Origin of the sequence: Nitrosopumilus sp. (assembly GCF_025699255.1) — an archaeon.
Lineage (GTDB): Archaea > Thermoproteota > Nitrososphaeria > Nitrososphaerales > Nitrosopumilaceae > Nitrosopumilus.
In genome coordinates this window covers 1-230686 of the sequence record NZ_JAILWA010000003.1, presented here as the reverse complement: position 1 = coordinate 230686, position 230686 = coordinate 1, and the positions used below count along the sequence as shown (strand labels likewise).

The window sequence follows — 230686 nt, the reverse complement described above, 5'->3', positions numbered from 1 at the left end:
GATTATGCATTGGTTCTAAATCTAATGCATGTTTATCTAAAAATATACAATCAGCAATTTTTCCGGATTTGATTTCTCCAATTGGTTTATTCAAGATTTTTCCACCATTTACTGTAGCCATTTTTAGAATTTCTCTTGCATCAATTCTTTTCTTATGCATTCCCATAGTTACTTTCCAAACAAAATCCATTTCTCTGAACATGTCAGGAGAGTTGATCATAACATTGTCTGTGCCTAAAGCCAGAATACAGCCAGATTTTTGCATTAAATCAACATCAGGAATGCCTTCAGCAAGAGCAGAATTTGCTCTAGGACAAATCACAATTCCTCTTGTTTTTTTAGAAGCTAATTTTAGATCAGTTTTTGAAGCATAGGTCATATGAACCAAAAAATGAGGTTTAAGAGATAAGGCTCTAGTGGTTTCAGATTTTCCGGTAAGTTTTTTTGATTTATTGGAACTTTCTTTAGTTTCAGCCGAATGAATCGCTCTCAGTTTTGTAGATTTTGAATAGAAGTTAAGAATTGAAGTACTATTTTCATTTGCACCACTAACCCCTATCCCATCACATTTTTTCAGCAATTTAATAAATTCTGCAGTTTTTGTAGTTGGAAAAGATAGATTTTTTTTAATTTCTCTATTATTTTGATAAAATTCCATACGACCTAAAATAATTGAACGAATTGGGACATCATTTAGTATTTTTTGCAGTAAAATTACTCCATCTAATTCACCTTCCCTAAAATCGACAAATGTAGTAATCCCTTTTCTAATCATTGAATAACATGTATTCTTCATAAAATTCCCTAGATTTTCATCAGAGGTACGTTTCAAAATTTTTGATTTAGCACCAAATACAGGATGAATTTTTTCATCAACCGTTAGGTTTAAAGAAATATCTTTTCCAATTGAATCTCCAATATGGGTATGTGCATTAATGAATCCAGGAATCATTAAAAGCCCCTGACAATCTATAGAATCTTCATTTGAAATGGGTTTTATTTTTTGATTTATTTTTTTAATTTTATTTTTGATAATTCTGACATCAGTATTGGATACATAATCAAGATTATCTCCAAATAGTATACTAATATTTTTTATTAACATGACAATTCATAAACTTCAGGTTTGTCTTTGCCTGAATCTCGAATTTCTCTTATAGCATCAAGTGATTTTGTGGCTAATTTCACAGCATCTCGTCCCAACTTAGCATTTCCTATTCCACAATTCAAAGAAATTTTATCAGTATTTTTTATCAAGTTGATAAATTCTTGAACGGAATTTTTTGCGTCATTACTTGATACTACCATAAAATTATCCCCTCCCATAAAGAATGTAAGAGAATTTTTATCTAGAAAATATTTTGACATTTTTGAATATAATTCAAAAATTATTGATGAAATTTCATATGGAGAATCAGTTTCTCTTCTAGAAGTAAGATCATCTACATCTAAATGCATTATAGAAACATTTGAAAGAGATCCTTCATCAATAAATCCAAAAATATTGTGATCAGAATTTAAAATTATTTTATTTTTCTTTCCTTCATATGCTTTCAAATTTGCTTCAAATGGAGTATTGCCAAACCCAATTGATATTGTCAATCTAATTTCAAAAGATTTTTCAAGAATTTGTTGTATTTTGACATGATCTTCTAAATTAAGACCATTTGAAACTACAAAAAATTCATCAGCCCTGTTTAGAAACACAATGCAATTTTTTTCAGAAAATAATTTTTGAACTTCTTTATACAGAGATGCTTGAAGCATTTGAAGTTCATGTTCTCTATCACTTCCCAAAGTTAGGGTCCAAGGACCATATTCAGTTATTTTTAAAATGCTGAGTTGAATCATTTTTGAATTCTCTTTAATTCTTGAGAAATTTTTACAACAGCTTCTACTGCACGTTCTGCCACAGGTCTAATTCTAGCATAAGCATGTCGTTCTTGCATTCCTGGACCGGAAATGCCTAAAGAAACAGGTTTTTTGTATTTTAACGATAAATCAGTCAAAGCTTGGGCAGCAGCATGAGAGATTACTTCATCATGTTTAGTTTGACCTTTAATTATAGCACCTAATGTGACTACAGCATCTACTTCTTTTCTGCTTAATAGAGAATCCACAATTATAGGCATATCATATGCTCCGGGAACCATACAGGTGTGAGAGATTTTTAATTTTAACAATTTTGCTTTTTCCTTAGCGACATCAAGCATCCTAGATGTCACTTCCTCATTAAATTCCGAAAAGACTATTGCAATATTCAAAACTAATTCACCTTAGCATATTCTAACAATTCTTTCCCATCAATTAATGGAATTCCATTTTGTTTTGCAAATTTTTCTGCTTTTTCAACAGATAGTGCAGCATAAGTTTCTGCATCCATCATTTCACAAATTGCAGTTACTGGAGTTAATCCTGCAACTTGAGCAAGATAAACAGACATTTCTGTATGTCCCTGTCTAGCAGCCAACAATCCTTTGGATGCTATCAATAATGGAACATGTCCAGGAGTCTTAAAAGATGAAGCAAATTTTTTCTGTTTATTTTCAACATTGTATATTTTAGCCATTTCGCTAATTGTTAATGCTCTATCTTTATCAGTAATACCAGTGTATGTTTGATAATGATTTACTGATAAAGAAAAAGTAGGATGATCACCGTAAGGAGCTAATCCCATTATCATTTCTTTATTTGAAATAGAAGATTCAGAAAGAATTTCATGCATATACTGTAAATCTAAAGAAGTTGCAAAGCTGTTATCAATTGCCATACATAGTAAACCGCCAGCATGCTGACGCATTCTTGCGATATGTTCTGGAGTGATAAATTCTGCTGCGACAACCATATCAATTTCATTTTCTCTTCCTGCAGAATCAAACAAGAGAACAAATTCTCCACGTTTTAGAGATTGTAAAGCAGATTCAAGGGTCATATGAAAAAACTTCTTAATCTAATTATAAAGTTTACTAAAAAACTGGTAATTACTACTAAAGTGGTAAATAATCAAGTTCATTTAAGAATGTATTTTCCAAGAATGTCAGTTTCAATATTAACTTTATCGCCTACTTTCTTGGTATGAAAATTTGTAACATCAATAGTATGTGGAATTAATGAAACAGAAGCAAGAGAATTTTTTATGTCAACTACCGTTAAACTGATTCCATCAACTGCAATAGATCCTTTTTTGACAACAAACTTTGATAATTTTTTTGGAACTTCAAACCAAACTTGAACTTCTTTAGGTTTTTTTAGAATTTTTTTGATTGTAGCCACTCCATCTACATGACCTAAAACAAAATGACCTTCTAATCTATCACCAGCCTTTAAACTTCTTTCAATATTTACAACACCTCCAACTTTTAAATTTCCAAGATCTGTTTTTTTTGTAGTTTCTTCAATCATTTCAAAAACACAACTATTTTTTGAAAGTTTTGTAGCTGTAAGGCATACTCCATTTAGAGCAACACTTTGTCCAATTTTTAATCCCTTTCTGTGTTTTCCTAAATTTACAGTCATTTGAATTGCACTTCGATTTTTTGTATTTTTGGAAATTTTTTCTACTTTACCAATTCCTTCAACAATTCCTGTAAACATAATAGAATCTGCCATAGTTGTGTATAAAATTATTTAGATATTAGATTATTTGTTGAATTCCTTAAATTCATTATCACAAAATTGATGAAAAACAGAACATTTGTTTTCTATTGCGTCTTTTTTGATTTTTTCCATATCTTTGTTAAGAATTCCTTGAGCTGCTAAAAATGCATCATCTGTCATGCCTAGTTTTTCATATAGTCTAGATTTTGCTAAAGGTAATTCTCTTAAATTTGGATCAATTGTTTGTGCTTTATCATAATATTCAATCGCTTCTTGATAATTTCCTAGATGACTTAAAGAAATAGCTTTATTCATTAAGGCTGTGACATCGTCAGGATCTATTAGAAGTGATGTATCATAGCATTTTAGAGCTTCTTTGTGGTTATCTAGTTCATTTAATGCCAATCCCATACTGTTTAGTGCCCAAATATCTTTAGGATTGGCAGAAACCAATTGTTCAGATAATTCTAGAACTTGTTTGTATTGTTTTAAATTTTCAAGGGCAAAAATCTTATTTTTTAAGGCATATGTATCAAAATTTTTTATTTCCAGAACTTGATTACAATAATCAATAGCATCATCATATTTTTTTAGATAGATTAGAGATAATGAAATATTTTGCAATGCAAGCATGTTGTTTGGTTCATTTTCAAGTATATTTTTGCAGTATTGATACATTTCATCATATTTTTCTGCATTAAACATCCTAGTAATTACATTTGAAGGATCAAGAAGATCAATCATCTTATAATTTATTTAAAATTCATCATCTTTAATGTATTCTAATTAAAAATGGGTTTAGTGAAAAAATTATTTTAATACTTTACGAAGTGTTTCATTCAATACTTTAGAATAGCTGTACGAAGATTGCTCTTGTTGAATTAATTTTGCTTGTCGTGTTCTAATTTTTTTGTCAAGATCCTCATCAATCATTATTGTTACTCTTTTACTCATATCTATCAAAGTAATTGTATGAAGTTTTCAATATAAGATTATATGAAAAGTTCCAAAAATGGGAATAATTTAGTTCTTGATAATAGAAATCACTTGATCCATTTTGAATGGTTTTTGAATAAGAGGAATGTTTAGTTTTTCTAATTTTTCTTCAGTTGCAAAACTTCCATCAGCAGTAACAGCAATTATGCATGCTTTAGGATTAATTTCTTGAATTTTTTTTATAGCATAAAATCCGCTTCCATTTGGCATATTAAGATCTATTAGAACAACATCAGGTTTAGTTTCTTTGAAGAGTTTTACTGCAGTCACACCATCAAATCCATTACCTATTACATTGATATCATGTTCTTCAAGAAATTCACTGAATAATCTAACAGTATCTTCATCATCATCAATTACAATTACTGATTTAGACATATCTAGTCATAGTACGAAGACCAGTGCTTTAATATTTTCCATCATTTACAACAACGGTATGGGAGGAATTGATAGATTAATTGCAACTGCATTATCATCTCAAATAAAAAAAGAACTAGATTCAACAATACTGAAGAAAACTGAACGAGAATTATTTTTAGAGCATGGAATGTCAATTAAATTATCAATTGAACATTTCCAAAAATTTTCAAATACTCTTAAAAAAAATTCATCAATAGATTCAAAAAAATTTGAAATAGATTGTATCTCAAAAATTCTTAAAGTGAAAAAAAGAGATAACAAATTTTTAGTTACAATAATAGATTCAGATTTAAGAGATTTGATTTTAGAGTTATTTGGAGAAATCGAGACAAGAAAAATAATTTTAACACTATTGGAAAATGAATATACCATTCCTCAAATTCTTAAAGAATCTAAGGTTCCAAAGACATCAGGATATAGAAAAATTGAAAATTTAATTCTTAATGGATTAATTATAGAATCTGGAAAAATACTGAGTGAAAGTAAAAAAATATCTAAATTACAATGTGTGTTTGAAGAAATAAAATTAGATATTAAAAAGGATAAGATTGGTGTGGTAGGTGTGGTAACTAAAAAAATGTTTGAGAAAAGCACCAGTATGAAAGTAATAATAGAATCATTAGAATAAGTATGGGAGTTAAATTATTTTATAAGATCTAATAATGCTTTTGCTTGTTTGAAGTGAACTTCGTCAATCATTTTTCCTTCAACAGTTGTGGCACCTTTGCCTTTCTTTGAGGATTCAAGATAAATTTTGCATACTTTCTCAGCCCAAGAAATTTCACTTTTGTTTGGATGAAATAGTTTGTGTACGACTGGGATTTGATCAGGATGGATTATACTTTTTCCTGTATATCCAAGACTTTTTCCTAATTTGCAGTCATTTTCTAATCCTTTAGCATCTTTGAGATCTTGCCATATTGCATCAATTACTGCAACTCCTGCTGCATGTGCATCAACAGGTATTTTTCGTCTAGAGTATTTTTCGCCTTCAGAATTTTTTGAATATTCAACTCCTAAATCATTAAGTAAATCAAATACGCCAAAAACTACTGCAGAAATCCTCTGTCCATACGATGCAATTTCATACGTGTTAACAACTCCTTCTGCAGATTCAATTGAAGGGATAATTTGAATCGGTTTAATCTTTCGAGTTTTTTCTAATCTAGAAAGAGATTTTTCAATAATTTTTAGTTCTTTAATGTTATTCACTTTGGGAATTACAATTCCATCAATTCCCTTTTGTACAATTTCTTTGAGATCATCAGGGATTTTTCCAGAATTTGGAGAGTTTGTTCTAACAAAAATTGAAGATGAATATGATTTTCTTGATTTCAAAGCAGTTTTGATTAGTTTTCTTGCTTTAGATTTTTCAATTTCAGGAACCGAGTCTTCTAAATCAAAACAAACAATATCTGCCTGTAGGCTTTTAGCTTTTTCTAAGAATCTGGAATTATTTCCAGGAACAAAAATGAGACTGCGAAAAAGCTGAGTCATTAAATGACTAAGCGCCCTCTGGCTTCATTAAGATTTTGCCAAAGAGTCCTTTTCCAGTTAACATCTTTGTATGAGCCTCAGCTGCTTGCTCAAACGTATATGTTGAGTCAATAGCTGCTTTGATTTTTCCTTGACCCATCCAGTATAAGGCTTGATCAAGTTCGGCTTTGGTTCCTTGTGTTGAACCTAAGATGTTAGTTCCTTTAAAGAACACATGTCTTAGATCTGTATGTGCATCATAGCCTGTAGTTGCTCCACATGAAACTAGTGTTGCACCATATTTGAGTAAGGTTAGTTGTTTATTCCAGTGTGTTTCACCTATGTGATCAAAGGAAACATCAATTCCTGGAACTTCGCCTTTCTTTTTGGCAAGTTCTTTAGTAATTGCTCTTACTTCTTTATGCCAATCATCTTTTCTATGATCTACTGCATAATCTGCTCCAAGTTCCAGACATTTGTCTAATTTGTCTGGGCTAGCAGTTGCAATAACATCACAATTGTATAGTTTGGCAATTTGAATTCCAAAGCTTCCTACTCCAGAACCACCACCCATAATCAAGACGGTTTGTCCTGGAACAATCTTTGCTCTGCCAACCAACATATGCCATGATGTTAAAATGGTCATTGATGCAGCAGCAGCTTCGTCATACGATACTCCTTCAGGAATTTTTGAGACATTAACTTCTGGCAAATGGGTAACTTCTTGATAAGCGCCCCATGTTGGACCAGTTTGGAATCCCCAAATCATTCTATTTACACAATCAAATTCTCTACCATCAGTACATGCTTTACAAACTCTACATGACATGTTAGAGTGAGATACAACTCTATCACCAACTTTGATATTTTTTACGTCTTCACCTACAGCAATTACATCACCTGCAGCATCAGAACCTGAAACATGTGGTAATGGAACAGGAACTGGTTGACCTCTCATTCCCCAAATATCATTATAATTTAGAGCAGCGGCTTTTACTGAAAAGACTACTTCATCTGATTTTGGTTTTGGATCATCTATATCCTGGACTTTAAGGATCTTAGCATAATTATCATCTGGTGCATATTCGTTGTATACTACGGCTTTCATGTATTAGTCGACTTTGTTCCCATAATTATATTTTTACTGGATCAGATTCGATTTATCTTAAAATCACGTTTAGGTTGTTGTGCTGAGAGTAAAATTTGCTTTAATTGATCGTCACTAATTTGGCCAGGTAACTTGCCTTGTGTTGCCATTCCAATAAGATATTGCTCAACCATATCAGATAGTTCAGGTTTTACCATTTTGATATTGTTTAGTCTCATTCTAGCTTCAGGAGATAAAACTTGTTTTAGAATTTGCTCTTTTTGTGCAGCTAGTTCATGATTTGTGTTATCTGTAGGTGGTTCGTTAGAATCCGGAAAACTCATTTTGAATCTAAGAATATACTTTTAATTGCGGATTTTCAACAATTAGTTCTTTGAGAATTTCTGTAGCTAGTCTATCTAGTTTTTGCATTCCTTGTTTAGAAACTATACGTCCTTTTCTTTCAACTTGTTGAACATAACCAAGTTTTTCTAATCCTTGAATTGCATTACGAATAATTGCACCGCCAGCATCTCTGTGATGAGCAGCTCCATAACCAGAAGGTTTGCCACCGCCATAATCATTTCTTAAAGCATTAATTCCAATTGGACCATTAAGGTAAATTTTTCTCAAAATTGATGCACATCTAGTATGCCACCATTCTCTGTTTTGTGGAGGTTTATCTGCATGAGCTCCAGTTTTTACAAATGGAATCCAAGAAGGTGCAGGAATGTCTTCATTTTTTAATGCTGCAGCTAGTCTTTCTATCAACACATCTGCTGGTACATCGTATACCTTTGCCATAGTGTCAAAAACTCGATAATCGTCTTATAAATCATTGAGATATAATTTTACGATAAGTATGCCCACACAAGTTACAAGAAATTCTGATCGACTTAACAGAGGTTCTTCCTAGGCGAATTCGAGAATTTATTCCAGGAGCAATAAAGGATTTACATTTTTTACAAAAAACCATTCTAAGATAGTAAGGCATTCTAATTTTGTGTCTTGTGCTAATTCGTCTAGCAATAGAGGCTTGTCTCTGAGAAAGTTCAGGATTTAATTTTGCATTACTAATTGCATTTTCAATAAGAATTTCCATTCTCTCCATTGCAATTTTTTTTGCTGCAAGTTTCATAATTACATCTAGAGTTTGACCTAAAAATTGGTTATCATAGGTTGAAAAATGCAGTCAGCGGGATTCGAACCCGCGTCACAGGGTTGGAAACCCCGAATACTAACCAGGCTATACTATGACTGCAACAAAATGCAAATTTAATTTCCTACATAAAAATGGTTTTTTCATACTCGTAAAGCATTCTAGCTATTACTACATGGCCTTCAAATGATTCATCTCCAATAGAAAATAATTCAGTTATTTTATTTTCAATCGAGTCTGAAAAATGCCCCTTTTGAAATCCTCCAATTATAATACAGGCATTTTCAGGAATATTTTTAGCGATTTTTTCATATGTAGATTTAGTACCTTTGGTAGAAAAACCAATTATTTTTGATGGATTAATATCTTCAATTAATTTAGGGAATGTTTTTTTTTCAATTTCTAATAAAACATCATTATTTTTTGTTATAATTTTTTTTTCTTGATACAATTTTTCTATTACTCCCTCAAATCGATGATAAGATTTAGGAATATGGACATTTTGTCCAAAGGAAATTACTTTATCATCTAGGGTATGAACATAAAGTTTTATTTTATTTTGTAAGTATAATGGAATTGTTGTAGCTTCGAGAATTGAAAAATGTACAAGATCTGGACGTCCTCTTTTTATTTCATTATCAATTCCTTTCATTGCTGCAAAATGCCAAGAATTATCTAGTAAAATTTCTGATGGGCGCTTTCCTAATTTTCTTGCATGTGATATCACTGAAGGATGATGTTTTAATTGTAAAGGCATCAGTTCTAAAGACGATTCAGATAGAATTAAAGAAATCATTTTAGTTTATCATTTCAATTTGTTTTTTAAATTCATCCCATGCAGGTTTTACAGTTCCATCTATTTCAACAAGACCAGCATTACAAATGTAATGATTTAATCTTTGGATAGTAAATTCACTACTACCTAATCCTGAACCACCTCCAACACTAATACTTTCATCACCAATTTCTTGTTGTTCTGTAACGCAAGTTCCTTCAGGCCTATCAGAATATCTATACCAAGTAAAAAACTCAATCTCAGATTCATTTTCAGAGTAAAAATCAAACATTTCTTCCAAGAATAGTTTTTGAGATGTAGTATTACCACCTACAAAATCAGAAGAACTCCAACTAACTTCAAAAAATGCAATTTTTTTATTAGGTACGATATCAAATGCTTTCTTTAGATCTTGTTTAGCTTCAAAAGGGGTTTTTACAATATCATTTAGATTATCAACTGGAAAATATGAGAATGCAACAAAATCCCCAACTGCTAATTCATCAACAATATGTCCTAAATCTTTATTCAAGATTTGGTGTAATGCAAAGGAGTTACCAAATTTTACATCAGGATGTTTCTCTTTTAATTTATCATATACATTAGAAAATAGTTCTTGATATACTGGAATATTTTGTTCAGAATATCTAAATTGTGATTCAGTTTCACCAGATATTATTACCGAATCAACTATGTGATATCTTGATAAAATTGCATCAAGTACACTAACAAGTCTGTCTTCACCAATTGAATTTATTGGTGGTTTTCCTATCCAATCCGGAAACGGTCCTAATGAATTTCCATTGATTACTGAAAAGAAAAGTGTAACTTTGAGATTATTTTTTTCATTTAATCCCATTAGTATATCTGATTGCTGCCAATCAAATTCTCCACGCTGTGGTTCTACAATATTCCAAAACAAGTAGACATTACTTCTTCCTATTCCAGTAGAAGATGAATCTGCATAGATTTGATCTAGTTGACTCAAAGATACTGATTGAGTAGGAGAATTAATTACAAGACCAATTTTTTCATTTGTTTCTTGGGGCAAAACAATTTCAGAATTGATAGTAGCCAAAACTAAAGAAGTTACACCTATAATTACTCCTATGCCTATAATTACGCCTAGGAGTTTTTTATCCATACAGGATGAAAAATAAAAGAAAGTAAAAAAGTTGTGATTCTGTTATTTATCCAGAAGTACAACCACTGTATCCACATTCAATGCAGATACTACAACCCTCAACAAATACAAGATTGTTTTTACATGTTGGACATAGACGATCCTCAGAAACCTCTTCAGTTTTTGGAGGTTCTATTGTAATCTCTTCATCATGTACTTTTAATGCAAGTGCAGCATTAACTTGAGATTTTATGTATGGATTTGTAATGTTTTTGGTTACAAATTCAGTCATGTAATCACTTGGTCTAACCTCAAAGGTCTTTGTTGCATTTTCACTTGTCATGTGAAGAACCTGTTTGTGTCTGGAACCATCACGATAAACAGTCATTCCTTTCAGACCTATTTCGTGTGCCAATAGATATGCAGATTTTACATCTTCTACTGTTACATCGTATGGCATGTTGATTGTCTTTGCAATTGCATTACCAATCCAATCTTGCCATACACCTTGGGCCATTAAATGATCTGCCCAATGAATATCCATTGCTGTAACAAAGACATCTTGCAAATCTTGTGGAATTTCTTCAATTCCTTTCAATGATCCATAGTTGTCTGCTATTTTCTCAAGAATTTCATCTGTGTAAAGACCTCTTTCTTTAAGGGCTTCTTCAAGAATCTTGTTTGTGTAGAAGAATCTTCCAACAGTAACTCTCTTTTCAAAGACCAGAGCAAATGCAGGTTCCATTCCATTTGAACAGTCTGCAATCATGGAAAGGGTTCCAGTTGGAGCTACTGTAGTGGTTAAGACATTTCTAATACCATGTTTTTGGATTTTCTCAATAAGCGGATCCCACTCATAGGAATGAGAATCTTTTGGTTTCTCATAATATCCTGATACTGGAATCTTACCTTCTGGATATTCTGTCTGTGAGCAAAGTGGGAATTCGCCACGAGCACTAGCTAGTGCTACACTTTCTTCCATAGAATAGTATGTTAGTGCTTCAGATAGTTTTGATTGTAGTTCATATCCTTCTTTAGAGTTGTACGGAATTTTGAGTCGGTATAACAAATCTGCTACTCCCATTACTCCAAGTCCAATTCTTCTAGATTCTTTTGAGGCTGCATTGATTTCTGGAACTGGATAATTATTTACATCAATGATGTTATCCAAGAATCTTGTTGTCTTTCGTATAATCTCTTCATATCCTTGCCAATCAAATTCATAAGAACCATCAGCTTGTCTTTTTGCAAGATTTACCAAGTTGATAGAACCCAAGTTGCATGACTCGTATGGATAAAGGCTTTGTTCACCACATGGATTTGTTGCTCTTAGTGGTCCTTTCCTAGCTTTTGCAAATACATTGTATTTGTTAATTTGATCAAAGAAGATCAAACCAGGTTCTGCGCTTTTCCATGCAGATAATGCAATTAGATCAATTAATTGATGTGCATTGATTTCTTTTACTGGTTTTTTATCACGTGGACTACGTAAAACATAGTTACCATCAGTTGTGTTTACAAGTGCATGCCAAAAGTCTTCCCATATTCCAACACTGATGTTGAAATTTTCTAAAACTCCAGCTTCGGTTTTGTTTGTAATGAATTTTTCAACGTCTGGATGCCATGCTTCAATAATTCCCATGTTTGCACCACGTCTTTTTCCTCCTTGTTTTACAACTTCAGTCACAGTGTTGATGATATTCATGAATGATACAGGACCTGATGCAACACCAGATGTTGATGCTACAATATCACCCTCTTCACGAAGATCAGAGTAGTTAATTCCAACTCCACCACCAGATTTGAAAATTAGTGCAGCATCAGAAGTGGATTTCATGATTTCTTCCATGCCATCATTCATTCCAAGTACAAAGCATGCTGAGAGTTGTCCTAGTCTTCCACCAGCATTCATCATGGTTGGTGAATTTGGTAGGAAATCTTGTGCAGTCATCATTTGAAAGTATTCAGTGATTTTGTCTGCATAGCTGTCAAGTTTTTTACCTGCTAGCAGTGTCAAAACATCTTTGAAACTTATTTTCATTTGTCCTTTGTTTGCAAGGGTTACATAATGAGTGATGAGTGCTCTAAAATGCCATTTGTTAAAGAAATAATCTCCAACTTTGAATTTATAATCAAAGGCATCTAATTTTTCAAGATAAGAATTTGCTTCTTCTACATCTTGTTTATGACTTCCAGCCTTATCAAATATTTGAGAATCATATAGCATATCACCAATTCCAACCAGAATTGCAACTCTTTCAAACATTTGAGTTGGTGATTCAATTATCTCACTTTTTGAATTTCTGAAAAGATATCTAGAGGCAAGTACTCTAAGACAATTCAAGTCAAATTTCTTGGAGACGGGATCCAAAGTCTTTAGATTTAAGACCTTCATTTTTTCATCTCTTAGTTTTCTTCTCTCATGTCGATAAACGATGTATGCCTTTGCAATATCGCTATTGCCGCTATCGATTAAAGTTGACTCTACAATATCTTGAATATCCTCAACCGTAGGTGCTCTAGAGTTTGTAAATCCTTGTTCTACTAGCTTATTTACTACATCTTCAGCTAGTTTGTCGGCAACGCCACGATCGGCTTTAGAGGTGGCTGCCAATGCCCGATAAATGGCATTTGAAATTTTATTTTTATTGAAAGCCGTTACTGCGCCACTGCGCTTACGGATCTCAGTGATCGTATTTTCTATTTGTGAATTATCCATTATAATCTCCCCGATGAGGGTTAGAAAGAATAACTGTATAAACTGTTTGTCCAGTTTTCCTAAAACTTTGACTCAATAAAGTTGACAACGCTCCAATGTACATTGGATCGGATCAAATAAGAATATGAAGATCATATCAACATAACTTCAATAACAATTAACGATGATCGCGATATCTGAAACTGATCAAAATATTTTGAAAAATGATCGGAACTAGTTTTTCATTTACGAAAATCAGACAACGTAAGGAGACTTACACTTTGGACACTTGTCATCAAACTGTTCATCTTTGAAACCACATTCACCACAAATTGCTGTGTGTCTAACGGGTTTGAAGGAAGGCGTAAGTTCAGACGTCTTCTCAATTGATTTTTTAATATCCTCAACTTTTGCATCCTTGTCAATATCTAATGTTACAAGTAAGCCTCCATTGAGTAATTTTGAGAGTTTGTTACATTCTGAAATAGGCTCACTTTTTACCGTATAGTCAGAAACTTCTGAAGCATTAACCAACACGCCTTGAGAATATGAATCAGCATCCATAGAGTTCAGAGAGGAGTTTTTACCATATTTTTCTCCATCAAGGCTAGCAAAACGAGTAGAGCCTTCAGTTTCAGTCATGGAAATAGCCACTGTATCACCCAATTCTTTGCCCTTTTTGGCACCGACATCAACTGCTGTTTCAATGACTTTGTGGAGTATATCTCGACCTTCTTTATTATCTTGGAATCCTAAAATATTGAAAACAGCTTCTTTGATTCCAACCAAGTTTACAACAAGAGAAACAGAACTTCTTTGCATGTATTGTGTATTCTTTGCAAGGATTGGATTGAGACCTCTTCTTGTAAGATCAGAAATTTCTTTTTTTCTTAGTGCCATTGAAGCTAATGCAGGTTTCATCAATAAAGCAAGTCTTGCTCTAAAGTAAGTTTCATCTTTATTTGATTCAAATGCTAATCTTGGAAGATTGATTGAAACAGATTGTAAAATGATTGAAAGTGGACCAGATGATTTGGTAGAACCGTTAGTGATTCCATAACTTGATGTTTGACCTTTAGCAAACATTACTTTGCCACCAATAGAAATTATTTCTGAGACTTCTTGAGATACATCAGTTATCTTTCCTTTATCAGCATCAATAATTAATCCAATTTTTGGAATTGGTGTGATCTTTGTATAATTTTTGTATGCACTAATTATTGAATTAATAATTTTTGTGTCAGTTCCTAATTGTAAGCGAATAGAAACATTAGTGCTAGTCTTATTGTATTTTGAAGTAGTTGATGCAGTTGCAAATGCATCAGTTAATTTTTGTTCTAACTCAGGTAATGATTTTGAATGTTTAGCAAATAATGCAACTAGTCCGTCAAGTACAATTTCTTGTGAAGCTTCCTTTGATAGTAATGCAATTGCCACAGATAGTGCACTTGTAATTTCATCAAGTTGTTTTGATGCAGGAATTCTTGATACATCAAGATATTTTCCACCAAGATCAATTCCATCCTCGATTAATTCCTTAATGTTCACAAATATTGTATCAGGAATCATTGACCAAATTCCAGGATTAGAAATATGCAAGTCTCCAGAAAGATGAGAATCTGCTACATCTTTTGGTAAAACGTTTGTGAGAAGATGCTCGGCAAATACTTTTTGTCCAGTATTGAACAAAAGGCCTTCTGCACCATTATCCACATTATCCAAATTGGAAATCATTTCTTGTACATCATAAACAGGCAGGCCTAGGCGTGCCAATTTGTTCCTGTACTCCTCATGACCGTGCTCAAGAAGTACAGAATTAACCATTTCACGAATTAATGCACCTGTAAGATATGTTGTTTGATATTTGTAAATTCTATTTTCAACTTCTTCGGTAATTTTTTGTGCTAATTCTAATGGAAGACTTCCTTCTCTAACTAATGATTGAATAATTTTGTGTGAGTTAAATTCTTCAATGGATTCAGATGATGTTCTAACATACATTTTTCCACTTTCAATAATTGATCGTTCTTCAATTTGTCTTGCCAAACTTAGAACAAGTTTTCCTAGATTTGTAATTGTATAACGTCTTTCTGATTTATTTAGTGCAACAAGTGATTGTCTAAGTAATTTTCTCAAGTGGTATGCAAATTTTCCACTTTCTTTTTTGGATTTGAATCCAGCTAGGGACTTTAATTCTGAATAAGTTAATGGGCCCTTAGAATTTAGGATTCTGAGTATATCTATTCTATTAGGACTGGCCATAACAGAAAAGATCATCCTAACACGTTTTGAGGTAGATTGTAATATTCCGCCTCTCTTTGGATCTGAATCGTCTACATCATCATCTAGATCCATATCTAGATCATTGTCATCATCTAAATCAGCATCAACATCTAAGTCTAATTCTAAATCTTCTTCCTTCTGTTTCACTGTTGTTTCTAAAAATAAGGAGTAAATAAGACTTATGACTAGATTATTTGTTACAGTTTTTGATCAAATTTTATCAAAATGAAAAAAATAATCTTTGATGAAGATCACTTTTGATTATTTTTCTTGAACATCTAGTGAAAATTCTGATGTTGAAAGCTTTTGTCCACAAGATGGACACTTTCCATTTGATGGATTAAGGACATCTTTTAGAGATTTTAGCATCTTCATGTTTGAGATCTTTTCTCCACATTTTCCACATGTAATTTCTACTGACATGAAAATGATCTGATACGCAAAATAATTAAGAAAAGATTTTGATTTTTTTTAATAATTCAAGCAAATAATTTTACTGTTTTTCGATGATAATTCCGCGTTCATCAAAACCAGTAATTTTGGCTCTTGTCCCTACAGGTAGATCATCAGGGGTGGCAATTCCTGCCATAAATCCTGAAATTCTCAATTCTGTATTATCGACTTGAAGTACAACAAAAGCATAAGGAGTGTATTTCTCAAAGCCCGCAGGAGCCACAGTGATTATGGTGTATGTGGCTATAGAGCCTACTCCATCTAAGACAACATCCTCAAAGCCCTTGCTTCCACATTTTAGGCAGTAATAAGCAGTAGACAAGTGAAGATACCCACATTCGGTACATTTGTGAGTTAAGAATTTTCCTTGTTTTGCATATTCTATAACTTGTTCTTCAACAGTCATTTTACACACTTTGGAAAACATGTACAGCACAACTTGCACCAGTTGCACCAAAATTATGAGTTAAACCAATTTTTGCATCTTTAACAGTTCTTTCACCAGCTTTTCCAGTAAGTTGATCAAATACTTCTACTACTTGTCCAACACCTGTTGCACCAATTGGATGTCCTTTTGATTTAAGACCGCCTGATGGATTAATTGAAATATCAGAATTTAATTTTGTTCTGCCTTCACGAACTGCTTGGATGCCTTGACCTTTGTCAAAGAACCCCAAGTCTTCAGTATCAACAACTTCTGCTATGGTAAAGCAATCATGTACTTCTGCAAAGTCAATATCTTTTGCAGTAACACCTGCCATCTTGTATGCATCTGCTGCTGCAATCTTAGTACTAGGAATTGTAGTCATGTGTTCACGTCCTTGTAATGCTGCAGGTGAACCACCTCTACCAGATCCTATTACTTCAATATAGTCACCACCATGTTCTTTTGCAAATTTTTCAGAACAAAGAATAACGGAACTTGCACCATCAGAGAAAGGACAGCAATCATAAAGCTTTAGTGGACTTGCAACAACTGCTGATTTCATTACGTCATCAACAGTAATCTTCTTTTGCATGTGAGCTTTTGGATTAAGAAAACCATTATCGTGATTCTTTACTGCAACTGCAGCAAAGTCTTCTTCAGTTGCATCAAACTCTGTCAAGTAAGCTCTTGCCATAGATGCAAACAAACCTGGAAATGATGCACCAGCTTGACCTTCATAGAAAAAGTCAGAACAATATGCAAAATAAGTTGTTGTCCATTCAGTTCCAGTGTGAGTTACTTTTTCAACACCAGTTACTACAAGGCAATCATAAAATCCTGCTGCAACATTTGCATATGCTTCTCTAAATGACACGGAACCACTACCACATGCAGACTCTATAGTTAATGATGGTTTATCAGGAATTCCTAATCTGCTCATCAATACAGGACCGATATGGACCTGCTTGTCAGCTACTCCAAAAACGTTTGAAATGTAAGATGCTTTGATCTCTTTAGGATCAATACCTGCGCTCTCTATGGCTGAAACCGATGCCTGAGTAGTAATATCAGCAATACTTTCACTTAATTTTCCATATTTGGTGCTACCAGCGCCAAGAACGCAGACCTTTTCCACAAATGTCACTGACCCATTTCCCTATAAAAATCGTTTTAGTAAACTCATCATAGAAAATGCCAAGAAAATCAAATCTCAAAACTGTTCAAATTAAAAAACCAGTGATAAGACATGTAGTAAAAACCACAAAGTCAAGAACCAGTATCTTCAAAAAAGAAATTATTCAATATTTTGATAGTAATGGATTTCTTTCTTGGTCATCAAAAGAGAAAAAATACATCATTCTTGGAACAAATTCACCCAAAAAGGGACTTGTTCCATGCCCTGAATGTAAACTGGGTGAATTGATGGTAATTAGATCAAAAGCTACAAGAAAGCGATTCATGGGCTGTTCAAATTTTTACGGTGGATGTAAAGCATCATCCCCGTTGTTACAAAAAGCAAAAATGAGAGCAACAAAGATGCCATGTGATGTTTGTAAATGGCCAATGATAATTTTTCGTTATTCACGAAATCAAAAATGGACTAAACAATGTGGCAATTATAATTGTGACAGTAGAAAAACTAAGCCTTCAAAGTAGGATATACATCAGTTCTTCTGTTTTTAAGTAATGGTAAAATTTTTCGTGTTTGTTTTACTAAACTCAAATCAATGTTAACAAAACTTATTCCTTGTTTCTTTTTCATGTCTAGTAAAATTTTTCCATATGGATCTACAACTAGACTTCGTCCACAGTAAATATTTCCAACTTGATCTGGTGCAATAACATAGCATCCATTTTCAATTGCACGTGTTTTGTTTATTGTAATCCAATGTTCTTCTTTCATTTTTCCTTTGACCCAAGCTGATGGAGCAACTAAAACTTCTGAACCTGCAGCTGCAAGTGATCTTGACATCTCTGGAAATCTTAAATCATAACAAATCATCATGCCTATTTTTCCGATAGATGTTTTTACAGGCTTTGAAATTTTTGAGCCTGATTTCATTTTATCGGATTCTCTAAAGCCTAGTGCGTCATAGAGATGTATCTTACGATAAGTTGAGATTACTTTACCTGATTTATCAATTACAAAAGCAGTATCATACACTCTATCTTTTGTTCTACTCTTCTCATAAAATGAACCTACAACTTGAATTTTATTTTCTTTTGCAGCTTTTGAAATAGATCTTACAAAGTTTCCATTAATTGTTTCAGCCAAGTTTGCTAATTGTTTTGAGGTTTGAGATGAATTTGTATAAAACATCATAAATTCTGGAAATGCACAAAGTGTTGCATTTTTAGATGCAGTTTTTGAAATGTATAAAAGAATTTTTTTTAAATTAACTTCCTTATTTGTTGATGCTTTGAATTGAACTACTGCCACTTTCATAAAATAGATTAATTGTATGAGAATAAAAGGATAAACTTGTGGTACAATTCAGAAATGTACCATTTTCTTATTATGTAAAATTATTCTAAACAATACAAAACCGACCATAGTGTGTATGTCATCCCTTGACTGGAGGGATATTTTCCAGTCAAATATTTTTAAAAAATAATTAAAGTTGGTTTCCTGCTAAAAACCAATTTTCTTTAGGATTGTCTTCAAAAACAACAATTACATGATTTTCTTTTGTCTTTAGAATATCAACTGCTGATTTTGTAATTGCTTTTGCATATTCGTCTTTTTGTTCCTGAGTTCTTCCAGGATACATAGACACGGTAATCAAAGGCATACGAATTGCAAACAAAATCAGTGATTTATTCTTTCAATAATCTGGTCTGTAACCATATCTTGTGCCGTATGTAAAGTCAGAACTGTGCATTTTTTTGTAAATGTATCCTGTTCCCAGTCCAACTACAAATCCACCAATGTGTGCAAGATATGCTACACCACCACCTGCAACACCAAACCCACCAATGAAAAATGGAAGTAGGTTTTGAAATACTAGCCAAAATGGTAAAAACCAACGAGCCTGAATATGCATCATCCTCCAAAAGAATCCAAGCATCAAGAAAGTCTGAATTCTTGCTCTTGGAAAAATTACAAGATATGCTCCCAATACTCCAGAGATTGCACCAGAAGCGCCAACTGCAGGAATTGAGCTGCTAGTATCACCAAGAATGTGAATCAATCCTGCAGAAACTCCCCACATTAAATAAATTCCAAGATATTTTACTTTACCAAATTTTTGTTCAATGTTATCACCAAATATCCACAAAAACAATAGATTGCCACCCAAGTGTATCAAACCACCATGCATGAATGTGGATGTTAGTAGACTAATTTCTGAAATTGCAGGACATTGTAAGATTCCATTTCCGGTATCAATTCCAGAATATTCTCCTGTAATACATGCGGGAACTGCTCCCCAATTGTAAAACATTACAAATGCATTTTGATTTGAAAAGTCAAAGAACTGTCCTGTATATGCAACTTCCATAAAAAATACAATTACATTTACAATGATTAACGCATAGGTTACTTTTGGTTTGAAACCTGGAGGATGGGGATTCTCATCCCTTAATGGAAGCATTGATGATTTGGTTTGATAGAAATTTGTATAATAAGATTATTCAGTTTTCAATTTGGACAATGCCTTCCTTAATTAAATATTGAATTCCTTGAATGAATGAAGTATCATCTATTGTGCCATCTGACCACCATCCAGCGTTGTTTTTGATCCAGGATGGAATATCAGATGAATTTGACTCAGAGTTTTGAGTTGTAATTGGAACTTGTAAAATTTTTTCTTTAATCAAGAATTGAATTCCTTGAATGAATGAAGTATCATCTATTGTGCCATCTGACCACCATCCAGCGTTGTTTTTGATCCAGGATGGAATATCAGATTGAATCTGATTAGATGGTTGTATTACGATAATAAAATTTCCTTTTGATAGAGAATGTCCATTAATGTTTGATAAAACAAAATTTGCAGTACCTGATTTGGCATCATCAAAAATTATTTTGTGAATATTAGGATTAATCGAGTTTGCATTTCCAACCAAATGTTTAGAATAGATTTCAGAACCCTTTTGTATTATGGTTAAATCATATTCAATTAATTTTTGAGATCTATCAGAGAATAATTCTTCAAAGCTTACAAAAAATTTTACTTCTTCTGATGTATGAATAATCTCAGGCTCCCAAGAAAGAAATACTTTGTATCTTAAATCAGGTGTTGCAAATTCAAGAGGAAAAGTTACTTGTTGGTTTGGTTTTAACTCAAAATTCATGGTATTATCTGAATCAAGGATTGCACTATCACGAATTTCCTTGATTAATTTTTGATTCAAGACAAGGTGAATTGTTCTATCTTCAAAGGAATAATCATCAATTGTCACTGCATCAGCAGGTAATGCGATATCATTTACTATTGATGTATAAGTTGTTGAAAGAAAATCTCCAAAGGTGTTAGGAACTCTTATTTCTTCATGTACGACACTGAGCTGTTCAATATTTTGATTCCAGTCAAAGGGCATTGAGAATTTTATTGTGTTTGAGTCAAATGAAAAATTATTGATTTTATCAAAGTATGAAATTAGTTGTAGGGTATAATCTTCATTTGAATTACTTTTTACATCAAAAAAATTATTTTCTGCAAGACTAATTGCACCTTCTAGTATTATTTCTTCAGATAGCACATTAGAATCAGAATTGATTGTTAGAATTTTTACTGTATAGTCATATAATCCTCCAGATGTAAATACAGGGCCCCGAATAACTATGGGCTCAAAATCTTTTTTTATCCAACCACCAGAGAGAGGTTCTTTGCTTCCCTCAATTGTTGTTTTGTCAGAATTATCAGTTAGGACTTTGATGTTTAAATTTCCAAGCTCATCATGGAAAATATCTTTGAAAAGAAGTTTACCTTCTTTTTTTAATTCAAAGTCAAATGTTACATGTTCAATTATTGCAGAAGAGTCTGTGTCGTATAGCTTTAATGAAATATTTGTTTCAGAATTATTTTCATCATATACTGATGGAGAAATTCCAATGGATAGCGTTGCATCTTTTCCATTAATGGTTACTGGTGGAAGAACTTCTCCACCTAGACCGTGACTAAAAGCATCTGGAACTAGTCCAATTGCAAAAAATATGCAAATTGTAAGAGCAAATAGAATTTTCAAGTTTCTATCGCTAGGTAGATCTATTATTAAAATTTCATTAATTTAAAAAAATAAAGTGAGAAACTGGTACCAAGATGACTCCTCCGTTTCTCACCCAACTATGGCTTGTATGAAATTGTTTAATCATTATAGATAAAAACAAAATTGGTACATTCGTAGTATGTATTAAAAATAAAAAAGAAAATAGTTTGGAATAGGCAGTTAATCGTCTTTATCGTGCTTAACTTTTTTTCCTGGGAATTTACCGTCATCTATGTCCGCAGTACAACCAAATCCACCAAACCATGATGGATTGTTAAATGCTGAAGGATCTGGGGCATCACGACAAATTGCTTTTACATCTATTGGAACGTCCATTACACCAAAGTAATTGACAGTTCCAGTTACATGATAACCATAGATTCCTGGCTCAGCTAGAATTTGTCTAGCAAAGTAGTGGCCTGGATCTCCATGCACTGCACCAACTGCAACATCTTTCTCTAAGGGTTTGAAACCTTTGTCTACTGCTTTGTTGAATGCTTTGTCATTTTTGTAATAGTATTTGTCTACAGTCAAATCAGCTTCTGCAAGATCTAACCCTGTTCTGGTATCACTGATGAATAATTCCATTGGATGTTTTCCATCATGTTTTCCAGGTTCTTGTGCTGCTGTTGGTTCACTGTTATGTCCCATGATGACAGTTATCAAACGATGTTCACCATTTGGAAGATTAAATCCAATTACTTGTCCACCGTGAGCAAATGCTTGCTCAGATGCTGCTCCTGCTAGTACCATTACTGATGCAATGGATGCTACCAAGAATAGTTGTGTTTTGTTTGTATTCATTTTCATAATCTCCTATTGTGATGAATGTCCTAATCCATCATTATCGTGGTCGTTATCATTTAGATCATAGATTACGTTTCTTGTCAATTCAATAACTGGTCCATTCTCATAAGGATCATCAGCTATACTTCCAAGAACTCTTTGTACATTGATGTCAACAATATGTCCTGGTTTAAACTCAATGTCAGCACCTGAGAGATTTACTAAATCAATATCAGTAACTCTTGGAGCGCCACCATTTAGTGGATCAGGAATATGTGCATGGAATACACATTGATCAGCAGTACCTGTCAATTTTGGCGAAGATACAGTGTTTATGTAAAACAATGGAATTGGTTCCATATGTGTACCTGCTGCATGTTCATCAATATGTCCTGCAATTGCTGTAACTAATGGTTGGTATGTATCATTATTTGGATCATCACCGGGTTCACCATCAACTAGTTCACAAGGAGATGTCAGCAAGAAATGTCCTGAAACGTAATTTGGACTAGCATCATATAGTGGAAATACACCACCTGCTGGTAGTGTCATCCCATCTAGTCTGATGTGAGTATTATCAGGAATAGTTCCTTCCGCAACACCTGCTTCAAAACTGTGACTCGCAAACGAAAATCCACCAAATGCTAATGCAATTGTTAGTATCGCAGTACCTGCAATCATAGATATTCTGTTCTGTTTTAGAATAGTCATTAGTGTTGATCTTAGTACTATGTTAAAAACAAAATTGGTACATTGATAACTTGTACTGGTAGATACAAAAATGTCATTTTATGTTTGTAGAATGTACCAAAAAACAAATTTTGTAATATTTTTCTATAAAAAATATGAATTTTAATCGAATTGATATTTTTTGATTAGTTTTTGTATTAATGAATTTTGTTTAATATAAAATATTTTTTTAGAGTCTTTCATTTCAAAAATTATCAAATCATTATTCAACAATTCAGACAAATTTTGAGAGATTGTTGGTGAAGATTTTCCAACTTTCTTTACAATTTCATGAAATTCCATATCATTATTCAACAATAAGGAAATTATTTTACGTGATGTTTCTTTTCTTAAAAATTTGATGACTTTAATTTCTTCTAGATTAATTTTGGGTGAAAAAAATCTTGTTTTGTCTCTTTCTCTTTTAATAAGAATAACTCCTAATGATTCTAATTTGTTTAGATAATGTGTAAGAACACCATTTTTCAGTCCCGATACACGAATTATTTCAGAAAAATGCAATCCAGGATTTTTGTAAATAATCTCAGTTAATAGAGTAGATCTATCAGTCACAATAAAAAAAAATAGAAGAGCATACTAAAGAAAACTGGTTCATTTACAAAATGTACTGGTATAGATTACAAAGATAGTTAGACTTGTAAAATTCCATTACTGATTAGATGTTGAATTCCTTGTACAAATGCTTCATCATCAATTGCACCTTCAGCCCACCAACCTGCATTATTTTTAATCCAACTCGGAATTTCACTTCCTGATGATTTTCCAGATGTAGTTTGTGGGATATCTAAAATTTCATTCGTAATTAAAAATTGAATTCCTTGTACAAATGCTTCATCATCAATTGCACCTTCAGCCCACCAACCTGCATTATTTTTAATCCATTCAGGAACAAGAGGTGTAATATCCCCAACAGAAATTGTACCTATCATCCAAGGATGTAGTGTGCAATAATAGTCAAAAATGCCCTGTTTTTCGAATTTGTTTGAAAATTGTCCACCTGCAGCAATAATTCCACTATCAAAACTGTCCGAATTACCATTATCAGGAGTGCCAGAAGTAACAGTATGAGCAGAACTGTCCATGTTGTTCCAAAGTACTATTTGGTCAATTTCAATCTCTGCGGAAGATGGAATATAACAAGAATCATTGATTTCACATCCTGGAAGAGATGAACCTTTTGCAATATCAATAAAATGATCAGCTATCAATTCTTTTTTTGGTTCAGTTACTTTAAATGAAAATTCTCCAGAGGTATCAAAATTATTTACATTTGAAATTCTAACAATCACAGATCCTGTATCATCAAAATTAATTCTAAAGGAATCAGTTCCATCAAATGCTTCTAATCCTTTTTTTGATTCTACCATTTTTCCATTTAGAAATACATCTAGATCATAAACATTTTGAGTTATTATTGTATTTGTAATAGGATCATGAAATTCCAAATAAAATGTAATATCAGTATTGGGATTGATTTTTCCTTTAGGTGTTAATGACAAGTGAAACTTCCAATCTTCTTCTGATGATAATGAAATAACTTTATCTCCATCTTCTAGTGATGCATCTGCTTTTTGTACATCTCTTTTTTTACCAGATTCTATTCCAAATATGATTTTATCATTTTTATCAGATGGAATTTCATCAAATAGTTTTAGTAGTTTTTTTGATGAAAGCAAAAAATGTATAACAATTTCATCATCACCAGAACGATCAATGGTTCCAAAATAAGAAATATCATTAATTGATAATAATATTTCGTGGTTGTTGAAAATATCTACTGTTTTTGGAATATAATATTCTGCATGCACAAATGGGATTGATTCAATAAAATCTTCATTCCAATTAAATGGCATTTGTGCTGTAAGTTTTTTATCTGTATTATCATAATGAAATTCTTCAATTTTATCAAAATATGTTGCAAACATTAGTTCGTGTGATATATCATCAACTTCTATGGTAAATGGGATAAATTCTCCCATAGTAAATAGAATATGAAAGGTCGAGTCATTTCCTGTAACTTTGATGTTGTCAATTGATAGAATTGTGATTTTTACATCAACCAATCCACCTTCCAAAAAGAGAGGTGCAGTAATTGTCAAAGGATACTCATTTGAGGCTAACCAAGAACCATTTTCCATTTTTTGGCCTGAAAAATTTACAGAAGAATTGGGTACAATCAATGTTCTTAATTTTTCATTAGGTGAAAAAGCATCAAAATCAACTATTTTGATACCTTGACCATCAAATATTTCAATTCTGTATTCAACTCCAGAAACTGTTTCTTTCGTATCATCATTTATTGTTGTTATGTCAAAATTAATTTCATGTTCGTTTCCTTCTAAAATAGAAGGATTTGTTTCAAGTTTTACTTTAAAATAATTTTCATTTATGAAATGAATATCACTTTCTTCACTACCGGTACCTCCACCATACACAGTTTGAATTGAACCAAAAGCTAGAATTATGGAAAAGAAAATGAAAAAGAAATTTTGATTCATAACAATCAACTATTAAATAATTATTTTAACTTAACAGGAATTTTAAACTTTGATTAGACCAGAAGATATCAAATACTTTATCCCATTTGCAAATTCTACATCAGTTAGATGTCCATCAGACCACCATGCAGCATTGTTTCGTACCCACATTGGAATAGATGTTATACTAGCTTCATCACCATTTGTTATTTTTTCAGAAACTGAAACATCAATAATATTTTCTTTTACTAAATATTCAATGCCTTTGGCAAAATCTGGATCATTAATCTGTCCATCAGACCACCATGCAGCATTCTTTTTTACCCAACTAGGAATATCAATATCAGCTGAAACAGGAGTGATTTTAACTCTAGGTGTTTCTACAAAAATATCTGGAGTGGTATCTCGAATAATTCCTCTACCGGTATCCATAACAGTTGCAGAAGTTACAATTTCCAGGGAATCAGCTTGTGTATATGGTCTTGGTAAAGTAATGTCTTCATATTCAATGTAAATTGCATCACCATCAGAAACTCTCAACTGATTTTGTTCCTGAGAAGAATCTTCAGTGGTCATGTAAAATTCTCCAGGAAGATAGTTGATGTAGTGAGGATGCTCATATCCTTTAAAGTAATCAGGCTCATTTCCAACTTCAAAGGCACCATGTCTAGGTACAACTTCTTTTAGAATTGCTTCAGGTGCGACTTGAAATGAAAAGTCTACTTCTGAACTCTCATCAAAAATATTAGAGATTACAATCTTTGCTGAACCACGTTCATCAAAACGAATTGGTTCAACACCTTGACCATCAACCCAGTAACGATCATTTCGTGATTCTATTAATTTTCCATTAAGGTAAATTTTCATGTCATATGAAAGACCCATTTCATGTATGTCAGTCAATCCATCATGCACCATCAAGTTTAGATCATAATCTTGATCAACACCAATAACGCCACCTGGTTCAGTCCAAAAGTATGTTTTCCAATTTCCATCAGGAGTATACTTTGTCAAGGAACTTGCTGCAGGTTCAGTCAAATGGACATCATTAAAACCATCTTTGACTTTGGCATGTTCCATATCCTTTACAAATTGAACACCTACGTTGATACCACTTCTATCTGAATCAGAGTAAACTCTAACATAATTTGTGAAAAATTCTCTATGATGTTTCCATAAATCAGCATCTCTTATGAAAAATGTGACTTTTTCATTTACATCGTATACTGGTTTATGAAATTCTGCTTGACCAATTTGCCAACCATAATAAGCTGATTTTGATACATGTTCATCTTCATTAAATTCCCAATCAACAGTAATTCGTCCATCTGTAGGACTAGTTGCTATCATTACTGCACGATCATGAGCAGAAAGATTTAGCATATCTGCATCCATAGTCATTCCAGGAGTTTTTACTACCGTAAGATAACTATCATGAACAACATATCCCATTTTACCAGTCATTTTAACAACACCCATGAAAATTCCAGTATCAGGACCTGTTTCAGTAAATTCTACATTGTCAACCTCTGCAGCATCAGTGTAAACAGTTATTGGATTAGAAGGGCCACCAATTTGTTCAATTTTGTACTCATCTTCATTCCAGCCTGGAGCATAGATTACCACGTTAATTCTATCTGTCCATCCTATTCCATTGTATCTCTCATGACATTCTTGTAAAGTAAAAGTTTCATTTGCACAAAACTTCATAATTATACCAGCCGTTTTTTTCACATTGCTAAAACCAGACTCTGCAGAAACAGACTGTACAGGAATTGAAATTACCAAAACTGCTACAATAATAAATAATGTCATTAATTGAAAATTAATCTTCATGCTACAATAAAATTGAATTAAATTTTATTAAAAAGAAAATGGTTCATTCGAGAAATGTACCAATTATCTATTAATTTTTTAATCAATTATATTTTATGCACTTTACAAAAATGAACTCATTGATTGCTATTACAATTTTATTTGTTTTAGGCTCATTTCAAAGCCAAGTTTTTGCACAAAATGACGAAATCGAACAAATGTTTCCGGATTGGGTAAAACAGTCAACAATTTTTTGGATAGATGGAAAAATTTCAGATTTAGAGTTTTTAGGATTAATTGAAAATATTCTAAACAAGAATATTCTACCTGAAGAAATAGAATCTGAAGAGAATTTAAAATATTCTGCACAAACAGTGGTGGGCAATGTTCCTGAACTCAATCAAGTAAAAAATTCAGAATTGATTCCTAGATGGGTCAAAGACAGAGCAATATGGTGGATTGAAGGAAAAATTACTGATGAACAATTTCTAAGAACTGTTCATTATTTGAGAGAAATGGGGTATTTGGAATATGAATATGAAAAAAACCTTTTTTCAAATGAAGAAACATTTCATTCAAGTCTTGAAAGATTTTTGCTAAACGATAAAGAAATTTTGAATATTCTCAAAGTAACAAAATGGCGAAGTTTTGCTACAGAATATGAATTTGAAGAAAAAGAAGGAGTCATAGATTCTGTAAAGATTACATTTACTGATATCACTAGAGTCTATGAACCAATTTTTTACAAATTTAAGGTTCCTACAATGAGTATGCAGATATCAGAGTTTAACAACGAAAAAGATTTGGAAAATTACTGGAATTCATTTGAAGGAAGAGATAAACAAACAATTTTTAATTCTGCTCATCTAACTGGAAATCCAAATGATAATTCAGAATGTTTATTCAATTATACATCAGAAGGTGCAATTACATCATGTACATATGATAACATGATCATTCAAGTAATTATCTATGATCAACACAATGAACACTACAATTATGATTCTGAAGATCTAATTCTGGATGGAACTGAACCAACGAGTAGATTTGCTGGAGAAATTTTGAAAAAAATTAGTGATAAAAAAAACCATTTGGTAAATAATCAATTACATCAAGTTTTGCAAAACAATAATAAAAATCCAAAATATATACCAAAATCAATAGAGCCTGAAAAATCAATTACTCAGGGAATAGATAATTTTTCATGTATGAATGACGATTTTGGATTAGTTACAGTTTCAGGAAAATATCATAATGACAGTATTAAAAGAGAGCAAATCAGTCTAGTTATAACATTTTTCGATAATGAAGAAAACATCATGGGTAAATCTAGAACATCTTTGTATGACATTAATGAATTTGAGTCTAAAAGATTTGTAGGTCATACAAAATTAGACAAGAATTTTCGTTCATGTCAAGTAAGTATAGAATAAAAATTAGTTAATCAATTTTGAAAACTCTGAGAAAATATTTTGATAATCATTGTCATGAGATTTGTATTTAGCAAATTCAACACTACCACAAAGTAAAAGCCATCTTTTCACTAGTTCATAGTCATCTGATTTTGTTTGTTTTAAATGAGATAACAACTCAAAATTTGTCATTTCCTTGTAGATCTGTAGGTTCTGAGAGTAATAGTACCTGATTGCCTGACTAAGCACTTCATATGCATACTTTCTTTGATGGTTATCATAAAGTCTTTGAGAATTGATTAGCATTTGATTAGTGAGTTCTCTATAATCTACTCTAGGAGTATCAATTTCTAATGGAGGTAGCTCTTGTTTAGGTTTGAATAATTTTCTCCTCATTAGATATCCAAAGATCGCTAATGCAACAAATATTGGAATTATCAACAATGAATTACCCTCAATATTTTGTGTTGACGGTAATACCTGTTGTGAGCTGTCTTGTAGTGAATGACGTACATGTCTTGTATTTTCAAACTTGGATTGTTCAAATTTGAAATTATCAAATATGCTTTGTAAATCATCTTTATGTTCTGAAACTACTCCAATATCGGATAGAGTGCCATCAGGTTGTAGTTGTTTGCCAACAATTATTTCATTAAATATTTGAGAAGTTTGTTCTGAAAATGATTCCATCATTCGTTCTTGAATTTGTTCTTTATTCAATTGTAAGTAATTTGGTGAAAATTCTCTAAGATCAAATTCTCCTGTACCAGACCTCATTGCTTCATCCAGTATTTCTCTTCCTAGTGTAAACTCTTTAGGAGTGAAAATATCATTTGGAATTGCTTCTAAATCATCCATGCTATAACCACGTTCAAGAACAAAGAGTTCAAGATTTGAATTTGGATTATAGTCTAAAGATCTTCCATTGATAAGATACTTACTATCTCCAATTGGATCTAATAATGCTTCAGCAATTTCAATATACCCATCAGAAAATCGATCATAATATTTTATTTTATGTTTAAAACTTTCTTGTTGAAGATCTCGTTGTTCAATAATAATACCATTTAGAATTTGTCCGTCCTCTGAATCAATTGTGATTTTATAATCTCCTATAGCATATTGATTGTTTGTTACAAATTTATCATAAATTGGTTTTTTAGATTTGATATTTTCCTCTTCTAGAAGATCTTCATAATTTGAAATAATTTCTGATTCTTTAGTTGTAACACTTTGATCATTTATTTGACCTTCAATTATCCAATCCATTTCAATTTCTGTATCATCAGCATATGCAAAATTAGAAAAAAGAATTAAAGGTATTAAAAAAAGAATTTTCTTAAATTGTTTTGAAAATAGATTCATTTGCACATTCTCAAAATAATTGATTCTCAGATTTGAAAATACATTATGATGATACATGTTTTAATCAATTCTTGATCAAAAAAGGCAGAAATTTCCTTTAATCACAATTGGTACATTTCTCGAATGAACCACTTTCCTATTAATTCAAAAATGAGAATTCATAGTATGGCATTTAGAGAAAATTCAATGAAATACTCAGTATCAAGTAAAGAAATTCAAGATTTGAATGAACAAGCTCAGAAATATGCTAAAAAATTAAATCAAGTTTTTGACGAATCTCACAAAATAATCATTGGACAAGAAGATGCTCTGAGGAAAATTCTCATTTCAATTATCTCAGATGGTCATGTATTACTTGAAAGTGTTCCGGGTTTAGCAAAAACATTGATGGTTAAAACAATGTCACAAATATTTAACGTAGAGCATGTCAGGATACAATTTACACCAGATTTACTTCCAGCCGACATCATAGGAACCAAGATTTACAAGAATGTGTCAGGATCATTTGTAACACAGAAAGGCCCCATATTCCATAATTTTGTATTAGCAGATGAAATTAATCGAGCTCCACCCAAAGTTCAATCTGCATTACTTGAAGCAATGCAAGAAAAAACTGTAAGTATTCACGGAGATACATATGAATTGAAAAAACCTTTTCTTGTTCTTGCTACACAAAATCCTATTGAAAATGAAGGAACATACAAGCTTCCTGAAGCTCAAGTAGACAGATTTGCTTTCAAGATTTTGATTGACTATCCATCAAAACAAGAAGAGCTTGAAATAATTGAAAAAAATTCTTCAGACAATATTGAATCTATCAAATCATTAGTGATACCAGAAGAAATAATTGAGATTCAAAAATTTAATGAGAGAATCTATGCAGATAAAACAGTTACAGAATACATTGCAGACATAGTTCATGCAACTAGAAACCCAAAAGAATATGATCTGGATTTGGAAAACATGATTGAATTTGGAGCTTCACCAAGAGCATCAATTTGGTTAATGAGAACCGCAAAAGCTAACGCATTGTTAAACGGAAGAGGCTTCATAATTCCTGAAGATGTAAAAGCAGTAGTACATGATGTATTACGTCATAGAATAATTTTGACATTTGAGGCAGAAGCTAATGGGATTAATCCAGATAAAATAATTGATTTTGTTTTAGAAAAAATTAGTTCACCATAAAAATGACCAAACTGTCAGAACTTTTGAAACAGGTCAAAAACCTGGAAATAAAGACTAAAAATCTTGTTGAAGGTATGGAATCTGGAGCCTACAGATCACGATTTAGAGGTGGAGGAATAGAATTTTCTGAAGTAAGAGAGTATGCGGCAGGAGATGATGCAAGAAGAGTAGATTGGAATGTTTCAGCAAGATATAATGATCTTTATGTGAAAGAATTTGTCGAGGAAAAAGAGCTCAATGTTTATGTGATTATTGACATGTCAGCCAGCAATGATTTTGGTTTTGTAAAAAGTAAAAAAGAACTTAGCTTCGAAGTTGCAGCTTCGTTGATGTTTTCTGCATTAAAAAATAACGATAGAGTAGGAATGGGATTATTTACAAATACACTTGAAAAATTTATTCCAGCAAAAAAAGGAAGAAAACATCTGATGAATGTACTTCAACAACTATTAAATCACAATTCAGAAGACTTACAAACTGATATTTTTAGATCTTTATTGGAATTACAACAAAAGATAAAACGAAAAAGTGTAATCTTTATTATTTCGGATTTTATTTCTGATTCTTTTGTAAAACCATTAAAATTACTAAAATTAAAACACCAAATTGTTTTAGTGAACATATCAGATATTCGTGAGATGGAAATACCTGAAATTGGTAATGTGTATTTGGAAGACGCAGAATCAGGTGAACAAATTCTTGTAAATACTTCTGATAAAAAATTTCAAGAACAATACTCCAATTTGATTAAAAAAACAAGAGAAAATAATGAATATGAAATCAAAAAATTAGGCATTGATTTGCTTAATTTATCAAATGAAGAATCATTTGAAGTGACATTTAGACGATATATTCAAAATAAAAAAAGAGGTAAATTTTAGATGCAAATTCAATTTGAATTTTTGTATGCATTGTTTTTATTGTTAGTAATTCCAGGATTATATTTTCTATATTCAAAATACAATCATGAGAAAAAAGAATCAATTTTGAAATTTAGTTCTCTGAAAATTATAAAAAAATCTGCAATGGGGAAAAATTTCTTGAGAAAACATTTACCATTTGTTTTGATGATGGGAATACTTGGATTGATCATCATTGGATTGGCAAATCCACAGATTCCGACAACATCAATAGAAAAAGGAATCAATTTGAGTATTGTTTTAGATGGTTCTGAGAGTATGGCAGCCACAGATTACAAGCTAACACGCCTAGATGCTGCAAAAGGAGCAATTTCAGAATTAGTGGCAAAAATTGGTCCTCAAAACAATGTAGGAATAGTAATTTTTGAATCAGGTGCTACAACAATTTCTTATCTTACTCCAGATAAAGAAAAAACAATCAATGCAATTTCATCCATTGAACAGGGGCAAGGAGCAACTGCAATTGGTGACGGACTTGCATTAGGAATTGACATGGCATCATCAATTCCAGACAAAAAAGGAGTAGTTATTTTGCTTAGTGATGGTGTTCATAATTCAGGAATAGTAAGTCCGGAAGAAGCAATTGATTATGCAAAGATAAATCAAGTTCAGATTCATGCAATTGGTTTGGGTTCAGAAGAACCAGTTTTTCTAAGAAACGATATCTATGGAGAACCACAATATGCAGAATTAGATGAGAACACATTAATTTTGATTGCACAAGAAACAAATGGAAATTATTTTAAATCACTTGATGAGCAAACGTTAAATGAAATATTTGGGATTCTAAGTTCTAATCTTGAATATGAAACGGAATACTCTACAATAAGGGATTGGTTCATTGCTGCTGCAATTGGTTTGTTATTAGTTGATGCATATGTTATTTATGGCAGATATAGAATTGTCGCATAATTTTACTATATGACAACAATTTTTCGCTTTACAAGATTCTCAATAAAATTTAGGAATTCATCATCGGTGATCTTTTCCTCATACCACCAACTTACAGAAGTTTTTGCCCATGAAGGAATATTCCATTGTGATTCACTGATCACATCTCTTTCAGGTACAGATACAATTTGTTTTTCAAAAAGAAAATCTATTCCTTCAAGAAATTCTGAATCAGTAATTTGATCTGTTACCCACCATTGTGCATTATTTTTTATCCATTGTGGAATTTTTGGCAGTTCAGGTGGTAATCCTTTTTCAAAACCTGAAATTTTGAGTATGCCTTGAGAAGTAGGTTCTATGTTAAACGCAACATGCCAAAATCCCATCTCATCCACACTTTGAATAAACTCAATTGGTTTATCGTTTAATGTAACAACAAATTTTTCATTACCAGATATTGGAGGAAATTCAAAATTTGCATAAGTCTCTAATGGATAACTGTTGTATCCTTTAATGCTAAGGGTAGTTCCAGCCTCATCAAATTTTGCTGCAGAATACCAAGCACCAGAATCATATCTAAAATCAAAATCTCCGCCATTTTTCTTTGTAGTAATAGGAATTACAGTGGTATCAACTGGAGCAAAGCATGAATAGAATCGAACAGGCTCAGAAACAGAAGGATCAGGATATATTGTAAAGTTTAGTATTTGTCCTGGTTCAATTTTTTCAATAGGTCTGATGTTTTGTGCAACATCTAGAATATATTTTTCATAGCCATGAACAATTGCAAATACTTTAGGATTGTATACTGTTTGATTTCCAATATTTTTTATTCTTCCGGTAACATGACCATCCTCATAAGTAATCAAAGTTTTATCATAGACAATTTGTATAGGGACGGGATTTTTTTCAGTTTTGAAATACTCTAATTCAGCATTTAATAAAACAGGATGTTTACCGTGAATCTCTGGAAATTTTAATTTGAATGGAATATCAGTCATTGCAGGTATTGGTACATGATGTAAGGTATGAGTAATTTTTGTTTGATCATTATCAATTACAGATATTGTAATTATCGGGATTAATGCAAAATCATTTTGGTTTTTGACATTTCCAACAACAGTGTAAATTCCTTCATAATCATAGTATCCAGTATATTCACTATCAGGTATGAAAACATCAGCATAAACGATTGTTGGGAGTAATAAAATAAAAAATAATCCTAAGAATACAGAAATAGTTTGTTGTGAAACACTAGAAAGAGTTGATAATATCTTCGAATCCAGATGTTGATTTCTCAAGCAAACTTGGTCTATAATCTTCAATTAATTTATCTATAACATCTCTTGCTTTAATATGATATCTTTTTTTCAAGTTAACTAATTTAATTTCTACTAGGCCATCCTCTACAATTTGTGATAGATATAATGAAACAGTTGAGGGGGATTTTTTTACCTCTTTTACTAATTGAGAAAATTCTAATCCATCATTTTGTATTAATGCAAGCAATAAATCTCGAGGAGTTTGTTTACGTAATGCCTTGATTACAATTGATTCTTCTTCTGTTATTTGAGGAGGATAAAATCTAGATTGTCGTGGTCCTCGAACAACTTTGATGATACCACTCTTTTCTAATTTTCCTAGATAATGACTTAGTACACCATTTTTTAATCCAGATGAACGCATAATTTCACGGAATTGAATTCCAGGATTTTGTTCAATAATTTGTTGTAATTGTGAATCTCTATCAGTCATTTCTAAACACTCCTAATGCCAATAGTCCTAATGTAAAAAACGTCAATAAATGTCCTACCTCAGATAGAGATAATTCTGCAAGATCATAAACAGTTGGCCATGTAGCATCTACAAGTAAAACAATTTCAGCTACAATAAAGTTGGCAAAAGCTGCTGCACTTAGTAAAAGTCGTTTTGTTTTTAATCTGTAATATGCAAATCCAGCAAGTACTGAAATAAAGACTGCAAGCGAAATACCTCCTATATGTAAAAAGATGTGTGCTAGATGATAACCATGTAATAAATGAGGTACAATAATGGGAAGAGCTAAAATTGCAACTACACCAGTAATAACTATAGAAAACAATGCAGATTTCTTTTCAACTATTTGTTCAGGTCTAAACAATATGATCACAATTACATTTTTTCGGATTTAAAGCGACTGGTTCATTGATCGAATAACTCCGATCAAACAGATAGAATTCCTACCTTTATCATAAATTCTAATCCCTGAACAAATGTTTTATCATCAATCTGACCATCAGCCCACCATGCGGCATTATTTCTAATCCAAGACGGAATATCTTGAGAAGAGTTAGTTTCTTGTTGGGTTTGAGGGATTAAAATTATTTTGTTTGTAATCATGTATTCGATTCCTTGGATGAATGTAGTGTCATCAATTTGTTCTTGTGACCACCATAATGCATTATTTCTAATCCAATCAGGTAATGATATTTCATTTTGAGTTATTCTATCAATTACAATTGGAATTGTTGTCTTTGCAAGATTGTTGTTATCTAAATTTTTAAAATTTAGATTTACGATACCTGAAACATCATTAGGAATAAAGAATTCTACAATGTTGTGTTGATCTTTGAAATCAGTACTTATTCCATTTTGTTCAAAAATAATTCGGTCATTTTGAGTTATTGAAAATTCATAATTTGTTGCAACTGGTTTATTTTTTAAGAAAATATCAGTAACATCAAAAAGTATTTTTGCATTTGAATTTGATTTTAAATTTTCAGGCTCCCATGAAACAAGAATTCTAAACTGTCCATTTTCAGTTACAGAGCTCATATGTGAATAATCACGATCTGGCTTAACAACAAAATTCATACCATTTGTGTTGGAACTATTATCAAAGATATTCTGTAATTCTTTTTGATATATAATAAAATGAACAATTCGTCCATCAGAAAAAAAATCATCAATGTTTACAATGTCTTGAGACAATTGTATACCATTAACATACATTGTAAATCCAGAAACTAGTAAATCACCAAATTTTTTTGGAATAACTAGTTCTTCATGAACAACTGATGTTTGGTTGATGTTTGATTGACTCCAATCAAATGGCATGAAAAAGTGAATTTCTTTTGAATTTGAATCATAATTGAAATTAGATATTTCATCGTAGTAGGTAATCACGTGTATATTTTGCTCTCCAAAATTAGGATCAACAAAATCATGTCTTGAGGTTTGGGCAATAGATATTCCAGCATTAAAGACTAGAGGTTCATCCAATTTTTGTGAATAACCATCAGCAGTTAATACAGTAACATCTAACTTGTATAATCCACCTTCACTAAGTTTAGGACCTTTAACATGTATCATTCTACTTTCTAATCCCAATAAAGAACCAAATAGTCCTCCACCATTTTCTTCTTCTAGAATTATTGAATCGGTATTTTCAGATACAAAATTGAAAACTATGAAACCATTATCTGCTTTGAATTCTTGTTCAAATAGAAATTGTTCTCCACGTTCAGATTTTATTAAAAATGTAACATCACGCAAAGTAATTTTTGAATTAAAATCAATTAATGATATTGATATTTGTTGATCATCACTTGCTTCAGGATCACTTTTTGATGATGACACTTCTAAAGTTACAAGTTTTCCATTAAGATCAACTGGAGGAAATGTTTCGCTGCCTACACCATGGCCATATACATTATCAAATCCTAAAATAACTACAAATGAAAGTAATAACAGTCCAAATAATGTTATATGTTTCAATCTAAGTCCACTTGTCTGGATTTTTCTTTCTAATTTCTTTTCCGTCAATTGTAATTTGATCTTGTTCTTCAAAAACAGTATGCCATTTACCATTGCTTGGAAAAATTTTATTCATCTCTTCAACTTTATCATTTGTAGGAGGTTTGTTCATCAAAGCTCCCCAACGCATGTTTGGAATTTTTGGCATGATATCATTGATGTCTTTCATTACTATCACTTAACAGAATTTATTTAAAAACCTATGATTGGATTTTCATGATTCCTTCTTTAATCAAGAATTGAATTCCTTGAATAAATGAATCATCATCAATTTGTCCTGCTGCCCACCATTCTGCATTGTTTTTAATCCATGCTGGGATATCATTTGAGCCAGAACCTGTACCTTGAGAAGTTGGTGGAATCTTTAGAATATCTTCTTTAACTAAATATTGAATTCCTTGGACAAAGGAACCATCATCAATTTGTCCTGCTGCCCACCATTCTGCATTGTTTTTAATCCAACTTGGAATTGGGGCTTTTTCAGGTGTTGATGGGGCAGATGGTGCACCAGGACCAATTTCGATAAGAGCTGAACCAATTCCAGCATACGTAGGATCATAATCCAATCCAGTACCATAAACTAAAAGATCAATACGAATCTGACCTTGAGAAGGTACATAGATTTTTTGAATGTCTAATCCTTCAACAGAAACTATTCCAGGATTAACTGGATCATTACCATCATTGCGTGCAATTTCTTTATCAAATTCATCTAAAACAACATAAGCATATTTGATATCTTTGATTAATTCTCTATTTTCATTAAAGAATGTAAACTCAAATGGGATTTCTTGATTTGCACCATACTTACCATCCCAAGCTATATTCACAGTTGTTGGGACTTGTTCATAGTTTTTAGTATCTACAAGATAAAATTCAGTAGAGCTTTTTGAGGCTTCAGATAATGGAACAAGTTTCAAATCCATTTTTTTGTTATCATAATTGCTTGTTCCTAATTTTTCATTAATTTTTTGTAATTCATTTTTTGTGATAAGGAAATGTACGATATTAGTGTCCTCATATGAATATGGATCATTTAGTAATGCTCTTTGATCAATTTCTACTCCATTAACGTATCCTTTGAATTGTTTACCTTCTGCATATGGTGCAAATGTTTTTGGAACTCTAACTTCTTCATGTACAACCTGTACTAAATCAACATAGTTAGGATCCCAATCAAATGGCATATCAAACGAAATTGAATTATCAGATTTATCAAAAGCAAAATTATCAACATGATCATAATAGGTTTTAACAATTACTGGAACCTCTTCAGCATTTGCAGTTTGGAAGGAAAAATTTTGTTCTTGAGCTACACTGACAAAAGTCTCATAACTTAACAAAGAAGCTAAAACAGTTCTTGGACTAGTAGCAGCTTCGATGTCAACTCTAATTTTGTATAATCCACCCTTTACAAATATTGGACCTGTAATTGAGGGTCTTGCACAAATATCTAAATTATCATCAGTACATGCTGCACCCTGAACAAATAGAGCACCTGGGGCACTAACATGTTCAGAACCACCATAAATTGAGCATTCTTCTAGATTGTTTTCATTACAATTAGCTTTTGGTTTAATTTTAACATCTAATCTTCCATCTGGATCATAAAATAGATTTCTTGCAAGTAATTCACCACTTTGCCAGACTTCTATTCTGTATGTTACTTTATCAAGATTTTTGTCAGTTATTGTATCAAAGAATCGTACTTGCATATTTGCAGAATCAACTTCTCCAACTGTGATATCAGATGGACTTAGTTGTGTTCTAACTGTAACTTGCATATCACCAAAAGATAGTGGTGGAGCTTGATCTCCTCCAAGTCCATGTCCAAATGCATCTGGAAGAATGGTAGCAATTGAGAATATGCCAATTATTGAAATGAATAATGCAAAATTTCTATACAACATAAAAATTAAGTTAGTTCCATATTTAAAGCTGGCACAGCATTTCTATGCGTGAGAATTTTTTTATTTTGAAAAATAGAGTACAACTTTTATTTACGATTTTCAAAGTAATGACATGAAATTTCTATTTGCATTATTACTAATTCCTTTATTGATGATTCCAGCATTTGCTGAATCACAAACTTTACCCACAGAACAAGGAACATTGGATGTAAAATTAACATATGATGAAATTCAACCTAATGTTCAAACAAAAATCAATATTGATTTTCTAAATCCACAGACTAAAAAAATTCAAGAACATGTTGATTACACTGTTTCTGTTTTAAAAGATGGTGAAAAAGTGTTTGGACCAATTCCACTTACACATACATCTGTAGGTTCAGTAAAAATTCCAATTGAATTTAATCTTGGAGAAGGAGTATACACAATGAATTTTGAAATTGAAGGAATTTTGTTTCAACCAATTCCTACTGAAACAGTTTCATTTGACATTACAGTAGGAGAAGCACATGCTCAAACAACTGTATCTGACAATGAAGAACATCCTGTTGAAGAAAACGGAGGATGTTTAATTGCAACTGCAGCTTTTGGTTCTGAAATGGCACCGCAAATTCAACAACTAAGAGAACTTAGAGATAATACTGTTTTAACAACTGCATCTGGAGCTGCTTTCATGAGTGGGTTCAACCAATTCTATTATTCATTTTCTCCAAGTGTTGCGGACTTTGAAAGAGAAAACCCAATTTTCAAAGAAGTTGTCAAAGCTGGATTGACTCCAATGTTATCATCATTATCATTGTTAAATTATGCAGAAATCAATTCAGAGCAAGAAATGTTAGGGTATGGAATCTCTATAGTTCTACTTAATGTTGGGATGTATATTGGAATTCCAGCATTTGGGATTCTAAAGTTGTACCAAATTAGAAAGAATTAGTTTTTACTTCTGGAAATTCCAGTGAGGTTTTTATGTATCCAACCAAGTAATTTCACTAATGAAGACTAAAGCAATTAGCTCTTTCTTCGTACTATTTGCTATTGCAGCTGGTATTGTCGCAATGACACCAGGTGCTTTTGCAGATCATTCACAAGTCACAATCGAAGCTGCAGCAGGTTCTGGTGCACCAGGTTGTGAGGAAACAGCTGAAGGATGTTACATCCCAAGCACTGCAACAGTTGATGTTGGTGGCGAAGTTATCTTTTCAAATACTGATAGCGCAGCACACACATTCACATCAGGAGATCCAACAGTACCTGAATCAGTTCAGGTTCTATTTGATTCTGGTCTAGTAATGGCTGGAAGCACATATTCATGGTCTCCAACTGAAACAGGAGATGTTCCGTACTTCTGTATGGTACATCCTTGGATGCAAGGATTGATTGTAGTACAAGAAGCAGGAGCTGCTGAAGAAGATGATCATGGTGATGATCATGGTGATGAAATGATGATGCCAACAGGTGCTGCATCAGCAACAGGAATGTTGTCTGACGGTACTAAGGTTTCAGTTTGGACTACAGCACCAACAAAAGGTGAGATGTTAGAAATCAGTGTTCAATTTGAAGGGGCAGAACATGTCAATCACGATATGAAAGTCACACAAAATGGTAATACAGTACTAGACGATAAAGGTGCACATCACCACGATGGAAAAGGAGTTCATATGACAAAGGCTCTTGGTTCATCAGATCCAGTAAATATTACAATCACTTTCCAGGGTTATGGAGTAGATGATCCTAAAACTGGACCAATTGGTGAAGAAGTAGTATTCTCAAACGTTGTCCCAGAATTTGGTACAATTGCAATGATGATACTAGCTGTAGCAATCATAAGCATCGTAGCAGTAACTGCAAAATCTAGAGTCGTTCCAAGATTTTAGGAATTCCTCTTTTTCTATTTTCTTTTTACTAATGAAACAATTGCAAGTATGATAGCTGCTGCTGAAATTGATAATGCAAATATTGCAAAGTCATAAGACTCACCACCATTTGAAGGGACTTTTTCACCTGAGTTTAGTTTAGAAACATCTTGTTGCAAAGAAGAGATTGCATTTTTTAGTGCAGCAATATCAGTATCTCCTCCACTGCTGGTTGGAGGAAAATCTAAGACCGCTGTAGGCTCAACATCTTCAACTGGAATTTTGATATTTACAGGAGTTCCACGAATATCGCCTTTCAATTCTACTTGAAATGTTCCAGTTTTAGTTGGAATAATTGGTGAATAGTAATGCCCAGGTCGTGGGTCAGAATTAATATCAATTTTTTTGGATGCCCCACCAAACATTACTGTAGCTTCAGTATTTTTGAAAACACTTGTTACTCCTTTACGAGTACCTTCTGTCTCTCCTGCCTCAGTGATTGTGAAAACTAAATCATTTCTTATTCCTACAACTGGAGGTTCGATTCCCCATCCTGCTTCTACTTGATAAGGTCCAACCTCAACAGTAGTATGAGCAAATGATGGCACAATCATGCCAACTGAAAACAATAATGCAATAAAGCCAAAAAATGCTATCTTCACGACCATCATTGGCAATTCATCAGTTATTATCTTTATGTAAATTGGTACAACTTTAGAAAAAGGTAAACTGTTTAAATTGTCATAAATGATCTTATGAACAAATGCAAAAATTTCTAATAATTTTACTAGTTTTGTCATTCATTTCAATTCCATTTGCAGCAGCCCATCCTTTTACTGAAGAAACTATTCCAAGTCTGCATTCAAATGCACCAGTAGGTACATCAGAAGTAGTTGCATATTTTTCAGAACCTGTAGATATCAATTTTAGTGAAATCAAAGTTTTTGATAGCAGCGGTAATCAAATTGATAACAAGGATACAAGTTACTATGAAGGGGAATCATCTCTCATTGTAACAACTCCACCATTAGAAGATGGAGTTTACACCGCATCAGTAAAAGTTCTATCAAAAGTAGATGGACATTTGGTTCCAAGTGCATTTTTGTTTGGAGTAGGAGATGTAATTATTCAAGACACCAATCCTCCATTAGTTGAATCTGATATTGTTTTTTTACCTGAAGCTGGAGCAAGATTTCCTGGTATTGTTGGTCAAACTATTGTTTTAGGAGCAGTAATTGCATCCCTAATAATTTGGGGAACACAAAACAAACAGCTAATCAAAGAAGAATTAGATAAAGTGGAAATTTTCCATCATGGAAAATTCATGTCTATCACAGGTATTGGTTTGATGCTGGTATTCATTTCAGATATTTTGATGATCATAGTTCAAACTATAAGATTAGAAACCTCACCACTTGATGTAATTCAAACGTATTTTGGAACAGTTTGGCTTGCCAGAATGATTCTCACAATAGTATTACTTGGAATTTGGTTTGGCATGGATAGAAAGAAGGTATTATCAAAGAAGAATCAAATTCCAATGCTTGTTGTGTCTCTATTATTAATTTCAACTTCTAGTTTGATTGGGCATGGTGCAGCAAGTGAACAAATTGGGGCATTGGCATTAGACTATATTCACAATTTGGTTGCGGCAGTTTGGATTGGTGGAATAATTTACTTTGTTTTTACATTACTTCCAACATTTTCACAACTAAAAGATGTAAACAGAGAAAAGATGAGTTTGGTAATGATTCCAAGATTTTCTATTGCATTTATCATCTCAGTAGGAATTGTAATTATTACAGGACCAACATTAATGTGGTTCTTAGAAACTGATGTTGGACTAATCACTGAATCAGTATTTGGCCAGTTAATCATACTCAAAATTGCAATTGCAGTAATTATGGTAGGCTTGGGAGGATATTTCCAGTTAAGAGTGCAAAAAAATGCAGAAAGTAATTTTTCATCAGGAAAGATTTTGGTGTTCAAAAAACTGAAAAAATCATTAAAGTTTGATGCTGCATTAGGAATAATTCTTTTAGGAGTTGTAGCATTACTGACAAATGGAACGTTGCCTGCAGGTGAAATCCAAAAAGTTGATGCTCAAGAGATTGTCTATGGATTCAAAACAATTGAATTTTCAGAAAGTGCAAAATTCGATATTGATATTTCACCATTTACTAGTGGAACAAACACTATTCTTGTCAAAGTAAGTGATTTTGAAGGAACTCAACTTTATGATTCAGATGAAATTCATGTAAAAATATCTAATCCATCAAAAAATATTTCTCCAATCGAGGTTCCAATGTCAGTTAAAAATCTCTCAGATCCAATTCAATTCAAAGGAGAACTAACATTTGGTTTCTCAGGAGAATGGTTAATTGAGATAGAAGCTAAAAGAACTGAGAATGCAAATGAATCAATAATGTTGAATTTACTTGTAAAACCCAGACTGTCAGATATTCAAACAGAAATTATAGAATATGATCTTCCTGAAGATGCAAAACCATTGTATGCAGTATATGATGGAAAAAATTCTTTATGGATTAGTGATGCTTCTGCTCCCAGATTATGGGAATTTTCGCTTGAATCAAATACATTTACTTCCTATTCATTTGATGGTTTAGTTACAACTTTTCTAACTAAAGATAACAAAGGAAACATTTGGTTTACTGACACACCAAGAAACCAAATTGGATATATCAATATTGAGACTAAAGCAATCACACTCAAAACTCTTCCAAAACTAGATCCAGTAATTTCAGAAAATACACCATTATTTATCAAAGCAGACTTTGATGACAATATTTGGATTACAGTAGTTAACAAAGACAGGATTATAAAATATCAGCCAGAAAAAGACACTTTCGAAGAGATTGTACTACCAGACAAGCAATCTTTACCATTTGCATTAGAAATTGATCAAGATGGAAAAGTGTGGTATTCAGCAACAGGAGTTGGAAAAATAGGATTCATAGATCCACAAAATAACAAATTAACTCAAATCTCTACTGATACAATTTTGCAGGGACCAGAAGCTTTGATGTTTGATGATGACGGAAATCTCTGGATTGCAGAGCATACAGGCTTGGCTATCACTAAATTCAATCCAGTTTTAGAGACATTTAGTAAAGTAACTGTACCTGATGAAGAAGCACTACCATTTGGTATGACTTTTGACAGATATGGGAATATTTGGTTTGCACAACATACGGTAGACAATCTAGGAGCTTATGATCCTGATAATAATGACTTGATAGAGATTCCAATTCCAACTGAAACTTCATTTGTACAATTTATGACTTCAGATGAAAATGACAATGTTTGGTTTGTTGAACAACAATCAAATAAAATTGGAACAGTAAAGATAACAGAAATTCCAGTAAGTGTATCACAAATTCAAGAAACAAAGAAAGTAGAAATCAAATACACAGAAATTGCATCGCCACTAATTGCTTTAGGAATAATTGCAACCTCGTTATTTTATGTCAAAAGCATCAAAGATAAAAGAAGATTAAATTCTTTGATTAATTCTTAGATAACAATCCCGCAGACTTTATTCCCATTGTTCCTGCAAGCAGACCTATTGCCATCAAAACAATTGTTCCTGCAGGAGTAATATCAAAAATATAGGAAATTAAAATTCCTGAAACAACTGAAAAGATTGAAAAGCTCATCGATATTATTGCAGTTTGTTTGAATCCTTTTCCATACATAATTGCAGTTACATTTGGAATTACAAACAGAGCAGAGATTAACAACACACCTACTAATTGAATTGATGTGACGACAGTAATTCCGGCCATAAACACTATCAAATAATTTATTTTTTCTACAGGAATTCCACTAACTTTAGCTTGCTCTTCGTTAAATGTAGAATATAGAATTTGTCTATAGAGACTTAAAATTACAATTAGAATAATTCCGGTCAAAGCTAAGATTAGAACAGTATCATCAACACTAACAAGAAGAATACTTCCGAATAGAAAACTAAAGATATCTATTGTAAAACCTCCAGATAGTCCAATAATTACAAGCCCAACTGCTATGCCTGAAGACAATAAAACTGCAATTGATGCATCTCCAGATATGTTGTATCGGTCTTTGATTTTTGTAATAATTAGTGCACTAGCAATAGAAACTCCATATGCTGTCCATAGTGGATAAACACCTGCAAGTAATCCTAATGCAATTCCACCAAATGATGAATGTGCAATTGCATCACCAAACAATGAATATCGTCGTAAAACTAAGAACAATCCAACTACAGAACAAAGGATTGCTATTGCAATACCAGAAATTAATGCTCTGTGCATAAAACTAAAAGTGAGAATTTCAAAAGACATGATTAATGATGATGCATGTGTTCCTGCATCGAAGCTTCAGAATATTGTTTTACTAATTCATCATCAGAAAAGAATTCTTCAGACTCTCCATGAAAGAATAAAGTTCTATTCAAACATGCAACATGATTTGCGAGTTTATTTACAGCATCTAAATCATGAGAGGACCAAATAATAGTAATTTTTTGTTTGGAATTTAATTCACGAAGAATACTGTAAAACAATTCAATACTTTGTTGATCAATTCCAGTAACTGGTTCATCCAGGATCAAAATTTTTGGATTATTTACAAGAGCTTTTGCAATGAAAACACGTTGTTGTTGACCGCCAGACAACTCTCCAATTCTTCTATTGCGTAATTCGTGTATCCATAGTTGTTGTAAAATCTCATCAATTTTATTTTCATCTAATTCATTTCTTAATCCCATTCGGACTACATCGTTTACCGTTACTGGGAAATTTTTTTCAAAGATTGGTTTTTGTGGTACGTATCCAAGTTCTTTCAGATAATTTTTTGATTTTTTTATATCTTGATCAAAAAATTTGATTGTGCCTTTGTATTTTGTATTTAGGCCTAGCATTGATGAAAAAAGTGTAGATTTTCCTGCACCATTAGGTCCAATTATGCCTAGAAAATCACCTTGATTTACAACTAGGCTAACATCATCAAGTGCTTTTACATCAGGGTAGTGAACCGTCAAGTTTTTGATTTCTACTACTTTCAACATAGTGCCTCCTTGAGATTTTCAAGATTTTGAGTCATTTTTGAAATATAATTATCATCAGATGCAGTTTCAAGGGGTGAGAGAACCAAAACTTTTCCTCCAATTTCATTTGCAATTATTTGTGAAGTTTTTCTGTTAACTGTTTCTTCACTAAAAATTACTTTAATGTTAAGTTCTCTAGCTTTGGAAATTACATTCTCTAGTGTTTGTGCAGTTACTTCTCCGTGAGAATTAGTCGTTTGGATGATAGTATGCTGATTCAAATTATATTCTTCTGCAAAATATGAAAAAGCATCATGAAATGCAATGAAATCTTGATTACATGTAGATAATTCATCTCTAATTTTTGAATCAAGTTCATGCAATTCTTTATTATATTTTACAGCATTTGTCATATAGAATTCCCTATTTTCAGGATCTGAATTAGAAAATGCTAATGCAATATTTTCAACCTGTTTAATTGCAAACACTGGGTTTAGCCAAATATGTGGATCTCCTTCTAGATGTTGGTGAACATCGTGTTCCTCATCTCCATGTTCCTCAACTATTGATTTTGTTACCAATATTCCTTTGCTAGTATCAACGATGATTCCAGCATATTCATTTTCAATTAAATTATCAACCCAATTTTCAAAACCTATTCCATTAATTACAATTAAATTAGATTTTTGCATTTGCTGCACATCTTTGATTGTCGGTTCCCAATCATGAGGTTCAACACCAACAGGAACCAATAATGTGGCATCAATTTTCTCTTGACCTACTATTTGTGAAAACTCATGAAGAGGATTAAATGATGAGATTACAACAAGTTTAGAATTATCATTACTTGCAAATTGTTGACTAGCATTTGTTCCATAAACGAATACAGATGCTAATGGAATCACTATTACTATTGCCACAATTGCCATCTTGGTTTGAGTATTCACGCAGCAGTTCAATGTAGATTATTAATAAATTTATAAAATCTTAATAAGATTAATTGCTAAACTTATAAGATAATTAATAACATTAGGCATATGCCAATAGTTTCAATCTCATTAAATGATGAAATCCTCTCTGAATTAGACAAGCTCCAATCTTCAATGGGATTTTCAGGAAGATCTGAGGCCATTAGAGCAGGAATCAGGGCATTTGTTTCAGAAGAAAAACAAAAAGCAGATCTATCGGGAAATATTCATGCAATTCTTTTGGTGGTACATAATGACGAATTTGATCATGTTGTTTCTGGAATAACACATAATTTTGAAGATCTGATTACGACACATCTTCATAGTAAAATAGAGAAAGAAAAATGCATGGAACTGTTCTTAATTGATGGAGATGCAGAAAAGGTATCTACAATGACAAAAGACTTTCAGACAAACAAAAACATGGATACCGTAAAGTTGGTAGCCCTTTAGATTACCAATGAATTTTTTCTTGTTACAAAAATTATACTAATTATAGAAATTACTAATACAAAAATTGCAATACTTCCAAATTCAGGAATCACAACTAGAGCAAATTCAGTTTCTTGTCCAGTGTTTCTAATATTTTCAAATTTGATTACTGTAGGACCTGTTTGATCTTCAGAGAATGTAAATTTTTCAAATTCGCCTCCAATTTGTGCGGTTCCAGAAACACGATGTATTTCTTTTCCATTTTGAATTATTACAAATGTATAATCAGAACTTCTTAATGGTTCATTTGTTTTTCCATCTCTGATTGTAAAAATAAAATTAGTATCAATGTTTGGCTCTACTTCTATTGGATCCCATGCAAGGTTTACCTTAAAGTCTTCACTTTTTGTATATGCTTCTAGTGGAAATGCAGCATCCTCACTAACAGATAATCTAAATGACATATTTTCTGGCAAAGGTTCTTCAGACTTTTTCATTTCATTTTTCATATATCGTAAATGGTCTTGCAGTAAAACAAGATGAACTACTCTTTCATGATCTTCTGAATAATCATCAACTGCAACAGATGATTTGAATAATTCAATTCCATTTACATATCCAGTGTAACTAGGAGATAAGAATTCTACAAAATCTTTTGGAAAATGTGTTTCTACATGTACAACTGGAACATGAGACATTTGTTTTTCACTCCAGTCAAAAGGCATTTCAAAAGTAACCTCTTTTACATCAGGATTATACTTAAAATTAGAAATTGTGTCAAAATACGATTTTGAGCGAAACTCTACATCATTATTTTCAGAATCCTCTTGAATGAAAGATACAGTCTCAATTAGGCTCAAATCTGCATTATAAACATCAGAATTTTCTATGATGTTTGTAGGTTCATCAATTGTTCTGACTTCAATCTCAAAATTATACAGCCCACCTGAGTTAAACAGAGGTCCAGTAATCTCTATTGGATTAGATTCGGTTCCATGCCAAGCTCCAAGCAAAGAATCTTGCTCACCATGAATGATTATTTTTGGATCTTCAGTAGGTGTAACTGTTATGGGCAAAATACCATTTTCTGCAAAGAAATAGTTTCTGAAGATCATTTCATCTTTATAAAATAGACCAATCAGAAAAGTGACATTTTTTGCAGTTTCTTTTGTTTCGTCTTCAGTTACTGTAATTGTAATTTGATCTTGTTGATTTTCAAAATACATAGGCATTTCTACTGAAATTGAAATCTTTTTTCCCTGTACATCAACAGAAGATATTGTATCGATTCCAAATCCATGTCCGTAAGCACTGGCAGGAAATAATAAACACCCTATGATTGCAAAAATTGCAGAGTGTTTCAATGACATCATTTTACTGTTAACAATTCTTCTATTCGTTTAATTAATTCATCCATAGATGTTGCCTCCAAAATAGGCTGAAGTTCGTTTGGATCCTTTGCACCAAGTGCAGATAATGAGTAAATGTAATCAATTGTAGGAGTGTCAGTGTTAAGATAATACTGTTCTAAAACATGATCCAATGAATGTGAATCAACAACTTGTGGTAAAGCTTGTTTGATAATTTTCTTTTTCCATAGTTCAACTAGAGATTCCCATTTCTCAAGAGAAATACTTTCATCAATTTCTGGAATCATTTCAACTTCAGCTTGTATGTACATTTTTTCTTCTGTTCCAATTTGTTCATGTAATTCAGAAATTTCCTGGTGTCCCTCTACAGATAAAGGATCATAGTTTTCAGGCTGTTTAATAGATGGTGGGATGATTCTTTTAATTTTAAAGGAATTTCTTCCAATGGTTTCAATGTGTAGTTGTAATCCATCTAATTCCACATCTTCACATTTTGAGATTTTGGCAATTGTCCCAACTAATTTTGGTGAATTCCAACCATTGATGGAATTACTTTCATCAATTAGGCATACTCCAAATTGACCATCACCAATCATGCAATCATCAACTAGTTGTTTGTATCTAGGCTCAAAAATTCGAAGAGGTAGCTCTTGTCGTGGGAATAATACCAAGTCTAATGGAAATATCGGAATAATTTTTGTTTCAGTCAACTAGTCATATTGAAATGTCTCTAGATATATGGAATACGGATTTTCTAAAAAATTAAAATCCGTTCTCGTTGAGAATCATACCTAACAAAGCAGAACGAGTGTATTTTCCATATTCAGCTTGTTCAAAGTATTTAGCATTTTTTGTTTTATCTACATCAGCTGAAATTTCATCTATTCTAGGTAATGGATGTAAAATTATTGCATCATCTTTCATTCTTTTTAGCATGTCTAATCCAACAACATAACTTCCTTTTACTTTGAGATACTCTTCCTCATCAGGGAATCTTTCTTTTTGAATTCTTGTAACATAAAGAACATCAAGATCATCTAGATGTTCTTCAATGTCAGTAGTTTCAGTATAGTCTAATTTCTTTTTTATTTCATAAGTAGAGTCAGATCTAATTCTTAGAGATTCAGGAGAAATAAGACTAACATCAACATCATAATTTCCTAAACCATGCAATAGAGAGTAAACAGTTCGTCCATACTTTAGATCACCCACAATTCCAATTTTCAAACCATCAATCTTTCTCTTTTCTTTTTTGATTGTAAACAAATCTTGAATTGCCTGAGTGGGATGTTCTTCGGTTCCACTACCTGCATTAATTATTGGTTTATCAGAAATTTCAGCTGCAAATCTACTTGAACCATCTAGAGGATGACGCAATACTAGAACATCTGAATAAATTGACATGATTCTAACAGTATCTGCAAGACTCTCTCCTTTCTGAGTTGATGATGAAGTAATATCAGAGATTCCAAGAGAATTTCCACCGATTGAGGCTATGGCAGATTCAAAACTTAGACGGGTTCTAGTGCTTGGTTCATAGAACAGATAGCCCAAAGTTTTGCCTTTACAAATTTCTCTTCTTTCTGAAAGGCTAAGTTGCATTATTTTATCAGTAGATGTAAAGATAGTTTCCAGTTGATCTTTGGTATAATCCTTAATTGAGATAATGTCTTTTTGGTAGAATTCGTTCATTCTTTCAATAATATATACAGGTGACTATACAAAGTATTCTGATGGAACAGTCCGACCTTATGGTTCGACGAATTAAGGAAGGTACTGTAATTGACCATATAGATGAAGGTAAAGGTCTTCAGGTTCTCAATGCTTTAAGAATTGATGGGAAAGATGGCAGTTTAATCACCATAGCCTTGAATGTACCAAGCGGAAAATTTAAGAAAAAAGATATCATCAAAGTAGAAAACAAGTTTCTAAAAGATGATGACACTAACAAGTTAGCAGTTATTGCCCCAACAGCAACAATTAACATGATTAAAGAATACAAGTTAGTTGAAAAGAGAAGGGTAGCATTACCAAACGAGATTGATAGAATTTTTAGATGCTCAAATCCTGATTGCATTACAAACAGTACAGAATACATTGAATCTGTGATGGATGTAATTAACAAAGATGGGAGAGTTCTCAAGTGTAGGTATTGTGCTAGAGTTCTAGATGTTACTAAGCTAAAATACAATTAAAGAAAAAATCTAAAAATTTGAAAAAGATGTAGTTTGGACTATTGTCCTAAGATGATAAACATCATAACTATACCGTAGATTGCGATTGATTCGACCATACCTACGAAGATGAATACCTTTGACTGTAAAGCTGGGTTCTCACTAATGACTGCAAGACCTGCTGCACCTACTTGACCAAGACCTATTCCTGCTCCACCGGCTGCAATACCAAAGGCTAAACCAGCACCTAAGAGTTTCATAGAGTCGCCACTAGATGCACCATCTTCTTGAGCAAATGCAACTCCAGTTGATCCTAGAATTGAAATTGCTGATGCTGCCAAAAGTAACATGACGATAGATTTCATTTACGATCAGGCTCCATGATATCCATATTTAAATCATGATGAGATGTGAAGCTCAAATTCGATCTAAAGTTTTCTTTTTGAATGATGAAAGATCGTCTTGGATGGATTTTACAAAATTATCATAATTTCCATCTAATTCCTTCTTTGAGTTTTCAAGTAATTTTTTAATTTCTTCTTTTGCCATTATGTGCTTTCCATCTTTTCTTTCACTTTTTTTAACTTTGCGAATTCTTCTCGTTCTCTCTCTTCAAGAGTAGAGAGAATAAATCGAATATTATCTTTGTATTGAGGAATAATGACATTTTCAAGTGCGTTTAACAATTTTTGTGTTTTTTCCAATGCTTTTGCAAGACTAAAAATAGAATTTTCATATTCTGCTGCTTTACAAATTTTTGGCATCAACTCTTTGATTTGCTTTGCTGCTCTATCGATGGAAGAGTTTGTATCTGCAAATCCATAAGGCATTGATTTAGTATCTTTTTCAGTTACGGTAAGTGCTGGAATTTTAACATCAACAACTCTTCTAACATGAACGTCTACTTCCATTACGGGTGGAGTAGATTCTGCTACAGAGTCAACAGTGTTTGTTCCTAATGCAAGATAAGCTTCATTTACTGATTTGTAAATATCTTGCAAAGGTTCCCAAATACCACCTCTTGCTTTAGATGCTTCTTGGATCATCTCTTCAATATTTTTTAATAGAACTTTACGTTTATCATCTAGAATTTGCTGAACCATTACGGCTATTTGACTGGATTTTTTGTATTTGAAAAGTTCAATCTTTGTTGCTGCAACGTTTTGTCCAAATGACATTTAGTTACTCTTCCTTGTAATATTGTTCTACGTACTTGTCTTTGATTTTAGTAATCTCATTCTTTGGTAATTTTGAGACAATCTTCCACATGAGAGCAAGGGTTTCTTCAATTGTTCTGTTTTCATCAGTTGCTTGTGTAAGGAATTCTTTTTCAAACGTATCTCCAAGATCCAAATATTTGAGATCAATTTCAGTTAAACCTGCTTTTCCTACAATACCAGCTAGTGCTCTTACTTCTTGAGCTCGAGAATATGCATCATAAACCTGGTTAGAAATCTCACCGTGATCTTCTCTAGTACTTCCTTCACCAATACCGTCTTTCATCAATCTACTAAGACTCATCAAAATATTGATTGGTGGATAAACTCCTTGTCTGAATAAATCTCTACCAACTACTATTTGTCCCTCAGTAATGTAACCAGTAAGGTCAGGAATTGGGTGAGTAATATCATCAGAAGGCATTGACAAAATTGGAACTTGTGTAACACTACCTTTTCTTCCATTGAGTTTTCCTGCTCTTTCATAAAGTGTTGAAAGGTCAGTGTAAAGATAACCAGGATATCCTTTTCTTCCAGGAACTTCTTCTCTTGCTGCACTAATTTCTCTTAATGCTTCTGCATAGTTTGTCATATCAGTAATTACAACTAGTACGTGCATTCCTAACTCAAATGCCAAATATTCTGCTACGGTTAAAGCTACACGAGGAGTAATGATTCTTTCAATTGCAGGATCGTCTGCTGTATTTAGAAATAGAACACTTCTTTTCAATGCACCAGATTCTTCAAGACTTCTTCTGAAATATTCTGCTTCACTGTATTGCACACCAATTGCTGCAAATACCACGGCAAAATCATCGGTGGTTCCAACAACACTTGCTTGTCTTGCGATTTGTGCTGCTAAAAGATTGTGAGACATACCAGAACCAGAGAAGATTGGAAGTTTTTGTCCTCTAACTAGTGTCATTAATCCATCAATTACAGATACACCAGTTTGAATGAAATCCTTTGGATATTCACGTTGTTCAGGATTCATTGGTTCTCCGTTAATATCTACAAATTTATCAGCAATTGGATCTGGGAGTCCATCTTTTGGTCTTCCTAGTCCATCAAATACTCTACCAAGTACCTCTTTTGATACTGGCATTTCCATAACTTTACCTACAAATTTTGCATTAGTTCCAGAGATTGATAATCCAGTTGTTCCCTCAAAGACTTGGACGATTGCTTTACCGTTTCCTACTTCGAGAACTTTACCTAATCTTCTTTCACCCTCAGTAGTTTCAATTTCAACGAGTTCATCAAATGCTGCATTTTCAACATCGTCTACAACAACTAGAGGGCCTTTGATTTCTGCAATCTTACTGTATTGAACTCCGCCTTCTGCTGTCAATTTGATACTTTCACTCCTGAAATTGATTTGAATTGTTCTTGCATATCTTTATCTAATTGATCAAGTTTTGGCATCTCATCATCTTTAACATCCATTCTTGCTTTAAGTAAACTGCTTACTACACCTAATTCACGGATGTCAGAGAGTGCTGCACCTTCTTTGAGTGCTTGTTGTCCTTTGTTGTAAAAGTCAACACATAATTTCATTAGTTTGAATTGTTTTTCGGGACTACAATAAGTATCAACATCATCAAATGAGTTTTGTTGTAGCAAAGCAATCTTTACCATTCTTGCAACTTCAAGAATTAATTTTTCTTCATCAGGTAATGCTTCTGGACCTAAGAGTCTAACAATTTCTTTTAGTGTATCCTCTCTTTGTAAGACACCATAGGTTTCACTTCTAATGTTAAACCAATCTTCACTGATGTTCTCACTCCACCATTTTGCAATGTCTGCAAGATAACCAGAATAACTATTCATCCAGTTAATGGATGGATAGTGTCTAGAGTATGCAAGTTTTGCATCCAAAGCCCAAAAAGTTTTGATAAATCTCATTGTGTGAGTTGTAACTGGTTCTGTAAAGTCACCACCAGATGGAGATACAGCACCAATCAATGTAACTGAACCATCACGTTCTGGACTACCAGCTGCTTGAACACGACCTGCTCTTTCATAAAATTCTGCTAATCTTGATGCTAAATATGATGGATATCCTTCTTCTGCAGGCATCTCTTCTAATCTACCACTCATTTCTCTGAGTGATTCAGCCCATCTACTTGTTGAATCTGCTACAAGTACAACGTCTTTACCCATATCTCTGTAATATTCTGCAATTGTGACACCAGTGTAGATACTTGCTTCCCTTGCTGCTACTGGCATGTTACTAGTGTTTGCTACAAGGACAGTTCTATCCATCAAAGGTTTTCCACTACGTGGATCTTTAAGATGTGGGAATTCAACTAATACTTCAGTCATTTCATTTCCTCTTTCACCACAACCAATGTAAACAACAACTTGAGAATCAGCCCATTTTGCAATTTGGTGTAATGTTACAGTTTTTCCTGTTCCAAATGCTCCAGGAATTGAACCGGTTCCTCCTTTTGCAATAGGGAAGAATGTGTCAATAACACGTTGTCCGGTTAAGAGTGGTACAGTAGGATCGTATCTCTTATGATATGGACGTGGTTTTCGTACAGGCCATCTATGATACATTTTGACTGGAATAGATTGTCCGTCTTTTTCAGTTGTAGCTAGTATAGTTTCTAAATCATAATCTCCTTCAGATACAATGTTTGAAATTTTTCCGCCTGCATGATCTGGTGGAAGCATAATAGAATGTTCAATAAGATCAGTCTCTTGTACAGTTCCGATAATATTTCCTGCAGCAACATCGTCACCATTATTTACAGTTGGAACAAAGTGGTATTTTTTTGTCATATCAACAGCAGATGTTGTGATACCTCTTCCAATGAAGGAACCAGATGCTTTAGATAATTCTCTTAGCGGTCTTTGAATTCCATCATAAAGTTGTCCTATAATTCCAGGACCTAATAATACACTTAGTGGGTTACCAGTACCTACTACAGGCTCACCTGGTTTAAGACCACTTGTTGATTCGTATACCTGAATAAAGGCCACATCGCCAGTTAATCTAATTACTTCACCTACTAATTTTGAATTTCCTACAGTAACAGTTTCATACATTTTTGCGTCAGACATTCCGTCTGCTTTTACAGCTGGGCCACTTACCCAAACAATTCTACCTTGAGCTGCCATTTTCTAATTTCCCACTCCGAATTTTGCTGCAATATCTTTCCTTATTAAAGGCTTCATACGTTCAATTCTTGCATCGATTGTATTATCAAATGTCATTGCACCATCTTTGGATTTTACTTTAATTCCTCCAAGACAATCAATTGTCTCAGGAGATAGTTCTGCTCCTGTAAATTGAGATAGGGTTGATTGGACAATATCTCTGTCCTTTGCATTTGTTGAAATGATAATTTCTGAAGTGCCCAAAATTTTGGTTGCTTCTTCGATCAAAGTCTTAATGAAATTGGAATAATCACCACTACGATCAGCATTTGCAATTTGGTCTAATGCTGTTGAAAATACCTTATCTACTGCTTCTTCTAATATCATCAGTTGTTGGTTTCTGGCCTCAATGTCAGAACTTCCCGTAATTTGTTTTTCAATCTTATCTGCCTCTTTTTTGCCATCAGAGATAATTTTATCATATTCACTCTCTAATCTAGGAATAGCATTGTCTAGATTTTGTTGAGATTCTTCTAATCCAGATTTAATATTTGCCAAAATGTCTTGTTCGGTATTTTTCAAAATTTTGTCAATTGTACTTTCTAATGCCGAATTAGATGCCAATGGGAGCCGTTGACTCGTAATGGATTTTAATGTTTGGGAATGGAATCAGAAAGATATTAAACTCAATGAAAATACCCAAAATTTGTCTTGGGAACAGCCGATCTAAAACTTGGAACCGTAATTTTACCAAGAAGTGAGTCTCCAAAAGCAATTTCAAGATTGACAGAGTTTGAGTGGTATCACAAAATTGATTCTGCAAATGACCTTGTAACGCCTGAAATCGATGATTTGTTACTAAAGGCACAGCAAACTTACCAATCCATTGATGATGTTATCAAAGGAATGGGCATCCCCTTAGAAGTAGGGATTATGGAGATTTTATTCAAAGGAACTGTAATCAAGAAAAAAGATTATGAGATTAATGAAATTGAAGATATGGTTGAGCAACTTAGTAAAGATGCTCCAACTATAATTGAAAAGCCTGCAAAACTCCTAGAAGAAGCAGCAACAGCTAGAGTGTCCATTGAAGAATACAATTCTCTCAAAGACACTTTGGAAGTAATAAAAAAGATGAAGATGGATATTTCTGGATTTGGTTTAATGAGACACTTTTTTACAAATCTCTTTGTTATCAATTCTGAAGATTATGATGAGATTAGTCGCTCTCTAGAAGGAATTACAATTTACAAATATGACTTGGATAATAAAGAGAAATCCGCAATTCTAGTAATTTCTGATTCCAAAGATTCTGAAAAAGTTCTCAAGGTTTTACGTAGTTTCAACTCTAATACTTTTAAAATCCCAGAAGGGTTTCCTCAAATTCCTAGTGAGGCATATGCACTCGCAGAATCTAAAATTAAAGAATTAACTGCAAAACAAGCTACAATCAAAAAAGAATTAGCAGGGATTACAAAGAAAATCAGACGAGATATTTTATCACTACATGAAAAAGCACAAGTCGCAAAAGATGTTCTTGAGACTTTGAGAAAACCAGGAGGAACCAAAAACTTTGCAGTAATTCAAGGTTTTATTCCAACAAAGATGGCTTCAAAATTTACGGAATCAACAAAGCAATGGATGTCAGTTGTTGAAGATATTACTGATCCTAAACTTAAAGAAGAGATACCAACCTTATTTGACAATAAACGATTTGTAAGAACTTTTGAAGTAATCACAAAGAGTCAAGGAATACCAAAGGCTGGAGAACCAGATCCAACTCCAATGATTGCTCTAATGTGGCCAATCTTCTACGGATTGATGTTTGCAGATATGGGCCATGGTTTGTTACTCATGGCATTAGGTTTGCTCTTCAAATTCAAAGGACAAGGAGAACTATCAAAGTGGGGAATGCTCATAGCAATTTCTGGTGCATCAGCTGCAATTGCGGGTGTGGCGGCAGGTGAAGCATTTGGTTTCCATCTTGATCATATGGGTCCATTTGAAGGATTACTTGAAGAAGGCGGTGCCTTACATTCAGTTAGTTGGATTGTAGGAATACTCAGTGTTGCTGAATTAACATTTGAACAAGTAATCAACATTCTCAAAGTTTCATTATTCATTGGAATTGTTCATTTGGTTTGGGCAATGGTTCTTCGTGTAATTAGATTGTTAAAGGAAGGACACAAAATGGTAGTCTTTACTGAAGCAATTCCAAACATTACACTCTATGGAGGAATTGTGGTTATCATGATGTGTGCAATTGGTTCACAGTATGATGTAATGAATATGTATTCAAAAGTCCATACAGAAGCTGTTCCTTGGGTAACAATGTTCCTTGGAGATTGGGCACAAGTTTGGATTGTTACAAGAATTTCAGTAATTATTGTAATTGCATCAATGGTTATTATGATGGTTGGAGGTGTAATGCATGCAAAGAAACATCCTGAAGATGGAGCAGATCCTGCAAGTGTCATTATGGAAGTTCTTCTAGGTAAAACGGTAGAGAGTTTAGCTCATACAATCAGTTATGCTCGACTTGGAATTATGTTACTCGTGCATGCAGCTCTGCTTATGACGGTAAACAATGCATTTACATCATTAGGAGGTTCTGAATCTGGTGGTGCAATGGCAATGATCATTGGCGGAAACTTGGGTATTATGATGATTGAAGGGTTAATTGTATACATTCAGTCTCTCAGATTGCACTTGTATGAATTCTTTACAAAATGGTATGTTGGTGGAGCACAGCCATTTAGACAAATTAGACCAGAATTGATTTACAACCAATTCATTTGGAAAAGAAAATAAAATTTAAAGAAATCTAATCTTTCTTAGCTTTATCGTATCCTTTTTTGGCAGCATCCTTTGTTGTATCATAACCTTTTGTGCCTAATTCAGCACCTTTTTCGATACTTTGTTTGCCGAGATCAGTTCCTTTCTCAATACCTTTTTCTGTAGTATCTTTGAGTTTTTTTAGAAATCCCATGAAAAGAATTAGTATGATTATAAATAAATGATTTAATTATTCTCATAAAGATTTACTGTAACCTTGGTAGTCCATGGTTTGAGATTATCAGGAAATATTACAAGTAGACCACTATCTTTTGTGATATTTGTACATGTGCCGCTATAGCTTTGTTTGTTTTGTGCATAACATCCTGATTCTTTGTAATAATCAAAATCATCCATTACAAAATTTTCACGTTGTTTAATTGAAGATATAAAATATACATCAAAACCCAAATCTTTGTTATCAGTTTTTACACTATAGTCATATGATGTTGTATTTTTGGAGGAACAAATTGGAAAAAATTGTGCAAATCCATTTTTAATTTTTAATTGCTGTTCAAAATTTTCATAATTTAGATTCTCAATATCAGGATAAACAGAAACATCTGGATTTGTATTCAACTGCTGTCCTTGAACATATTCTATTTCATGTCTTACAGTATCTATTGCCTTTCTATACAACATTGGTTGCCATTCTTCTTGACAATCACTGAATTCATGTTTTAGCTCAACGTAAGATTTGTTGTTCAGAGTTTGAAGTTGATTTGTATTATACTCTTTTGATTCAGCATCAAAAACATGATTCACACTACTAATTTTATCAGATTTGTACCAAGTGTTTGTAACATCGAAAATAATATTTTTTGAATCACTATTCCATTCTGGAAGTAAATGAACATAAACAGAATATTTGTTTATTACTTCTTGAGTGTCTGATGCAAAAATTAAGTGGCCATAAAATGCATTTACAAAAATTATAGAAAAAGCAAGAATTGGAATAATCACATATAGACTTTTATTCATTTTGTATCTCCAAAATAGCTAAAATGCAAACCACATGATTTGCATGAAAATTTATCATCTTTAAAATTAATTTTTTCAGAACCACATTTTGGACATTCCTTACTTTCAATTAACTCAGTCATGATTTATTATAATGAAAAATAGTACATATGTTGGATGGAATAATTATCATATAAAATTGTCCAGATTGGACATGCATATAGGCTAAAAATAAAAATTTTAATAAAAATTGTCCAGATCGGAAATCAATAATAGATTGTCCTATTAATAAAATTAGTTGGTTGACGAAGTAGATAGAATCATTTTATCTCATCTAGGTAAAAATGCAAGAATGTCTTCACAAGAATTACAAAAAATTCTTGATGATTTAGGACATACAATTACAGGTAGAGGAATTAGACATAGGTTACAAAAATTAGAAAAAAATAATGTCATACTTGGATACTCTGTAATTTTAAATCCAAATATTTTGTCTAAAAAAATTAATCGAACTATAATTTTGAAATTCAAATTTTCAAAAGACACATCTGAATTAATTGATAGGTTAGCAGAATATGTTATTGATTCTCAATTTTGTACATTTTCTAGTAGATTAAGTGGGGATTATAATTGGATCTGTCATTTTGTTTTTGATTCAATTGAGCAATATGATCTTGAAATAAATAATTTCCTAAATAGTTTTGGTAAATTAATTTCAGATTTTAGATCTTATGAATCAAACACCATAAAATCATCTCCTTATATGATTTATGAAGATCAGGAAATGAAAGAAAGAAAAAGAAGAATTTATGAAATTATAGAATCACTAAAAAAATATGATAATATTAATGACAGATTTCAAGAAATTGTTGAATACATAGTAAAATATTTTGATGCATCTTTTGCCCGGATTTGGTTAGTAGACAAGCAGAGAAAAATGTTGATTTTAAAATTTAGTGCTGGAAAATATACACGGATTGATGGAAATTTTTCCAAAGTACCAATTAATTCACTAAAAATTGGACATATTGCAAAAACCAACAAACCCGTGGTTTCAAATGATGTTGTAAATGACCCAAGAATCAAAATACATAATTGGGCAAAAAAAGAAAAGCTCAAATCATTTATTGGATATCCACTATCTTACAAAGGAAAGGCAGTTGCTGTTGTTGCTATGTTTAGTAAGAAAAAAATGAATCATCATGATTTTGAATTATTTGGACTATTTTCTGAGCAGCTTTCAAAGGAATTAACCGGATTTTTTGAGGCTAAAGACTTTCTTTCAGAGTAATGTTTGTTTCAAGAAATTTAGTCACTAAAGAAATCTATTTCTCAATTGGCAAATCTAATCGATTTCCCCATTCTCCCCAAGAACCAAGATAGACTTTGACATTGGTAAATCCAAGTTTTTTCAGAACCAAAAAGGAATTGGCAGCACGATATGCTCCTTGACAATATGTAACAATTTCAGTATCTTTTGGAATATCATACATTTGTAATAATTCTGAATCATTTTTGAAAGTACCATCATCAGAGAGATTTTGATTCCAATCGATATTGATTGAATTTGGTATGTGTCCAGATTGTGCTGCTCTAACCGTACTTCCATCATATTCTCCAATAGAACGAGCATCAAGTATTTTCAAATTATCTAGATTATCTCGAATATGTTCAAATCCTGTAATGATATCTGGATTAATTTTTCCTGCAAATTTAGATGGTTTGAATCCATTTGGTTTATTCTCTAACGGTAAATTTTCATTTTTCCATTTAGAAATTCCTCCATCTAGCATTGAAACATTTTGATGTGAAAAATACATCAACATCCAGACACCTCTAGCTGCAAGCATTCCAGAAACTGAATCATAAAAGATAACTTTTTTCTCAGGAGTTACTCCAAGAAATGAAAGTAAATTTTGTGTTTGTTTATTGAAATTTTCAATTCCCTCTTTTGTAGTATCAATCCAATGAAATGCAAATAGATCAAGATGTACTGCACCTGGTACATGTCCCTCTGAATATTCTTTGAAGGAACGAGTATCAGCTATTATGATATCTAAATCATTAAGTTGTGAATTTAATTCACTTGTAGAAATTAACATGATTTAGATAAAATGATCAAATGTAAATTTATTTGGATTAAATAAAAAGAAGAAAAGAAAAGGGTTTTTCTATTCGTTAACGTATGCTCTTTCGCCATGCTGTGCCAAATCGAGACCAATCTCCTCTTCTTTAGGAGTGACTCTGATTCCGCCAGGCCATACGGCATCCATTACTTTGAGGATTACAATTGTAACACCAAAGGCATAGCCTATTGATATTGCAGCACCAATGATGCTGATTGCTTGCTGTTCCATACCTTCTGCTGTACCAGTCCATGCTCCGATACCGTCTCCAGTATCCCAAACGTGAGGACTAGCGAGTGTACCAGTCAAAATTGCACCTGTAAGACCACCCATTCCGTGTACTCCCCATACATCTAATGCGTCATCCCATTTACGGGCACTCTTGAATGCGATACATCCATAACAAATTGTACCAGCTGCAATACCGATTATAATCGCAGCCATTGGACCTACCCAACCTGAGGCTGGTGTGATTGCTACCAATCCTGCTACTGCTCCTGATGCAGCTCCTACAACACTTGGTTTTCCAGTGTGTGCCCAAGACATGAGCACCCAAGTGACTGCAGCCATACCAGTTGCTGTATTTGTAACAGTCCATGCGCTGACGGTAATGCCGTCTACCATAACTTCACTTCCTGCATTGAAACCAAACCATCCAAACCAGAGTATTCCTGCTCCGAGGACTACCATTGGGATATTGTGTGGTTCCATTGGCACTTTGCCATATCCAAGTCTTCTGCCAAGGACTAAGGCTCCTGCCAATGCAGCGAATCCTGAAGATATGTGTACTACAGTACCACCTGCAAAGTCTAATGCATAAGATGGCGATAAGTCTGGATCGAGGTCAATTGAACCTCCTCCTATGTAGCCTCCTCCCCAGACCCAGTGTGCAATTGGATCGTAAACGAAGGTACCCCATAAGAGTACGAATATGATAACTGCGCTGAATTTGATTCTGTCAATCAAACCACCAATAATTAGAACTGGTGTAATGATTGCGAAGGTTGCTTGGAACATAGCAAAGAGTTGGTGAGGTACTGTACCTGGCCATCCTTGGCTACACATGTCGCCTTCCTTAAATTCATTCATCTGGTAAGCTGCTGACCATGTATCGTGACAAGGACCAACTTCACCTAATGGTGCCCAAGCTGATACCATGTTAAATCCAACATAATCCAGGTTACCCATGAACATATTTGCATCAGAATCTATTCCGCCAAATGCTAGTGAGTATCCCCATAGAACCCATTGTACTGACATAAGACCCATTACAATTAAGGTCATACCAAGTACATTGACGATGTTCTTTGATCTGGCTAAACCGCCATAAAAGAAACCGACTCCTGGAGACATGAAGAGTACTAATGATGTTGCTGTAAGCATCCATGCTGTATCACCTGTGTCTATAAGACAAGGTAGCATGCCGCCTTCGCCATCATCATACCAACATTCGTTAGGGTTACCAGTGTAAATTCCACTGGTTCCTTTTACATATCCGTCCATACCATCTTCAACACTTTGTGCATATGCCTGAGACATAGCACCAGTTGCTGTGATAGATACTGCGGCTACAAGTAATAGAGCATACTTGTAGTTCCTAGAATTCATTAAATTAATCGAAATTGAAAATTATTTAAGCATTGAAGACTAGAAACCATTCAAAAAAGTAAATTGTTATATTTTACTATATTCTGATAGTAACATAAAAAATGAATATTATGATAAAGGTGAGTAAATGAAGATAAAATCAGATACGAAATTAGCAATTTTTGATACATTCAAAACAAAAGGGAATGATCTTACCGGGGAGGCTAATAGACAAAGAGCGATCATCGCCATTCTTGGAAGTAATGCAAATCCTGCAGAGAGGACCAGAACAGGAATTTCTCAAAGGATAGCTAAAAAGCATGAAATTGCATGGAAGAACATCTATTCAGGAATATTTCGAGATCTTGATGAAATTTTACTTCCTATGGGAATAGCAGAAGAAGATGGTAGATTGCCTTTGAAAAGAGGACCCAAAGCATTGCAAGAGAAAGGAATTCCATATTATCATTTGACCAAAAAAGGGATTTTGGTTGCATTGTCAATTGACGAATGCAAAAACAGAGAAAATCTTTTGATCGAGTTTTTTGCAAAGTCTGAACCTAAAGAAAAGGAATTTGAGAAGATTCTTTCTAGTCTTTTAAAAACTAGTCCAATTTTCACATACTCGATTTTTCAAAAATATGTCAAGGCTTTTTGTGAAAATAAGATCAAAGAATTGTTGCCATTTGATCTATCAAAATTACAAGATATCTCTGATGAATCTTTGATTATTCAAAAAGAGATTCTTTCAGCCTTTGCAAATCTAACAAAACAGGAAAAAGAAGAAGCCATCACATTTTTAGATAAAATTACCTAGAATTTGTTCCTAGAATAGGATCGCCAAACATTAAATTAGTTGCCTAAAGGAGATTGATCGAAATGGGTGGCTCTAAGAATGTCTATGCTTCTGTGAAAGCATACAGTAAACGAGGCAAGTTACTTACCAGGGCAGATTTTCAAACACTTGCTGAATCTAGAGATTTGGAGGAATTAATGACTAGAATTAAAAATACAGTTTACGGAGATGCCGTAGCAGATGTTCAAAAACCATATACTTCACAAAGTATAGAATCAGCACTCAGAAGTAAATTAGCAGATATTCATTATTCCATAGCAAAGACATCAGGAAATTCAGGTGTTCTTGATGCATACTATATGAAATTCATTATTTCGAATCTAAAACAAATCTTAAAAGGCAAAATCTTAGGAAAACCACAAGAAGAGATTGAATCACATGTCAATCTACATGCCGAAGAATTAATCAAACAAAGAGATGTTGTTGTAAAAGCACTTGTTTCAAAAGACTTTGAAGAAGCTGTTGCAAGTTTGAATTCAGTCGAATTTGCAGATGAAATTACAAAAGCTGCAGCATTATACAATGAAAAGAAAAATCTCCAAATCCTAGATACATATTTTGACAAAATATTGTTCCAACAATTAGCAGGTGCAATGAAAAATTATGCAGATAAAGAAGCAACTAAAATTGTTTCTATGGATATTGATTTTTACAATATCTTGAGTGTGATTAGAGGAAAGTTTTGGGGATTGCAAGAAGAACAAATTCAAGATTTGATTATCACAACCAGTCCACCTGCTAAAGAGTTACTTGGAAGAATGATGGCCGCAGGTACGGTTAGAGATGCATTTAACGAATTATCAAGTACGAAATACAAGGATTTAGTACCACAAGTTGAAAACGAATTAGATGCTATTGCAGAATTTGAACGTGCATTTGAGATATCAATCTATACTTCATCATTAAGATCATTCACAAAGATGTTTAGTTTTGCAACAATTGTGGGAATTACAAAATTAACAGCGTTTGAAATTAGAAATCTAGCAGCCATTGCTTTTGCAGTAGAACAAAAAATTCCAACTGAAACTACAATGTCAAAATTAATTCTAGAAGAAGAATAAGATTTTTGAAATGTTCAATTTTCCAAAGAAAAAAACTGAAATTTCTACAGAAGTTTTAATCAAATTAATCTGGGTTAGTTCATTTTTAGCCATGATTTTTGCCCTACCTCCTTTAGCAGTATTCTTAGGGATCTATTTTCTTACAGGTCAACTAATCGTTGGGGCAATCATTGGTTTTGGCCTTCATTTTGTAATTCTAGCCTTTTCAGGAAGAATTTCAAAAACAATCACCAAACTTGTCAGCTAAGTATAAGAAGTCAAATTGAGAGAATGATGTATTATGATGGGAGATAGGGATTTTAGAAGTATTGTTGAAAATGCACTAGATTCTATTGGAAAAGAGTTAAAAATCGACATTGATTCTGCAGATATTCAAACCATACATCTACATGAGGTTGTACAGTGTCTTAGGCGCTCATATTATGACAGGATTGATCCTCAAGAAGTTCAGAGAAGAGGATTCAATGAGCTTCTTTCAGGATTACTAAGAAAATTACAATATGGAAGTGATCCAAAAGAATTTGATGTTGATAATATCAAATTGAAGGGTCAAGTTGACATGCTAATTGATGATTCTATTTTCTTATTTAGAGGAGCAACAAATGAATTAGAAAATCCTCATGCTAGTGATATTCTTTATCTTAATGCGTGTATGTGGATTTATGATAAACCAGATGGAATAATTGTCTATATTTCTGGAGATAGGAAAGAAACAACATTTTCTATCTCACGTAGTAAGAAAATGTTTGAAGAAGTAATCAGACGAGTTAGAGTGTTAAATGATCTTCTCAAAGAACAAAAAACACCAATTTTAGAACCATCAACTGAATGTACTGAATGCCAATATTTTGAAAGATGTTTTATGAAAAAGAAGAATACAAAACAATTAGACCTGGCAGAAATGCTAGGATTTGGCAAAAAGAAAGATTAGTGAAAAATTATAAAAATATTGTAAAGGAAAAATTCCTTTGGTTAATCTAGTGGTTCTGGATGTCCTTTACCACGAAGAGCGAAACACACTACTGCGAGTGCAATTGCGACTCCTGCTGCTGCGCCAAATGCGGCCATACCTGCTTCTGCCATTTGATAAAAAACAATGAAACGGGCTTTTATAACTTTGCCAATATTTTTTCTCTAAAAACATATTATCATAATTCTAAGATTTTATGATACATTAGATCTTTATTTTGTGAATTCAAAATGAAGTTCATTTTCTTGACCACTAGTCATTGAGCTAAGATTGAAAAATACATCACCAGACACTCTCCAAGATGCAGTATCTTCTTCAAATGCTTGCCACAAATCGGCAGTTGTTCCAGTGTTTTTTAGTGTCTGAGAATCTCTAAGAATTATTGAGTTTTCACCAAGAAGAGTGTAGTAATTTGAGCCAAATTCAACCATTCCCTCAGGCCTACTACCAATCTGACCGCCTGTAATTTGTTCAGTCTCAGAATAGTTTGTTTCAAATAATTGATAATCCATAGTTTGTACAATCATTGCACGTGGATTTGGATTTGATAGTTTGAATGCCACATCGATAGTTACTGAACGTTCTGATATTTTTGCAATTGAAATATCTTCTAATTCAATTTGCAAAGGTTTTGCTTGTGGTATGTTTTGATTATTGGCATTTTCTGAAGTAGGAACAATCATTGTAGGTCCTATTAAAAGAATTCCACCTAAAATTACGGCAAGTGCTGCAACAGCAGCGCCAACAAAAATTTTAGGATTCATATTTTTGCATTTCCTCTTGATATCTTAAATGTTGAGATAGTTATTATACCATTGCAGGAAGAAAAAATTATGCAGTATTTTCAAGCAGTACAACAAGGAAAGCAAAGAGCTAGTAAATCACAAATGAAAATGTTTGAAGTGGCAGGATTTGGAATGCTAACATTAACTACAAAGAAAATTGATGGAAAATTTCATCCTGTCGGAGAAGAAGAATTTACTGCAGTAATCGAATCTCCAGATGGACATGTTGCAGTAATTGTAGATAAAGATGGTTTCACAAAAGCACAATCTAAGGCTGTGGAAAAAGACGAAGCATTATTAATTTACAAAAAACTAAGAGATACAGGAATTTCAGAATATCCTAAAAAAGAGATTCAGATATGGTCTGAAACAAAACCTACAATCCAAAACGAAGATTCTGTGTAATTATTTTGAAGGAAGAATAATTTCAGTGCCTACATCGCCACCTTTGATTGCTTTTTCAATAATTTTTGGATCTGCTTTTAGAATTCTTGTTTTAATTTTTGAGCGCTCAATTATTTTTAGAGCAACAATATCCATCAAATCATAACCACCTGCAACAGAATCTTCATGAACCAACATATTTTTCAAATTTTTCATTTCAATTCGTTTAAATTTTTTTGCTTTTTTGAATTTGTTAGGATCCATATCGTAAACACCATCAACATCTGTAGCATTAAGAAATTGTTCAGCTTTTACTTTTTCAGCAATCAATGCAGCAGTACCATTAGTACTTTGACCAGGGTGAAGACCACCTGCAACTACAATTAATCCATCATCAACTGCATGTCTAACTTCTTGTAATGAAGTTGGAGGGTGTGAATATGCTTTGTTTTTTAGAGCATAGATTAGCAACTTTGCATTAAGTCTTGAAATTTCAATTCCTAATTCATCTAATGTAGATTCATCAGCTCCTGAGGTTCTTGCATGAGAAATATAATGTCTAGCAATATTTCCACCTCCAGCAATAACTATGGGTTGACATACTTTACTGATTTTTACTAGAAATGCAGCATAATCCTTTAGAACTTTGACATTATCCATACCAAATACTCTTCCAGATAATTTGATTACAATTCGTTTTTTCATTTTAAGTCACCAAGGATTGATTTTGCGGCAATTTCAACTTTTTTTCTGTTCTTTTGGTGTGTATAGATTCTAAGTATGTTCATAAACCCAGAAATTGCTGAAACCACAGGTATTTGAGAAATAGGCATTTCTTTGGCAGATGATTTTCCATTCTCATTAGAAATCAAAACAATGGATTTTGACTCATTTTTAGATGGTGCAAGTGGGATTGAAGGAGTTACAGAACTATCAACAAATATTTCATTCTCATCAACTTTAGATTTTTTGGACAATTCAATTCTAAGTTCATTAGTTCTAGTTTTTTTCAAATTATTTTGACTTGTAAGAATTCTCTCAAAAACACATTTTATTAATTTCCTATTCTGATAGTCTTCTGCAAATTGTCTTGCTTGTTTTAGTTTAGTAGATTTTGAAGAGATTAATGATGATAAAACGTATTCGTCAGTTAATTTAACAAATTCATTTAGATTAAAAGATGTAAAACCAAATTCATCATCAGATAAACGTAAAGCTTCAATCAACATTACTTCTGCAGCTCGTACAGTTTTATGAAAATATACAGCTTTAAACATTTGATATCGAGAGTGCATCATGGATTCAAAAGAGTATAATGCTGAACGCTCTAAAGCAAGTTTATTTTTATGAATATCCAATGATTGTGTAATTCGTTTATGATCAACTTTAGCATGCTCAGCTCCTGTAAAGTAACCATCTCGAAGTAAGTAATCCATCATATCAGCACTTAAAGCTCCTGAAACAATTTCATTAAGATATTGAAACCTTGATTCTCCAAAAGCAATTTTTGTTATTAGTTTTTTATCAAAACCAGTTTTTGACAATATATCACCGATTTCTGAGTTTAGAATAATTTTTTTTCCATAATCTTCATGTGAGATTTTTTTCTCTTGAATTATTTCTTCAAATAAGTGAGAAAAAGGTCCATGACCAATATCATGTAACAAGCCAGCAATACGTAATATTTGAACATCATCAGAATTTAGCAATCCTTTTTCATTTAATGCAAAACCAGCTTGACTAGCAATGTGCATTACTCCTAAAGAATGCTCAAATCGACTATGTTGAGCTGCAGGATAGGTTAAATGTGCACCAGATAGTTGTTTAATTCGTCTTAATCTTTGAAAGATAGGACTATCAATAATTGGAAGCTCGTAATCATATACACGAATAAAGTCATGAATAGGATCTATAATATCCAAATAATTTTTTTTCATAATCCAAGTTTTTTAGAAAATGTCTTTAAAATTTCTTCATGAACTTCATCTTTTGGTTTTGACGCATCAATTATTTTCCAATGTTTTTTCTTTGCTGTAGTACGATAAAGTTTAGAAATTTTTCTTAAAAATTCTTCATTCTTTTCAAATTTGTCTCTATGGGTTTTTTGTCTACGAAATGATTCTTTTTGTGTAACATCAAGTAATATTACAAGATCTGCTTTAGGTAAACCTTCATCAAGACTTTCTAACCATTTCTGTTTCAAACCATTTGCCAATCCATATACTAAATTGGAATGATAATATCTATTCATAATCAAAACAGAGTTTTTTTCTTCTGCTGCCAAGATCTCATTAAGTTTTTCCCATCTATTAGCAGCCAAAAGACAATGAATTACCTGTGGAGGAAACTTTCTTTTTCCATCCAAATATTTTCTAATTTCTTTACCAATAGGTGTGCCATAGTCCGGAAAATGAAATAATTTAGTCTTGATTTTACGTTTTTTCAGGGCTTTTTCTAATAATGTTGATTGTGTAAGTTTGCCTGCTTGATCTCCACCTTCAATTACAATAATCATTAGTTATCAAATCAGAGAAATTTATTGATTAAAAATCTATCAAGGTTTATAACCAAAAATTGAGCATATAACACAAAATGGGACTAGTCAAAGAAGTTATCAAAGAAATTGGAAACAAATCAAGAGAATTTTATGAATTTGTTTTGCCACCAATTGACATGTATCTTAATGACAATAATCTAAAAATTGTAATTGATATTCCAGGATTTACAAAAAAAGAAATCGAATTAACGCTATGTGGAGATATCCTTTCTATTAATGCTAGAAAAACAATTGATGATAAAGAATCTAATACACTTATTTCAAATCAAAGGCCCAACATAATTGATAAAAAAATCAGATTACCAATTGAAATTAAAGAAGGTGAAGAGAAAATTGAATCTGCAAAATATGAAAATGGAATTCTTACATTAATAATCCCTATAATAAAAAAGGGTAAAGATATCTCAATTGAATAATCTAGTATTTTCTAAAAAATCCTGATGCTGCCATTATCAAACCAGAACTTATCATCCCAATAAAACCAAGTATTTCATTTGATTGATACAAAAATACAGATCCAATAAAAGTTGCAGATGCAAATATACTTCCACTTACTAAGACCATAGGTTTTCCTTTCTTCATGTAAACTTGAACTTCATCCATTAGCTTTTTCATTTCAGGTCCCATTTTTAGTGCAGAATCTATTGATTTTGAAAAATTATCAAATGAAATCTTTAGTTCTTCAACATACGCTCTTGGAATTAGGTTTTCCTCTTGAAGTATATTTCTAAGAACTTTGACAAATTTAAAATCAACATTATGTGTTTTGTAAATTCCTTCAATAATGGATGCCATTCTCATATACAATGCTAAATTTTTTGGTAGTACAAATGGGAATTTACTCATTGTTTGGTTAGCGAGTTCCATCAAACTTTGGACTTCCATCTCATCAGGTTTGTTTCCATGCATTGCACGAATAGAAAGTTCAATTCCTTTTTCAATTACTTCTCTATTGTATCCAGGAGTTAGCATTGAAAGATCATGCATAGCATTTACTACTCGAGGAGGATTTCGTTCAACCAAAGCAAGATACAGTCTGATTAGCTTGAATCTAGTTTCATTATTTATTCTACCAACCATTCCATAATCATACAAAATGAGTTTCCCCTCATCAGTCACTGAAATATTTCCTGGGTGAGGATCTGCGTGAAAAACTGAATGCTTTAGAAGCATCGTAAAGAAAACCTTGTGAACATCAATAACTAGTTGTTCTCTGTCGATTCCCTTTTCATCTAATTCCTTGACATTTGTTACCTTAATTCCAGGCAAATATTCCATAGTAAGTACATTTTTTGAGGATAATTCATCATAAACAGTAGGTACAACTACTTTGGTAGAATTTTCCATATCTTTTTTGATAGTTTTCAGATTTTTTGATTCGTTAGTATAGTCCATTTCTTCATAAATTGTTTCAATAAATTGGGACAGCATTGCTTTTGCAGAATATCGTAAATTTGGATCAACAAATCTTAATGCAAAGGGAAGAACTTTTTTTAGAACTTTGAGATCCTCTGCAACAATTTTTTCAATTCCGGGTCTTTTTACTTTTACAACAATTTGTTGTCCAGATACAGTTCCACGATAAACTTGACCTAATGATGCACCAGAAATTGAATTTGGATCTATTTGATCAAATTTATCACCAATTGCTCCAATTTCATTTTCAATTATTGGTTTAACTTGATCAAAAGGGGCAGAAGGAACACTATCTTGAAGTTTAGAAAGTTCTTCTAAATATGGTTGTGGTAAAATATCTGCTCTTGAAGAAAGCCACTGACCTAATTTGATGTATACAGGACCTAGTGAAATAAAAGTAGCAAGTACCTTTCTAGCATTTTTTCTAAATTGTTCTGAATCAATCTGATTTTTTTCTTGATTAATCCATTGTTTTCTATCCTTTCGTAATGCAAGAATTGATGGTAAAAGTTTTACAAGCACTTGAATCGTTCTTAGCGCAGACATACTTTACTCCAAATAAGTTTTAATTTTTTTAGTAGCTAAATATCCTATGTAGCCGGATATTATTGAAGACAATAATCTAGATGTAAGAATAGAATTTTTTGTATTTTTATTTTTTATTTTTTTTGCAATTTGTGAACCTCCAAAAACTGCACAAGCTAAACCAATTAAAACTTCTGGTGCATCGTAAACTAAATGTCCTATTGGATCTTTTCTTGGATCAATTCTATCATTATGGACTAAAAATTTATCATGATATTCTCTTATGTGTAAATTTCCATATCGATATTGTTTTTCTGCACCATTTTTTTGTCCAAGGAATGTTTCTTCAGCTCCTTCAAGCATAAATTCTCTCAATTCCTTTGGGACTTCAATTTCATCCCCAGGCATAATCGCAAGATCTGGTAATTGTTTATAATCTTACGGTATAAAGTATGAATGTCTAAGACCAAAAACGTATTGTATTTTGGTGACGACTAAACAAAATATTGTGAATTAGTATTTAGATCTCACTGATAATTTCTACGAGTGTCTTTTATTCAAATAATATACGTTAGTTTTAGATAGATAGGCTGAAGGCTTGATTCAAAATTGACCTTACACCATCTATTCAAACTAAGATTTTGTTATTTGGTTTTTTGTAAACATAATAAAACTGATTGAGAATGATACTAACATCAAAACTCCTGTAACATATGCATAATTAAATCCAATACCAGGATGAGTTTCTTGATGATAATAGTTAATCAAAAATGTCACAACAAGCAAGATAACTCCCGCAATCGTTAATTTTTGATGTACTTCCACATACATAAAATTCTCAATAACTATATGAATTTAGAAAATTGTTATGTTTACAATAATGGTGTTGTAATAAAACCTACTATGCTACCTGCTAGAAATAGAAATAAGCCCTTTGCCATACCCAATATTACTTCCTTAAGATGTGATATAATTATAATGTAAATTTCCCAAAAATGGAAATTAGTTTTGTTTAGGGATCAGGTTTCATTTGAGACAATTTTGTTATTACTTGTTCTAATTCCGCTTTATTTTCTTTAATCACTTGTTTGATTACTTTGATCTCTTCATTAATTTGATCTAGATGTACATCATCAGAATTTTTGATTTGATATTCTAAATCTTCTAGAACTTTTTGATTATGTTGATTTATTTTTTCTAATTCATTTTTGTATTTCTCTAATTTTTCATATTGGCTAGTAACTTCAGGAATATCCAGATATTTTTCAGAAGTTAAAAAACCTAAAGAAATCACAATACTTCCAATAGATAAAACTGCAATGAGAATGATAATTGTTAATCTCAATTTTACGATCCTAATGTCCTCATTTCAGATTTAAAATTATATCTCAACTAGTCTTAATTTCTACCTTTTTACGCCTACGAATTACATAATATGTTCCAGCTGCTACCAATATGATTGGAACAATTATCATTATAGGATCAATACTATCATCATTATCATTTGATGGTTTACTAACAATGATGGTTTGATCTTGAGTTAAGAAAATCTCATCTCTAGTACTATCTTTGTATCTTACAGTAATAGTAATGTCATGTTCACCATATCTAGGTTCACCTTCAAATTCAATGGGGACATTAAATGGTACAGGTGCGTCAACTTCAATTTCATCAATAAATTGAGTGGATGGTTTGATGTTTGAATTACCAGTAGGCTCAATACTAACAAATCCAAATAATCCATCTTGATTTCCTTCATTGATAATTTCTCCAATTACCATTTGCGTTCCAGACAATTCAATTACATCAACATTGAAAATTGTTAAATCAATTAATCCTTTAATATAAAAATCAACAATTTTTGAAATTTCATGTAAATCTCCATGAGTGTTATAGTATGAAATGGATAATGGGATTCTTAATGTGTCCCCTTTCAATGTTTCAGGAACATATACTGTTGCGGTTAGATATCTAGCTGATTTAGGAGCTATATTTCCAACATCCCAGCTTGATTCTAAAATTACAACATTTTCAACATTAGTAGTTGAGGATGTAGTAGAAGCAAGTTCTGTTTGAGTATTAGTTGCTATAATGTCCACACCAGAAATAGGAGCAGTACCATCGTTTGCAATTTCAATTACTACATCATTTGATTTTAAAGATGTAAGAAAAGGATCCAATGCTTTTACATTGATTACACTATCTCCTGTAACCTTAAAATCAAAATCAGCAAATGCTGTTCTAATCCCAGATTCTCTTAATCTTGAATAATCTACTTTAACTGTTCCAGGATATTGTTGAATTGGTGTATTTTCACCTATGTTTACAAAAAATGTAAGGTAAAAATTATCTCCAGCCAAGGAATTGGAATCACTATCAGCACGAATTATTGAACCTGGACCATCAGATGGTGAAAAACCAAATGGTAATGATAATTGTCCTCTTATTCCAGTAATATCCTGAGTACCGACATTTGCAAACACAACTGTAAATGGAACATTACTATCTCCTGCTTCAACTTCAATTTTTTCATTTATTGTACCAAAGTATGCATCCAAAAATTTTACATCACCAAAGTCTCTTTCAAATGGAGATTGTCCAAATCCTCCAGAAGTTATCTGAGCATAAGAATTACTGAAAATAATTGGCACAAGCCCAATTACAAATAATATTAAAATAATTTTATTCATTATGCAATAATCTCCATTTCTGATGGTTGATCACCTTCAAAGGCTTTGCCATCTTTAATTGTAATAACTCTATCAACTTCTCCAAAATGTTGTCTATCGTGTGTTACAATGATAAATGTTTGATTAAGTTTTTTTGCCATTGATTTCATCAATTGTACTATAGTCTCAGAAGTAACTGAATCAAGATTACCAGTAGGTTCATCTGCTAAAACAATTGATGGTTTATTGATCAATCCTCTTGCTATAGCTACTCTTTGAGCTTGACCACCAGAAATTTTATTTGCACGTTTATCCATTTGATCCTCAAGACCTACTGCTTTTAGTAATTCTATAGCATCTTTCTCAGCTGCACCATCAGTACCAGCAATTTGTCTGGGTAACAAAATATTTTCTAAAACACTAAGATCAGTTAACAGATTTGAGAATTGGAAGATAAATCCTAATTTTTTATTTCTAAAAGAAGAAATTTCATCATCGATGAGAGTTGTGGTATTTGTTCCATCAATGAATATTTGTCCATTTGTGGGACTGTCTAGTAATCCAATCATGTTTAATAAGGTGGATTTTCCAGAGCCAGAACTACCAACAATTAAAACAAATTCTCCTTGTTTAATTGAAAAGGTTACATTATCAAGAGCTTTTACCTGATTATCTCCTTCGCCATAAATTTTGCTGAGATTATTAATTTCAAGTACGTTAGACAGTTCTCATCGCCTCCACTGGTAATAGCTTTGTAGCCCTATACGAAGGATATAGCGATGCAATAATCGCCAGAACGAATGAAGTTAGTGCAGTTTGAATTATTTTTTCCCAGTTGTAAGATACTTCTAATGGGAGGCTGTTATTAAACGACATTTTTGTCTCCTTTGCATATACAGTATAACCTAATCCTGCAGCTGTTCCTACTCCAGCCCCAATTGCACCAATAATCATTCCTTGAAAAATAAAAATTATGAGAATGTCTTTTCTTTTAGCTCCAATTGCTCTCATTACACCAATTTCTCTAGTTTTTCCATTAACCAACATCATCTGAATTGTAACTATTGCAAATGCTGATGACATCATTCCAAAATATCCAATCATGTTAATCATTGCAATACCAGATCTAAAACCTGCAAGTTGTTCCTCTGCAGATTCTTCAATTGTTTCTGCAAGGAAATCATCATTAGGGAAAGAACGCAAGAAAAATTCTTTAACCTCAAATGCTTTTGATGGATCATTTAATTTTACCATAAATGAACCTGTGTCTCCAGGTCTTTTCATCATATCGCGTAATGTATCAATATGTACTACAGCAGTATAATCAAATCCTTGACCTCCGGGTGATTTTGCAATTCCAGAAACAGTAAATCGTCTAATTTGATCTGCACCAAATCTATCAACAACAAGAACTTTGACACTATCTCCAACTTGAGCTCCTCCCAGATCTTCAGCAACATTAGAACCTAAAACAATTGAATTTCTTGAGAAAACATAACTTCCATCTGCAATTGTTTCATGAACTGTTGATGCTCTAATATCACGAAATGGATCAACCCCAACTAGAGGAACCCTAGTTTCTTCAATTAGTTTTCCATTTTTAGTCATATTCATTTCAGCTGTTGATGAAAGCCGCGGAGTAGCCGCTTCAACATAAGGGATCCTCTCAAACCAATTTACAATTGACAAATCAGATTTGTCAATATAATCAGCATCATCAGTTACAAGAATGTCTCCATTTCTATAATCACTGATATCTCTAACAATTGCATCAAATAATCCTTGAAAAATTACGAAGTTTACATGAATCACTAAAATTCCTATAGTTACTGCTAAAACAGCACCAATCAAACTTCCTTTTTTATTAAACAGCATTCTTTTTGCTAGTTTTAATCGATATTCCACAAAAAGATGTAAAATAGTCTAATATTTAATGTCTATGACATATAGTGCTAACAGTATAGACAATTTTATATGATATTAGCTAGTTCTAAACTTTATGGAGTCTCAATAAGTGATATAATGGACAATTTAGATATGCAAATTCTTAACAGACTACTGAATAATTGTAGGGAATCAGATAGGCAAATAGGCATAGAATTGGGAATTTCTGGAGGAGCAGTTAGAGCCAGAATTAGAAAGATGCAAGAAAATAAGATTATTGAAGAATTCCTTGTAAAAGTTGAACCTCCAGTTTTGGGTTATGGAGTTTTGTACTTTGTTGTATCAGGTCAAAATATTTCAGAAATCTTAGAACAAGCAAGTCTTGTGGGTGAACCATATTTTGTAGTTCCATGTGTTGGAGGAATCACAGTTTGTGGAATTTCTGTAAAAGATAATATGAGTCAAAAAATTGAACTTGCAAAAAAATTGATGAAAGATGTTAGAGTTTTAAGTATTTTTGAAGCTGAAAACCCAGGATTCAATGCAAATCTAACAAAAACAGATTTAGAGATTTTAGAAGAGTTGATCAAAGATCCTAGACAAAAAATTGAACAAGTTGCAAAAAATACAAAAATGTCAACTAAAACAATAACGAGATGTCTAGAAAAAATACATAACAATGATGGAATTCAATTTACATTAGTATATAATCCAAAAAAAATTGAGAGTTTTATCCCTCATGTAATTTTAACTTGGATAGAAGGAGATTTAAAAGAAACGTTAGAAACACTAAATGGTTTATTTTCTAATTCATATTTACAAATTCCTTTTATTGCAAAAAATCAGATTGTTTTATTCATGTATAGTGAAAGTATTTTTGAAATGGATGAACTAACACAAAAAGTAAGAAATGTTAAAAATGTAAAATCAGCTGATTTGTTTATTCCAAAAACTATTTCATTTTATACTAAATGGATAGAAAAAGCAATCAATGATTTTAAGAAATCACCTAAATTACATTTATCGTATCAAACAAATTAAATACGAATAATTTTTGATATAATCTATGAAAGAAACTAAAATTTATGAAGGAAAAATTTTAGGTCTTAGTGTTTATGATGGAAAAATAGAAGGAAGAAAAGTTAAACGAGAATATATTAAACATAGGGGAGCTGCTGCAATGCTTGCTTTTGATGAAGATAAAAAAGTCATTCTAGTTAAACAACATAGATATCCACATGGATATATTTTAGAAATTCCTGCTGGAACATTAGAAAAAAAAGAAGAACCAATAAAATGTGCATTTAGAGAGTTAGAAGAAGAAACAGGATATAGAGCAAAAAAAATGACTCCTTTGATAACATATTATCCTTCAATTGGCTATAATGCTGAGGTAATTCATTGTTTTTTAGCCTCAGGATTAAAGAAAATTGCTGATTTGAAATTAGATGAAGATGAGATTTTATCAGTAGTAAAAATTGATTTTAAAAAAGTTCTATCGATGATAAAAACAGGGAAAATTCAGGATTCAAAAACAATTTGTGCAATCTTGACATATGCTGCAAAGAAAAAATTGTATTAGTTATTCACTATAAATGGGCTGAACTAGATCTGCAACATCAGCCCAAGATTGTGCAATTCTTTCAAACATGTATATTAAATCAAGAAAATCTAATGGAATTTGTTTTTTAGATCCTATTGTTGTTCTAAGTAAACTAAGTTTATCTTGATATTGTTTATGCATTGATATAGCTTCAATTGCTAAAAATCTATCAGGTTTTGTAAATGCATCAATAGATTTTTCTGCAAGTTTATTAAAATCTCTAACCACATCATAAATTTTTTGTGAATATTCTTTTGATAAAGAAAAATTAAAAATAAAATTTGATAATTCAACAATCGAATCACCTGCATTCTCAAGTACATTTGCTGCAACTCTATAATCTAAAACATCTATATTTTCTAGATTGAATGCATTAGCTAATCTTTTATCAACAAGAGTACTTCGAATTAATCTTACAAGTAGAAAATATTGTCTGTTTACTTCAACATCACGTTTTGCTAAAGTTTGAAGATTAGATTTGTCATCAGAAATTAGTCCAGTTAATACATCATCATACATTCCTAGTGAAATAGAACTCATTCGTTTGAGAATTTTTGGAGGATTAAGAGTTGTTGCATCCAAAAGAAATTGCATGTTAATATGAGAAGAGTCTTCTTCAATTATTTCCATGCCCACTAATCTTCTCATTGAATTACGAATTTCTTCTCTATCTTTACCAGGAATGACTGATTTGGAATTGATTTCAATTACATCATAACCCAATAAGTAAGCACCAGTAATGTTTGCAACAATATTTTCTTCTTTAGCCAAAGGATAAGAAATTATGAGTTCTTTTGTTGGTCTGATCTCTTTATTTGCGGAAATCGAAATACTATCCTGACCAGTTTCTAGTTCAACTTGACTACTTTTATCAAGATTATTCGCATCGACCCATTCTTTTGGCAAGGATACTAGAATACTACTTCCGATTCTTTGTAGGCGTCTAACAAATTTAGTCAATTTATACTAATTTAATTAATTTAATCCATATTCTTATATTTTGTGTAAAATTTAAACTCAGATCAATGGAGGCAAAAGCATTTTGTCCGGCACATATTACAGGATTTTTTAAAGCCCATTTAGATGATGGACAAAAAAATCTAGAAAATTTAGGTTCGATGGGAGCAGGATTTTCAATCAAACAAGGGGTAACAACTAAAGTAAAAATTCATACAAAAGAAAACCAAAAATCTAATTTTAAAATTAAAACAAATGGATATCAATCTGATAAAACTGATGTTTCTGAATTTGTATTAAATGAATTTTTAAAACTTGGGGAATTTTCAAAATACTTTTTCGAAATTGAACATGAAATATCAATTCCAGTAGGATATGGTTTAGGATCTAGTAGTGCAGTTGCATTATCATTATCATATGCATTAGATCAAGCTCTCCAAACAAACTTAGAGAAAACAATAATTGGAAAAATTGCACATAATGCTGAAGTTAATTGTAAAACAGGACTAGGTGATGTATTAGCATCATATCATGGAGGATTTGAAATACGTGTTAAACCAGGTGCGCCAGGAATTGGTCATGTTGAAAAAATTTTAACAGAAAAAATATCTATTATTATGATTTGTTTTTCTCCAATATCTACAAACAAATTCATCAAAGAGCAATTATCAAAAATAAATGGATTAGGTGGAAAAATGGTAAATAGATTATTGGAATCAAAAGACTATTATCATTTTCAAGATATGTCATTAGAATTTGCTAAATACGTAGATGTAATGACTCCTAGAATGCAGAAGATAGTTAAAGAATTATCAAAAAATGAGATTAAATGTGGAATAGCTCTTTTTGGTGAGACAATTTTTTCAATGATACCACAAAAAGAAGAAAATAAAGTAATGGAAATTTTGAAAAAATATCAAGAAGGGATAATAATTAAATCAGAATTAGATGATGTTGGAGCTAGAGTTCTTAATAATTGATAAAAAATATGTCATTAATTCCTAAATCTCATCCAAGAGCTAAATCATTATTAATTCGTGAAAAACTAGTAGAGGGATTTGATAAAGGACTAGTTGCAAGAGAGGGTCTATTAGCTCAAGGCAGAGGAGAGGCTTTTGACTATCTCTTAGGAGAAAAAACAGGTAAAGCATCTAAACGAGCAATCAAAGCCGCAGCTGCCCAATTATTAGTGGCAAAAATGCCTGTTATCTCAGTTAATGGAAACATTGCAGCATTATGCCCCGAACAAATTGTACTTCTATCTAAGCAGACTAAAGCAAAGCTTGAGGTAAATCTATTCTATACCAACAAAAAAAGAAAAAATGCAATAATTAAAACTCTAAAGAAAAATGGAGCAGAACAAGTTTTAGGCACAAAAAAAACTTCATCTAAAAAACTTTCAGGAATTGATTCAGCAAGAAGAATTGTAGATAAAGATGGAATTTTTGTTGCAGACGTGGTAGTTGTACCATTGGAAGATGGTGATAGAACTATGGCGCTCAGAAATGCAGGAAAAACAGTAATTACATTTGATCTTAATCCACTTTCAAGAACTTCACAAACTGCAAACATTACAATTGTAGATAATGTGACAAGAGCGATTGATTTGTTAATTATTGAAACAAAAAAGCTTTCAAAAAAAAATCAAAAAAGCCTATTAAAAATTATTGATGAATTTGATAATAAGGAAAATCTAAAAGAGAATATTATTCAAATAAAAAATAATTTAACAAGGAGAGCAAAAATTGCATAAAACTGTTCAAGATATAATTGAAATGAAAACAAAAAAGAAGAAAATTTCTGTAATTACAAGTTATGATTACACATTAGCATCTTTGTGTGATAAAGCTGGAATTGATGTTTTGTTAGTTGGAGATAGTGCTGGAATGGTAATGTTGGGTTATGAGAATACAATTCCTGTAACAATGAATCAAATGTGTATGTTTACTGAGGCAGTTAGTAGAGCAAGGAAAGATTCTCTATTAGTATCAGATTTACCTTTTATGTCATATCAAGCAAGTATCGAAGATGCAATAAACAATTCAGGAAAATTAATCAAAGCAGGTGCGGATGCAGTAAAGCTAGAAGGTGGTTCTATAATGGCAGAAACAATTAGTGCAATAGTAGATGTAGGAATTCCTGTTATGGGTCATATAGGATTACAGCCACAAACTACAATGCTTTCAGAAGGATACAAAGTTCAAGGAAAAACAAAAGATTCTGCTTTGAAGTTAATTGAAGATGCCAAAGAGTTAGAAGAAGCAGGAGTTTTCAGCATTGCAATAGAAATGGTTAGCCATGAAGTTGCTCAAATTATTTCTGAAACAGTCAGTGTCCCAGTCATAGGAATAGGCTCAGGAGTAAATTGTGATGGTCAAGTGCTTGTGGTTCAAGATCTACTAGGCATGTATGACAAAATTAAACCAAAATTTGCTAAAAGATACATGAATTTGTCTGAGGATATTGTAAAATCGCTTGAGAATTATCGCATCGATGTGGAATCAAGTAAATTTCCTACAAAAGAAAATTCATTTTCAATGAATCAAGAAGAATTAGAAAAATTAAGGAAAGAAATTGGCAGTTAAGAAGAAAATTCTAAAAAATGATCATCCCTCTTTAGATATAGTAAATTCACATGGAGTAGAATTATCTGGAAAGAAAATTGTACTTTGTATATCTGGTAGTGTTGCAGCATACAAATCAATAGAGCTTGCACGATTACTAATGAGACATGGTGCTGATGTAAAATGTGTAACAAGTAATGCAGTAACAAAATTAATTCAACCAGAATATTTCAAATGGGCTACAGGGAATGAAGTAACTACAAAACTCACAGGAGAACTAGAGCATATTAGATTAGCAGATTATAATCAATCAGATTTAGTAATAGTATATCCTGCAACAGCTAATACATTAGGAAAATTAGCTAATGGAATTGATGATACGCCTGTTTCAACAGTTCTTACAGTGGGATTTGGCTCAAAAATTCCAATTTTGATGTGTTTAGCAATGCATGCATCTATGTATGAAAATGCTGCAGTGAAAAAAAATATTAGTTTTTTAAAAAATAAAATTGAATTTCTTTCCCCTCAAATGATAGAAGGTAAAGCAAAATCTCCTGAACCAGAAGATGTTTTAGAACATGTATTAAAGAAATTTGGATTTTCATCTGTATTAAAAAATAAAAAAGTGTTAATGACTGCAGGGCCTACAATAGAATACGTTGATCCTGTTAGAGTAATAACAAATTTAAGCTCAGGAAAAACTGGAACACTTTTAGCATCTGAATTAATTTCTGCAGGAGCTAAAGTAACATTAGTGTATGGTCCTGCAAATGAAAAACCACCAAAGGGTGCAAAAATCATCAATGTTACTACAGGTAAAGAAATGTTTGATATGACAAAAAAAGAACTAAAGAAAAAATTTGATATTGTAATTATGGCTGCAGCTGCTTCAGACTATACCCCAGAAAAAACATCAAAATCCAAAATAAAAAGTGACAAAAAATCACTTGAAATCAGGCTCAAAAAAGCTCCAAAAATCATTGATCAAGTAAAAAAATTACAAAAAGATGCTGCTCTTCTAATTGGATTCAAGGCTGAAACCGATATGACAAAAAATGCATTAATCAAATCAGCTCAAAAGAAAATAAAAGATTCAGGTGCAGATGTAATTATTGCAAATGATATTGGAAAAAAATATCAAAAAAATCCAAACTATAATCAAGTATTTTTTGTAGATGATAAAAAAATAACTACATCTGGATGGAAAAAGAAAGAAAAAGTTGTTAAATTTATCAGAAAAGAAATTGAAAAAAAAATAAAATGAAAAATTCAGAAATAAAAAAATTAATTTCACAATACAAAGAAACTGTTAAGAAACAAAAAAAGAAAAATTTGAATAGTTTTAGATTATCTGAAAAACTTAAAGAAATTGAACATAGATATTATCATGAAACAGGACGAACATTAAAATCTGATTTGAAAGATTTGAAAAAAGATTGAAACAATCAGATTACAAAAAACGCAACATGGCAATCTGGAATGAGGTTGCTCCCAGATATCATAAAAGATGGGCATCTGAAGATATAGGACCATTTGCAAGTACGAAAAAATTGGTAAATTCAATTGGTATCAAAAAAGGAAACAAAGTGCTTGATGTTGCATGTGGTACTGGTGTTGTAACCAAAAAAATAACACAAAAAGTCGGTAAAACAGGATATGTAGTTGGTGCGGATACATCTGTTACTGCAATAAAAATAGCAAAAAAATGGAATGAAAATAGTTCCAACTTGTTATTTGTAAATGCAGACGCTGAAAATTTCACATTTTCTGAAAAGTTTGATATTATTACATGTCAATACGCATTATTTTTTTTTCCAAATGCCTCAAAAGCTCTTAAAAATATGAGAAAATCTCTCAAAAAATCAGGCAAATTAGGTATGTCAGTACATGGACATAAAGACAAAGTACCATATTTTGGAAATATTCTAGATGCGGTAACTCAATTTATTCCAGAATATGTGCCACCAGGAACTCCAGATTTGGATAGATATGGTACAAAAAAATCATTTAGAGATGAAGTAATAAGGGCAGGATTTTCCAATGTTAAAGTTAAAGATTACACTTTCAAGTACAGTCCAGGTACTTTTGATGATTATTGGAAAAATTATCTAAAATATGTTGCAAAACCCATTAAAGAAAAATTAAATTCATTATCAAAACCTCAAAGAAGGGAACTCAAAGAAATGATTAAAGAAAATACAAAATTACACACAAAAAGAAATGGAATGATTGAATTTCCTTGGGAAGTTTTAATTTTAACAGCAAAATACTAGGAATTAAGAGAAATGGCCAAAGACAAGAAAAAGAAAGAAGAAAAACCAAAAAAAAATGATTTCAAGTCATTTCTAAAGAAAAGAGCTCCAATTTACCTTGCTTTGATCGCAATGTTGGTAGTCTTTGTTATTCCAGAGATAACTAAAGGTACTCTAGAGAAAAGTTTGCCAGAATTATCAGCTGAAGATCAACAAGTAATAGATATTCTGATGAACTATGATGGCCCAAACAATGATGGGCTCACTGTCTTTGAAGCATTAGAGAATAAAATCAATGAAGAGTATCCTGATGAAAAAATTTATGATCATAAAAAAACTACAGTTGATTTAGTTGTAACAAATATAGATTCTGATGAATATAATGTTGTTTTTGATTTTAAATCGCATAAGGGAGAAATAAATTATAACTGGAATGTTAATATAATCTCTAAAGAAATTACTTCAAATAATTCTGAATCAAAATACATTATTGATTTAGTTAATTATTATGATTAGGCTCAAACAGTGACTAAATCTTTAGTGAATTTGTGCATGATTATTGGTCGTTGTTTTACAATCAATGAATCTTCTATTCGTATTCCAAATTTATTTTGGATATAGATTCCAGGTTCAACAGTAATTGCCATGTTTTCCTTTAGTTTCGTTGTGCTTCTGTAAGATATAGTTGGGAGTTCATGAACTTCTAATCCAATTCCATGACCTGTTGAATGAATAAAATATTGTCCAAAATTTTTTTCTTCAATATAGTTTCTGCATGCGGAATCAATATCTTTACAATCAATGTTTGGTTTAACAGTTTTTAGACCAAGCTTTTGAGATTCTTTAACAATTTCATATGCTTCATTAGCTTGAGTAGAGATTTTTCCTAGTGCAAAAGTTCTGGTTGCGTCAGAAACATATCCTTTGTATCTTAAAGTAAGATCAGTAACTACAAGTTCACCTTTTTTGAATTTTCTATTTGTCACTTGAGCATGTGGTAGTGCTCCATTTGGACCTCCAGCAATAATTAATGGATTTAATGTAGATTTGTAACCTGTATCAAACATTTCTTGCTCCATTGCATATGTCATTAGAATTGTTTGTAATTCAGACTCTTTTTGACCTATTTTCATCTTTTTTGAACAAATTTCAAACATTTCATCAATGATTCTTGAAGCTTTTTTGAGAATTCTAATTTCTTTCTCATCTTTGATAATACGAGCATTGTAAAATGGTTCAGTTGTAGATTTGATTTTTGGGATTGATTTTTTTAATGACATCATTACTGAATAGTTTTGGCAATCAGTACAAACAGAATTTTTTTTTATTTTCTTAACTAATGATGTAATTAGACCTTCTCCTCTTTCAGCTGTAATTACATCACAATCTTCAGATTCTTCTCTTGCTCTTCCGACTTCAAGTTCAGGTGCAATAATAGTAGTTTTCCCATTTTTTTCTAGTAATCCTATTGCCTCGCCCCAAAATCCAGTCATGTAAAAGAGATTTTCAGGCTCAAATGTTACCAGAGTATCACAATCAATCTTTTGAGCAAATTTGAGAAGATTTCTTCTTCGCTGTCTCATACAGAAACATCTCTATTTCTCAATTTATGTATGATGTAAAGTTTGTATATGGAAAATAGAGTTAGATCGCTGTGACTGAAGAGAAAGAAAAAAAGAAAGTTGTTGCTTTGTTATCAGGAGGGTTAGATAGTCAGCTTGCAGTAAGAATGATGCAAGAACAAGGTTTTGATGTTTCTGCTGTTGCAATTAAAACTCCATTTTGTGATTTTGATTGTGGTAGAGGATGTGGTTTTGAAATTAGAGAAAGAGCAGATGATCTTAATGTGAATTTAAAGACAGTTTATCTTGGTGATGAATACATTGAGATGTTGAAAAATCCTAAACACGGAATTGGTGCTGGATTTAATCCGTGTGTTGATTGTAGAACTATGATGTTTGATGCTGCAAAAAAACACATGGAAGAAATTGGTGCAGAATTTATTATTTCAGGAGAAGTATTAGGTCAACGTCCTATGAGTCAACATGCACCATCATTACATATCATTGAAAATGAATCAGACTTGAAAGGAAAAATTGTTAGACCATTATCTGCTGGATTGTTACCACCATCAGATGCGGAAAAAGAGGGTTTGATCAAAAGAGAAAATCTTGGAATGATTAGAGGAAGACAAAGAAAAATTCAGATGAAAATGGCTAAAGAATACGGAATTGAAAATCCACCAAATGCAGGAGGAGGTTGTTTGTTAACTGAACCACAGTTTGGAATTAAAGCTAAAGATTTGTTTGATCATGTTGAAACTCCAACAATAAATGAAATTGATTTGCTAAAAATTGGTAGACATTTTAGATTAGATGAAAAAACTAAATTTGTAGTTGGAAGAAACAAAGATGAAAATGAAATGATCAAAGCTTTAGCATTACCAGGAGATATTTTACTTGAAGCTAGAGATTATGTAGGTCCAGTCTCAATTTTACGTGGTGATAATGCAAAATATCATATAGAATTTGCATCATCAGTTACTCTAAGATATTCAGATGCACCAAAAACTGAAAGCAGTATTGTTTCTGTTAAAAATGGTGATTCAACACAAGAAGTTAGTACAAAATGTGCAGAAGAACAGTCCTACATTAAATTTAGAATGTAGGCGTGAAATTTTTAAAAAATTAGTTAAAACTAAGGAAGAGTTTTTGAGGAAGTAGATCTCATTTTCAACAAGGATGCAAAAACAAGAAAATCCCACATATTTGAAAGCTATAACCATTAGAGACATCAGTGATGTTCATTCTATCAAAGAAGATATCAAAAAAGATATGATTTTGATTCTTAGAGTTACACCACTAGCACAAAAAGATGTAGAACAACTACGCAAAGTGGTTGAAGAGTTGTATTCTATTGCAAAGGCAGAAGATGCAGAAATTGCAAGACTGGGTGAAGAAAGAATTATTGTTGCTCCTGCTAGTATAAAGATCTGGAAACCAGAATACGATTTAAAATAATTTGATTGCTTCTTGAACTTGTGGATAATGTGCAGGTACCTTATACATTCGTCTAATATTCATTGCAAGGTTTTCTGATTTCTTTCGTTCTCCGTGATTAACTAATACACGGCGAAGCTTTGGTCTTAATCTTTGAACAAATGACATTAATTGATTATAATCACTATGTCCACTGAAGCCATCTAGTTTTTCAACACCACAATTAATTGAAACAACTTCTACTTTACCTTCTTTGCCCAACATAGTAGCTTGTTTTGAACCATCTAGAACTCTTCGTCCTAAAGTTCCATTGACTTGATATGAAACAAACAATACTTTGTTCTTTTTATCAGGTGCAATATTTTTAAAATATTCCAATACAGGCCCACCTTCCAACATTCCAGATGTAGCCAAGATAATACATGGTGAATCGTCTCTCATAGGTTCTTCTCTAGCATCCGCATGTTCAATGTTGGTAAAGTATTCAGAATCAAATGGGTTATCATCAGTCTCTAGAATCTTTTGTTTTAACTCTCTTGCAAGATACTCAGGATATGATTCATGTATTGCTGATGCTTCAGATATCATACCTTCTGTAAATACAGGAGCTTCAATCATTTCTCCTGATTTCATGTAATGATCAATTACCATCATAATTTCTTGTGCACGACCAACTGCAGGTATTGGAATCAAAACTTTTCCTCCATCTGCTAATGTGTTGTTTACCGCATTAATGAAAGAAGATTCAACTTCTTGTCGAGTTGGTTGGATATCTTCTTTAAGACCATATGTACTTTCTATCAATAATGTTTCTACTCTTGGGAAATTCCAACTAGCAGCTTCAAACAAAATACTTTTTCCAAATTTAATATCACCAGAATAAACAAAGTTATGATCACCATTTCCAATATGAAAATGACATAATGCAGAACCAAGGATGTGGCCTGCATTTGCAAGTACAAGTTTTATGTCTGGAGAAATATCAGTTACTGTTCCATATGGCAAAGTGATTGTTTGTCTCATGATTTGTTTAACATCTCTTTCAGAATAGATTGGTGTTCTACCTTGAGCAGATGCAACTTTGATGGCATCTAATTGGATTAAATTCATCATTGGAAGTGTTGGTTCGGTACAATAGATTGGACCTTTGTATCCATATTTACATAATGTAGGTAAGAATCCGGTATGATCTAAGTGTGCATGTCCAATTACAACTGCATCAAGTTCATCTAAAGTAATATTCAGTGAATCTAATCTTGGAAATGCATCCATGGGAGAACGAGCACCAGGATTTATTCCGCAATCAATTAGGATTTTACTTTCAGGAGTAGCCAATAATAATGAAGAACGTCCTACCTGACCAAATCCCCCTAATGTGTAAAGGGATACTTCTGTTCTTTGAGATAGTCTAGGTCTGAAAATTTCATCACCAACTTGTTTGAGTTGTTTACTTCGTTCAGAAGATGCTTGTTTCAGGGTAGCATTAATTGTTTGAATAGTACGTGATGGTATTGTGGTAGCTTTTCTTACGCGTAATCTCCATCCAATTTTTTCAGTAACTTCAGCATGATTGAACTCTTTTGCATCTCTTTGTAATAACCAAGGCCTTTTTGCTTCAACAGATACTTCACCAGTTGCAGTATCAAAGATAGTTCCTTGAAGATTTGCTTCTTTTGGAACACATTCTGCTAAAATTTTTCTAGCTTCTTCTTCAGGTTTTCTTATTGATTCATCAGTTCTAACAACTATTCTTTTTTTGATAATGTTGACAAGATTAGAAATAGTATCATTGTGTTCCATCAAATAACGTGGAGAATTTGTATAAAGAGCAATTCTTGGTCCTTCATACTCAATTTTTGTTACACTTGCTTCTTTTGGTATACTTTGCAGTATGGTTGCCATTATATTCTGGCTACTAGGAGGTAATTCTTTTTCTTGATATTTTCTTTGCATTAAATCACTAAAGTTCGATGACGGCTTTCTTTTGTTCATCGGTTAATAGACGGAAACCGTCTTTGTCCATAATTGCGATGTTAATTCCATCGCCTGTACCAATGTTTCTAACTATTGCGGCTTTAACAGCTCTGAGAGCTATTTGTTTTGCCTCTTCAACTGTAAGGTCTTCCCTATATTCTTCTTCTAGTAAACCATAAGCTACTGGAGAACCGCTACCAGTTGTAACATATGATTTTTCTTCAACTGAACCAAACATATCTACATTAAACAATGAAGGACCACTAGAATCGTATCCACCAAGCAATATGTCAGCCATGAAGGGATATCCTCTATTTTGGTGAAATATCAATGAACATAATCTTGCAAGAGAATGAATTGAAATTCCATCTTGTTTTTCAACTCTATGAAGATTAGAATGATAGCGTAAAATATCTACAATATTTTGTGCATCAGCAACACCACCTGCCAATGTTAATCCTGCATGTAAATCGATTTGTTGAATTTTCATAGTATTGTTATTTGCAATAAAATAACCTGCACTGGCTCTCATATCAGCACATAATACGACACCATCTTTAGCCTTAATACCTACAGTGGTAGTCCCATGCAAAATTTTTTCTTCAACATTATTCGACAAAAAATACACCTATGATTATAAAATAAGTGGCATCTCACCCTTTTAAATAACTTTTTGATCCCTTGAAATCATAAATAATGACAAAAAATCAGGATCGCATGCAATCACACACAATGGAATTACCAAGACAAATTGTTGTAGGTGAAAAAAATATCAATGAATTTGCAGGATTTCTTCAAAGTTTGACTAAACCTAAGAAAGTATCATTAATTTCAGGAATTCATGTTAAGAAAATTCTCAAAGAGAAAATTGAAAAATCATTGAAAAATAAAAAAATTAAATTTGCTTGGCATACATCAAAAGATAATCAGTTTATCAATCTTAAAAAAATTCAAGTTGATGTAAAAAAAGATCATAGCGATATAATTGCAGGGATAGGAGGCGGTCGTTCTGTGGATGCAGCAAAGATGGTTGCTTTTAATTTAGAAATTCCATTTGTTAGTGTGCCTACAGCAGCATCACATGATGGAATAGCTAGTCCATTTGTTTCAATAAAAAGCGATAAACCACATTCAATTGTTGCTACTGCACCTCTTGGTGTTTTTGTAGATATAGATATCATAAAAAAAGCACCATCAAGATTACTTGCAAGTGGATGTGGGGATTTAGTGGCAAATATCAGTGCAGTTAAAGATTGGAAATTAGGTCGAGATAAAACTGGGGAATATTATGGAAGATATTCAGCGAATTTAGCAATAATGAGTGCAGAAATAGTAATGGAAAAATCTAGTCAATATGCTAAGAAAGGTCTAGATGCTAGAGTAATAGTTGAAGCTCTAATTAGTGCAGGAGTTGCATCATGTATTGCTGGAAGTAGTAGACCATGTTCTGGTGCTGAACATCTTTTTTCACATGCACTAGATAAGATTGCTCCAGGTAAAGGACTCCATGGTGAAAAATGTGGTTTAGGTGCAATAATGATTACAAAACTGCAAGGACAAAATTGGAAAGAGATTGTAAAAACATTGAAAAATGTCGGAGCTCCAACTAGCGCAAAACAAATTGGTTTGAACGAAGATCAAGTGATTGATGCATTAATGATTGCACAAGATTTGAGACCAGAAAGATATACAATTCTGAAAGAAATTGAGATGACAGAAAGAAGAGCTAAAAATCTTGCTAAAAGCACTAATGTAATTTAAGCAGTTTTTTGTTCAGGAGTTTTTTCTTTTGTTTCAGGTTTCTTTTCTTGAGATTGTTTGTTGATATGTGTTTCAACAAAACTAACTTTTTCTAATGCAGGAACAAATTTGAATATATCAAGTTGGATAAAGTGTTTCATTATTTGTAATCCATCTGCTCGCAAAATTTCTTCAGGAATTGTAATATTTACTTCCTTATCCTTCAAATCAAATGAAATTTTTGAATCCTCAACAGGTAATCTATTTTTTAGAATTCCATCTACTTTATCACTTGGAGAATCTAACGATTTAATTACATTAACATCAAATAGGATTGTTTTTCCAGCGTATCTGTGGTTGTAATCCACTTGAACTCTACCAGAACCTATAAAACGAATTATTCCTCTTTTATTGTCAACTTCAATTGTGTCTCCTACTGATACTTTTTCAGCATCTTCACCTAATTTTCTTATAGGAATCATTCTTACTTTACCAGAATCTCTTTCACCAAAACCTTTGTCAGGTGTTACTTCTACTGTAAGTTTATCACCAACAGATGTTTTTGCAAGAGCTTCATCAAGTCCTTTTAGAACAGGATAAGAAACTTCGCCAATAGAAACTAGTTTTGGTTGATATTTGACATTTTGTTCATGGATAGAATGTTTTTTTGCATCTTCTTCAATTGTGGTATCAAAAATTTCTTCAGTATCTTTTACTTTTGCAGTATAATCAACTAGAATTAATGATCCTTTAGCAAATGTCAATGTGATCGGTCTCGAATTTCCTTATATTAAGTTAACAGGGTTTAGAGAGTTTTTAGTTTTTCTTCTGCAGTTTTGAGTCCTGCTTGAGCATCAATATCATATCCCATCATTGCCAGTGTAGATGAAATTGCAGAAATAGTTCTCATTACATGGTATGGACTAACTTCTCCCATACATCCAACTCTGAACACTTTGCCTTTAAGATTACCAAATCCTCCAGCAACTAAGACTTTGAATTTATTAGCTAATGTACTTCTGAAAGTTTTGTCTTCCAGTCCATCCAAATAATTTAATGCAACAATAGAGATTGAACGATCTTCTTCTTTAGCAAATGGAGAAAGTCCCATTGCACTTAGTCCAGAGTATAATGCATCTGAACATACCTTGTGACGATTAAAGACATTTTGTAATCCTTCTTCCAACATTACTGATAGTGCTTCTCTATATGCATAAAGTAACGGTAATGCAGGAGTGAAAGGAGTATGTTTTTCCTCATCATAATATTTGAAATAACGTGCCAAATTGAAATACATTGTAGGTGGTGGATTCTCAATCATGTATTTTTTGGCTTTTGCACTAACTGAAATTGGGGAAATTCCTGGTGGAGCAGCGATTGCTTTTTGTGCACCAGTCATACAAACATCAATATTCCATTTATCAACAGGTAACTGAGCGCCTCCAAGAAGTGAAACTGAATCTACAACATAGAATGCATCATTTCTTGATGTCAAATCAGATACTTTGTCAAGATAATTTACCATTGTTCCAGTTGAAGTTTCATTGTGAACAACATAGAATGCTTTAACATCCTTATTGTTATCAAATGCTTCTTTAACCTGATCAAAAGTTGCATTTTGGCCGGGTGGAGTTTCAAGTTTTACAACATTAGCTCCTTGACCTTCAATTAATTGTGATAATCTATTACTAAACTCTCCATTTACAGGAATGATGACTTTGTCACCTTTTTTAACTACATTAACAACACCAGCTTCCACAGCACCAGTTCCAGATGCAGATAATGCTACAATGTCATTTTGTGTTTCAAATACTTGTTGAGTTTTTGCGACAACATCAGTGTATAATTCAACAAAATCATCACTTCTGTGATTAATAATTGGTGCAAGCATTGCTCTCATTACTCTGTTAGGTACATTCGTTGGACCTGGAAGCATTGAAAGATATTCCATGTGTTATCTACCAGCAATGTATAATGGGGTTTATTTATAATTAGAGATTTTTCAAATGATCTTTAGCATTAGTGTTTTTCAAAAAATTTCTAGTCCCATTAGGAACAAGATCTTCCCATTTCTGATCGCTAATTATGAGATCTCGGATATTTGTTCCTGACAATGATCCCCTATTTAGAAATGGAATAGATACAACTTGGACATTTCTTTTAGAATACAGATGTTTTGTCAAATCATCATTTGAAAAAATTATATCAAATTTTGGGACAATAGTATCTATTTTTTCAATCCATTTCATATGATTATCTAAATCAGGTATAAAGTAAATAGAAATTTTGTCTTTCATTGAATCATCAATAGATGAAAGGATCATTTCCTTTCGTTGTTCTGCAGTAAACGGATTGTTTTTTTCAATTGGTTTATTTGAACTTCCCAAACCTACCCATAATTTATCAACTTTGGATAATGCGAATCGTAAAGCTTCAAGATGACCGAGATGAAAAGGTTGGAATCTACCTATTAACAAACCATTCATACAATTTATAGAAAATTTCTTTTTAAAAAACTATCATAAAGAGTAAATATTTGAACAAAATGTGGAATTTCTAAAAATCAATGGTGCTTATGGAGAAGGAGGAGGACAAATTATTCGCTCAGCTATTACACTTTCATGCATTACAAAAAAACCAATTCATTTAGAAAACATTAGAAAAAATAGAAAAATTCCAGGTTTACGTCCACAACATCTTACTGCAATTTCAATTCTTCAAAAAATTACAAATGCAAAAGTAATTGGTGCAGAAATAGGTTCAACAGAATTAAAATTTACTCCAGATGAGATCAAAGATTTAGATTTAGTTGAAGATGTTGGAACTGCAGGAAGTATTCCATTAATTTTACAAGTTATAATTCCTGTAATGGCTATTTCTCAAAATCATCTTAATTTAGAAATTAAAGGAGGCACTGATGTACTTTGGAGTCCATCTATTGATTATACTCAACATGTACTAAAAGAAGCATATTCCAGAATGGGAATTAACTTTTCACTAGAACTATGTAAACGAGGTTATTATCCTAAAGGAGGAGGGAAAATAAAATTACAAACAACAAAATCAGAAATTAAATCAATAGCATTTTCTAAAAGAAAAACAAAAAAAGTAGAATTAATTTGTTCATTTTCAAAATTACCAAATAAAGAAATTCAGAAAAAAATTAATGAAATAAAAATAAAACTTTCAAATAAAAATTTCATAGTCAATGTAAAAGTAGAATCAGAAGAAGCAATTGATTCAGGAGCAACATTATTGATTTTTAGTGTGGATGAAAATTCAATAATAGGAATTGATGGACTTTATAATAAAAAAACACAAGAATTTGATCTAGATATAGATAGATTTGTTCAAAGTTATTCAATTGATGATAATTTAGCAGACATGCTTGTAGTTCCAGCAAGTTTGGGTACAGGAAAAACAATTTTTCAGGTAAAAGAAATTACAAAACATTTAGAGACAAATTTGTTTGTAACATCAAAAATTACTGGTTGCAAATATGGAATTGGAAAAACTAATTATGGATTTGATATCATAATTGAAGGAATCTCAAACACCAGCATCAAGTAAGGATGCAAAAAATAGAATAGATACTGATAAAACTACTGTAATTTCTCCAAGAATGATAATTTTTTTTCTTAGTTTTTGTATTTCATGTTCTGGCATTTGATTAGACATAATTTTTTCTTCAATATCTTTACGAATTACTCTGACATGAATTGCATATGTAATAATTAATGCAATTACCAGAATTATTTTTATAATTAGATATGTTCCATAGCTTGTAGATACTAAAAGATCTGGTTTACTAAGTAATACATGTGAAGTATACAAACCTGTTACCATTAAAATAATCAATGAAGGAACAGCAATTTTGTTAAAGCGTCTACCAACACGAATCATTATTTGCATTCGTTCTTCTATAGAATTTGTCATGGTTTTCAAAAGTGGAGAAAAAACAATTCCAATGAACAAAGAACCACCAACCCAAATTGCTGCAGCAACAAGATGAATCCAAGTAATAATAGCTTGTTCGATTGCACTCATAATTTAGAATATTTTAAATCAAATATTATGTATTTGGATCTTGACAACCTTTTTTAGTTGTACGAATCTGAAATCAATGAAATGGCTCTTCAAAGTAAGATGACTGTATATATTGCAGTGGCCGGAGTTTTTGCCTTAATGGGAGGAATTGTTTTCTATGCTAGTTTAGATAATGATGAACTAGATCAAATTGAAATTGAATTAACTAATGTTGAATTAACAGATGTAAACAATGTGAATGATCAAGCAAAATTTGAAGTTACATTTCTAGTAAAGAATCCAAGTGATAAAACATTAACAGTATCTCAAATTGATTTTCAACTCTATGCTGATAACAAATTATTAGGTTCAGGATTGTACTCTACAGCAGATATTGCATTACCTGGAAGAGCTTTATTTTATTCTGGAGCAGAGATTCCATTAAAAAATACGTTTATTCTGAGTAAATCTGAAATTAATTCAGAGATTTACGAGGATGCGATAAATGAAAGATTTTCTAGTTTTTCTGCTGAAGGAACTATTATTACTCAAACATCTTGGAGCGAATCTGAAAAAGATTTCAAAACAGGATATTAATTGAAAAGTGGGCCTAATGAGATTCGAACTCATGATCACCGCCATGTCGAGGCGGTATCCTAACCAGCTAGACTACAGGCCCATTGAAAAATAAATCAAATAATTGACATTATTAACGTTTAACAAAAGAAAGAATGGAGGTACAAAAGAGATGACAGAAAATTTTACTGATGAAGAAAAAAGAGGGTTCTATAAGGCAATATATTCAAGAAGAGATGTACGTTCTCATTTTACTTCAAGGCCCATAGAAGATGATATTTTATCAAAAATTCTTCATGCTGCACATCATGCACCATCTGTAGGATTTTCTCAACCATGGAATTTTATTTTAATAAAAGATATCAATACAAAAAAGAAAATTAAAGAAAGTTTCGAGGAAGAAAAAAATCGTTCATCACAATTAATTGAAGAGCCAAAGAAATCAAAATATCTTTCATTCAAACTTGAAGGAATTCTAGAATCGCCAGTAAATCTTTGTGTAACATATGATCCTACAAAATTTGGTCCATTTGTAATTGGAAGATCTAGTATTCCTGAAGCAGGGCTTTACAGTGTTTGTTGTGCAATCCAAAACTTATGGTTATCTGCACGAACTGAAGGAATAGGTTTAGGATGGGTAAGTATTCTGTCTAATGAAACATTAAAAGAAACTTTAGATTTGCCTGAACATGTCGTTCCTGTTGCATATCTATGCTTAGGGTATGTAGATGATTTTGCAGAAAAACCAGATCTTGAAACTAAAGGCTGGTTGCCAAGACTTGAATTGAAAGATGTAATTTATTTTGAAAAATGGAATAATAAAGAAAATAAAAATTGGGAAAAAATTCAAAAACTAATCAAAGATAATCTTGATTACGCTTAAATAATTAAGAATGTTTTTTTTGCTGGGCTTGTAGCGCAGAGTCAATTTGACGCGCAACATGGATAGCGCAGTAGCCTCCTAAGTTACAGGTCGAGGGATCGAAGCCCTCCAAGCCCGTTTAATTTTAGATGAACGGAAATTTAAATACAAAGACAAAGGGTTGAAGACATGAAAGTTGTTATAATTTCTGGAAGTCCAAGAAAAAATGCAAATACACAAATTTTGATGAAATATGTTTTTGAATATACAAAAACAAAAAATCAAGAAACAAAATTGATCAATCTTTCTAATAATGAAATAGAGTACTATAGAGGTCCAGATATAGACTATGATGAAACAACGAAAACTGCTGCCAATGATATCATGGAAGCAGATGTATGGTTAATTGGTTCACCAATTTACAATTCATTTTTTAGTTCAGCACTAAAAAATCTGTTTGAATATGTAAATTATAAAAAAACGCCGGGTAAAGTTGCAGGAATAACAATTTTGGGAGCAGGAAATATTAGCTTTGTAAATGTACAAACCCTAATCACACAATTAATGTCATATTTCAGGGTTATTACAAATCCAAAAGCTGTATTTTTAACCACAGAATCGATATCAGAGAATTCCATAATAGATGAGAATGCCAAAAATAGACTAAAAGAAATGGTTGATGAAACTTTAGAACTTGCTTCTAAAGTACAACAAAATTAGCCTCAAAATTATCATTAATTAAATTTTTAATTTGAATTAAAAATAATTAGAATAATTAACCTTAGTTAAAACAAGGTAATTTTACAATCAGATTTTGGAAAAAGAAATTTGAATTGCTAAATAAGTAAAAATTAAATTTTTTATGAAATTAAAAATCACAAGACTTGATGTTTTGTGAATAATTCAAACAAATCATTTATTATGAAAAATTTTTGGGTTTCTTTAAAATAAATTTATTTCATCGTGTAGATGATTCCAAAATGAGTAAAAAATTTTTAATAAATTATAAAATTACATGTTTGTTCATTTCTTCAAATTTAGAACAACAGAGATGGTTTTGACAATGTTGAAAATGTAAAAATCAAATAGTACTATATTCTAGAAACGATAATTATGAGTTTGAAAAAAGATCCTACTGAATTGTGTTCATGTAAATGTCATTTTGGGGGGGCAGTTAGTTGTCCAAGTTGTAAAGAAAATCATGGTGAAATATGCTGCCATTGTAATGATTGAATCTATTTTTTCTTAGTTTTACTTTTAGATGCTAACATTTTGAGATTAGCTAATTCAGTTTTTAATGATTCAATTTGAACAAGAGTTTCTAGATTTGAAATTTCTTGATTTAATCTTTCAATTTCACTATCTTTTAGTTTAACAGATTCTTTTAGATTACTTAGTTCAAGACTTAGTTCATTTTGTACTTGTTTAATTTCTGAAAGACTCACTTGTGAACCTGTAGTTACTTGAACAGTTTGTGTACTACTCAAGCTTTTTTTTTCACTGTGAGTTGGTGCATGATTATGCATGTAATCAGTACTTTTTTGTGAAATCCAACATGTGAATGTTAAGAACCAAGTAATTGGAACTGCCATTATGAAGACAAAGTTCAAAATTGGTGCAAAGTCAACAAAGTAAGGCCAAAGTCCAGTCAAGACGGCTGCAAAAACTCCGGTTACTATAGTGGCTAAATGGTTACCAAGATATCCCATAATTGTTTGAAAATTTCATTATTTATAACAGTAATGCTAAAAATCACAAAATAATATAATTAAAAAGAAAAAAGAGCCGAGTTTATTCGTCTTCTTCAGAGGTAGTAGTTGCTTTTGGCATGTCGGATTGTAAGATCTGAATTTTTTGCAATAGTTCAGTTCGTAGATCTCTTGCAACTCTTCTTACAGTTGGTCTTGGAACACCAAGTTCATCAACTACTTTGGTGTAGATATCCTGTTTGTCGGTAACCCCTTTGTCAAGATAAGAATTAATCGCTTCTTTAATTATCGTGCTTTGGTTTGTACGATTCAACGAATTCTAAATTTTAATTGTTCTATATAAGACTATAACTTTTGGAATTCTAAAATTGTCATATCGTATAATTTCAGATTGAGTTATGGTAAAATAAAAAATTACAAAGTCTACAAGATAAAATTTCTAACGAATAACGTACTGAACATTATGAATTTTTCAATATTGTTAAAATATCTATAGGAATTCTCTGATTGATTTTCACAAAAGACTATTAAGATGTATTTGTAGATTCAACCTATTGACTACAGTAAATATTGAAACTAATCTAGGGAAAATTTCATTTAATCTCCTACCTGAATTAGCTCCAGAAACTGTAAGAAATTTTGAAAAACTAGCAAAAGATGGATTTTATGATGGAACTCTTTTTCACAGAGTGATTCCAGGATTTATGATTCAGGGCGGCGATCCAAATACAAAAACTGACAATAAAGGTTCATGGGGAATGGGAGGACCGGGTTATAACATAAAGGCTGAATTTAACTCCAGATCTCATTTACGAGGCATAGTTTCTATGGCTAGATCACAAGATCCTGACAGTGCAGGTTCACAATTTTTCATTGTTACCTCTGATAGTCCATTTTTAGATAGACAGTATACTGTATTTGGCGAAGTTTCTGAAGGAATGGATGTTGCAGATAAAATTGTAAATCTTGATAGAGATGGTAATGATTGTCCATTAGAAAAAGCACAAATGACTCGTGTTACTGTGGAATAAATGAGTAGTAAAATTTTCATTTTTATAATTATTTCATTAACACTTGTAATTCCTTATGGATACGCTCAAGAATTTACTTTTGGAGATAAAGCAAATCAAAAATTAGTTTTAGTAGAAGTCAATGGTGGAGATTTGCATGTAAAACATATTGTAAGTTCGTCTCATTTACCACAACAATTAGATCTAATAGACGGTACAGTTGAAAATCTAATAATTACTGATGAAGATGGTGAAGAACAACTACCATCAATAATAGGTGAAAATGACGGAGTTTTAATTCTTCCAACAGATAAAGATTCTATAATAGAATATGACTTGAAAGACATTATTTTATTAAAAGATAATATTTGGACATTAGATTTTCGATATTTAGAAACAACAAATTTTATACTACCAGAAAAACTCAACATGGTTTTTGTAAATGAAAGACCAGTATACCTAGAAGAGAAAAAAGGATTTACTTGTCATGGATGTCAAATGATTTTAGAATATATGCTTGATCAACCAACAAATATTGTAAATGTGAATTGGGAAGAAAAAGAATTTTTTGTAGAGTTCAAAACTTTTGCAGAGATAGAAAATTTTGAATTTAATCAACCAACAAAAGAAATCACTTTTGATATGAATAACAATAATCAGTTTGTTACAACTGTAATACCTTTAGAATTACTATGGGGACCATATGCAATATTTTTGAATGATGAAAAAGTTGTTTTTTATGATTACTTCAATAATGGAACTCATGTTTGGATTGATATGAAACCAGATACTATAGGTAAAATTTCAATTATTGGGACTACAGTTGTACCTGAATTTCCAATAATTGCTCCATTGGCTATTGGATTTTTGATAATTATGATGGTTCCACTAATGAAAAGAATTAATCTCCACTAGATCCACAAGAACAAAAACCATATTCATCTATACGAACATTACAAACTGCACATTTTTCTCCATAATCCACTTCCCAAGGTTCCTTTCCAAACATCTTAAAATGATCATCAATTTCTATTGGAATCTCTCTTTTCTTTCCCAATGATTTGTATAGTCATTGCAACTATACATACATTGTCGAGTATAATCATGAAAATTGAATGCGGTTGCCATTGTATAAAATGTAAAAGCACAGATCTAGAATCAAGTAGAATTGGAGAAATTGAAAAAGATGGATATTTTGACATGCATCATACATGCAATCAATGCAAAACACATTTTGATCATTTAGATGGAGAGATATTTTCAGATTGTGAAAAATGTGATTATTTTTCTAGTTAGCAACTAATTGTTCGTGAATAAAATAGTGTGTTCTATTATCTTCAGAATTTTTCATAATTTCTTTATTTGATGCCATTTTTGCCAAGGCTTTTGAGACATCCAAAGGACTTGCTGCCCAACCATATTCCCTTAGTTGTTGAACAGTTTCAGTAACAGTTCTTGGTGAATCAAAAAATCTGCTTGTCTCTAAAATTCTTAATTTTGATTTAATTTCATGTGTAGCAATGTATTTTGGTTCATTAAATTCTGGTTCATATGCTTCAGCGTCATCTAAATATTCTAACCCAAACTGTGCCGGCTGCTCAATTTGAGTTGGAGTTTGATTATTGTCGGTTTCATATACTATTTTTGCTTGGTTTTCAGGTAAATGATTAGAAAGATCATCTATAATTTCACCTAATGTTTGATTATCAACATAAAAATCTCTAGAGTCAACCTCAATTTCGTTTTCTCCTATTTTGAGTTTAATTCTAGCCATTGACAAATTATCATTTAATTTTGATTTATTCTGTTAGCTCTAAGGAGCTTTAAGAGTAGATCAAAACTTTTACACAATTTATAGTGATTTTTTTCTTGATAGGTTAAATGTAAATTTGTAAAAACTAGTCATGAAATCATCTAAAAAGGCAGGTCTGATTGTTTTATTTGTACTAGGCATGAGTATCTTTGGTTATTCACAATATGCTTCTGCTTCCCAAATTGGTGTCAGTATCAGTCAGAGTGAATTATTAGATGAGAATGATGAAGGTTCAAACTATAATGTGGAATTGAAATTTGAAAACCCTTCATTGTTAATATTATCAGCTGGTGAAACTGAATTCTTTGTAATTTCTAATGATGAAATTGTTGGGAAAGGGGCTCTAGAATCATTTACTTTACAACCATTAGACAGTAGTTTTGTAAAAGGAACTTTTCACACAGATATTAATTCGGATGAAATACAATCAATAAAGATTTCAGGTATAACAAAATATGATATGTTAATTACATCAATAGATGTTCCATTTGTATACTATCCAACAGATGAACAAGCAAGAGAATTTATACATCAAAATTAATTTCTCATCTGATGCTTACTGTTTTTGGATCTACAGCATTAGATACAATTAGAACTCCAAAAAAAACATTAAAGAATGTTTTAGGAGGTGCAGCAACCTTTGCGGCCATTTCAGCTAGTAATTTTGTTGATACAGGACTTATTGCAGTAGTAGGAAATGATTTTCCTAAAGAACATCATAAAATTTTATCAAAATATCTTGATTTAGAGGGACTAACAATCAAAAAGGGAAAAACATTTCGTTATGATGGAAAATATGATGATACATTAAGTACTAGATCAACATTAAAAACGGAATTAAATGTATTAGGTGATTTTAAAGCAGGTGTTCCTGAGGCTTATAAAAAATCTCAGTTTGTATATCTTGCAAACAATGATCCAGAACAAAATACTTCATTAATTAAAGAATTTGATAAAGTAAAATTTTCAATGTGTGATACAATAGATTTTTGGATCTCTACAAAACGTGAGGCTGTTATTAAAATGATAAAAGCTGTTGATGCAGTAGTCATAAATGATGAAGAAGCTAAACTTCTAACCAAAGAATTCAATCTGATAAAATGTGCAAAAAAAATGATGCAATGGGGAGCCAAATATGTAATAATTAAAAAAGGCGAGCATGGTTCTTTGATGTTTTATGACGATGTAATTTTTCCAACAGCAGGATTTTCATTAGAGGATGTGGTTGATCCTACTGGTGCCGGGGATTCTTTTGCAGGTGCAATGATAGGTTATCTAGCAAGCAAAAGATCCACTAAATTATCAGATATTAAAAAAGCTGTTGTATATGGAAATGTTTTAGGTTCCTTTGCAGTTGAACGATATGGATTAGAGGGTTTGTTAAAAATAAAAAATGGTGATATTACAAAACGTGTAAAGATGTACGAAAAAATGATTCGTTTCTAAAAAGACTTAAGTTCAATAATTTCTCAAATCAATTTATCATTGTCACAAGAAACATCTGAAAAAGATCGATTAGATACAATTTTCAAGTTGCAACAAGGTCTATCAGACATGATGAAGTTGGATAGATATCCAAAAGATACCGAAGGAAGAGTTTCTGCATTGTGTACAGCAATCATGCATGAAGCAGTGGAATTACAAAGAACTACAAATTGGAAATGGTGGAAAACTCCAGTTGAATTTAATGAATCAGAAGCAAGAGAAGAATTGATTGACATTTGGCATTTTGTAGTACAAGCATCACTAGAACTAAAACTTACTCCTGATGATATTTTAGATGAATACAAGAAGAAAAATGAGATAAATCGTCAAAGACAGCTAAATGGATATTAAATATTCAGATCTGTTTTGAAATTAATTCAAAATTAGTTTCATTTATCATATTTACTAGACTAATATTTTCTTGAAAATATTTAATTTCAGATTTTGTTACTGTAAGAAAAGGATCTGGACTTTTAGAATTTATGATTCTGTTATTTTGATCAATTCCATTTTTGTGTAATTCAAACAAAGAATGTCCAGATTTATGTCCCCAAACCTCTTTTCCACAAACAATGATAATTCTAACTTGAGGATTTCTATTTACATATTTGATAATAGAATCAATTCCTTTATTTTCAGACAATAAACGTCCTGCAATCGATACTTTTTCCATCATTTCAGATTTTGCTATATTTTTCAACAAATCCATGCTTGAAAGTGTGCATATAGCTACAGAAGAGCTTGAATTTCCAACGTAAAATTCTTCAGGTATAGGTAAAATTACCTTACATAATTCACCAATTGCCTCACCTATTGTATTCAAAGCAATTCACGCATAATTTTTGCAATATATTCAATATTCTTTAGAGAAACTTTTGGATGTACAGGTAAAGACAAAACATGTTTTGATGCCCAATCAGTATTTGATAATTTTAGTTTAGTTTGATAAAAAGGAATTTTGTGAATGGGTATTGGGTAATAAACAGCTGCACCAATTCCTTTGGAATTTAATTTTTTAAGAATCATGTCTCTATTTTTTGTAGCAATAGTATAAAGTGCCCAATTCAGTTTTTCATTTTTTCTTTCTAATGGGATTTGTATTTTAAGATTTGATAATAGTTCTGATAACAATTTTGCATTTTTTCTTCTAGTTTCGATAAACTTTGGTAATTTTTTAATTTGAATTTTGGCAATTGCAGCATTGATTTCTGGAAGTCTTAGATTTAATCCAAATATTTGCGAATCATAACCTTTTATCATTCCATGATTTCTTATCATAAGTAATTTCTCATGAAGTTTTTTGTTATGTGTAACTATAACACCCCCCTCTCCGGATGTCATTACTTTTCCAGGATACAAACTATAACATCCAAGTTCAAAAAATGTTCCAGAATGTTTACCTTTCAAAGTAGAACCAAGAGATTGTGCAGCATCTTCTACAATTGATATATTATGTTTTTTTGCAATTTCACCAATTTGATCTAAATTTGATAAATTTCCATACAAATGAACAGGCATTATTGCTTTTGTTTTTTTAGTAATTTTTTTTTCTATAGATTTAGGGTCAATTGTATAATTTTCTTTTAGAATATCTGCAAATACAGGTTTTGCACCAGTAGATGCAATTGCGTTTGCACTTGCAACAAATGTAAATGACGGTACAATTACTTCATCACCTCTTTTGATGTCTAATGCAAGAATTGATGCCTGTAGTGCAGATGTTCCAGAATTTACAGAAATAGCATATTTTGATTTAACAAAAGTTCTAAAAAGTTTTTCAAATTCTTGGACATTTTTTCCTCCATCCTTTGAGGCAGAAGTTAATCCTCCAGATTTAACTACAGAAGTAACAGCTGAAAGTTCTTCTTTGCCTAAAATAGGCATATTAATTGGAATTTTCACAAATTTTGTCTTTATTACTACTGTTTAAAGGTGTCAGAACTACACATGAATTTTTATATTTCAAAATTTGGCAAACGGCATCATGAAACCCCGTCATTTAGAAAAATCAGATTCAGGTTACAAAGTCTATCTATACATTTTCTATATTTGCGGATTCATAATGTTAGCATCTTTAGTTTTTGGAGTTTATGTTACCATGATAGAATGGATGGAAAATGGGACCTATGTAATGGGTGAAGCTATTCATAATACAACAATTCCATTTGAAAATTTTGCCAGAGTATCCACGTGGATATTTTTCTCCACCATAATTGGCTGGTACTGTGTTTCAAGAATTGGATGGAGAAGAACAGCTGGAAACAAAATTGTTGGTACTAAGATGGCTTTATTACAATTAATGTTGTTAGGTTTTTCAATAATTACGTTATACGAAGTATTATACAATTTCACAGTATTGAATGCACAAATTACTGCTGGAATAATAGATGGAATTGTTCCAGATATTGACAAGCTGTCAATAGCTTATCCTGATCCTGAAAGACCATGGAATTTAGTATTTGCAACCAAAGTATTCCTTGCAGCATTTATCATCAGTACTCATGCATTTTATCTCAGTATAAAACCCAGAAAAAGCTTAGATGAATAAGAAATATGAAAAAATTATAGATTTTTAGTTAAATTTTTCTAAAAACTATTTCTACTTTGTTTGAATAATAATAACGTGGGATTATTTGGTTCTAACAAAAATGATTTGAAATGTAAAAAATGTGGAACAGTTCTTCCTGATTCTGATAGATTAAAGAAACATCAAGAAAAAGCTCACAATAAGAAAAAAGAAAAATGCAGAGCATGTGGTGCTGAATTTGATTATTCAGAGGATTTAAGAAAACACAAAAAGAATTGTAAATAAAAATTATTCAGATAACCCAGATTCATATTTTGGCTGTCTTTTCAAGGCTTTCTCTATAGAGTTAAGGTTAGATATTTCATTTTTAGAATTCATTGTTAAAGTTTTGACCATTTCTGAGCCCAATTGCACCGATTGTTCTGGCAATGTTTCTAGAAATTTTTCTAGGGCTTTTCTATAGTTTTCAATTAATTCTAATCCTTCTTCAAGTGTCATGAAGAGTTTTAATTTATCTCATATTCAAACCTTCTAAATTAAAACCAAATTTTTGAATAACTTTATACGTTTACCACTCGAAAGTTGTTTTGATTTGGACATTACTGAAAAAGTAGACTTGATTCAAAGGCCACCGACAGAAGAAATCGTAACAAATGAGGAATTAATTGAATTATTTAAAACAAATTCATCACCAAATCATTACATAGGATTAGAAATTTCTGGATTTCTACATCTTGGTAGTTTAATCAGTACTGGTTTCAAGATTAATGATTTTGTAAGAGCTGGAGTAAAATGTAAAATATTTCTTGCAGATTGGCATACTTTGATTAATGACAAACTCGGCGGTGATTGGGAAACAATTGCAAAAGTTTCAAAATATTATCAAGATGCATTCAAATTAGTTTGTCCTGATGCTGAAATAATTCTTGGATCTAAATTATATGAAGAAAAAGCAGAATATTGGTCTGAGCTTGTTAAATTTACCAAACACATGTCAATTGCAAGAACAATGAGAACATTAACTATAATGGGTAGATCAGAAGATGATAAAAAAATTGATGTGGCAAAATTACTTTATCCTGCGATGCAAGCAGTTGATATTCATTCATTAGATGTTGATATTACACATGCTGGAATGGATCAAAGAAAAATACACATGCTTGTAAGAGAAATATTTCCAAAAATGAAATGGAAAGTTCCAGTTGCAGTTCATCACAAACTATTACCAGGACTTTCAAAACCTGCAGATTCTAGTGATAAAATAATAGGGAAAATGAGTAAATCAGATCCAAACTCAGGGATATTTATTCACAATACTGATGATGAAATTAAGAAGAAAATCAGTAAAGCATGGTGTGAAGAAGCTAACATAGAAAATAATCCACTTTTGGAGATATCAAAATCAGTAATCTTTCATGAATTTAAAGAAATGAGAGTAGAACGACCTGAAAAATTTGGAGGAAATATCTCATATACAGATTATATTCAATTGGAAAAAGATTTTGCTGAAAGAAAATTACATCCAGGAGATTTGAAACAGACAGTTGGAAATTATTTGGTAAAAATAGTTTCTCCAGTTAGAGACAAGTTGAATCTTAGTGAAGAATTAAACGATGCAATAAAGAAAAGTTTCTAAACTTTAAGATTAGGATTTGTTTGTTCTTCTAAATTATATTTTGATTTGTATCCACGTGGATTAATCATTAAATCTTTGTAAGTATATGTAGAAGAATTTCCTATAATTACTGTACTAATCATTCCTAATTGTTCTGAATAGTTAGGTAAATTTTCTAAATCAGTCATTACAATAGTTTCAGACTCTCTAAATGCACCTTTAATAATTGCAACAGGAGTAGTAGGTTTTCTATATTTTAAAAGAACTTTTCTTGTATCTTGTAATTGATGAATTCTTTTCTTACTTGCAGGATTGTAAATTACAATTACAAAATCACCTTGTGCTGCAGATTCTACTCTCTTTGAAATAATTTCCCATGGTACTAGTAAATCACTCATACTAACTACAGCAAAATCTGTCATTAGAGGAGAGCCGATGATTGATGCACAAGAATTTAGAGCAGACACACCAGGGACAATTTCAACTTGTAGATCATCTTTTGGACTCCATCCAGATTCAGCAAGTGTTTCATAAATTAAGCCAGCCATTCCATAAATTCCAGGATCACCGCTTGAAACAAGTGAAACTATTTTTCCAGATTTAGCAAGATCAATACATTGATGAGCTCTTTCTACTTCTTGTGTCATTGCATAGCGATGAACAGTTTTGCCTTCAATTAGATCCTGAACCAAGTTTACATAAGTTTCATATCCTACAATCGTATCACTTTCTCCAATTACCTCTTTGGCTCGAAATGTCATATGGTCATGATGACCTGGTCCAACACCAACAATGTACAGTTTACCAGTCAATTTGAAAAGAAATTTTTTATCAAGTAATTTATCCCTTTAGAGAACTATTGGAATGGATCTATGAATGGACAATTAACAATATGATCACTGTTTGTTGGTCGTGCAATGCTTACAGATAGTAATTGATCTGAACGAAATGAATCAATATCAGATTTTGTTTCTAGAATTTTTGCAGAATCGGGATTATTCCATTCAACCAGATAAATTCTCCACATAGGACTATAGTTTTCATCACCAAGAGCGGCTGCGGCAATTCCTGGTTGAAATCCTAATGGACCAGATCCAATAATTCCATTCTTAAATTGGAATAGATCAACTGCTCCTGAATTAGTAATGAGGCTAGCTGAACTTGGTGAAGAAACAACTCCCATAGATTCAGCAGGACCTGAAGGTGTTGCATCAGTTACAATATAGTAAATTGTTTGACCATCAGGGCCCCAACCTCTGTGAGCAACAAATGTTACTGTCATTTCTTCTTCATTAATTTCAGTAATTTGACCACCTCCATATGACATATCATCTGTAATTTCTTTATCTGCACGAACAATCATTTGTCCATCTGGCCAAGTAATGTGAGGTGTGTTTATGATAACTCCTGTTTCATTAAATTCAATTCTTCCACCTTTTTCTGCGGCAATTACATCTTCAGCAGATTGAAATTCAATTTCTTTTTGACCTTTCTTCCAAGTAACTTCAATTACCGAACTCAAAGCGCTATATTTTGATTCTTGTGATGGAGTGTTTGAAATTACTTCATCTTGAAATCCATAGATTCCATCACCTTTAACACCATTTTTGAAAATGAATAATTTTTGTAAAGCGTTTTCTGATACTTTGGAGAGAGATGGTGCAATCTCAACATTCCATTGTTGTTTTTCTGAAATTGATTTTGCATAATCCTCATCACTACTATCAGTTATAATGTATAAGACTTGATTACCATTATAGATTCCTTTATGCATTGGAATTGTAGCTGGAACATGTGTCCTTGATAGTAATGATTTTGGATCTTCCTTTTCTAATTCAATTTTTTGCATGATTACTTCTGTGGGTTGACCTCTTATCCAGCCATCAACACTTACTGTTGTAGTAAATTCTTTAGAATTTGGTGAATGTAAGGCTAGAGCAGCTCCTGTAAATTCAAACGAACCTGAATTTTTTTGTAAATCTATTAGAGATAAACCATAGATTGTTTTTCCATCTACAGTCCATGTTGGTTGACCTTTAGATTCTTGGGAATTGATTTCATGCAGAACTACAATTTGAACAGGTTCGCTAGATGTAAAAGTCATTGAACCATCATAGATTGTTCCTTCATTAGGGGACAAAATTAGTGCTAGTTGATGATTTTGATGTCCTTGACCTGGATCTTGTGAAGATGTTATAGTTTCAGTGAAGTGAATTTTTTTCCTTGAACCTGCATCAACTAATTGCTCAGAAGTTGTAGATATGAAAATTATTCCAATTGCAAAGATTCCAATTATCAATAAAGCAGAAAGTTTTTTCAATATTTATTCTTCAAATTGTTCCCTTAAATGATTTATCTTAATTGATTTTATCAAGTGCAAATTCATTGTGTAAAGCACGTACAGCTGCATTGGTATCAGAGTTTTTTACTACAAATGCAAGATTGAGTTCTGAGGATCCTTGGGTAATCATTGATACGTTTACTTTATTTTTTTCAATTGCACCAAAAACTTTTGAAGCTACACCTACTGTTCCTCTCATTCCTGAACCAATCAATGCAATGATTGCAACATTAGTAGTAACATCTAATTTTTTGATTATTTTTCCTAGTAATTCTAATTCTAATGCACTTACGGCTTTGTCAAGATCAGCATTTTTTACTACTATTGTAATGCTTGATTCAGATGGATTTTGTGAGATCATCATTACATTGATACCGGCTTTTGCCAATGTTGCAAATATTTTTGCTGCAGTGCCTGGAGTACCAACCATACTACCTCCCTGAACATCAATTAATCCATTATTTCGTACGTTACTTACACATTTTACAGTATTTTTTACGGCTGCAGAAGTTGCTGCTGAAACCAAAGTTCCCTCATTTTTAATATTAAATGAACTTCGGATTTTCATTGGAATTTTTTTTGAAAGTAATGGTTCGAATGTTCGTGGATGTATTTGTTTAGCTCCAAATAATGCCATTTCAATTGCTTCAATGTAAGAAACTTCTTTGAGTAATTTTGCATTTTTAACAATTTTTGGATCTGCGGTCATCAAGCCATCTACATCACTCATTAACCAAATCTCATCGGCTTTAATGCAAGTACCAACAATTGTTGCAGAATAATCAGAACCGCCCCTACCAAATGTAGTTACATGCCCATGTTGATCTGCACCAACAAATCCACCTACAACAGGAACAGTTTTCTTTGAAAATAATGCATCTATTGTCTTTGATACTCTTAATCGAGTTGTATCTATGAGAGGTTTTGATTCGCCAAAGTTTGAATCAGTAACAATTCCTACTTCTTTACCTGTAAGAGGTATTGATTTTTTTCCAAAATCATTGATTGCTGATGAAACTAATTTTATTGATAGTCTTTCTCCAAAAGAAAATAGATAATCCATCGTTCTAGGAGTAACTTCTCCAAGTAGAACCATTCCATCAATTAGTGCAACAAGTTCATTAAAATCTAGATCAAATTTGGATAGTAATTTTTTTCTTATTTCAGATTTTTTTATTGTTTGTTTAGCTAATTGTTTATGTCTATTGATAATTTTTGATGCAATTTGTTCTGCTTTTGATTTGTTTTCTTTTTTTATTGATTCAGAAATTTCTATCAAATCATCTGTGGTTCCACTTGTTGCAGAACACACAACAACAATCTGATTTTTCTTTGATAATTCATTAAGATGTTTAGCTATTGCTTGAATGTCTTTTGCGGCAGATATTGATGTTCCACCATATTTTATTACTAGTCTCAATTCAAAATACCTGAATTAGTTAATCTTTAAATGCTTTAACTTTCTACGCGTGGAGCCAGGTAAAAGTGAATTCTACCAATATTTGCTACTTTAAACTCAATTCTAAGAGGTTTTGCGCTTGAAAATTCACATGTTATTGAGCCTGCGTTGGAACCTACTGCTTTTACAACTGGATTAAGATATTCAAGACTGTAAGTACCTACACTATCTTCTTTTGAAGAAATTTCTTCAATTTCTTTATCTTCTTTATCTAAATCAATCACTACTTCTCCTGAATCTCCTTTTCCAGAAAAGTCTCCCTTTGAATCAGATGTGTTGATTGTGAGATAATCAGATACAACTTGTACATCTCCTAGGATTTTATCAAATTTAGAAGAAGTCAAAATTATTTTTGAGTCATAAGGTATTTTTGGTAAAGGAGTATCAGTTGCAGAACTTTCAATTAAACGCATTTTGTATTTTTTATTTTTTCCAACTGTTACAAGTAACATGTTTTGTTCTGAGATACTAATCTCTATGCTGTCTTTTTTGTCAGCTCTTTTGATAAGTTTGGAAAATTCATCTATTCTTACACCAAATTTAATATCACTATCACATTCGTATTTTTCAAATGCAGAATTTGGCCAAGATATGTCAATTAAGGCAACATGAGATGGATCCATTCCTCTGAAAGTTATTCCTTCTGCAGTAGCTACAAAAGTTGCTTCTTCAACAAGTGTAGAAATTGCAGAAATAATGGCTTTTAGATCATCTGATCCACTGGTTTTTGCTCCAAAAGTCAAATCAATTTTCTTCTCTATAAGTACAAGTTAAACGTTATGTGTAATCACGCCAGGTGTATTTACATTTCTGACATCGATAAAATCTAGTTGTGGGTTCATCTGCACTTCTTGTTTGGAACATCCAACCAACTGCTTCATCATGTCCACATTTTTCACAATCAATTTTCACTGTTGGATTGGTTTCTTCTCCTTCATTTCCTTCAAAAGCTAATAGTGAGAAATCTGGTTCTTCTTCAGTGAGAATTTTTTTTGTAGGTTTTGATTCTCCTCCTTCAGTATATCCACATTTAGAACATTGAAGGCCTGAACCATTATTTTTTAATTTGACCTCACATTTGGGGCAAAATTTCAATCTAATTTACCTTAATTTTAGAATGGAATAGTTGTTTGAACTCTTCAGCCATTTTGATTGCTGAATCGGTTGCTTTTTTAATTTCACCGAGTGGTTTTGAACTTGAATTAATTCTCATCCAACATTCATTGGTAAGAGGATGTTTTACAATTACACCTGCAAAATCGATATTTGATGCTTTTAGGAGTTCGTGTTGAATAATGTACAAAATTCCTATATCAGTTTCAGTGATTGAAAGGCTGATTTCTTTAGGCTCAGAACTGATCACTTGTGCGTTCATGTATTCAGAAAAAGCACTTATTGCGGATATAAATCATTATGAGCGGGTAAAATGGGAGAAAGCAGGATTTCAGCGATCGAGTTAGTAAAATCAAAGGATGAGTACTCATCGGATGAAAATGTTGAGATAAATGTCCAATTTTCAGTAGAAGGAGACATTAGAAATGCCTTCAATGAGGCTAATTGGACTAAAGCGTACAATAACAATGATGTTTCATTTAAAATGAAATATGGTATCAAATTGACGTCAGGAGGATTCAGAAAGAAGGAATTAGGCAGAACTATTGATACATACCGAAAGGCATCCATTTTTTGGACAAGAAATCCAAAACTGGTTAACCCAATGAAAGACAGACGAATTTGGGTTCAAGTAGCTAAAAATTTTGAGCCATTTATCAGATTATCAGAAGAAGAAGTTAGACAAGAATTGTTTGATTTTAACGAAAAATTTGTTTTCAAAGCATCAGATTTAGGACCAGGTAAACATAAGATTGGAGCAGAAGCTTTTGCATCTTGGCAAAAACACGATTATACGGAAACTGGAAGTGTAAAAAACAATTCTAGTGAAATTGAGATTACAATCAATTAGGGATATAAGGAACTTTTTTGGGTAATTATTAATGGCAAAATATGATGGTCTGCTAGGACAACCAATACTTGAAGTTGAAGAACCTGATAAAGAGGGAGGAATTACTTTTATCTTCAAAGATAACAGGTTTATGTTCATCAAAGCAGTTGATGGAAAAATTGAGACCGTATCAATCCCAGAATAGGTGAAATGAATGGATAAATTTGATGGAATTAAAATGCTAGAACTTGTCAAAGTCGAAGATCCTGATTCAGATGGTGGATTAACTTTATTTTTTCAAGAAGATAAAACCTTGAAAATTAAAGTAGTAGATGGAAAATTAGTTTCAGAATTTGTTTAAACTAATTTCTCACATGTTTTTCATAAAATCCAATAGCTAGTTCTTGTACTTCAGATTGAATTGAACCAGGTCTTTCATTTCTAATTTTTTTAATTGCATCATCTGCTGAATATTTTTGATATTTGATAAAATAACATGCAAGTATTGTTCCTGCTCTACCCATTCCAGCTGCACAGTGAACCATTACAGCTTGTTCGTTTTTAATTTGTTCATGTATGAAATCCACTGCAGAATCTATTCTATCCATATCAGGAGCTGTCAAGTCAGGTGTTGGTACATGCAAATATCCAATATTTTGTACCCAATCATCAGGTAACGATTGTTCAGTCATTGTAACAATTGATTTTACTCCTTGATTTAGTAACCAATCAAATTCATCATAACTAGTTGGTATACCAGAGCCTGCTAGTTTCTCTTCAATTAGCCATGAAAAATTTGTTGGTTTCTTTGTAATTTTTCCATGAACCTTTCTCCAGATATTCCCAGGTTTACTCATAAAATCATTAGATTGATTCTATATTTTTAGTATTGCTAAATCAAATTAAGATGCTACTGCACGAACAGGCGAACCTGTAGCATCTTTTAGTTTTAATGGAAGAATTGTAAAAGTAAATTCTTTTGAGTTTATTTTATTCAAGTTTGCTAGATTTTCAACGATAAGAATATTATTTTTTGAAAAAATGTGATGAACACTAAACGATTCATCTTTTCCAAGATCTATACTTGGAGAATCAATTCCAACAAGATTAATTTTTTTTGATACAAGATATTTTGCAGATGATTTATCCAATCCAGGATTTTCAGTAAAGTAGTTTTGTTTTTTTAGATTTTTTTGCCATTCAGTATAGAAAAAAATCGATGAATGATTTGGTATTTTGCCATTATTTTTTTCAAATGTTGTAATATCAGATTTTGTGATAGGAGTATTGTTTGATTTTTTGAGTTTGACCAAAATACCTCTTCCAATCAATCTTTCAAGAGGAATTTGGTTTATTTTTAAACCATTTTTTACAAAATGATATGGTGCATCAAGATGTGTACCTGTATGAGAACTCAGAAATAACAACTCAAGATTATATCCATCTTTTTTGATATCTGACCAATCAATGAATTGTGGTGTGGGAGAACCTGGAAAACTTGGAATAGATTCAGATATTGTAAGTGACAAATCTATAGCTTTCACATCAACATAATGTAATGGGGATTAATCAGTTTTTTAACAATGAAAGGTTAAATACTGTCTGATGAAAAAACCCCTTGTGCCTACAGCATATGTTCTATTGAATTCTGATTTAGGATCAGACGAATCAATAATCAATGAAGTAAAACAAATTCTTGTTGAAGAAAATGTCAAATTTGAGGTTCAAGGAGTGTATGGAGTTTATGACATTGTCTTGAAATTATCATCAGATGATGCTGAAAAACTACGTGCAATAATCACCAACAAAGTTAGAAAAATCAGTAAAGTTCAATCGACACTAACAATGATGGTTATTGAAGAGCAAGAAAATCTATAATTTCTTTATTGCAGAAATTACTTCAAGCATTTGAGATTCAGAATTGAAAAAGTGTGGAGATGCTCGTACAATTTTTTGATCCATGATTTCTCTTACAGCTAAAATGATATTTTGTTTTTCTAATTTATCCACAACTTCTTGTGAATCATATCCTTTGATATTAAATGAAATAATACTGGTTCTCAGATTTTGATCATCAGGACCATACAAAATAATATTTGGGATTTTTGATAATTCTTCTCTAAATAAATTAGAAAGATATTGATTTTTTTCACGAATATTATTCATTCCAAGATCAAGCATATAGTTTGCAGATGATGCTAATCCGACAATTCCTACATAATTTCTAAAGCCTGTTTGAAATTTATCTGGTAATTCCTTAAAGGCAAGTTTTGAGTCGTCGTAAATGATTGCAGATTCACCACCAATTGTTTTTGGTTCTAATAATTCACTCGACTTTCTATTACAATAGAATAATCCCGTTCCCATTGGACCACAAAGCCACTTAGAGCCATTAAATGACATAAAATCACATTTTGTTTTTGATACATCAACATCTCCAATACAACCAATAGTTTGCGCACTATCAATAAAAAATGGAACGTTATTTTCAAGAACTTTTCCTATTTCTTCTACAGGTAAAATTGAACCTGTATTATACAATGCATGACTTAGTGCAACCAATTTTGTATTTTCATTTACAAGAGATTCTAAATCATCTAATCGAAAAAATCCATTTTCATCAATAGGAAGATTTTGTATTGTGATTTTCTCTTTTAATTTTATCCAAGGATAAAAATTAGCATGATGTTCATGAGTCATTCCACGAATAATTATGTTAGAATCATTATCAAAAGTTAATCCATTTGCTACAAAGTTTATTCCATCAGTTGTACTTTGTGTGAGAATAATTTCATCAGGTTGGCAAGAAATTATTTTTGCTATTGTTTTTCTAACATTTTGTAGTTTTTCGGTAACAAAGGGTTCAGATTCTTTAGAATCAGGACCAATAGAGTTGTATGAAATAAGAAATTCTTTCATTGCTTCAATACTTTGAGTAGGCATTAGAGATACAGAGGCATTGTTTAGATAGATTTTATCTGATGCTGGAAAATCATCTGAGAAATCTTTTGTTGCTAAATTCATTATTATATCTGTAAAATCTTAAAGTAGTGTTGGATAAAAATCCTGAGCAAATAGTAGAGAATGATTTAACTCAGATTCAAATGAAATTTGAACAAAATAATCCCAACATTGTATTATGTTCAAAACCGTTTCATAAAATGGAATTTCTTTACAGATTAATTAATTCAACTGAGGATCCCATAATTGTTATTGATATGGATTTACTGTATACTGGATATGTTGAATCTGGGATGATTCAAAAAAAAGATAATGTGACTATTTTTTATCCAAATAGAACAAATTGGGAAAAAAAATTATCAGAAATTATTTCCAAAGTATCAAAAGAAAGATTTTTGGTGATAATTGATTCGTTTAATGGTGCATACAATGTGTTTGAAAATTTAGAATCTGCTAGATTCATTAATTCATGTATAATGTTATTATCTTCATTAGGAAATCATAGTAAATCATCTATTTTGATAACTGGAATGGCTAAGAAAAAAGAAAACAATAGTTGGGCATTATCTCCAGGGGGAAAACATATCATAAAATCAGAAAAAACAGGTATATTTTTCCTTGAAAAAAATGAAAACCGTTTGTTATTCAGAACTCTAGACATATCATAAAAATTCTTAAAATAAATCTGAGAATTTTTGAGGATTATTTCTAGCGATCAGAATTTGAAACGGCGTTATAAAATATCAAACGCCGTTATAGAACCATATTTTTAGGCAAATTATATTAAGACCAAATCAAGAAATAATTTTGTTATGCCAGTAGGAATTATTCCAGACATCAGCGAACAAATGTGTATCGGATGTGCACTATGTGTAGAAATCTGTACCACACTTGGACCAGATGTCCTTAGAGTAAAACCAGTTGAAGGCTGGAAGAGAGGTAAAGCATTTGTCTTCTACCCAGAAAGATGTATTTCTGATGGTGCATGCATCGGTGTATGCCCAACAAAAGCAATCTTTTGGATGAGACCAATGGACTTTACTGTTGGACAACCAGTTCCACTCTACAAGAACTCAGTCTTCGTCAAAGGTTGGACTGAATTAATCGATTAGATTAGTTCAACAATTTTTAATTTCTTTTTATTATTTTAGATTTTAACAGCGCCTTGCGTATCATCTTTAATTTTTGGTTTTTGTTTTAACCAAAATAAAGCTACAAGGAACATAACACCAGGAATTAGAATAATTATAAGCATTAATTCGTAATATGTCGTTAATCTTTGAGCTGGTTTTGTATGATAGGTTTCATGAGATGATTTTTCTGGATTGTCATATACTGCAGCTGTAAAATCTACAGAACGTTGTTCTTTACTTTGTACATTTCCAGAAACAGTTACGCTCTCCTCAGCAAAAATTGAAGGAGATTCAATTCCTTCTATTCTTATTATAACAGAACCTGACTCGCTAAAAACAAAATTTCTATAATCACCACCAATTTGACTTAATCCTTCATCTCGAAATATTTCTTGACCATTTTGAAATATAACAAAATTATATTTCATTTCAGCTAAATTAGAATTTGTTTGTGGATCATAAAATTGATAAACAAATTGTACTTTTTCATGAGTTTTAATTACGGGCGGATCCCATGTTAGATTTACTTCTATTCTTCTATCTGGTGTATATTGTAATAATGGAAATTCTAATTTTTTCCCTGTTGCATCATGAGGGAAATCAGGAATTTCTTTTTCAACAACTACAATTCCTTCCATCCAAGGATGAATGGTGCAATAGTAAGAAAATGTTCCAGACTCTTCAAATTTGTATGACCAAGAATCTCCTGGCATGAATCTACCACTATCAAAAATACCGTTTGATTTTCCAAAATTATCACTCATCCAACCAAATCGTCCTGAACCTTCTCCACTTGTTACTGTATGACCTTCTTTATCATCATTGTACCACGTAATAGTATCATCCACAGTTACAAAAATTTGAGGAGGATCATACCAAACTTCTGCTACAGTATTTAGTTCAGGATTATATGCTCCTAATGGGATATCAATAATGTATTCATCAGCATAAACAAAGGATGATGAAGTTAGAAATACAAAGATTAACGAGTAAAATAAAAATTTCATATTATATAGCCACAATTTGGTTAATTAAATACTTGATGTAATTTTCATTTTTGCAAATGATTGTTTTTTGATAGACTGATTGGTAGAATATCAGGATTTCAGGCTAGTTTTTTCTTTTAACTTCATAAATACTGTAATCATATTTTGCTTTCATTTCAATTGAACAAAATTGTGAAAATTCGTATTCTTGCATGTCCTTTAGAATTTCATACATGTTATTACCAACTACAATACTATTTTTTGGACAAAATGAATTAATCTTGAAACATCTATTTACTGTAGGACCGAAAATATCTGAAATTTTAGAAGTTGTACTTTCAGCTACTTTGACAGAGCCATATGTGGCACTGATTTTATAATCTAATGCATCTATATTATTTGCATTAAGCTCTTTCTTTAATTCATCATGAGATTCAATCATATCTAAACAGCATTCTAGAACATTTTTCATGGCTTGGGTATCTTTAGAATCTATGTTTGCAAATCTGAACATTAAAGCATCTCCAATATTTTTTACGACTTCTCCATTATGTTTAAGAATAATTCTAGCCATAAAATTTAGAAATATTTCATACATTTTACTCACATCATCATCTGATAATTTAGATGAAATTCTGGTGGAATCAGTCATGTCAATTACTCCCACACAATCATTTTCTTCATGTTGAGAAAACTTTAGAAGATTACCACCTGCGAGTTCTTTAATAATTTCTTCTTTCTCTTTGATCTCAATTATTGATTCTTCAAGTTTTTCTGCCATCGAATCAAATGCACGTGATAATTCTCCAATTTCATCACCTGTTGTAATATTTGTCCTAACATCAAACTTTCCATTTGCAATTTTGTTTGCAGCATTTTTGAGTGCTCTTAATGGATGAGATAATGATTCTGCAGCAAAATATGCAACTAATCCCATCATCATTGTGATAAGTAGGCTCGTTAGGAGAATTCTAGTTTGGAGAATTTTTATTGGTTCAACTAATTCTTTTTCATCCATTTCTGCAAGTAAAACAATTCCAAAATCTACTGCACAATAAGATGAACCATAAATTGGAATGTTTCTATAATCAGTATAAAATCCAACATGATCTTCTCCTTCCTTGAAACATTTCTGTACAGCAACTGTATCTACTCGTTGTTGGAATACAGCATCTTCAAAAAATCTTGATTCAGATAACATCAAATAATCATCATTAACAATGTAAACCTCCCCGGTTTCACCCAATCCGCTTCTATTAACCAAAACATTGTCAATTGATGCAGTCCTCATTTTTGAGATAATTACGCCAATTGGTTCATCTCCTTTTTTACTATCTTTGGCAAATATTGGAGAAATAACAATTAATTTTTTACCAGATTTTATTGATTCAAAATCAATGAAAGAACTTTCCAATCCTCTCTTAAAAAATTCATTTTCACTAAAATTATCTTCTGTATTTCCAACAAGAGAAAAGTAAATGTTTCCATTATTTCCAATAATTTTTGTATCTTCAAACCCTATTGAAAATCCAATTAATTCTTGAAATGCTTGAATTTGAATCAAAAAATCTCTACGATTACTTTCTTGAAATTCTTTTAGTTGATTTTTTGGAATTTGATTCATTTCTGAAACTAATGATTGAATCATGGGATCATTTGCAAGTATATGATTTTGTTCAATCCTAGATTCAAAAATTGATTTTAAAGATTCTCCTCTAATAGAAGATTCTCCGATTAATAATTCACCTCCTCTTTCTTTTAGAGTCTCAGATGCATAATCTATACTCATGTAAGATGTAATTCCTAATGCAGTTATGCTTACAAGCATTACAAGTAAAACAAGTTTTTTGCCAAGATTAAATGAGATGGACATTTTTATTCTATAGTTTTTTTATATGAATATCAACTCTTCCCAGTATATTATGCCTGTAGTAATTTTTAGTTTTGAGAATTAAGTGATGAACGAATAAAATCAATAATTTTCAAATAATCAGCTCTTGGTTCTGTACTTATCATAAACAAATCGTTAGAATTTACTGGAATACTAATCATGGTAACTTTTTCATATTCAGTAATGGATGATAGTTCTGAGCCAATTTTGTATGCTAAATTTGTATAAAGATCTCTTTTTTGTAGTGCATAATGAATCGACATCTTTACATTTTCACCATCTAAAATTTTTTCAACATTATCTTTTTGTCCACCAGCAATCATTTCTCCCTTACTATTTGCAACACCTGCAAATCTAATTTTAGGATCTAAATCTAGAACTTTTTTAGATAATTCTTCGTAATTGATTGTCATTTTTTAGCACTATCAGACTTCTTCTTTTTGAAGAGTATTTCATCCTTTTCCTGTAAATCTTCTGTATATTCATCCATACTTAGCATGAATTCTTCTTCATCAGAATATGCTGATTCAGCATGTTCACTAATATCTAAACCAATATCTTCAACTTCAGGTGAAACTCTAATTCCAATAAGATGTTTAATAACTTGCATAAGAATCCATGTTCCACCAAAGCCCATTGCAGCTGCAACACCAACCCCTACAGCTTGTATCCAAAGTTGATCAGGATTTCCGAAAAGTAAACCATCTACTCCTCCAGGATTAATTGCGGTACTTGCAAAAATTCCTATAGCAAGTGCACCAACAATACCAGCAACTCCGTGAACAGAGCTTACATCAAGTGCATCATCAATGTGTAATTTTTCTTTGAATAGTACTACGCCGGAATATGATATTACACCAATTGCTATTCCTATAACAAAAGCATGTTCAGCGCTTACAAATCCAGATGCAGGAGTGATTCCAGCTAGACCTGCAATAGCACCATTAATTGTAGCTACAACTGATGGTTTTCCAGTTCTAATCCATGAAAGACCAGCCCAAATTAAAGCAGAAACTGATGAAGCCATGTGAGTTACAATTACTGTATTACCAGCAACACCACCTGATGCAGAAAGAGCACTTCCTGCGTTAAATCCAAACCATCCTAGCCATAACAAGGATGAACCAAGAACTGCAAGAGGAATACTATGAGGAATCATTATTGCAGGACCGTAATTTCTTCTCTTACCAAGTACTAGAGCGGCAGCTAAAGCTGCCATACCAACACTTGTGTGAATTACAATACCACCAGCAAAATCAACAACACCGAGTTGTGCTAACCAACCTCCACCCCAAACCCAGTGAACTAGAGGATAATAGATTAGCATTGACCATGCTGCTATGAATATGATAAATGAGCTAAACTTCATTCTTTCAGCAATTGTTCCAGTAAGTAATAACGGAGTAATTGCTGCAAACATTAATTGGAATTTCACAAATAATACACCAGGAATTGTTGGTGCATATTGTTCAAGTGGAGCATCTGACGGAACTCCTTTCAGGAATACCCAATCCATATTTCCAACTAAACCTTGTGTCGATGGACCAAACGAAATACTAAATCCAAATACAAACCACATCACACTCAAAAGTGCCAAACCAAAGAAAATTTGCATGAAAATAGATGCTGCATTTTTCTTTCTCAAAAGTCCAGATTCAAAGAGACCTAATGCGGGGATCATTAATAGCACAAGACTACCTGCGACAAGCATCCATGCTGTATCTCCAGAATCCAGAACCATGATAAAAAATTTAATTTTAAATTAATAACAATGTCTAAATTTGATTATCAATTGATAATCAAATAGTTATCAAAATCAGAAATTATATTTGTGTAAATTATACTACAATTACTAAATGCTCAAAATAGAAGTCATACTTGGAGAAAACGATGTCATGGCCATTAGTGAAGGGCTAAAAGAAATTGGCATTGGTGGTCTAACAGTCTCTAAAGTCAGAGGAAGAGGAAAGAAACCAGGACCTGAGATACACGCATCAAAAGGTAGTGAAATTTTTGTTCCTCAATTCAATGAAAAATACAGATTGGAAGCTATTATTTCAGACACAAAAGAAGATGAAGTTATAGGAATTATCAAAGATAATGGCAGAGTAGGAAAAATCTTTGTTTCTCAGATTTTGCGTGCAGTAGATATTGCTACTGGTGATGAAGGAGAATCTACAATCTAGAGATATGAACATAGACTCTATTCGTAAAAGTAAATTGTTTCGTAGAGAAGAAATGAAACCATTAGAGCCTAAAGATATATTCAAAATTCTTGCAATAGCAGGAATTATTGTTGTGCCATTGCTTGTTGGTTTAGTTGTATGAAAGTATCCAAAATTTTTATCGCCAAATTGGGACTTGCAGTTATAGGAATGACTTTAATTGGATTGTATCTCTTTTTGCCAACTTTGTAGTATAACTAATAATCACCGAAATTATTTTCATAAACAATTGTAGGATTCTTTAGTTGTTTTTCTAGAGTTGGCAAAGATTTCATAATGCAATAATTTACAAAATCACTAAAGGATTTTATTCTATAATCATCTCTTAGTATTTCTTTATTTTCTTCATAGATTCTTTGCAATTTGTTTAGAGTAAATTTTTGTAATGGAACAAATCTACTTCTTTTAGGTAATGGTTTTGATTCAGTTTTTTGTTCATGAGTAATTTCAAGATCTTGTTGTCCATCAAGAGTTTCCATGTCTACAACTTCTTCCATTTCAGAGACGAAAATTTTTCCACCATGTATTGATGATAAGCCAGAGTTTTTAGAAATCATTTCAACAACTTTTCTAGCTTCTTTATCAGAAACAACCATTTCGATTTTTGCAAGTGGTACTGATTTTAATCCAGTAGAGCCAACACGAGAACCTTGAGACTCATCATAAATATGACTATCATCTAAATTTCGTTTATCAATAATGTAAGTTCCTACAGCATTCAAATTGGTTTTAATTGTAGGGAAATTTTTTCTCTTAATTACTGCCTCTATCTTTTTCACAAATATTTTTCAAAAAAAGGCATATTTATCAGAAATGGTCATTACCATGCCTAAAAATTGATTTTTTAATGATTATTTTTTCGAAAAACCAAATTTTGATGCCCATCCTTTTTTTTGTTTTTTAGATGGTTTCAATGAAAGATTATCAAGCATGGCATATGTGATTGTGAATCCATGTCCAACCATAGTAGCATCTTTGGGGTAATTTTCTTTGTTGGGTACAAATTCATCAGCTAAATCTTTAATTTTTTTAGTTTTAAGATCAAATAACCTGATTTTTTTACCATTTTCAAGTTTAATGATTGCATCTCCGCTTAAACCTTGAATAGAAAAATTTTCAAAAAATCGTATTGTACCACCTTCTTTTAGTTCAATAACAGAATCATAAGTTAGTTTTCCACCATAAAATAAAATTTCTCGTGCAGATAGTATAACATCATCTTCAACATTTAAAACAATGATAGAATCTGCTTCAAGGGATACAGTATTTGCAAGGTTTTCTGCAATTATTTTTCCATTAGGGGCTGAAATATGAGTTCTATGTTCTTGAATTTGAAAAACACCTACACGTACAGGATCTTCTACCCGAAATTTTCTTCCATAAACATTTCCAACAACCACATTACCATTATCAACAGTGATTTTTGCACCATTATCGATTTTGTATTTATTTTCTAATGGATTAATGAATTTAAAATCTCCATTAGTTAGATGTATGTTTGTTTGATATTCTTCTGTCCATGAAGGGCTTGTGATACTTCCTTGCATAATTATTGGACCATCATATGAAAAACTTCCTGCCATAAAATTTCCTTTGATTGATAAAGCTCCAGTAGCTTTTCTTTCTAATTCAATTTCTCCAAGAGTTTTTGATCCAAATAATCTAGTTCCAGTAGTGTTAGAGTTGTTCAAAGATGATGCCCATTCTTCAGCAGTTTTCATTTCTTTGAATAGTTCTTGACCTAAAATCTGATTTTTTTTCCTTACATCAGCTTCAGAATCATTTGAATATACTTTGGAGTTTTTTAATTTTTCAAAATCTGTTTCTGGATATTTCTTACCAATTTTTAGATCATCATATGCTTGTTTAATTTTAATAAATTGTTCATTTTCGCCTCCTCGATCTGAGTGATATTGAAGAGCCAATCGTCTAAATGCATCACGTATTTCTTTCTCTGTTGTGCCCTCTAAAATTCCTAAAATATCATAATTGCTTTCTACCATAATCTACACCAAAATTATTTTTTCAAATTCCTATACTTGTAGGTTATTACGTATAGAATATCAAGGATATGGAAAAAATAGAAAAAGTTCAGATTGAACTATTTGACTACTAATACTGGAACATTTGTTTTGTGCATAACATAGTTAGATGTGCTTCCTAGAAATGCTTCTTTTGCACCACCTAATCCTCTTGCACCAATTACAATCATGTCAAACTTTCCATTTTTGGCAAATTTGACAATTTCAGAGCCAGTATTTCCACCACCGGTTTTGTACTTGAAAGTAGCACCTGCCTTTTGAGTTTTATTCATAGCAGGACCAATTGCTTTTACAGCTTTCTTTTGTGCATCTTCTTTCATTTTTGCTGTATATTTTATTCCGGCAGCTAGAGGTAAGTGAAATACATAAAATCCTGTAATTTCTGCATCTCCTCCTTTAGCAATTTCAATTGCTCTATCTAATCCTCTCATAGAATTTGGTGAGCCATCAAGAGGAACTAGAATTTTTTTCAATTTAGCCATGTTTAATGTCAAGATCTATTCAATATAAAAAAGGTTTATGATTTTCAATATTGGAATTATTCATGTTTATTAATCAAATATCAAATTAATTTCTAATTAAAAATGAAAATACATTTTGATGATTTTATTTATGGTTCTATAGATGGTGCAGTTACAACCTTTGCAATAGTTGCAGGAGTTATGGGCGCCTCGTTACCTGCAGTCATCATATTAATTCTAGGATTTGCAAATTTATTTGCTGATGGATTTTCTATGGCTGCGGCAAATTATCAAGCTTCAAAAGCAAGAAATGAATTTGTTGAAATGAAAAGGAGACAAGAAGAGTGGGAAATAGATAATTTAGAAGATCAAGAAAGAGAAGAAATTAGAGAAATTTATCGAAAAAAAGGTTTCAAGGATGAATTGTTGGAAGATGTTGTACGGATTATTACATCAAAACGAAAAGTGTGGTTAGACACAATGATGAAAGAGGAATTAGGATTAATTGAAGATGAAAAAAATCCCATGCATAGCTCTGTAAGTACATTTGTAGGTTTCAATCTTGTTGGATTAATTCCATTAATTCCGTTTATGATTTTCATGATAATAGGAATAGAAATGAATTCAGAAGCTTTTCTATATTCTATTGTGTCTGTATGTTCTGCATTTTTCCTTGTTGGTATGATAAAAGGAAAAATTGTTAAAAAATCTATGGTGCATTCAGGAATCAACACATTAATCATTGGTGGAATTGCTGCAATTGTTGCATATTTTGTAGGATATGGATTAAATTTACTGATTTCTTAGGATAGCAATCATGTCTGAATTAAAACGTCACATGGGATTATTTCATCTTACCATGTATGGTGTTGGATTAATTCTTGGAGCTGGGATCTACGTCTTAATAGGAGAAGCAGCAGGTTTTGCAGGAAATTCTATGTGGATTTCTTTTTTGTTAGGTGCAATTGTTGCAGTGTTTGCAGGATTAAGTTATGCAGAACTTGCTGCGTTATTTCCAAAAGCGGCAGCAGAATATACATTTGTAAAAAATGCGTTTAAGAATCATTTTTTTGGTTTTATAATTGGGTGGTTAACTGCAATTACATCAATCATAGTTGCTGCAACAGTATCTCTAGGATTTGGCGGATATCTAACTCAGTTTATTGATTTACCAATTACAGTTGGTGCTATTTTCTTGATTGGGGTTTTATCAATAGTAAATTTTATTGGAATAAAAGAATCGGCATGGGCTAATACCATATTTGCAATTATTACTGCTGCTGGATTAGTACTGATAATTATTCTAGGATTTACAATTGAGCCTATTGAATCTGTTGATTATTTTGAGGCACCAAATGGAATAACAGGAATAATTCTCGCTTTTGTGTTAATTTTCTTTGCATTTATTGGGTTTGAAGACATGGCAAATGTAGCAGAAGAGGTAAGAAGGCCTCAAAAGACAATTCCAAGAGCTATCATTTTATCAATAGTAATCACAGGAGTGATTTACATTCTAGTTTCATTATCGGTTGTTCGAATATTAAGTTGGGAAGAATTATCCGTATCATCTGCCCCACTTGCAGATGTAGCTCATAGTGTTTTAGGCATTAATGGAAATATCACAATATCACTAATTGCATTATTTGCAACGGCTAGTACTGTTTTGATAACACTTGTAGCTGGTGCACGTATTTTGTATGGAATGGCAGAGAGTAATTCCTTACCGCAATTTTTTGGAAAAATTCATCATAAAACAAAAACTCCATGGATTGCAGTAGTAGGAATTTTAATTACATCTGTAGGATTTACATTTGTTGGAGATATTGTAATTATAGCAAATATTGTTGTTTTTGCTGTAGTTATTACATTTACTGCAATTAATTTGGCAGTAATAGTTCTAAGATATACCGAACCAACTTTGGAAAGACCATTTAAAGTTCCGATTAATGTTGGAAAGTTTCCTATATTACCCATGTTTGGATTTATAACTACAGTTTACATGACATTACAGTTTGAGATCGAGATTGTATTTGTAGGAATAGCTATAATTGGAATTGGTTCAATTTTGTATTTAATTCTAAAAAAACAAAATAATTTTCTAAGTTCAAACTAATTTTTTTTAGATTTTGCTACAGCAACTATTGCAATAGAAATAGCTATTATACCAAGTCCAAGTCCAGCATATCCTAGATTCATGTCTTGTGTATCATTTTCTAAATTACTTACTGAATCTTTTAGATCACCTACATCTTCAATTAAGGCTGTATGTCCATCAATCATTTGTTGAACTGTAATATCTGCTGGCTCAGGAAATTCAATGTATGCGCGTTCATCAACTTTAGGAGGATGCATGGATAAACTAATTGGCGTATCTACAATTGTTCCTAAAATATTTGCTTGATAAAATCCTGATATTGTTGGATTTACAAATGCATAGTATTTTCCTGGAATATTATGATCAGGGGATAAAGGAAGGATAATACTTTCATCTTTGTAAATTAATTTCATTTTTATGGTTTTTCTCAAATCAGGAATTCCGTTTTTGAATTCTTGAGATTCGGCACATTTTATCGGTTCAGGAATTTCTGGGCATGTAATTAATGGACTAACATAGAATTCAATTGCATTTGTTTCTCCTGAAACAACAGGTTCATTCATCCAACCAATTTCAACTCTATAATCACCAACAGCATCAACAGTATGACCATATGCAATACCTGATAATCCTGGTATGATTAACAAAAATAGCAGAAATAATTTTAATTGCATAATAAAAAAACTGAATTTGATTTTAAAAAGGTTCTACTCATTTTCATTAAAAAAATCTATGTTTGTACCAGTTATGCATCTGCATACATAGAAACTTCCCAGGCTGTTGGGGTTTGTGCAAAAGCAGTATATTCTTTGTATTTTAATTCAGAATATGTCTTAAGGAAGTCTTTTGTGAAAATTTCCTCCAAGAAAGCAGAATCACTTGCTAATGAATCCAATGCACCCTTCAAGGATACTGGTAAGGATCCAATTCTATATTCACGTTTTTTTTCTGGAGAAAGTTTGTATACATTTTCTTCAACTGGATCTCCAGGATCTATTTTATTTTTGATTCCGTCTAATCCTGCTAGTAATAATGCAGCTTCTAAAAGATAGATATTTGCAGTTGGATCAGGTACACGATATTCAATTCTTTTACTCTTTTCTTGATTTCGATTATACATTGGAACTCTGATTGCTGTAGAGCGATTTGCTAAACCCCAGCATACATTGACTGGAGCCTCAAATCCAGGGACAAGACGTTTGTATGAATTTGTTGTTGGATTAGATATGGCACATAAAGCTGATGCATGACTTAGAATTCCACCAACATAATATCTACCAGTTTGACTCATTTGTGCTACATCATCGTCTTGATCATACATTACATTGGAATTTCCATTCCATAGACTTTGATGAGTGTGCATGGCAGAAGCATTATCACCAAAAATTGGTTTTGGCATAAAAGTTGCTACCTTGTTTTTTCGTTTAGCTTTAACTTTTACTAAATTTTTTACCGCAATTACATTATCTGCCATACTAATCATTTCATCATAAACCAAATTGATTTCACATTGACCAGAAGTTGCTACTTCGTGATGTTCTGCTTCAATTTTAATTCCAAAATAGTTGTAAAGATCATCACAAACATCTTTTCTAAATCCTTCCAAGGTATCTTTTGGTTGTGATGGATAGTATCCCTCTTTAAGATCGATGGCAGTACTTACATTACCTTTAGCCCAAGGTGATTCCTTAGATTCAATTGAATAGCCAGAACCTCCTCCTGAGTGAGTTGCTGCATACGGTGATGGATAAACATTGATGGAATCAAATACAAAAAATTCTATTTCAGGTCCCCAATTAGTATGAGTCAATCCAAATTCTTTGAGTTTTTCAGATGCTTTATGAGCGATACCTCTAGAATCTCTGTTGTATCTTGATTCTTTTTCAGTACTTCCATCATAGAGATCACAAAAAATTCTTGCATTTTTTCTACTACTTGGATCATAATCACTTGGAAGAATTTTAAATGAATTTGGATCGGGCATTAAAATCATATCTGAGTTATTTACAGATTTAAAACCAACAATTGAGCTAGCATCTAATTTTTCAAGGCCATTTACAAAACTGTTTTTATCAATTGCATAGCTAGGCATTCCTACATTATGTAATTCACCAAAAATATCTACAAACCAAAAATCAATGAAGGAAATATTTTCGTCTTTAATAGTTTGTAAAACTTGATCTGCATTCAATTTTGATATATTTTATTAATTAATTTACTAATGTTATCTTGTAAGTTAGAATTGTCAAGTTAGTCAGGTTAATTCTAAGATTCTGGATAATCTTCAATTGGATTTTTGGCTTTGAAATTTTTCATCTCTTCATCAAAGAAGAATTTGTCAGTAAGTGCAGGTTTTAGATCATCTAACCAAATTGCATTTTCATCATATTTTGCAAAGAATGGAACTTGAACCCAATCAGGATTTCTACCTTGTAAAAATCTCAAAACAATTACTTTTTGATCATTGAGATTTGCAGTTCCAATTACGTGGACTTTTCCTGGAGTTGCAGACATACTAGGACCACGAACTGTTCTGGCTAATCCACTAACTGAAGAATATGCTTTTCTAAAAATTTCATAAGCTTTGACTAGTGGAATTCCAAAATAGTGTTGTGCACCAGTATCTCTTACAACAAACATGTAATATGGAATACAACCAAGCTGAACCTGTTTAGTCCACATTTTTGCCCACATTTCTGCATCATCATTGATATGTGCTAATAATGGAGATTGAGTTCGAATTTGTGCTCCTGTTTTTCTGACTTCCTTAATTGCATTTTTTACAGCATCTGTTGATAGTTCATTTAGATGGTTAAAATGTGCCATAAATGCAAGATGTAATCCATTGTCTGTAATTTTTTTGAAAACATCTAACATTTCTTGAGAATCTGAATCAGTTAAAAATTTGTAAGGCCAATAAGCAAGAGCTTTTGTTCCAATTCTAATTGTTTTAAGGTTAGGAAGTTTGGCGTTAATTAAAGCATCAACATATTTTGAGAAAATTTTTGCTTTCATAATCATTGGATCACCACCAGTAAATAAGACATCACTTATTTCTGGATGTTCAGAAACATATTGAACAAGTTGTTCTCCTTCTTGCATTGCAAACTTCATTTCATCCATACCAACAAATTGTGGCCATCTAAAACAAAAACTACAATATGCATGACATGTTTGACTTTGACTAGGGAAAAAGAGACATGTTTCTTTGTATTTGTGTTGCATTCCATATAGTTTAGTTCCATCTTTTAACGTTGGAACATTTAGTTCCATTTGACCTGCAGGATGTGGATTTAATTGTAAACGAATTTCATTTGCAATAGATGTAATTTCTTTTTTATCAAGATTATTTTTTAATGCACTCTCCATTTTTGCATAATGTTCTGGTTTAAGCATACCTTTTTGAGGAAAAGTCAATACAAAGATTGGATCGTTTGGGATATTATTCCAGTCAATTAGTTGTTCAACAACATAATTATTTGCTTTAAATGGCAAAACGTTCCCTACAACTTCCATTTCAAATTGAGTTTCTTCGCTTAATTTTTGGATTTGAGGAAGAGTTCTGAAGTTTGATAAAGTATAAGATTTGAGTGAAGGTGAATCATCCCAAGCTGATTCTTGATAGGTCATTTTGTAAATAGTACTCTTACCCTTGATAAAAGTTACAGAGTTCCTAGGCATGGAATTTTTAGTTTAAAAATAATTTCCTCATAATTTCAAAAAATAATGGTAATATTGGTTAACCTTTGTATTCTAGAACATGTGTTTGGTTAAGATAGTGAGTATTGATGGCTGAAGAGGATTTATCACAAATTTCTGCAGGTGAATTTGAAACTGTTGGGCATCTTTTAGCATCATCAGAGACACTTCAAATTGCATTTTTTATTATGATAGCAGGCATAATTGGAATTACTCTAGTTTATAGAAAATTTTCATCATGGGTGACTTCACAAAAATTTTATTATAAAAAACCACATTTTGCAAGATTTTTACGAAGAGCAGTTTTGCCAGTTTTTGCAATTATATTCATTACAGTAATTAATGTGCACATACAAACTGGGCTTTTGTTAGATGATCAGCTATCAGTTGCTAATGGTGAGAATGTATCACCTCAAGAAATATTTGCCAAGATCCTCAACACGTTCAATATTTTAGTAATTGGATATACAGTTTCTCATCTTATTCCAATTGCACTTAACAAACATGAAAAATCTGCACAAGAAAAAGAAGATTTTGATGCTTGGTTTGAGATGAGAGGATTTATTGATGATGAAGACAACCTATTTCATAAATTATACAAATGGGTTCCACCAAATGTCACTCCAGAAGATATTGAAGAAGAGGAATTTAGAGAAAAGCTAAAGACAAAAGAAGGAATGCTAGAATTAGAACAATTTAGAACAACAAGAGGCAATCCAATTGGAGGATATGAAAAATTAGTTGACAGTCCATTTGAAGAATGGAAAAATTCAGAACGTACAAAATATGAAAAATATTATCAAGATTGTATTACTGGTAATAATCAATCTGGAAGAAAATTAAAACCAGGTGTAAAACCAGAGGAAATATTTCCAATTGACATATGGAGAGAAGAGAAGAGAATAAGTGGTTATGAACCAATAATCCCAAGTTCTCGTCCTCCAGGATATGCAAAAAAGAAAAGTGAAAATATTCCAAAATCTGCAAAACAAATTATTCCTGTTGGAATTTTTATTGCAACAATTTTAGGAGTTGTTGCATGGTGGGGAGTTGATTTGATTGTTCTTGCTACTGCAACAGGAGGATTAGCAATTGGTTTGGGATTAGCATTACAAGAAACAATGCAAAATTATTTTGCATATATTCTCATTAGAAAAGACAAGATATTTGTCGAAGGGGAGCGAATAAAGCTTGATACTGGATATAATGGATATGTGCATAGAATTACGCCTAGAGTTACATACATCAAAGATGCATTGAATGAATCAATTGCAATAATTCCAACAAGGCAATTAGTTAATGCACAGATAATTAACTATACACAAGGAAACAAAATGGTGCCTGCTATTGTAGATGTGGGTGTTTCTTATCTAAATGATCCTAAACAAGTTTCAGCTATACTTGTAAAAGTTGGAAAGCGAGCGATGAATGAAGTAATCGATGCAAAAGGAAAACATCTCATAAGACAAATGCAATGTCCATATTTAAAAAACAATCAACCAAGTTGTGGTTGTGATAAAGATATTCATGTTGATATTAACCAACCAGTTGTAAGATTTAATCAATTTAATGATTCATCATTGGATTTTTCAGTTTGGGTTTATGTTAGAGATTACGGTGCACAATTCAAAACTAAAACTGACATGAGAATTATAATGTATGAAGAATTTAAAAAATATGATATTAGAATTCCATGGCCAATCAGAACTGTATATCAGGGAGATGAAAAACGTGAACAAGAAGAGATTGATAAGCTTGTGGAAGATAGAAACAAGGTTATTGACGAATATGGCCTAGGTGATCTTGGTCGTGGTGGAGGTGGAGAAGAATAATCTTCTCAAAACTTAAGAATCCCATTAATTGACATTTCTTGTTGAATAAAGTATCAATAATTGCAGGAAAATCTTCTGAGGATGTTGGAAAAAAATTATCTAGAAAAATAAAAGCAAATCTAGTAAAATCACAAATCAGGGTTTTTGCAGATGGCGAAAGTAAGATTACCTTAAGTGGAAAAATTTCTAAGAAAAGATCTATCGTTATACAATCAATATATCCTCCAGTGGATACAAATCTAATTCAAGCATTATCACTTGTTGCAAAAGCTAAAGAAACTTCATCTGAAGTTATTGCAGTGATTCCATATATGGGATATGCAAGACAAGATAGAGAGTTTTTGCCAGGGGAAATTGTAACAATGAAAGTTCTTGGAAAATTATTCAAAGGAGCAGGTGCATCTAAAATTATTGCTGTAGATATTCACAGTATGATTGGATTCAAACACTTTCCAATCAAAACAAAAAATATCTCTGCAATTCCAGAATTAGTAGAACATTTCAAAAAAATGAGCCTAAAAAACCCACTTGTAGTATCGCCAGATCAGGGTGGAAAAGAAAGAGCACAAAAATTTGCAAAAGAATTAGGCTCAGAGTATATTGCATTAGAGAAAAAAAGAGATAGAAAGACGGGAAAAGTTCAGATAAAGACAAAGAACATATCAGAAGTTGCCAACAGAGATTTGATTTTAGTTGACGATATGATTAGTACAGGAGGAAGTATTGTAAAAGCTACTCAATTTCTTAAAAAGCAAAAATGCAAAAAAGTGTATGTTGCTTGCACACATGCATTATTAATGAATGATGCAGAAAAAAGAATTAAAAAAGCAGGTGTAACAAAAATTATTAGTACAAATACAATTCCTGGTAAAACATCAATTGTAGATATTTCTAACATTATTGCAAAGGCAATTTAATTATGCCAGAAAGTTTTTTTGTATTATCTAAAGATTATCTAGAGCTTGCTATAGATGAGATTACTGCATTAGCAAAAATGTATGATCGATTTTCTAAAATTAAAGTAATTTCTAATTTAGTAATTGTTCAATCAAAAACAAATTGGAATGAAATAGCTAAAAGAGCAACATTTGTAAAAATTTCAGGACAAATACTACGTAAAATGTCAGGATTATTTTTGGATGAAGAAAATGTAGGAGTTCTCAAAAATGCAAAAACATTTGTTTGTAGAATAGTAAATTTATCATCTAATCAATTCAACATTCCAGAATTAGAAAGTTCTATGGGAGATATGATATCAAAATTCTCACATGCTAAAGTAAATTTAGAAAATCCTGATATTACAGTATATTTGATTTTTACCAACCAAGAAAACTTTTTTGGGTTTTCAAAACGAGTAAAAAATCAAGTAAGACCAAAAAAGATCAAGAAGCATCCTCATGAATTAGATTGGAAGTTAGCTAGGGTGATGATAAATCTGATAGGTATGAAGAAGGGTGAAACTGTATGTGATCCATTTTGTGGTACAGGGACCACACTTCTAGAAGCAGAATCAATGGGTATTCATGGAATTGGATTAGATTTTGACGAAAAAATGTGTGAAATAGCTAAAACAAATCTTAAGGCTAATAGATATAATTCACAAATAATTAACTCTGAATTCCAAGAATTGTCAAAAATATCAGAAAAATTTGATGGAATTGTGACTGATTTACCCTATGGAACTGCCTCAAAAGCATCAGAAAAACCACATGCAATTTTGAAGAAATTTTTTGCCAGTCTACCTAAAAGGAAAAGAGTGGCAATTATGTACAAAAAAGAATTGGATTTTAATTCCAAGTTAACAGGATTAAAAAAATATCATATCTATAGGCATAAAAGCTTGACACGAACAATTCTGATTAAATGAAACTTGTATTTTTAGGAACATCTGCAGCACAACCCACTGAAAATAGGGGATTGTCATGTATTTGCCTAGAAAGAGATGGTGAAATTTTGATGTTTGATGCAGGTGAATCAGCTCAAATATCATTTATGAAATCAGGTTTGGGTTGGAATAAAAAAATGAAATTATTTGTGACGCATATGCATGGTGATCATTGTGTGGGAATTTTAGGATTATTACAAACAATGTCAATGCAAAATAGAACTGAAACATTGGAAATTTTTGGACCAAATGGAATTGAAGAATTTATTGGAGCAAATATTAAAATATTAAATTTTGGATTATCATTTCCAATAATAATCACTACAATTAAAGAAGGGAAAATTTATGAAGATGAAAAATTTTCTATGTATGTTTGTAAAGCAAGTCATTCTGTAACAGCATATTCATATTTGTTTCAAGAAAAAGATAAAGCTGGAAGATTTAATCTAGAAAAAGCAAAACAATTGAGAATACCTGAGGGAAAATTATGGAGTGAGTTACAAAAAGGAAAGGAAGTCATCATTAACAAAAAAATAATAAAGCCAGAACAAGTGTTAGGGGCAAAACGTCCAGGTAAAAAAATTGGAATTTCTGGAGACACAATGCCTACACCAGAATTAGAAAAATTTTTTACAGATTGTGACTATCTTGTTTTTGATTCAACATTTTTAGATGAAGAAAAACTAAGAGCACAAGACACATGTCATTCTACTGCAAAACAAGCTGCAATATTGGGTAAAAATGCAAAAGTAAAGAATTTGATTTTAACACATTTTTCAGCAAGATACAAAGATGAGATAGGACATCTAAAAGAAGCATTAAAAATTCATGATTCAGTAATTACAGCCAAAGATCTTTTAGAAGTAGAAATTAAATAAAATGTTTGAAATATTTGAAGAACAGATTCAAAAATTTAGAAAAATTGTATTTGTAACAGGAGCTGGAATTTCACAAGAAAGTGGAATTCCGACATTTAGAGGAAAAGACGGATTATGGAGAAATCATGATGCAATGAAGCTAGCCACAATAGATGCATTTTATGATAATCCAAAACTAGTTTGGGAGTGGTATAATGAAAGAAGGACAAATATTTTTCAGGCCAATCCAAATCTAGGCCATAAAGCAATTGCTGAATTAGAAAAATATGCTGAAGTCGTGGTTTTAACACAAAATATTGATGGCTTACATCAAAAAGCCGGTAGTTCAAAGGTATTAGAACTTCATGGAAGTATTGTAAAGATCAAATGTTCAGTGTGTGTAACTATAAAGAAGAAATTTTAACAGAAATTACAAATATTCCTCCACTTTGTAAATGTGGAAATATACTTAGACCTGATGTAGTATGGTTTGGAGAATCGTTACCTCAAGATGTATGGAAAAATGCTATGCGATTTGCAAGCCAATGTGATTTAATGATAATTGCAGGTACATCACTTGTTGTATCACCAGCAAATATGCTTCCAATCTACGCAAAACAAAACAATGCAATACTAGTAGAAATTAATCCAGAAGATACAGAAATGTCAGAAGTAATGAATTTAAAAATTAGAAATACTAGCGCAAAATCAATACCAAAATTGGTTTCAATATTTAAAAATAAATTATGATTGAGAAAATATTCCATTAATTTTTGTATCAGATGAATCTCCTGGATTATAAACTGATGAAGTTACAGTTCCATAATCTTCATGTTCAACAATCATATCTACATAATATGGAATTCCACTTGCATCATTGACATTTGTATCAAACATTGAAGTAAAGAATGTACCAGAGAAAATTTCTTTATCAGCAGTTCTAATTACTACATTAACACTTTTTGTTTTACCACTTGTATCAACATATTGAAGAAGTATGTTATCATCAGATTGTTGTGTAGTTGATAAGGAAAGTGTTTCAGGAATTATTGACATGTTGTTATCAGAAATAACATTTGTTGATTCTTGAATGGGTGATGAACTAGAATCTGAATTTGAATTACCACCTAAAATATTTTGAATTGATTCTAAAGGATTAAAGTTTGAAATTTCTTCTTTGATTGTTTTTTGAGAAGATTCTTTTACATCAGAAATTTCATCAGTTACTTTATCTCCCACTTCATTAATTTCATCAGATATTGTTTCAGTGGTTTTATCTACAATTTTATCAATTGATGAATCAATTCGTTGTTCTACAGAATTCGAGGCTTTTGTGCCAAAATTATTTACATCATTTTTTAATGAATCAAATACAGTTGCAGATGTTGTGGGAAACAGATTATCAATTTCATTAGAAAAGATCATCCCTCCCAAGATAACAATACCAGCAATTATGCCTAGTTTGATGAACATCAATGAATGATTCAAAAAAATAGATTTTAGATCCCAACTAAAAAAAATAGTCAAAAATGATTGAATTTTCTTAGCTAATTTTCATTATTTTGCAAAAGCTAACCAATCAATTATTCCATCAATATTTGATGAGGTTAAAATCACCTTGATTGGTCCTAACGGAGATTCTTCAACCTCATCACAAATTGCAATTTTTTCTACAAAAGCAGCTTGTTTATTTAAAAAAAACCAAGTTTTTTCATCTTGTAAATTATTCTCTAAATTTCTTATGTAACTTTTTTGAGACTTGGTTGAAATGATTGTTTCGTAGATTTTTTCCAAAGAACGTAATTCGTATGATTGTGCTTTAATTGAAAAATTTTCATTTTGTATGTCAGAAAATGGAAATATATTTGAAATTGCTTGTTTGACTTTCTCAGGATTTTCTGATAGATTGATTGGGCAAACCATTTTAATTTTACAATTAATATTTGGAATTTTCATTCCAGCCAACTTTGAATAATTTTAAAAGATTGTTCAATTAATTCTTCTTTTGTTAATCCTATATTTGAAATTGCATAATCAGATAATGCAATTGAATTGCTAATACCTACACCTAATTCACGATTATCTCTTTCTTCAAAATGTTGTTTAGTTTGAGGATCATCTGATCTTCCTCTTTTTTGTAAAAAATCAAATCTAGTATCAGTTGATGCATGAATTGCTAATAATTTTACATTACCATATTTTTTGAGAACTTGAATTTCATCATTTGATCTTACACCGTCAACTAAAATTACATTTGATGTTGATGATTCTATTTGTGGCTTTACTAATTCTGCAATAGCACCTGGACCATTCTTTTCTCTAAGCTCTAACATTAATTTCCCAAGATTATCTCTTGTGGATTCCAAGTTTCTTTTTTTTGCTTCTTCTCTTACGGCATTACCCATATTGATTATTTCATATCCTTTAGATTTTAAGCCATCAGCAATAGTGGATTTACCGGCTCCAGGCATACCGGTTAAGCATACGATTAGTTTTGTCAACAATTATCAAATAAAAGGCTCGTCTATGAAGCTACCGGAAATAATTATAAACATAATTCAAAAAAAGTTAGAATGCGTGTTTTTGTAGCAATTGAAATAACAAATAGCATAATAATTAATTCAATCAAAAAATTTCAAAATGAAATAAAAATTGATGCTAAACCAGTTGAGGAAAACAATTTTCATTTTACTCTGCAATTCATAGGTGAAATTTCAGAGGAAATGAGTCAAAAAATATGCCAATCTCTCCAAAAAATAGAATTTGAGAGTTTTGATGTATTTCTAAAAGGAGTCGGAGTATTTCCAAAACCTAAATTTCCTCGAATAATATGGATTGGAACAGACGTAAATGGTGGCAATATGCTTATTCATCTATCAGAAAAAGTGAAAAAAATACTAGAACCATTGGGTTTTTCACCAGATAAACCATTCAAACCTCATATCACAGTATTTAGAATTAAAAAGAAGATTGGAGATATATCAAAAGAATTGGAAGATAAAAAAATGGAGAGTTTTGGAATACAAAAGATATCCAGTATTAAATTGAAAAAAAGTGAGCTTACTTCAAGTGGGCCTATCTATTCAGATTTATTGGAGATTAATGCAAGAAAATGAAACAAATAATTTCTAAAGTTTCTAAATCTGTAATCCCTTCAAAAGTAATAGAAAAATCAAAAAATCAAATTGCAGAAATAGCTTTTGAACTGGTAGAAAAAGAAATTGAAAAATATTCTGAAGTGATTGGTTTAGAATTTGGTGGTTCTTTTGCAAAGGGTACATGGTTATCCAAAGATGCAGACGTTGACATTTTCATTAAATTTAAAAAAACTATATCTGAAGAAAAATTTGAAAAAATTTCAAAGAAAATTGGTTTTAATTCACTGAAAAAATATTCTCCCTATGTAAGATATTCTCAACATCCATATGTTGAGGCTAAAATCAATAATACAAAAATCAACATAGTACCATGTTATGATGTAAAAATCGGAGAATGGAAAAGCGCTGCTGATAGATCACCATTCCATACAAAGTTTATGAAAAAATCATTAACAACAAAGATGAAAAATGAAGTTCGAGTATTGAAGACATTTTTAAAATCAAATGGAATTTATGGTGCAGAGATTGCAAAACAAGGATTCAGTGGATATATTTCTGAAGTTTTAATTTTAGAATTTGGAAGTTTTGAAAATTTGATAAAATCAATTTCAAAAATAAAAGAGAATCAAATAATTGGGGAAACCTCAAAATCATTTGAAACATCAATTGTGGTTATCGATCCAATTGACAGTAACAGAAATTTAGCAGCTGCTATTTCAGATGAAAATATTGGAAAATTTATTTTAATTTCTAGAGCTTTAAAGAATAATCCAAGTTTAGGATTTTTCAAGGATAAAAAACGAAGAGTGGTAAATAAATTTTGGAAAAATTTACTGGTGATAAAATTCAATTTCAAACCTAGAAGTCCAGATATAATTTGGGGACAAATCAAAAGAACAACATCAATGTTATCTACGCAGTTAGAATTAGGAGGTTTTACTGTACTTCGGAGTAAATCATACACAGATCAACAAAATGAAGCCTATCTAATGTTCTTTTTAGAATCTACAAAAATTAATGAAATATATCGAAAGAAGGGACCAGAATTTTTTAGGGAAGGTAGCACCCATAGTTTTATTTCTAAAAATCTTAAAAATGCCGAATTAGTATGGCTAGGAAATGACAAAAAAATAGTTTCTCTGGAAAAAAGAAAATATGTTGATGCAGTAAATTTCATGAAAGTGTTTTTGAGGGAAAACCTTCAAGTATGTATATCAAAAGGTCTTCAGGCTGATCTCAAAAAAGGTTTCAAGATATCAATAGGAAACAAAAACCTAAGTAAATTAATTAAAAAGGAAGCAGTTGAATTGATTTCAGTAGATGGCACTCTCCTTCATTTCAATTAAAAAATTTTCAGATGACCCATACTCAAAAATTTTAGGATATCCAAATGCAACCAATAGACAACTTAAGTCAAGGATCAGCGAATTAGAAAAATTAAAAATTAAATCAATTTCATTAACTGGCCCCACAACACTTGGGAATTTAGCAATTTTAGGCAAAGGATACGTAGGTATTGTAGTAATTGCCAAAAGAGGAAACAAAGAAGTTGCTTTGAAAATTAGAAGAACAGATTCTCAAAGAAAGAATATGAAGAATGAATCATCTTTGTTACAATTAGTCAATTCTGTCGATGTTGGTCCAAAAATGATTGATGCAAGTAAAAATTTTTTGGTGATGGAATATCTGGAAGGAGAAAAATTTAGCAAATGGATTGAAACATTGAAAGGTATTGGTAGTGCAAAAAAATTAAAATCTACAATAAAAAATATCTTAGAGGATTGTTATAGACTAGATCAGATTGGATTTGATCATGGTGAATTAAGTAATATTTCAAAACATGTTATTGTAGGTAAAACAAAATCTTCGTTAATTGATTTTGAAAGTGGCAGTACGCAAAGAAGACCATCTAATGTTACATCAATTTCACAGGCATTTTTTATTGGTTCAGGGATTTCTAAAAAAACTCAAAAAATATTCAAAAGTTCACCTAAAGAAAAAATTATTCAGGCTCTAAAATTATACAAACAAGAAAAATCACAAGAAAATTTTGAACAATTGCTTAAAATTCTTAAGTTATAATGGGAACGGCAGGAATTGAACCTGCGACCACTAGTCCCCCAGACTAGTATCATACCAAGCTAGACTACGTTCCCTCGATTCAGAGGCATAAAATGAAATTATTAAATCGTCCTATTAATTAACAAAAACATGAAACTTTGTAAGATATGTCACAAGATTTCTGCTACAGGTGAAGATCATCTAGATTGTATCCAAAAACGAAGTATAGAATCCGAAGCTGAGGATTTTAAAAATAGTCTTCCAGAAAAACTCAATCTATCTAACAATAATCAAGAATTAGGTGTTGAAGTTAGAGCAATTTTAGAACATATTTCAAAAAACAAAGATTCAGATGAATAAACTATAACCATTTTGATAATCGTTCTCTTTCAAATTCAATCTTTTTAGAAAGATTATCAGAGGTCGATTCAGTAAGATTAGTTGTCGGTTTATTATTTGAGAACATATCAACTTCAATTATAGATGCTGTATCTCTACCAGATTCAATGAAGCACCCACCTTTTCCATCAAATAATGTGTAATCTTCTTTGGATTGAATTTTTGAAATAATATTTTTAGCTACTGTTATTCCTTCTCCTTCTGCAAAAATTCCAGCTTTTGGAACTGCCATGTTTTCTGCAACAGTTAAACTTGTTACATCGCCTACAGCAAATACATTTTCAAAAGATGTTTTGCAATCTCTATCTATTGAAATGAATCCTGGCTCTTTTGCTAATCCAGAATCATAAATAATTTTTGGAGCAATATGAGGTGGTATTGATAAGAGTAAATCAAAATCCGCTTCGTTGTTTTCAAAAATTAATTTATTTGATTCAACAGATTTGATTTTACTAGAATTATGAAAAATAATTTTTTCAGAATTTATTAGTTCAAGGATTTGTTTACTTACATTAGGTCCAGCTGCAGGTAATGTAATTGGAGCAGGACTGTAAAAATGGATTTGAATCGAATCACGAATTCCTCGTTTTCTTAGCATAGAATCTATCAATAAACTAGCCTCAAATGGAGCAGGAGGGCATTTGTAAGGCATGCCCATAATACAAATAGCTATTTTTCCAGATTCTATGTTCTCTAGTTTATGACGAATTTCTAACAGTTGATTATGATCATAAAGATTAAATCCGTTTTCTTCTAATCCAGGAATTTTTTGAGGTGCTAAAATTGCACCCATAGAAATTATTAGAAAATCAAATGAGATTTTTTGAGATTTGGTATTTACTTTCTTATTTTCAAGATCAAACGATATGATTTCATCTTTGATAAAATCAATTTCTTTTTTTGGTAATTCATTTAATGAACCAGTAGAATTTTCAAAAGTTCTTGTTCCATTAACTATCCATAATTTAGCAAATCCTACCATAAACCAGTCTTTTTTATCAATTACAGTAATTTTTACTTCAGATGTAGACAATGAATTTCTTAATTCATTTGCAGCTGAAAGTCCACCAAATCCTCCTCCCAGAATAACAACATGAGGAATGTTTGTCAACTTAGCGTTCTTGAGTTGTAGGTCTTATCAGAATTTCATTTACATTAACATGTGATGGTGAATCAACAGCATACAAAATAGCATTTGCAATATCTTCAGCTTGTAAAGCTTCCATTTTCTTTGCATTTTCAATGAATCCTTGTAATGACTCATCAGTAATCGTGTCATTAAGTTCTGTAGCAACAACTCCCGGTTCAATACTTGTTACTCGGATGTTAGAGCGAACACTAAATTCTTGTCTTAGTCCTTCACTAAATGCAGCTACTGCATGTTTGGTTGCACAATAAACACTACCAGCAGGAAAAACAATTCTTCCAGCAACAGATGAAAGATTAACTATATGACCAGATTTTTTTTCTTTCATGTGAGAAATTACGGCACCTGTTGAATACAAAACACCTTTGATATTAACATCAACCATTCTATCCCATTCATCAACTTTGAGACTTTTGAAGAAGCTCAAAGGCATCAATCCAGCATTATTCACAAGAATATCAATAGAATTCCATTTTTCTAATACTGCTTTAGCAAAATTTTCACATTCAGTTCTCTGCGTTACATCTAATTTTTGATAGAATACTTCTCCTCCATTTGCTGATATTGTTTTTGCAAGTTCTTCTAAACGATCAACTCTCCTAGCACCTATAGCAACTTTTGCTCCTGCTTTTGATAAAGCCAAAGCCGTCGCAAATCCAATTCCACTACTAGCACCAGTAATTATTGCAACTTTATCTTTAATCATTTAATTTCTAAACCAAGTAAAGTAAAACATCGTAAAAATGTTTAGACATAAAGTAATTTGAAGAATAAATTATTGGCACCTTTATTAAAAGAAAAATAGTAATTAAAAATATGCAATCAGAAAAATGTGCATATTGTGGTGATCTAACCGATATGCCATTTCAGTGTAATTACTGTAAGGATCCATTTTGTTCTGAACATAGACTCCCAGAAGAGCATAGATGTGTCAAACTAAGTCAAATTAGAGCAAAAAGATTTGGGGAGAGAAAAGTTATTCGTGACGGTGGACGAAATAAACCAAATATTCTAAAGCGAATTTTTGGAAAATTCTAAAATCAATAAGGACTTTTTTCAGGAGAAATTTTTGCTCGTCTTCCTTGATAAATTAATGCAATAGCAAGTGCAAACATAACCATGGCTGTTAATGGAAAATTTTGAGGTGCTGGAAGAATAAACCAATAATAAACTCCAAAACCAATAGAAACTACAGCTTGTGTCCATAGTTTAATCCATTTTGGTATTTTTGCTAATCTACTAATAGCTTCTACAACAAAAATTCCGATTACAGGATAAATTGTGTAAAAAAGAAAATCAATTACATCAACACCTGTATGAGACATGTAATATCATGATAAAAGGTATAATTTCTATCTAATCTTCCAAATGGACCTTGGTTGCAATATTTTTTGCTATTAATGCCTGAGCATTCTCATATGGAAGAGTTGCTATATCTTCTGTTTTGAATGGTCCATATTTTTCAAGATCGGCTCCAACTAATTCATCTACTTCGTGTAAAAATCGAATAACAATTTTTTTAGTTTTATGATTCTGAGCTAATGATTCTAAAAATTTCGATTTTCCATTAATTGTTGCAGAAAGAATCATTTCTGTTCTATCTTTCTGATCCTCTTGAGAATCAAGAATAAATTTTTCTTCATCTAAAAGATGGCTTATTTCTAAATCTGTAGTTTTTGAAATTTTATCCAATCTAATTTTGATTAGTAAAGATGTTAATTCAGTTACCATTTCTATCATAGTATCTTTGATTTTATTTTCTACTCCATCAAATTCTTGTTTTTGTAAATTTCCTATAAAATTAGCTAAATTTCTGTAAAAGTTTGGATCAATTTCTAAAAGAGAATCACTTTCAGTTTCACGCAAAACTGCATGATGTAACGAGTTAAGATCTATTTGATTTGATTCTGACATTTCTTACCTAATCCTTAAATGGCTGATGTATTTGTGTTTGATTGAAGAATAAATTGCCATATAAAGTCAGTCACGGTAAAGCTATCCAAGTAACATATTCACCTGACGAAGTTTTTTCAAGAATTCAACACGAAAATATTCAGTTTATCGATCTTCAGTTTACCGGTCTTACAGGACATTTTCATCATACTACAATTTCAGCAAACACCTTTACTCCAGAACAAATGAGAGATGGGTTACCAAAATTAGATGGTTCATCAATTATTGGATTTACCAGTATAGATGATTCGGATTTACTTTTAAAACCTGATCCAAATACATTTGCAATAATTCCTTGGATGACAGAAAATAAAACTGCTAGACTTCTATGTGATGTTTATTGGGGAGAAAACAGAGGACGATTATCAAGAGACCCAAGAGGAATATCTCAAAAAGCTGAAGAATATATCAAAACTCAGGGATTTGATTTTAGTACATGGGGTCCTGAAGTTGAATTCTTTGTGTTTGATAAGGTACATTGGGATGTACTAACACCGTACAAAGGTCAATCATACTCAATTGAATCAAAAGAAGCACCATGGAATCAATCAGGTGATGGATATCCAATGGGATTACAAGAGGGATATTATCCTAGTACTCCAGCAGATACCCTTACACCGTACAGAAATGAATGTGTAAATATTCTTAACAAAAATTTTGGAATCTTATGTGATAATCATCATCATGAAGTAGCTACAGCAGGACAATGTGAAATTGATATCAAATATGATTATATGACAAATGCTGCAGATGCGGCACAATCATACAAGTATGTAATTAGAAATGTTGCACAAAAATATGGAAAAGTTGCAACAATGATGCCCAAACCAATTGCAATGGATTCAGGTTCTGGTATGCATGTAAATGTTAGTTTATGGAAAGGAAATGAAAATGCATTTTATGATCCAGATGATGAGATTGAGTTAAGTCAGCTTGGCAGATATTTCTGTGGAGGAATAGTTAATCATGCAAAAGCTCTATCTGCAATTTGTAATCCGACAACCAATTCATATCATAGATTAGTTCCAGGTTATGAAGCTCCTGCATATATTGCATGGAGTTCAGGAAATCGTTCTGCCATAGTTAGAGTTCCAAAACATCTCAAAGGAAAGAACTATTCAAACCTAAAAAGACTAGAATTTAGGGCACCAGATCCTTCATCAAATCCATATCTTGTATTTGCAGCAGTTACAGCAGCTGGTATGGATGGAGTCAAGAAAAAGATGGATCCTGGAGATGAAGTACGTGACGATATTTTCAAGATGACAAAATCTGATAGAGCAAAAAGAGGAATTGGTGTTTTGCCAAAAAGTCTTGGTGAAGCATTAGATGAATTAGAAAGTGATAGAAAATTCCTTAATCCAATTTACACAAATGATGTTATAGATAAAATAATTGAATTGGAAAGAAGAGATCAGCGTGAGATAGCAATTAGACCACATCCACACGAATTTTATCTATACTTTGATGTCTAAGCCCTGCCAGTAAATTGAAAAATATAGTATAATGAAATAGCCATTAAAGCAAATCCACTTCCAAGAAATATAGCTCTTTTACTTTCCGATGTAGCAGCTCTGTATAACAAAACTCCACCTGCAAGACCTACAAATAAAATGATAACGCCACTGATAACTCCATCAAAACTTGTGTTTGTAATTAGTGGATGAAAAAATCCTGCAAGTAATGCAAAAAATGCAACCAAATAGATGTATTTGAATCCAGTAATAGCTTTAGATGTTATTTGATTCAATGTTGTTCGTAAAATTGATTAGCAATTAAAGTTTTGAATAATTTCCAAAATAATTACATCATTCCGCCCATATCAGGCATTCCACCCATTCCAGGTGGCATTCCACCCATTCCAGGTGGCATTCCACCCATTCCAGGTGGCATTCCACCTTCTCCACCAGGTGGACCACCGGCAGATTTTTGCGTGGCAATAACATCATCAATTCTAAGAATCATGCAAGCAGCTTCTGCTGCTGCTGAAACAATTTGAAGTTTAACTGCAAGTGGTTCAATTATATCACTAGATTTCATATTTCCAATTTTTGCTTTCATAACATCTATTCCAGTCCATTTTTCTCCTTTTTGTTGTTTAGAACGAAGAAGTGTAAGTGTATCAATTGGATCCATTCCAGCATTGTCTGCAAGAGCCATTGGGAGTTCTTCTAAAGCATCAGCAAATTTTTCTGCTGCAAGTTGTTCTCGTCCTTCTAAAGATTTTGACCAACCTCGAAGTTTTGTTGCCGCAAATGTTTCAGGAGCACCTCCACCTGCAACAATTTGTGGTTTTTGAATTACATCTTTTACAACCATTAAAGCATCATGTACTGAACGTTCTACTTCATCTACAACTCTTTGTGAGCCTGCGCGAAGAAGTAAAGTAACGGATTTTGGATGTTTGCATCCTTCTACAAATACCCACTTGTCTTCTTCGATTTTTCTTTCTTCAACAACTTCTGCAGTTCCAAGATCTTTTTCAAATAAATCATCAAGGTTTGTAACTATTCTAGCACCAGTTGCTTTTGCTAATTTTGTAAGATCACTTTCTTTAATTCTTCTAACTGCTATGATTCCTGCTTTTGCTAGATAATGTTGAGCCATATCATCTAATCCTTTTTGACATAAAACAACATTTGCGCCAGAACCAATAACTTTGTCAACCATTGTCTTTAACATTCTATTTTCTTCATCTAGAAATGATTTCAATTGTTGTGGATTTGAAATGTTAATTTTTGAATCAGTTTCAGTTTTACTAATTTCTAAAGCAGTGTTGATAAGTGCAATTTTTGCATCAGTTATTTTTCTAGGCATGCCACCATGAACAATTTCTTTATCAAGAACAATACCCTGAATAATCATAGAATCTTTAATTGAGCCTCCAGCTTTCTTTTCTACTTTAATATCATCAATATCTACATCATATGTTTCACCAGTTTTTTCTGAGACAGCAAGTACTGATTTTACAATAATATCCGCAAGTAAATCAGAATCCTTTCTAACAAGTTTAGTTTGCATTGAAGTTTTTGCAATTTTATTTAGAATATTTTTATCGTTTGCATTGATTGAATCTGCAATTTCTTCCAAGTATTCTTTAGCTTTTCTTGCAGCTTTTCTATATCCATCTACAATAATTGTTGGATGTACTTCTTGATCAATTAATGATTCAGCTTGTGAAAGTAAAGCACCTGCCAATACAACAGCGGAAGTTGTACCGTCTCCTACTTCATTATCTGTTGTTTTTGAGATTTCAACTAGCATTTTTGCAGCTGGATGTTGAACATCAATCTCTTTTAGAATAGTAGCACCATCATTTGTGATTGTGACATCACCTAAGGAATCAACTAGCATTTTATCCATTCCTCGTGGACCTAGACTAGTATGAACAATTTCAGCGATAATTTTTGCTGCTGCAATGTTGTTCTTTTGGGCCTCTTTACCTTTAGTTTCAGAGCCACCCTCTTTTAGTAAAACAACAGGCATATTTCCCTTGGAAGTTGCTTGCATTCCCATAGATGCAAAAACTTCAGATTCCCCTTTTATACCTTCCAGATCAAGATCGATAGTTTTGAAATAATATCGGTGTTTTTAAATTGGGAAAATCAAGATGGAAAATATGGCCAAATCACAAAATAGGCAATCTTATGATAAAATTTTTTCAAAGTTAAAGGAACACCATAAATGGTTTGAGAATTCAATTCCTCTGATTGCAAGTGAAAATATTCCTAGTCCTGCAGTTAGAGAAGCAATAATTTCTGATTTTGGGAATAGGTATGCTGAAGGTTGGCCTGGTGAAAGGGTTTACGCTGGATGTGTCTACATTGATGATGTTGAGTTTGAATGTATGAAGTTAGCTAAAAAATTATACAAAGCAAAATTTGCAGATGTACGACCAATTTCAGGTGTTGTTGCAAATTTAGCAGTCTATTCAGGATATACCAATCCTGGAGATGTAATGTTAGCACCTTCAATCCCTGCAGGTGGACATATTTCACATGGTAAAAAAGAACATTCTGGAACTGCTGGTTTAGTACATGGTTTAGAGATAGAATTCTATCCATTTGATGCTGAAGAAATGACAATAGATGTAGATAAAACAAAACAAAAAGTTAAAGATCTTAAAAAAACAAATCGTCTTCCTAAAATGGCAATGTTTGGGGGTTCATTATTCTTGTTTCCTCATCCTGTCAAAGAATTATCAGATTTTCTTAAGAGTTATGATATGCATATCAATTATGATGCAGCTCATGTTGCAGGATTAATTGCAGGAGGAAAATTCCAGGATCCATTACGTGAGGGAGCTGATACAATGACTATGAGTACTCATAAGACTTTGTTTGGACCGCAAGGAGGACTTGTTTTAGGTTCGAAAGAACATGAAGAAGTTATCAAGAAAGCAACTTTTCCTGGTCTAACTAGTAGTCATCATATTCATCATATGGCTGGGAAAGCAGTAGCTTTTGCTGAAGCCTTAGAATTTGGAAAAGATTATGCTGTCGAAGTAATTAAAAATGCCAAAATATTTGCCGAAGCTTTGAATGATGCAGGATTCAAAGTATTAGGTGAAAGTAGAGGATTTACAAAATCACATCAAATTGCTGTTAATGTTTTAGATTATTCAGATGGAGGAAAGGTAGAAGCTGATTTAGAAAAAGCAAACATCATAGTAAACAGACAACTTATTCCAGGAGATATCAAAGCTGGAAGAAATTATTTCCATCCAGGTGGAATTAGATTAGGAGTTTCTGAAATTACAAGATTAGGAATGAAGAAAAATGAGATGCAAGAGATTGCATCTTTCATAAAACAAGTTGTAATTGATAAAAAAGATCCAAAGAAATTACTTTCAAAAGTAAAATCATTTAGAAAAGATTATCAAAAAGTAAAATTCTGTTTTGATAATAAATTAGGTGCTTACGAGTACGTCAAACTAAGATAGATTCACGCATAGTCAGTGAGTAAGGATTGATCTCCTTGACTTTTTCCAAATACTAATTCGATTTCATCAGATAATGCTAAAATTCTTCCTCTTTGATATTCACCTACATCGTATTTTTCAACTAATCTTTTTGCTAGTTTAAGATATTTTTCTACAGAACCTCTTGTAATGGTGGCAATTAGTTTATGTCCACAAATACAAGTTTGTATGAGAGGCATTCTGCGAAATGATTTTCCACATGCAGTACACCTAAAACTTTGTCTAGCATATGCTCTAAGATTTCCCATTAAATCCGGAACTAAGTGTGTTGAAATTACATTTGAGACTATTTCTGAAGTGTTTACAGCATTAATCAATTCGGCATTTTTTACTTGCATATCAAATTTGTCCAGCATTGAACCAAGAGTAGAATATGCACTTCTTGATTTTGATGTAGTTAAAGATGAAGTTGTATGTGTAAAGTGATAATCATAGAATTGTCTTTCGGTTTCAAGACGGGATTTGATAATTTCAATTGATGTAACATCTGATGATTTTATTTGTTCAAAAGTAGATTCAAAAAATTCTAAAGGTAAAATTTTTGTAACTTCAAGATTATGTGCTTGAGGTTGGGATTCATGTGGTAATACATGTGGTTGTACAAGTAATGGTGCATCCATCAAACCACCAATTCTATCAGAAAGAAATTGTCTTGAGAAATTAAGGAGACTATCCATGAGAAGCATTATTGAATCTGCATCTCCATCTGCATCTCTTCTTTTTGCAGAATGCCAATTGGGAGTTCCAAAACAAACATGAGTTTCTGTATATCCAATTATTCTTCCTACAATTCCTACAGAAGTATGTGGAGCTAATCCAATTATCAAATGTCCAATTAGTTCTTCTGAATTTTTCACATTATAGAACGGAGATTTACCATAGAATTTTTCTAATAAAACATCAATGTATTTACAAGTAGATACAAGATAATTTCCACTTTCATAAGGAACAACTACATCTTGCATAAGAAGCTCTATTGTTTGATCTTCTGATTCAAGTGGTTTTCCTTCAATATCATAAGAGTATCCAAGTTGTTTTAATTTTTCAATAGAAGTTCCTATCCATGATGGTTTGAATTGGGTAAGTGGGGAATTTGTTGCATCAAATCTTACAGTTCCATCTTTAAATGTGGTCAATCCAAAATTTTGTCTTACTAGTCCTTTCTCAAGAGGTTCTGCAATTTTGTCCTGATTAATTAATTCTTTAACGCCTTTGAATGGTTCTTTTGCACGTATTCCCATCTTTTCTTGAGCTAGAAGTAATCGTGTTTTTAATGGAAATTCTTTATGAGAATGTGCAGGAGCTTTACGCTTACATTTTTCACAAAAGGGTTCTTCTAAGGTATCACGACAATTGGAACATCTAAAACTAATTGATGTTTTTGTGCCACAAATTGAGCATTTAATTCCAATTGAGGGTTGATTACATTTTGTGCAATGTCGGTTGTAGATATTAGCAAAAAAATGTTCAGTTCGTGAAGCTTTAAGAAGATCTCTGGTAGGTCCACCTTTTTCACCAACTGGAAATAATACATGTGTTGCAGGTTTCATTTGTCTTGCCGCTGCTTTTTCAGGTCTCCCAATTCTAACTCCAATACTAGTTGAAAATTTATTTTTGATTTGAATTCCTGAAGATTTTGATAGTATTTTTGGGACAGACAAATCACTGATAATTGGTTTCTCTCGAAAGAGTAGATTATAGAAAATTTTTGCTTCTTGTTGTTCTAGAATAATTAAATTATTTTCAACTATATGTGGAGTTCCTAGGTTTTCTAAAATTTTTTTGATTTGAAGTGGATATTCGATGTAGGATTCATTGACTTTGTTTGGTTCTAAAAGTTTGAGAAGTTCTTCGGATGAAATTTTATCCCAAAAATACAAGTAATGTGGATGTAGTGGGATTTTGAAATCTAATGAGAGTTTTACTGCTTCATCTATTGTAGGAATTCTATTCAAAAATTGTTTTAGATGTTGATCGTTTGGATCATACTTCTGAAATTTTTGTTTCAGTTCTTCGATCCAAAGTTCTTCTACGTATCCTGATGGTACTAGTTGAGCATTATTTTCTAGAAAATCTCCAAATGAGATTAAAATATCACCTAGATGGAGAATTTTTTCAATGTTATTTTTAATTTCTAAACCATGTTTTACATCTCGGATTTTTACCACATTTCCATTGTTGAGTCTAACTGTAGGTGTATCTATAGAATCAACAAAGGCTACAGTTGCCCCTTTCCCAGGAATATCTATTTTGATTTGAGTTCCAACAGCAACAGTATGATCAAGAATTTCGGCAATAACTGGATGAATACCAACTGCTGCAAAGCCTGTATTGCATGCTCTACCATATCTTAAACGAAATCCACCAAGTTTGTTAGGCATTGATAATACTGATCTGCCTGTAATCACTTCACGCATCCTTTTTGCTGCTGCATCTTCCTGATTATCTCCTGTCTGAACAGCCCCTTTCAAATCATTGAGCCATTCCCATCCATCAAGATTATACAATTCTATTCTTTTGAGGAGTTTTTTTGATCTTCCAATCAAACCATCATTTAGAACACGTAAGGCACCACCCCTTACTCGATCAGTTTGAATTCTAGCCATTGATTTATGATTAACAACCTCATATGGATCGGTATCCACACCTGCCAATTCTACAGGAAGATTCAAAATTACATGTTCAATATCTTCATCTAAAATATGGAATTGGAAGCTGCTTGCTTCTCTTTCATAGATACGTAATTCCTCTACAAATCGACCGGTTTCATCATCAAATGAATTTGCTTGAAATTTTGATAGACCAGCTATTTTTCTTACATGATCTGCAATTAACAGAGTTACAGCAGATTCTGTTCCTCCTGCTGAACGCATAGGACCAGCGATGGAAACAGAAAGGTATTCTGAACCATCCTTATTTTTTTTAATTTTTACTTCACTAATTCCTTGTAAAGGAGCAATGGTTACACCTTCAGTAATTATTGCTAATCCAACACGCACTGCAAGATCCAATTTATCTTCTAAAGTAGCATCTGGAAGACAGTATTTGCCGGAAGCTATCTCTTTTGCCAGAATTAGTGCTGAAAGCTCTTTTCCATTAATTTTTAAAATTTCTCTTAAGTGATCTGCAATATCAATATCATGCATTTTTGCAACTCTATCAGCCAAATCAAATGCGATTTTAGGCTCAATATTACCTGATGAATCAGCTAGACTAGATTTTGCTTCAGCTGCATGTTGGAAAATTGAGTATGTTTCATTTGAAAGGTTGGAATAGTAATCAAGATAGTAATCTGGCATTTTGATATCACTAATTCGAGATATCGTATCGTTTTCAGACATTATGAGACTTGTACTACTTGCTTCTTTGAATTGCTTTTGCTATTTTTTCTAATTTTTTGAGACTACCTCCTTTTTCAAGGAATGTTCCAATAACTAGAGCATCAGCTCCTGCTTTTACAAGACTTTCAGCGGTTTTTTCATCTTTAATTCCACCTCCCACAATCAAAAATCCATTAAATACATGTCGTACGGTCTTTACCATTTCTGGTGTAACGTTAGTTTTAGCGCCAGATCCTGCTTCAAGGTATACAAATCTCATACCAAGGAATTGTGCTGCCAATGAATATGCTGCTGCGATTTTTGGTTTTTCAAATGGAATTCCTCTAGCTGAACCAACAAACCATGCAGATGTTCCATCTCCAATTACTAAATATGCAGTCGGAAGTGGTTCTAATCCAAATTTAAGAACACTTGGTGCTCCCAATGCCTGTGCCTGAGTAATGAAATAAGGGTTTTCAGAATTCATTAATGAACTAAACAGAATAGCATCAGCATCAGGTACTACACCTGTTACATTGCCTGGGAATAGAATTATTGGGATTTTTAGACCTTTTTTGATACCTTTGACTACTTGTGCCATTTCAATTTGATCAGTAGCAGAGGAACCTCCAACTAAGATTGCTGAAGCGCCAATCTTTTCTACATCTTTAGCAAGCTTGCTTGATGCCTCTAGATTCGATACTTCAGAGTCTATTAAGACAAATAATAATGCATTTTTCTTTTTTAATTCAGATTTTAGGAATGATTCAACTTTATCTCCAGCCATAGATTGGGTTTGTGTATGGCTCTTTAAAGTTTAATTGGAATGCTGTATACAGATTTGTATAGCTATGGACAAGTTAGAAGAATCTAATTTTAACAATATTATTAAGAAAATTATCAAAAAATCACTATTTACAGAGAGACAAGTTGAAATTATTTTAAATCAAAAGGATCTTCTTGAATCCAATTTTTCTATAACTAAAGGAGCATATTATAGACAAGTTGGGCAATCTAGAGAGAAATTAATTGGTTTATTCTACTCAATCATACTTTTTCGTGGTTTAGGCATACTTTTGCCTGATGATATAGATGTGATATCAAAGCTTTCTGAACAGATTAGTGTGATAAATGAGAGTGATATTTTTCCTGAGAGAGAAGATGAAGTGATTAGTGTGATAGACAGGCTTGTAAGACAGGCATGTAATATGTGATGTATGTGATATGTTAGATTAGACTCAAATTGATTTCTTTGTGATTGTTAGTGTGAGATTGTTAATCTAAAGTGTGAATTAATGTTGTTCAATCACGATAAATCACGTTATAGGCATAGATGTTGTGATGTTAATAGAAATTCCTGAACCTGAAGTGATTTTAGGTGTGATTTTAGCATTTATTGTGGGAGTTGTAGGATTGTATGCATATTTTCGAATACGTCCATTTGTAAAAACTAGAAGTGAGGTATTTGATGCCTCACAAACTGAACGTTTGGAATATTATGAAAGACAGTTAATTGATATGAAAATACGCCTAGATGCATTAGAAATACAGAGAATTGAGCAAAAAGTAGAGGATCCAAATTTGGAATTAAAACAATTTTTAGAAAAATTGGCAAAGAATGAAGTTCAAGAAAAACCTGTTGAGATTGTTAGTAAGCCTGAAGTTGCTTCTGAAAAAGAGATTTCTGTGCCTAATGTGCCCAATATTACACCTGCAAATCCAATTGATTATGTGTTACACCTAATCACAAACAAAGCTATGACATCACGTGATATACAAGTCACATTAAAGAAAAGCAGAGAACATACTTCACGCCTGATGAAAAAGTTGTTTGAAGATGGATATGTTGAAAGAAATACAGAATCAAAACCATATACTTACTCAATCACCAAAAAAGGTATTGCAAAAGTTGAGCAAACTGAAGCAACTCCAATAACAGAATAAATTATTTTTAGATTTTTTTGTATATAATTTTTGTAAAAATATGATCAATTTTGGTAAAAACAGTCGTATTTTTTAATGGAATAAGAATTAAATAATTTATTAAATTATATATATTATTAAATTATAACAAGAATATGTCTGTAAATGAGAATGAAGTTTTAGTAAAAATAACATCTGCAGGCACAATTTCAATACCAAAACAATTTAGAAAGTATATGGACATCCAAAAAGGAGAATATGTTAAAGTTATTCTTGGAAAAGATAGATTGTTGATTAGAAAAGTTACTATTTCTTGATTAGTTATTGTTGTTTTTGGGCTATTTTGATAATTTGATATGTCCATTCTCTACCATTTCTTATCCTATTTACCCTACCTTTTTGAGAAAATCTTGATAGATATGTAGAGATTACACTAAGTTTTACTGGCTCATTATATTCATCTTCATATTTTTCTAAAATGTTTGTTGAAGTGAATTTTCCCATTGGGAAGAATTTATCTATAATATTCCAAATTTTTGCACCAATAGAATCTACATTGGTAATTTCATTCTCTTCTTCAATATTCATTAGGTCCATCATTTCAAAGATTTTGAGGACTTTATCTCTAGTTACATTACCTTCTAATTTGATGTCATAGCGTGCACCATCAGAATCTTCCATATCTATTCTAATCCGTTTTTTAGCCATCTTTGAGATCTAAAGGATCTAGTGTTAACAGTTGAAATGATCCACGAATTTTTGTTAACTAAGTAGTTTGTTAACATTGACTGCCTAGCCCACGCCTGAGATGTTTTTTGTTATTAACAGTTTATTCATATTTAACCCTCAAAAATAGGTATTTTTCCTGCCTGGAGTGGAAATAAAGGGGTTAATTTTGTGATATTCACAGTGTTAACATTCATCTTAACGCCTGGAATGGAAATAAAGGGGTTAAAATGGGCTTTTCAGACCATTTCTTAACATAATCTTAACAAAAATGTTAACCAACTCAAAATTTAGACTCATCCCACACACCAATATTTCCACTCTATCTTTTTCTTTAATTTTTTTAAAAAGAAAATCTAAAACTAACTAAAAATAATTAATTACAAACTAAACTACTCTTACTATTGTATTCTATACTCTCTTAATTTAGGTATGAATATGATAATGTTGAGAGGAAACAAAGGTGTGTGAGTATGTCTGATCCAATAGATAGATTGTTAGATGCAGCTGAATCTGGAAAATCGATTATTAAAAATCGAGACATACTTCATTTTTCATATATTCCTGAAATAATATTACATAGAAACAATGAACAAGAACAAGTTACCCAATCATTATTACCAATTCTAAAACAATCAAGACCATCAAACCTATTGGTTTATGGTAAACCTGGTACCGGCAAGACATTAGTAGTAAAAAAAGTACTTTCAAAAATTCAAGAGAGGGTAGAAAAATCAAATTTTCCAATTAAATTAGTGTATTCTAATTCCAAAGAAGAGACAACATTATACGGATTATTGGTTAGTTTAGGCAGGCAATTAGGCTTGACTGACAAAGAATTACCGACAACTGGCCTTGCTATCAGTGAAGTCTTCAAAAGATTACTAAATAAAATAGAAGAAGGTAAACTCAACGCAATTTTTGTTATTGATGAAATTGATTATCTTGCCCAACTTGTAGCAAAGACAGGAAAAGACATCTTATACCAACTTACCAGGGCAAATGAACGTCTTAACCAAGGCTCTCTAACATTAGTGGGAATTTCAAATGATTTAACTTTCAAAGAAAAACTAGATCCCAGAGTTATCAGCAGTCTAGGAGAGGAAGAGATTGTATTTACAAATTATAATGTTGAACAAATCAAAAAAATACTTGAAGAAAGAATCAACGAATCATTTATTTCAAATTCGGTAGAAAATCCAGCCCTAAATCTCATTGCAGCTCTTGCAGGCGGCGAACATGGAGATGCCCGTAGAGCAATTGATTTACTTCGAGTGGCTGGGGAACTTGCTGAAAGACAACAATCTGAGAAAGTCACAGTTGAACATGTAAGAGATGCCTCTCAAAAAATGGAAGAAAATAAAGAAGAAAAATCACTCAAATCATTTCCACTTCATGAAAAATTGGTTCTTATCTCAATAATGAAAGCAAATGGTTCTTCAACTGGCGAAATCTACTCTTCTTACAAAAACCTCTGTAAGGCAGTTGGAAAAGATGAACTTACACAAAGACGAATTACACAAATGTTGAGTGAAATAGAATTATCTGGATTAATCTCTGGAAGACTAATTCATCAAGGAATTCATGGTAGGACAAAAAAATACAAACTTACAATATCATCTGAAATGATTAAAAATACATTCAAAGACGATTTAACTCTGCAAGACATTGTCTGAGTTTGAACTATAATTTTGATGGAATACTTGGAAAGTTTTCAAGTTTACCATAATGGCAATTCCTGGATTTGGAGTCATTCCAACACTTGCTTGGAATGGTGTTTGTTTTTGCCAGGAACCAGAGTTTACCAATAAAATTCCTTTATACATATCCAATTGGGCTCGATGGACATGACCAACATGAAAGATATCTGGAATATCTTGAATTACCATTTGATCTTCCATTTCTGGAGCAATTGGTGTCTGACTACCATAAATCGGGCTAAGGTGTCTTGCTCTTAGAAGGTGTTTCATAACATCAGTTGGTTTGTCATAACTTAGACCTGGAGTGGTCTTTACAATATCATCTATGCTTTGACCATGAAACATGGAGACTATTACCCCATTTAATGAAACTACAGCAGGATTGCCTACCATTATCACATTTTCTCTCTCCCATAATCCAGAGTTGTATTTTTTGGGTATTGCAGGTTGTGGTAATGCCCTTCTTCCTGGATCGTGGTTTCCAGGCATAATGATGATTTTTACATTTTTAGGAATTTTATCAATCAAACCCTCTACTTTTTCTAATTGTTCTTGAATTGTCTGACAAACCAATTCTTTATTCTGATTTGGATAGATTCCAACTCCATCTACCACATCTCCACCAATTAATACAAATCTTATTCTTCTGGCAACTGGATCTGGACTAGATATCCATGAAACAAATTCTGAGAATTCATCTTCCATGAAATATTTACTTCCAATATGTAAATCAGAAAGAAATACAGCATATGCTTCACTTTCTGACTTGTTTTTTGCCTGTTCTGGAATATCTGGCAAAATCAGATCTTTAATGATATATCCTGAATTTTTTGCAGAACCTATTCTAGCCATGACAAACTGATCTAACAAAAGCGTACCTGCTACTTTTTGCAGTTCTTCATCAAAAATTATACCCTCAAACGAACCTGAGGGATCCTCCAAAACAATTTTTGTGATATTTCTCTCAGAATTTCGTATAGATACTAATCCACAAACATACAAATCATCTTCAATTTTGGTATTTTTTAGAGATGCCGCAGATTTGAGCATTTTTGATTCTGGTCTATCAGATATAATTCGTTTAAGTTTGTTAAAACGACTTGAAAACAAGGCATTATACCCTTTAACACCTTCTCCAGATGTAATCTTACTAGATGGATCAGATAATATTTTGACTTGATTTTGTAATGTTGAATCTTCTTTTATCCCAAGGTAAGTCTCTAAATCATCTTGGCTAATTTGAAACAATTTTTGTTTCGTCTTTTCCCTAACAATTTCCTTGATGATTTTTTCTAGTTTTTTTACATCAATATTTTCTAATATTTTAAAAGCATCTGGATGAATCTGGAATCCTTTGTTTAACGCATAATTTAATGCAAAACTAAGTTCCTTTTTCATATCCAAAAATATTATCTGGTTTAATTAAATCTGCGCCTACACTAACCCTCAAATATTGTATATGGGATATTGTTATGTGAATAAAATTAGAATAATTACATTTTTTGTATTTTTAGGTTCATTTGCAGCGGCATATCAAATTGGTTCTCTTTCTACTGTAAGTGATGAGGAAGCTAATATGTTTATGAAAGAATTTGAAGAGTTAGTTCTGGATATTGATGCATTTGGAATCTTTACTCATAATCTAACTCTTGCACTTCCAATGTTTATACCAGGATTTGGTGTTGGATGGGGGCTTTTTTCTGCATGGTCAACTGGTTTTGCATTTGCATCCATTGCAGTAACTGCTCCCCAAATTGGTGAAATTCCTCCACTTTCAATTCTTTTCTTATCTCCTTTTGGATTAATGGAGCTTGCGGCATATTCTTTAGGAATTTCTAGAAGTTTTATTTTGATTAGAGCAGTCATTAAAAAAATTGATTTGATAAAATTTCTCAAACCAACTCTAATTGAAATAGGAATTGTAACAGGACTTCTTTTGGCAGGAGGTTATCTTGAATTTTATATGATTGAATTAGCTCAAAAGGAAGGACTTTTGGACATGCCTGGATTTTGATTTTACACTTTTCCCATGTATTTGCCTAATCAGTCTAAAATTCTTTAGTAGCAAATTATAAACCAAATTAGATGAATAATTAACTATGAGGGTAGTTATTTCATTACTAGTTTTACTTGCAGTTTCATCTGGATATTATGTAAATGAATCATTTGCTGAAATTTCAGAAAATCAAGCATTCATTCTGGAAGGATCTGGATTTGCAGTTACTGAAGAAATCATTAAAACATCTGAAATTGATTTAGGTTTATCATCACAAAATCAACGTGGTAGCACAATCAACTTTCTAACAGAAGATGGATTCATCACATTAGATGATGAAGAATTTATTATTTCCAATTTAGAAGGGAAATTTTTACGGGAAGGCAAATACATTAGAATTAATGGTCAAATAGAAAGTTCTAATGGACTTGATACATCAATTAGTTTTTTTGGTAGATTAGTTGATGAAAGCAAAAATGCATCAGTTTATGGTTTTTCAGGCAGGATTACAACATCTGATGATACATACAAAATAATTTACACAACAAAATTATCTAGTTTAACAAAAATTGATTCAACTTCTAGTAATATAGAAGAATCAAAAAATCTCACACTTTATATTCTTAAAGGATCAGCAACACAAGGAATAGCTGGAAGTTATATTCAATCTGGTGATATTAGACTAGAAGCTGCATTAAATCAACAAAATACTGATCCATTAAGACTTAGATATTTCTCACAAGATAGAATTTCAGTTGAGCCAGGAACTACAATTACTATAACAAATGATGATGTTGTATCTCATAGTGTAATTAGTGGTAAAGAAAACAATGATCGATATGTCCCCTTTACTCCTGATGGGAGAATTTCTACTGGAGATATTGAACCAGGAAAATCTACTACGATAAAATTTAATGATATAGGATTTTACAGATTGTATGATCCAGACTATCCATGGATGAAAATTATAGCATATGTATTTCCAGATTCAGATAATGTAATTTTAGGCCAAGGTCAAAATCTAGGAAATTAATTTTCCCACTGCCATCTGTAATTCATATATGAATCCAAGCTAACTTGATCAAATATCATTACTGATAAATCAGAAAACTCTTTTCCTTCCAAATCTTTTACCATGCCAACAAAACTTGTTTCATTTTCTGTTGTAATCGCCTCAAAAACATGAACTTTCATATTTTCTGTTACAAAGTTATGTTCTCGTAGATATATTGCAATTTCAGAAGGCATGAAATGTTTTTCTGGTTGTTTTGGCCAAGGTCTTGGAACTAAAACTACACTAAACCCGTCAATCAATGCTTTTTGTAATTCTAATTTCTTATCTTCAATTGGAGTTGTTACGTGCATTGTAATTACTTTGGATTTGTCTAAAGGAACTTTGGCTTTTGATGCTGCTACTTGAATTGAACTAATTCCTGGTATAATTTCAACCTCTCCAAAAATTTCTATTAATCTATCAACAACTTCAGATTCTGAAAAATTAACATCGCCAGTAAATGGTATTACTAATGTTCTATTACCAAGCTCTGGTAATATTTTTTGATACGATTCTTCCTGATCATTCATGGTAATTTCATAGATCTCTTTACCTCGAATCAAATCTTCAATTGTTTTTAGAGTGTATTTGTAACCAATTATCACATCACATTTTTGAATTATATCTTTGACAACCTCTGTCACATATTTTGGGGAACCGGGTCCAACACCTACTGCGTAAACTTTCAATTTTATTTTGTAAATTTCTGTCTGTCTTTAATATATTGCACAAAAGGTTTCCAATCTACTTTCATGTATTTTGTAGGCTCTTTTGCTGGATATTTTACCCAATCTTGGGCTATTGAAAACTGAAATTTCTCATTTTTTCCATCTTTTTGATATTCTAATTGTAAAGAACTACCCCAATCTTTTTCTGTAAAACTAATACTAGAAATGTCATCAAAATTTAATTCCATATTTCTATCATCTTCACAATCATTCATCAAATCTTCTTCATTATACCCATCATGACGGATCATTGTATTTTTTGATTTGATAAAATTAATCACCTGTCTTTGAGTTATGGCTTTCCACCAATTCATCTTTGATTCTGTTTTATGGATGAACATCAAATGTCTATCAGTTAAAATTAGCATTCCTTCTTTTCCACCAATTGAAAAAAACTTTTTTGATTCTCTCCACACTGATACTAAATGTGCCTGAATCTTTTCATCAGGTTGCATATCGAATAATTTATTGGACTTTGTTAAAAACTAATACAATTGGCTTTTATGTAAGATATATTGAGAAAAATTATTGAATAGATTTTTTCTTGTTTTGATATTTTCATTATTTATTGTAAGTTCACTTAGTTTTGTATTTGCTCAAACAGTAGAGTTTAATCAAATCCATATCATGGATCCTGTAGTTATATTAGAAACCACATCTGGAAAAATTGTTATAGAATTTTTCCCAAATGATGCACCAAAACATGTTGAAAATTTCATTAAATTATCACAATCCGGCTTTTATGATGGTGTCTTATTTCATAGAATCATTCCTGGATTTATGATTCAGGGAGGTGATCCAAATACAATTGATGGTGATCCAAGTACTTGGGGCATTGGTGGTCCATCCACAAGCGTTGATGCAGAATTTAACACAATCAAACATAATCGTGGAATTGTTTCTATGGCAAGATCAGCTGATCCTAATAGTGGTGGTTCTCAATTTTTTATTGTTCATGCTGATTCAAATTTTCTTGATGAACAATACACTGTATTTGGTAGAATAGTTACTGAAGAAAGTTTTGAAACACTTGATAAAATTGCGGCTTTACCTACCGGCGACAGAGACAATCCTTTAGATCCTGAAAAAGCCAAAATCATTAAAGCTACAGTTGTTAGTATTTCTGATATTCCAAATGTTCTTGAATTAGGGGATCCTGAACGGACTCAATCTACTGTTACTCCATCAACAGGAAATCAACAATACGAGAGTTCAGAACATGAATTAAAAATTAGTATCCCAGAAGGTTGGTTATTACAAGAACGAGATGAATCACAACCAAATTCTCCAGATGTAGTGGCAGTAGGTCCAAAAACTGGAAAAATGAATCCGGTAATTTCATTAACAGTTCAAGAAACCAATCAACGAACTTTTGATGAACTAATTTCTGAAAAACTTGAAACAATAAAACCAGTTATTGAATCGGGAGAATTAGAAATTAGTTTACAGAAAAAAATGATAATTAATGGATATGATGCATATGTTATTGAAGCAGAAGGATTATTTTCAGCCAATGAAGAATTATTCAATGTTCAATTCAAAGAAATAATGTTTTATGATGATGAAAAATTTTACAGTCTTGCATATAGTAATGGTGTAGATGATTTTAATTCTCAACTTCCAAGATTTGATGAAACAGTAGAATCTTTTGCAATAATAAAACCAGAATCACCTTCAGAAACAACCACTGAAGAAAATGGTGGGTGTTTAATTGCTACTGCCACATTTGGTTCTGAACTTGCTCCACAAGTTCAACAGTTAAGAGAACTGCGAGATAATACTATTTTATCAACAGAGTCTGGAACTGCCTTTATGAGCAGCTTTAACCAATTCTATTATTCATTTTCACCCGTAATTGCAGATATTGAACGTGAAAATCCTCTTTTCAAAGAATTTGTAAAATTATCTATTACACCAATGTTATCCTCACTATCAATTCTAAATTATGTTGAAATTAATTCTGAATCAGAAATGTTATCTTATGGAATTGGAATTATTTTGATGAATGCTGGAATGTATTTTGCAGCACCTGCATTAATTATCTATAAGATTAGAAAATAACCTATTTTACCAAACATCATCTACTTCATCAAGAAGCTTGTATTCTTTTTCAGTTTCACGTTTCATAAGTTTTAGTCTGGAGATATCTCTATCAAAGAACAAATCTATTGTCCAGTCAAGAAATACACGGATTTTTTTATCAAAAGTTGTGATTTTTGAGAGGTATACATTTCTCCAAATTAACCAAGCCCAAAATCCTGAGATATTCATTCCTAAGAATGTAGCAATTCCTGATCTTTTTCCAATAATTGCCATTTGCCCTTTTGAATGATAAACAAATTTTTCTTTTTCAGAATTTTTAATTAATGAAACCAGATTTTTAGCTGCAATTTTTGCTTGAGCTTCAGCAATCTGAGCAGTTGGAGGTAAGGGCCTTTTTGTTTCAGGATCTATATGCAACGCACAATCACCAATTGCAAAGACTCCTGGAAAATCAGCAACTTCTAGATAATCATTCACTATGACTTTTCCTTTTTCAGTTTTGAACATAGATCTTTTAATTGTATTAACTGGAGTAACTCCTGCAGTCCAAATCAAAGTTTTTGTGATTATTGAATCCACTTTTGATGTATCAATTGAATCTCTTGGATTTTCATCTAATGATTTTGTAGTTACCTCATTTCCATCAAAACTAGTAACAGCTGTTTTTAATCTAATATCAATTCCTCTTTCAACTAACTTGTCTTTTGCAAAGTCTGCTAGTTTTTCATTAAATCCAGGTAAAATCATTCCTAAAGCTTCTAGAACAATAACTTTGAGATCCTCTTTGTGAATTGTTGGATAATGTTTTCTTGCATCCAATAAAAGATCCATTAATTCTCCTGCAGTTTCAATTCCAGCAAATCCTCCTCCAACAACAACAAAATTCAAAAAACTTTTTCTTAGTATTGGATTTGTTTCATTTTCTGCCTGTTCTAACATATCAATAACTCTATTTCTTAACATAACGGCATCGTTAAGCGTCTTCATCGTATATGCATTTTTTTCAACATCTGCCATTCCAAAAAAGTTTGTTTCACTACCTAATGCTACTACAAGAAAATCATAATGTATTGAAATACTTCTTTTGTCTCCAGTTCCCCATAAAGTAACAAGTTTTCCATAGGGATCAATATTTTTGACTCTCCCTTCATAGAATTTTGTTTTCTTACAAACAGTTCTGATAGGTAAAACGATATGCCTAGTCTCAATCATGCCTGAAGCTACTTGAGGTAACATTGGAGTAAATAGTAGAAAATTATCTTCACTTACCATTACCAACTCAATTTCGGGATCATCTCCAAACTCTGATTCTAATTGTCTGGCACATTCTACTCCTGCAAAACCCCCTCCTAAAATCACAATTTTTTTCTTATTTCTTGCCAATCGTGTATTTTCCACAATTTGGGTGAATATATGCTATAAGAATAATTTTCACTAAATTCATTACTGACTCAGGTTCTCATGATATCTGAATGTAAAATATCATAGGCCTTTGAAGAATCTCTCTCATTTAGAATAATTATGATGCTATCCTGACTGAAAAATGCATTAACCAATTCTATTCCATTAGCATGTAATACTTCAGCTACATAGGATACTACATCTGATTGATTTTGAGAACTTGGAATTGAAATTCGAATTTTTGCCAGACCCGTACTGAACATTTCATTATTTTCTGCTACATTACCAAAAATCTGTCTAATATCGTCCATATCTTCTGCAAGAAATCTAAATGAATCAGAAAGTCTGAAAAAATCATAATTATTAGTTATTTTAGAGAATTTATCAATAATTTCCATTGGATCCATTCCATTGGAATCCTTTACTGAAAACTTTACATCCATAATCCCATCTGTTAAAGCTAATCTGGCATTTTTTAAAACTGATTCTTCCCGAACTTCATCTTTAATTTCAAACGAGTCAGCATATCTTTTGATTGCAACAACTACTGTATTGAGATTTACAGAATTGCCTAGAATTTTTTCAATTTCTGGTTGAATTTTTACAGCCAAAGCTGTATAGTTTATCAAATCCATTTTCATACAATCATAAATTGAACGATTTCTAGTAATGATTTCTCTAACAACTTCTGGAACGGACATGTTTGTAGTCCTCATTAAAATTATTATATTATGTCAGTTATAATAGGATTATGTAAAAAATCTAGGGATTATCAATAATCTTTATATAATGTCATATATATTACATAACATAGGTGAATATGACAATGTTCTTTGATAGTGAATTTGATAGAATCTTCAAAAGAATGTCAAACTCTTTTTTCAATATAGATGACATTTTTGAGGAATTCAAGGGAAATGGTTCTGAATCTGGTCCATATTATTACGGTTATACAATGACCGTTGGTCCTGATGGAAAACCTGTTGTAAAGGAGTATGGAAATGTCAAACCAGGCCTTTTGCCAACTTCTGATACACGAGAACCACTAGTTGACACAATAGTCGACGAAAAAGAAAAAGTAGTAAAACTCATAGCTGAGATGCCAGGTGTAGAAAAGTCAGATGTCAAAATTGTTGTTGAAAACAAAATAGTTGATCTTTCTGCAGAACATGGTGACAAAAAATATCATGTAAAAGTTCCTGTACAACAAAAAGTTGATGAGGACTCTGTTAAAGCATCATACAAAAATGGGGTTTTACAAATCATCTTCAAATTAATTGAAGAGGAAAAACCAAAAGGCAAAACGGTGGAGGTTGAATAAACCCCTCTTAATTTTTGAGGTAATAATATGACTGAAATAGTTTTAAAAATTGAAGAAAGTCCTCAACAACATGTTGGAAGAGGCAGAGCTATAGTTGATCCTAAAGTAATTGAGGATCAAAAATGGAATACAGGACAAATTTTAGAATTAACATATAACAAAAAAACACATGTTAAACTTTGGCCAGGCCCCCCTGAAGAATATGGTTCAGGCTTTATCAAAATAGATGGAATGACAAGACAAAATATTGGAGCTGGAATCGGTGATAAAATTTCACTTAAATCAGTAGAAGCTGTAAATGCTGAACAAATTGTTTTATCTCCAACTGAAAAGATTGCCGCAGAAGGATTACAGGAATATATGATTTACAATTACCTTAATCATGTATTTACAACCGGAGACTCTGTATCTCTAAACACCCAGATGGGAGGAAGAGTTCAATTTGTTGTAACAAGTACAAAACCATCAAAACCAGTTTTGGTTACAGAAAATACTGTTTTCAAGCTTGGAGCAATGACAAAGGCAGTTGATTCTTCAGTTCCTAGAATCACATACGATGAACTTGGAGGCCTAAAAAATGAAGTGCAAAAAATTCGTGAAATGGTAGAATTACCAATGAGACATCCTGAATTGTTTGACAAAATAGGCGTGGAAGCCCCAAAGGGTGTACTTTTGTATGGTCCACCAGGAACCGGAAAGACTTTGCTTGCAAAGGCAGTAGCTGGTGAAACAAATGCCCACTTTATCTCACTTAGCGGTCCTGAAATTATGGGCAAACATTATGGAGAAAGTGAAGAGAGAATTAGGGAAATCTTTACTCAAGCTGAAGAAAATGCACCTAGCATAATTTTCATAGATGAAATTGATTCAATTGCTCCAAAAAGAGATGAGGTATCTGGTGAATTAGAGAAAAGAATTGTTTCTCAATTACTAACACTAATGGATGGAATGAAATCTAGAGGCAAGGTTGTAGTAATTGCAGCTACTAACAGGCCTGATTCTATTGATCCTGCACTTAGAAGACCAGGTAGATTTGATAGAGAAATAGAGATTGGAATTCCTGATGAGGAAGGTAGATTTGATATTCTCTCAATTCATACACGAGGAATGCCAATTGATGAAAAAGTAGACCTCAAACAAATCTCAAAGACAACACATGGATTTGTAGGAGCTGATTTGGAAGTATTATCCAAAGAAGCTGCAATGAGATCACTTCGTAGAATTCTTCCTGAAATTGATCTTGATGAAGAAAAAATCTCATCAGAGATTATTCAAAAGATCAAAATCACCAGTGAAGATTTCAGAGATGCATTAAAAGAAGTCAGACCAAGTGCACTCCGAGAAGTCCAAGTCCAAATTCCAAATGTAAGTTGGGATGACGTTGGAGGTTTAGATGAACTAAAAGAAGAACTCAAAGAAGCTGTTGAGTGGCCAATAAAATACAAAGACGCATATGATTATGTTGATGTTGAAACTCCAAAAGGAATTCTACTTCATGGTCCTCCAGGTACTGGAAAGACATTGATAGCAAAAGCTCTTGCAAAAATGACAGAGTCTAATTTCATTAGTATCAAAGGCCCTGAACTATTGTCAAAATGGGTTGGAGAATCAGAAAAAGGAGTACGAGAGATCTTCAGAAAGGCACGACAAGCAGCACCATGTATAATATTTTTAGATGAAGTTGATGCACTAGTACCAAGACGAGGTAGTGGAAGTTCAGAGTCACATGTTACAGAGAATGTAGTGTCTCAAATTCTAACAGAAATTGATGGATTAGAAGAACTGCACAATGTGTTAATTATTGGCGCAACAAACAGATTAGATATTGTAGATGAAGCACTTTTACGACCAGGAAGATTTGATAGAATAATCAAGGTTCCAAATCCTGATGAAAAAGGAAGACAACATATCTTTGAGATTCATACAAAGAACAAACCTCTTGCAAGCGATGTTAAAATCCCAGAACTTGTAAAATTGACTGAAAATTTCAGCGGTGCTGAAATTGCAGCAGTTACAAATAGAGCAGCTATTGCTTCTTTGAAGAGATATGTTTCTGGCAAGTCAAAGAATGTTAAGGAGATAAAGATTACACAACAAGATCTAATTGACGCTGTGGATAAGGTAAAACCTCGAACAAAAGAGGCCCCTATACCTAATCCATAAAATAGTCTAAATACTAAGGAAAATGACGTAAAATCATGAAACTCTATCTTGACTTTGAGCCATGCAACGAATGTAACACAATGATGACTGAGCTAAGTAGTCCTGAAATGTTGTTTGCTGATGAAAAAACTAGAGCAGATGAATCAGCAAAATTTCTCAGACATCTAACATACAATCACAATGAAGTGGTCCAAGCAGTTATGGAAGATCTTCCAAAACAAAAAAGAGATCAAGAACCTGATTTCTACAAATAATCTTCTTTTTCATTCTTAGAAATTAATAATCATATTCATATACAAAAATAACATAAGATTTTTGTGAAATTATAACATGAAACCTAGTCAGATCTTTGTAATTATTACAATTTTTGTTTCTCTAAGTTTAATACAAATTTCATTTGCATTTGAAACTGAACAAGAACCAGAACCACCACAAATTCCACAACCTAGTCCTGCACCTGAACCAATTAGAATGCCAGATCCTGAACCTACACCAGATCCTTTTCCTGGGGAATCTGATTCAGAAAAAGTAAAAAGATTGACTGAGGAAAACAATAATCTAAAACAACAAAATTCTAATCTCCAGAGCCAAATCTCTTCTTTAAAAAACGATAAACAAAGACTACAAGAAGAAATATCTGTACTTAACAATTCAATTCAAAGTCTTAGAGAAATTACATTAGAACAAGTTAGAGTAATTTTAGAATTAACTAATCAACTAAAAGAAATAATATTTGAAAAAATATTTTCTCCTACAATTCAATTGTAGGATTATTTTGGAATTTTCACTCAATAAGCTTTAAGGTTTTCTTTATCAATACTGCTCTGTTTCTAATAGTAACATCACTTACCCCTGATTCTACTGCAAATTTTTTCTGGCTAATTTTTTCTCCATTCATTATACATGAAATGTATAATGATGCAGCAGCTTGTGCTACTGGGTGTTTTCCAGCAGTAATCTGTTCTTTTTCAGAGCGTGCTAATATCTCAAATGCATCTCTTTTTGTTTTTTCTTTTAGATTCATGTTGTTTGAGATTTTTGAGATGAATGAAGCAGTATCATATTGATTTAGACTTAATTCCAGCTTTTTGATTATGGTTCTCAAATCTCTAGAGAGTATTCTTCGTTCTACATTTCCAGCTTTTGCGATATCATCTAATGTTCTTGGAATGTTGTTTTCTCTGCATGCTGCATATAGAGAGGCAGCAATCAATGAATTCATTGTTCTTCCTCTGGTTAGTTTTGCACTGACAGCTTTTCTGTAAATATAGGCAGCATTTTCTACTATGTTGTTAGGGATACCTAGTTTTGTTTTCATTCCGTGAAGCATTGTAAATGCCTTGCTCAAACTGGCAGTTTTTCTTGATTTGCTTCTTTGATCCCATGTTCTTAGTCTATTGAATTCATATTTTGTTTTGCTAGATAATGAATTTCCAGAAGAATCTTTATTTGTACCAATTACAGTTGAAAGTCCTTTGTCATGCATTGTAAGTGATGTAGCAGGACCTGTTCTTGATAGTTTCATAAAGTCTTCAGAGTTGTAACCGTTGTTTTCATATGATGCGTCAGCCATATTTTGCAATAGAATAAGACCGCAACCCCCACAAACAATTTCTCCTCTTTCAGAATCTGTTATTGTAGGGTAGGTTTTGCAAGTATCTAACTGACACTTGACATCATAATCATTTGAATAATTTTCTACCACTATTAACTACTATTGGTGATTATAAAATAAAAATAATATGATTCAGGAAATTTTTGATTCAAAACCAAACTTCATAAACGAAAAATTCCTCAACTTATTGTAGAAATTTAATTCTTATCTATAATGCAACACACATTGTAATAAATGTTAAAAATGAAAATAATTTTTTTAAAGAAATTATCTATTTCTTAATTGATTCTAAAGAGTGACCACGATTTGTTATCATTTGAGTAACTGCTTCAACAGTATAATCAATTCCGTGTTCTTCTTCAAAATGATTTCTTAATTTTTCAATCAGACCTACAGTTTTTTCTTCATCTAGAATGTAATCACATTCAAAACCATAGTCTTCACATCTCAATTTTAATGTCATTCAGTCTGGGGAAAATATTGAACCTATAAAAACCATATACATAATTTCTAATTCAATCTGAAATTAGGCACAATTTAGCCAGATTTTTTCCATATAGCACTAATAATACCAAATTGTCTGATTTGTGTGATGAAAGGATTAGAGTTTGTTTTTCTTGCAGCAGGTTCAGTACTAGGAGCATTTCTAAGATACAAAGTCACTGAATCACCATTACTTTTCAACACATTACCACTCAACGTTTTGATAGTCAATGTTCTGGGGGCATTTGTTCTAGGATCATTTATTGTATTATCTGAATACTGGAATTTGGATGGTAGATATTCTCTATTTGCCGCAGTAGGATTTTGTGGTTCACTTACTACAATGTCTTCATTTGCACTGGATTCAAGTAATCTATTAGAGAATAATCATTATGGAGCACTAGCTATCAATATTTTGGCAAATATTGGTCTGTCAATTACTGCATTAATAGGAGGAAAGTCATTAATGAGTGCAATTGTTAATAATTAATTAGAAATGGTTTATTCGTATCAAGTTATAAAATTCCAAACAATATCTTTTGTGCAAGGAAATCATTGGTCTCAATCAGTAGGCGATAAAGGAATTCTTTACAAATCACTTAAAGACCCATATGCAAAACTTATTGTTCAATCTTCTAGTGGATCAAAAAAATTATTTCATGTTCCAAAAGATAGAACTGTTGTAGTAACAAACCATACAGTTCATTTTCTAGGTGAACTAGCTTAGTTATGCAAAAAATTGATCAACTTGATCTCTGTATTTTAGAGCAATTTTTCCAAACTCTGTAAAATCATCTGCAGTAGGATATTTCATCTTCATGGCAAATTGATTTACGAATACAGATAATGCACTTCCAATAATTAGATTGTATACCCCGTCTGCAACATTGTTTGAATACGGAAATGCTACTTTGATAAATGGTAAGTATGTTTCAGTCTGAGATATCATTAATTTGATGTGTTTCTCAACGAATTCTTCAACATCTAGAGGAATTGCCATAATTATCCTTGTATTGATTTCTTATAAATAGAACTTTAATTCTTAGGCGTGAATTTTTATCTTACAATTTGTTCCATGTACTTTTCTTTGCCTTTTCTACTTCTTGGTAGACATCTTAGTTGTCTATTACAACAAGGGCAAATAATTCCTTCATACTCAACAAACACTTCACAATAGTTGCATCTTTTTTGGCCTGCAGCATATCTGCCAATTTCTGTAGGTTTTAGAGCCTTGTATTTTTTGCATTCACCAATACAATAAGTCATAGAAATAATGCGAAATTATCTAAAGATAAAATGTTTGATTGCACTGCACTCACTTTTACAATTTTGAATATAATGAAATTGAATTTATATCACTAATTTTACATCTCATTATTGCTTGAATTAGACAAGAAGGTATTTGGAAATATTACTACAAAAGAAATCATAGGCGCTGATCCACCTGCAATCCCTGATAGTAAAAATAATTTTGAAAAAGAACTTGGTACTTTACTTACAGAATTAGATTCACTTTCAAAAGAAAATCTAGAGAAAATCCTAGAAGAACAAAAAATTGCTGAAGCTCATGTTAATAGTAGACCTGGCGCAATGGCTTTGGCACAAGATAAAATTCAATTATTTATTGAATATAATCAAAAATACACTCAAAGAATTAAGGAAAAACTAGAATCTTAGGGTTTTTTCTTTTTTGTCCGTTTTACACTAGAAGTTTTTTTACGAATTAATAATGATATTATGGCACCAGCAGGAATTCCTATAATTGTTCCAAGACTTACATATGGAGCAATAAAGAAATTTCCAATCCAGATGCCCCCATCTGTAGTTAATTCCATAAATGTTCTAGGTCGTAAAACTACTGATACTGTTTGTGAATCTTCTTTTTCTTGTTCTACATCGTCAGTATAAGTCACAATAATTTGAAATGGAATCTTGTATTCTGTATTTACTTCATTAATTGGCGTAATGATCCTAGATGTAATTGCTACATGTGTATTTTTTTCAATTTTTGAGAAAGAATGAAGAGTTTCCCCTCTAAACTCAATATCTTTAGGAGGAATTATCCTCAATCTGACATTTTGAATATCAATGTCTTTTGAAAATAACTCTACTTCAATAGGAAACTCTGCATTTGAAAAAATTGATTCAGGTATTTTTGTGTGTATTGTAACACTTGGATTATTCTTTATTGTAATTGGAATTGCAACATCGTGAAAGAATCTTGGTTGTGGTGTTTCATTATTTGCAACAAGAATGTGAGAATATTTTAGATTTAGAAAATAAATTCCTGTATTAGTATTGTCTGGTATTTGTAAATTAATATTTTCACCATATGATCCTCCTTGAGTAAGTTTATCCAGACTAACCCCATCTGACGGATCTAGAATTAATCCAGGAATTCCTGATAGTGAAAATTCAAATGAAATATCTTCTTTATTTTCCCATCCATTATTTTTAATTAAAATTGATATATTTCCATCTCTTCCAACCACAATTTCTTCAGGATATTGAATTTGAATATCCATCCCGCCCTCCAGATTCTGTGTGATTGTCTCTGCATGGATTTGTGGAACCAAAATAAAAAATCCAATTAATAAAGAGATAATCCAGATAATTTTCATACCTGAATTATTCAATAATGATTATTCAGTATTATTATCAGGTTAAAATTAGATAATAAAATTTCAAAAATACTTGTTGATTCATAAATACCATAAATTCTAGGATTCTAGTAATAATATGGTAAGTAAAAGTAAAGAACTCTGTCCAAGATGTGCTCAGGGAAAATTAGTTACTGATAACGAATCAGGAGAGATGTTCTGTTCTAAATGTGGATTTGTAATTACTGAAAAACTTCAAGAAGCAGGTCCAGAATGGCGTTCATTTACACAAGATGAAGGTGGCAACAAAGCAAGAGCTGGTGCACCAACATCATTAACTATGCATGATATGGGTCTTGCAACGATTATCAATCCTGTAAACAAAGATGCATCTGGAAGACCACTTTCAGCATCTATGAAAAGTACTATTGAGAGGCTGCGAACTTGGGATAGTAGAAGTCAAGTTCATGAACCTGTTGATAGAAATTTTAGACAAGCCTTTAGTGAATTAAATAGATTAAAAGACAAACTCGCAATTTCAGATTCTGTAATTGAAAAAGCAGCTTACATTTACAGAAAGGCACTTGAAAAAGGCTTAGTTAGAGGTCGTTCTATTTCTGCATTAATGGCATCAGCACTTTATGCTGCATGTAGAGACACTTCAACTCCAAGAAATCTAAAAGATGTTGAACAAGCTGCAAATATCAAAAGAAAAGACATTGCAAGATGTTATCGATTATTAGTTAAAGAACTAGATTTGAAAATGCCAGTAACTGATTCTATTCAATGTGTTGCAAGAATTGCAAGTAGAATTGGAATTGCAGAGAAAACAAAAAGATATGCGACAAAAGTATTGAAAATGGCGCAAGAAAATGAAGTATCTGCAGGAAAGGATCCTATGGGGTTAGCAGCTGCAGCACTCTATTTGTCTTGTGTGAAAAATGGAGAAGATAAAACTCAACGTGATATTGCAGAGGCTGCAAACGTGACTGAAGTAACTATTCGAAATAGGTACAAAGGTCTTAAAGAATCCTTAGAACTTTAGTTCTCTTCTTTAGAATTATCAGATTCTTTTTTAACAAATCCACCTTCAACATTCTCTTCTATCAAAATATCTGGCATTTTTTCTGATTCTTCAGATGTTCCATCTTTTGGATCATCTGGAGGTTTAACAAATCCACCTTCAACAGATTCTGGAGGAGGAATCTTTTTTGATTTTGCTAATCCTATTGTTGTAATTATAACTGATGATAAAATAATAAAGAACACTAATTGTGGATATGCTTCAGCATTTGGTAATCCCATTGTTATCGGATATGTTGCAAGTACAGCTGCTGCTAATCCTCTAGGAATCATAGAATTTGTTACTGCTCTATCCAAAAGTGAAAATCTTTTTGTTAATGTAATCTTTCCAACAAATATTCTTCCATAGTAAACAGCTACTGTGATTAATACACCAAATATCATATACTCTATTTGTCCAAAACTTGCCATTAATCCTACAAATACAAAGAAGAATGATCTTACCAAAAATGTTAGTTGATTATGTGTAGGATCATCCATTTCAACTCTAGGAAGTTTGAATCTGAGAATTTTTGCCAGATGAGCTTTGTTTCCAATCATCAAACCAAATACTAGTGCAGTTAATGCTCCGGATTCTCCAAATGAATTTGCTAGGAAGAATAAAACAAACAAAACACCTAATGTAAGCATATAGGCGTGTTGAGCATTTCCAAGTTTTGTAGAAATATACATCCAAGGAATTCCAACTCCAAATCCAAGAACTAAACCTACTACAATAGCTCTCCCAATCGTTTCTTGTAAAGTTTGAAGATCAAAATGACCTGCTAAAACAGCTTCAAATAATATGAATGCAATAATTGTAGCTAAAATATCTGTTAATGCAGATTCAAAACTTAACATAGATTTGGTTTCTTCTGAAATTTTGACATTTCTGACCAAACCAAACACAATCGCTGAGCTGCTTCCACCTACAATGGAACCTAACAGAATACTTTCTAACCATAACCACCCCAATGCAAAATGTGCTGCTAACGTAATCATTACCACTGATAAAATAAAACCTAGAACAGCAAGTGTTACTGAAAAATGAGCAGTTTTGATTACATGTTTGATATCTAAATTTAGTCCACCATCAAACATGATGATAATCAATGCAAGAGCTGCAAAATATGGAACAACTTGGATTACAGCCTCAGGTTGAATTAATCCAAACACTGGTCCGATAACTACTCCAAGAATCATCAGAAAAGCAACATCTGGAATACCTGTTTTTTTGAAGAATGCCTCTCCTGCCACTCCTAGAAAAATTACTACTCCTGCAGCAAGTAAAATTACATGAGCCTCAGCAATTGGTCCATCATGACTTGACAATGTTACAATGGAATTTTGTAATTCTGTAAATTTTTCAAATATCATATTTATGTTAAACTTTGGTATTGTTACACCAGTTTGCTCACTAAACAGATTCAAAATTGATAAAATTATCAGATTCATTTATGACTCAATGTAAGTGCATCTGGATAAAAGTTAAACTCAATTAAATTAGAAAATTTAGGCTCTCTTTACTGATTTTTAAATAACATAATTTGACTAGAATATCATGAGTGCTACAAATCAATTACGTGCTGATCATGATCAAGTTCGACGCCTAGAAAAAATAGTTTCAAAATGTGCTGATGAATTATACAAAGGAACAAAAATTCCATTTTCAGATCTTACAAAAATTACTATCGTAATTTCAGAATTTGTTGACACAATTCATCATTCAAGAGAAGAAGATTCGTATTTCCCGTGTGTGGCGAGTTATGATACACTAAAAGAAGAAATTAGAAAATTTATGATAGAACATGAATTTGGCAGAAATGTTGCACGTCAAATTTTACATCATCTTAAAAGATGGAAGGATGGTGAGGATGCACAAGAACCAGTTTCAAGATACTTGAGAACATATGCAATTTTCTTAAATGATCATCTTAACAAAGAAAATAAATTTTTTGATGACGCAGAGGCAAATGTATTATCAAAAGAAGAAGAAATCGAAATGTATGAACAATACAAATCCGTATTTGCAATAGTTAAAAGAGTAGAAGAATTAATTGCTGAAATTGACTATTTAGAGAATCAACCTTGGGCAAAAAATTAACGTAAGCTCTTTATGTGTTGTTTTGAAAATTTCTTTATGAAACCTTTCATTCTTTGGATGACTGGTCTTCCTTGTTCTGGAAAGACCACAATCGTAAAAGATTTGCAAAAAGATATTCCAAATTTGGCAATGCTTGATGGTGATGAACTTAGAGAATGGTTTTCTCCAAAAGATTTTTCAAAAGCTGGACGTGATGAACATAACAAAAAAGTTGCTCATCTAGCAAAGCTTTTGTTGAAACACGGTGTTCCAAGTGCAGTATCTCTTGTATCTCCATATCTTGAGAATAGAGAAAATGCTAGAAAGATTATCGATGCAGGTGATCAATTTGCAGAAGTCTATGTAAAATGTTCACTAGCAAAATGCGAAGAAAGAGATGTCAAAGGTATGTATGCCAAGGCAAGAAAAGGAGAGATCAAAGGATTTACAGGAATTGATGATCCTTATGAAGCTCCAGATAAAGCAGATTTAGTGGTTGATACCGAACATGAATCACTTTCAGATAGTGCAAATAAAGTAAAGGACTTCCTTAAAGGAAGAAACCTACTCTAATTTTTTAAACTCTTCAACTATTTTGTCATGAATAATACCATTTGTTACTAGAATTCCATTTTGATGATACACATCTTTGTTATTGTATGTGATATCATTTCCTAACATGTCTGTCATTTTACCCCCAGCTTCACTAATAATACAATATGAAGCGGCCGAATCCCACTCTTTCATTTTATTTGTAGTTGTAATGTATGCTTCAGCTTCACCTGAGCTTATCTTTCCAACTTTTAATGAACTTCCTATACTTGTAAAGTCTTCAATACCTAATTTTTTAATAAATGATTTTTCTTTCTCTGATAAATGATGTCTTGAACCAACTGTTCGACATTTTGATATTTCTGAAATTTGAGTTACAGAAATTTTATTCCATTCATTATTTGAAAATTTGAACGCACCATTTCCTTTTTGTGCAACAAATAATGTTTTTTCTGTTGGCCATCCAATTACTCCTAGAATTGGTTTTTTATTTTTGATAAGAGCAATCATTACAGTAAATTCGCCTGTCTTATCAATAAAATCTGAGGTTCCATCTAATGGATCCACAATCCATATTGTTTTTTGAGATAGTCTGTTTAGATCATCTTCATCTTCTTCAGATAAAATCTGATATTCTGTTTGTGAAAGAATTTTTTTAATAATTTCATTACTCTTTAAATCTGCATCAGTAATAGGAGAATCATCTTCTTTAGTTGTTGTTTCATAGTTTTTATGATAAATCTCTAAAATTGCTTCACCTGCTTCTTTTGCAGCCTTGATAGCTATTTCTAGCTCTGGGATTTTATCTGAAATAGGAATTTCATTCAAAAATTATTACCTAGGTTGTAAGTTCCGGTTTTAATGTCCATACAACTCCAAGAACAATAAACGGAATTGACATGACTCCTATGATTGATAATACGATATTGAATTGTGTTTCAGATACTTCTGGATTATTTACTATCCATGGAAGCGGTAATGTGATAATTATCCAAATAATTCCTAATAGTATGATTAATTTTGCTTTAGCTTTTCTATCTTTCATCTCATCTTTCCTCCTCTGAAGTTGTATTAAATTCATGTGAAATCATTTAATGGATTCTCCTCCATCTACTGTAAGAATTGCTCCTGTAGTCCATGAAGCGTCATCAGAAACAAAATACAATACTGCTTTTCCTATTTCATCAGGTTGTCCTATTCTTCCTAATGGATGTTCATTATCCATGAATTCTTTATCTTTTTCAGTTTTCAAAAATGGTTTTGTCATATCTGTATCTACTACACCTGGACAAATACAATTAACTCTGATCTTATCTTTAGAGTACTCTAATGCCCAGCATTTTGTTAATAATATCAAAGCAGCTTTTGATGCTGAATATGCATCAGCGTTAAATCCCTCATATGCCTTTATTCCAGCATCTGATGATATGTTAATTATTGAACCAAATGTTTTTTGTAAATGAGGAATGGATTCTCTTGTAAATCTAAACTGTCCTGTTAAATTTACATCCAATACTTCATTCCATTCTTCTTCTTCAATTTCATGCAATTTTTTTATTTTAGGAAAAACTCCTGCATTGTTAACCAAAATATCTAATTTTCCAAATTTTTCAATTATTTTATCAACGACATTTTTTACATCATTTGGATTTCTAATATCTGCTGAAATTCCAATTGAATTAGGAATTTCAGATGCTGCTTTTTCTAACCTTTCATTATTTTTTGCAGTGATTACTACCGTTGCTCCATTTTCTGATAAAATTTTTGCAGTAGCAAGTCCTATTCCACGACTTCCTCCTGTAACTAATGCAATCTTACCGGATAATCTCAATAATATTTTGAATAAATTTCGTAATTTATAGATCCATTAATGAAAATCAGTCACAAAATATTACAAGAATTTAAGAGATTTATTATAAAATTTAATATTAAATCTTAAATAGTTAAAGTTACTATACTAATTAATGTCGAAAGATATAATTGCTATCGACTGAACTTGCGTAACCCCGCAGAACGAAAAAGGTGATCAGCGTTAAACGACTGACAAAGAGAGGAAATCTCTCAAAGTTCTGTAGCAAAGGGGTTTACGCCTTTTAATTTTCTAAAATATCTACTGACACTGATCCTTTTGTTTCTCCATTTGGATTAATGGAGATCAAAACCTCTTGTGTTTCAGAAACCAAAATATTTTTTCGCCCATCATAATCCCATGTGTAATATTCTGAAATTCCAGTTTGATGGGATGTGCCAATCAGCTCAAAATTTTCTGAATAATCAAATGAATTTCCACTTATTATAATTGATAAAATCTTTGGGCTGCTCCCATTTGGAACAAATCTAAAAAAATATTCACCTTTTTCAAAAGTAAATTTTTCAGAATATATTCCATTAACATAAAGATTAGGATCTGCAAGTGTAATGTGAAACTGCACTTTATTTTTGCTACTAGATTCTTCAGACGACAAACTAACTATACTAATTACTAAAATGAATGCTATTGGAATAATAATGATTTTTTTATTCAATGAAATATGCACCTAGTTCCATTATAAAAGTAAATTTCAAATTATATCAATAAGCTTAAGTTGATAAAATTATAAAAAATTAGTAAATGGATTTTAATTGTAAACGATGTAACTCAATTTTTGAAATAGAAACAACTAGAAAGTTAATTTGCCAAAACTGTAAAATTCAACTTGATTTACTTGATAGAGAACTTTTAGTCAATAACGAAAGAATCAAAAAACTAGAAGAACATAAAAAATCTGAATTAAAAAACCCCAAAAATCCTCAAACACATTTAGAAACTATTAAACGACTTGAGCATAACTTACAACTTGAATACAAAAAACGTGATGGTATAGTTAAAACAATGAATTCTAATGAAACTTTCTAATTTTTTATATTTAATACGCTATTTCAAATTTTGATATATTTTCTTATTTTGATTTCTGTTTGATTGTTAGTGATTTTTGAAATGTTTGTTTTTAGCTAGTAATAATTTATGTCCTGTGAACCATTTTTTACACCGGAAATTAAGTACATATTCTAAAATCAAAACCATGCCTAATTTGTCTGATAAATGGTCCAGTCAGCCTAAACCTAGTATTGGCGAGAAAATCAACGATACAATCAAGCCAAAAGGTGCTTTAAAGCCTCGAGTTCAGGAAGGCATTAAAAAATTACAAATTCAAATTAAAAAATTAGATACAATGTTAACAAATTTACAAGAACGAGATGGAAAACTATTCCAAAGAATAGTTGAGGCAACTCAAAAACATGATACTCAAACAGCCAAAGTTCTTGGAAATGAACTAGCAGAAGTAAGAAAAGTTACAAAAATCTTGAGTGGTGCTAGAATCGCATTAGAACAAATTGAATTACGATTAACAACATGCAGTGATCTTGGAGATACTGTAGTGGCAATAATGCCAACAATGGGATTAATGAAGAATCTAAAATCATCTCTTGGTAAAATTATGCCAGGAGCTGAACAAGAAATTGGTCAAATGGCAGAAATGCTTGGTGGTTTTATGACAGAAAGTTTCTCAGGTGATGCAGCATTTGGAATGGATGAAACAACAAATGCAGAATCAGAAAGTATCTTAAAAGAAGCAGCAGCTGTTGCTGAAAGTTCTGCAGGTCAAATGTTCCCCTCAGTCCCTACTGATACACAAGAAGCTTCAGCAAACAAGTTTCTATAATAAGAAAATTTTATTCATTTATTGAATCTCTAGATTCTTTAATTTTTTTAACTCTACTACCTTCATCATCAATAATTCTATCTACTCCAGATAGTTTTTCTCTTAATGAATTGATAATTGAGCCTACCTCATCTGCTTCATTTTCAACCTGTTGTCTCTTTTTAGCAAGTTCTTCAATTCCTCTATTTTCTTCATCTATGTACTCGCTAACTTTTTGAAGTTTTTCTTTAAGATTCTTAATGTCAACTGACTCTTCTTCAATGTCTTTCTCTAGAAGAGTTCTCTTATCTTTGAGGTTTTTAATCATTAAACCAACATAATCTATTGCTTCTTCCAATTTTGCTCGTTTACCCATTAATTCTCCAATTCCAATTTGACTTGAAGATTCACTTGCAAAATTGGATTCTTCTGTACTAGAATTATCCGATCTTTCTTCTATCATCTCTCCTCCCTCTTCATTTTTGAATTTGTCAAACATTTTATGATTTACTTTTCAAAATGGGAATAAAAAGTTACATTGCATCTCAAAGCTGACCTTGTGAATGATTTTTAGTCCATTAAAGAAAAAATGGTGATTATATCACCGATATTGAATTTTTGAATTCTTGGCTAGAATTAATTGATTTTTCTGAATTTGTGTTCATTTCTCCAATTTGTAACGATTTGAGATTTTGACCAATTTCATGATTTTTTAAAGAATTCATCAATGAAATTACAAATTCCTCTTCATCTGTTTCTGCTATTGTTCCAGAAAATACTACTTGATAGATTAGTTCCTCACCTGAGACATCTTGCTCTATTGAAATCTCCCAAAGATTTTCACCTATCTTAGTTGCCTTTCCATCAAAGAGCACAATTCCTGCATCATATGCCTTGTAATTGACGAATGCCCAAGACATTTGACCCTCAAATAATAGCATTCTATGTAAGTCTGCTTTTGATACATCATCAGGTAATGCATATCTATGCACTTCTAACTTGCCATCAACTACTCTTTCTGTAAGAATTGCTCTGAGTTCTCCGTTTTCTTCTTGATTTACTGCATTTTCAGCAAATGAATAAGTCACAGACAGGTGTGAAGCACCAAGCATCAAGAGGATGAATATTGCTTCAATTGTTCTAATCTGGGATTTAACCATGAAAAAAGACATGCCAACAAGATAGATTAGGAACGGTTAGGAATTATCCTGTTCCTTATATACTAAATTCAATCAAAATTCTCTAAAATCAGAAAAATTTCTCCCTTTTTCATCTAATTTTTTGAAAAAGAGATTTTTCCTAAAAATTAACTTTTTTCAAAAAAATTCTTAGGCGTAATTTCTTTCCATAATTTCTTTATATTTTCAAAATCATCAAAAATCACACATTTTTTTTGGTGAAATTGCTGTTCCGCTTTGCGTTCCGCTATGAAGTTTCAAAATGTTCCTCATAAACTACATTGTTGTATACTAGAGCATGTCAAAACAACAATACAGGTCCGAAATGGGCATAATGGGTGATATCTTAGACGTTACCGCTGATGGCGGTCGTGGTGGAGTCATTGTATCTGCAATCTCTCGCAAAGCCAACCTATCTCACTATGCAGTACTAGACAAATGTGAGAAACTGGTAGAAGCAGGCTTAGTCGAATCCGTCAAAAATGACCGAAATAGAGTCTTTTTGATAACTGAAAAAGGACTTCAGTTTTTCCAGGAGTTCAAGAGATTTCAGGGACTAGTCGAAAGCATGAATCTAAGGTATTGAGCCAATGTATCCAGAAATCGTACCAATTCATAGGAAAGAGTCTCTTCGAGAAGATGGAATGCTTTTTGTAAGGACTGAGGGTATCCTCGAAACAATGGTTAAGGCACCTTTGATAATTGCTGGCTTAATGGTTGTTGCATTAACGATGCCTCTTCAGACCTCATTCAGTTCTACTCGTATGCTTGATCTAACCCTTTATTCCGACGGTTCAGCACACATTTCTACTCAAATAGATGTAGATCCATTAGATCCAGATTTTGAAGTAAATTTGTTTGGTCCATCAATTGATAATTTTGTCGCTGTAGGTGAAAATGGCTTTTTGCTATCTAGTGAAATAATAGATGATACTGCAATTATTGATACTTTTGGTTCTTCATCGATTTCAGTTGATTATGATATTCATGATTTAATTTCCAAGGAAGGAAGAGTTTGGACTTTTACTCTAGATGCTCCAACTGATTATTCTGTACTGATGCCTTCTAATTCTATAATTGTTGGAATGGATGCACTTCCATCAAATATGGATTTAGTAAACGATCAAACAAAATTAGATTTAACTCCAGGTTTATCAGAAATTAATTATATTTTTGGAACCACAACAACACCACCAACAACACCACCAACAACACCACCACAATCCAACAATGATGTTCTAACATATGCTCTAATTGGTGCACCTGTTGCCGCAGCAATTGTTGGAGCAGTGATTATTATCAAACGAAATCAAACAAGATCTTCACCACATATTCAAAATGAAGTGATTACAGAATCTACCAATAATACTACAAGTGACACTGAAAATATTTTTAATTTAAGACCTGAAATGCGCGAAGATGATAAAGAAATTATTAAATTCATTTCTGCAAATGGTGGAGAAGCTTTGGAAAGTGATTTAAGAAAAAAATTCTTACAACCTAGAACTACAATGTGGAGAGCAGTAAAACGTTTAGAAAGACAAGGAGTAATAGAAATCTCTAAAAAAGATCAACAGAATCTAGTAAAAATCAAGAAAGACTTGGAGAATGAACAATGAAAACTATCACAACTGCCATTTTATTGATTCTAGTTACAAGTATGGCTCTAGGAGGCATGACTAGTAATGCTTCTGCTGCAGAAGATCCTACAATTCTACTTAAGATTGCAAAACGTGCACAGGAACAAATAGACAAACAAATCTCCGTTGATTCATCTGAAAAAATCAAGAGATTATTTGAAGAAGGGACACAACAAGTAGATTCCTTAGAAAAAGCACTTAGAAGTGATAATATTAGCTCTGCAAAGGAACATTTCCTTTCAGCCATGAAAATCTTCAAAGAAATTTCTAGTCATCTGACATCTTCAAATACTGTATCTGATGTTGCACCAAAAACTGAATTATCTTCCGTTAGAGATACTGCTAAAGATCCATCAAATGATCTTCAAAGATTACAAGTCTATGTAAACAGTCTAAAGACAATTGCAAAAAAATATGATACTCCAATTGACTTTTCAGATTTAGACAAATTATTCAAACAAGCACAACAACAAATAAGCGATGGTAAATTTACTCAAGCCATAAACACTATCCATGAAATTAAAGAAACCATAGTTGATATTAACAAAGATCTACGTGAAAACGCAGCAAAGCAAGAATCCCAACGAGCAAAAGTATATGCTCAAAAATATTTGGAACAATTAGATAGATTAATTGAAAATGCCAAAAAACAAGGCGTTTCTAATGATATTATTGAAAGATTGGAATCTGCACGAGAAAAACTATCTTCAACAGATGATCCACGACAAATTGTTGAAGAGATTAGAAATATAATGTCTCTAAAGGATCAGTTTGATCTAACTAAATATGATAGACTAGAATCTAGAATATTACAAGTTGAAAAAACATTATCTAGACTATCTCAGGTAGATGGTGTAGATCCAACTGATATTTCAGATGCAAAAGAAACTCTTCAAAATATCAAAGAAAATTTGAATAATGGTGAATTTGAAACCGCTAATGAACTTTTGAGAGATTTGGCAAAACAACTGTCAGCAATTAAAAATTCTACTTGATAGGTTATCATAAAATTCATATACATTTTCTAATCAGCAGTGAGCATGGCCTCTAAAGCAATTACCGTTGGCGTAGGAATTCCTATGATAATTGTTGGTGCTTTAATGGCATGGTTATGGGCACCAATTGAAAATGATCTGCAAAATCAAATAGAATTAGTAGGAAGTTCAATTGGAATCTTAGGTGTGATATTCTTCATCACGGGATTATTCTATTCAAAGGAACCAGTAATGCATTAGAAACTCATTGAATAAATAATGAAAAAATTTACAATTATTACTTGAAAGTCAGATTATTTGAAATATTCACATCAGTAGAAGGCGAAGGAATTCTCTATGGAACTAAGACATTGTTTGTAAGATTAGCAGGATGTCCATTCACATGTTTTTATTGTGATACAAAAGAATCTCTTCCACTTGATTCTGGAACAGAATATTCAATTGATGATGCAAAACAACTAATTGATTCTAATTTAAAAAATCAAACTTACAAAGTAAATTTTACAGGAGGAGATCCCCTTATTCAACATGAAGCAGTTGCATTATTAGCAAAACATATTCAAGAAAAGAAAATTCCTACATATCTTGAATCCTCATGTTTTGATATTGATAGATTTAATCATGTTTTACCTTTTATTGATATTGTCAAGATAGAATTTAAAACAAAAGATTCAGATTTTGTTGATTCAAAACACTATGAAAAATTAATCAGTCATACAATGAAATGTTTAGAATCATCTATAAAATCAAAGAAAACAACATACATCAAAATTGTAGTAAGTTCAAAAACACAATCTAATGAATTTGCAAATTTAGTAAATGAAATTTTTAGTATTGTATCTAAAGATGATATTGACGGATTTATCATCCAACCGACATATGGAATTTCTGAACCTTCATTAGAACTGTTATTGGAATTATATGATTTAGTTTATCCTCATTACATTGACGTTAAGGTTGTACCTCAATTACACAAATTCATAGGAGCTCCATAAAATTAGCACCTGCCTGAATATCAGATTAGGTTCAAATACTAGAAAAATTCTGTGAGATCATTAAATGGACCAAGAACGTGTAAAAAAACTTGTTAGAGAATTAATTATTGAAGTTGGAGAAGATCCTACTCGAGAGGGTTTACGAGAAACTCCTGAAAGAATTGCAAATATGTACAAAGAAATCTTTGGAGGATACGACTCTGATTCAGAATTATCAGTACAATTTTCAGAAGATTCTGATGTAGTAATCGCTAGAGATATTCAATTTTATTCAATGTGTGAACATCATATGTTACCATTTTTCGGTAAAATTCACATTGCTTACTCTCCAAACGGTAGAGTTTTCGGTATTTCAAAACTTGTAAGATTGGTTGAAAAATATTCAAAAAGACTTCAAATTCAAGAACGCTTAACCAAAAACATTGCTGATGAACTTCATTCTCAAGGGGTAAAAGGAGTTGTTGTTTTAGCAGATGCTGAACATCTTTGTATGAAAATGCGTGGTGTCAAAAATGATGCAAAACTATCTTCTTCAGCTTTTAGGGGAATTTATGAGAATAAAGAAGAAAAAGCAGGAATAATGTCATTAATTAGACAGCGTGGCTCAAATCTCTCTTTATAGAGAATACTGAAAAATTAAATAATCAATATTTTTGATCACAAACATGGGTGCAAATCCGTATGTTCACATTCCAAAAGAATCCTGGCCAAACTGGACATGGTATGCTATTGAATGTATTATTGTACTTGCATTATCCATGTTGATATCTAGAGAGATTACTGATTCTATTGAAGAACTTGCACCAGATGTACAAAACTATGTGTTTATGGGAATTGTAGGTGGAATATTTCTAATTTGGTATATTGGAATTAGAGGATTCATTCTAAAAAAGAAAATTCTTAGAAACAGCTATTAAAATTATTTTAGATATTTTGTTTTATCTATAATTCCTGATTTTTCAAAAGCAATTTTTCTATTATTGCATGATTCACAAACACCACAATGATATTTTTTATTTGAGTAACAACTCCATGTTTTGAATATTGAATCACCTAAAACTTTGATTCCAGATTTTAATAAATCACTTTTTGATAATTTCATTTTATATGGTGACCAAATTTCAATATTTTTTCTAAGTTTTGATTTAATTCCATCAATTTCACCTTCATTAAAGGCAGCTTCTAGTTTTTTTGCAAAACTTGGTCTACAATCTGGATAATGTTTGTCTCCCATATGAGCACCATATGCTACTAAAGATGCATTAAGTGTAAAGGCCCATGCTGAAGCAATCGATAGAAATACTGCATTTCTAATTGGTACAACAATTGAATATTCAAATTCACTTGGTATTTTTCTCTTTGAACTTGTTAAAACATTAGAATTCCCATACAATTCTTTCATAAAACCAATGTCAATAATCTTATGTTGTTTTAACCCCAGTTTCTTTGCAAAGGATTTTGCAGCTGTAATCTCACTATTTGCTTTTTGTCCATAGGAAAATGTTATTCCATACAATTCATACTTTGATTTCAAATATGAAACTGCACATACAGAATCAACCCCTCCACTAAACACAATAACTGCTTTTTTCATATTTTTCACTATTTTCTTTTATCTGCTGCACCCTTACTAGGTTTACAAATTATAGTTTGACATTTTGTGTTTGCAGATTCAAATCCCTTAGACATTGCTAAACTAATTTTTTTTAGATTTGCTGAATTTTTTGAGAATGCAATAACTGAAGGTCCTGCCCCACTAATGGTCACTCCTAATGCACCAGCTTTTATAGCATTTTCCTTGACTTTGGAAAAGCCTGGGATCATATGTTGTCTAGCAGGTTCTACTATGATATCTTTAATTGAATTTCCAATCAATTCAGGATCTTTTTTCATAAACCCTGCTACAATTGTTGAAGCATTTGATAAGTTCAAAATACTATCTACTAATTTGACTTTTTTTGGAATTACTCCTCTTGATACCTTGGTCTTTTTCTTTGGAACATTAATTGTTGGAACTGCAACACACATTCTAAGATTAGTTGGAGGTTCAATTCTAATTACATTCAAAGGATTTGTTTTAACAATCACAAAACCACCTAAAACAGAAGCTGCTACATTATCATAGTGAACTGTTCCTGCACTAGCTTTTTCTCCAGAACCTGCAAATTCTACCAAAGAATTCCCATCAAGTTTTAGTCCAAATAACTTATCAAATGCCACTGCAGTTGCAGCAGCTGAAGCTGCACTACTTCCCATTCCAAAACCTGCAGGTATTCCTTTTTTGATTTTAATTTCTACTCCGTCTTTGATTTTAAATTTATTTTTCATATTCTTTACAACTAATCCTGCAGTATTTTTTTCAGGATCTGTGGGAATATTATCATCTGTAACGATTTTGATTCCATTTTTTATTTTTCTGAGTGTGATTGTATCATAAAATGCATCTATTGCTAATCCAAATACATCAAAACCTGGACCAAGATTTGCAGTTGAAGAAGGCGCCTTTATCGTAACTTTGCTAACCATCTAATCCTCTACCTCTTCACCCAAATTAAGAATTCTGCTCATAGCTCCCTCTAGATTTACAAAACCATCTCCAGTTACATTAGAAATTGGAATTAATCCCTGCGCAAATCCTCCCAAATTTAGTCCTCTTAAAATATTTGTAGTTAAGGCATACGTATCACCATCTGTATCTTTGGCTATTGCACTTTCTAAACTCTTCAGATTTGTAGACCATTGCAAAATCTCTTTTAATTTATCACTAATAAGATCTGATTTAGTTAGAACATTAATCGTAGGCAAATTTAATCTCAATCTAATTGATGTTGCAAGTAATGCAATTGAAACAAAATTTACTGGAGTATTAATTAGTGCTCCATCAAAAAGAAAAATACTTGTTTTTTCATCAGATGTAATATTTTCTATAATGAATCGGCCGCTAGATCGATATGCAAATAATTCGATTTGACCAGGTGTATCAACTATAAGGTAATCTGGATTTACTTTATCTATGTCATTTTGGATATCATCAATCTTTGATGCAATCAAATCATTTGCCATTACCATTGCTCCGTTTGGACCTAAATCATATTGTTGCATAATTGATACATAATCAACATAATCTCTAACATCAATATCACAAGTATATGCTAAATTCTCAACTCCTGGATCTAAATTCATCACAGCAGCAAAGGCTCCATTTTTTGTATAATACTCTAAAAGCTTTGACGATAGTAATGATTTTCCAGAACCTGCAGTACCTGAAACGAAAATTGTTTTCAATCCGTCTAGTTCTTTATTTGCTTATATTTCAAACTAGCTTGTTTTTGAATTTCCAAATTGGTAATCAATTCTCTAGAAAAATTCCACTTTATGTTTAATGGATGAATTTTTGTTTAATTTATGAATCAAAATATTTTTGAAAAAGAAGCTTATCTGAAAGACTTGGTAGAAAAATTACTTAGAAATAGAAACCTTTCAGATTTTGATACTTTGAATAATCTCTTTGAAGAAATTAAGAAAGAATTGAAAAATCAAACTCAATCCACAAATTAACTCAAATTTTCATGCCTAATTTCAGGCACAAATTTTTCCTGACTGAAAATTTTCTCAACTTTCATATTTGATTCCTCAAAAAAATTATCAAATGAACTGGAGACTAGTGGCTATCCCTGTCACATTAATTCCGATTTTCATCATTGCCATCCAATTTGATATTCAAATTGAAGATGTTTTGGCCATTGGAATATTTCCATTTGCTGGAGCAATTATAGCCATGATGATAAAATTAGGTCTTCAAGGAATAAAATTTGCATACATCACACGAAAATATCTTGGAAATTTTGATTCATTTTTTAAATTAGTTGGAGTTAGAGTTGGAAGTGAATTTATCAAATTTACAACTCCAATGTTTGTTGGGGCAGAATTTGTTGTAATTTATTATTTACACAAAAAAGGTGCGAAACCTGCAAAATCAGCATGGATTGCAATCATGGATATTGTCACTGAAGTATTTGCAGCAGGTTTGCTATCTATAATGGCAGGAATCATTGCTTTACTCAATGGTGCATACGTTGTAGCAGCTGTGATTCTAGCAACTAGTATTGTAATTACATCTTTGTGGATGGTTATGTTCTTCCTTTCTTCAAAACATACATTCCAAGTTCCTAAAGTATTAGAAAATCTTGCAAAAAGATTTGGAAAGGAAAAAGGTGCCAAAGCCATAGATAAAACAAACATTTGGATGGAAGAAGTATGTACTATGAGTAGAGAAAATCTAAAAACTTCTGAATCTAAAAAAATATTCGGTATTTCATTTCTATTTTCTTTAGCATCTTGGTCATTTTATGGAATTTCATTTATGATTATTGCAATGGGAACTGGATTTGTAATTAATGCATTTGATTCAATTATGGCAGTAATGGGTGCAAACGCAATTGGCAACTTACCAATCACCATAGGCGGATCAGGTCTTGCAGAATTTGGAATTGTTGCATATATCAATAACTTAGATCCTTTTGCATTTGAGATTTCAGAAGGAGTTGTGGCTTGGGATGCAGTTATTGGATGGAGAATAGCTACATACTATGTCCCAATAGCAGTTACATGGCTATTATTAGTAAAATTAGCCTTGAGTAAAATACCCAAATCTCAGTCTTGATAGAAACCACTCTATATACAAGATATATATCATATAAATTATAACTATTATATATGATGTGTAATAATATGGTCTATGTCTCTTAAAGTTTTAGATAAATCATTAGATGATTACTTGGCATCCTTGTTTATCATATCTCACAGTCATAGTACTGTAAGCTCGTATCGTTTAGCAATTACAAACAGTAAGAAAACTGGATTTAGAGAATTTTTGTCAGAAAAATACTGTATTGATGAATTTGAGTTAATTGAAAAAGTAAACGGTGAATCACTTGATATTTACAAAATTCTAAATGAGTTTGTTGTCTTTTTAGATTCTAAAGGATACACTGCAAAATCAATTACAAGTAGAATGCCTGCAGTTAAAGGCTACCTTAGAAACTTGGGATTAAAAATCAATTCTGAGGATTACAAGCAAATGGTTCGTATCCCTAAAATAATTCGACAAAGAGAAGAACCAGTAACTAGAGAATTAATTGTAAAATTACAACGGAGTTTCTCACCTAGGTTACAAACAATTGTTCTAGTTCTTTCATCTAGTGGAATGAGACTAGGTGAACTAGTTCAATTGGAATTAGGTGATATTGATTTTTCAACTACTCCTACAACTATTTCACTAAGAGCAGAAACTACAAAAACTAGAACTGAACGACAAACATACCTTACTACTGAGGCCACAAATTCACTAAAAGAATATCTAAAACGATATTTTGGATGGGATGAAACTAGCGATAATGTTCAACTAAAAAACATCAAAATTTTTGGGAGAATATCAAAGATAAAAAATCTAAAACGTAAATCAAATCCTAAACAACCTCCTCATCTACATGCAGAAAGTTTACTACACAATAGCCTCAGATATCACCTTGACAAAAATTCTGAAATCAACTCAAATAACAAGAATGGTAGAAAGGTAGTACATTTTCATGCATTTAGAAAATATTTTCGTACTACAGTAGGAAATGTCTGTGGAAGAGATTTTGCAGAAGAACTAATGGGTCATGGTTTCTACATGGATACTTACTATCAACTATCTGATGAAAAAAGAAAAGAGATGTACTTGCAAGCAGAACCACATCTTACAATCTCTGACTTCAAACAAGTAGATAAGAATCTCAAAACATTATCCATAAAATATGCAGAATTAGAAGCAAAGTTCAACGAGTTTAAACTACAATCAAGAGATAACAGTCTTCAAGTTCCAGAGTTTTTGAAATGATTACTAGAGAAGAGATAATTCAAATTCTTCGTCAACGTGAAGCACGTCTTAAAAAATGGTTAGATGAAAAACCAAATAAAAAATCTGTATTACAATTAAAGCAAGATTTTAAAAAATGGAGTAAAGACATTGATGATTCACGTAGACTGGCTCAGGAAAACGATCCATTATTTCCTAAAGACAGTTTGAATTCATCATATACATTTATGAACATGTTTGGTGCTACATTTGCAAATTATGTTGTTGCAATACATTATATCAAAAAACTAGAAGAAGAATTAAAGAAATTACGCACAAAAACCAGACTTAATTCCTAAATTTTCTTCTTTGTCTATTTACGATTTCTTCTAAAACTTCAAATTTATTTCCAAATTCTTCTTCTAAATGTTTTTTCACATCTTTAGGTGCAAAATTAACATTATCAATCATGTTTAAAACATAAGTAAAAAATAAAAATTTAGCAAGAAAATTATGTACTACATCTACTAAATCATGTAATTCTTCTTTATCTAATTCTATATTCTGATTTAAGTTATGAATTATTCTATGTCGTTCATATGGAATCTCTTTTAATTTTTCCCACCTTTTCAATATGCCCATTCGCTGCTCATAATATCTTTGAGATTCATCTCTCTCAATATTAAGAGGTAATTTTAATAATTCTAAAAATGTTTCAAGAAAATCAACTTTATACGCTTTCGAAAAAATCCTATCAAATTCATTTAGATTTTGAAAATTAAAATTTGAAGCTACAATCATTCCCTTTGTAATTTCATTTGTTTTTATAATATCAAGATCAGTTAACCTAATTCGAAGTTCATTTTGATCAAAAATATTCTTCAATTCAATTTGTTCTACATCAATTTCAAATTTCAATTCACGTTTTATTGTATCTTCCATAACTGTTACTAGATTTATTACAATGAAATTTTTTAAAGACTGAATTACTTCTTTAGATTCAATATTTTCAAATTCATCAATTTGTTTATAGAGTTCATTTAATTGTGTATCAAAATATGTCGGATCAACGTCTTCCTTTAATTTAGCAATTTTATGTGGTTGAAACCTTGCAAATCTTTTACTCATACTTTCATCATTTGTATTCCACAAATCGTAATTAAACACTTCAAAATTCACCCTCCCAATACGTACTCAGATTTGCTCCATTCCATGAAAATACATCCAAAATGAAGGAACATCCTCTACAAACCCTAAATTCAGCCCAAATTCCATGCATAGACGTGTTCTTGTGAGGAATTTCACAGATTTTACATCTCATTGCCACTCATTCCTGCAATTTTCACAATACCAACAAAAGATTGGTTTTGATTCTTGTTTAATCTGAAATACATTTGGTGCAATCAAAAAGATACTAGTATCTTCACTGTTACATTTAGGACATACTTTACTCATTTTGTTTTCTCCTACAACTGTTGCATAGTTTATGATTTGATCTTACCAATGCTTTTTGATTACATGATTTGCAGTGATGTACTGTCATCCAGTCATTTACTCTGAACAATCTAAACCCTCTTCATCACTATGATAGTATTTTTTCTGCAGTTTTGATAGAATGTATTGTTGTTCTAACAATGTCTCTTCAAATATTTTGGCTTTATTTCTATGGTAATCCAAGTCTGCCTCCATTCTATTGATTTCATGCTCTAAATTTGCAATATCAAGACGCTTTGGTAATGTTTTTCTTAATTGATCATGCATCTTAGTATCTACCTCCTAAATTTGAGATCCAGTTAGGTTCTCTTTCTGAGAGTATTTGTTCAGAGTCTCTGAGGATTTGTCTTGTTGATAGTTTTACTCCAAAGAGTAGCATTATCATCTGTATTGAATTGGTGGCCAATTGCATGTCTTGATGTAAGAATGCAATTGCTTCTTTACAATTCTCAGTACGTCTAGCATGTGTTTTTTTACAGTTAACAATAGTTTTGATTGCACCTATTGTGTTTCCATAAATATACTTGTTTACTCCCTTGTAGGAATTCCCAAGACTAGACATTACATGGTTGTAATGTGCGTCTAGGGATTGGTTTTGAAAGACAAAACTTTGCTCCAAGTCATGAAATACAAAATCATCATAACTTGAAAGACTTTTTCCTTCATTGACGATATGGCCGTCATCCATTTGTGTCGAAACTGTTTGTTTCATGAATTAATTGTGTGATAAGAATCATTGAGGTTTTTTTCGTATTATACGAGATTATTTCGTATAGTATCTATGATTTTATACCTAGATTTAGTTAGTCACACAAATTTTTCCAGTTACAGCCGATAAGATTAAAGATTCTCTGAATTCTTGTAATTTTGAGATTTGTGATTCTACTTTGGAGATTAATTTATCCATCTGAATAGTTTGTTTATCTATGTAAGAAATAATATGATTTTGTTCAGTTCTAGGTGGAAATAGGATATAATGATTCAAAATTTCTTGTTGTGATATAGTAGGGGTTGATCCGCCAACTATTGAACTATAAATTTGATCTTTGTATTTATTTGAAGTCATAAAAAATAATAGAAATTTTGGAGTAATTTTAAATGGTTTTAATACAACCAATTGGGGGTTGATGGTCATTTTTTCTCTGTAATCTGGTACCATACACACCTTTCCGATAGTAGAACCAGTCTTAACTAGTAAAATATTATTCTCAAAAATCTGAATTTCAGGAGATTCTTCATATTTCTTCCAAGTCAAGTAGGTTTTTTTATTCATGTTGAATTTATCATCAATGATATTTGATGGACTAAGTGTAATTGCACCTTCTCCTTCAGAGACAATATCATTTATTGTGTAACCTCTATACCCTATTCTACCAGTTACATCAGATACAAATTTGATCTTTGATACTTTCCAATCTTCTGGAATATCTCCAACCCAATCTATTCCAGAATCTTTCATCGGAACTGAATCATCAAGCCCTTTAGTAACCACATGGTTGATAAGAGATTGTCTTTTTTCTTTGATTAATTCAATTAATTTTTTACTTTTAGAGATTTCCTGATCAATTATTTTTGTTTTTCCATCAAGAAAATTAACGATTTGTTTTTGTTCCAATATTTTTTGTAAAGAAATAGGATAATTCCTTAAAATATCTAAATTTAGACCTGATTGTACACTACCATGGCTACTATTTCTTAAATGTGAATATTGACTTTGAAGATAATACCAAATAAAATGACTATAATGTTTTTTTTGATTGGATACAATTCCTACTACAGACTGATTTGTAGTGGCTTCAATTTTCAATATAGAAGTTCGTCCTCTAGTAGCCCCTTCTCCAGTAATTGCAATTAAAACACTCTCTTTGGGAAATAATTTTGCTGAACTTTCAATTAATCCCAACTTTGTTATTTTCTTTATACATTTTGTAATACTATTGTTATTTACTTCACCTGAAGAAATCCATGGGATTGTTCCGTTATCCCAGTATTCAGAATTACCTGTAGAGGGAGTTCCTCCCGAATTTAATTTTCCTATAAACTTCAATGGTGCTACATTCCAGGATTCAGGAATTTCTCCTATCCATTCCACTCCAGAATCTTTCATTTTTGGATATTTTTGGAGAGTCATTTTCTTCCTCCAGGTTTGAAATGCTCATCACATAAGGGATTTGATAGTTTGAAATTACGTGTAAACTCTTTTCCACATTCAACACAATTGTATTTTTGTGGTTTTCCCCCGAATTTTGAAAATGATTCTGCAACTGGTTTTATTTTTTCCCAATCTGTGAAAACATCAATTGCATCTGAATCATTCCACCACTCATCATATGCCTTTGAATCCTGCTCATAGGTAGAACTTCCTGCAACATGTTGATTAAAAGTAGCAGAACTTCCCTCTAATACTGCACTTATTGGTGGTACAGTCCATAGATTATTTGATCCAATAGCATAGCGGTCATGAAATTTTTTGTGTAAACTTTTTGTAATTGCAATTTTTACTTCTAGTTTAATTTTTAATGCATCTAGTTTGTCTCGTAATTCTTTGATTTTAGTATAAAATTCTTCATTTATCTTATCATTAAAAATTGCAGAGCCTAAAATTCTAATCTCAGTAACTATACACCCCTTCATAATTTCTTCTAAAAATTCTACTTTATCAGCTGCAAGATGTTTTTCCTCAAACCACAAATAGTCTTTACAAGATTCTAATGCTTTTCTGTAAGAGTCTTTGTTTTCTGCAATATCATTTGTAATGCTTGGGAGTTCAATTTCACCCCTTGCTTTGATCTGTTCATCAATTATTTTTGAAGATTCTTGTACTATCTGTTCTTTCCAATCAAGATCGTTTTTGATTGATACAAACAATTCAGGATTGTATGATTCCATCTCATCGAGTTTAATATCAAATGATGAACGATAATTTCCAAACTGTAAAATGGCTTGTCTAGTGTTTCCTGATTTTTTAAATTCAGAAATTATGTGATTGTCTAATACCAAAGTCCTTACAAATTTCTCAATGCATGCAGTTTCTGCAACAGTTCGTACAGTGTTTGAATATTTTTCATTTATTTTTAAAATTACTTCAGATAATGAACCAATAATGTTTGGTCTTTTTTGAGTCCCAACAGTTATTGGTTTTCCTAAAATTCCTGGCTTGTCTTCTAGGGGAATGGAACCATGAAATGTCTCTTTAAGATCGATATACCTTACTGCAACATCATCTTTGAGAGGTAGTGGGATGATTTTTCCTGGATCAGGTAGTCTTGTGAGAAGTTTTCTGCCAAATCTATGCAGTTTTTCTAGATTTTCAGTCTCATAGTCATTTACCTGTACCAGATAGGCGTAATTTTCAACAAATTTTACTAAAAATTGCTTGAATTTACCTCTGGTCTCCTCATCTAATTCTAGGAATCTATGAACGGCATCTGCTGTGGCCCCAACTAGTTCTTCATTTATTGCAGGAATTCCAGATGATGGATGAATCAGATCCCAGTAGGATTCTATATCATCATCTAAAATTACTCCATAGTCCATCACTTGTTGGTATAATTTGTATAGTAATTTTGAATCAATTTCGTCAGATAGAATTACTCCAACATAATATTTTGAATATGCTTCCTTGATTTCTTCAGCAGAGTTTACAAAATCAACTACACATACAGCATCTTTTCCTTTTTTGGTTCTGTTTAGTCTAGATAGTGTTTGTACTGCATTTACGTTACGTAGTGTTTTATCAACATACATTGTATGCAAGTTTGGTTGATTAAATCCTACTCGGAACTTGTCAGCTACAATCAAAATTCTGTATTCTTCTTTTCCAAACTGTTTAGCAATATCAAACTCTTTTTCTCTTTTTGGATTGTTAAGTGAATTTTCAGTGTAATCAACTCCATCTATAGTCACAGTTCCTGAGAATGCAACTAGTGTTTTAATTGGTAATCCTAGATGTGCAATATAATCATCTAGTGCTAGTTTGTATTGTACTGCCTGCTTTCGCTTTTCAGTTACCAACATTGCTTTTGCTTTTTCACCAATCTGATTCATTGTGTAATTTTTAAAATGCTCAATAATGAAATAAGATTTTTTTGAGATATTTTTTGGATCCTCATTGACTAACTGCATTATTTGCCTAAATGCTTTTTTAGTGTCAACTTGTTTTTCACTACCCTTTTGGATTACATCAAAAATTCTTTTAATTGTAGTATAGTTTTTGAGTACATCTAGAATGTATCCTTCATCAATAGCTTGTTTCATTGTATATTTATGGAAAGGAACCTTTGTACCATCTGATAATTCTGTTCCAAATATTGCCAAGGTTTTGTCTTTAGGGGTTCCACTGAATGCAAAATAACTAATGTTTTGCTTTGCAGTAGCAATTTTTTTGCCAAACTCATCCAAGTCAACTAATGCATCCATTACTTTTTGTGATGCATCTCCACCTTGAGAGCTTTGAGCTTCATCAACAATTACTGCGTAGTGTTTCCCACCTAGCTTCTCAATTCTGTCTTTGACATCAAAGAATTTCTGTTGTGTACTAACTAGAATCTTGCTTGAATGCTCCAATTCTGTGCCTAATTCGTTTGAATCTTTGATTTCAGGTACTAGTCCATCAGTATCTTCAAACTGTTTGATTTCATCACGAAGTTGATCCACAATTATTTTTCTATCTGAAATTACAACTACTCCATCAAAGATTGAATTGCCATCATAGTCTCGTACTGAGTGTAATGCATATGCAAGCCAAGCAATAGAGAAACTCTTACCACTTCCAGTAGAGTGCTCTACAAGGTATCTATTTCCAGAGCCTTTCTCTTTTGTGTCTAGAATAATTTTGTTTACTGCATCCCATTGATGGTATCTTGGAAAAATTAAAAATTCATCTTTTATTTTACTTGGATCATCAGGATCATATACTATTTGAAGATGTACAAAGTTCTGAATTATGTTTAGAAGGTTATCTTTATCCCAGATTTCTTTCCAGAGATATGATGTTGGATATGATTTTTTATCTTCAATGTTTGGCTTGTTAAATGGACGAAATACAGTATCTTGGTTTTTTAGCTTTGTTGTCATGGAGATATTGTCATAATCTATTGCAAAATGAACAATTGCTCCATTTTTGAATTGAAATATTCTCTCATCAGTATTTCTTTTCATGTATTGTTTTTCTGCAACTTCCATTGTTTGTTTTGAGAATTGATCTTTGAGTTCAGCTGTAGCAATTGGAAATCCATTTAGAAATATTGCTAGATCAACTGATTCAGTTGTAATTTGACTGAATCGTAGTTGTCTGATTATTGTAAAAATGTTTTTTTGATACAACTCGTATGCTTTTTTATTTTTTTGAGATTGTGGTTTTCTAAAAGAAAATACTAATTTTTTATCATTTATTTTAATTCCATTTCTAATTACATCAATTAACCCTCTTTGATTAATTTGAGTGACTGTAGTATCTATGATTTTTACTTTGGTGTCTTCTCCAAAATCATGTAGAATTTCTGCCATCTCATCAGGTTGTGTATTATTTAGGAATCGAAATAGAACATCTTTGTCTAATCCTGTTTTGCTGTCATAATTACCAGATAGTCTAACTTCATAACCTGATTTTTCCAGACTTTCTACAATATCATCTTCAAAGTTTTTTTCTACCATTTTACCTCGTTATGGATTAAACTGTTGTTTAGAATAGTTATTTTTTGTACAATACAAAATAATTTTGTTATATTCATGCCTCTGTCACCTGAATTTTGCCCGTAACTGCTGATGAGATTAAAGATTCTCTGAATTCTTGAAGTTGTTTGATTTGTAATTCTATTTTGAGGATTAGGGAATCAACTGCTTTTGTTTTTTTATCTAAATGATCTGTGATTTGTTTTTGTTCTTTAATTGATTCAGGTAATAAAATTTTTACAGATTTTAGAATTGAAGAATTCAATCCTTCCATGATAGAACCCTTACTCTCTAACTTTAGCTCAAATTTAACATAATCAGAAGAGTTTATCAAAAGAGATAAAAAATTTGTATCACAAATTTGATTATTTGATCTAATTCTTACTAAGTGAGAATCCATTATTCCTTTCTGAATTTTCTTAGGAACTACTTGTGATAATCCAGTTGTACCCATCATTGTTACAATTATATCATTAGGAACAATTTCATGCACAATCATCTCATCAAATTTTTTTTTATCAATAAATCGTTCACCTAGATCAAAATCTCGTTTTATAACATTTTCTTGACCATATACTTTGAATCCTGATTTACTCATAGAATTAAGTTTTAATGAACTTCCAAAAGGTCCAATTTTAATTCCTAATTTTCCAGGAATGAGAATATACCGAATAGATTTAACATTCCAATGTTTTGGTATTTTTCCAACCCAATCTATTCCAGAATCTTTCATTGTAATTGTGTCATCTAGTCCTTTAGTTACTGCATGATTAATTACAGATTGTTTTTGTTCTTTTAATAATTCAATTAGTTTTTGATTTTTTAATATTTCATCATCTATTTTCTTTGTTTTTTTATCTAAATAATTTATAATTTGTTTTTGTTCTTTCTCTGGTAATATGATGGATAATTTTTTTAGTTGTGTTAATTGAATTCTTTGTCTAGTAGAACCTCCCCCAAATGAAGCTGCTCTTTGACGAAAATAGGGACTATTTATTGCATAAGTAAGAAATTGATTGTTAACATTATCTTTTGTTCGTAATCTTATACAATCTGAAACTATGAAATATTTTGATTCAATATCAGGAACAAGGCATGCACGGGCTATAGGATCAGCCATTTTTGAAACAACGACATCTCCTGGAATTGCATTATGTTTACTTAATGATTGAAACTTTTCTTCTGTAATGTAGGTGGGATTTTTAAGATAAAATTTACCATCACCAATATTGTTTAATTGTATTAACAGTACTCCTGAATCAACATATTCACTTGATTTTAGATTAGAACCAAAGGGACCATCGGTAAATGCATTTGATTCAGAAGATGCCAGATATTGAAGTGGTATTTCAGTCCAACTAGATGGAATTTTTCCTAGTCCTTTGATTCTAGAATCTTTCATTTGAGAATATTGTTTCAATCCATCAAATCCTCCAAGTCTTTTGAGATTTCTTTTTGGAGATTTTTTATCTCTGAATCAATTTCTTCTAAAGATCTTAGAGGTTTGTATTCATAAAATACTCTAGTCACTGGAATTTCATATCCAATTTTAGTTCTAGTATCATCATCAATTACTGCATCATCTACAAATGGCAATACTTCACGCTTGAAGTATTCATCAATATCTTCAGTTAGTGGAACTTTTTCAGTATCTCTAAGGTCTGAATCATAGATGGGTTTTTTGCCTTTAACACATGGAGTTGCTGTATCATCGTGTTCAGATAGTGCGTTTTGTATTGCCTTGAGCATTCCTTTAGATATATCAACTTTAGATTTATCAAATAATTCCTCTAATGCTTTTTCCATATCATTACAATCTTTGTAAACTTTGGATTTGTTTGCAGATTTTAATACAGAAATTATTTCCTCTTGTTTTTTTCTACCTTCCACCTCTTCTTTTTCTTTAGCAGATCCTTTCTTTTTTGATTCTGCTAATTTGATAAATGTTGACTGTGCTTTTACTAGTTCTATTCTTTCAGGTGCAAATGAATAATTTCTTTTCAAAGGTCGATTAACTGTAATTTGAGCATAGCCAAATTCGTTAGTATCAAAGATTTTAGAAATTTTTGATTCTTTAGGAAATGCATCATATTCAGATTTTATCTGCTCAATATGGGAGTCTTCAATCTCATTTCTTTTACTTGACAGACCTCTACGTAGTCTAGTACACAAATCAACTGCATTAATTAGCTGAACTTTGCCTTTTCTTGCTTTGCTTTTGTGATTAGTTAAAATCCAGATGTATGTGGTGATTCCAGTATTGTAAAACAAATCTTTTGGAAGAGCAATAATTGTCTCAAGATAATCTAAATCCTCAAGTAACCACTTTCTAATGTCACTCTCTCCACTTCCAGCATCACCAGTAAATAATGGAGAACCATTAAAGACAATTGCAACTCTACTTGTTTTCTCTGAATCTTTATCATACATTTTAGATACAATGTGTTGTAAAAACAGCATTGCACTGTCACTGCTTCGTGGCAGTCCTGCAGAATATCTACTATCTGGTTTCTTTCTTTCTTTTTCAATATCTTCTGCAAAATCTTTCCAATCTCTACCATATGGTGGATTAGATAAAATATAATCAAATTTTGAGCCTGGGAATTTATCCTCATCAGTTAAACTATTCCCAAATTGAATGTGTTGTGGGTCTACTCCTCTGATCATCATATCTGATTTACAAACAGCATATGCTTCATCATTGATGTCTTGTCCAACCAAACCAAGTTTGATATTTTTATTTACATGGTCTGCAAGGAATTTTTCAGATTCAGATAGCATTCCTCCAGTTCCAGAAGCTGGGTCGTAAATTGTACGAATTGTATCAGGATCTTTGAGAATTGATTTTATATCTGGTGAAAAAGTTATTGCAACTAGTGTTTTAATTACATCACGAGGTGTAAAGTGATCTCCTGCAGTCTCATGAGATGCTTCATTTGCTTTTCTGATTAATTCTTCATAAACTGTTCCCATATCATGGTTGTCTAATTTTGATAACATGTCTTCGTATTTTGCAAAGTGCTCTACTGCCTTCCATAGAATTTTTTTACTTTCAAGATCTTTGATTAAATCTTTGAATTTGAATTTCTCAAAAACGTCTTTGATGTTATCAGAAAATCCATCAATGTAATCCTCAAGATTAGTTTTGATGTCTTTTGCATCATCTCCTAGAACATCTTTCAAATCCTCAAATTCAGATTTGTTGTTAAAGCTCTTCTTTGCTATTCTGTTTAAATCAGAATCCATTGCAGGACCTACTTTGATCTTTTTCTTTTTGAGCTCTCCAATTTTCTTCAAGACTTGAGATTTGGTAGGTTTTAGTTCAATATCTAAACGAGTTAAAACAACAAGGGGTAAAATGACATCCTTGTACTTATTTTTCTTGTAATGACTACGAAGGAATTCTTGCTTTTCCCATAGAAATGATACAATTTCAGAAACATTCATAGGATTTTTCTGCAGGTCAGTGATATAGGGTTTTTCAATGGTATGAGTGTCATACGTTTTAGCCTTAATTTTTGATTGTTTTTCATATTTCTTGTTCTCCATTGAAATAATTGTGTGAAAAGAATGCTAGAACTTTTTTTCGTATTATACGAAAATATTTCGTAATAGATTATTTACGTAGAGAGGCTTTTTTTGCCTGTATCCTTCCCAAATCAGTTATCTTTACTAACATTTGATTCTCTAATCTTTCTTCTACTTGTATTGGTTTTTGATCTGCACTACCTTTTTTGAATTTGATTACAGGAACTCCACGTTCAGTTTCTACAAATCTCTTCTTTACTAATTCTTTAATTGCAGAGTTTAATGATGATGTACGCATTTTTAGTTTCTTTTCTAGGTCTTTGTTTTTCATTACACCTAATTGTTTTTCTCCTTTCCACTCAAATGATCCTTTCTCCAATGTTTGCAGAATCTTTTGATGTGATTTTGATAGTGAACGAATTATGTTAATTGGAGGTATTGGTAGAAATTCAGCATATTTTTTTCGCTTTGGTCCAACTCTACTATCTTGTACATAGTATGCTTTAGTACCTGTAAGCATTGCACCAAGTGTCGCACCTGATGCCATAATGTTAGTACCACCAGTAACTCCTACTGCAAAGTCTATTGTATCTAAATCATAATTGCTTTTTTTAATTTCATCTGAGACAATCTTGTCAATTACATCTAAAATATTCATCATCTCAAATGCATTAATCTTTACAAGAACTGTTTCACAAAATCTTTTTTCAACTTCTTTTTTTAATTGCCTTGCCTTGTCTGCAAATTTTATCGAATCTGTATTAGGACTGTGTAAAAGATATAATTTATCTGCAGGAATAATTTCTTTTAATCCTGCCCAGATATGTCCAGTTTCTTTGCCTACTAGTGCGATATGGATTACCATCTTATACGATATATTTTCGTATAATACGATTAAAAGGATATCGCTTGTAGCCTCAAATATTATGTATGAAACAACAAATTTCAAAACAAATGGGTGGCGACCAAATCGCTTTAGCAGAGGAGATTGATACTCCCAAAGGAATCGTTAATTTTTTAGAAAAACGAAATGGACTATCAAAGTTTAATCCAAAATCAAGATATTCTGTAACCGAACTAGTTGGTTGTCAAAGAAAATCTTTGTACAAACAACAAGGAATTCCTCAAGAGGAATTACTCGCAGATACAACACTTGAATCAATGTGGGCAACAGTCAGAGGGGATTTCTTACACAACATGACATATGCATACAAATGGCGAGAGATGGATATGGAATACTATGTTCCATTAAAGGACAAAAAAATTGCAACAGTTGCAGGAAGACTAGACATGTATGATTGGAAAACAAAAACAATCATTGATCTTAAAACAACAAAGTTTGTTAAATGGCAAATAAAGCAAGGATTCTTGCCAAAACCTGAGCATATTTTACAACTTCAGGTATACGATACAATGTTTTCAGAATACATGCCTGTTGAGAATCTAAACATTGTCTATGCAGACATGTCTGATATTGTAACATACAAGGTAGAAAAAAGGGACTTGACTGATTGGATAAAGACTAGAATCCAAGAGATTGAGAGTGCAAAGATAGATAGTGTAATTCCAAATGGTGAAGTATCTGGTTTGTGTAAATTTTGTAAATACCAAACAAGATGTTCAGAGGTAGGAAATGGATTAATTGACAAACCATTGTCTACTCCAAAACCAAATGAGGAAACTTCATGAATTGTGAATCAGCATTTCATGATTGTTGGATTTTGTTATTTGGAGAGTGCAAAAAATGCTATTCAGATGTATATCAATCTAAAATATTCAAGTGAAAAATATTGTTATGGTGACTAAGATTACTATAATTCATACCTAGAATCGAATTCAAACCATTAATTGTAGAATTAGAAATGATTTCAAACCTAACAAAACACGATAGAGTTAGTGAATTCCAAGTGTATACACCATGTTAAGAACAGAATGAAATGATTGAACCTTAATTGTAGAAAACAAACTCATGATTGTTCCTAAGAAAATTCAAGAAAATCATCTAAAATCTAGGTTGACACACAAATCAAGTTTCGAACCATCAATTGTAGGAAACGAAATCATTTCAAACCTAACAAAATTCAATAAATTCAACATTTTCTAGGTGTATACTCCCTGTCAAAGTAGAAAATGATTACGGCTGTAAATCTCCACGTCATTCAGAGAAATTAACATCCCTAATCACTAGGTGTGTATACAGGAATAAAATAATTTTATCAAAACACCGTACCAAAAATAGTTGTCAAGGTTATCAAAGTGGTCTTACTGTAAAGAAAGCATTTGACTACCTTGACCACTTGGACCACTATAAACACACATGGTAGTTTCTAATGTAATTCCATACTTGTAAACAAATGCATCAATGATCTCTTTTGTAAATGAATATGATGTAACTTTACTCCATTTTGTATCTTTTTTGATATTTCTTATCTTCTTTTTGGAATGAAATGTATGTTCTAGCATTCGTGATAGAGAATTGAGAGTTAACTTTACTCCGAACTCATCTGGATAGAATGCCTTTCTAGTTTTCTCGTCTAATGTTCCAGATAATTCTGAATTATTCTTAGTTATTTTATTCCATAACGTTAGTGCTTTAACCTCTAAATTATCATCTAGACAAGTAAGAATAATTTTGAATAATCTAGCTTCAAAACTATTTCTTATTCCATCTTGTCTTTGAGTAACATAATTTTCAGCAACTTGTTTGGCATTTTTAAAATATTTTGTATTATATGCAACACACAAAAAATCATCCCAGAGTTCTGCATCTCTATTCTTAAAATTAGAATCAATGTTAGAAAATTTAGTTTCTATATTTTGTAATTTCCAAACAAGTAATTTGTTCCGTAGATTATTCAATTCTTTCATTTCGTCTTTGGAAGGTCGTTTTATGTTACTCTCAGGCACGCCTGAAATCATATGAATTACGGCCAATCTTTCAACAAATCCCTTATCGGTAGGTATTTTTTCGCCTGCAAACCACTTTGGACAAAATGTTTTGTAGAAAACTTGTTGTTTTCCAGATGTGTCTGCACCTAATATTCGTGCCTTTGTAGAACCTTTAGAGTAAGAACTCTTGTACATACGCATCTTTTCATCACGAGGATCTAATCCCTGTGCTTCATCTTCCGCAATTGTTCCACAAGCCTCTTCATCTTTTCCTAGAAAATTATAGATGTCTGCCATAGGAATGTCCTCTCCCAGATGACATCTATAACATATCCAAGAAGCTATATGTAATATTGTACTTTTGCCTGATTCAGTATCCCCTACACTGTAAGGAAAATGTAAAGTTGTGATCCACTCTTGACAATAACTTAGCATAATATCAATTTGGATTAGATATTTTGCAATATCATCTGCAACAATATACTTGTCAACTAATACTTTGATTGTATCAAGTAATTCTTCTTTTGTAATCACTCTATTCAGTAGATTATCAATCTCACTTTGGGAAAACGAGTATGGACGATATCCACATTGGAATTCTTTTAGAGGAATAATGACATTATCATCATTCTCAATACTTTCAAGAATTGAAATTTGTTTTGTAGATTTATCATATGTCAATAATCTTGGTTTGGCATCTATCATGACTGATTCAAAAAAATAATCTTTTGTATGACCTTTTGTTTTAGCGATCTGTTTGGATGTTACAGTATTAACCATTTTTTCCACCTCTAGATCGCAGTTTAGGCCCAACCAGTACCAATTTCCCTTCTTTAACTTCTACATCAAATGAAGGGATCGATCCAAACACATCAACCCATTTTGAATCTAAAGAAAGAAGTAATTGCTTTTCCCAAAGAAATGGTTTCACTTTAATCCTGTAAGAGGATTTATTCATGATTCCACCACCTGTCGCATTTATCGATATGATCCATCATTCGATTGACTAAATTATCCTGTAACTCTCCCATTTTTCCAAAATTCTTGAATCTTCGCTTTGTTCTTTTTTTCACATGAATGAAAGTCCATTCTTCGTCAAAATCTCTGTTTTCAGTCACAAATTTCACCTCCATGTGATTTTTTTGTAGATTTATCAAGAGAATCGGCTAAAATATTAGCGATATATCTACTTCTCGAGATATCTCCGCGAGTTCTGTCTATTTTTTTCCATAACTCGTCTTCTAACGATATTGTCTTTTGTGTAATCATTCTAAATTTATTAAATAAAATAACAATACTTAGTTATGAAAAATGAAATTGGTAAACCAAACCACATTGAATCAAACCAAGCAAAATCTAATAAGGCAATTGGCATTTTTCATTTCCTTGACTGTGCAATAAAGGCTAAAGAAAATCTAGGCTGGAATATATCCGATAAATTTATGATAGAACGCTTACCACATCTTTCTAGCAATACTGTACGAAGTATTAGAAAAAAACTTCAAGATGATGGAATTTTAGATATAGTAAAAGAAAATAAAAGAAATAATGAAAAAGAATATTATATATCTGATATTAAAAATGCACATCAATATCTGAATAATTATCTTAATATTCATCTAGACAAACAAAAACTAAAAACATCTGCATTAGACAATTTGTGGATTTTAAAACCAAGTGATTTTCCTGAAGGTTTTCTTATGATTAAATTTCCAAAGAATGAAAATCGTTACTCACAACCTTATCCCGTTAATTTTTACAAAGCTGGTATTTGTCCACTTTGTAATTCAAATTATTTAAAAAATTTCAAACATAACTATGCTGATGAATTAGACAGAAAATGTTCTAAATGTAAATCAACTTTTTATCATTCAGAAGGTATCTTATCTACAAAATTTAGCATTCGTTAATTATCTGTGTTTTTTTCTATACTCTTTAACTAATTCTCCAATTACATCATCCATACTAGTTGATTCTCCTGATTTGGATTGAATTTGGCCTTGAATTCGAACTAATTCTTTATGTAATTTGTCATCTGAAATTCGTAAAGTTTTAACCATTTTGTGTATCTTATATATGATGTATATAGACTTACAGTAGGCATAATTGTCTATAAAACTATTAGTCTGTGTCTAATCAATTCTGTTCTAAATTTATATACTTCTGTCGAAATTGTCTAGACAGATGCGACACAATACTACATCTCAAAAACTTCAAAATGAGATAAAATTGATAAAAACTCGTTTAGGAAAACAAGAAAAGACTCTTTCTGAATTACGAAACATAATGACAGAAATAAAAGACAATATGTTAACTACACAAAATTCTATAAATTCGTCACTTATTCGTGATACATCTCCTGCATCCAACAGTATGTTAAGTGTGTATGATAGAAATGCTAATCCTTGGACAATTCAGACAAGCAAAACACTTTCTTCTACTCTTAATTCAATAACATCTCAGATGCAAAAAAATGCCGAAGCTAAAAGATCATTTAGTACATATGAAAAAACATTGAGAGCACTTGCTACATCTCCTAATGGTTTAACAGCTGAACAAGTTGGAAAAAAGACAAAAAGAAATAGAAACACAGAATCTGCTTATCTATGGAGACTACATGTTGCTGATTTAATAGCACGTGAAAAACATGGTAAGAAAACAATCTATAAACTAATAAAACAAAATACCAAAAATATATTGAAAAAGTAATTAGATCTTTTTCAATATTTATTTTTAGTCTGGATAAAATACTGTTTATAATTTTGACAGTGCTTTTTCTTTATCCTTCAACTCACTTATTGTAGTACAAATTATTGTAGAAGTTTCAAGATTATCTCCATGTTCTCCAACTAAATCACGAATTCGGATAATTGAATTTTTAATTAATTCTATATTTTCTCCTTTAATTAGTAAAACAATATCTGGCCAACCAAAACTTACAAAAACATGTTCAATCTCTGTTCCTGTTTGATTTTTATAAGATTGATCGCCAATAAGCTTATCTAATAATGTAAGAGTTTGATCTCTTTTATTAGAAATTCCTTTAACAAGTATTAATCCGTACGTCATATCTTCCTTTTTCCTCTATTTTTGGAAATATATTTCCAACATAGTATTGATAAGCAGAATTAATGAAATTTTCGAGTAATTGGAATTCGGTATGTCTCGAATTAAAATATTGAATCATGCTTTTTTTGGTGTCCTTTTTGATGGTTTTTAGTCGTTTCTGCCAAAGAATATTCATTGCCATTGTAGGCGAGCGTCCGAGTAAATCACTAGTTCCATTCAACAACAATTTCCATTCTGAACTTTTTAAACCCTGTATGGATGATTTTTCTAGATAATTTACAACTTTGTTTGCAAGTTTAGCAGCAAATTCATTATATTCTGTAAGAAATAGAAATGAATTCAAATCAATCAATTTGGAATTCTTTTCATTATTAAGATCCAACACTGATTCTGCATATTCTTGGAAAATAGAATCATTTTTCAAAATTTTATTTCGATCCAGGACAGTTTTCATTGCAATTATCCTTGAATCTGATGGCGGATGAGTAGCAATTTGTAACGCTTGTAGCAAACTATGTTGTTCTGGTTCCAAATAATGACGAAGATTGAGTGTTCCAGTAATAAATAAAATTGGACATGTATATGTCGCAATTATATCACAAAATAATTCCGTAATTTGACTATATGCAGTATTACTGTTATTTTCATCATGTCTTAATTTTAGAATATCTAATAATTCTTCTATTGAATAAAATAATAATTCTCCTAAAGATTTTGGTTCTCGTATAGTTTCCAATTTTTTCTTTGAAAGTTTTTGAACTTCAGTATATACTAGTATATGTGAAATTTCGTGTGCCATAACAGGCCAAAATCTACTTCGAAATGTATCAGGATATGGTAAAGTTGCTACATAGCTTAAAGGATTCATTGAATATCCCTCATAATCAAAAATTGAAAATGGAATATACGAATTATCTGTCATCCATTTTTTTCCTAATATTCTGTTTACAAGATCATAAGATAATGCATCAACCGCCTGATAAGATTTGATAGATGTACCCTGTTCAAATTGTGAAATACTATGTGTTTCAATTTGATTCATCAATCCTGTTCCTGCTATCCTTTGTGTTAACGATGTATACATTCTAACAATTTCAGTCAATAATTCATTTGACCTATCGGATAATTCATTTTGTGAACTAAATATTTTTGAAATATTTTTTGTTGGATCTGATGCTAAACAATTTAAAATTAATTTTTCTAAATAATCTTCAAGAGTTGAGAAAGTCATTGTTGGAAATATGAAAGGTGGTACAGTATTCTTTGAAGAAAAATTTGAATATATTGTCCAATAATTGTGCTTTAGTAATGATATTGTAGACTTTAAAGAAACTAGTTGTGAACGAATTGATTCATATCTCTCTTTCAGCAATAAATCATAAGATGGCATAGTTTCAAATATGAAATTCATTTTATAAGAATATCTGATTTAAATCATCTTTACAAAATTCTTAATTCTTAGTTCTAATCATAAAAATTATGCATATTGGACAATGCCCTATGTGTCAACAAAAGGGAGTTGAATTAACTGAACATCATATAGTTGAGGCACCTGATGAAAATGGCAAACCTCACAGCATTGATTTGTGTTCTGACTGTCATACTAAACATGAAAGATATAGAAACTATCTAAGAGATATTTGTCATATTGATATTGATAAAACAAAATGATTTCAAATTAGCATACGTAATGCTTATCTTGTGAGTATTCGTATTTTACTTAATGTTTGATTTTTTGAAAAAGAAAAAAGAAGAATCTGATGAAGATAAATCATTTTGGGAACAAAAAATGAAATTTACAGGAGTATCATTTCTTGAATTAACAAAAGAAACTGATAAAGCACGAAAAACTATGAAAAAAAATATAGACAAAATTATAGATTCATTAGAGAAAAAAACAGATGATGAATTATCTCAATTAAGACAAGAAATCAAAGACACTAGAAAAAGAACAGAAAAACATCCTCAATTAATTAAGAATTTGATGCCAAATGACAAAATTGGATTTTCTTTAACAGAATTAGAGAGACTTTTTCAAGAAGTTGATGGGGAAATTACTAGAAGAAAAGAAACAAAAAAATGAAATCAACTTTTCATAAATATTCCGAACAAAATAATCTGAAGTGACTAATGGAACAAACAATTTTACCAATCACTTTGCTTCCAATAGTAAGTGGGCTTATTGTTGCAGGTTATGGTGCTTACAAAGAAACACGATATGTATCCAGTTTGTCTATTGCCTTTACTGTAGCAAATGTTCTAGTTACTCTATTGTTTACAAACATCTATTCAATTAGTTTTGTTGTATGGGCAATCATTTCAGTTTTTGGAGTTATGGTAATTATTTATGATGTAAAAAAGAATTATCAAAATCCATATGTTGCTTTTTTCTTAGGTTCTAAAACAATCGGAAGTTTGACAATTTTTCTAGGACTTGCAGGAAACAATTGGGTTAAACCGATTTTTGAGCCTATATTCTGGTTTATTGTAAGTAATGAAGCACCTCAATTATCTAATTTCGAGGTATCAGTTTTAGTCCATTTATTGGGGTCATTGATAATTTTAGGAATGATTCACTTAGCTGGTGCTATAATTGGAAAATTACATGAAAAATAATTTCTTAAATCTCAGTCTAATTTGTTGTTTATATACAAAAAATACCTAATAGAAACCACTTTATCTAAAAACAATTTTTTTTGAGTTGTGAAATTCAAAAATCAAGTTGTTTTAATCACTGGCGCATCATCCGGAATTGGTAAAGATACTGCAATAGAATTTGCAAAACAAGGTGCTAACATAGTTTTAGTTTCAAGAACCAAAGAAAAACTTGAACAAGTTGCAGATGAATTAAAAAAATTCAATGTTGTTACACTTGTATGTCAATGTGATGTATCAAATAAAGAACAAGTTAAAGAAATGTCAAAATTGGTTTTAGAGAAATTTAACTCTGTAGATATTTTAGTTAATAATGCAGGTTTTGCAATATATGGTTCTGTATCAGATCTAAGTATTGATGATATAGAATCACAGATGGAAACAAATTATTTTGGAATGATTTATTGCATTAAAAATTTTCTTCCGTCAATGTTAGAAAAAAAATCTGGTCATATAGTTAATGTTGCTTCAGTTGCTGCAAGCTTTGGTTTACCAGGAATTGCTTCATATTGTGCATCAAAATTTGCAATGTTGGGATTTTCAGAAGGCCTGAAACATGAACTAAAAAATTCTGGAGTTGGAATAACTGTTGTTAGTCCAATTATGGTTAGAACAAATTTCTTTGAACATCCTTCATTTGAAAAAATGCCAAAATTTTCTCCAACTTCACTTAGTTCTAAAACTGTTGCAAAAGCTATTTTGAAGGCTGCAAATTCTTCTAGATTAGAAATCATTGTACCGACTGTAGTTAGAGGTGCAGTTTGGTTCAAAACTACATTTCCTTATTTGATCAACCCTATCTTAGGAAAAGCATTCAAAAAACAATTAGATTCTATAAAATAAGATTATTCTTCACTATCGTCATCTGTAGTTTCACTTGAGCCTACATCTAACAATTCTAGTGATTTTAAATCAAATTGATAAATTGCTTTCATATCAATTTCTTTTTCTTTTTCTAGAAATTCTGATACTTTTTTACTTAATGGAGCTTTATGTTGGTCAAATACAAATTCATAAACTTCACCCTTTAACAAATCATCCATCTTGATTGTCTTTGGAACATCCATAGTTACAATATGTCGTCCATCTTCTACAGGATCATACAATTGAACATCAATTTTGTTATCTTCGTAATAAAATTCTAAAATATATCCTTGTTTTTTTAGCTCTTCAGGTTTCTTAAATTTTGCATTCTGAATTTCGTCAGTAACCCATTCTGGAATTTCGTCTTCTTTCTTTTTTACCATGGTAAATCCACTCTAATTTTCAGCTTTTTCTTTTTTACTTTTTGACCACCATTCTAGATAGTCATCATGTTTGTCATCACGTGTTCTCTCTTTTTGATTTAATTTGAATCTGATATCTGAAATTTCTTCTCTTGTAGCGTATAAGCCACATCTTTTACAAATGAAATGTCTTCTATTCTTCTCATCCATTTTCATTGGAATGTCAATTTCATCAAATAATTTGAATAAAGCATCTCTACTTCTATCTTCTTCTTCAGGAAAATCTTCTATGTATTTTGCTTCTATTTTCTTTTTTTCTCGTGATGTACATTCTGGACAGTTAGGCACTGATGTTCTGGCTTAATTTTTTCCATAAAAGCGTTCCCACAATCTTAAATGATCGATAGAGTCCGACACGCGGATTTTTTCATCATCCCTTTCGGTCCGTTCGCCCATCGAAATCCCGCGTGCCAGACGAACAAAATGATCAAAATAATGTATTATCTCTTTTCCTCTAGTGTATCAGCAGCAATTTTTGCTGAATTTTCTGCTCCATTAGGAACAAAATTCTTTGAGAATTCTTTCAAACTATCCTCAAATTCTTGATAATTTTCTTTAATTTTTGATATGCCTTTGATCACATCATTTGCTTTAATGGCTAATATGCCTAGATTCTTTTCTTCGGCCCATCTAATATTGTTAGTATGCTCATCATAAATTGGAATTCCAATTATTGGCTTTGATTTTCCACCCATAATCTCACCCATTACTGTATGAGAACCATTCACAACTGCATATTTACATAAATTCAAAATTGTATCTTTTTCCTGTTCTGAAAGAAAACCAATATCAATCTGAATCCAATCAATATTTTTCTCTAACGCTTCTGTAATTGAATATTGTTTTCCATCTTTTCCAACCACCGAATTTATGTTAGGATCATTTCTTGCATGTGAAATAATTCTTTTTTCATTTCTCATTTCATCTTGTTGAAATACTTTTTCATATCTCTGACCAGTACCATCATTAGTTGATTTATTTCCGGTTCTCATCCAATACCCAAATTCATTATTTTTAACTAATTTTTCAAGATTTGAATCACTTTCTTTTTTAATTTTTATACTATTTGTAAAATGACCTACATAAGATATTTTTTCTTCTACCTCTTTAATGAAATTCAAATTATATTCACACATTGTATATGGTGGTGGTGAATCTGCAACAAGAATTTTTGATGCTTTGGCAATTTGCTTTGCAACAAAAATGAGCGATGGATAAAGATAGGATCTAGAATTGTATAGTTTAGGTCGAAATTGATTTGTTACAAATAAACTTGGAATATTTCTATTCTTTGCTAAAATATTTGACCCCATATCTCCATCATTAATTACCAAATCAAATTTTTCTTTGTTGTAGAGTTTTCTTTCTTCTTTCAAATAATTTGCAATTTGCCTAACTAGTGGAGGGTTTTTTGATATTGGAAGTAACAAATTCATCAAAGACATTGAAACACTTGGACCAAACTTACCATCAATTGGTGTTGGCATCAAAATCTCGTGAATTTTTTCTTTCTGATCAGGGAATTTTTTTAATAGTTTTTCATACACGTGATCTTTGCTTGAGAAATGAATCTCAAACTCTTCTTTGACATATTCGCCTAAAACCTCATTTAGCCTCATCATTCGAGAATAATGACCACTTCCCCACGGATAGATGAATTCTCCTATTTTGAGCACAATATCAAACCAAATATGCTGTTTAAATTCTCAATGATTCTCTAGAGAATCTAAAATATCATGAACATTATTTGGACCAATCTGAATCGTGATCTTTTTCTTCGTTTTGAGTGCAGATTCAACATCTTTTTTTGAAAATGAGGGTATTTCGTTTGTTGAAATAGTGACTATTTTTTCTAATTTTTTCAAATTTTTTTCCAACCCTATTTCTTTTGCTTCATGAAACAAACTGGAATCTATCCCAGATAATGGAAGAATTGGAATTTTCTTTTTTTCAAACACTTGTTTTAATGAATGATCAATAAAGTCTGATGAAAAAACTAGTGGAGATAATGCTAATGATATACGATTGTTAGTATAATGTAATAAGATCTCTAATACCGTATTTACAAAAATTAAATAATTTTTTATTCCGTTAGGATTGATTTTAATTTGCAAGAATTCAATATCCATTTTTTCTTGTACTAATCTTGGAATAATTTGATTAACTATCTTTGCAAGATTCATTATTTCTGATTTTTGTCTGTAACAAACTATAATTTTTGTATCATATCCTTGTTTGATAGTTTCATAACAAGAAACTGCTGAAATTTCATCATATATTGCACAAATTGTTTTTTCTTTTTGTGATTGATATGGAATTCCTCCTTTACCCATATCTAAAAAAATACAGATGTATGCATTATTTTTTGTAAGATATGTGTATAGTAATTTATCAAAATTTTCATCTGTTCCTGGTTGTGCACCCAAATTTACTTTTTTTTCTATAATGTTTGATGTTGCAGCAATTTCTACATCCTTTGTAACAAATCCTTTTGCGATTCCTTCAACTTTGACTAGGAATTTTTCCCCTTTCAAGAGTAAATTACCACCAATAGATGTAATTTCAGATATGATATTTTGAAAATCATTCTTTGCTTGTCTTGCAATAGCAGTTTTTTCTATCCCAAAAAGTAAATTGATGGCTGATGATGCAAACACAGGATCATTTGCATGAACTAAAATTATGTCTCCATCACGTTTAACAGATTTAAACTCTTGATTTTTTATTTTGAGAATTTTTTTAATATTTGTGATTAATTGTGGGATTTTATTTTTTGAAAATTTAGATGGAAAAACTACAACATATGATATTTCATCCATATTTTCTATTTTGAATAATACTTGTTTATAATTTAGGATAAAATTTCGGGTAATCAATATAAAAGAAATAATCATACTGAAATCGTGACAAAATTTACCCAAGAACAAGTAGATGAATTAAACTCAAAAATTAAAACAACTGAAGAAGTCTTACAATGGGTTTCAGACAATCTTCATCCAAAAGTTGCAAAAGCATCCAGCTTTGGTGCTGAAGATGCTGTTGTGATGGATATAATGTTAAAAATAAATCCAAACTTTAGATTTTTCACCCTAGATACAGGAAGATTGCCACAGGAAACTTATGATATCATTGATGTTGTAAGTAAGAAATACAATATTTCAATCGAAGTACTATTTCCTGACACAAAAGAAGTAGAAGAGATGGTTCGTGATAAAGGAATGAATCTGTTCTATGATAGTGTTGAAAACAGGAAGCTTTGTTGTGAAATTCGTAAAGTTCACCCAATGAATAAGATGCTGAATACTTTGGATGGTTGGATTACCGGTTTAAGAAGGGAGCAGACCCAAAATCGCCAAAATGTTACAATCTTTCAACTAGATCATGGGCATGGAGGAATTCTAAAGATTAATCCGATTGTAGATTGGACTTGGGATCAGATTCAAGAATATATTAAAAAAAATAATTTGCCATACAACAGTCTACTTGACAAAGGCTTTCCAAGTATAGGGTGTGAACCATGTACAAGAGCAATAAAACCTGGAGAGGATATTCGTGCAGGAAGATGGTGGTGGGAACAAGGAGGCAACAAAGAGTGTGGCCTTCATATAGACCCTTGATTGTTGATTTATCATGTCAGAAACTGATTCAATCAAACCTCATGGTGGAGTACTAGTAAACAGAATTTCCAAAATTGATCCTACAGGACTATTTTCAATTTCAATTAGTGAAGATGTCGCAAACGATGTTGAAAATATTGCAGATGGAATTTTTAGTCCTTTAGAAGGATTTCTAGGACAAAAAGACTTTGAAAGTGTTGTATCTCGTGGAAGATTATCAAATGATTTAGCATGGACTATTCCGATTGTATTAGATGTTGATGAAGAAACTGCAAATAAAATGAAAGAAGCAAAAGATGTTCTACTTCAAAACCCAGATGGAATTGGAGTTGCAGTGTTACACGTTGATGAAACATTTACTTTTGATAAAGAAAAAGCAGCTCAAGGAGTCTACGGTACCAATGATTCTTCACATCCAGGTGTTGCATATACTATGGCAATGAAAGATTTCTTGGTTGGTGGAAAAATCGATTATATCCAAAGACCAAATGATACTGAAATTAGAAAAAATAGATTAACACCTACTCAAACACGAGAGGCTTTTGCAAATGCTGGATGGAAGACTATTTGCGCATTCCAAACCAGAAATCCACCTCATGTAGCACACGAAATGCTGCAAAAAACATCAATTACAACTCGTGATGGTGTATTTGTAAACCCAGTAATTGGTAAGAAAAAATCTGGCGACTTTGTAGATGAGGTGATTGTAAAATGCTATGAAACCATGATTAAATTATACTATCCTGAAAACAGATGCAAGCTTGGAACATTACATACACAAATGAAGTATGCTGGTCCAAAAGAAGCAATACATCATGCAATCATGAGACAAAACTATGGTTGTACTCATATCATTATTGGACGAGATCATGCAGGTGTTGGAAAATTCTATGACCCAATGGCAGCACAAAAAATCTTTGATGATTATCCAGAGTTAGAAATCTCTCCGGTATTCTTCCCACCGTTCTTCTACTGCAGGAAATGTCTTACTTATACTACTCCTAAAGCATGTCCACATGATAATGATGTTAAAGAACAAATCAGTGGAACAGCACTTCGAGAGATGATTCAAAATGGTCAGGCACCATCTGAGTTTATTCTAAGACCAGAAGTTGCTCAAGTAATTTTAGATCATCCAAAACCATTTGTTGATTAGATTTTTATTCAATCAAATTTGTGCTAGCTTGTGAAGTATCTCTTTGCTTTAATTTTGTTTGGTGGACTTTTTATATCTCCAGTATTTGCTCAGGAATCAAACAATCCATCATTGATCATTGATACATTAGAAATTCCTCATAATGAATTTAATACAGTACTTCGTGAAGCACCAATTAGAGTTCTAGATGATGTTCATGCAATAAGTTGGCAAGTAACTATCGATAATAATTTGTTATATGCAAATCCAAATGGAAATGCAGTTCTTAGACTATACGATCAAGAAACACAAGATGAGTTTATTGAAGTTGGAATGGGACCAAAACCTGACAACAAGTTTTGGGTTGCAGTTCAGACACCAAAAGAAGGTTACATTGTTGTTCATAGAGACTTGGACAGAGGTTGGTACCCAGAGGCAAAATCTATCATATCATATACTGATAGAGCGGGATTGACTGTAAATAATGGTGCAAGAATTGTAGTTACCAATTTGGATATTGGAAAATTTGCACTTCATTCTTATTCTGTACATGGTATGGAAGGTTCTACTGATCCTCCAGCAATGGCATCTGGAAGTATGATTATAGAATTATTATCAGGTGATCCTGCAAAGAATGTGTTTGCATTGTTTCCGTTTTATGTGGCAGCGGGTATGGGAATAATAGTTGGTGTCTTGTTTATCACCAAAAAGCGATCTTGACAAAAACTAATTAAATAAAACAATTTCATGCCTAGATTTGTAATTAATTTATCTGACATACTAAAAATTCTAATTTCCATAAATGAGAAGTTCATGTTACAGTTATTAAATAAAAAATGTCTTTTAACTCATGGATTATGCAAAGGTCAGATTTTCTCTAATGATACTTTTGCTAGTCAGTTCTGCATTTTTCCCATCTACTCAGATGTCTTTTGCAGATCATCTTGATGATACAGTCATTACAGGTCCTACAAACGAGGAAATTTCAGATAATCATTTTGCTACTAACATAACTATTGGTCCTTCTGGAACATTAACAATCAAAGATGGCGGAACTCTAAATCTTTCTGGACAACTATTAGTTACTAATGGCGGGACATTAATCATTGAAAATGGTGGAACACTAAGACTTTACAATGATCTAATACAGCCTCTTAATTTAGCGGCAGTTTCTCAAGGAGGAAATGTTGTTCAATATGGAGCATTGGTTGTTGATAATCCATCTGCAGTTGTAGCAAATTCTGGTCCAGCAAGTCAATGGTTCCTTGCATGTGGTGCAACACAATCTTTTGCAGGAGCAGGTTTTCAAGGAAATATTGAGATAGAAGATCCTTGTCTTTCTGCACCAATAGCAGGAGATGATACAGATTCAGTAGACGAAGGCGGAACAACAACAACTAACATTGTATCTAATGACTCAGATGCAGATGATGGTCTTGATTTGTCATCAATTACAATAACTAGTGGACCAACCAATGGTGCACTTGTAGATAACGGAGATGGAACTATTGATTATACACATGATGGTTCAGAAACAACATCTGACACTTACACTTACACAATTGATGATAATTCAGGAGAAACATCCAATGAAGCAACCGTAGATATCACAGTTATCCCAGTTAACGATATTCCAGAAGCACAAGACGATACAGATTCAGTAGACGAAGGCGGAACAACAACAACTAACATTGTATCTAATGACTCAGATGCAGATGATGGTCTTGATTTGTCATCAATTACAATAACTAGTGGACCAACCAATGGTGCACTTGTAGATAACGGAGATGGAACTATTGATTATACACATGATGGTTCAGAAACAACATCTGACACTTACACTTACACAATTGATGATAATTCAGGAGAAACATCCAATGAAGCAACCGTAGATATCACAGTTTACTTGATTAACACTCCACCAACTTTAGATGATCTGATTGAACCACCCGCAATTCTTGAAGATGCTCTGATACAGATAGTAAATCTATCTGGAATTACTGCCGGTAATGGCGAAGTCCAGACTCTTACAGTTATAGCTACTTCTGATAATACTGCACTGATTCCAGATCCAATCGTTACTTACAATTCTCCTGATACTACAGGTTCATTATCTTATGCCCCAGTAGCTAATGCAAATGGTGAAGCAGAAATAACAGTAACTGTTTCAGATGGAATTGATTCTACAGAAAAATCATTTACAGTTATAGTTATCCCAGTTAACGATATTCCAGAAGCACAAGACGATACAGATTCAGTAGACGAAGGCGGAACAACAACAACTAACATTGTATCTAATGACTCAGATGCAGATGATGGTCTTGATTTGTCATCAATTACAATAACTAGTGGACCAACCAATGGTGCACTTGTAGATAACGGAGATGGAACTATTGATTATACACATGATGGTTCAGAAACAACATCTGACACTTACACTTACACAATTGATGATAATTCAGGAGAAACATCCAATGAAGCAACCGTAGATATCACAGTTATCTCAGAAAATGATACTCCTGTTGCCACAATTATTTCTCCACTTGATAATGATGTCTTCATTTTGGGAGAACAAATTGACTTTGTAGGAACTGCTACTGATTCTGAAGATGGAGATATATCTTCTAGTTTGGAATGGTTTAACGGCTATGCTGGTTTATTAGGAACTGGTCCTTCACTTTCACTTTCCAATCTTCCTGAAGGAGTACATGAGATTACTTTACAGATAGTTGATTCAGTAGGTTTAGTGGATCAAGACATTATTACAATAACAGTACAAATTGATTTTGAAAATCAGTTGTTTTGTGACGACTTGACTATTGCCGAACTAGAAAAGAAAGCATTGAAAGGAAAATACAATTTGATTGACAATAGAGGTGGTTTGAGTGATACACTGATAGGAACCGATAAGGCAGATCTTATTCTTGCTGGAGACTATGGAGATATTGTAAAAGCTAAAGCAGGAAATGATTGTATTATTGGAGGTTCTGGAAATGATGATCTTAGAGGACAAGCAGGCAATGATGAGATATTTGGATTAGGTGGAGATGATATGATTCGTGGCAATGATGGCAATGATACCCTTGATGGTGGAAGTGGTGGTGATATCATAAAAGGAGATGAAGGAAATGATAGAATTAATGGAAATGATGGACATGATGAACTCAATGGAGGAGATGGAAATGATACTATCAACGGAGGTTCTGGAAATGATGAGATATTTGGAAAAGATGGAAATGACAAACTTGATGGTGGATTAGGTACTGATACTATCAACGGAGGTTCTGGAAATGATGAGATCAAAGGCGGTGACGGCGATGATACTATCCTTGGAGGTTCTGGAAATGACAAACTTGATGGTGGAAATGAAGACGATATAATCACTGGCGGTGCAGGAGATGATCACATCAAAGGCGGTGACGGCGATGATGAAATCACTGGCGGTGCAGGAAAAGATAAGATTGATGGTGAAAATGGTTTTGATATTTTACTTGGAAATGGAGGAGATGATCACATCAAAGGCGGTGACGGCGATGATGAAATCTTTGGAGGTTCTGGAAAAGACAAGATTGACGGCGATGATGGTAATGATACCATCAAAGGTGGCTTAGATAATGATGAACTCAAAGGCGATGATGGTAATGATACTATCCTTGGCGGTGCAGGAGATGATCACATCAAAGGCGGTGACGGAAATGATGATCTTAGAGGACAAGCAGGATTTGATACACTAAAGGGAGAAAAAGGAATTGATTCCCTGAATGGCGGTGCTGATGAGGATACATGTTATGAAGACAGTGACGATACTCTGAAAAATTGTGAAATTATAAAGTCTCATCATGATAAGAAAGACAAAAAGAAAGATGATGATTAATCAAATCTTTAATTTAGATTAAATTTTTTTTAAACTGAAGTTATTGGTGTTGATGATTCAGTATCAATTAAAATTTTCATACCTGTTTTAAATGAATTAAATTCATTTTCTGAAATAATCAAAAGTGGAATATTTGCCAAAGCACATCCTGTTGCTACTGTTAGATCAGCTTTCTTACAAACCATTGCAAGAGGTGCAGAATTATTTGATTTTATTGAATAAATTGTATATGCTCCAACACTGCTTCCTACACCACTTGGAAATACAAGAATTGAATCTTTAATTGATTTGTCAAACAGGTCGTGATTTTTATCGCTAATTATTCCAGATTTTTTTTCTACTGTACCCAAAAAATTAATCGGATTTTCAGATTTTAAAACAATACCTTGAATTTTTCCTTTAACAAGTACTTTCATGATGTTTCATCTTTAATTATTTGTGATAATGATTTTAAATTGACATTCACACCATTAGAATTTTTTAAATAAAATGCACCTTTGATACTATTTGTTGTAACTGCATCAACACTTTCTTTGTTAATTAACGGAGTTAAACATGTACAACAATCAGAAAGAATTTCACATCCTGCACGTTCAAGCTCATTTGTATAACCAATTTTTTTAGCTTGTTCCTTAATGGTTCTGGGAGTAAACACCATACATCTTTTCTTAAATGATCTCCCTTTGAGCTTGTTTGTCAAATCAGCAATCTCTTCTAAACCTAATTGAGGACTTCCAAGTGTTATGATATCTCCTTTTTCTGCTGTGTTTAATTCATCATGAACGTTTTGCATCTCTTTTTCATCAAAATCTATTTTTTCACAATCAGATTCTCCCTCACCAAACAAGAATTTTGCACATGTTCCTGAAGTACCCATGCCTCCACACATGGCCTTACATTGACGCGTATCCATTTCCCCAAGCCCTGAAATATTTACTGATGTATCTCCCACTTTGCCTGCAAAAAACCCAAGCATACCATATATCAATTCATTGGGACTGCTTACTTTCATTCTAATTGTTATGTTAGGAGAGTCTTCTTTTCTTAAAGAAGAATATGGACTTTTTCCAGTTATTGCACTTGCCAAAGCACTAAATGCACTTTCTTTGTTTGTTTTTAGATTGTCATATGAATTTGCATGAATTGCAGCATTACTTTCTGCAAATGCAACCTGTGTACCATTTTCTGGAATATCAAAAATCTCATATGGTATACAAGAAAATGATGGAATAACCCCCATTGTTTCATATGATTTTTTTATTGATAATTGTTTTGAAATGAAATTATTATCTAAATTGTAGTTTGATACATTATCAATATCAAATCCCATTGGATTTAATGTTGTTTTTACTTTAACTCTTGCATCTTTACTAATATTTGATAAAAATTCTTCACCTGCATCTCCGATTGTATTATAATTTACTCCAGAAAGATGTACCCATTTTACAGGAACTAATTTTTCTGCATCAGTTGCTTCACCAGTAGCAGATAAAATTCTGTATGCCATTTCCATAGTTTCTCCCTGTTCTCCTTTCAATGCAGATTCTTCTTCTTTAGTTAATTCCAATACAATGAGTTGAAAATTACAGATATAATACTTGTACGTAGAATCTCATGTAACATGAAAAAAATTCTTCTTGGCATGACAAATACAATGAATTCTGTAAAACCACCAAGAATGACTGCACTTAGAGAACTACATGAAGCTGAAACAGGTGGTCCATTTAGTATACTCATTGGGACGATACTTTCAGCTCGAACAAAAGATGAGAGTACTACCAAAGTAGTCAAGGCTTTATTTTCTAAATACAAAAATGCAAAAGAGCTAGCAAATGCTAAACTAAAAGATGTGGAGAAAATTATTCGGCCTATTGGCTTCTATCATGTAAAATCAAAGAGAATTATTGAAGTTGCAAAAATCATTCATTCTCAGTTCAAAGGAATTGTGCCTGATGATCTTGAAACTTTGGTAAAACTACCTGGAGTTGGAAGAAAGACTGCAAATTGTGTTCTAGTTTATGCATATGAAAAACCTGCAATTCCTGTTGATATTCATGTTCATAGAATATCAAACAGATTAGGTTTGGTAGATACTAAAACACCAGAAGAAACAGAACAAGAACTAATGAAAAAAATCCCTAAAAAATTTTGGATTGATATTAATGATACATTTGTTATGTATGGACAAAATATCTGTAAACCAATTTCACCAATGTGTGATGTTTGTAAAATAAAAAATATCTGCAAGTTTTACAAACTAAATAAAACATAGTTTGAGTATATTATTAAAAATAATAGAATTAGTTGAAATTAAAAAAATCCGATCAACTAATTGTAATGGTCCATTTGACAGCTAAACTATCTCCATCAGAGACTGTTACACCGCCACCAGATAGGTCTTGGATTGCAAACATCTCAAATTGAGTTCCTACAGTTCCCATGGTTGCACATTCACCGTTTGCTGTTTGTGCTGAAGTATTGCCATTGAAGATTGCTGATTGAGTTACAGTAGTTGCATTGCTTGAACTAAATTTGAATGTGTCAGATCCTACATCTAGCTCAACTTGTGTACCTGCTCCTACATTTGTAACAGTAACATCTGGAACTACATTCTTTCTTGCCATCTCACCATCAACACCTGAGCTTGCACATGTACCAGGAGTATCTGCATCTAATTCTACGTCATCTGCACCTGCACCAGCAGTACCATTTCCAATTCCGATCCATGTAAATGCAGCAGTATTTCCACAATCACCATCGGTAGTTGTAGCAAATAATATTGCACCAGCACAATCAGTTCCGTCATTAACAACGACGTTGTCAGTTTGGAGGTATGCTTTTACATTGTTTTCACTGTCGTATGCAGTATATTCAAAATGTCCTAGCATTTTCATTCCTTCTTGTGATTGAGGAATTGAAGCCATAGCCATTGGAGATGATGATACACCAGATAGACCGTATGTTGTCATAGCTATTGCAAAAATACCTGCAAATAGAGCTATGCTCTTTGTTCTATTCATTGTAATGTCTATTCTTTGCTAGATTATAGGTATCGTGGCAAAATATCACTAACTAACAGATCCACTTTGGCACTTTTAGGGTGATTTGAGTCCTATTCTTTCTGTTAATTCTACAGAAAATTCTGTACCTACTGATTCAGATTCCTCAGGAACATTTTCTACAGAATCTGTTTCTAAATTTGGAATCTCTTCAACTATTTTGTCATTAATTGATTCAGATGATGATAATCCAATTCCTATAATTATTATTATAACTCCAACTACAATAACAATTCCTACACCTTTATTCATAATTTCAAATTCATTTAGAACTCTATAAACCTGTCTAGAAAAAGAATTATTTTTTATAGTTCTCATGAAATAATTTAGTAAATGATTTTCAGATTATCTATAATTATTTTTATCCTTTTTTTTTCAATGACATTGTTTTATGGTAATGTCTTTGCATTGTCTGATCCAATTCTAATTTCAATTTCACCTGAAATGAAAAATATAGTTCTTGATGGTAAATGGACATTTTTCTCAGAATGGAAACCAACTAGCTTATCATATATCGTTAATGATGACAAACAAATAATACTTAGAACTGCACATTATGAAAATTTTATTTATATTTTTATAGATTCTGTTAATGATTTTACTTTAGATCATGAACTTGATACGGCAATAATTTGTTTTGATGGAGAAAATAATAAAAATAAAATACCTGATCAAAATGATTTTTGTTTCTTATCTACTTTGGGAAATAGCCACGGAATTATTTATCAAGGTAATTCCACAAATGTACATTCAAATTACTTTCAAAAAATTTCTGCCTCTAGTAATTTTATTGCAATAAGTACTGTATCTGATGAAAATGATCGGTATACAGATATTCCACATCCAGGTTTTGAATTCAAAATCCCTACAGATATAATTCAACGTTCAGATAATTATGGATTTTTTGTATCAGTTTATGATTCAAGTTCAAATATTTTTTTTACCTATCCTGAAATACTTCAAGATGACATCTCAGTAATTCCGTCCCCTCAAAAATGGGGTGATCTCATCTCTCCTGACAAATCATTACCTGAGTTGCACTATCCAATAATGATTTTTCTAATAGTGATGTCATCATTAATCATTTTTCAATCAAAATTATCTATAGCAAAATTTTAACTCCATTCTTAACAAATTTGCATAAACATAAAATTATTTGAGCATGAATTTTATTATAAATTAATATTCATTTGTTTCTGGGTATGATTGAAGTATGACGCATAAAAATCCTCAAATTTCCATTATTTTGCCAACATACAATGAATCTCAAAATATTGTAAATATTTTAAAATCAATTCATGCAAATATTCCAAAGGGAATCTACGCTGAAACAATAATTGTTGATGATAATTCTCCGGATGGAACAGGAAAAATTGTGGAAGAGTATATATCAAATTTTAAAAAAATTGCCGAAAATACTATTGCTATCATTCACAGAACAGCAAAAAATGGACTTTCTTCTGCAATATTAAATGGAATACAAAATGCAAAAGGTGAAACAATAGTTGTAATGGATTCTGATTTCTCACATCCACCACAAGTGCTTCCAAAAATGATTGAAGCATTCAAGCAATATCAATGTGATCTTGTTGTGGCATCACGATATATTACAGGAGGAAAAATTCATGGTTGGACAACAAAAAGAAAACTAATGAGTAAAGCTGCAACAATTATTGCAAAGCAAGGGTTAGGTGTAAAAACAAAAGATCCAATGTCTGGATTTTTTGCTTTTAAAAAAAATATCATTAAAGGATTAAACTTTGATGCACTAGGTTACAAAATTCTTTTAGAAATCCTTGTAAAAACAAAAGGGATTAACATTAAAGAAATTCCATACACTTTTGAAAATAGACAGTTAGGTTCAAGTAAACTAGATTCATCAACAATTATTGATTATTTTAAATCTGTCTGGAAATTATACAAAAATGGAAAAACAAAAACCATAAATGAAAAACGTAATTCAGTTCACTTCCTTTCAAAAGCTGCTAGATTTTTTACTGTAGGTGCTTCTGGATTTGTTGTAAATTATATAATTTCTATGATTTTGACATCCAATTTAATTGAAATGTGGTATTTACACGCAAATATTTTTGGAATCGTTGCATCCATTTCAACTAATTTCACTCTAAATAAAATTTGGACATTTGAAGATAAAGATTTTTCACGAAAGAAAACATTAACACAATATGGTAAATTTGGTTTATTTAGCTCATTAGGTGCACTTGTACAACTTGGTATGGTATTTTGGCTAGTTGATTCTTATGATATTGCATACCCTCTTGCTTTAATCTCTGCCATTGGAGTTGCAGCATTTAGTAATTTTATCTTAAACAAAAAATTAACTTTCAAAGAAAAACTTTGGAATTAATCTGTTTTTTATAATTAAAACAAAAAGAATGAACTGTTCGTCCTAATCTGTCTACTCAAAAGTGGAAGTAGAGGATTGTGACGAAAGTCCAGTTGAAGATGGAACAGATGGGAATTTGTCTCCTATCTGTTGCTCAGCTACTGCAGATGCTTCTTGAAGAATCTTTTCTGTTTCTTCACTTGAAACATCAGACTCCATGCTAAATGAGTCTCCTGCAAGTGAATCCATCATAAGTCCATTAAGTGTCTGGGTCATACTATTCAATTCTGAATCAGCTTCTGGCATGAATCTTCCTAGCGATGACTTCAATCCCTTCATTGTAGACATTGCTGGTCCAATTGCTACCATAGCATCACCAAGATCATGAATAGTTGTCAGTCTTAGTTGGACTTGTTCTAATGACATTCTTGCGTTGCCGAGCATCTTTGTAACTTTACGAATTTCAGCTAATTCGTTGGACAAAACTCTACTTGTGCTAGTATCATGTTGCTGCATTGCAGTCACGACTCTCTGAAAGAGTTGCGCATCTCTTTCATGCAGTTTACCTAACATAGAGTCCATTTTTGAGATCTGGACTTGTAGTTTGTTTACTGCAGTCTGAATTCGTGGTTTTAATGCACCTTGAGGCTTTACTGCTTCACGGAGTTTGCCAGTTACACTTTGGGTCTCTTGTCGAGCCCAAGTCTTATCGAAGTTTGGCATGGTTGGTAGTTTAGAAATTTAGTCTTAATGGAGGGTGTGTATTTAGATCGACTTTAGAGTAAATTTAGCTAACAAACATTACCTTTGATTTTTTACATAATTTATGGCCAAGATTGTAGTTTTTGATTCGGGATTAGGTTCATTATCTATAATCAAAGCAATTCAAAAAATTTCCAAATCTGATATTATCTATTTTGCAGATCAAGAAAATTATCCATACGGAAACAAATCAAAGATCCAACTATCAAATATTATTCAAAACTCTATCAAACTATTACAGAAGAGGTTCTCTCCAGATCTTGTAGTTGTAGCATCAAATACACCTAGTTTAATATTGAATTTGACAACAAAAAAAATAATTGATGTAAAACCACCATTAATTATTGCTAAAAAAAAATCTAAAACTAAACAAATTGGAATATTGGCTACAAAAAGTGCAATTAACAGTAAAGGCTTAACTCAATATATCAAAGCCAATCATTTTTCTAATAGTTATAAGTTTTTTAAAATTAATGGATCAGAACTTGTTGAATTAGTAGAATCTGGAAAATTTATTTCTAATAAAAAACATTCTCAAAAAATTATTAAAATGGTTTTAGATAAAAAATTAAATCAAATTAATATTGACACAATAACACTGTCAAGCACACATTTACCATTTATAAAATTTTTGTTAAAAAAACAATATCCAAAAATAAATTTTATTGATCCTGCAGATCTAGTTGCAAAAAAGATTTTCATAAAAATAAAAAACAAACAATCTAAAAGAAATACATTAAAAATTTTTGCAACAGGCAATGTAAAGCTATTTCAAAGAAAATTAAATAAAATTAATATAAAAAATAAAGTTAATCCGATTTCTTTTTAGCTTTTCTATAACCATGACTAAATTTTTTATCGTATAACTTAGAATACTCATATGTTTTTGGATCTATTACATCACTAATTATTACAATTGCAGTTCTTGTAATTTTTTCATCTTTGATTTTTTTTGCAATATCTCCAAGTGTTCCTTTAATTATTTTTTGATCTTTCCAACTTGCTCTATAAACCACTGCAACAGGTGTAGATTTTTTATATCCACCTGCAACTGCTTCAGTAACTAAATTAGAAATCAACTGAATGCTAAGATAAAAAATTAATGTTGCTTTATGTTTTGCAAGCTCAGAAATTTTCTCTCGTTTTGGAACTTTGGTTCTAGATTCTGCTCTTGTAACGATGATAGTTTGAGTAACTCCAGGAAGTGTCAATTGCATTCCAAGCGCAGCGGCTGAAGCTAAAAATGCTGTAACACCAGGAACAACAATTGACTTGATTCCTTTTTTTTCTAGATTGTCAATTTGTTCTTTGATTGCACCATAAATTGAAGGATCTCCATCATGTAATCTAACTACAAGCTTGTCTTTTTTTGCATTTTTGTATAACAGATCAAAAATTTCTTCTCTAACTAATTTAGCTGCATCATACAATTTTCCTTTTTTACACAACTTCAAAATTGGTTCCGGAATTAAAGAACCTGAATATACAACAACATCTGCTTTTTGAATTAATTTTTTAGCTTTAATAGTAATGAGTTCAGGATCACCTGGACCACATCCAACAAAAAATACGTCAGACACGTTTGACCACCAAAATTGAAAAATATTTTGTAGTTAAAGATGAATCATTTACTTCACCCAAAGTCATTTTTCGAATTATCTCATTTTCTGTTCCAAGATCTTGCCCAATTGCAAAAATTGAATTATCTGGGAATCCTGATTCCTTTAAGACTTCAATTACTTGATCAAAATATCGTCCGTCTTTAAGAAAGATCATTGATTCAGAATTTTTTGCAATCTCTTTCACACTTGATAAATCATAACAAGATGGGATAATGGCAACTTTTTCTGCTCCTTCTGCAATACTAACACCCACTTTTGATGCAAATGTAAACATTGACACAATTCCAGGAATTACAGAAATGTCCATGTCAGGATAATTCTCTGTGAGATCTTTATGCATGTATATCCAAGTACTATACAAGAATGGATCACCTACTGTAAGATATACAACATTTTTTCCAGTGAGAACTGTTTCCGCCATTATTTTTGCATTTTTCTTCCATGTTGCTTCAAGAACATCCTTGTCTTTAGTCATTGGAAAAATTAGTTTTACAATCTCTTGATTTTTAGATTTATCAATAATGGGAGATACAACTGCAAGTGCAATACTTGGTCTATCTTCTTTTGATGCAGGACACATAATGATATCTGCATTCTGAATTGCCTTTACAGCTTTTACAGTAAGTAGATCAACATCCCCTGGACCTACTCCAATTCCAATCAATCCAGGCATGAAGAATATGATTTTCTCCCTAATTAAAAATCTAGATTAGATTTTAGTAGCAGAAATGATTGTAACCGGATTTCTTGCAAGCATCATTGTTCCTGTACTAGTTTTTCTACTCTTAGAAATGGTAACTTGAGTGATATCTACAGATTCAAATTGTAATCTGTTTAATGCTTGTAAAACTGAATAGAGTGTTTCAATCAATATTATTCCAACCACTATTCTTCCACCAGATTTTAGTTTGTTCTCAGAAAGCTCAACAATTTCCTTTGTGTCTCCGCCTGTCCCCCCAATGAAAATAGTATCTGCTTCTTCAAGTTTCAAAATTGCTTCTTTAGCATTTCCATGGATTAGAGAAATATTTGTAACATCAAATTTTTTCATATTCTTTTTGGTTAACTCAATTGCATTTTCATCATAATCAATAGCCAATACTTTACCTGATGATTCTATTTGAAGTGCAGCTTCAATAGAAATTGAACCACTTCCACATCCTATATCATAAATAATTTGACCTGGTTTTAGTCTAGCTTTACTAATTTGAACAACTCTTATCTCTTCTTTTGTAATGGGAACTTTTTCTATCCTCTCAAATTCTTCATCAGGAATACCAGGTGTTTTAAATTTCCACATTTGTTACTACCGTTTTTAATTTTCCAAGTTAAATGTTAATTCCATTAGAAACATTTCCAATATTTACTAATGTGTAACTTACTATCCATGAAAATAGGTATAAGAAAACATAGCTGCCAATTGCTTGTGTAACAATTTTTTTCCTATCTGAGGATGGTAATTGCATTTTCATACTTTTTGCAACAATTATAGTTGCAAAAAAGATTATTATCATAAAACCAATAGATGCCCATCTTCTATCTTCGCCTTCAATATCATCAAAGATGAATGTAGCTGAAGTACCTGCAATAATAGCTAAAGCAACTCGTAACCAAAATAACTTATTTAATTTCTTATCTTTTTCACTTTTCTCAGCAGCACTTACTGGTGGATCATTTGAAGGAGTTTCTGGAATAGGTTCAGATTTTTCTGTTTCAGGAATATCCGTAGGCATATCTTCTACTGATTCTTTTTTTGAATCATTAGGATCAATTGTCGGTTGAGATTTTTTCTTTTTGAATTTTGCCAAGTAAATTTCTAGCGTGTCTCAAGCAAACCATGTTTAATATCTTTGGTCAGTATTTGTGAATATCAAAGCAAGAGTATAATTTTAGACAAAAACCATGATGATTATGGCATTATCTGGTATCGAATTACGGTATTTAGTTGATAAAATTTCAGAACAAGTTCAGGGTTACTATATTAGCAATATTTATGGAATTACAAAAGATAGTATTCTCTTCAAACTACATCATACTGAAAAAAGCGATCTCTTTATGATGATATCAATCTCTGGGGTTTGGTTAACTGCAGTAAAGATAGATCAAATGGAACCAAACAGATTGCTCAAAAGATTACGAAATGATCTTTTGAGATTAAAATTAAAAAAAATTGAACAAATCGGAGCTGAAAGAATAGCATATTTTACGTTTGAAGGATTTGGCAAAGAGTTTGTATTGGTAGGGGAATTCTTTGGGGATGGCAACATTTTACTTTGTAACAAGGACATGAAAATTCTTGCATTACAACATTCTATAGATGTAAGACATAGAAAACTAAGAGTCGGTCTAGAATATACACAACCACCAAGTGGCAGTCTTGATATTTTTAACATTAAAGAATCAGACTTCGATGAATTAAAAACTACAGATTTAGTTGCAGCAAAATGGTTTGGAAGAACTTTGGGTTTACCCAAAAAATATGTTGAAGCAGTTTTTGAAATTGCAAAAGTTGATGGGAAAAAAATTGGAAATTTATTGACTAATGAAGAAATTCAAACAATTTTTGAAACTGTAAAGAAAATTGTTTCAGATGTGGTTTCTGGAAATCATGATGCTGTGATCATTAGAAATGAAAAAACTGAAGTTCTTCCTGTCAAATTAGGAAAACTAGAAGGAGAAATTACACCAGTAAATAGTTTCATTGAAGGACTAGATACTGTATTTACTGAAAATATCATAACAAAAGGAAAATCAATCCAAACAAGTAGTTCAGATAAAAAAATTAAGGAACTACAAACACAAATCTCTGAACAAGAAAAAGCAATTGAAACAGTAAAAGAAAGATCTAAGAATATCACAAATGTTGCAAATTCCATTTTTGAAATGGTATCAAAAGGAGTTTTATCGATAGAGGATACTACAGCTCAAGAAATACTAGCAAATAATAATGCAAAATTGGTTAATGAAAAAGGAATTTCATTAATAATTGTTCAAGATGAAAAAATAAAGATTAACACTAAATCTCCACTCCAATCAATTGCATCAGTATTATTCAATGAAGCAAAAAAACAATCAGCAGCAATTCCTTCAATTCAATCTATTAAAGAAAAAACAGAGAAAAAATTGGAAAAATTTGAGAATAAAACAGAATCTGAAAAAGATTTGATTGTAGTTTCAGAAATTAGAAAAAAAAATTGGTATGAAAGATACAGATGGTTCTTTACAACTGATGGGTACCTTACTGTTGGTGGAAGAGATGCAGCATCAAATTCAGCTGTAATCCGAAAACATTTAGCAAAAAATGATAAAGTATTTCATGGTGACATTTTTGGTTCACCATTTTTTATTTTAAAAGATGCTGATCATGCACCTGATTCAAGTATGAATGAAATTGCACATGCAACAGTTTGTTTTAGTAGAGCTTGGAGAGAAGGAATGTATGGTGTAAGTGCTTATTGGGTTCATCCAGATCAAATAAAAAAATCTGCACCTAGTGGAGAATTTTTACCTAAAGGATCATTTACTATTGAAGGACAAAGAAATTTTATCAAATCTGAAACTCTTAGACTTGCAGTTGGTATCATCAAGCAAGATGATGATTATATTTTAGCATGCGGTCCACCAGAACCCATTAAAAAATATTCTATCTTGTATGCAATAATTGAACCACACGGATCAGAAATGGTTGAAACAGCTAAAAAAATTAGAATTGAATTTTCAAAGTTAGAAGAACCAATTGCAAAAAATATTCCAATAGATGATTATGTACGTACATTACCAGCTGGTAAAAGCCAAATCATCAAAGTTGAATACGGCGATGCAATTCCAATTCCTTTGTAATTATTAGAAATTTTTAGATTTACAATTTTTATGTGATTATTTTATTAATTCATAACTTATCATTTCTTAAAATTTGATTTACATTTTTTCAATATTTTTCATGAAAAATATCCCAAAAATCGTGATCCAAATTGGATCAATCTATTTTCTTAATTTCCATCATGGAATAGATCTTTTACGCAGATTTCCACCTTCTTTATCGGTTTTTGTGAATGATTTTTTGTTGGTGTAGAAGAAGATGAGGTGTTTACCTTAGACTATCCTATGGATAGCATTATTGGATTTTTCGATCCTCTAGAGAATTCTCTACACCAAATTCTTGCAAATCAAATTCTACACCAAGAAATTTTTGCAAATTTTTGTGTGGAGGGAACTCTTAATTGAAATCTGCTTTCTCTCTAATCGCAATTCTATTTTTATTGACATCTGGCATTCCCTTTGGATTTGCTGAATCACCATCGGTTGATTCTCCATATGAACAATCAGAAATTGTTTCATCTACACCAAAAGAATCTAGAACAATTTCAATTTCATTAGAAGAATCAATTGGAATAAAATCAAATCCACCACAGAAAAAAAATTCTGAAGTTAACTCTAATACTGTTTCAGAATCAGGACATTCAAAGACAAACATCAGTCTTTCAGAAGATTTGAATTTAATTTCTTCAGCCCTTGAAGAATCTGTTTTGCATATTACATTTATTTCACAACCACAAGTAATAATTGAAAGAATCACACAAACTGATAAAACTCGTGACGATAGAAAAAAGAATTCAAAGATTGAAACATTATATCTTGATGACTCTCATGATCAATATTCTTCTGATGTTTTGATCTCAATCCCAACAAATATTTTAGAAACATCATTCTTTTCTGATCCATTTAATTTTGTTTCAATAAATCAAATTGATTTTGACTATGTTATTAATTCTCTAAATGTTTTTGATAAATCATTTACAAACACTCTTGATTCTTTTCCTATTTTTGATCTATCTTTTGTCTCTGATAATTCTTTTATCATAATTATTTTTACTCCACTTGTTTTCTTTTTATTTATTTTTGCTGAAGATGTTAAATTTAAATTCGAAAAAATCCGTCCATTACTATCTTTTGTTTGTGTTTTCATTATTTTATCAACTGTTATTGTAACTCCATATTCTATTTCATCAAGTTATTGGCCTGAAGCTTATGCTGATACTGGTGATTTAGATCAAAACATTTCTGATAATACAACTGCCTCAACAGACAACACCTCATCTTCTTCTACACCAGCTGAAGATACAGAAACTGTTGAGGATTCAACATCTGATAGCACTGATGCCTCAGTAGGCTCAACCTCATCTTCTTCTACACCAGCTGAAGATACCGAGTCTACTGAGGTTTCATCTTCTACTCAACCAACTGCCTCAACAGACAACACCTCATCTTCTTCTACACCAGCTGAAGATACAGAAACTGTTGAGGATTCAACATCTGATAGCACTGATGCCTCAGTAGGCTCAACCTCATCTTCTTCTACACCAGCTGAAGATACCGAGTCTACTGAGGTTTCATCTAATCAAACATCGATCAACACATTAGTTGGTAACAATGTCACATCAAGCCTAGTACCGATCAACAATTCAACTGATAACCAAATTACTACAAACCAGAATTCAACTGAAATTATTCTTGTAAACTCCACAGAAACAACCATTCCTGTCAACGGTACTATCTCAGGCACAAACTCCACAGAAACAACCATTCCTGTCAACGGTACTATCTCAGGCACAAACTCC

Annotated in this window: 271 protein-coding genes, 4 tRNA genes and 1 pseudogene (1 of these 276 cut by a window edge); 115 read left to right on the top strand and 161 right to left on the bottom strand. The window is 31.8% G+C overall.

The features are described from left to right. The 8 genes from K5781_RS05155 to K5781_RS05120 form a co-directional block, all read right to left on the bottom strand. On the bottom strand, positions 1-1105 hold the 5' portion of the coding sequence (locus tag K5781_RS05155) for an amidohydrolase family protein (RefSeq protein WP_297441439.1). Its footprint begins 86 nt before the window's first position; 1105 of the gene's 1191 nt are visible here — the first part of the coding sequence; its start codon is at positions 1103-1105; its stop codon lies beyond the left edge, outside the window. Next, complete coding sequence (locus K5781_RS05150; RefSeq protein ID WP_297441437.1) at positions 1099-1851, bottom strand: GTP cyclohydrolase IIa; 753 nt, start codon at positions 1849-1851, stop codon at positions 1099-1101. Before K5781_RS05150 ends, K5781_RS05155 begins: the two co-directional genes overlap by 7 nt. Beyond that, a complete protein-coding gene (ribH, locus tag K5781_RS05145; protein ID WP_297441435.1) occupies positions 1848-2264 on the bottom strand; it encodes a 6,7-dimethyl-8-ribityllumazine synthase in 417 nt (138 codons plus the stop codon). The genes K5781_RS05150 and ribH overlap by 4 nt, the downstream gene beginning before the upstream one ends. A 2-nt stretch (positions 2265-2266) precedes the next feature. Continuing rightward, complete coding sequence (ribB, locus tag K5781_RS05140; protein ID WP_297441433.1) at positions 2267-2932, bottom strand: 3,4-dihydroxy-2-butanone-4-phosphate synthase; 666 nt, start codon at positions 2930-2932, stop codon at positions 2267-2269. A 77-nt stretch (positions 2933-3009) separates the two neighbouring features. After that, positions 3010-3594: a riboflavin synthase gene (locus K5781_RS05135; RefSeq protein ID WP_366847962.1), complete on the bottom strand. Its 585-nt coding sequence runs from the start codon at positions 3592-3594 to the stop codon at positions 3010-3012. A 45-nt stretch (positions 3595-3639) separates the two neighbouring features. Next, positions 3640-4341 (bottom strand): tetratricopeptide repeat protein, encoded by a 702-nt coding sequence (locus K5781_RS05130; RefSeq protein ID WP_297441429.1) that lies wholly within the window; start codon positions 4339-4341, stop codon positions 3640-3642. Between the two features lie 66 nt (positions 4342-4407). Further along, on the bottom strand, positions 4408-4551 hold the full coding sequence (locus tag K5781_RS05125; protein ID WP_297441427.1) for a hypothetical protein: 144 nt from the start codon (positions 4549-4551) through the stop codon (positions 4408-4410). Positions 4552-4620: 69 nt separating this feature from the next. Further along, positions 4621-4971, bottom strand: coding sequence for a response regulator (locus K5781_RS05120; RefSeq protein WP_297441425.1), 351 nt, complete (start codon positions 4969-4971; stop codon positions 4621-4623). A 58-nt stretch (positions 4972-5029) separates the two neighbouring features. Here K5781_RS05120 and K5781_RS05115 point away from each other — a divergent pair, with 58 nt between their 5' ends. Then, positions 5030-5641, top strand: coding sequence for a transcriptional regulator (locus K5781_RS05115; protein WP_297441423.1), 612 nt, complete (start codon positions 5030-5032; stop codon positions 5639-5641). A gap of 14 nt (positions 5642-5655) precedes the next feature. Here the strand turns inward: K5781_RS05115 and K5781_RS05110 are convergent, their stop codons facing one another. From K5781_RS05110 to K5781_RS05050, 13 genes are all read right to left on the bottom strand, one after another. Then, entirely contained in the window at positions 5656-6510 is an 855-nt protein-coding gene (locus K5781_RS05110; RefSeq protein WP_297441421.1) for a CoA ester lyase, read from the bottom strand. Between the two features lie 7 nt (positions 6511-6517). Beyond that, positions 6518-7597, bottom strand: a complete 1080-nt coding sequence (locus K5781_RS05105) for a zinc-binding dehydrogenase (protein ID WP_297441419.1) — start codon at positions 7595-7597, stop codon at positions 6518-6520. A 41-nt stretch (positions 7598-7638) separates the two neighbouring features. Then, complete coding sequence (locus tag K5781_RS05100; protein WP_297441417.1) at positions 7639-7920, bottom strand: DNA-binding protein; 282 nt, start codon at positions 7918-7920, stop codon at positions 7639-7641. A gap of 7 nt (positions 7921-7927) precedes the next feature. After that, a complete protein-coding gene (locus tag K5781_RS05095; RefSeq protein ID WP_297441415.1) occupies positions 7928-8380 on the bottom strand; it encodes a 30S ribosomal protein S19e in 453 nt (150 codons plus the stop codon). A gap of 31 nt (positions 8381-8411) precedes the next feature. Continuing rightward, complete coding sequence (locus tag K5781_RS05090) at positions 8412-8714, bottom strand: RNase P subunit (protein ID WP_297441413.1); 303 nt, start codon at positions 8712-8714, stop codon at positions 8412-8414. A 49-nt stretch (positions 8715-8763) separates the two neighbouring features. Beyond that, a tRNA-Gly gene (locus K5781_RS05085) sits at positions 8764-8837 on the bottom strand. A 22-nt stretch (positions 8838-8859) separates the two neighbouring features. After that, positions 8860-9531 carry a ribosome biogenesis protein gene (locus tag K5781_RS05080; protein ID WP_297441411.1) on the bottom strand — a complete coding sequence of 224 codons (672 nt, stop codon included), beginning with the start codon at positions 9529-9531 and terminating at the stop codon, positions 8860-8862. A gap of 1 nt (position 9532) precedes the next feature. Next, positions 9533-10654 (bottom strand): hypothetical protein, encoded by a 1122-nt coding sequence (locus K5781_RS05075; protein ID WP_297441409.1) that lies wholly within the window; start codon positions 10652-10654, stop codon positions 9533-9535. 46 nt (positions 10655-10700) lie between these two features. Further along, complete coding sequence (locus tag K5781_RS05070; protein ID WP_297441407.1) at positions 10701-13352, bottom strand: adenosylcobalamin-dependent ribonucleoside-diphosphate reductase; 2652 nt, start codon at positions 13350-13352, stop codon at positions 10701-10703. Positions 13353-13586: 234 nt separating this feature from the next. Beyond that, the gene (gene nrdD / locus K5781_RS05065; protein WP_297441405.1) at positions 13587-15761 is read right to left on the bottom strand and encodes an anaerobic ribonucleoside-triphosphate reductase; all 2175 of its coding nucleotides are present in this window, start codon (positions 15759-15761) and stop codon (positions 13587-13589) included. Between the two features lie 114 nt (positions 15762-15875). Then, positions 15876-16037 (bottom strand): hypothetical protein, encoded by a 162-nt coding sequence (locus K5781_RS05060; protein ID WP_297441403.1) that lies wholly within the window; start codon positions 16035-16037, stop codon positions 15876-15878. 70 nt (positions 16038-16107) lie between these two features. Beyond that, positions 16108-16473 (bottom strand): OB-fold domain-containing protein, encoded by a 366-nt coding sequence (locus tag K5781_RS05055; protein WP_297441401.1) that lies wholly within the window; start codon positions 16471-16473, stop codon positions 16108-16110. Position 16474: 1 nt separating this feature from the next. Then, the gene (locus K5781_RS05050) at positions 16475-17638 is read right to left on the bottom strand and encodes a thiolase domain-containing protein (RefSeq protein ID WP_366847943.1); all 1164 of its coding nucleotides are present in this window, start codon (positions 17636-17638) and stop codon (positions 16475-16477) included. Positions 17639-17685: 47 nt separating this feature from the next. Here K5781_RS05050 and K5781_RS05045 point away from each other — a divergent pair, with 47 nt between their 5' ends. Next, positions 17686-18150 carry a DNA topoisomerase gene (locus K5781_RS05045; protein ID WP_297441397.1) on the top strand — a complete coding sequence of 155 codons (465 nt, stop codon included), beginning with the start codon at positions 17686-17688 and terminating at the stop codon, positions 18148-18150. Here K5781_RS05045 and K5781_RS05040 read toward each other — a convergent pair. The 9 genes from K5781_RS05040 to K5781_RS05000 all read right to left on the bottom strand — a co-directional run bounded on the left by K5781_RS05040 (position 18134) and on the right by K5781_RS05000 (position 27554). After that, the gene (locus tag K5781_RS05040; RefSeq protein WP_297441395.1) at positions 18134-18940 is read right to left on the bottom strand and encodes a carbon-nitrogen hydrolase family protein; all 807 of its coding nucleotides are present in this window, start codon (positions 18938-18940) and stop codon (positions 18134-18136) included. The genes K5781_RS05045 and K5781_RS05040 overlap by 17 nt on opposite strands. 169 nt (positions 18941-19109) lie before the next feature. Continuing rightward, positions 19110-19286: a tautomerase family protein gene (locus K5781_RS05035; RefSeq protein WP_297441393.1), complete on the bottom strand. Its 177-nt coding sequence runs from the start codon at positions 19284-19286 to the stop codon at positions 19110-19112. A 33-nt stretch (positions 19287-19319) separates the two neighbouring features. Continuing rightward, entirely contained in the window at positions 19320-20087 is a 768-nt protein-coding gene (locus K5781_RS05030; RefSeq protein ID WP_297441391.1) for a rhomboid family intramembrane serine protease, read from the bottom strand. Between the two features lie 40 nt (positions 20088-20127). Beyond that, the gene (locus K5781_RS05025; protein WP_297441389.1) at positions 20128-21684 is read right to left on the bottom strand and encodes a peptidase; all 1557 of its coding nucleotides are present in this window, start codon (positions 21682-21684) and stop codon (positions 20128-20130) included. A 201-nt stretch (positions 21685-21885) separates the two neighbouring features. After that, entirely contained in the window at positions 21886-22509 is a 624-nt protein-coding gene (locus K5781_RS05020) for a hypothetical protein (RefSeq protein WP_297441388.1), read from the bottom strand. Between the two features lie 12 nt (positions 22510-22521). After that, positions 22522-23202, bottom strand: a complete 681-nt coding sequence (locus K5781_RS05015) for a hypothetical protein (RefSeq protein ID WP_297441386.1) — start codon at positions 23200-23202, stop codon at positions 22522-22524. Positions 23203-23343: 141 nt separating this feature from the next. Beyond that, entirely contained in the window at positions 23344-23793 is a 450-nt protein-coding gene (locus K5781_RS05010) for a winged helix-turn-helix transcriptional regulator (protein WP_297441384.1), read from the bottom strand. Between the two features lie 77 nt (positions 23794-23870). Beyond that, positions 23871-25739: a plastocyanin/azurin family copper-binding protein gene (locus K5781_RS05005; RefSeq protein ID WP_297441382.1), complete on the bottom strand. Its 1869-nt coding sequence runs from the start codon at positions 25737-25739 to the stop codon at positions 23871-23873. Positions 25740-25781: 42 nt separating this feature from the next. Continuing rightward, positions 25782-27554: a hypothetical protein gene (locus tag K5781_RS05000; RefSeq protein WP_297441380.1), complete on the bottom strand. Its 1773-nt coding sequence runs from the start codon at positions 27552-27554 to the stop codon at positions 25782-25784. 110 nt (positions 27555-27664) lie between these two features. Between K5781_RS05000 and K5781_RS04995 the strand changes: the two genes are divergently transcribed. Further along, on the top strand, positions 27665-28966 hold the full coding sequence (locus K5781_RS04995) for a hypothetical protein (RefSeq protein ID WP_297441378.1): 1302 nt from the start codon (positions 27665-27667) through the stop codon (positions 28964-28966). Between the two features lie 3 nt (positions 28967-28969). On the opposite strand, the gene K5781_RS04990 is transcribed toward K5781_RS04995, so the two are convergent. After that, positions 28970-30310 carry a hypothetical protein gene (locus K5781_RS04990; protein WP_297441376.1) on the bottom strand — a complete coding sequence of 447 codons (1341 nt, stop codon included), beginning with the start codon at positions 30308-30310 and terminating at the stop codon, positions 28970-28972. Positions 30311-30475: 165 nt separating this feature from the next. Between K5781_RS04990 and K5781_RS04985 the strand changes: the two genes are divergently transcribed. The 3 genes from K5781_RS04985 to K5781_RS04975 are packed head-to-tail and all read left to right on the top strand — an operon-like array spanning position 30476 to position 33330. Then, the gene (locus tag K5781_RS04985) at positions 30476-31498 is read left to right on the top strand and encodes a MoxR family ATPase (RefSeq protein ID WP_297441374.1); all 1023 of its coding nucleotides are present in this window, start codon (positions 30476-30478) and stop codon (positions 31496-31498) included. Between the two features lie 2 nt (positions 31499-31500). Beyond that, positions 31501-32379, top strand: a complete 879-nt coding sequence (locus tag K5781_RS04980) for a DUF58 domain-containing protein (RefSeq protein ID WP_297441372.1) — start codon at positions 31501-31503, stop codon at positions 32377-32379. Beyond that, complete coding sequence (locus K5781_RS04975) at positions 32380-33330, top strand: VWA domain-containing protein (protein ID WP_297441370.1); 951 nt, start codon at positions 32380-32382, stop codon at positions 33328-33330. A gap of 5 nt (positions 33331-33335) precedes the next feature. Here the strand turns inward: K5781_RS04975 and K5781_RS04970 are convergent, their stop codons facing one another. Genes K5781_RS04970 through K5781_RS04945 form a run of 6 tightly spaced genes read right to left on the bottom strand, consistent with a single transcriptional unit; the run spans position 33336 to position 39014 of the window. After that, on the bottom strand, positions 33336-34610 hold the full coding sequence (locus K5781_RS04970) for a peptidase (RefSeq protein ID WP_297441368.1): 1275 nt from the start codon (positions 34608-34610) through the stop codon (positions 33336-33338). Continuing rightward, the gene (locus K5781_RS04965) at positions 34564-35064 is read right to left on the bottom strand and encodes a winged helix-turn-helix transcriptional regulator (RefSeq protein WP_297441366.1); all 501 of its coding nucleotides are present in this window, start codon (positions 35062-35064) and stop codon (positions 34564-34566) included. The genes K5781_RS04970 and K5781_RS04965 overlap by 47 nt, the downstream gene beginning before the upstream one ends. Next, entirely contained in the window at positions 35057-35458 is a 402-nt protein-coding gene (locus K5781_RS04960; RefSeq protein WP_297441364.1) for a hypothetical protein, read from the bottom strand. Before K5781_RS04960 ends, K5781_RS04965 begins: the two co-directional genes overlap by 8 nt. Before the next feature lie 53 nt (positions 35459-35511). Continuing rightward, positions 35512-37158, bottom strand: coding sequence for a peptidase (locus tag K5781_RS04955; RefSeq protein ID WP_297441363.1), 1647 nt, complete (start codon positions 37156-37158; stop codon positions 35512-35514). Further along, entirely contained in the window at positions 37067-37273 is a 207-nt protein-coding gene (locus K5781_RS04950; RefSeq protein WP_297441362.1) for a hypothetical protein, read from the bottom strand. Before K5781_RS04950 ends, K5781_RS04955 begins: the two co-directional genes overlap by 92 nt. A 31-nt stretch (positions 37274-37304) precedes the next feature. Further along, positions 37305-39014, bottom strand: coding sequence for a peptidase (locus tag K5781_RS04945; protein ID WP_297441360.1), 1710 nt, complete (start codon positions 39012-39014; stop codon positions 37305-37307). Positions 39015-39126: 112 nt separating this feature from the next. Here K5781_RS04945 and K5781_RS04940 point away from each other — a divergent pair, with 112 nt between their 5' ends. Together K5781_RS04940 and K5781_RS04935 are read left to right on the top strand one after the other, a co-directional pair. Next, the gene (locus K5781_RS04940; RefSeq protein WP_297441358.1) at positions 39127-39948 is read left to right on the top strand and encodes a CFI-box-CTERM domain-containing protein; all 822 of its coding nucleotides are present in this window, start codon (positions 39127-39129) and stop codon (positions 39946-39948) included. A gap of 58 nt (positions 39949-40006) precedes the next feature. Next, positions 40007-40888, top strand: coding sequence for a PEFG-CTERM sorting domain-containing protein (locus K5781_RS04935; protein ID WP_297441356.1), 882 nt, complete (start codon positions 40007-40009; stop codon positions 40886-40888). 14 nt (positions 40889-40902) lie between these two features. Here K5781_RS04935 and K5781_RS04930 read toward each other — a convergent pair whose 3' ends face one another. Continuing rightward, positions 40903-41538 (bottom strand): hypothetical protein, encoded by a 636-nt coding sequence (locus K5781_RS04930; protein ID WP_297441353.1) that lies wholly within the window; start codon positions 41536-41538, stop codon positions 40903-40905. A 92-nt stretch (positions 41539-41630) separates the two neighbouring features. Between K5781_RS04930 and K5781_RS04925 the strand changes: the two genes are divergently transcribed. After that, entirely contained in the window at positions 41631-44405 is a 2775-nt protein-coding gene (locus K5781_RS04925; RefSeq protein ID WP_297441352.1) for a CopD family protein, read from the top strand. Here K5781_RS04925 and K5781_RS04920 read toward each other — a convergent pair. The 3 genes from K5781_RS04920 to K5781_RS04910 are packed head-to-tail and all read right to left on the bottom strand — an operon-like array spanning position 44395 to position 46864. Next, positions 44395-45183, bottom strand: coding sequence for a metal ABC transporter permease (locus tag K5781_RS04920; protein WP_297441499.1), 789 nt, complete (start codon positions 45181-45183; stop codon positions 44395-44397). The two genes, K5781_RS04925 and K5781_RS04920, sit on opposite strands and share 11 nt — an antisense overlap. 32 nt (positions 45184-45215) lie before the next feature. Further along, positions 45216-45938, bottom strand: a complete 723-nt coding sequence (locus tag K5781_RS04915) for a metal ABC transporter ATP-binding protein (protein ID WP_297441350.1) — start codon at positions 45936-45938, stop codon at positions 45216-45218. Continuing rightward, positions 45932-46864, bottom strand: a complete 933-nt coding sequence (locus tag K5781_RS04910; protein WP_297441348.1) for a zinc ABC transporter substrate-binding protein — start codon at positions 46862-46864, stop codon at positions 45932-45934. The genes K5781_RS04915 and K5781_RS04910 overlap by 7 nt, the downstream gene beginning before the upstream one ends. A gap of 90 nt (positions 46865-46954) precedes the next feature. Here K5781_RS04910 and K5781_RS04905 point away from each other — a divergent pair, with 90 nt between their 5' ends. After that, positions 46955-47338 carry a CopG family ribbon-helix-helix protein gene (locus K5781_RS04905; RefSeq protein WP_297441346.1) on the top strand — a complete coding sequence of 128 codons (384 nt, stop codon included), beginning with the start codon at positions 46955-46957 and terminating at the stop codon, positions 47336-47338. Here K5781_RS04905 and K5781_RS04900 read toward each other — a convergent pair. From K5781_RS04900 to pyrB, 3 genes are read right to left on the bottom strand one after another with little or no spacing between them, the layout of a single operon-like run. After that, entirely contained in the window at positions 47335-48690 is a 1356-nt protein-coding gene (locus tag K5781_RS04900; protein WP_297441344.1) for a PEFG-CTERM sorting domain-containing protein, read from the bottom strand. The two genes, K5781_RS04905 and K5781_RS04900, sit on opposite strands and share 4 nt — an antisense overlap. Next, positions 48687-49397 (bottom strand): LON peptidase substrate-binding domain-containing protein, encoded by a 711-nt coding sequence (locus K5781_RS04895; RefSeq protein ID WP_297441342.1) that lies wholly within the window; start codon positions 49395-49397, stop codon positions 48687-48689. The genes K5781_RS04900 and K5781_RS04895 overlap by 4 nt, the downstream gene beginning before the upstream one ends. Positions 49398-49449: 52 nt before the next feature. Then, a complete protein-coding gene (gene pyrB, locus K5781_RS04890; protein ID WP_297441340.1) occupies positions 49450-50379 on the bottom strand; it encodes an aspartate carbamoyltransferase in 930 nt (309 codons plus the stop codon). 41 nt (positions 50380-50420) lie between these two features. Between pyrB and pyrI the strand changes: the two genes are divergently transcribed. Next, complete coding sequence (pyrI, locus tag K5781_RS04885; RefSeq protein ID WP_297441338.1) at positions 50421-50882, top strand: aspartate carbamoyltransferase regulatory subunit; 462 nt, start codon at positions 50421-50423, stop codon at positions 50880-50882. A gap of 38 nt (positions 50883-50920) precedes the next feature. Here pyrI and K5781_RS04880 read toward each other — a convergent pair whose 3' ends face one another. The 6 genes from K5781_RS04880 to K5781_RS04855 form a co-directional block, all read right to left on the bottom strand. Beyond that, positions 50921-51211: an ATP synthase subunit C gene (locus K5781_RS04880; protein ID WP_179373023.1), complete on the bottom strand. Its 291-nt coding sequence runs from the start codon at positions 51209-51211 to the stop codon at positions 50921-50923. A gap of 67 nt (positions 51212-51278) precedes the next feature. Beyond that, the gene (locus K5781_RS04875) at positions 51279-51410 is read right to left on the bottom strand and encodes a hypothetical protein (protein ID WP_297441334.1); all 132 of its coding nucleotides are present in this window, start codon (positions 51408-51410) and stop codon (positions 51279-51281) included. Further along, positions 51410-52039 (bottom strand): V-type ATP synthase subunit D, encoded by a 630-nt coding sequence (locus tag K5781_RS04870; protein ID WP_297441332.1) that lies wholly within the window; start codon positions 52037-52039, stop codon positions 51410-51412. The genes K5781_RS04875 and K5781_RS04870 overlap by 1 nt, the downstream gene beginning before the upstream one ends. 4 nt (positions 52040-52043) lie before the next feature. Then, a complete protein-coding gene (locus K5781_RS04865; protein ID WP_297441330.1) occupies positions 52044-53429 on the bottom strand; it encodes a V-type ATP synthase subunit B in 1386 nt (461 codons plus the stop codon). Further along, positions 53426-55204: a V-type ATP synthase subunit A gene (locus tag K5781_RS04860; protein ID WP_297441328.1), complete on the bottom strand. Its 1779-nt coding sequence runs from the start codon at positions 55202-55204 to the stop codon at positions 53426-53428. Before K5781_RS04860 ends, K5781_RS04865 begins: the two co-directional genes overlap by 4 nt. 3 nt (positions 55205-55207) lie before the next feature. Beyond that, positions 55208-55807: a V-type ATP synthase subunit E family protein gene (locus K5781_RS04855; protein ID WP_297441326.1), complete on the bottom strand. Its 600-nt coding sequence runs from the start codon at positions 55805-55807 to the stop codon at positions 55208-55210. 87 nt (positions 55808-55894) lie between these two features. Between K5781_RS04855 and K5781_RS04850 the strand changes: the two genes are divergently transcribed. Beyond that, positions 55895-57994, top strand: coding sequence for a V-type ATPase 116kDa subunit family protein (locus K5781_RS04850; RefSeq protein WP_297441325.1), 2100 nt, complete (start codon positions 55895-55897; stop codon positions 57992-57994). 13 nt (positions 57995-58007) lie between these two features. On the opposite strand, the gene K5781_RS04845 is transcribed toward K5781_RS04850, so the two are convergent. From K5781_RS04845 to K5781_RS04835, 3 genes are read right to left on the bottom strand one after another with little or no spacing between them, the layout of a single operon-like run. Then, positions 58008-58172, bottom strand: a complete 165-nt coding sequence (locus K5781_RS04845; protein WP_297441323.1) for a hypothetical protein — start codon at positions 58170-58172, stop codon at positions 58008-58010. A 32-nt stretch (positions 58173-58204) separates the two neighbouring features. Next, on the bottom strand, positions 58205-58999 hold the full coding sequence (locus K5781_RS04840; RefSeq protein WP_297441321.1) for a hypothetical protein: 795 nt from the start codon (positions 58997-58999) through the stop codon (positions 58205-58207). Continuing rightward, the gene (locus tag K5781_RS04835) at positions 58996-59121 is read right to left on the bottom strand and encodes a hypothetical protein (protein ID WP_297441318.1); all 126 of its coding nucleotides are present in this window, start codon (positions 59119-59121) and stop codon (positions 58996-58998) included. The genes K5781_RS04840 and K5781_RS04835 overlap by 4 nt, the downstream gene beginning before the upstream one ends. A 155-nt stretch (positions 59122-59276) precedes the next feature. On the opposite strand from K5781_RS04835, the gene K5781_RS04830 reads away from it, so the two are divergent. Next, the gene (locus K5781_RS04830) at positions 59277-60269 is read left to right on the top strand and encodes a GAF domain-containing protein (protein WP_297441317.1); all 993 of its coding nucleotides are present in this window, start codon (positions 59277-59279) and stop codon (positions 60267-60269) included. 34 nt (positions 60270-60303) lie between these two features. On the opposite strand, the gene K5781_RS04825 is transcribed toward K5781_RS04830, so the two are convergent. Both K5781_RS04825 and K5781_RS04820 read right to left on the bottom strand, forming a co-directional pair. Continuing rightward, a complete protein-coding gene (locus K5781_RS04825; protein ID WP_297441315.1) occupies positions 60304-61080 on the bottom strand; it encodes a sulfurtransferase in 777 nt (258 codons plus the stop codon). Between the two features lie 69 nt (positions 61081-61149). After that, on the bottom strand, positions 61150-62712 hold the full coding sequence (locus tag K5781_RS04820) for an ammonium transporter (RefSeq protein WP_297441313.1): 1563 nt from the start codon (positions 62710-62712) through the stop codon (positions 61150-61152). Positions 62713-62839: 127 nt separating this feature from the next. Between K5781_RS04820 and K5781_RS04815 the strand changes: the two genes are divergently transcribed. From K5781_RS04815 to K5781_RS04800, 4 genes are all read left to right on the top strand, one after another. After that, positions 62840-63508, top strand: a complete 669-nt coding sequence (locus tag K5781_RS04815) for a hypothetical protein (RefSeq protein ID WP_297441311.1) — start codon at positions 62840-62842, stop codon at positions 63506-63508. 62 nt (positions 63509-63570) lie between these two features. Continuing rightward, the gene (locus K5781_RS04810) at positions 63571-64608 is read left to right on the top strand and encodes a V-type ATPase subunit (RefSeq protein WP_297441309.1); all 1038 of its coding nucleotides are present in this window, start codon (positions 63571-63573) and stop codon (positions 64606-64608) included. A 10-nt stretch (positions 64609-64618) separates the two neighbouring features. Further along, positions 64619-64855: a hypothetical protein gene (locus tag K5781_RS04805; RefSeq protein ID WP_297441307.1), complete on the top strand. Its 237-nt coding sequence runs from the start codon at positions 64619-64621 to the stop codon at positions 64853-64855. A 33-nt stretch (positions 64856-64888) separates the two neighbouring features. Continuing rightward, positions 64889-65539: a hypothetical protein gene (locus K5781_RS04800; RefSeq protein ID WP_297441306.1), complete on the top strand. Its 651-nt coding sequence runs from the start codon at positions 64889-64891 to the stop codon at positions 65537-65539. Between the two features lie 251 nt (positions 65540-65790). On the opposite strand, the gene K5781_RS04795 is transcribed toward K5781_RS04800, so the two are convergent. Then, positions 65791-66342, bottom strand: a complete 552-nt coding sequence (locus K5781_RS04795; protein WP_297441304.1) for a hypothetical protein — start codon at positions 66340-66342, stop codon at positions 65791-65793. Between the two features lie 69 nt (positions 66343-66411). On the opposite strand from K5781_RS04795, the gene K5781_RS04790 reads away from it, so the two are divergent. Then, positions 66412-66768: a hypothetical protein gene (locus tag K5781_RS04790; protein ID WP_297441302.1), complete on the top strand. Its 357-nt coding sequence runs from the start codon at positions 66412-66414 to the stop codon at positions 66766-66768. On the opposite strand, the gene pyrH is transcribed toward K5781_RS04790, so the two are convergent. The 3 genes from pyrH to tmk are packed head-to-tail and all read right to left on the bottom strand — an operon-like array spanning position 66769 to position 69262. Continuing rightward, positions 66769-67452: a UMP kinase gene (gene pyrH, locus K5781_RS04785; protein ID WP_297441299.1), complete on the bottom strand. Its 684-nt coding sequence runs from the start codon at positions 67450-67452 to the stop codon at positions 66769-66771. It abuts the gene before it with no gap. Continuing rightward, the gene (locus K5781_RS04780) at positions 67449-68684 is read right to left on the bottom strand and encodes an HD domain-containing protein (RefSeq protein ID WP_297441297.1); all 1236 of its coding nucleotides are present in this window, start codon (positions 68682-68684) and stop codon (positions 67449-67451) included. Before K5781_RS04780 ends, pyrH begins: the two co-directional genes overlap by 4 nt. Then, positions 68681-69262: a dTMP kinase gene (gene tmk / locus K5781_RS04775; protein ID WP_297441295.1), complete on the bottom strand. Its 582-nt coding sequence runs from the start codon at positions 69260-69262 to the stop codon at positions 68681-68683. Before tmk ends, K5781_RS04780 begins: the two co-directional genes overlap by 4 nt. Before the next feature lie 77 nt (positions 69263-69339). On the opposite strand from tmk, the gene hsp14 reads away from it, so the two are divergent. After that, entirely contained in the window at positions 69340-69720 is a 381-nt protein-coding gene (hsp14, locus tag K5781_RS04770) for an archaeal heat shock protein Hsp14 (RefSeq protein ID WP_297441293.1), read from the top strand. A gap of 1 nt (position 69721) precedes the next feature. Here hsp14 and K5781_RS04765 read toward each other — a convergent pair whose 3' ends face one another. The 7 genes from K5781_RS04765 to K5781_RS04735 form a co-directional block, all read right to left on the bottom strand. Continuing rightward, positions 69722-71266 carry an AarF/ABC1/UbiB kinase family protein gene (locus K5781_RS04765; protein ID WP_297441291.1) on the bottom strand — a complete coding sequence of 515 codons (1545 nt, stop codon included), beginning with the start codon at positions 71264-71266 and terminating at the stop codon, positions 69722-69724. A 3-nt stretch (positions 71267-71269) separates the two neighbouring features. Further along, entirely contained in the window at positions 71270-71653 is a 384-nt protein-coding gene (locus K5781_RS04760; protein ID WP_297441289.1) for a hypothetical protein, read from the bottom strand. Between the two features lie 225 nt (positions 71654-71878). After that, positions 71879-72076, bottom strand: coding sequence for a hypothetical protein (locus tag K5781_RS04755; RefSeq protein WP_297441287.1), 198 nt, complete (start codon positions 72074-72076; stop codon positions 71879-71881). A 181-nt stretch (positions 72077-72257) separates the two neighbouring features. Continuing rightward, positions 72258-72590: a hypothetical protein gene (locus K5781_RS04750; RefSeq protein ID WP_297441285.1), complete on the bottom strand. Its 333-nt coding sequence runs from the start codon at positions 72588-72590 to the stop codon at positions 72258-72260. Positions 72591-72633: 43 nt separating this feature from the next. Continuing rightward, positions 72634-73935, bottom strand: coding sequence for a hypothetical protein (locus K5781_RS04745; RefSeq protein WP_297441283.1), 1302 nt, complete (start codon positions 73933-73935; stop codon positions 72634-72636). Continuing rightward, positions 73935-74603 carry an ABC transporter ATP-binding protein gene (locus tag K5781_RS04740; protein ID WP_297441497.1) on the bottom strand — a complete coding sequence of 223 codons (669 nt, stop codon included), beginning with the start codon at positions 74601-74603 and terminating at the stop codon, positions 73935-73937. Before K5781_RS04740 ends, K5781_RS04745 begins: the two co-directional genes overlap by 1 nt. Before the next feature lie 28 nt (positions 74604-74631). Then, entirely contained in the window at positions 74632-75789 is a 1158-nt protein-coding gene (locus K5781_RS04735; RefSeq protein WP_366847959.1) for an FtsX-like permease family protein, read from the bottom strand. A 147-nt stretch (positions 75790-75936) separates the two neighbouring features. Between K5781_RS04735 and K5781_RS04730 the strand changes: the two genes are divergently transcribed. Both K5781_RS04730 and K5781_RS04725 read left to right on the top strand, forming a co-directional pair. Then, entirely contained in the window at positions 75937-76839 is a 903-nt protein-coding gene (locus tag K5781_RS04730) for an AsnC family transcriptional regulator (RefSeq protein ID WP_297441278.1), read from the top strand. A gap of 25 nt (positions 76840-76864) precedes the next feature. Next, positions 76865-77380, top strand: a complete 516-nt coding sequence (locus tag K5781_RS04725; protein WP_297441276.1) for an NUDIX hydrolase — start codon at positions 76865-76867, stop codon at positions 77378-77380. Here the strand turns inward: K5781_RS04725 and K5781_RS04720 are convergent, their stop codons facing one another. Further along, positions 77381-78361 (bottom strand): phosphate uptake regulator PhoU, encoded by a 981-nt coding sequence (locus K5781_RS04720; protein WP_297441273.1) that lies wholly within the window; start codon positions 78359-78361, stop codon positions 77381-77383. Positions 78362-78426: 65 nt separating this feature from the next. Between K5781_RS04720 and K5781_RS04715 the strand changes: the two genes are divergently transcribed. Genes K5781_RS04715 through K5781_RS04685 form a run of 7 tightly spaced genes read left to right on the top strand, consistent with a single transcriptional unit; the run spans position 78427 to position 83690 of the window. Then, entirely contained in the window at positions 78427-79338 is a 912-nt protein-coding gene (locus tag K5781_RS04715; protein ID WP_297441271.1) for a GHMP kinase, read from the top strand. Positions 79339-79346: 8 nt separating this feature from the next. Next, positions 79347-80111, top strand: coding sequence for a 4-phosphopantoate--beta-alanine ligase (locus K5781_RS04710; RefSeq protein WP_297441270.1), 765 nt, complete (start codon positions 79347-79349; stop codon positions 80109-80111). Further along, positions 80104-80943 carry a 3-methyl-2-oxobutanoate hydroxymethyltransferase gene (gene panB, locus K5781_RS04705; RefSeq protein ID WP_297441268.1) on the top strand — a complete coding sequence of 280 codons (840 nt, stop codon included), beginning with the start codon at positions 80104-80106 and terminating at the stop codon, positions 80941-80943. The genes K5781_RS04710 and panB overlap by 8 nt, the downstream gene beginning before the upstream one ends. Continuing rightward, positions 80933-82186, top strand: coding sequence for a bifunctional phosphopantothenoylcysteine decarboxylase/phosphopantothenate--cysteine ligase CoaBC (gene coaBC, locus K5781_RS04700; protein WP_297441266.1), 1254 nt, complete (start codon positions 80933-80935; stop codon positions 82184-82186). The genes panB and coaBC overlap by 11 nt, the downstream gene beginning before the upstream one ends. Next, the gene (locus tag K5781_RS04695; protein WP_297441264.1) at positions 82183-82362 is read left to right on the top strand and encodes a hypothetical protein; all 180 of its coding nucleotides are present in this window, start codon (positions 82183-82185) and stop codon (positions 82360-82362) included. The genes coaBC and K5781_RS04695 overlap by 4 nt, the downstream gene beginning before the upstream one ends. Before the next feature lie 26 nt (positions 82363-82388). Next, entirely contained in the window at positions 82389-83195 is an 807-nt protein-coding gene (locus tag K5781_RS04690; protein ID WP_366847957.1) for a methyltransferase domain-containing protein, read from the top strand. Between the two features lie 12 nt (positions 83196-83207). Next, positions 83208-83690, top strand: a complete 483-nt coding sequence (locus K5781_RS04685) for a hypothetical protein (RefSeq protein WP_297441260.1) — start codon at positions 83208-83210, stop codon at positions 83688-83690. Positions 83691-83692: 2 nt separating this feature from the next. Here the strand turns inward: K5781_RS04685 and K5781_RS04680 are convergent, their stop codons facing one another. Beyond that, positions 83693-84757, bottom strand: a complete 1065-nt coding sequence (locus tag K5781_RS04680) for a Xaa-Pro peptidase family protein (protein ID WP_297441258.1) — start codon at positions 84755-84757, stop codon at positions 83693-83695. A gap of 71 nt (positions 84758-84828) precedes the next feature. Here K5781_RS04680 and K5781_RS04675 point away from each other — a divergent pair, with 71 nt between their 5' ends. Next, positions 84829-85842 (top strand): tRNA (5-methylaminomethyl-2-thiouridylate)-methyltransferase, encoded by a 1014-nt coding sequence (locus K5781_RS04675; RefSeq protein ID WP_297441256.1) that lies wholly within the window; start codon positions 84829-84831, stop codon positions 85840-85842. A 73-nt stretch (positions 85843-85915) separates the two neighbouring features. After that, positions 85916-86194, top strand: a complete 279-nt coding sequence (gene sepF / locus K5781_RS04670; RefSeq protein ID WP_297441254.1) for a cell division protein SepF — start codon at positions 85916-85918, stop codon at positions 86192-86194. Here sepF and K5781_RS04665 read toward each other — a convergent pair. Together K5781_RS04665 and psmB are read right to left on the bottom strand one after the other, a co-directional pair. After that, positions 86186-88126: a beta-CASP ribonuclease aCPSF1 gene (locus K5781_RS04665; RefSeq protein WP_297441253.1), complete on the bottom strand. Its 1941-nt coding sequence runs from the start codon at positions 88124-88126 to the stop codon at positions 86186-86188. The genes sepF and K5781_RS04665 overlap by 9 nt on opposite strands. A gap of 7 nt (positions 88127-88133) precedes the next feature. After that, positions 88134-88775, bottom strand: a complete 642-nt coding sequence (psmB, locus tag K5781_RS04660) for an archaeal proteasome endopeptidase complex subunit beta (RefSeq protein ID WP_297441251.1) — start codon at positions 88773-88775, stop codon at positions 88134-88136. 68 nt (positions 88776-88843) lie between these two features. Here psmB and K5781_RS04655 point away from each other — a divergent pair, with 68 nt between their 5' ends. Continuing rightward, positions 88844-89908 carry a sn-glycerol-1-phosphate dehydrogenase gene (locus K5781_RS04655; protein WP_297441249.1) on the top strand — a complete coding sequence of 355 codons (1065 nt, stop codon included), beginning with the start codon at positions 88844-88846 and terminating at the stop codon, positions 89906-89908. Here the strand turns inward: K5781_RS04655 and K5781_RS04650 are convergent. Genes K5781_RS04650 through K5781_RS04640 form a run of 3 tightly spaced genes read right to left on the bottom strand, consistent with a single transcriptional unit; the run spans position 89905 to position 92373 of the window. Continuing rightward, entirely contained in the window at positions 89905-90651 is a 747-nt protein-coding gene (locus tag K5781_RS04650; protein WP_297441247.1) for a peptidylprolyl isomerase, read from the bottom strand. The genes K5781_RS04655 and K5781_RS04650 overlap by 4 nt on opposite strands. 41 nt (positions 90652-90692) lie before the next feature. Further along, the gene (locus tag K5781_RS04645; protein ID WP_297441245.1) at positions 90693-91838 is read right to left on the bottom strand and encodes an alanine--glyoxylate aminotransferase family protein; all 1146 of its coding nucleotides are present in this window, start codon (positions 91836-91838) and stop codon (positions 90693-90695) included. Positions 91839-91878: 40 nt separating this feature from the next. After that, positions 91879-92373, bottom strand: a complete 495-nt coding sequence (locus K5781_RS04640; protein ID WP_297441242.1) for a nicotinamide-nucleotide adenylyltransferase — start codon at positions 92371-92373, stop codon at positions 91879-91881. Between the two features lie 61 nt (positions 92374-92434). Between K5781_RS04640 and rtcA the strand changes: the two genes are divergently transcribed. Next, positions 92435-93457 carry an RNA 3'-terminal phosphate cyclase gene (gene rtcA / locus K5781_RS04635; protein ID WP_297441240.1) on the top strand — a complete coding sequence of 341 codons (1023 nt, stop codon included), beginning with the start codon at positions 92435-92437 and terminating at the stop codon, positions 93455-93457. On the opposite strand, the gene K5781_RS04630 is transcribed toward rtcA, so the two are convergent. Continuing rightward, a complete protein-coding gene (locus K5781_RS04630; protein ID WP_297441238.1) occupies positions 93437-93934 on the bottom strand; it encodes a CopD family protein in 498 nt (165 codons plus the stop codon). The two genes, rtcA and K5781_RS04630, sit on opposite strands and share 21 nt — an antisense overlap. Before the next feature lie 81 nt (positions 93935-94015). Here K5781_RS04630 and K5781_RS04625 point away from each other — a divergent pair, with 81 nt between their 5' ends. Next, the gene (locus tag K5781_RS04625) at positions 94016-94510 is read left to right on the top strand and encodes a hypothetical protein (protein WP_297441236.1); all 495 of its coding nucleotides are present in this window, start codon (positions 94016-94018) and stop codon (positions 94508-94510) included. A gap of 8 nt (positions 94511-94518) precedes the next feature. Here K5781_RS04625 and K5781_RS04620 read toward each other — a convergent pair. After that, positions 94519-94592, bottom strand: a tRNA-Val gene (locus K5781_RS04620). A 69-nt stretch (positions 94593-94661) separates the two neighbouring features. Between K5781_RS04620 and bluB the strand changes: the two genes are divergently transcribed. From bluB to K5781_RS04605, 3 genes are all read left to right on the top strand, one after another. After that, positions 94662-95372 (top strand): 5,6-dimethylbenzimidazole synthase, encoded by a 711-nt coding sequence (bluB, locus tag K5781_RS04615; protein WP_297441234.1) that lies wholly within the window; start codon positions 94662-94664, stop codon positions 95370-95372. Between the two features lie 24 nt (positions 95373-95396). Further along, positions 95397-95489: transfer RNA gene (locus K5781_RS04610), tRNA-Arg, on the top strand. 51 nt (positions 95490-95540) lie between these two features. After that, positions 95541-96071: an NADPH-dependent FMN reductase gene (locus K5781_RS04605; protein ID WP_297441232.1), complete on the top strand. Its 531-nt coding sequence runs from the start codon at positions 95541-95543 to the stop codon at positions 96069-96071. Positions 96072-96586: 515 nt separating this feature from the next. On the opposite strand, the gene K5781_RS04600 is transcribed toward K5781_RS04605, so the two are convergent. Both K5781_RS04600 and K5781_RS04595 read right to left on the bottom strand, forming a co-directional pair. Continuing rightward, positions 96587-97060, bottom strand: a complete 474-nt coding sequence (locus K5781_RS04600; protein ID WP_297441230.1) for a hypothetical protein — start codon at positions 97058-97060, stop codon at positions 96587-96589. Positions 97061-97142: 82 nt separating this feature from the next. Then, on the bottom strand, positions 97143-97373 hold the full coding sequence (locus K5781_RS04595; protein WP_297441228.1) for a hypothetical protein: 231 nt from the start codon (positions 97371-97373) through the stop codon (positions 97143-97145). Between the two features lie 241 nt (positions 97374-97614). On the opposite strand from K5781_RS04595, the gene K5781_RS04590 reads away from it, so the two are divergent. Beyond that, a complete protein-coding gene (locus tag K5781_RS04590) occupies positions 97615-98091 on the top strand; it encodes a peptidylprolyl isomerase (RefSeq protein ID WP_297441226.1) in 477 nt (158 codons plus the stop codon). Continuing rightward, positions 98092-98985, top strand: a complete 894-nt coding sequence (locus tag K5781_RS04585; RefSeq protein ID WP_297441224.1) for a hypothetical protein — start codon at positions 98092-98094, stop codon at positions 98983-98985. Here the strand turns inward: K5781_RS04585 and K5781_RS04580 are convergent. Next, positions 98972-99127: a hypothetical protein gene (locus K5781_RS04580; RefSeq protein WP_297441222.1), complete on the bottom strand. Its 156-nt coding sequence runs from the start codon at positions 99125-99127 to the stop codon at positions 98972-98974. The genes K5781_RS04585 and K5781_RS04580 overlap by 14 nt on opposite strands. 47 nt (positions 99128-99174) lie before the next feature. On the opposite strand from K5781_RS04580, the gene K5781_RS04575 reads away from it, so the two are divergent. Next, positions 99175-99366 (top strand): hypothetical protein, encoded by a 192-nt coding sequence (locus K5781_RS04575; RefSeq protein ID WP_297441220.1) that lies wholly within the window; start codon positions 99175-99177, stop codon positions 99364-99366. Here K5781_RS04575 and K5781_RS04570 read toward each other — a convergent pair. Beyond that, on the bottom strand, positions 99359-99844 hold the full coding sequence (locus tag K5781_RS04570) for a hypothetical protein (RefSeq protein WP_297441218.1): 486 nt from the start codon (positions 99842-99844) through the stop codon (positions 99359-99361). The genes K5781_RS04575 and K5781_RS04570 overlap by 8 nt on opposite strands. A gap of 130 nt (positions 99845-99974) precedes the next feature. On the opposite strand from K5781_RS04570, the gene K5781_RS04565 reads away from it, so the two are divergent. Genes K5781_RS04565 through K5781_RS04555 form a run of 3 tightly spaced genes read left to right on the top strand, consistent with a single transcriptional unit; the run spans position 99975 to position 101719 of the window. Then, positions 99975-100424: a hypothetical protein gene (locus K5781_RS04565; protein ID WP_297441216.1), complete on the top strand. Its 450-nt coding sequence runs from the start codon at positions 99975-99977 to the stop codon at positions 100422-100424. Positions 100425-100435: 11 nt separating this feature from the next. Beyond that, the gene (locus tag K5781_RS04560) at positions 100436-101329 is read left to right on the top strand and encodes a PfkB family carbohydrate kinase (protein ID WP_297441214.1); all 894 of its coding nucleotides are present in this window, start codon (positions 100436-100438) and stop codon (positions 101327-101329) included. Between the two features lie 39 nt (positions 101330-101368). Further along, entirely contained in the window at positions 101369-101719 is a 351-nt protein-coding gene (locus tag K5781_RS04555; protein WP_297441212.1) for a dUTPase, read from the top strand. A gap of 4 nt (positions 101720-101723) precedes the next feature. On the opposite strand, the gene K5781_RS04550 is transcribed toward K5781_RS04555, so the two are convergent. Both K5781_RS04550 and K5781_RS04545 read right to left on the bottom strand, forming a co-directional pair. Further along, positions 101724-102191: a tetrahydromethanopterin S-methyltransferase subunit A gene (locus tag K5781_RS04550; RefSeq protein WP_297441211.1), complete on the bottom strand. Its 468-nt coding sequence runs from the start codon at positions 102189-102191 to the stop codon at positions 101724-101726. Then, complete coding sequence (locus tag K5781_RS04545) at positions 102188-103270, bottom strand: DegT/DnrJ/EryC1/StrS family aminotransferase (protein WP_297441209.1); 1083 nt, start codon at positions 103268-103270, stop codon at positions 102188-102190. Before K5781_RS04545 ends, K5781_RS04550 begins: the two co-directional genes overlap by 4 nt. Positions 103271-103352: 82 nt before the next feature. Here K5781_RS04545 and K5781_RS04540 point away from each other — a divergent pair, with 82 nt between their 5' ends. After that, the gene (locus K5781_RS04540) at positions 103353-103916 is read left to right on the top strand and encodes a hypothetical protein (protein WP_297441207.1); all 564 of its coding nucleotides are present in this window, start codon (positions 103353-103355) and stop codon (positions 103914-103916) included. Positions 103917-103991: 75 nt separating this feature from the next. Continuing rightward, positions 103992-104180: a C2H2-type zinc finger protein gene (locus K5781_RS04535; protein WP_297441495.1), complete on the top strand. Its 189-nt coding sequence runs from the start codon at positions 103992-103994 to the stop codon at positions 104178-104180. A gap of 3 nt (positions 104181-104183) precedes the next feature. On the opposite strand, the gene K5781_RS04530 is transcribed toward K5781_RS04535, so the two are convergent. Next, on the bottom strand, positions 104184-104393 hold the full coding sequence (locus K5781_RS04530) for a hypothetical protein (RefSeq protein WP_297441205.1): 210 nt from the start codon (positions 104391-104393) through the stop codon (positions 104184-104186). 94 nt (positions 104394-104487) lie between these two features. Between K5781_RS04530 and K5781_RS04525 the strand changes: the two genes are divergently transcribed. Next, positions 104488-105531, top strand: coding sequence for a tyrosine--tRNA ligase (locus K5781_RS04525; RefSeq protein WP_297441204.1), 1044 nt, complete (start codon positions 104488-104490; stop codon positions 105529-105531). Here the strand turns inward: K5781_RS04525 and cobJ are convergent. The 6 genes from cobJ to K5781_RS04495 are packed head-to-tail and all read right to left on the bottom strand — an operon-like array spanning position 105528 to position 110685. Beyond that, positions 105528-106322 carry a precorrin-3B C(17)-methyltransferase gene (gene cobJ / locus K5781_RS04520; protein WP_297441202.1) on the bottom strand — a complete coding sequence of 265 codons (795 nt, stop codon included), beginning with the start codon at positions 106320-106322 and terminating at the stop codon, positions 105528-105530. The genes K5781_RS04525 and cobJ overlap by 4 nt on opposite strands. A gap of 44 nt (positions 106323-106366) precedes the next feature. Further along, complete coding sequence (locus tag K5781_RS04515) at positions 106367-107830, bottom strand: hypothetical protein (RefSeq protein ID WP_297441200.1); 1464 nt, start codon at positions 107828-107830, stop codon at positions 106367-106369. A 37-nt stretch (positions 107831-107867) separates the two neighbouring features. Further along, entirely contained in the window at positions 107868-109271 is a 1404-nt protein-coding gene (locus K5781_RS04510; RefSeq protein ID WP_297441183.1) for an aspartate kinase, read from the bottom strand. Between the two features lie 35 nt (positions 109272-109306). Next, on the bottom strand, positions 109307-110053 hold the full coding sequence (pcn, locus tag K5781_RS04505) for a proliferating cell nuclear antigen (pcna) (RefSeq protein ID WP_297441181.1): 747 nt from the start codon (positions 110051-110053) through the stop codon (positions 109307-109309). Positions 110054-110087: 34 nt separating this feature from the next. Beyond that, on the bottom strand, positions 110088-110405 hold the full coding sequence (locus K5781_RS04500; protein WP_297441179.1) for a transcription factor S: 318 nt from the start codon (positions 110403-110405) through the stop codon (positions 110088-110090). Between the two features lies 1 nt (position 110406). Beyond that, complete coding sequence (locus K5781_RS04495; RefSeq protein WP_297441177.1) at positions 110407-110685, bottom strand: RpoL/Rpb11 RNA polymerase subunit family protein; 279 nt, start codon at positions 110683-110685, stop codon at positions 110407-110409. Between the two features lie 51 nt (positions 110686-110736). Here K5781_RS04495 and K5781_RS04490 point away from each other — a divergent pair, with 51 nt between their 5' ends. The 3 genes from K5781_RS04490 to K5781_RS04480 are packed head-to-tail and all read left to right on the top strand — an operon-like array spanning position 110737 to position 111613. Then, positions 110737-111273: a hypothetical protein gene (locus tag K5781_RS04490; RefSeq protein WP_297441175.1), complete on the top strand. Its 537-nt coding sequence runs from the start codon at positions 110737-110739 to the stop codon at positions 111271-111273. A gap of 31 nt (positions 111274-111304) precedes the next feature. Beyond that, positions 111305-111457 carry a hypothetical protein gene (locus K5781_RS04485; RefSeq protein ID WP_179362696.1) on the top strand — a complete coding sequence of 51 codons (153 nt, stop codon included), beginning with the start codon at positions 111305-111307 and terminating at the stop codon, positions 111455-111457. A 9-nt stretch (positions 111458-111466) separates the two neighbouring features. Continuing rightward, entirely contained in the window at positions 111467-111613 is a 147-nt protein-coding gene (locus tag K5781_RS04480) for a hypothetical protein (RefSeq protein WP_297441172.1), read from the top strand. Position 111614: 1 nt separating this feature from the next. Here K5781_RS04480 and K5781_RS04475 read toward each other — a convergent pair whose 3' ends face one another. Together K5781_RS04475 and K5781_RS04470 are read right to left on the bottom strand one after the other, a co-directional pair. Next, positions 111615-112109 (bottom strand): dual specificity protein phosphatase 23, encoded by a 495-nt coding sequence (locus tag K5781_RS04475; RefSeq protein WP_297441170.1) that lies wholly within the window; start codon positions 112107-112109, stop codon positions 111615-111617. Positions 112110-112154: 45 nt separating this feature from the next. Further along, positions 112155-112796: a cyclase family protein gene (locus tag K5781_RS04470; RefSeq protein ID WP_297441167.1), complete on the bottom strand. Its 642-nt coding sequence runs from the start codon at positions 112794-112796 to the stop codon at positions 112155-112157. 76 nt (positions 112797-112872) lie between these two features. On the opposite strand from K5781_RS04470, the gene K5781_RS04465 reads away from it, so the two are divergent. Then, positions 112873-113130 carry an Lrp/AsnC ligand binding domain-containing protein gene (locus tag K5781_RS04465; RefSeq protein ID WP_297441493.1) on the top strand — a complete coding sequence of 86 codons (258 nt, stop codon included), beginning with the start codon at positions 112873-112875 and terminating at the stop codon, positions 113128-113130. Here the strand turns inward: K5781_RS04465 and K5781_RS04460 are convergent. Further along, positions 113125-114276, bottom strand: coding sequence for an aminotransferase class V-fold PLP-dependent enzyme (locus K5781_RS04460; protein WP_297441165.1), 1152 nt, complete (start codon positions 114274-114276; stop codon positions 113125-113127). The genes K5781_RS04465 and K5781_RS04460 overlap by 6 nt on opposite strands. Positions 114277-114302: 26 nt before the next feature. Here K5781_RS04460 and K5781_RS04455 point away from each other — a divergent pair, with 26 nt between their 5' ends. Both K5781_RS04455 and K5781_RS04450 read left to right on the top strand, forming a co-directional pair. Continuing rightward, positions 114303-114881, top strand: a complete 579-nt coding sequence (locus K5781_RS04455; protein WP_297441162.1) for a hypothetical protein — start codon at positions 114303-114305, stop codon at positions 114879-114881. Between the two features lie 144 nt (positions 114882-115025). Further along, a complete protein-coding gene (locus K5781_RS04450; protein WP_007402606.1) occupies positions 115026-115325 on the top strand; it encodes a 4Fe-4S binding protein in 300 nt (99 codons plus the stop codon). A 35-nt stretch (positions 115326-115360) separates the two neighbouring features. On the opposite strand, the gene K5781_RS04445 is transcribed toward K5781_RS04450, so the two are convergent. The 4 genes from K5781_RS04445 to K5781_RS04430 all read right to left on the bottom strand — a co-directional run bounded on the left by K5781_RS04445 (position 115361) and on the right by K5781_RS04430 (position 119964). After that, positions 115361-116353: a plastocyanin/azurin family copper-binding protein gene (locus tag K5781_RS04445; protein ID WP_297441146.1), complete on the bottom strand. Its 993-nt coding sequence runs from the start codon at positions 116351-116353 to the stop codon at positions 115361-115363. Positions 116354-116456: 103 nt separating this feature from the next. Next, on the bottom strand, positions 116457-118205 hold the full coding sequence (locus K5781_RS04440) for a cache domain-containing protein (protein WP_297441144.1): 1749 nt from the start codon (positions 118203-118205) through the stop codon (positions 116457-116459). A 65-nt stretch (positions 118206-118270) separates the two neighbouring features. Beyond that, complete coding sequence (locus K5781_RS04435) at positions 118271-118636, bottom strand: DUF6659 family protein (RefSeq protein ID WP_297441143.1); 366 nt, start codon at positions 118634-118636, stop codon at positions 118271-118273. Next, the gene (locus K5781_RS04430) at positions 118633-119964 is read right to left on the bottom strand and encodes an ammonium transporter (RefSeq protein WP_297441141.1); all 1332 of its coding nucleotides are present in this window, start codon (positions 119962-119964) and stop codon (positions 118633-118635) included. Before K5781_RS04430 ends, K5781_RS04435 begins: the two co-directional genes overlap by 4 nt. A gap of 115 nt (positions 119965-120079) precedes the next feature. Between K5781_RS04430 and K5781_RS04425 the strand changes: the two genes are divergently transcribed. Further along, positions 120080-120409 carry a P-II family nitrogen regulator gene (locus tag K5781_RS04425; protein WP_297441139.1) on the top strand — a complete coding sequence of 110 codons (330 nt, stop codon included), beginning with the start codon at positions 120080-120082 and terminating at the stop codon, positions 120407-120409. A 4-nt stretch (positions 120410-120413) separates the two neighbouring features. After that, positions 120414-120551: a hypothetical protein gene (locus K5781_RS04420; RefSeq protein ID WP_297441137.1), complete on the top strand. Its 138-nt coding sequence runs from the start codon at positions 120414-120416 to the stop codon at positions 120549-120551. Positions 120552-120645: 94 nt separating this feature from the next. On the opposite strand, the gene K5781_RS04415 is transcribed toward K5781_RS04420, so the two are convergent. The 3 genes from K5781_RS04415 to K5781_RS04405 form a co-directional block, all read right to left on the bottom strand. Further along, entirely contained in the window at positions 120646-121227 is a 582-nt protein-coding gene (locus K5781_RS04415; RefSeq protein ID WP_297441135.1) for a P-II family nitrogen regulator, read from the bottom strand. Positions 121228-121299: 72 nt separating this feature from the next. After that, positions 121300-122451: a J domain-containing protein gene (locus tag K5781_RS04410; protein WP_297441133.1), complete on the bottom strand. Its 1152-nt coding sequence runs from the start codon at positions 122449-122451 to the stop codon at positions 121300-121302. 98 nt (positions 122452-122549) lie between these two features. Then, on the bottom strand, positions 122550-122972 hold the full coding sequence (locus K5781_RS04405) for a universal stress protein (protein ID WP_297441131.1): 423 nt from the start codon (positions 122970-122972) through the stop codon (positions 122550-122552). 102 nt (positions 122973-123074) lie between these two features. Here K5781_RS04405 and K5781_RS04400 point away from each other — a divergent pair, with 102 nt between their 5' ends. Further along, positions 123075-123758 carry a VIT1/CCC1 transporter family protein gene (locus tag K5781_RS04400; protein WP_297441129.1) on the top strand — a complete coding sequence of 228 codons (684 nt, stop codon included), beginning with the start codon at positions 123075-123077 and terminating at the stop codon, positions 123756-123758. Between the two features lie 10 nt (positions 123759-123768). Next, positions 123769-125064 (top strand): amino acid permease, encoded by a 1296-nt coding sequence (locus tag K5781_RS04395; RefSeq protein WP_297441127.1) that lies wholly within the window; start codon positions 123769-123771, stop codon positions 125062-125064. Here K5781_RS04395 and K5781_RS04390 read toward each other — a convergent pair. The 3 genes from K5781_RS04390 to K5781_RS04380 all read right to left on the bottom strand — a co-directional run bounded on the left by K5781_RS04390 (position 125061) and on the right by K5781_RS04380 (position 128676). After that, positions 125061-125720 carry a hypothetical protein gene (locus tag K5781_RS04390; RefSeq protein ID WP_297441125.1) on the bottom strand — a complete coding sequence of 220 codons (660 nt, stop codon included), beginning with the start codon at positions 125718-125720 and terminating at the stop codon, positions 125061-125063. The genes K5781_RS04395 and K5781_RS04390 overlap by 4 nt on opposite strands. Positions 125721-125791: 71 nt before the next feature. Further along, positions 125792-127237, bottom strand: coding sequence for a type I glutamate--ammonia ligase (glnA, locus tag K5781_RS04385; protein ID WP_297441123.1), 1446 nt, complete (start codon positions 127235-127237; stop codon positions 125792-125794). 74 nt (positions 127238-127311) lie between these two features. Further along, complete coding sequence (locus K5781_RS04380; RefSeq protein ID WP_297441121.1) at positions 127312-128676, bottom strand: lysine 2,3-aminomutase; 1365 nt, start codon at positions 128674-128676, stop codon at positions 127312-127314. 158 nt (positions 128677-128834) lie between these two features. Between K5781_RS04380 and K5781_RS04375 the strand changes: the two genes are divergently transcribed. Genes K5781_RS04375 through K5781_RS04350 form a run of 6 tightly spaced genes read left to right on the top strand, consistent with a single transcriptional unit; the run spans position 128835 to position 134069 of the window. Then, entirely contained in the window at positions 128835-130577 is a 1743-nt protein-coding gene (locus K5781_RS04375; protein WP_297441119.1) for a mechanosensitive ion channel domain-containing protein, read from the top strand. Positions 130578-130618: 41 nt separating this feature from the next. Next, positions 130619-131494 carry a ribose-phosphate pyrophosphokinase gene (locus K5781_RS04370; RefSeq protein WP_297441117.1) on the top strand — a complete coding sequence of 292 codons (876 nt, stop codon included), beginning with the start codon at positions 130619-130621 and terminating at the stop codon, positions 131492-131494. Between the two features lie 2 nt (positions 131495-131496). After that, a complete protein-coding gene (locus tag K5781_RS04365; protein WP_297441115.1) occupies positions 131497-132444 on the top strand; it encodes a DNA methyltransferase in 948 nt (315 codons plus the stop codon). Continuing rightward, positions 132441-133340, top strand: coding sequence for a ribonuclease Z (rnz, locus tag K5781_RS04360; protein ID WP_297441113.1), 900 nt, complete (start codon positions 132441-132443; stop codon positions 133338-133340). The genes K5781_RS04365 and rnz overlap by 4 nt, the downstream gene beginning before the upstream one ends. Position 133341: 1 nt before the next feature. Continuing rightward, positions 133342-133743, top strand: a complete 402-nt coding sequence (locus tag K5781_RS04355; protein ID WP_297441111.1) for a Sir2 family NAD-dependent protein deacetylase — start codon at positions 133342-133344, stop codon at positions 133741-133743. After that, on the top strand, positions 133716-134069 hold the full coding sequence (locus K5781_RS04350; protein WP_297441109.1) for a Sir2 family NAD-dependent protein deacetylase: 354 nt from the start codon (positions 133716-133718) through the stop codon (positions 134067-134069). The genes K5781_RS04355 and K5781_RS04350 overlap by 28 nt, the downstream gene beginning before the upstream one ends. Here K5781_RS04350 and K5781_RS04345 read toward each other — a convergent pair. The 3 genes from K5781_RS04345 to K5781_RS04335 all read right to left on the bottom strand — a co-directional run bounded on the left by K5781_RS04345 (position 134064) and on the right by K5781_RS04335 (position 135820). Next, positions 134064-134807, bottom strand: coding sequence for a hypothetical protein (locus K5781_RS04345; RefSeq protein ID WP_297441107.1), 744 nt, complete (start codon positions 134805-134807; stop codon positions 134064-134066). The genes K5781_RS04350 and K5781_RS04345 overlap by 6 nt on opposite strands. A 69-nt stretch (positions 134808-134876) precedes the next feature. Further along, on the bottom strand, positions 134877-135275 hold the full coding sequence (locus K5781_RS04340) for an RNA-binding domain-containing protein (protein WP_297441491.1): 399 nt from the start codon (positions 135273-135275) through the stop codon (positions 134877-134879). Further along, positions 135272-135820: an AAA family ATPase gene (locus K5781_RS04335; RefSeq protein ID WP_297441105.1), complete on the bottom strand. Its 549-nt coding sequence runs from the start codon at positions 135818-135820 to the stop codon at positions 135272-135274. Before K5781_RS04335 ends, K5781_RS04340 begins: the two co-directional genes overlap by 4 nt. Positions 135821-135892: 72 nt before the next feature. On the opposite strand from K5781_RS04335, the gene thpR reads away from it, so the two are divergent. Genes thpR through K5781_RS04320 form a run of 3 tightly spaced genes read left to right on the top strand, consistent with a single transcriptional unit; the run spans position 135893 to position 138499 of the window. Then, complete coding sequence (thpR, locus tag K5781_RS04330) at positions 135893-136435, top strand: RNA 2',3'-cyclic phosphodiesterase (protein ID WP_297441103.1); 543 nt, start codon at positions 135893-135895, stop codon at positions 136433-136435. Then, positions 136432-137763 carry a CCA tRNA nucleotidyltransferase gene (cca, locus tag K5781_RS04325; protein WP_297441101.1) on the top strand — a complete coding sequence of 444 codons (1332 nt, stop codon included), beginning with the start codon at positions 136432-136434 and terminating at the stop codon, positions 137761-137763. The genes thpR and cca overlap by 4 nt, the downstream gene beginning before the upstream one ends. Further along, a complete protein-coding gene (locus tag K5781_RS04320; protein WP_297441099.1) occupies positions 137738-138499 on the top strand; it encodes an RIO1 family regulatory kinase/ATPase in 762 nt (253 codons plus the stop codon). Before cca ends, K5781_RS04320 begins: the two co-directional genes overlap by 26 nt. Here K5781_RS04320 and K5781_RS04315 read toward each other — a convergent pair. Continuing rightward, a tRNA-Pro gene (locus tag K5781_RS04315) sits at positions 138500-138573 on the bottom strand. Positions 138574-138628: 55 nt separating this feature from the next. On the opposite strand from K5781_RS04315, the gene K5781_RS04310 reads away from it, so the two are divergent. Continuing rightward, entirely contained in the window at positions 138629-138838 is a 210-nt protein-coding gene (locus K5781_RS04310) for a hypothetical protein (RefSeq protein WP_297441097.1), read from the top strand. Position 138839: 1 nt separating this feature from the next. Here K5781_RS04310 and K5781_RS04305 read toward each other — a convergent pair whose 3' ends face one another. Both K5781_RS04305 and K5781_RS04300 read right to left on the bottom strand, forming a co-directional pair. Further along, on the bottom strand, positions 138840-139988 hold the full coding sequence (locus K5781_RS04305; protein ID WP_297441095.1) for an FAD/NAD(P)-binding oxidoreductase: 1149 nt from the start codon (positions 139986-139988) through the stop codon (positions 138840-138842). A gap of 1 nt (position 139989) precedes the next feature. Beyond that, the gene (locus tag K5781_RS04300) at positions 139990-140730 is read right to left on the bottom strand and encodes an SDR family oxidoreductase (protein ID WP_297441093.1); all 741 of its coding nucleotides are present in this window, start codon (positions 140728-140730) and stop codon (positions 139990-139992) included. A gap of 110 nt (positions 140731-140840) precedes the next feature. Here K5781_RS04300 and K5781_RS04295 point away from each other — a divergent pair, with 110 nt between their 5' ends. Next, positions 140841-141062, top strand: a complete 222-nt coding sequence (locus K5781_RS04295) for an AN1-type zinc finger domain-containing protein (RefSeq protein WP_297441091.1) — start codon at positions 140841-140843, stop codon at positions 141060-141062. Positions 141063-141064: 2 nt separating this feature from the next. Here the strand turns inward: K5781_RS04295 and K5781_RS04290 are convergent, their stop codons facing one another. Together K5781_RS04290 and K5781_RS04285 are read right to left on the bottom strand one after the other, a co-directional pair. After that, entirely contained in the window at positions 141065-141349 is a 285-nt protein-coding gene (locus K5781_RS04290; protein ID WP_297441089.1) for a hypothetical protein, read from the bottom strand. Positions 141350-141380: 31 nt separating this feature from the next. Next, on the bottom strand, positions 141381-141938 hold the full coding sequence (locus K5781_RS04285; RefSeq protein WP_297441087.1) for a hypothetical protein: 558 nt from the start codon (positions 141936-141938) through the stop codon (positions 141381-141383). A 53-nt stretch (positions 141939-141991) separates the two neighbouring features. On the opposite strand from K5781_RS04285, the gene glnA (K5781_RS04280) reads away from it, so the two are divergent. Further along, positions 141992-143452, top strand: a complete 1461-nt coding sequence (glnA, locus tag K5781_RS04280) for a type I glutamate--ammonia ligase (RefSeq protein WP_297441085.1) — start codon at positions 141992-141994, stop codon at positions 143450-143452. On the opposite strand, the gene K5781_RS04275 is transcribed toward glnA (K5781_RS04280), so the two are convergent. Together K5781_RS04275 and thsB are read right to left on the bottom strand one after the other, a co-directional pair. Further along, positions 143449-143727: a hypothetical protein gene (locus tag K5781_RS04275; protein WP_297441083.1), complete on the bottom strand. Its 279-nt coding sequence runs from the start codon at positions 143725-143727 to the stop codon at positions 143449-143451. The two genes, glnA (K5781_RS04280) and K5781_RS04275, sit on opposite strands and share 4 nt — an antisense overlap. Before the next feature lie 53 nt (positions 143728-143780). Then, positions 143781-145493 (bottom strand): thermosome subunit beta, encoded by a 1713-nt coding sequence (thsB, locus tag K5781_RS04270; protein ID WP_297441081.1) that lies wholly within the window; start codon positions 145491-145493, stop codon positions 143781-143783. A 103-nt stretch (positions 145494-145596) separates the two neighbouring features. Here thsB and K5781_RS04265 point away from each other — a divergent pair, with 103 nt between their 5' ends. Beyond that, positions 145597-146919: a serine hydroxymethyltransferase gene (locus K5781_RS04265; protein ID WP_297441079.1), complete on the top strand. Its 1323-nt coding sequence runs from the start codon at positions 145597-145599 to the stop codon at positions 146917-146919. Between the two features lie 2 nt (positions 146920-146921). Here the strand turns inward: K5781_RS04265 and K5781_RS04260 are convergent, their stop codons facing one another. Together K5781_RS04260 and K5781_RS04255 are read right to left on the bottom strand one after the other, a co-directional pair. After that, a complete protein-coding gene (locus K5781_RS04260) occupies positions 146922-150299 on the bottom strand; it encodes a DNA polymerase II large subunit (protein WP_297441077.1) in 3378 nt (1125 codons plus the stop codon). A gap of 13 nt (positions 150300-150312) precedes the next feature. After that, the gene (locus tag K5781_RS04255) at positions 150313-151065 is read right to left on the bottom strand and encodes a geranylgeranylglyceryl/heptaprenylglyceryl phosphate synthase (protein WP_297441075.1); all 753 of its coding nucleotides are present in this window, start codon (positions 151063-151065) and stop codon (positions 150313-150315) included. 64 nt (positions 151066-151129) lie between these two features. On the opposite strand from K5781_RS04255, the gene K5781_RS04250 reads away from it, so the two are divergent. The 3 genes from K5781_RS04250 (at position 151130) to K5781_RS04240 (ending at position 152518) form a co-directional block, all read left to right on the top strand. Beyond that, positions 151130-151492: a hypothetical protein gene (locus K5781_RS04250; RefSeq protein WP_297441074.1), complete on the top strand. Its 363-nt coding sequence runs from the start codon at positions 151130-151132 to the stop codon at positions 151490-151492. Positions 151493-151619: 127 nt separating this feature from the next. Then, positions 151620-152222 (top strand): winged helix DNA-binding protein, encoded by a 603-nt coding sequence (locus K5781_RS04245; RefSeq protein ID WP_297441072.1) that lies wholly within the window; start codon positions 151620-151622, stop codon positions 152220-152222. 134 nt (positions 152223-152356) lie between these two features. Beyond that, positions 152357-152518, top strand: a complete 162-nt coding sequence (locus K5781_RS04240; RefSeq protein WP_297441070.1) for an AbrB/MazE/SpoVT family DNA-binding domain-containing protein — start codon at positions 152357-152359, stop codon at positions 152516-152518. A gap of 4 nt (positions 152519-152522) precedes the next feature. Here K5781_RS04240 and K5781_RS04235 read toward each other — a convergent pair whose 3' ends face one another. Further along, positions 152523-152909, bottom strand: coding sequence for a hypothetical protein (locus tag K5781_RS04235; protein WP_297441067.1), 387 nt, complete (start codon positions 152907-152909; stop codon positions 152523-152525). Positions 152910-153400: 491 nt separating this feature from the next. Here K5781_RS04235 and K5781_RS04230 point away from each other — a divergent pair, with 491 nt between their 5' ends. Beyond that, entirely contained in the window at positions 153401-154603 is a 1203-nt protein-coding gene (locus K5781_RS04230; protein ID WP_297441066.1) for an AAA family ATPase, read from the top strand. Here the strand turns inward: K5781_RS04230 and K5781_RS04225 are convergent. Further along, positions 154580-156025: a DNA-directed DNA polymerase II small subunit gene (locus K5781_RS04225; RefSeq protein ID WP_297441064.1), complete on the bottom strand. Its 1446-nt coding sequence runs from the start codon at positions 156023-156025 to the stop codon at positions 154580-154582. The two genes, K5781_RS04230 and K5781_RS04225, sit on opposite strands and share 24 nt — an antisense overlap. A gap of 76 nt (positions 156026-156101) precedes the next feature. Here K5781_RS04225 and K5781_RS04220 point away from each other — a divergent pair, with 76 nt between their 5' ends. Both K5781_RS04220 and K5781_RS04215 read left to right on the top strand, forming a co-directional pair. Beyond that, a complete protein-coding gene (locus K5781_RS04220; RefSeq protein ID WP_297441062.1) occupies positions 156102-156641 on the top strand; it encodes a stage II sporulation protein M in 540 nt (179 codons plus the stop codon). Between the two features lie 85 nt (positions 156642-156726). Continuing rightward, on the top strand, positions 156727-157656 hold the full coding sequence (locus tag K5781_RS04215; RefSeq protein ID WP_297441060.1) for a hypothetical protein: 930 nt from the start codon (positions 156727-156729) through the stop codon (positions 157654-157656). Here the strand turns inward: K5781_RS04215 and cbiE are convergent. Beyond that, positions 157653-158366, bottom strand: coding sequence for a precorrin-6y C5,15-methyltransferase (decarboxylating) subunit CbiE (gene cbiE / locus K5781_RS04210; RefSeq protein ID WP_297441058.1), 714 nt, complete (start codon positions 158364-158366; stop codon positions 157653-157655). The two genes, K5781_RS04215 and cbiE, sit on opposite strands and share 4 nt — an antisense overlap. A 2-nt stretch (positions 158367-158368) precedes the next feature. Further along, positions 158369-158860, bottom strand: a complete 492-nt coding sequence (locus tag K5781_RS04205; protein WP_297441056.1) for a hypothetical protein — start codon at positions 158858-158860, stop codon at positions 158369-158371. A gap of 73 nt (positions 158861-158933) precedes the next feature. Between K5781_RS04205 and K5781_RS04200 the strand changes: the two genes are divergently transcribed. Continuing rightward, on the top strand, positions 158934-160466 hold the full coding sequence (locus K5781_RS04200) for a peptidylprolyl isomerase (protein WP_297441054.1): 1533 nt from the start codon (positions 158934-158936) through the stop codon (positions 160464-160466). A gap of 6 nt (positions 160467-160472) precedes the next feature. On the opposite strand, the gene K5781_RS04195 is transcribed toward K5781_RS04200, so the two are convergent. Further along, on the bottom strand, positions 160473-161831 hold the full coding sequence (locus K5781_RS04195) for an NAD(P)/FAD-dependent oxidoreductase (protein ID WP_297441052.1): 1359 nt from the start codon (positions 161829-161831) through the stop codon (positions 160473-160475). A gap of 68 nt (positions 161832-161899) precedes the next feature. Continuing rightward, positions 161900-162550, bottom strand: coding sequence for an ACT domain-containing protein (locus K5781_RS04190; protein WP_297441050.1), 651 nt, complete (start codon positions 162548-162550; stop codon positions 161900-161902). 119 nt (positions 162551-162669) lie between these two features. Here K5781_RS04190 and hsp20 point away from each other — a divergent pair, with 119 nt between their 5' ends. The 4 genes from hsp20 (at position 162670) to K5781_RS04170 (ending at position 166101) form a co-directional block, all read left to right on the top strand. Further along, complete coding sequence (gene hsp20, locus K5781_RS04185; protein ID WP_297441048.1) at positions 162670-163170, top strand: archaeal heat shock protein Hsp20; 501 nt, start codon at positions 162670-162672, stop codon at positions 163168-163170. Between the two features lie 27 nt (positions 163171-163197). Continuing rightward, a complete protein-coding gene (locus K5781_RS04180; protein WP_297441046.1) occupies positions 163198-165333 on the top strand; it encodes a CDC48 family AAA ATPase in 2136 nt (711 codons plus the stop codon). Positions 165334-165368: 35 nt separating this feature from the next. After that, positions 165369-165587 carry a hypothetical protein gene (locus K5781_RS04175; RefSeq protein ID WP_297441045.1) on the top strand — a complete coding sequence of 73 codons (219 nt, stop codon included), beginning with the start codon at positions 165369-165371 and terminating at the stop codon, positions 165585-165587. 76 nt (positions 165588-165663) lie between these two features. Then, the gene (locus tag K5781_RS04170; RefSeq protein ID WP_297441044.1) at positions 165664-166101 is read left to right on the top strand and encodes a hypothetical protein; all 438 of its coding nucleotides are present in this window, start codon (positions 165664-165666) and stop codon (positions 166099-166101) included. Positions 166102-166117: 16 nt separating this feature from the next. On the opposite strand, the gene K5781_RS04165 is transcribed toward K5781_RS04170, so the two are convergent. Together K5781_RS04165 and K5781_RS04160 are read right to left on the bottom strand one after the other, a co-directional pair. Then, on the bottom strand, positions 166118-167038 hold the full coding sequence (locus K5781_RS04165) for a transcription initiation factor TFIIIB (RefSeq protein ID WP_297441042.1): 921 nt from the start codon (positions 167036-167038) through the stop codon (positions 166118-166120). A 181-nt stretch (positions 167039-167219) separates the two neighbouring features. Further along, positions 167220-167411: a DUF1059 domain-containing protein gene (locus tag K5781_RS04160; RefSeq protein ID WP_297441040.1), complete on the bottom strand. Its 192-nt coding sequence runs from the start codon at positions 167409-167411 to the stop codon at positions 167220-167222. A gap of 129 nt (positions 167412-167540) precedes the next feature. Here K5781_RS04160 and K5781_RS04155 point away from each other — a divergent pair, with 129 nt between their 5' ends. Together K5781_RS04155 and K5781_RS04150 are read left to right on the top strand one after the other, a co-directional pair. After that, entirely contained in the window at positions 167541-167921 is a 381-nt protein-coding gene (locus tag K5781_RS04155) for a CrcB family protein (protein ID WP_297441489.1), read from the top strand. Positions 167922-167927: 6 nt separating this feature from the next. Further along, on the top strand, positions 167928-168158 hold the full coding sequence (locus K5781_RS04150; protein ID WP_297441038.1) for a hypothetical protein: 231 nt from the start codon (positions 167928-167930) through the stop codon (positions 168156-168158). On the opposite strand, the gene K5781_RS04145 is transcribed toward K5781_RS04150, so the two are convergent. Both K5781_RS04145 and K5781_RS04140 read right to left on the bottom strand, forming a co-directional pair. Next, the gene (locus tag K5781_RS04145) at positions 168159-168431 is read right to left on the bottom strand and encodes a hypothetical protein (protein ID WP_297441036.1); all 273 of its coding nucleotides are present in this window, start codon (positions 168429-168431) and stop codon (positions 168159-168161) included. 56 nt (positions 168432-168487) lie between these two features. Then, positions 168488-168697 carry a hypothetical protein gene (locus K5781_RS04140; protein ID WP_297441034.1) on the bottom strand — a complete coding sequence of 70 codons (210 nt, stop codon included), beginning with the start codon at positions 168695-168697 and terminating at the stop codon, positions 168488-168490. A gap of 111 nt (positions 168698-168808) precedes the next feature. Here K5781_RS04140 and K5781_RS04135 point away from each other — a divergent pair, with 111 nt between their 5' ends. Next, complete coding sequence (locus tag K5781_RS04135; RefSeq protein ID WP_297441032.1) at positions 168809-169108, top strand: hypothetical protein; 300 nt, start codon at positions 168809-168811, stop codon at positions 169106-169108. Here the strand turns inward: K5781_RS04135 and K5781_RS04130 are convergent. Beyond that, positions 169105-170052 carry a hypothetical protein gene (locus K5781_RS04130; protein ID WP_297441029.1) on the bottom strand — a complete coding sequence of 316 codons (948 nt, stop codon included), beginning with the start codon at positions 170050-170052 and terminating at the stop codon, positions 169105-169107. The genes K5781_RS04135 and K5781_RS04130 overlap by 4 nt on opposite strands. Positions 170053-170170: 118 nt before the next feature. Between K5781_RS04130 and K5781_RS04125 the strand changes: the two genes are divergently transcribed. Next, positions 170171-171076, top strand: a complete 906-nt coding sequence (locus tag K5781_RS04125) for a TFIIB-type zinc ribbon-containing protein (RefSeq protein ID WP_297441028.1) — start codon at positions 170171-170173, stop codon at positions 171074-171076. Here the strand turns inward: K5781_RS04125 and K5781_RS04120 are convergent. Beyond that, positions 171073-172524 (bottom strand): cation:proton antiporter, encoded by a 1452-nt coding sequence (locus tag K5781_RS04120; RefSeq protein ID WP_297441026.1) that lies wholly within the window; start codon positions 172522-172524, stop codon positions 171073-171075. The two genes, K5781_RS04125 and K5781_RS04120, sit on opposite strands and share 4 nt — an antisense overlap. A 130-nt stretch (positions 172525-172654) precedes the next feature. Here K5781_RS04120 and K5781_RS04115 point away from each other — a divergent pair, with 130 nt between their 5' ends. Beyond that, positions 172655-173197: a hemerythrin domain-containing protein gene (locus tag K5781_RS04115; protein ID WP_297441024.1), complete on the top strand. Its 543-nt coding sequence runs from the start codon at positions 172655-172657 to the stop codon at positions 173195-173197. Between the two features lie 36 nt (positions 173198-173233). After that, on the top strand, positions 173234-173749 hold the full coding sequence (gene cysC, locus K5781_RS04110; protein ID WP_297441022.1) for an adenylyl-sulfate kinase: 516 nt from the start codon (positions 173234-173236) through the stop codon (positions 173747-173749). Here the strand turns inward: cysC and K5781_RS04105 are convergent. From K5781_RS04105 to K5781_RS04090, 4 genes are all read right to left on the bottom strand, one after another. After that, a complete protein-coding gene (locus K5781_RS04105) occupies positions 173741-174556 on the bottom strand; it encodes a 3'(2'),5'-bisphosphate nucleotidase CysQ (RefSeq protein WP_297441019.1) in 816 nt (271 codons plus the stop codon). The genes cysC and K5781_RS04105 overlap by 9 nt on opposite strands. Before the next feature lie 10 nt (positions 174557-174566). After that, positions 174567-174773, bottom strand: coding sequence for a hypothetical protein (locus K5781_RS04100; RefSeq protein WP_297441018.1), 207 nt, complete (start codon positions 174771-174773; stop codon positions 174567-174569). A gap of 42 nt (positions 174774-174815) precedes the next feature. After that, positions 174816-175559 carry an SDR family NAD(P)-dependent oxidoreductase gene (locus tag K5781_RS04095; protein ID WP_297441016.1) on the bottom strand — a complete coding sequence of 248 codons (744 nt, stop codon included), beginning with the start codon at positions 175557-175559 and terminating at the stop codon, positions 174816-174818. 262 nt (positions 175560-175821) lie between these two features. Next, the gene (locus tag K5781_RS04090) at positions 175822-176253 is read right to left on the bottom strand and encodes a hypothetical protein (RefSeq protein ID WP_297441013.1); all 432 of its coding nucleotides are present in this window, start codon (positions 176251-176253) and stop codon (positions 175822-175824) included. A gap of 86 nt (positions 176254-176339) precedes the next feature. On the opposite strand from K5781_RS04090, the gene K5781_RS04085 reads away from it, so the two are divergent. Next, on the top strand, positions 176340-176624 hold the full coding sequence (locus K5781_RS04085) for a hypothetical protein (protein WP_297441011.1): 285 nt from the start codon (positions 176340-176342) through the stop codon (positions 176622-176624). Between the two features lie 166 nt (positions 176625-176790). Next, on the top strand, positions 176791-177432 hold the full coding sequence (locus K5781_RS04080) for a hypothetical protein (protein WP_297441009.1): 642 nt from the start codon (positions 176791-176793) through the stop codon (positions 177430-177432). A gap of 10 nt (positions 177433-177442) precedes the next feature. Here K5781_RS04080 and K5781_RS04075 read toward each other — a convergent pair whose 3' ends face one another. Then, entirely contained in the window at positions 177443-177910 is a 468-nt protein-coding gene (locus K5781_RS04075) for a transcriptional regulator (RefSeq protein ID WP_297441008.1), read from the bottom strand. Positions 177911-178007: 97 nt separating this feature from the next. Beyond that, entirely contained in the window at positions 178008-178571 is a 564-nt protein-coding gene (locus tag K5781_RS04070) for a hypothetical protein (protein ID WP_297441006.1), read from the bottom strand. Between the two features lie 316 nt (positions 178572-178887). On the opposite strand from K5781_RS04070, the gene K5781_RS04065 reads away from it, so the two are divergent. From K5781_RS04065 to K5781_RS04035, 7 genes are all read left to right on the top strand, one after another. Next, positions 178888-179175: a winged helix-turn-helix domain-containing protein gene (locus K5781_RS04065; protein ID WP_016940139.1), complete on the top strand. Its 288-nt coding sequence runs from the start codon at positions 178888-178890 to the stop codon at positions 179173-179175. Positions 179176-179179: 4 nt separating this feature from the next. Continuing rightward, positions 179180-180208, top strand: a complete 1029-nt coding sequence (locus tag K5781_RS04060) for a MarR family transcriptional regulator (protein ID WP_297441003.1) — start codon at positions 179180-179182, stop codon at positions 180206-180208. After that, on the top strand, positions 180205-181224 hold the full coding sequence (locus tag K5781_RS04055; RefSeq protein WP_297441001.1) for a hypothetical protein: 1020 nt from the start codon (positions 180205-180207) through the stop codon (positions 181222-181224). Before K5781_RS04060 ends, K5781_RS04055 begins: the two co-directional genes overlap by 4 nt. A gap of 45 nt (positions 181225-181269) precedes the next feature. Next, positions 181270-181464: a hypothetical protein gene (locus tag K5781_RS04050; RefSeq protein ID WP_297440999.1), complete on the top strand. Its 195-nt coding sequence runs from the start codon at positions 181270-181272 to the stop codon at positions 181462-181464. 41 nt (positions 181465-181505) lie between these two features. Continuing rightward, positions 181506-182219 carry a 7-carboxy-7-deazaguanine synthase QueE gene (locus tag K5781_RS04045; protein ID WP_297440997.1) on the top strand — a complete coding sequence of 238 codons (714 nt, stop codon included), beginning with the start codon at positions 181506-181508 and terminating at the stop codon, positions 182217-182219. A gap of 64 nt (positions 182220-182283) precedes the next feature. Beyond that, positions 182284-182841: a GTP cyclohydrolase I FolE gene (folE, locus tag K5781_RS04040; RefSeq protein WP_297440995.1), complete on the top strand. Its 558-nt coding sequence runs from the start codon at positions 182284-182286 to the stop codon at positions 182839-182841. Positions 182842-182884: 43 nt separating this feature from the next. Beyond that, positions 182885-183136 (top strand): hypothetical protein, encoded by a 252-nt coding sequence (locus K5781_RS04035; protein ID WP_297440993.1) that lies wholly within the window; start codon positions 182885-182887, stop codon positions 183134-183136. Between the two features lie 2 nt (positions 183137-183138). On the opposite strand, the gene K5781_RS04030 is transcribed toward K5781_RS04035, so the two are convergent. The 3 genes from K5781_RS04030 to K5781_RS04020 are packed head-to-tail and all read right to left on the bottom strand — an operon-like array spanning position 183139 to position 185504. Continuing rightward, positions 183139-183813, bottom strand: coding sequence for a 7-cyano-7-deazaguanine synthase (locus K5781_RS04030; RefSeq protein ID WP_297440991.1), 675 nt, complete (start codon positions 183811-183813; stop codon positions 183139-183141). Between the two features lie 8 nt (positions 183814-183821). After that, positions 183822-184745, bottom strand: coding sequence for a homoserine kinase (locus K5781_RS04025; RefSeq protein WP_297440989.1), 924 nt, complete (start codon positions 184743-184745; stop codon positions 183822-183824). Further along, complete coding sequence (locus K5781_RS04020; RefSeq protein ID WP_297440987.1) at positions 184746-185504, bottom strand: ATP/GTP-binding protein; 759 nt, start codon at positions 185502-185504, stop codon at positions 184746-184748. 120 nt (positions 185505-185624) lie between these two features. Here K5781_RS04020 and K5781_RS04015 point away from each other — a divergent pair, with 120 nt between their 5' ends. The 4 genes from K5781_RS04015 to K5781_RS04000 all read left to right on the top strand — a co-directional run bounded on the left by K5781_RS04015 (position 185625) and on the right by K5781_RS04000 (position 188417). After that, a complete protein-coding gene (locus K5781_RS04015) occupies positions 185625-185777 on the top strand; it encodes a hypothetical protein (protein ID WP_297440985.1) in 153 nt (50 codons plus the stop codon). A gap of 91 nt (positions 185778-185868) precedes the next feature. Then, a complete protein-coding gene (locus K5781_RS04010) occupies positions 185869-186882 on the top strand; it encodes a lysylphosphatidylglycerol synthase transmembrane domain-containing protein (protein WP_297440984.1) in 1014 nt (337 codons plus the stop codon). Between the two features lie 75 nt (positions 186883-186957). After that, a complete protein-coding gene (locus K5781_RS04005; RefSeq protein WP_297440982.1) occupies positions 186958-188100 on the top strand; it encodes a site-specific integrase in 1143 nt (380 codons plus the stop codon). Then, a complete protein-coding gene (locus K5781_RS04000; protein ID WP_297440980.1) occupies positions 188097-188417 on the top strand; it encodes a hypothetical protein in 321 nt (106 codons plus the stop codon). Before K5781_RS04005 ends, K5781_RS04000 begins: the two co-directional genes overlap by 4 nt. Here the strand turns inward: K5781_RS04000 and K5781_RS03995 are convergent. From K5781_RS03995 to K5781_RS03960, 8 genes are all read right to left on the bottom strand, one after another. Next, positions 188407-189186 (bottom strand): hypothetical protein, encoded by a 780-nt coding sequence (locus K5781_RS03995; RefSeq protein WP_297440978.1) that lies wholly within the window; start codon positions 189184-189186, stop codon positions 188407-188409. The genes K5781_RS04000 and K5781_RS03995 overlap by 11 nt on opposite strands. A gap of 423 nt (positions 189187-189609) precedes the next feature. Continuing rightward, positions 189610-189819 (bottom strand): hypothetical protein, encoded by a 210-nt coding sequence (locus K5781_RS03990; protein WP_297440977.1) that lies wholly within the window; start codon positions 189817-189819, stop codon positions 189610-189612. Between the two features lies 1 nt (position 189820). Beyond that, positions 189821-190264: a hypothetical protein gene (locus tag K5781_RS03985; RefSeq protein ID WP_297440975.1), complete on the bottom strand. Its 444-nt coding sequence runs from the start codon at positions 190262-190264 to the stop codon at positions 189821-189823. A gap of 87 nt (positions 190265-190351) precedes the next feature. Then, a complete protein-coding gene (locus K5781_RS03980) occupies positions 190352-191683 on the bottom strand; it encodes a restriction endonuclease subunit S (protein WP_297440973.1) in 1332 nt (443 codons plus the stop codon). Then, positions 191680-195207 (bottom strand): DEAD/DEAH box helicase family protein, encoded by a 3528-nt coding sequence (locus K5781_RS03975; protein WP_297440971.1) that lies wholly within the window; start codon positions 195205-195207, stop codon positions 191680-191682. Before K5781_RS03975 ends, K5781_RS03980 begins: the two co-directional genes overlap by 4 nt. 73 nt (positions 195208-195280) lie before the next feature. After that, a complete protein-coding gene (locus K5781_RS03970) occupies positions 195281-196645 on the bottom strand; it encodes a restriction endonuclease subunit S (protein WP_297440969.1) in 1365 nt (454 codons plus the stop codon). Beyond that, complete coding sequence (locus K5781_RS03965) at positions 196642-198774, bottom strand: class I SAM-dependent DNA methyltransferase (RefSeq protein ID WP_297440967.1); 2133 nt, start codon at positions 198772-198774, stop codon at positions 196642-196644. The genes K5781_RS03970 and K5781_RS03965 overlap by 4 nt, the downstream gene beginning before the upstream one ends. Before the next feature lie 67 nt (positions 198775-198841). Then, positions 198842-199618 carry a DUF6293 family protein gene (locus K5781_RS03960; protein WP_297440965.1) on the bottom strand — a complete coding sequence of 259 codons (777 nt, stop codon included), beginning with the start codon at positions 199616-199618 and terminating at the stop codon, positions 198842-198844. Between the two features lie 65 nt (positions 199619-199683). Between K5781_RS03960 and K5781_RS03955 the strand changes: the two genes are divergently transcribed. After that, a complete protein-coding gene (locus tag K5781_RS03955; RefSeq protein ID WP_297440964.1) occupies positions 199684-200442 on the top strand; it encodes a PD-(D/E)XK nuclease family protein in 759 nt (252 codons plus the stop codon). A 573-nt stretch (positions 200443-201015) separates the two neighbouring features. On the opposite strand, the gene K5781_RS03950 is transcribed toward K5781_RS03955, so the two are convergent. Genes K5781_RS03950 through K5781_RS03940 form a run of 3 tightly spaced genes read right to left on the bottom strand, consistent with a single transcriptional unit; the run spans position 201016 to position 202760 of the window. Beyond that, positions 201016-202422, bottom strand: coding sequence for a hypothetical protein (locus tag K5781_RS03950; protein ID WP_297440962.1), 1407 nt, complete (start codon positions 202420-202422; stop codon positions 201016-201018). After that, positions 202415-202600 carry a hypothetical protein gene (locus K5781_RS03945; protein WP_297440960.1) on the bottom strand — a complete coding sequence of 62 codons (186 nt, stop codon included), beginning with the start codon at positions 202598-202600 and terminating at the stop codon, positions 202415-202417. Before K5781_RS03945 ends, K5781_RS03950 begins: the two co-directional genes overlap by 8 nt. Beyond that, positions 202593-202760, bottom strand: a complete 168-nt coding sequence (locus K5781_RS03940) for a hypothetical protein (protein WP_297440958.1) — start codon at positions 202758-202760, stop codon at positions 202593-202595. Before K5781_RS03940 ends, K5781_RS03945 begins: the two co-directional genes overlap by 8 nt. 186 nt (positions 202761-202946) lie before the next feature. Here K5781_RS03940 and K5781_RS03935 point away from each other — a divergent pair, with 186 nt between their 5' ends. Beyond that, on the top strand, positions 202947-203552 hold the full coding sequence (locus K5781_RS03935) for a hypothetical protein (protein WP_297440956.1): 606 nt from the start codon (positions 202947-202949) through the stop codon (positions 203550-203552). Here K5781_RS03935 and K5781_RS03930 read toward each other — a convergent pair whose 3' ends face one another. Then, on the bottom strand, positions 203553-203702 hold the full coding sequence (locus tag K5781_RS03930; RefSeq protein ID WP_297440953.1) for a hypothetical protein: 150 nt from the start codon (positions 203700-203702) through the stop codon (positions 203553-203555). Between the two features lie 124 nt (positions 203703-203826). On the opposite strand from K5781_RS03930, the gene K5781_RS03925 reads away from it, so the two are divergent. Then, positions 203827-204351, top strand: a complete 525-nt coding sequence (locus K5781_RS03925) for a hypothetical protein (protein WP_297440951.1) — start codon at positions 203827-203829, stop codon at positions 204349-204351. 45 nt (positions 204352-204396) lie between these two features. Here K5781_RS03925 and K5781_RS03920 read toward each other — a convergent pair whose 3' ends face one another. Beyond that, a complete protein-coding gene (locus tag K5781_RS03920; RefSeq protein WP_297440949.1) occupies positions 204397-204711 on the bottom strand; it encodes a hypothetical protein in 315 nt (104 codons plus the stop codon). Continuing rightward, entirely contained in the window at positions 204686-206101 is a 1416-nt protein-coding gene (locus tag K5781_RS03915; protein WP_297440947.1) for a hypothetical protein, read from the bottom strand. The genes K5781_RS03920 and K5781_RS03915 overlap by 26 nt, the downstream gene beginning before the upstream one ends. A 110-nt stretch (positions 206102-206211) precedes the next feature. Between K5781_RS03915 and K5781_RS03910 the strand changes: the two genes are divergently transcribed. The 4 genes from K5781_RS03910 to K5781_RS03895 all read left to right on the top strand — a co-directional run bounded on the left by K5781_RS03910 (position 206212) and on the right by K5781_RS03895 (position 208209). Beyond that, entirely contained in the window at positions 206212-206382 is a 171-nt protein-coding gene (locus tag K5781_RS03910) for a hypothetical protein (RefSeq protein ID WP_297440945.1), read from the top strand. 52 nt (positions 206383-206434) lie between these two features. After that, the gene (locus K5781_RS03905; protein WP_297440943.1) at positions 206435-206794 is read left to right on the top strand and encodes a hypothetical protein; all 360 of its coding nucleotides are present in this window, start codon (positions 206435-206437) and stop codon (positions 206792-206794) included. A 47-nt stretch (positions 206795-206841) separates the two neighbouring features. After that, positions 206842-207327 (top strand): hypothetical protein, encoded by a 486-nt coding sequence (locus K5781_RS03900; protein WP_297440941.1) that lies wholly within the window; start codon positions 206842-206844, stop codon positions 207325-207327. An 87-nt stretch (positions 207328-207414) separates the two neighbouring features. Continuing rightward, the gene (locus tag K5781_RS03895) at positions 207415-208209 is read left to right on the top strand and encodes an SDR family NAD(P)-dependent oxidoreductase (protein ID WP_297440939.1); all 795 of its coding nucleotides are present in this window, start codon (positions 207415-207417) and stop codon (positions 208207-208209) included. A 2-nt stretch (positions 208210-208211) separates the two neighbouring features. Here K5781_RS03895 and K5781_RS03890 read toward each other — a convergent pair whose 3' ends face one another. The 4 genes from K5781_RS03890 to K5781_RS03875 form a co-directional block, all read right to left on the bottom strand. Beyond that, positions 208212-208613 carry a hypothetical protein gene (locus tag K5781_RS03890; RefSeq protein ID WP_297440936.1) on the bottom strand — a complete coding sequence of 134 codons (402 nt, stop codon included), beginning with the start codon at positions 208611-208613 and terminating at the stop codon, positions 208212-208214. Positions 208614-208625: 12 nt separating this feature from the next. Further along, the gene (locus K5781_RS03885) at positions 208626-208940 is read right to left on the bottom strand and encodes a hypothetical protein (RefSeq protein ID WP_297440934.1); all 315 of its coding nucleotides are present in this window, start codon (positions 208938-208940) and stop codon (positions 208626-208628) included. Positions 208941-209092: 152 nt separating this feature from the next. After that, positions 209093-210328, bottom strand: coding sequence for a glycosyltransferase (locus K5781_RS03880; protein ID WP_297440932.1), 1236 nt, complete (start codon positions 210326-210328; stop codon positions 209093-209095). A 30-nt stretch (positions 210329-210358) separates the two neighbouring features. Then, positions 210359-211471, bottom strand: a complete 1113-nt coding sequence (locus tag K5781_RS03875; RefSeq protein WP_297440930.1) for a thiamine biosynthesis protein — start codon at positions 211469-211471, stop codon at positions 210359-210361. A gap of 84 nt (positions 211472-211555) precedes the next feature. On the opposite strand from K5781_RS03875, the gene K5781_RS03870 reads away from it, so the two are divergent. The 4 genes from K5781_RS03870 (at position 211556) to K5781_RS03855 (ending at position 217278) form a co-directional block, all read left to right on the top strand. Then, the gene (locus tag K5781_RS03870) at positions 211556-212269 is read left to right on the top strand and encodes a phosphoadenylyl-sulfate reductase (protein WP_297440928.1); all 714 of its coding nucleotides are present in this window, start codon (positions 211556-211558) and stop codon (positions 212267-212269) included. Between the two features lie 13 nt (positions 212270-212282). Then, a complete protein-coding gene (gene sat / locus K5781_RS03865; RefSeq protein WP_297440926.1) occupies positions 212283-213425 on the top strand; it encodes a sulfate adenylyltransferase in 1143 nt (380 codons plus the stop codon). A gap of 30 nt (positions 213426-213455) precedes the next feature. Beyond that, on the top strand, positions 213456-214124 hold the full coding sequence (locus K5781_RS03860; protein WP_297440924.1) for a hypothetical protein: 669 nt from the start codon (positions 213456-213458) through the stop codon (positions 214122-214124). Between the two features lie 130 nt (positions 214125-214254). Continuing rightward, complete coding sequence (locus K5781_RS03855) at positions 214255-217278, top strand: tandem-95 repeat protein (protein WP_297440922.1); 3024 nt, start codon at positions 214255-214257, stop codon at positions 217276-217278. Between the two features lie 29 nt (positions 217279-217307). On the opposite strand, the gene K5781_RS03850 is transcribed toward K5781_RS03855, so the two are convergent. Next, positions 217308-217694, bottom strand: a complete 387-nt coding sequence (locus K5781_RS03850; RefSeq protein WP_297440920.1) for a DUF126 domain-containing protein — start codon at positions 217692-217694, stop codon at positions 217308-217310. After that, positions 217691-218845, bottom strand: coding sequence for an aconitase X catalytic domain-containing protein (locus K5781_RS03845; protein ID WP_297440918.1), 1155 nt, complete (start codon positions 218843-218845; stop codon positions 217691-217693). The genes K5781_RS03850 and K5781_RS03845 overlap by 4 nt, the downstream gene beginning before the upstream one ends. Positions 218846-218899: 54 nt before the next feature. On the opposite strand from K5781_RS03845, the gene nth reads away from it, so the two are divergent. Beyond that, a complete protein-coding gene (gene nth, locus K5781_RS03840) occupies positions 218900-219550 on the top strand; it encodes an endonuclease III (protein WP_297440916.1) in 651 nt (216 codons plus the stop codon). A 52-nt stretch (positions 219551-219602) separates the two neighbouring features. Here nth and K5781_RS03835 read toward each other — a convergent pair whose 3' ends face one another. Both K5781_RS03835 and K5781_RS03830 read right to left on the bottom strand, forming a co-directional pair. Continuing rightward, the gene (locus tag K5781_RS03835; RefSeq protein WP_297440914.1) at positions 219603-220298 is read right to left on the bottom strand and encodes a hypothetical protein; all 696 of its coding nucleotides are present in this window, start codon (positions 220296-220298) and stop codon (positions 219603-219605) included. Between the two features lie 75 nt (positions 220299-220373). Then, entirely contained in the window at positions 220374-220589 is a 216-nt protein-coding gene (locus K5781_RS03830; protein ID WP_297440912.1) for a hypothetical protein, read from the bottom strand. 126 nt (positions 220590-220715) lie between these two features. On the opposite strand from K5781_RS03830, the gene K5781_RS03825 reads away from it, so the two are divergent. Together K5781_RS03825 and K5781_RS03820 are read left to right on the top strand one after the other, a co-directional pair. Further along, a complete protein-coding gene (locus K5781_RS03825; protein WP_297440910.1) occupies positions 220716-221456 on the top strand; it encodes a hypothetical protein in 741 nt (246 codons plus the stop codon). A gap of 94 nt (positions 221457-221550) precedes the next feature. Further along, entirely contained in the window at positions 221551-222705 is a 1155-nt protein-coding gene (locus tag K5781_RS03820) for a glycosyltransferase family 2 protein (RefSeq protein WP_297440907.1), read from the top strand. A gap of 51 nt (positions 222706-222756) precedes the next feature. Here the strand turns inward: K5781_RS03820 and K5781_RS03815 are convergent, their stop codons facing one another. Next, complete coding sequence (locus K5781_RS03815) at positions 222757-223407, bottom strand: Snf7 family protein (protein ID WP_179371756.1); 651 nt, start codon at positions 223405-223407, stop codon at positions 222757-222759. Between the two features lie 340 nt (positions 223408-223747). On the opposite strand from K5781_RS03815, the gene K5781_RS03810 reads away from it, so the two are divergent. Next, positions 223748-224275 carry a hypothetical protein gene (locus tag K5781_RS03810; RefSeq protein WP_366847873.1) on the top strand — a complete coding sequence of 176 codons (528 nt, stop codon included), beginning with the start codon at positions 223748-223750 and terminating at the stop codon, positions 224273-224275. Here K5781_RS03810 and cobM read toward each other — a convergent pair. The 4 genes from cobM to K5781_RS03790 are packed head-to-tail and all read right to left on the bottom strand — an operon-like array spanning position 224256 to position 226876. Continuing rightward, complete coding sequence (gene cobM, locus K5781_RS03805) at positions 224256-225026, bottom strand: precorrin-4 C(11)-methyltransferase (RefSeq protein ID WP_297440899.1); 771 nt, start codon at positions 225024-225026, stop codon at positions 224256-224258. The genes K5781_RS03810 and cobM overlap by 20 nt on opposite strands. After that, positions 225019-225741 (bottom strand): precorrin-2 C(20)-methyltransferase, encoded by a 723-nt coding sequence (gene cobI, locus K5781_RS03800; protein ID WP_297440897.1) that lies wholly within the window; start codon positions 225739-225741, stop codon positions 225019-225021. Before cobI ends, cobM begins: the two co-directional genes overlap by 8 nt. Positions 225742-225777: 36 nt before the next feature. Next, the gene (gene cbiT, locus K5781_RS03795; protein WP_297440895.1) at positions 225778-226368 is read right to left on the bottom strand and encodes a precorrin-6Y C5,15-methyltransferase (decarboxylating) subunit CbiT; all 591 of its coding nucleotides are present in this window, start codon (positions 226366-226368) and stop codon (positions 225778-225780) included. Between the two features lie 28 nt (positions 226369-226396). Further along, positions 226397-226876, bottom strand: coding sequence for a hypothetical protein (locus K5781_RS03790; RefSeq protein WP_297440893.1), 480 nt, complete (start codon positions 226874-226876; stop codon positions 226397-226399). Positions 226877-226979: 103 nt separating this feature from the next. On the opposite strand from K5781_RS03790, the gene rqcH reads away from it, so the two are divergent. Next, on the top strand, positions 226980-228908 hold the full coding sequence (gene rqcH, locus K5781_RS03785; RefSeq protein ID WP_297440891.1) for a ribosome rescue protein RqcH: 1929 nt from the start codon (positions 226980-226982) through the stop codon (positions 228906-228908). Between the two features lie 380 nt (positions 228909-229288). Beyond that, positions 229289-230686 (top strand): annotated as a pseudogene (locus K5781_RS03780) (hypothetical protein); the annotation flags it as partial.

Excerpts from the sequence above, each read along its gene's own strand:
- K5781_RS04495 (WP_297441177.1), bottom strand. The coding sequence starts at position 110,685 with ATGAACGCACAAGTGATCAGTTCTGAGCCTAAAGAAATCAGCCTTTCA.
- K5781_RS04375 (WP_297441119.1), top strand. The coding sequence starts at position 128,835 with ATGGCTGAAGAGGATTTATCACAAATTTCTGCAGGTGAATTTGAAACT.
- K5781_RS04930 (WP_297441353.1), bottom strand. The coding sequence starts at position 41,538 with ATGATGGTCGTGAAGATAGCATTTTTTGGCTTTATTGCATTATTGTTT.
- K5781_RS04300 (WP_297441093.1), bottom strand. The coding sequence starts at position 140,730 with ATGATTAAAGATAAAGTTGCAATAATTACTGGTGCTAGTAGTGGAATT.
- rnz (WP_297441113.1), top strand. The coding sequence starts at position 132,441 with ATGAAACTTGTATTTTTAGGAACATCTGCAGCACAACCCACTGAAAAT.
- K5781_RS03890 (WP_297440936.1), bottom strand. The coding sequence starts at position 208,613 with ATGGTAAAAAAGAAAGAAGACGAAATTCCAGAATGGGTTACTGACGAA.
- K5781_RS04265 (WP_297441079.1), top strand. The coding sequence starts at position 145,597 with ATGGCCAAATCACAAAATAGGCAATCTTATGATAAAATTTTTTCAAAG.
- thsB (WP_297441081.1), bottom strand. The coding sequence starts at position 145,493 with ATGGGAATGCAAGCAACTTCCAAGGGAAATATGCCTGTTGTTTTACTA.
- K5781_RS04480 (WP_297441172.1), top strand. The coding sequence starts at position 111,467 with ATGGATAAATTTGATGGAATTAAAATGCTAGAACTTGTCAAAGTCGAA.
- K5781_RS04365 (WP_297441115.1), top strand. The coding sequence starts at position 131,497 with ATGCCAGAAAGTTTTTTTGTATTATCTAAAGATTATCTAGAGCTTGCT.
- K5781_RS03960 (WP_297440965.1), bottom strand. The coding sequence starts at position 199,618 with ATGGTAATCCATATCGCACTAGTAGGCAAAGAAACTGGACATATCTGG.
- K5781_RS04965 (WP_297441366.1), bottom strand. The coding sequence starts at position 35,064 with ATGACTGATAGAGATTCACAATTACAACAAATTATTGAACAAAATCCT.
- K5781_RS04320 (WP_297441099.1), top strand. The coding sequence starts at position 137,738 with ATGGCACTCTCCTTCATTTCAATTAAAAAATTTTCAGATGACCCATAC.
- K5781_RS03975 (WP_297440971.1), bottom strand. The coding sequence starts at position 195,207 with ATGGTAGAAAAAAACTTTGAAGATGATATTGTAGAAAGTCTGGAAAAA.
- pyrB (WP_297441340.1), bottom strand. The coding sequence starts at position 50,379 with ATGAACGAATTCTACCAAAAAGACATTATCTCAATTAAGGATTATACC.
- K5781_RS04560 (WP_297441214.1), top strand. The coding sequence starts at position 100,436 with ATGCTTACTGTTTTTGGATCTACAGCATTAGATACAATTAGAACTCCA.
- K5781_RS05110 (WP_297441421.1), bottom strand. The coding sequence starts at position 6,510 with ATGACTCAGCTTTTTCGCAGTCTCATTTTTGTTCCTGGAAATAATTCC.
- tmk (WP_297441295.1), bottom strand. The coding sequence starts at position 69,262 with ATGATTATTGTAATTGAAGGTGGAGATCAAGCAGGCAAACTTACACAA.
- cobI (WP_297440897.1), bottom strand. The coding sequence starts at position 225,741 with ATGCCTGGATTGATTGGAATTGGAGTAGGTCCAGGGGATGTTGATCTA.
- bluB (WP_297441234.1), top strand. The coding sequence starts at position 94,662 with ATGACAGAAAATTTTACTGATGAAGAAAAAAGAGGGTTCTATAAGGCA.
- K5781_RS04440 (WP_297441144.1), bottom strand. The coding sequence starts at position 118,205 with ATGTCCATCTCATTTAATCTTGGCAAAAAACTTGTTTTACTTGTAATG.
- K5781_RS04975 (WP_297441370.1), top strand. The coding sequence starts at position 32,380 with ATGCAAATTCAATTTGAATTTTTGTATGCATTGTTTTTATTGTTAGTA.
- K5781_RS04145 (WP_297441036.1), bottom strand. The coding sequence starts at position 168,431 with ATGGCAATTCCTCTAGATGTTGAAGAATTCGTTGAGAAACACATCAAA.
- K5781_RS04000 (WP_297440980.1), top strand. The coding sequence starts at position 188,097 with ATGATTACTAGAGAAGAGATAATTCAAATTCTTCGTCAACGTGAAGCA.
- K5781_RS03920 (WP_297440949.1), bottom strand. The coding sequence starts at position 204,711 with ATGACGTACGGATTAATACTTGTTAAAGGAATTTCTAATAAAAGAGAT.
- K5781_RS04485 (WP_179362696.1), top strand. The coding sequence starts at position 111,305 with ATGGCAAAATATGATGGTCTGCTAGGACAACCAATACTTGAAGTTGAA.
- K5781_RS04630 (WP_297441238.1), bottom strand. The coding sequence starts at position 93,934 with ATGAGTGCAATCGAACAAGCTATTATTACTTGGATTCATCTTGTTGCT.
- K5781_RS04395 (WP_297441127.1), top strand. The coding sequence starts at position 123,769 with ATGTCTGAATTAAAACGTCACATGGGATTATTTCATCTTACCATGTAT.
- K5781_RS04940 (WP_297441358.1), top strand. The coding sequence starts at position 39,127 with ATGAAATTTCTATTTGCATTATTACTAATTCCTTTATTGATGATTCCA.
- K5781_RS03985 (WP_297440975.1), bottom strand. The coding sequence starts at position 190,264 with ATGAAACAAACAGTTTCGACACAAATGGATGACGGCCATATCGTCAAT.
- ribB (WP_297441433.1), bottom strand. The coding sequence starts at position 2,932 with ATGACCCTTGAATCTGCTTTACAATCTCTAAAACGTGGAGAATTTGTT.
- K5781_RS04870 (WP_297441332.1), bottom strand. The coding sequence starts at position 52,039 with ATGTCATTTGGACAAAACGTTGCAGCAACAAAGATTGAACTTTTCAAA.
- K5781_RS04240 (WP_297441070.1), top strand. The coding sequence starts at position 152,357 with ATGTCTGTAAATGAGAATGAAGTTTTAGTAAAAATAACATCTGCAGGC.
- K5781_RS04980 (WP_297441372.1), top strand. The coding sequence starts at position 31,501 with ATGACCAAACTGTCAGAACTTTTGAAACAGGTCAAAAACCTGGAAATA.
- K5781_RS04140 (WP_297441034.1), bottom strand. The coding sequence starts at position 168,697 with ATGACTTATTGTATTGGTGAATGCAAAAAATACAAGGCTCTAAAACCT.
- K5781_RS04860 (WP_297441328.1), bottom strand. The coding sequence starts at position 55,204 with ATGGCAGCTCAAGGTAGAATTGTTTGGGTAAGTGGCCCAGCTGTAAAA.
- K5781_RS04150 (WP_297441038.1), top strand. The coding sequence starts at position 167,928 with ATGGTTTATTCGTATCAAGTTATAAAATTCCAAACAATATCTTTTGTG.
- K5781_RS05080 (WP_297441411.1), bottom strand. The coding sequence starts at position 9,531 with ATGATTTCTTTAATTCTATCTGAATCGTCTTTAGAACTGATGCCTTTA.
- K5781_RS04810 (WP_297441309.1), top strand. The coding sequence starts at position 63,571 with ATGGGTGGCTCTAAGAATGTCTATGCTTCTGTGAAAGCATACAGTAAA.
- K5781_RS04450 (WP_007402606.1), top strand. The coding sequence starts at position 115,026 with ATGCCAGTAGGAATTATTCCAGACATCAGCGAACAAATGTGTATCGGA.
- K5781_RS04800 (WP_297441306.1), top strand. The coding sequence starts at position 64,889 with ATGATGGGAGATAGGGATTTTAGAAGTATTGTTGAAAATGCACTAGAT.
- K5781_RS04355 (WP_297441111.1), top strand. The coding sequence starts at position 133,342 with ATGTTTGAAATATTTGAAGAACAGATTCAAAAATTTAGAAAAATTGTA.
- K5781_RS03850 (WP_297440920.1), bottom strand. The coding sequence starts at position 217,694 with ATGAAAGTACTTGTTAAAGGAAAAATTCAAGGTATTGTTTTAAAATCT.
- K5781_RS03835 (WP_297440914.1), bottom strand. The coding sequence starts at position 220,298 with ATGAATAGAACAAAGAGCATAGCTCTATTTGCAGGTATTTTTGCAATA.
- K5781_RS03995 (WP_297440978.1), bottom strand. The coding sequence starts at position 189,186 with ATGAGTAAAAGATTTGCAAGGTTTCAACCACATAAAATTGCTAAATTA.
- K5781_RS04665 (WP_297441253.1), bottom strand. The coding sequence starts at position 88,126 with ATGCAAAGAAAATATCAAGAAAAAGAATTACCTCCTAGTAGCCAGAAT.
- K5781_RS05115 (WP_297441423.1), top strand. The coding sequence starts at position 5,030 with ATGGGAGGAATTGATAGATTAATTGCAACTGCATTATCATCTCAAATA.
- K5781_RS04030 (WP_297440991.1), bottom strand. The coding sequence starts at position 183,813 with ATGAAAAAAGCAGTTATTGTGTTTAGTGGAGGGGTTGATTCTGTATGT.
- K5781_RS03930 (WP_297440953.1), bottom strand. The coding sequence starts at position 203,702 with ATGGTTAAAACTTTACGAATTTCAGATGACAAATTACATAAAGAATTA.
- K5781_RS04920 (WP_297441499.1), bottom strand. The coding sequence starts at position 45,183 with ATGCACAGAGCATTAATTTCTGGTATTGCAATAGCAATCCTTTGTTCT.
- K5781_RS04420 (WP_297441137.1), top strand. The coding sequence starts at position 120,414 with ATGAACATAGACTCTATTCGTAAAAGTAAATTGTTTCGTAGAGAAGAA.
- K5781_RS04725 (WP_297441276.1), top strand. The coding sequence starts at position 76,865 with ATGAAAGAAACTAAAATTTATGAAGGAAAAATTTTAGGTCTTAGTGTT.
- K5781_RS03990 (WP_297440977.1), bottom strand. The coding sequence starts at position 189,819 with ATGCATGATCAATTAAGAAAAACATTACCAAAGCGTCTTGATATTGCA.
- K5781_RS04435 (WP_297441143.1), bottom strand. The coding sequence starts at position 118,636 with ATGACAATCAATTACGAAGAATTATCTAAAAAAGTTCTAGATTTAGAT.
- K5781_RS04230 (WP_297441066.1), top strand. The coding sequence starts at position 153,401 with ATGTCTGATCCAATAGATAGATTGTTAGATGCAGCTGAATCTGGAAAA.
- K5781_RS04190 (WP_297441050.1), bottom strand. The coding sequence starts at position 162,550 with ATGTCCGTTCCAGAAGTTGTTAGAGAAATCATTACTAGAAATCGTTCA.
- K5781_RS04625 (WP_297441236.1), top strand. The coding sequence starts at position 94,016 with ATGGCTCTTCAAAGTAAGATGACTGTATATATTGCAGTGGCCGGAGTT.
- K5781_RS04540 (WP_297441207.1), top strand. The coding sequence starts at position 103,353 with ATGAAACCCCGTCATTTAGAAAAATCAGATTCAGGTTACAAAGTCTAT.
- K5781_RS05070 (WP_297441407.1), bottom strand. The coding sequence starts at position 13,352 with ATGGATAATTCACAAATAGAAAATACGATCACTGAGATCCGTAAGCGC.
- K5781_RS04410 (WP_297441133.1), bottom strand. The coding sequence starts at position 122,451 with ATGGTAGAAAGCAATTATGATATTTTAGGAATTTTAGAGGGCACAACA.
- cca (WP_297441101.1), top strand. The coding sequence starts at position 136,432 with ATGAAACAAATAATTTCTAAAGTTTCTAAATCTGTAATCCCTTCAAAA.
- K5781_RS04405 (WP_297441131.1), bottom strand. The coding sequence starts at position 122,972 with ATGGCTAAATTGAAAAAAATTCTAGTTCCTCTTGATGGCTCACCAAAT.
- K5781_RS04340 (WP_297441491.1), bottom strand. The coding sequence starts at position 135,275 with ATGAAAATTCCAAATATTAATTGTAAAATTAAAATGGTTTGCCCAATC.
- K5781_RS03945 (WP_297440960.1), bottom strand. The coding sequence starts at position 202,600 with ATGAATAAATCCTCTTACAGGATTAAAGTGAAACCATTTCTTTGGGAA.
- K5781_RS03820 (WP_297440907.1), top strand. The coding sequence starts at position 221,551 with ATGACGCATAAAAATCCTCAAATTTCCATTATTTTGCCAACATACAAT.
- K5781_RS04530 (WP_297441205.1), bottom strand. The coding sequence starts at position 104,393 with ATGACACTTGAAGAAGGATTAGAATTAATTGAAAACTATAGAAAAGCC.
- K5781_RS04025 (WP_297440989.1), bottom strand. The coding sequence starts at position 184,745 with ATGGTTAGCAAAGTTACGATAAAGGCGCCTTCTTCAACTGCAAATCTT.
- K5781_RS05030 (WP_297441391.1), bottom strand. The coding sequence starts at position 20,087 with ATGCTTCCATTAAGGGATGAGAATCCCCATCCTCCAGGTTTCAAACCA.
- K5781_RS04685 (WP_297441260.1), top strand. The coding sequence starts at position 83,208 with ATGGCCAAAGACAAGAAAAAGAAAGAAGAAAAACCAAAAAAAAATGAT.
- K5781_RS04100 (WP_297441018.1), bottom strand. The coding sequence starts at position 174,773 with ATGAAAGATAGAAAAGCTAAAGCAAAATTAATCATACTATTAGGAATT.
- K5781_RS04255 (WP_297441075.1), bottom strand. The coding sequence starts at position 151,065 with ATGGCTGGAGATAAAGTTGAATCATTCCTAAAATCTGAATTAAAAAAG.
- K5781_RS03910 (WP_297440945.1), top strand. The coding sequence starts at position 206,212 with ATGTGTCAACAAAAGGGAGTTGAATTAACTGAACATCATATAGTTGAG.
- K5781_RS04170 (WP_297441044.1), top strand. The coding sequence starts at position 165,664 with ATGAAACCTAGTCAGATCTTTGTAATTATTACAATTTTTGTTTCTCTA.
- nth (WP_297440916.1), top strand. The coding sequence starts at position 218,900 with ATGAAAAAAATTCTTCTTGGCATGACAAATACAATGAATTCTGTAAAA.
- pyrH (WP_297441299.1), bottom strand. The coding sequence starts at position 67,452 with ATGAAAAAACGAATTGTAATCAAATTATCTGGAAGAGTATTTGGTATG.
- K5781_RS04915 (WP_297441350.1), bottom strand. The coding sequence starts at position 45,938 with ATGTTGAAAGTAGTAGAAATCAAAAACTTGACGGTTCACTACCCTGAT.
- K5781_RS05105 (WP_297441419.1), bottom strand. The coding sequence starts at position 7,597 with ATGAAAGCCGTAGTATACAACGAATATGCACCAGATGATAATTATGCT.
- K5781_RS04070 (WP_297441006.1), bottom strand. The coding sequence starts at position 178,571 with ATGGTTAAATCCCAGATTAGAACAATTGAAGCAATATTCATCCTCTTG.
- K5781_RS04730 (WP_297441278.1), top strand. The coding sequence starts at position 75,937 with ATGGACAATTTAGATATGCAAATTCTTAACAGACTACTGAATAATTGT.
- K5781_RS04690 (WP_366847957.1), top strand. The coding sequence starts at position 82,389 with ATGGCAATCTGGAATGAGGTTGCTCCCAGATATCATAAAAGATGGGCA.
- K5781_RS04035 (WP_297440993.1), top strand. The coding sequence starts at position 182,885 with ATGGGTGCAAATCCGTATGTTCACATTCCAAAAGAATCCTGGCCAAAC.
- K5781_RS05000 (WP_297441380.1), bottom strand. The coding sequence starts at position 27,554 with ATGAAGATTAATTTTCAATTAATGACATTATTTATTATTGTAGCAGTT.
- K5781_RS05095 (WP_297441415.1), bottom strand. The coding sequence starts at position 8,380 with ATGGCAAAGGTATACGATGTACCAGCAGATGTGTTGATAGAAAGACTA.
- K5781_RS04935 (WP_297441356.1), top strand. The coding sequence starts at position 40,007 with ATGAAGACTAAAGCAATTAGCTCTTTCTTCGTACTATTTGCTATTGCA.
- K5781_RS05045 (WP_297441397.1), top strand. The coding sequence starts at position 17,686 with ATGCCAAGAAAATCAAATCTCAAAACTGTTCAAATTAAAAAACCAGTG.
- K5781_RS03825 (WP_297440910.1), top strand. The coding sequence starts at position 220,716 with ATGACATTGTTTTATGGTAATGTCTTTGCATTGTCTGATCCAATTCTA.
- K5781_RS04180 (WP_297441046.1), top strand. The coding sequence starts at position 163,198 with ATGACTGAAATAGTTTTAAAAATTGAAGAAAGTCCTCAACAACATGTT.
- K5781_RS03980 (WP_297440973.1), bottom strand. The coding sequence starts at position 191,683 with ATGACTCTCCAAAAATATCCAAAAATGAAAGATTCTGGAGTGGAATGG.
- K5781_RS04400 (WP_297441129.1), top strand. The coding sequence starts at position 123,075 with ATGAAAATACATTTTGATGATTTTATTTATGGTTCTATAGATGGTGCA.
- K5781_RS04445 (WP_297441146.1), bottom strand. The coding sequence starts at position 116,353 with ATGAAATTTTTATTTTACTCGTTAATCTTTGTATTTCTAACTTCATCA.
- K5781_RS04570 (WP_297441218.1), bottom strand. The coding sequence starts at position 99,844 with ATGGCTAGAATTAAACTCAAAATAGGAGAAAACGAAATTGAGGTTGAC.
- K5781_RS04825 (WP_297441315.1), bottom strand. The coding sequence starts at position 61,080 with ATGTTAATTTCTACAAGTGAATTAAATTCACAACTTAATGATTTAGAT.
- K5781_RS04710 (WP_297441270.1), top strand. The coding sequence starts at position 79,347 with ATGTCATTAATTCCTAAATCTCATCCAAGAGCTAAATCATTATTAATT.
- K5781_RS04130 (WP_297441029.1), bottom strand. The coding sequence starts at position 170,052 with ATGAAAATTATCTGGATTATCTCTTTATTAATTGGATTTTTTATTTTG.
- K5781_RS04905 (WP_297441346.1), top strand. The coding sequence starts at position 46,955 with ATGCCAATAGTTTCAATCTCATTAAATGATGAAATCCTCTCTGAATTA.
- K5781_RS05040 (WP_297441395.1), bottom strand. The coding sequence starts at position 18,940 with ATGAAAGTGGCAGTAGTTCAATTCAAAGCATCAACAAATAAGGAAGTT.
- K5781_RS03830 (WP_297440912.1), bottom strand. The coding sequence starts at position 220,589 with ATGAATAAAGGTGTAGGAATTGTTATTGTAGTTGGAGTTATAATAATA.
- K5781_RS04995 (WP_297441378.1), top strand. The coding sequence starts at position 27,665 with ATGAACTCATTGATTGCTATTACAATTTTATTTGTTTTAGGCTCATTT.
- K5781_RS04805 (WP_297441307.1), top strand. The coding sequence starts at position 64,619 with ATGTTCAATTTTCCAAAGAAAAAAACTGAAATTTCTACAGAAGTTTTA.
- K5781_RS05055 (WP_297441401.1), bottom strand. The coding sequence starts at position 16,473 with ATGACTGTTGAAGAACAAGTTATAGAATATGCAAAACAAGGAAAATTC.
- K5781_RS04755 (WP_297441287.1), bottom strand. The coding sequence starts at position 72,076 with ATGTATGTGGAAGTACATCAAAAATTAACGATTGCGGGAGTTATCTTG.
- K5781_RS03855 (WP_297440922.1), top strand. The coding sequence starts at position 214,255 with ATGGATTATGCAAAGGTCAGATTTTCTCTAATGATACTTTTGCTAGTC.
- K5781_RS04430 (WP_297441141.1), bottom strand. The coding sequence starts at position 119,964 with ATGGTTCTGGATTCTGGAGATACAGCATGGATGCTTGTCGCAGGTAGT.
- K5781_RS03905 (WP_297440943.1), top strand. The coding sequence starts at position 206,435 with ATGTTTGATTTTTTGAAAAAGAAAAAAGAAGAATCTGATGAAGATAAA.
- folE (WP_297440995.1), top strand. The coding sequence starts at position 182,284 with ATGGACCAAGAACGTGTAAAAAAACTTGTTAGAGAATTAATTATTGAA.
- cysC (WP_297441022.1), top strand. The coding sequence starts at position 173,234 with ATGAAACCTTTCATTCTTTGGATGACTGGTCTTCCTTGTTCTGGAAAG.
- K5781_RS04950 (WP_297441362.1), bottom strand. The coding sequence starts at position 37,273 with ATGAAAGACATCAATGATATCATGCCAAAAATTCCAAACATGCGTTGG.
- K5781_RS04835 (WP_297441318.1), bottom strand. The coding sequence starts at position 59,121 with ATGACTGAGTTAATTGAAAGTAAGGAATGTCCAAAATGTGGTTCTGAA.
- K5781_RS04075 (WP_297441008.1), bottom strand. The coding sequence starts at position 177,910 with ATGTTTGACAAATTCAAAAATGAAGAGGGAGGAGAGATGATAGAAGAA.
- K5781_RS04575 (WP_297441220.1), top strand. The coding sequence starts at position 99,175 with ATGAAAATTGAATGCGGTTGCCATTGTATAAAATGTAAAAGCACAGAT.
- K5781_RS04155 (WP_297441489.1), top strand. The coding sequence starts at position 167,541 with ATGAAAGGATTAGAGTTTGTTTTTCTTGCAGCAGGTTCAGTACTAGGA.
- K5781_RS04475 (WP_297441170.1), bottom strand. The coding sequence starts at position 112,109 with ATGAGTAAACCTGGGAATATCTGGAGAAAGGTTCATGGAAAAATTACA.
- K5781_RS04680 (WP_297441258.1), bottom strand. The coding sequence starts at position 84,757 with ATGAGACAGCGAAGAAGAAATCTTCTCAAATTTGCTCAAAAGATTGAT.
- K5781_RS04565 (WP_297441216.1), top strand. The coding sequence starts at position 99,975 with ATGAAATCATCTAAAAAGGCAGGTCTGATTGTTTTATTTGTACTAGGC.
- K5781_RS04205 (WP_297441056.1), bottom strand. The coding sequence starts at position 158,860 with ATGCAACCTGATGAAAAGATTCAGGCACATTTAGTATCAGTGTGGAGA.
- K5781_RS04125 (WP_297441028.1), top strand. The coding sequence starts at position 170,171 with ATGGTAAGTAAAAGTAAAGAACTCTGTCCAAGATGTGCTCAGGGAAAA.
- K5781_RS05075 (WP_297441409.1), bottom strand. The coding sequence starts at position 10,654 with ATGGATAAAAAACTCCTAGGCGTAATTATAGGCATAGGAGTAATTATA.
- K5781_RS04735 (WP_366847959.1), bottom strand. The coding sequence starts at position 75,789 with ATGCTGTTTAATAAAAAAGGAAGTTTGATTGGTGCTGTTTTAGCAGTA.
- K5781_RS04225 (WP_297441064.1), bottom strand. The coding sequence starts at position 156,025 with ATGAAAAAGGAACTTAGTTTTGCATTAAATTATGCGTTAAACAAAGGA.
- K5781_RS05090 (WP_297441413.1), bottom strand. The coding sequence starts at position 8,714 with ATGAAACTTGCAGCAAAAAAAATTGCAATGGAGAGAATGGAAATTCTT.
- K5781_RS04605 (WP_297441232.1), top strand. The coding sequence starts at position 95,541 with ATGAAAGTTGTTATAATTTCTGGAAGTCCAAGAAAAAATGCAAATACA.
- K5781_RS04845 (WP_297441323.1), bottom strand. The coding sequence starts at position 58,172 with ATGGGATTTCTAAAAAAACTCAAAGATACTACAGAAAAAGGTATTGAG.
- pyrI (WP_297441338.1), top strand. The coding sequence starts at position 50,421 with ATGGAACAGTCCGACCTTATGGTTCGACGAATTAAGGAAGGTACTGTA.
- K5781_RS04050 (WP_297440999.1), top strand. The coding sequence starts at position 181,270 with ATGGCCTCTAAAGCAATTACCGTTGGCGTAGGAATTCCTATGATAATT.
- K5781_RS05150 (WP_297441437.1), bottom strand. The coding sequence starts at position 1,851 with ATGATTCAACTCAGCATTTTAAAAATAACTGAATATGGTCCTTGGACC.
- K5781_RS04955 (WP_297441363.1), bottom strand. The coding sequence starts at position 37,158 with ATGGTAAATGGCATACTGTTTTTGAAGAACAAGATCAAATTACAATTG.
- K5781_RS03900 (WP_297440941.1), top strand. The coding sequence starts at position 206,842 with ATGGAACAAACAATTTTACCAATCACTTTGCTTCCAATAGTAAGTGGG.
- K5781_RS04115 (WP_297441024.1), top strand. The coding sequence starts at position 172,655 with ATGAGTGCTACAAATCAATTACGTGCTGATCATGATCAAGTTCGACGC.
- K5781_RS05125 (WP_297441427.1), bottom strand. The coding sequence starts at position 4,551 with ATGAGTAAAAGAGTAACAATAATGATTGATGAGGATCTTGACAAAAAA.
- K5781_RS04490 (WP_297441175.1), top strand. The coding sequence starts at position 110,737 with ATGGGAGAAAGCAGGATTTCAGCGATCGAGTTAGTAAAATCAAAGGAT.
- K5781_RS04160 (WP_297441040.1), bottom strand. The coding sequence starts at position 167,411 with ATGACATTAAAATTGAGATGTGAAGACTATGGTTTTGAATGTGATTAC.
- K5781_RS04235 (WP_297441067.1), bottom strand. The coding sequence starts at position 152,909 with ATGGCTAAAAAACGGATTAGAATAGATATGGAAGATTCTGATGGTGCA.
- K5781_RS05035 (WP_297441393.1), bottom strand. The coding sequence starts at position 19,286 with ATGCCTTTGATTACCGTGTCTATGTATCCTGGAAGAACTCAGGAACAA.
- K5781_RS04820 (WP_297441313.1), bottom strand. The coding sequence starts at position 62,712 with ATGAATTCTAGGAACTACAAGTATGCTCTATTACTTGTAGCCGCAGTA.
- K5781_RS04765 (WP_297441291.1), bottom strand. The coding sequence starts at position 71,266 with ATGTCTGCGCTAAGAACGATTCAAGTGCTTGTAAAACTTTTACCATCA.
- sat (WP_297440926.1), top strand. The coding sequence starts at position 212,283 with ATGTCAGAAACTGATTCAATCAAACCTCATGGTGGAGTACTAGTAAAC.
- thpR (WP_297441103.1), top strand. The coding sequence starts at position 135,893 with ATGCGTGTTTTTGTAGCAATTGAAATAACAAATAGCATAATAATTAAT.
- K5781_RS04585 (WP_297441224.1), top strand. The coding sequence starts at position 98,092 with ATGAGTAGTAAAATTTTCATTTTTATAATTATTTCATTAACACTTGTA.
- K5781_RS04715 (WP_297441271.1), top strand. The coding sequence starts at position 78,427 with ATGGAGGCAAAAGCATTTTGTCCGGCACATATTACAGGATTTTTTAAA.
- K5781_RS04005 (WP_297440982.1), top strand. The coding sequence starts at position 186,958 with ATGTCTCTTAAAGTTTTAGATAAATCATTAGATGATTACTTGGCATCC.
- K5781_RS04055 (WP_297441001.1), top strand. The coding sequence starts at position 180,205 with ATGAAAACTATCACAACTGCCATTTTATTGATTCTAGTTACAAGTATG.
- K5781_RS04640 (WP_297441242.1), bottom strand. The coding sequence starts at position 92,373 with ATGAATGGTTTGTTAATAGGTAGATTCCAACCTTTTCATCTCGGTCAT.
- sepF (WP_297441254.1), top strand. The coding sequence starts at position 85,916 with ATGCAAAAACAAGAAAATCCCACATATTTGAAAGCTATAACCATTAGA.
- K5781_RS04295 (WP_297441091.1), top strand. The coding sequence starts at position 140,841 with ATGCAATCAGAAAAATGTGCATATTGTGGTGATCTAACCGATATGCCA.
- rqcH (WP_297440891.1), top strand. The coding sequence starts at position 226,980 with ATGGCATTATCTGGTATCGAATTACGGTATTTAGTTGATAAAATTTCA.
- K5781_RS04645 (WP_297441245.1), bottom strand. The coding sequence starts at position 91,838 with ATGGAATATCTTTCAATGCTTCCAGGTCCAACGAATGTACCTAACAGA.
- K5781_RS03815 (WP_179371756.1), bottom strand. The coding sequence starts at position 223,407 with ATGCCAAACTTCGATAAGACTTGGGCTCGACAAGAGACCCAAAGTGTA.
- K5781_RS05060 (WP_297441403.1), bottom strand. The coding sequence starts at position 16,037 with ATGTCAGTAGAAATTACATGTGGAAAATGTGGAGAAAAGATCTCAAAC.
- K5781_RS05135 (WP_366847962.1), bottom strand. The coding sequence starts at position 3,594 with ATGTTTACAGGAATTGTTGAAGGAATTGGTAAAGTAGAAAAAATTTCC.
- K5781_RS04175 (WP_297441045.1), top strand. The coding sequence starts at position 165,369 with ATGAAACTCTATCTTGACTTTGAGCCATGCAACGAATGTAACACAATG.
- K5781_RS05130 (WP_297441429.1), bottom strand. The coding sequence starts at position 4,341 with ATGATTGATCTTCTTGATCCTTCAAATGTAATTACTAGGATGTTTAAT.
- K5781_RS03955 (WP_297440964.1), top strand. The coding sequence starts at position 199,684 with ATGAAACAACAAATTTCAAAACAAATGGGTGGCGACCAAATCGCTTTA.
- K5781_RS04260 (WP_297441077.1), bottom strand. The coding sequence starts at position 150,299 with ATGTCTGAAAACGATACGATATCTCGAATTAGTGATATCAAAATGCCA.
- K5781_RS04380 (WP_297441121.1), bottom strand. The coding sequence starts at position 128,676 with ATGACCTATCAAGAATCAGCTTGGGATGATTCACCTTCACTCAAATCT.
- K5781_RS04250 (WP_297441074.1), top strand. The coding sequence starts at position 151,130 with ATGGACAAGTTAGAAGAATCTAATTTTAACAATATTATTAAGAAAATT.
- K5781_RS04080 (WP_297441009.1), top strand. The coding sequence starts at position 176,791 with ATGCCTAATTTGTCTGATAAATGGTCCAGTCAGCCTAAACCTAGTATT.
- K5781_RS04310 (WP_297441097.1), top strand. The coding sequence starts at position 138,629 with ATGAAACTTTGTAAGATATGTCACAAGATTTCTGCTACAGGTGAAGAT.
- K5781_RS04875 (WP_297441334.1), bottom strand. The coding sequence starts at position 51,410 with ATGGCAAAAGAAGAAATTAAAAAATTACTTGAAAACTCAAAGAAGGAA.
- K5781_RS03925 (WP_297440951.1), top strand. The coding sequence starts at position 203,827 with ATGCGACACAATACTACATCTCAAAAACTTCAAAATGAGATAAAATTG.
- K5781_RS04285 (WP_297441087.1), bottom strand. The coding sequence starts at position 141,938 with ATGTCAGAATCAAATCAAATAGATCTTAACTCGTTACATCATGCAGTT.
- K5781_RS04985 (WP_297441374.1), top strand. The coding sequence starts at position 30,476 with ATGGCATTTAGAGAAAATTCAATGAAATACTCAGTATCAAGTAAAGAA.
- K5781_RS04900 (WP_297441344.1), bottom strand. The coding sequence starts at position 48,690 with ATGATGTCATTGAAACACTCTGCAATTTTTGCAATCATAGGGTGTTTA.
- hsp14 (WP_297441293.1), top strand. The coding sequence starts at position 69,340 with ATGGGACTAGTCAAAGAAGTTATCAAAGAAATTGGAAACAAATCAAGA.
- K5781_RS05120 (WP_297441425.1), bottom strand. The coding sequence starts at position 4,971 with ATGTCTAAATCAGTAATTGTAATTGATGATGATGAAGATACTGTTAGA.
- K5781_RS04655 (WP_297441249.1), top strand. The coding sequence starts at position 88,844 with ATGACAAAAAATCAGGATCGCATGCAATCACACACAATGGAATTACCA.
- K5781_RS04060 (WP_297441003.1), top strand. The coding sequence starts at position 179,180 with ATGTATCCAGAAATCGTACCAATTCATAGGAAAGAGTCTCTTCGAGAA.
- K5781_RS04290 (WP_297441089.1), bottom strand. The coding sequence starts at position 141,349 with ATGTCTCATACAGGTGTTGATGTAATTGATTTTCTTTTTTACACAATT.
- K5781_RS04780 (WP_297441297.1), bottom strand. The coding sequence starts at position 68,684 with ATGAAAAAAAATTATTTGGATATTATAGATCCTATTCATGACTTTATT.
- K5781_RS03965 (WP_297440967.1), bottom strand. The coding sequence starts at position 198,774 with ATGGAGAACAAGAAATATGAAAAACAATCAAAAATTAAGGCTAAAACG.
- K5781_RS04425 (WP_297441139.1), top strand. The coding sequence starts at position 120,080 with ATGCTCAAAATAGAAGTCATACTTGGAGAAAACGATGTCATGGCCATT.
- K5781_RS04795 (WP_297441304.1), bottom strand. The coding sequence starts at position 66,342 with ATGAATCCTAAAATTTTTGTTGGCGCTGCTGTTGCAGCACTTGCCGTA.
- K5781_RS04460 (WP_297441165.1), bottom strand. The coding sequence starts at position 114,276 with ATGAATTTAGCAACAAAAGATTTCTCAGATGATTTTCCAGCATCAGAT.
- K5781_RS04790 (WP_297441302.1), top strand. The coding sequence starts at position 66,412 with ATGCAGTATTTTCAAGCAGTACAACAAGGAAAGCAAAGAGCTAGTAAA.
- K5781_RS04815 (WP_297441311.1), top strand. The coding sequence starts at position 62,840 with ATGAAGATAAAATCAGATACGAAATTAGCAATTTTTGATACATTCAAA.
- K5781_RS04600 (WP_297441230.1), bottom strand. The coding sequence starts at position 97,060 with ATGGGATATCTTGGTAACCATTTAGCCACTATAGTAACCGGAGTTTTT.
- K5781_RS04840 (WP_297441321.1), bottom strand. The coding sequence starts at position 58,999 with ATGAATAAAAGTCTATATGTGATTATTCCAATTCTTGCTTTTTCTATA.
- K5781_RS04695 (WP_297441264.1), top strand. The coding sequence starts at position 82,183 with ATGAAAAATTCAGAAATAAAAAAATTAATTTCACAATACAAAGAAACT.
- K5781_RS03915 (WP_297440947.1), bottom strand. The coding sequence starts at position 206,101 with ATGCCATCTTATGATTTATTGCTGAAAGAGAGATATGAATCAATTCGT.
- hsp20 (WP_297441048.1), top strand. The coding sequence starts at position 162,670 with ATGACAATGTTCTTTGATAGTGAATTTGATAGAATCTTCAAAAGAATG.
- K5781_RS04215 (WP_297441060.1), top strand. The coding sequence starts at position 156,727 with ATGAGGGTAGTTATTTCATTACTAGTTTTACTTGCAGTTTCATCTGGA.
- K5781_RS04945 (WP_297441360.1), bottom strand. The coding sequence starts at position 39,014 with ATGTTGTATAGAAATTTTGCATTATTCATTTCAATAATTGGCATATTC.
- K5781_RS05005 (WP_297441382.1), bottom strand. The coding sequence starts at position 25,739 with ATGAATCAAAATTTCTTTTTCATTTTCTTTTCCATAATTCTAGCTTTT.
- K5781_RS04880 (WP_179373023.1), bottom strand. The coding sequence starts at position 51,211 with ATGTTACTTTTGGCAGCATCAGCAATTTCAATTCTAGGATCAACTGGA.
- K5781_RS05015 (WP_297441386.1), bottom strand. The coding sequence starts at position 23,202 with ATGACTATTCTAAAACAGAACAGAATATCTATGATTGCAGGTACTGCG.
- K5781_RS05100 (WP_297441417.1), bottom strand. The coding sequence starts at position 7,920 with ATGAGTTTTCCGGATTCTAACGAACCACCTACAGATAACACAAATCAT.
- K5781_RS05020 (WP_297441388.1), bottom strand. The coding sequence starts at position 22,509 with ATGAATACAAACAAAACACAACTATTCTTGGTAGCATCCATTGCATCA.
- K5781_RS04390 (WP_297441125.1), bottom strand. The coding sequence starts at position 125,720 with ATGCAATTAAAATTATTTCTGCTATTTTTGTTAATCATACCAGGATTA.
- K5781_RS03875 (WP_297440930.1), bottom strand. The coding sequence starts at position 211,471 with ATGGATGAAATATCATATGTTGTAGTTTTTCCATCTAAATTTTCAAAA.
- K5781_RS04745 (WP_297441283.1), bottom strand. The coding sequence starts at position 73,935 with ATGAATAAAATTATTTTAATATTATTTGTAATTGGGCTTGTGCCAATT.
- K5781_RS04085 (WP_297441011.1), top strand. The coding sequence starts at position 176,340 with ATGGATTTTAATTGTAAACGATGTAACTCAATTTTTGAAATAGAAACA.
- K5781_RS03935 (WP_297440956.1), top strand. The coding sequence starts at position 202,947 with ATGAAAAATGAAATTGGTAAACCAAACCACATTGAATCAAACCAAGCA.
- K5781_RS04010 (WP_297440984.1), top strand. The coding sequence starts at position 185,869 with ATGAACTGGAGACTAGTGGCTATCCCTGTCACATTAATTCCGATTTTC.
- K5781_RS04015 (WP_297440985.1), top strand. The coding sequence starts at position 185,625 with ATGAATCAAAATATTTTTGAAAAAGAAGCTTATCTGAAAGACTTGGTA.
- K5781_RS04990 (WP_297441376.1), bottom strand. The coding sequence starts at position 30,310 with ATGAATCTATTTTCAAAACAATTTAAGAAAATTCTTTTTTTAATACCT.
- K5781_RS03950 (WP_297440962.1), bottom strand. The coding sequence starts at position 202,422 with ATGGTTAATACTGTAACATCCAAACAGATCGCTAAAACAAAAGGTCAT.
- K5781_RS04925 (WP_297441352.1), top strand. The coding sequence starts at position 41,631 with ATGCAAAAATTTCTAATAATTTTACTAGTTTTGTCATTCATTTCAATT.
- K5781_RS04065 (WP_016940139.1), top strand. The coding sequence starts at position 178,888 with ATGTCAAAACAACAATACAGGTCCGAAATGGGCATAATGGGTGATATC.
- K5781_RS04760 (WP_297441289.1), bottom strand. The coding sequence starts at position 71,653 with ATGCCTGGGGATGAAATTGAAGTCCCAAAGGAATTGAGAGAATTTATG.
- cbiT (WP_297440895.1), bottom strand. The coding sequence starts at position 226,368 with ATGTGGAAATTTAAAACACCTGGTATTCCTGATGAAGAATTTGAGAGG.
- K5781_RS04245 (WP_297441072.1), top strand. The coding sequence starts at position 151,620 with ATGTTAATAGAAATTCCTGAACCTGAAGTGATTTTAGGTGTGATTTTA.